General features: G+C 68.3%; 190 protein-coding genes, 1 tRNA gene and 1 other RNA gene. 111 read left to right on the top strand and 81 right to left on the bottom strand.

Annotated features, from left to right (window positions below):
- Positions 1-1,024 precede the first annotated feature (1,024 nt).
- Both FBQ73_RS17735 and FBQ73_RS17730 read left to right on the top strand, forming a co-directional pair.
- Positions 1,025-2,968 (top strand): M23 family metallopeptidase, encoded by a 1,944-nt coding sequence (locus FBQ73_RS17735; protein WP_246089758.1) that lies wholly within the window; start codon positions 1,025-1,027, stop codon positions 2,966-2,968.
- Positions 2,969-3,177: 209 nt separating this feature from the next.
- The gene (locus tag FBQ73_RS17730) at positions 3,178-4,101 is read left to right on the top strand and encodes a hypothetical protein (RefSeq protein ID WP_138400803.1); all 924 of its coding nucleotides are present in this window, start codon (positions 3,178-3,180) and stop codon (positions 4,099-4,101) included.
- A gap of 50 nt (positions 4,102-4,151) precedes the next feature.
- On the opposite strand, the gene FBQ73_RS17725 is transcribed toward FBQ73_RS17730, so the two are convergent.
- Both FBQ73_RS17725 and clpB read right to left on the bottom strand, forming a co-directional pair.
- On the bottom strand, positions 4,152-4,571 hold the full coding sequence (locus FBQ73_RS17725) for a DUF2267 domain-containing protein (protein ID WP_138400802.1): 420 nt from the start codon (positions 4,569-4,571) through the stop codon (positions 4,152-4,154).
- A 111-nt stretch (positions 4,572-4,682) separates the two neighbouring features.
- Positions 4,683-7,322 carry an ATP-dependent chaperone ClpB gene (gene clpB, locus FBQ73_RS17720; RefSeq protein WP_138400801.1) on the bottom strand — a complete coding sequence of 880 codons (2,640 nt, stop codon included), beginning with the start codon at positions 7,320-7,322 and terminating at the stop codon, positions 4,683-4,685.
- Positions 7,323-7,641: 319 nt separating this feature from the next.
- Here clpB and FBQ73_RS17715 point away from each other — a divergent pair, with 319 nt between their 5' ends.
- From FBQ73_RS17715 to FBQ73_RS17690, 6 genes are all read left to right on the top strand, one after another.
- Positions 7,642-8,472, top strand: coding sequence for an MOSC domain-containing protein (locus FBQ73_RS17715; protein WP_138400800.1), 831 nt, complete (start codon positions 7,642-7,644; stop codon positions 8,470-8,472).
- Between the two features lie 46 nt (positions 8,473-8,518).
- Positions 8,519-8,917 (top strand): lysozyme inhibitor LprI family protein, encoded by a 399-nt coding sequence (locus FBQ73_RS17710; RefSeq protein WP_138400799.1) that lies wholly within the window; start codon positions 8,519-8,521, stop codon positions 8,915-8,917.
- A gap of 174 nt (positions 8,918-9,091) precedes the next feature.
- A complete protein-coding gene (locus FBQ73_RS17705; RefSeq protein WP_138400798.1) occupies positions 9,092-9,841 on the top strand; it encodes a pyrimidine 5'-nucleotidase in 750 nt (249 codons plus the stop codon).
- 38 nt (positions 9,842-9,879) lie between these two features.
- Positions 9,880-10,713 carry a GNAT family N-acetyltransferase gene (locus FBQ73_RS17700; protein ID WP_138400797.1) on the top strand — a complete coding sequence of 278 codons (834 nt, stop codon included), beginning with the start codon at positions 9,880-9,882 and terminating at the stop codon, positions 10,711-10,713.
- Between the two features lie 60 nt (positions 10,714-10,773).
- Positions 10,774-11,481 carry a molecular chaperone DjiA gene (locus tag FBQ73_RS17695; protein ID WP_138400796.1) on the top strand — a complete coding sequence of 236 codons (708 nt, stop codon included), beginning with the start codon at positions 10,774-10,776 and terminating at the stop codon, positions 11,479-11,481.
- Positions 11,478-12,275, top strand: a complete 798-nt coding sequence (locus FBQ73_RS17690; protein WP_138400795.1) for an N-acetylmuramoyl-L-alanine amidase — start codon at positions 11,478-11,480, stop codon at positions 12,273-12,275. The genes FBQ73_RS17695 and FBQ73_RS17690 overlap by 4 nt, the downstream gene beginning before the upstream one ends.
- A 15-nt stretch (positions 12,276-12,290) precedes the next feature.
- Here the strand turns inward: FBQ73_RS17690 and FBQ73_RS17685 are convergent, their stop codons facing one another.
- Positions 12,291-13,307 (bottom strand): KpsF/GutQ family sugar-phosphate isomerase, encoded by a 1,017-nt coding sequence (locus tag FBQ73_RS17685; protein WP_138400794.1) that lies wholly within the window; start codon positions 13,305-13,307, stop codon positions 12,291-12,293.
- A gap of 617 nt (positions 13,308-13,924) precedes the next feature.
- On the opposite strand from FBQ73_RS17685, the gene FBQ73_RS17680 reads away from it, so the two are divergent.
- From FBQ73_RS17680 to FBQ73_RS17670, 3 genes are all read left to right on the top strand, one after another.
- Positions 13,925-16,114 carry a CHASE2 domain-containing protein gene (locus FBQ73_RS17680; RefSeq protein WP_138400793.1) on the top strand — a complete coding sequence of 730 codons (2,190 nt, stop codon included), beginning with the start codon at positions 13,925-13,927 and terminating at the stop codon, positions 16,112-16,114.
- A 60-nt stretch (positions 16,115-16,174) separates the two neighbouring features.
- Positions 16,175-18,850 carry an ABC transporter ATP-binding protein gene (locus FBQ73_RS17675; protein ID WP_138400792.1) on the top strand — a complete coding sequence of 892 codons (2,676 nt, stop codon included), beginning with the start codon at positions 16,175-16,177 and terminating at the stop codon, positions 18,848-18,850.
- A 101-nt stretch (positions 18,851-18,951) separates the two neighbouring features.
- A complete protein-coding gene (locus FBQ73_RS17670; protein WP_138400791.1) occupies positions 18,952-19,395 on the top strand; it encodes a Crp/Fnr family transcriptional regulator in 444 nt (147 codons plus the stop codon).
- Between the two features lie 56 nt (positions 19,396-19,451).
- On the opposite strand, the gene FBQ73_RS17665 is transcribed toward FBQ73_RS17670, so the two are convergent.
- The 4 genes from FBQ73_RS17665 to FBQ73_RS17650 form a co-directional block, all read right to left on the bottom strand.
- The gene (locus tag FBQ73_RS17665) at positions 19,452-19,817 is read right to left on the bottom strand and encodes a helix-turn-helix domain-containing protein (RefSeq protein ID WP_138400790.1); all 366 of its coding nucleotides are present in this window, start codon (positions 19,815-19,817) and stop codon (positions 19,452-19,454) included.
- Positions 19,818-20,059: 242 nt separating this feature from the next.
- Positions 20,060-20,911, bottom strand: a complete 852-nt coding sequence (locus tag FBQ73_RS17660) for a DUF2076 domain-containing protein (protein ID WP_138400789.1) — start codon at positions 20,909-20,911, stop codon at positions 20,060-20,062.
- Between the two features lie 105 nt (positions 20,912-21,016).
- Positions 21,017-22,357, bottom strand: coding sequence for a flavodoxin-dependent (E)-4-hydroxy-3-methylbut-2-enyl-diphosphate synthase (ispG, locus tag FBQ73_RS17655; protein WP_138400788.1), 1,341 nt, complete (start codon positions 22,355-22,357; stop codon positions 21,017-21,019).
- Between the two features lie 117 nt (positions 22,358-22,474).
- Positions 22,475-22,984, bottom strand: coding sequence for a Fur family transcriptional regulator (locus FBQ73_RS17650; protein ID WP_138400787.1), 510 nt, complete (start codon positions 22,982-22,984; stop codon positions 22,475-22,477).
- A gap of 220 nt (positions 22,985-23,204) precedes the next feature.
- Between FBQ73_RS17650 and FBQ73_RS17645 the strand changes: the two genes are divergently transcribed.
- Positions 23,205-23,987 carry a 3-hydroxybutyrate dehydrogenase gene (locus FBQ73_RS17645; protein WP_138400786.1) on the top strand — a complete coding sequence of 261 codons (783 nt, stop codon included), beginning with the start codon at positions 23,205-23,207 and terminating at the stop codon, positions 23,985-23,987.
- 25 nt (positions 23,988-24,012) lie between these two features.
- Entirely contained in the window at positions 24,013-25,053 is a 1,041-nt protein-coding gene (locus FBQ73_RS17640; protein ID WP_138400785.1) for a patatin-like phospholipase family protein, read from the top strand.
- 81 nt (positions 25,054-25,134) lie between these two features.
- On the opposite strand, the gene FBQ73_RS17635 is transcribed toward FBQ73_RS17640, so the two are convergent.
- Positions 25,135-25,659 carry a hypothetical protein gene (locus FBQ73_RS17635; RefSeq protein WP_138400784.1) on the bottom strand — a complete coding sequence of 175 codons (525 nt, stop codon included), beginning with the start codon at positions 25,657-25,659 and terminating at the stop codon, positions 25,135-25,137.
- A gap of 99 nt (positions 25,660-25,758) precedes the next feature.
- Here FBQ73_RS17635 and FBQ73_RS17630 point away from each other — a divergent pair, with 99 nt between their 5' ends.
- From FBQ73_RS17630 to FBQ73_RS17620, 3 genes are all read left to right on the top strand, one after another.
- Positions 25,759-26,328: an O-acetyl-ADP-ribose deacetylase gene (locus tag FBQ73_RS17630; protein WP_138400783.1), complete on the top strand. Its 570-nt coding sequence runs from the start codon at positions 25,759-25,761 to the stop codon at positions 26,326-26,328.
- Complete coding sequence (locus tag FBQ73_RS17625; RefSeq protein ID WP_138400782.1) at positions 26,288-27,067, top strand: RluA family pseudouridine synthase; 780 nt, start codon at positions 26,288-26,290, stop codon at positions 27,065-27,067. The genes FBQ73_RS17630 and FBQ73_RS17625 overlap by 41 nt, the downstream gene beginning before the upstream one ends.
- 176 nt (positions 27,068-27,243) lie before the next feature.
- Positions 27,244-29,853, top strand: a complete 2,610-nt coding sequence (locus FBQ73_RS17620; protein ID WP_138400781.1) for a TIGR02302 family protein — start codon at positions 27,244-27,246, stop codon at positions 29,851-29,853.
- A 133-nt stretch (positions 29,854-29,986) separates the two neighbouring features.
- Here the strand turns inward: FBQ73_RS17620 and FBQ73_RS17615 are convergent, their stop codons facing one another.
- The 6 genes from FBQ73_RS17615 to FBQ73_RS17590 form a co-directional block, all read right to left on the bottom strand.
- Complete coding sequence (locus FBQ73_RS17615; RefSeq protein WP_138400780.1) at positions 29,987-30,439, bottom strand: NfeD family protein; 453 nt, start codon at positions 30,437-30,439, stop codon at positions 29,987-29,989.
- A gap of 8 nt (positions 30,440-30,447) precedes the next feature.
- Positions 30,448-31,449 carry an SPFH domain-containing protein gene (locus FBQ73_RS17610; protein WP_138400779.1) on the bottom strand — a complete coding sequence of 334 codons (1,002 nt, stop codon included), beginning with the start codon at positions 31,447-31,449 and terminating at the stop codon, positions 30,448-30,450.
- Between the two features lie 400 nt (positions 31,450-31,849).
- Positions 31,850-32,875 carry an esterase-like activity of phytase family protein gene (locus tag FBQ73_RS17605; protein ID WP_138400778.1) on the bottom strand — a complete coding sequence of 342 codons (1,026 nt, stop codon included), beginning with the start codon at positions 32,873-32,875 and terminating at the stop codon, positions 31,850-31,852.
- Complete coding sequence (cobT, locus tag FBQ73_RS17600) at positions 32,872-34,770, bottom strand: cobaltochelatase subunit CobT (RefSeq protein ID WP_138400777.1); 1,899 nt, start codon at positions 34,768-34,770, stop codon at positions 32,872-32,874. Before cobT ends, FBQ73_RS17605 begins: the two co-directional genes overlap by 4 nt.
- 46 nt (positions 34,771-34,816) lie before the next feature.
- On the bottom strand, positions 34,817-35,800 hold the full coding sequence (cobS, locus tag FBQ73_RS17595; protein ID WP_138400776.1) for a cobaltochelatase subunit CobS: 984 nt from the start codon (positions 35,798-35,800) through the stop codon (positions 34,817-34,819).
- Positions 35,801-35,902: 102 nt separating this feature from the next.
- Positions 35,903-36,520, bottom strand: coding sequence for a J domain-containing protein (locus FBQ73_RS17590; protein ID WP_138400775.1), 618 nt, complete (start codon positions 36,518-36,520; stop codon positions 35,903-35,905).
- Positions 36,521-36,783: 263 nt separating this feature from the next.
- Between FBQ73_RS17590 and FBQ73_RS17585 the strand changes: the two genes are divergently transcribed.
- From FBQ73_RS17585 to gyrB, 3 genes are read left to right on the top strand one after another with little or no spacing between them, the layout of a single operon-like run.
- Entirely contained in the window at positions 36,784-37,086 is a 303-nt protein-coding gene (locus tag FBQ73_RS17585; RefSeq protein WP_138400774.1) for a BolA family protein, read from the top strand.
- A gap of 45 nt (positions 37,087-37,131) precedes the next feature.
- Entirely contained in the window at positions 37,132-37,881 is a 750-nt protein-coding gene (gene queC / locus FBQ73_RS17580; RefSeq protein ID WP_138400773.1) for a 7-cyano-7-deazaguanine synthase QueC, read from the top strand.
- Between the two features lie 53 nt (positions 37,882-37,934).
- Entirely contained in the window at positions 37,935-40,376 is a 2,442-nt protein-coding gene (gene gyrB, locus FBQ73_RS17575; protein ID WP_138400772.1) for a DNA topoisomerase (ATP-hydrolyzing) subunit B, read from the top strand.
- Between the two features lie 83 nt (positions 40,377-40,459).
- Here the strand turns inward: gyrB and FBQ73_RS17570 are convergent, their stop codons facing one another.
- Together FBQ73_RS17570 and FBQ73_RS17565 are read right to left on the bottom strand one after the other, a co-directional pair.
- Positions 40,460-40,852 (bottom strand): NifB/NifX family molybdenum-iron cluster-binding protein, encoded by a 393-nt coding sequence (locus FBQ73_RS17570; protein WP_138400771.1) that lies wholly within the window; start codon positions 40,850-40,852, stop codon positions 40,460-40,462.
- A 197-nt stretch (positions 40,853-41,049) separates the two neighbouring features.
- Complete coding sequence (locus tag FBQ73_RS17565; protein WP_138400833.1) at positions 41,050-41,982, bottom strand: LysR family transcriptional regulator; 933 nt, start codon at positions 41,980-41,982, stop codon at positions 41,050-41,052.
- Between the two features lie 152 nt (positions 41,983-42,134).
- Here FBQ73_RS17565 and FBQ73_RS17560 point away from each other — a divergent pair, with 152 nt between their 5' ends.
- Genes FBQ73_RS17560 through thiE form a run of 4 tightly spaced genes read left to right on the top strand, consistent with a single transcriptional unit; the run spans position 42,135 to position 46,955 of the window.
- Entirely contained in the window at positions 42,135-43,643 is a 1,509-nt protein-coding gene (locus tag FBQ73_RS17560; protein ID WP_138400770.1) for an FAD-linked oxidase C-terminal domain-containing protein, read from the top strand.
- 30 nt (positions 43,644-43,673) lie between these two features.
- On the top strand, positions 43,674-44,897 hold the full coding sequence (gene glcE / locus FBQ73_RS17555; RefSeq protein WP_138400769.1) for a glycolate oxidase subunit GlcE: 1,224 nt from the start codon (positions 43,674-43,676) through the stop codon (positions 44,895-44,897).
- A gap of 58 nt (positions 44,898-44,955) precedes the next feature.
- On the top strand, positions 44,956-46,275 hold the full coding sequence (glcF, locus tag FBQ73_RS17550) for a glycolate oxidase subunit GlcF (protein WP_138400768.1): 1,320 nt from the start codon (positions 44,956-44,958) through the stop codon (positions 46,273-46,275).
- Positions 46,276-46,319: 44 nt separating this feature from the next.
- The gene (thiE, locus tag FBQ73_RS17545) at positions 46,320-46,955 is read left to right on the top strand and encodes a thiamine phosphate synthase (RefSeq protein ID WP_138400767.1); all 636 of its coding nucleotides are present in this window, start codon (positions 46,320-46,322) and stop codon (positions 46,953-46,955) included.
- Positions 46,956-46,971: 16 nt separating this feature from the next.
- On the opposite strand, the gene FBQ73_RS17540 is transcribed toward thiE, so the two are convergent.
- The 7 genes from FBQ73_RS17540 to FBQ73_RS17510 form a co-directional block, all read right to left on the bottom strand.
- The gene (locus FBQ73_RS17540) at positions 46,972-48,216 is read right to left on the bottom strand and encodes a phenylacetate--CoA ligase family protein (RefSeq protein ID WP_138400766.1); all 1,245 of its coding nucleotides are present in this window, start codon (positions 48,214-48,216) and stop codon (positions 46,972-46,974) included.
- A gap of 168 nt (positions 48,217-48,384) precedes the next feature.
- On the bottom strand, positions 48,385-49,233 hold the full coding sequence (locus FBQ73_RS17535; RefSeq protein WP_138400765.1) for an ABC transporter ATP-binding protein: 849 nt from the start codon (positions 49,231-49,233) through the stop codon (positions 48,385-48,387).
- Between the two features lie 220 nt (positions 49,234-49,453).
- Positions 49,454-50,734, bottom strand: a complete 1,281-nt coding sequence (locus FBQ73_RS17530; RefSeq protein WP_138400764.1) for an ABC transporter substrate-binding protein — start codon at positions 50,732-50,734, stop codon at positions 49,454-49,456.
- A 126-nt stretch (positions 50,735-50,860) separates the two neighbouring features.
- Positions 50,861-51,931 (bottom strand): branched-chain amino acid ABC transporter permease, encoded by a 1,071-nt coding sequence (locus FBQ73_RS17525; protein WP_138400763.1) that lies wholly within the window; start codon positions 51,929-51,931, stop codon positions 50,861-50,863.
- Positions 51,932-51,934: 3 nt separating this feature from the next.
- Positions 51,935-52,828: a branched-chain amino acid ABC transporter permease gene (locus FBQ73_RS17520; RefSeq protein ID WP_138400762.1), complete on the bottom strand. Its 894-nt coding sequence runs from the start codon at positions 52,826-52,828 to the stop codon at positions 51,935-51,937.
- Between the two features lie 127 nt (positions 52,829-52,955).
- Positions 52,956-54,908: a long-chain fatty acid--CoA ligase gene (locus FBQ73_RS17515; RefSeq protein WP_138400761.1), complete on the bottom strand. Its 1,953-nt coding sequence runs from the start codon at positions 54,906-54,908 to the stop codon at positions 52,956-52,958.
- An 8-nt stretch (positions 54,909-54,916) separates the two neighbouring features.
- Positions 54,917-55,759: an ABC transporter ATP-binding protein gene (locus tag FBQ73_RS17510; RefSeq protein WP_246089757.1), complete on the bottom strand. Its 843-nt coding sequence runs from the start codon at positions 55,757-55,759 to the stop codon at positions 54,917-54,919.
- 220 nt (positions 55,760-55,979) lie between these two features.
- Here FBQ73_RS17510 and FBQ73_RS17505 point away from each other — a divergent pair, with 220 nt between their 5' ends.
- The 13 genes from FBQ73_RS17505 to mraY all read left to right on the top strand — a co-directional run bounded on the left by FBQ73_RS17505 (position 55,980) and on the right by mraY (position 72,855).
- Complete coding sequence (locus tag FBQ73_RS17505) at positions 55,980-57,563, top strand: AMP-binding protein (protein ID WP_210236807.1); 1,584 nt, start codon at positions 55,980-55,982, stop codon at positions 57,561-57,563.
- A gap of 248 nt (positions 57,564-57,811) precedes the next feature.
- Positions 57,812-58,546 carry a TetR/AcrR family transcriptional regulator gene (locus tag FBQ73_RS17500; protein WP_246089756.1) on the top strand — a complete coding sequence of 245 codons (735 nt, stop codon included), beginning with the start codon at positions 57,812-57,814 and terminating at the stop codon, positions 58,544-58,546.
- A gap of 203 nt (positions 58,547-58,749) precedes the next feature.
- On the top strand, positions 58,750-60,357 hold the full coding sequence (locus FBQ73_RS17495) for a carboxyl transferase domain-containing protein (protein ID WP_138400759.1): 1,608 nt from the start codon (positions 58,750-58,752) through the stop codon (positions 60,355-60,357).
- A gap of 37 nt (positions 60,358-60,394) precedes the next feature.
- Entirely contained in the window at positions 60,395-61,186 is a 792-nt protein-coding gene (locus tag FBQ73_RS17490; protein WP_138400758.1) for an enoyl-CoA hydratase/isomerase family protein, read from the top strand.
- A gap of 13 nt (positions 61,187-61,199) precedes the next feature.
- Positions 61,200-63,200 carry an acetyl-CoA carboxylase biotin carboxylase subunit gene (locus tag FBQ73_RS17485; RefSeq protein ID WP_138400757.1) on the top strand — a complete coding sequence of 667 codons (2,001 nt, stop codon included), beginning with the start codon at positions 61,200-61,202 and terminating at the stop codon, positions 63,198-63,200.
- Complete coding sequence (locus FBQ73_RS17480; protein WP_138400756.1) at positions 63,200-64,105, top strand: hydroxymethylglutaryl-CoA lyase; 906 nt, start codon at positions 63,200-63,202, stop codon at positions 64,103-64,105. The genes FBQ73_RS17485 and FBQ73_RS17480 overlap by 1 nt, the downstream gene beginning before the upstream one ends.
- A gap of 439 nt (positions 64,106-64,544) precedes the next feature.
- Positions 64,545-65,018 (top strand): division/cell wall cluster transcriptional repressor MraZ, encoded by a 474-nt coding sequence (locus FBQ73_RS17475; protein WP_012113876.1) that lies wholly within the window; start codon positions 64,545-64,547, stop codon positions 65,016-65,018.
- Positions 65,015-66,052, top strand: coding sequence for a 16S rRNA (cytosine(1402)-N(4))-methyltransferase RsmH (gene rsmH, locus FBQ73_RS17470; protein ID WP_138400755.1), 1,038 nt, complete (start codon positions 65,015-65,017; stop codon positions 66,050-66,052). Before FBQ73_RS17475 ends, rsmH begins: the two co-directional genes overlap by 4 nt.
- 5 nt (positions 66,053-66,057) lie before the next feature.
- The gene (ftsL, locus tag FBQ73_RS17465) at positions 66,058-66,669 is read left to right on the top strand and encodes a cell division protein FtsL (protein WP_138400754.1); all 612 of its coding nucleotides are present in this window, start codon (positions 66,058-66,060) and stop codon (positions 66,667-66,669) included.
- Between the two features lie 10 nt (positions 66,670-66,679).
- Entirely contained in the window at positions 66,680-68,626 is a 1,947-nt protein-coding gene (locus tag FBQ73_RS17460; RefSeq protein WP_246089755.1) for a peptidoglycan D,D-transpeptidase FtsI family protein, read from the top strand.
- A gap of 131 nt (positions 68,627-68,757) precedes the next feature.
- Positions 68,758-70,242: a UDP-N-acetylmuramoyl-L-alanyl-D-glutamate--2,6-diaminopimelate ligase gene (locus FBQ73_RS17455; RefSeq protein ID WP_246089754.1), complete on the top strand. Its 1,485-nt coding sequence runs from the start codon at positions 68,758-68,760 to the stop codon at positions 70,240-70,242.
- Positions 70,243-70,328: 86 nt separating this feature from the next.
- On the top strand, positions 70,329-71,762 hold the full coding sequence (locus FBQ73_RS17450) for a UDP-N-acetylmuramoylalanyl-D-glutamyl-2,6-diaminopimelate--D-alanyl-D-alanine ligase (protein ID WP_138400752.1): 1,434 nt from the start codon (positions 70,329-70,331) through the stop codon (positions 71,760-71,762).
- Positions 71,763-71,769: 7 nt separating this feature from the next.
- Positions 71,770-72,855 carry a phospho-N-acetylmuramoyl-pentapeptide-transferase gene (mraY, locus tag FBQ73_RS17445; RefSeq protein WP_138400751.1) on the top strand — a complete coding sequence of 362 codons (1,086 nt, stop codon included), beginning with the start codon at positions 71,770-71,772 and terminating at the stop codon, positions 72,853-72,855.
- A gap of 141 nt (positions 72,856-72,996) precedes the next feature.
- Here mraY and FBQ73_RS17440 read toward each other — a convergent pair whose 3' ends face one another.
- Positions 72,997-73,215 (bottom strand): YgaP family membrane protein, encoded by a 219-nt coding sequence (locus tag FBQ73_RS17440; protein WP_138400750.1) that lies wholly within the window; start codon positions 73,213-73,215, stop codon positions 72,997-72,999.
- A 172-nt stretch (positions 73,216-73,387) separates the two neighbouring features.
- Between FBQ73_RS17440 and murD the strand changes: the two genes are divergently transcribed.
- The 6 genes from murD (at position 73,388) to FBQ73_RS17410 (ending at position 82,287) form a co-directional block, all read left to right on the top strand.
- Positions 73,388-74,977, top strand: coding sequence for a UDP-N-acetylmuramoyl-L-alanine--D-glutamate ligase (gene murD / locus FBQ73_RS17435; protein ID WP_138400749.1), 1,590 nt, complete (start codon positions 73,388-73,390; stop codon positions 74,975-74,977).
- A 403-nt stretch (positions 74,978-75,380) separates the two neighbouring features.
- Complete coding sequence (locus FBQ73_RS17430; RefSeq protein WP_138400748.1) at positions 75,381-76,283, top strand: TIGR01459 family HAD-type hydrolase; 903 nt, start codon at positions 75,381-75,383, stop codon at positions 76,281-76,283.
- Positions 76,284-76,477: 194 nt separating this feature from the next.
- A complete protein-coding gene (locus tag FBQ73_RS17425) occupies positions 76,478-77,428 on the top strand; it encodes a bifunctional riboflavin kinase/FAD synthetase (protein WP_138400747.1) in 951 nt (316 codons plus the stop codon).
- A 72-nt stretch (positions 77,429-77,500) separates the two neighbouring features.
- Positions 77,501-78,751 (top strand): aminotransferase class I/II-fold pyridoxal phosphate-dependent enzyme, encoded by a 1,251-nt coding sequence (locus tag FBQ73_RS17420; protein WP_210236806.1) that lies wholly within the window; start codon positions 77,501-77,503, stop codon positions 78,749-78,751.
- Positions 78,752-78,766: 15 nt separating this feature from the next.
- On the top strand, positions 78,767-81,250 hold the full coding sequence (locus FBQ73_RS17415; protein WP_449353879.1) for a DNA translocase FtsK: 2,484 nt from the start codon (positions 78,767-78,769) through the stop codon (positions 81,248-81,250).
- Positions 81,251-81,459: 209 nt separating this feature from the next.
- The gene (locus FBQ73_RS17410) at positions 81,460-82,287 is read left to right on the top strand and encodes an outer-membrane lipoprotein carrier protein LolA (RefSeq protein WP_246089753.1); all 828 of its coding nucleotides are present in this window, start codon (positions 81,460-81,462) and stop codon (positions 82,285-82,287) included.
- Positions 82,288-82,314: 27 nt separating this feature from the next.
- On the opposite strand, the gene recR is transcribed toward FBQ73_RS17410, so the two are convergent.
- Positions 82,315-82,920 (bottom strand): recombination mediator RecR, encoded by a 606-nt coding sequence (recR, locus tag FBQ73_RS17405; protein ID WP_012113862.1) that lies wholly within the window; start codon positions 82,918-82,920, stop codon positions 82,315-82,317.
- Positions 82,921-83,959: 1,039 nt separating this feature from the next.
- Here recR and FBQ73_RS17400 point away from each other — a divergent pair.
- On the top strand, positions 83,960-84,427 hold the full coding sequence (locus tag FBQ73_RS17400) for a MucR family transcriptional regulator (protein ID WP_138400745.1): 468 nt from the start codon (positions 83,960-83,962) through the stop codon (positions 84,425-84,427).
- Between the two features lie 95 nt (positions 84,428-84,522).
- Here FBQ73_RS17400 and FBQ73_RS17395 read toward each other — a convergent pair whose 3' ends face one another.
- From FBQ73_RS17395 to mnmE, 5 genes are all read right to left on the bottom strand, one after another.
- Positions 84,523-85,443: a ParB/RepB/Spo0J family partition protein gene (locus FBQ73_RS17395; RefSeq protein WP_138400744.1), complete on the bottom strand. Its 921-nt coding sequence runs from the start codon at positions 85,441-85,443 to the stop codon at positions 84,523-84,525.
- Positions 85,444-85,469: 26 nt separating this feature from the next.
- Positions 85,470-86,318 (bottom strand): ParA family protein, encoded by an 849-nt coding sequence (locus tag FBQ73_RS17390; protein ID WP_138400743.1) that lies wholly within the window; start codon positions 86,316-86,318, stop codon positions 85,470-85,472.
- Positions 86,315-87,064, bottom strand: a complete 750-nt coding sequence (gene rsmG, locus FBQ73_RS17385) for a 16S rRNA (guanine(527)-N(7))-methyltransferase RsmG (protein WP_138400742.1) — start codon at positions 87,062-87,064, stop codon at positions 86,315-86,317. Before rsmG ends, FBQ73_RS17390 begins: the two co-directional genes overlap by 4 nt.
- Before the next feature lie 49 nt (positions 87,065-87,113).
- Positions 87,114-88,994, bottom strand: coding sequence for a tRNA uridine-5-carboxymethylaminomethyl(34) synthesis enzyme MnmG (gene mnmG / locus FBQ73_RS17380; protein WP_138400741.1), 1,881 nt, complete (start codon positions 88,992-88,994; stop codon positions 87,114-87,116).
- Positions 88,995-89,109: 115 nt separating this feature from the next.
- Positions 89,110-90,405: a tRNA uridine-5-carboxymethylaminomethyl(34) synthesis GTPase MnmE gene (gene mnmE, locus FBQ73_RS17375; RefSeq protein WP_138400740.1), complete on the bottom strand. Its 1,296-nt coding sequence runs from the start codon at positions 90,403-90,405 to the stop codon at positions 89,110-89,112.
- Between the two features lie 135 nt (positions 90,406-90,540).
- Here mnmE and FBQ73_RS17370 point away from each other — a divergent pair, with 135 nt between their 5' ends.
- Positions 90,541-92,550 carry a thioredoxin domain-containing protein gene (locus FBQ73_RS17370; RefSeq protein WP_138400739.1) on the top strand — a complete coding sequence of 670 codons (2,010 nt, stop codon included), beginning with the start codon at positions 90,541-90,543 and terminating at the stop codon, positions 92,548-92,550.
- 190 nt (positions 92,551-92,740) lie between these two features.
- On the opposite strand, the gene dnaQ is transcribed toward FBQ73_RS17370, so the two are convergent.
- The 5 genes from dnaQ to FBQ73_RS17345 all read right to left on the bottom strand — a co-directional run bounded on the left by dnaQ (position 92,741) and on the right by FBQ73_RS17345 (position 96,546).
- Complete coding sequence (gene dnaQ, locus FBQ73_RS17365; protein WP_138400738.1) at positions 92,741-93,463, bottom strand: DNA polymerase III subunit epsilon; 723 nt, start codon at positions 93,461-93,463, stop codon at positions 92,741-92,743.
- 13 nt (positions 93,464-93,476) lie between these two features.
- On the bottom strand, positions 93,477-94,079 hold the full coding sequence (gene coaE, locus FBQ73_RS17360) for a dephospho-CoA kinase (protein WP_138400737.1): 603 nt from the start codon (positions 94,077-94,079) through the stop codon (positions 93,477-93,479).
- A gap of 3 nt (positions 94,080-94,082) precedes the next feature.
- On the bottom strand, positions 94,083-94,931 hold the full coding sequence (locus FBQ73_RS17355) for a shikimate dehydrogenase (RefSeq protein WP_138400736.1): 849 nt from the start codon (positions 94,929-94,931) through the stop codon (positions 94,083-94,085).
- Positions 94,928-95,533, bottom strand: a complete 606-nt coding sequence (locus FBQ73_RS17350) for a Maf family protein (protein WP_138400735.1) — start codon at positions 95,531-95,533, stop codon at positions 94,928-94,930. The genes FBQ73_RS17355 and FBQ73_RS17350 overlap by 4 nt, the downstream gene beginning before the upstream one ends.
- Before the next feature lie 161 nt (positions 95,534-95,694).
- Entirely contained in the window at positions 95,695-96,546 is an 852-nt protein-coding gene (locus tag FBQ73_RS17345; RefSeq protein WP_138400734.1) for a pyruvate, water dikinase regulatory protein, read from the bottom strand.
- A gap of 339 nt (positions 96,547-96,885) precedes the next feature.
- On the opposite strand from FBQ73_RS17345, the gene hemE reads away from it, so the two are divergent.
- The 9 genes from hemE (at position 96,886) to FBQ73_RS17300 (ending at position 104,615) form a co-directional block, all read left to right on the top strand.
- Positions 96,886-97,932: a uroporphyrinogen decarboxylase gene (gene hemE / locus FBQ73_RS17340; protein WP_210236805.1), complete on the top strand. Its 1,047-nt coding sequence runs from the start codon at positions 96,886-96,888 to the stop codon at positions 97,930-97,932.
- A gap of 21 nt (positions 97,933-97,953) precedes the next feature.
- Positions 97,954-98,388: a protoporphyrinogen oxidase HemJ gene (hemJ, locus tag FBQ73_RS17335; RefSeq protein ID WP_138400733.1), complete on the top strand. Its 435-nt coding sequence runs from the start codon at positions 97,954-97,956 to the stop codon at positions 98,386-98,388.
- A gap of 249 nt (positions 98,389-98,637) precedes the next feature.
- Positions 98,638-99,906 (top strand): transcription termination factor Rho, encoded by a 1,269-nt coding sequence (gene rho / locus FBQ73_RS17330; RefSeq protein ID WP_012113847.1) that lies wholly within the window; start codon positions 98,638-98,640, stop codon positions 99,904-99,906.
- A gap of 564 nt (positions 99,907-100,470) precedes the next feature.
- Positions 100,471-101,031: a NifU family protein gene (locus FBQ73_RS17325; RefSeq protein ID WP_138400732.1), complete on the top strand. Its 561-nt coding sequence runs from the start codon at positions 100,471-100,473 to the stop codon at positions 101,029-101,031.
- Between the two features lie 101 nt (positions 101,032-101,132).
- Complete coding sequence (tsaB, locus tag FBQ73_RS17320) at positions 101,133-101,816, top strand: tRNA (adenosine(37)-N6)-threonylcarbamoyltransferase complex dimerization subunit type 1 TsaB (protein ID WP_138400731.1); 684 nt, start codon at positions 101,133-101,135, stop codon at positions 101,814-101,816.
- Positions 101,813-102,289, top strand: a complete 477-nt coding sequence (locus FBQ73_RS17315; protein WP_138400730.1) for a GNAT family N-acetyltransferase — start codon at positions 101,813-101,815, stop codon at positions 102,287-102,289. Before tsaB ends, FBQ73_RS17315 begins: the two co-directional genes overlap by 4 nt.
- A 91-nt stretch (positions 102,290-102,380) precedes the next feature.
- The gene (locus FBQ73_RS17310) at positions 102,381-102,800 is read left to right on the top strand and encodes a Fur family transcriptional regulator (protein ID WP_138400826.1); all 420 of its coding nucleotides are present in this window, start codon (positions 102,381-102,383) and stop codon (positions 102,798-102,800) included.
- Positions 102,797-103,738, top strand: coding sequence for a lysophospholipid acyltransferase family protein (locus tag FBQ73_RS17305; protein ID WP_246089752.1), 942 nt, complete (start codon positions 102,797-102,799; stop codon positions 103,736-103,738). Before FBQ73_RS17310 ends, FBQ73_RS17305 begins: the two co-directional genes overlap by 4 nt.
- A 10-nt stretch (positions 103,739-103,748) precedes the next feature.
- Positions 103,749-104,615 (top strand): NAD-dependent epimerase/dehydratase family protein, encoded by an 867-nt coding sequence (locus FBQ73_RS17300; RefSeq protein ID WP_138400729.1) that lies wholly within the window; start codon positions 103,749-103,751, stop codon positions 104,613-104,615.
- A gap of 30 nt (positions 104,616-104,645) precedes the next feature.
- Here the strand turns inward: FBQ73_RS17300 and trmB are convergent, their stop codons facing one another.
- From trmB to FBQ73_RS17250, 10 genes are all read right to left on the bottom strand, one after another.
- Positions 104,646-105,341 carry a tRNA (guanine(46)-N(7))-methyltransferase TrmB gene (gene trmB, locus FBQ73_RS17295; protein ID WP_138400728.1) on the bottom strand — a complete coding sequence of 232 codons (696 nt, stop codon included), beginning with the start codon at positions 105,339-105,341 and terminating at the stop codon, positions 104,646-104,648.
- 117 nt (positions 105,342-105,458) lie between these two features.
- Positions 105,459-106,652, bottom strand: a complete 1,194-nt coding sequence (gene metK / locus FBQ73_RS17290; RefSeq protein WP_138400727.1) for a methionine adenosyltransferase — start codon at positions 106,650-106,652, stop codon at positions 105,459-105,461.
- A 108-nt stretch (positions 106,653-106,760) separates the two neighbouring features.
- Entirely contained in the window at positions 106,761-107,174 is a 414-nt protein-coding gene (locus FBQ73_RS17285) for a helix-turn-helix domain-containing protein (protein ID WP_138400726.1), read from the bottom strand.
- 126 nt (positions 107,175-107,300) lie between these two features.
- The gene (lnt, locus tag FBQ73_RS17280) at positions 107,301-108,866 is read right to left on the bottom strand and encodes an apolipoprotein N-acyltransferase (RefSeq protein ID WP_392567239.1); all 1,566 of its coding nucleotides are present in this window, start codon (positions 108,864-108,866) and stop codon (positions 107,301-107,303) included.
- Positions 108,867-108,905: 39 nt separating this feature from the next.
- Positions 108,906-109,880: a hemolysin family protein gene (locus FBQ73_RS17275; protein ID WP_138400724.1), complete on the bottom strand. Its 975-nt coding sequence runs from the start codon at positions 109,878-109,880 to the stop codon at positions 108,906-108,908.
- Between the two features lie 23 nt (positions 109,881-109,903).
- Positions 109,904-110,434, bottom strand: a complete 531-nt coding sequence (ybeY, locus tag FBQ73_RS17270) for an rRNA maturation RNase YbeY (RefSeq protein ID WP_138400723.1) — start codon at positions 110,432-110,434, stop codon at positions 109,904-109,906.
- A 3-nt stretch (positions 110,435-110,437) separates the two neighbouring features.
- Positions 110,438-111,478, bottom strand: coding sequence for a PhoH family protein (locus FBQ73_RS17265; protein ID WP_138400824.1), 1,041 nt, complete (start codon positions 111,476-111,478; stop codon positions 110,438-110,440).
- Positions 111,479-111,579: 101 nt separating this feature from the next.
- Positions 111,580-112,992: a tRNA (N6-isopentenyl adenosine(37)-C2)-methylthiotransferase MiaB gene (miaB, locus tag FBQ73_RS17260; RefSeq protein ID WP_138400722.1), complete on the bottom strand. Its 1,413-nt coding sequence runs from the start codon at positions 112,990-112,992 to the stop codon at positions 111,580-111,582.
- Positions 112,993-113,142: 150 nt separating this feature from the next.
- A complete protein-coding gene (gene queG, locus FBQ73_RS17255; RefSeq protein WP_138400823.1) occupies positions 113,143-114,300 on the bottom strand; it encodes a tRNA epoxyqueuosine(34) reductase QueG in 1,158 nt (385 codons plus the stop codon).
- A complete protein-coding gene (locus tag FBQ73_RS17250; protein ID WP_138400721.1) occupies positions 114,297-114,986 on the bottom strand; it encodes a glutathione S-transferase family protein in 690 nt (229 codons plus the stop codon). Before FBQ73_RS17250 ends, queG begins: the two co-directional genes overlap by 4 nt.
- Before the next feature lie 376 nt (positions 114,987-115,362).
- Here FBQ73_RS17250 and FBQ73_RS17245 point away from each other — a divergent pair, with 376 nt between their 5' ends.
- On the top strand, positions 115,363-116,169 hold the full coding sequence (locus FBQ73_RS17245; RefSeq protein ID WP_138400720.1) for an undecaprenyl-diphosphate phosphatase: 807 nt from the start codon (positions 115,363-115,365) through the stop codon (positions 116,167-116,169).
- A 35-nt stretch (positions 116,170-116,204) separates the two neighbouring features.
- Here the strand turns inward: FBQ73_RS17245 and FBQ73_RS17240 are convergent, their stop codons facing one another.
- The gene (locus tag FBQ73_RS17240; RefSeq protein WP_138400719.1) at positions 116,205-116,402 is read right to left on the bottom strand and encodes a DUF1674 domain-containing protein; all 198 of its coding nucleotides are present in this window, start codon (positions 116,400-116,402) and stop codon (positions 116,205-116,207) included.
- 163 nt (positions 116,403-116,565) lie between these two features.
- Here FBQ73_RS17240 and secB point away from each other — a divergent pair, with 163 nt between their 5' ends.
- The 15 genes from secB (at position 116,566) to FBQ73_RS17165 (ending at position 129,490) form a co-directional block, all read left to right on the top strand.
- Positions 116,566-117,036 (top strand): protein-export chaperone SecB, encoded by a 471-nt coding sequence (gene secB, locus FBQ73_RS17235; protein WP_138400718.1) that lies wholly within the window; start codon positions 116,566-116,568, stop codon positions 117,034-117,036.
- A 146-nt stretch (positions 117,037-117,182) separates the two neighbouring features.
- Positions 117,183-118,838, top strand: a complete 1,656-nt coding sequence (locus FBQ73_RS17230; RefSeq protein WP_138400717.1) for a sensor histidine kinase — start codon at positions 117,183-117,185, stop codon at positions 118,836-118,838.
- On the top strand, positions 118,835-119,533 hold the full coding sequence (locus tag FBQ73_RS17225) for a response regulator transcription factor (protein ID WP_138400716.1): 699 nt from the start codon (positions 118,835-118,837) through the stop codon (positions 119,531-119,533). Before FBQ73_RS17230 ends, FBQ73_RS17225 begins: the two co-directional genes overlap by 4 nt.
- Before the next feature lie 144 nt (positions 119,534-119,677).
- Positions 119,678-119,755 carry a pyrroloquinoline quinone precursor peptide PqqA gene (gene pqqA / locus FBQ73_RS23535; protein WP_081437156.1) on the top strand — a complete coding sequence of 26 codons (78 nt, stop codon included), beginning with the start codon at positions 119,678-119,680 and terminating at the stop codon, positions 119,753-119,755.
- 52 nt (positions 119,756-119,807) lie between these two features.
- Positions 119,808-120,707 carry a pyrroloquinoline quinone biosynthesis protein PqqB gene (gene pqqB / locus FBQ73_RS17215; RefSeq protein ID WP_138400715.1) on the top strand — a complete coding sequence of 300 codons (900 nt, stop codon included), beginning with the start codon at positions 119,808-119,810 and terminating at the stop codon, positions 120,705-120,707.
- Positions 120,704-121,504, top strand: a complete 801-nt coding sequence (gene pqqC, locus FBQ73_RS17210; RefSeq protein ID WP_210236804.1) for a pyrroloquinoline-quinone synthase PqqC — start codon at positions 120,704-120,706, stop codon at positions 121,502-121,504. The genes pqqB and pqqC overlap by 4 nt, the downstream gene beginning before the upstream one ends.
- Before the next feature lie 3 nt (positions 121,505-121,507).
- Entirely contained in the window at positions 121,508-121,783 is a 276-nt protein-coding gene (gene pqqD / locus FBQ73_RS17205) for a pyrroloquinoline quinone biosynthesis peptide chaperone PqqD (RefSeq protein ID WP_138400714.1), read from the top strand.
- Positions 121,780-122,955 (top strand): pyrroloquinoline quinone biosynthesis protein PqqE, encoded by a 1,176-nt coding sequence (gene pqqE, locus FBQ73_RS17200; protein WP_246089751.1) that lies wholly within the window; start codon positions 121,780-121,782, stop codon positions 122,953-122,955. The genes pqqD and pqqE overlap by 4 nt, the downstream gene beginning before the upstream one ends.
- Positions 122,952-123,668 (top strand): hypothetical protein, encoded by a 717-nt coding sequence (locus FBQ73_RS17195; protein ID WP_138400713.1) that lies wholly within the window; start codon positions 122,952-122,954, stop codon positions 123,666-123,668. The genes pqqE and FBQ73_RS17195 overlap by 4 nt, the downstream gene beginning before the upstream one ends.
- Positions 123,649-124,002 (top strand): hypothetical protein, encoded by a 354-nt coding sequence (locus FBQ73_RS17190; RefSeq protein WP_138400712.1) that lies wholly within the window; start codon positions 123,649-123,651, stop codon positions 124,000-124,002. The genes FBQ73_RS17195 and FBQ73_RS17190 overlap by 20 nt, the downstream gene beginning before the upstream one ends.
- A 328-nt stretch (positions 124,003-124,330) precedes the next feature.
- On the top strand, positions 124,331-125,653 hold the full coding sequence (locus FBQ73_RS17185) for a molybdopterin-binding domain-containing protein (RefSeq protein ID WP_138400711.1): 1,323 nt from the start codon (positions 124,331-124,333) through the stop codon (positions 125,651-125,653).
- Positions 125,650-127,299: a formylmethanofuran dehydrogenase subunit A gene (locus FBQ73_RS17180; protein WP_138400710.1), complete on the top strand. Its 1,650-nt coding sequence runs from the start codon at positions 125,650-125,652 to the stop codon at positions 127,297-127,299. The genes FBQ73_RS17185 and FBQ73_RS17180 overlap by 4 nt, the downstream gene beginning before the upstream one ends.
- Positions 127,296-128,219 carry a formylmethanofuran--tetrahydromethanopterin N-formyltransferase gene (fhcD, locus tag FBQ73_RS17175; protein WP_138400709.1) on the top strand — a complete coding sequence of 308 codons (924 nt, stop codon included), beginning with the start codon at positions 127,296-127,298 and terminating at the stop codon, positions 128,217-128,219. Before FBQ73_RS17180 ends, fhcD begins: the two co-directional genes overlap by 4 nt.
- A complete protein-coding gene (locus FBQ73_RS17170; protein WP_138400708.1) occupies positions 128,216-129,019 on the top strand; it encodes a formylmethanofuran dehydrogenase subunit C in 804 nt (267 codons plus the stop codon). Before fhcD ends, FBQ73_RS17170 begins: the two co-directional genes overlap by 4 nt.
- 72 nt (positions 129,020-129,091) lie before the next feature.
- A complete protein-coding gene (locus FBQ73_RS17165; RefSeq protein WP_138400707.1) occupies positions 129,092-129,490 on the top strand; it encodes a c-type cytochrome in 399 nt (132 codons plus the stop codon).
- Between the two features lie 178 nt (positions 129,491-129,668).
- On the opposite strand, the gene FBQ73_RS17160 is transcribed toward FBQ73_RS17165, so the two are convergent.
- The 6 genes from FBQ73_RS17160 to FBQ73_RS17135 all read right to left on the bottom strand — a co-directional run bounded on the left by FBQ73_RS17160 (position 129,669) and on the right by FBQ73_RS17135 (position 137,443).
- Positions 129,669-130,700: a hydantoinase/oxoprolinase family protein gene (locus FBQ73_RS17160; RefSeq protein ID WP_138400706.1), complete on the bottom strand. Its 1,032-nt coding sequence runs from the start codon at positions 130,698-130,700 to the stop codon at positions 129,669-129,671.
- On the bottom strand, positions 130,697-131,653 hold the full coding sequence (locus FBQ73_RS17155) for an ATP-grasp domain-containing protein (RefSeq protein ID WP_138400705.1): 957 nt from the start codon (positions 131,651-131,653) through the stop codon (positions 130,697-130,699). The genes FBQ73_RS17160 and FBQ73_RS17155 overlap by 4 nt, the downstream gene beginning before the upstream one ends.
- A gap of 38 nt (positions 131,654-131,691) precedes the next feature.
- Positions 131,692-132,588, bottom strand: coding sequence for a RimK family alpha-L-glutamate ligase (locus tag FBQ73_RS17150; protein ID WP_138400704.1), 897 nt, complete (start codon positions 132,586-132,588; stop codon positions 131,692-131,694).
- A 1-nt stretch (position 132,589) separates the two neighbouring features.
- Complete coding sequence (mch, locus tag FBQ73_RS17145; protein ID WP_246089750.1) at positions 132,590-133,603, bottom strand: methenyltetrahydromethanopterin cyclohydrolase; 1,014 nt, start codon at positions 133,601-133,603, stop codon at positions 132,590-132,592.
- Between the two features lie 95 nt (positions 133,604-133,698).
- Positions 133,699-134,592, bottom strand: a complete 894-nt coding sequence (locus FBQ73_RS17140; RefSeq protein WP_138400703.1) for a methylene-tetrahydromethanopterin dehydrogenase N-terminal domain-containing protein — start codon at positions 134,590-134,592, stop codon at positions 133,699-133,701.
- A 358-nt stretch (positions 134,593-134,950) separates the two neighbouring features.
- A complete protein-coding gene (locus FBQ73_RS17135; protein ID WP_138400702.1) occupies positions 134,951-137,443 on the bottom strand; it encodes a TonB-dependent receptor in 2,493 nt (830 codons plus the stop codon).
- 531 nt (positions 137,444-137,974) lie between these two features.
- Here FBQ73_RS17135 and FBQ73_RS17130 point away from each other — a divergent pair.
- The 6 genes from FBQ73_RS17130 to FBQ73_RS17105 all read left to right on the top strand — a co-directional run bounded on the left by FBQ73_RS17130 (position 137,975) and on the right by FBQ73_RS17105 (position 144,283).
- On the top strand, positions 137,975-138,910 hold the full coding sequence (locus FBQ73_RS17130; protein WP_138400701.1) for a quinoprotein relay system zinc metallohydrolase 2: 936 nt from the start codon (positions 137,975-137,977) through the stop codon (positions 138,908-138,910).
- A 345-nt stretch (positions 138,911-139,255) separates the two neighbouring features.
- Entirely contained in the window at positions 139,256-141,061 is a 1,806-nt protein-coding gene (gene xoxF5, locus FBQ73_RS17125) for a lanthanide-dependent methanol dehydrogenase XoxF5 (protein WP_138400700.1), read from the top strand.
- 347 nt (positions 141,062-141,408) lie between these two features.
- Positions 141,409-141,879, top strand: a complete 471-nt coding sequence (locus FBQ73_RS17120; RefSeq protein ID WP_170218954.1) for a c-type cytochrome, methanol metabolism-related — start codon at positions 141,409-141,411, stop codon at positions 141,877-141,879.
- Positions 141,851-142,774, top strand: coding sequence for a substrate-binding domain-containing protein (locus FBQ73_RS17115; protein ID WP_138400698.1), 924 nt, complete (start codon positions 141,851-141,853; stop codon positions 142,772-142,774). Before FBQ73_RS17120 ends, FBQ73_RS17115 begins: the two co-directional genes overlap by 29 nt.
- Positions 142,771-143,373 (top strand): PQQ-dependent catabolism-associated CXXCW motif protein, encoded by a 603-nt coding sequence (locus FBQ73_RS17110; RefSeq protein WP_210236803.1) that lies wholly within the window; start codon positions 142,771-142,773, stop codon positions 143,371-143,373. Before FBQ73_RS17115 ends, FBQ73_RS17110 begins: the two co-directional genes overlap by 4 nt.
- 46 nt (positions 143,374-143,419) lie before the next feature.
- Positions 143,420-144,283, top strand: a complete 864-nt coding sequence (locus tag FBQ73_RS17105; RefSeq protein WP_138400697.1) for a quinoprotein dehydrogenase-associated SoxYZ-like carrier — start codon at positions 143,420-143,422, stop codon at positions 144,281-144,283.
- 20 nt (positions 144,284-144,303) lie between these two features.
- Here the strand turns inward: FBQ73_RS17105 and FBQ73_RS17100 are convergent, their stop codons facing one another.
- Both FBQ73_RS17100 and FBQ73_RS17095 read right to left on the bottom strand, forming a co-directional pair.
- On the bottom strand, positions 144,304-145,659 hold the full coding sequence (locus FBQ73_RS17100) for a sigma-54-dependent transcriptional regulator (RefSeq protein ID WP_138400696.1): 1,356 nt from the start codon (positions 145,657-145,659) through the stop codon (positions 144,304-144,306).
- Complete coding sequence (locus FBQ73_RS17095; RefSeq protein WP_138400695.1) at positions 145,656-147,506, bottom strand: sensor histidine kinase; 1,851 nt, start codon at positions 147,504-147,506, stop codon at positions 145,656-145,658. The genes FBQ73_RS17100 and FBQ73_RS17095 overlap by 4 nt, the downstream gene beginning before the upstream one ends.
- A gap of 275 nt (positions 147,507-147,781) precedes the next feature.
- On the opposite strand from FBQ73_RS17095, the gene FBQ73_RS17090 reads away from it, so the two are divergent.
- Entirely contained in the window at positions 147,782-149,128 is a 1,347-nt protein-coding gene (locus FBQ73_RS17090) for a dicarboxylate/amino acid:cation symporter (protein WP_138400694.1), read from the top strand.
- 193 nt (positions 149,129-149,321) lie between these two features.
- Positions 149,322-150,587 (top strand): chromate efflux transporter, encoded by a 1,266-nt coding sequence (gene chrA, locus FBQ73_RS17085; protein ID WP_246089749.1) that lies wholly within the window; start codon positions 149,322-149,324, stop codon positions 150,585-150,587.
- Positions 150,588-150,595: 8 nt separating this feature from the next.
- Here chrA and FBQ73_RS17080 read toward each other — a convergent pair whose 3' ends face one another.
- Positions 150,596-151,081, bottom strand: a complete 486-nt coding sequence (locus FBQ73_RS17080; protein WP_138400693.1) for a cyclic nucleotide-binding domain-containing protein — start codon at positions 151,079-151,081, stop codon at positions 150,596-150,598.
- 59 nt (positions 151,082-151,140) lie between these two features.
- Entirely contained in the window at positions 151,141-151,827 is a 687-nt protein-coding gene (locus tag FBQ73_RS17075; RefSeq protein WP_138400692.1) for a response regulator transcription factor, read from the bottom strand.
- A 111-nt stretch (positions 151,828-151,938) separates the two neighbouring features.
- Between FBQ73_RS17075 and FBQ73_RS17070 the strand changes: the two genes are divergently transcribed.
- The 4 genes from FBQ73_RS17070 to FBQ73_RS17055 all read left to right on the top strand — a co-directional run bounded on the left by FBQ73_RS17070 (position 151,939) and on the right by FBQ73_RS17055 (position 155,764).
- On the top strand, positions 151,939-152,493 hold the full coding sequence (locus FBQ73_RS17070) for a L,D-transpeptidase family protein (RefSeq protein ID WP_170218952.1): 555 nt from the start codon (positions 151,939-151,941) through the stop codon (positions 152,491-152,493).
- A gap of 321 nt (positions 152,494-152,814) precedes the next feature.
- Positions 152,815-153,615 carry a (Fe-S)-binding protein gene (locus tag FBQ73_RS17065; protein ID WP_138400691.1) on the top strand — a complete coding sequence of 267 codons (801 nt, stop codon included), beginning with the start codon at positions 152,815-152,817 and terminating at the stop codon, positions 153,613-153,615.
- The gene (locus FBQ73_RS17060; RefSeq protein ID WP_138400690.1) at positions 153,612-155,072 is read left to right on the top strand and encodes a lactate utilization protein B; all 1,461 of its coding nucleotides are present in this window, start codon (positions 153,612-153,614) and stop codon (positions 155,070-155,072) included. The genes FBQ73_RS17065 and FBQ73_RS17060 overlap by 4 nt, the downstream gene beginning before the upstream one ends.
- The gene (locus FBQ73_RS17055; RefSeq protein WP_138400689.1) at positions 155,069-155,764 is read left to right on the top strand and encodes a LutC/YkgG family protein; all 696 of its coding nucleotides are present in this window, start codon (positions 155,069-155,071) and stop codon (positions 155,762-155,764) included. The genes FBQ73_RS17060 and FBQ73_RS17055 overlap by 4 nt, the downstream gene beginning before the upstream one ends.
- Before the next feature lie 37 nt (positions 155,765-155,801).
- Here the strand turns inward: FBQ73_RS17055 and FBQ73_RS17050 are convergent, their stop codons facing one another.
- Positions 155,802-156,026 carry a hypothetical protein gene (locus tag FBQ73_RS17050; protein ID WP_138400688.1) on the bottom strand — a complete coding sequence of 75 codons (225 nt, stop codon included), beginning with the start codon at positions 156,024-156,026 and terminating at the stop codon, positions 155,802-155,804.
- A 338-nt stretch (positions 156,027-156,364) separates the two neighbouring features.
- Between FBQ73_RS17050 and FBQ73_RS17045 the strand changes: the two genes are divergently transcribed.
- Positions 156,365-157,057 carry a thioesterase domain-containing protein gene (locus FBQ73_RS17045; protein ID WP_170218940.1) on the top strand — a complete coding sequence of 231 codons (693 nt, stop codon included), beginning with the start codon at positions 156,365-156,367 and terminating at the stop codon, positions 157,055-157,057.
- Positions 157,058-157,168: 111 nt separating this feature from the next.
- Here FBQ73_RS17045 and FBQ73_RS17040 read toward each other — a convergent pair whose 3' ends face one another.
- The 4 genes from FBQ73_RS17040 to ligA all read right to left on the bottom strand — a co-directional run bounded on the left by FBQ73_RS17040 (position 157,169) and on the right by ligA (position 160,968).
- Positions 157,169-157,474, bottom strand: coding sequence for an AzlD family protein (locus FBQ73_RS17040; RefSeq protein WP_138400686.1), 306 nt, complete (start codon positions 157,472-157,474; stop codon positions 157,169-157,171).
- Positions 157,464-158,174 (bottom strand): AzlC family ABC transporter permease, encoded by a 711-nt coding sequence (locus FBQ73_RS17035; protein ID WP_138400685.1) that lies wholly within the window; start codon positions 158,172-158,174, stop codon positions 157,464-157,466. Before FBQ73_RS17035 ends, FBQ73_RS17040 begins: the two co-directional genes overlap by 11 nt.
- A 177-nt stretch (positions 158,175-158,351) precedes the next feature.
- Positions 158,352-158,743: RNase P RNA component class A (rnpB, locus tag FBQ73_RS17030), an RNA gene on the bottom strand.
- A 32-nt stretch (positions 158,744-158,775) separates the two neighbouring features.
- Positions 158,776-160,968, bottom strand: coding sequence for an NAD-dependent DNA ligase LigA (ligA, locus tag FBQ73_RS17025; protein ID WP_138400684.1), 2,193 nt, complete (start codon positions 160,966-160,968; stop codon positions 158,776-158,778).
- 271 nt (positions 160,969-161,239) lie between these two features.
- Here ligA and FBQ73_RS17020 point away from each other — a divergent pair, with 271 nt between their 5' ends.
- Positions 161,240-163,273 (top strand): c-type cytochrome, encoded by a 2,034-nt coding sequence (locus tag FBQ73_RS17020; protein WP_138400683.1) that lies wholly within the window; start codon positions 161,240-161,242, stop codon positions 163,271-163,273.
- 160 nt (positions 163,274-163,433) lie between these two features.
- On the opposite strand, the gene FBQ73_RS17015 is transcribed toward FBQ73_RS17020, so the two are convergent.
- A complete protein-coding gene (locus tag FBQ73_RS17015; RefSeq protein ID WP_138400682.1) occupies positions 163,434-163,742 on the bottom strand; it encodes a hypothetical protein in 309 nt (102 codons plus the stop codon).
- A gap of 192 nt (positions 163,743-163,934) precedes the next feature.
- On the bottom strand, positions 163,935-164,576 hold the full coding sequence (locus FBQ73_RS17010) for an arylesterase (RefSeq protein ID WP_138400681.1): 642 nt from the start codon (positions 164,574-164,576) through the stop codon (positions 163,935-163,937).
- 106 nt (positions 164,577-164,682) lie between these two features.
- Between FBQ73_RS17010 and FBQ73_RS17005 the strand changes: the two genes are divergently transcribed.
- The 12 genes from FBQ73_RS17005 (at position 164,683) to hemN (ending at position 181,247) form a co-directional block, all read left to right on the top strand.
- On the top strand, positions 164,683-165,408 hold the full coding sequence (locus FBQ73_RS17005; RefSeq protein WP_138400680.1) for an ABC transporter ATP-binding protein: 726 nt from the start codon (positions 164,683-164,685) through the stop codon (positions 165,406-165,408).
- Entirely contained in the window at positions 165,408-167,963 is a 2,556-nt protein-coding gene (locus FBQ73_RS17000; protein WP_138400679.1) for an ABC transporter permease, read from the top strand. Before FBQ73_RS17005 ends, FBQ73_RS17000 begins: the two co-directional genes overlap by 1 nt.
- A gap of 137 nt (positions 167,964-168,100) precedes the next feature.
- Positions 168,101-169,456, top strand: coding sequence for a DUF3422 family protein (locus FBQ73_RS16995; RefSeq protein ID WP_138400678.1), 1,356 nt, complete (start codon positions 168,101-168,103; stop codon positions 169,454-169,456).
- A gap of 133 nt (positions 169,457-169,589) precedes the next feature.
- Positions 169,590-170,231, top strand: a complete 642-nt coding sequence (locus tag FBQ73_RS16990) for an MBL fold metallo-hydrolase (RefSeq protein WP_138400677.1) — start codon at positions 169,590-169,592, stop codon at positions 170,229-170,231.
- 66 nt (positions 170,232-170,297) lie between these two features.
- On the top strand, positions 170,298-171,002 hold the full coding sequence (locus FBQ73_RS16985) for a DUF1045 domain-containing protein (RefSeq protein ID WP_138400676.1): 705 nt from the start codon (positions 170,298-170,300) through the stop codon (positions 171,000-171,002).
- The gene (locus tag FBQ73_RS16980; protein WP_138400675.1) at positions 170,999-171,613 is read left to right on the top strand and encodes an LbetaH domain-containing protein; all 615 of its coding nucleotides are present in this window, start codon (positions 170,999-171,001) and stop codon (positions 171,611-171,613) included. Before FBQ73_RS16985 ends, FBQ73_RS16980 begins: the two co-directional genes overlap by 4 nt.
- 185 nt (positions 171,614-171,798) lie before the next feature.
- Positions 171,799-172,500, top strand: a complete 702-nt coding sequence (locus FBQ73_RS16975) for an alginate O-acetyltransferase AlgF (protein WP_138400674.1) — start codon at positions 171,799-171,801, stop codon at positions 172,498-172,500.
- A 13-nt stretch (positions 172,501-172,513) separates the two neighbouring features.
- Positions 172,514-173,899, top strand: a complete 1,386-nt coding sequence (locus FBQ73_RS16970; RefSeq protein WP_138400673.1) for an MBOAT family O-acyltransferase — start codon at positions 172,514-172,516, stop codon at positions 173,897-173,899.
- A 6-nt stretch (positions 173,900-173,905) separates the two neighbouring features.
- Positions 173,906-174,988, top strand: coding sequence for an alginate O-acetyltransferase AlgX-related protein (locus FBQ73_RS16965; protein ID WP_138400672.1), 1,083 nt, complete (start codon positions 173,906-173,908; stop codon positions 174,986-174,988).
- Positions 174,985-175,989, top strand: a complete 1,005-nt coding sequence (locus tag FBQ73_RS16960; RefSeq protein ID WP_138400671.1) for an alginate O-acetyltransferase AlgX-related protein — start codon at positions 174,985-174,987, stop codon at positions 175,987-175,989. Before FBQ73_RS16965 ends, FBQ73_RS16960 begins: the two co-directional genes overlap by 4 nt.
- A gap of 251 nt (positions 175,990-176,240) precedes the next feature.
- Positions 176,241-179,642 carry a bacteriophage N4 adsorption protein A gene (locus FBQ73_RS16955; RefSeq protein WP_246089764.1) on the top strand — a complete coding sequence of 1,134 codons (3,402 nt, stop codon included), beginning with the start codon at positions 176,241-176,243 and terminating at the stop codon, positions 179,640-179,642.
- A gap of 201 nt (positions 179,643-179,843) precedes the next feature.
- On the top strand, positions 179,844-181,247 hold the full coding sequence (hemN, locus tag FBQ73_RS16950) for an oxygen-independent coproporphyrinogen III oxidase (RefSeq protein ID WP_138400669.1): 1,404 nt from the start codon (positions 179,844-179,846) through the stop codon (positions 181,245-181,247).
- A gap of 149 nt (positions 181,248-181,396) precedes the next feature.
- On the opposite strand, the gene FBQ73_RS16945 is transcribed toward hemN, so the two are convergent.
- Complete coding sequence (locus tag FBQ73_RS16945) at positions 181,397-182,107, bottom strand: helix-turn-helix domain-containing protein (RefSeq protein ID WP_138400668.1); 711 nt, start codon at positions 182,105-182,107, stop codon at positions 181,397-181,399.
- A 162-nt stretch (positions 182,108-182,269) separates the two neighbouring features.
- Between FBQ73_RS16945 and FBQ73_RS16940 the strand changes: the two genes are divergently transcribed.
- The 5 genes from FBQ73_RS16940 (at position 182,270) to FBQ73_RS16920 (ending at position 189,575) form a co-directional block, all read left to right on the top strand.
- A complete protein-coding gene (locus FBQ73_RS16940) occupies positions 182,270-183,754 on the top strand; it encodes a sensor histidine kinase (protein WP_246089746.1) in 1,485 nt (494 codons plus the stop codon).
- Positions 183,747-184,388 (top strand): response regulator FixJ, encoded by a 642-nt coding sequence (gene fixJ / locus FBQ73_RS16935; protein WP_138400666.1) that lies wholly within the window; start codon positions 183,747-183,749, stop codon positions 184,386-184,388. Before FBQ73_RS16940 ends, fixJ begins: the two co-directional genes overlap by 8 nt.
- A gap of 167 nt (positions 184,389-184,555) precedes the next feature.
- Entirely contained in the window at positions 184,556-184,945 is a 390-nt protein-coding gene (locus tag FBQ73_RS16930) for a response regulator transcription factor (protein ID WP_170218938.1), read from the top strand.
- 264 nt (positions 184,946-185,209) lie between these two features.
- Positions 185,210-187,912: a bifunctional acetate--CoA ligase family protein/GNAT family N-acetyltransferase gene (locus FBQ73_RS16925; protein ID WP_138400664.1), complete on the top strand. Its 2,703-nt coding sequence runs from the start codon at positions 185,210-185,212 to the stop codon at positions 187,910-187,912.
- 331 nt (positions 187,913-188,243) lie between these two features.
- Positions 188,244-189,575: a putative bifunctional diguanylate cyclase/phosphodiesterase gene (locus FBQ73_RS16920; protein WP_138400663.1), complete on the top strand. Its 1,332-nt coding sequence runs from the start codon at positions 188,244-188,246 to the stop codon at positions 189,573-189,575.
- A 50-nt stretch (positions 189,576-189,625) separates the two neighbouring features.
- On the opposite strand, the gene lysA is transcribed toward FBQ73_RS16920, so the two are convergent.
- The 3 genes from lysA to argH form a co-directional block, all read right to left on the bottom strand.
- Positions 189,626-190,894, bottom strand: a complete 1,269-nt coding sequence (gene lysA / locus FBQ73_RS16915; RefSeq protein WP_138400662.1) for a diaminopimelate decarboxylase — start codon at positions 190,892-190,894, stop codon at positions 189,626-189,628.
- A gap of 92 nt (positions 190,895-190,986) precedes the next feature.
- Positions 190,987-191,340 (bottom strand): LPS translocon maturation chaperone LptM, encoded by a 354-nt coding sequence (gene lptM, locus FBQ73_RS16910; protein ID WP_138400661.1) that lies wholly within the window; start codon positions 191,338-191,340, stop codon positions 190,987-190,989.
- 116 nt (positions 191,341-191,456) lie between these two features.
- A complete protein-coding gene (argH, locus tag FBQ73_RS16905) occupies positions 191,457-192,845 on the bottom strand; it encodes an argininosuccinate lyase (protein ID WP_138400660.1) in 1,389 nt (462 codons plus the stop codon).
- A 16-nt stretch (positions 192,846-192,861) separates the two neighbouring features.
- Here argH and tlpA point away from each other — a divergent pair, with 16 nt between their 5' ends.
- The 5 genes from tlpA to FBQ73_RS16880 all read left to right on the top strand — a co-directional run bounded on the left by tlpA (position 192,862) and on the right by FBQ73_RS16880 (position 200,642).
- Complete coding sequence (gene tlpA / locus FBQ73_RS16900) at positions 192,862-193,659, top strand: thiol:disulfide interchange protein TlpA (RefSeq protein WP_138400659.1); 798 nt, start codon at positions 192,862-192,864, stop codon at positions 193,657-193,659.
- Between the two features lie 278 nt (positions 193,660-193,937).
- Positions 193,938-195,152 carry a non-hydrolyzing UDP-N-acetylglucosamine 2-epimerase gene (gene wecB / locus FBQ73_RS16895; protein ID WP_138400658.1) on the top strand — a complete coding sequence of 405 codons (1,215 nt, stop codon included), beginning with the start codon at positions 193,938-193,940 and terminating at the stop codon, positions 195,150-195,152.
- Between the two features lies 1 nt (position 195,153).
- Positions 195,154-197,460 carry a cellulose biosynthesis cyclic di-GMP-binding regulatory protein BcsB gene (locus FBQ73_RS16890; protein WP_138400657.1) on the top strand — a complete coding sequence of 769 codons (2,307 nt, stop codon included), beginning with the start codon at positions 195,154-195,156 and terminating at the stop codon, positions 197,458-197,460.
- A gap of 19 nt (positions 197,461-197,479) precedes the next feature.
- A complete protein-coding gene (locus FBQ73_RS16885; RefSeq protein WP_138400656.1) occupies positions 197,480-199,609 on the top strand; it encodes a glycosyl transferase family protein in 2,130 nt (709 codons plus the stop codon).
- 166 nt (positions 199,610-199,775) lie between these two features.
- On the top strand, positions 199,776-200,642 hold the full coding sequence (locus FBQ73_RS16880; protein WP_138400655.1) for an alpha-amylase family protein: 867 nt from the start codon (positions 199,776-199,778) through the stop codon (positions 200,640-200,642).
- A 19-nt stretch (positions 200,643-200,661) separates the two neighbouring features.
- On the opposite strand, the gene purH is transcribed toward FBQ73_RS16880, so the two are convergent.
- On the bottom strand, positions 200,662-202,251 hold the full coding sequence (purH, locus tag FBQ73_RS16875; protein WP_138400654.1) for a bifunctional phosphoribosylaminoimidazolecarboxamide formyltransferase/IMP cyclohydrolase: 1,590 nt from the start codon (positions 202,249-202,251) through the stop codon (positions 200,662-200,664).
- Positions 202,252-202,601: 350 nt separating this feature from the next.
- Between purH and FBQ73_RS16870 the strand changes: the two genes are divergently transcribed.
- Positions 202,602-203,060: an RICIN domain-containing protein gene (locus FBQ73_RS16870; protein WP_170218937.1), complete on the top strand. Its 459-nt coding sequence runs from the start codon at positions 202,602-202,604 to the stop codon at positions 203,058-203,060.
- Between the two features lie 26 nt (positions 203,061-203,086).
- Here FBQ73_RS16870 and FBQ73_RS16865 read toward each other — a convergent pair whose 3' ends face one another.
- From FBQ73_RS16865 to FBQ73_RS16845, 5 genes are all read right to left on the bottom strand, one after another.
- Entirely contained in the window at positions 203,087-204,613 is a 1,527-nt protein-coding gene (locus FBQ73_RS16865) for an acetyl-CoA hydrolase/transferase family protein (protein WP_138400652.1), read from the bottom strand.
- An 88-nt stretch (positions 204,614-204,701) separates the two neighbouring features.
- Complete coding sequence (locus tag FBQ73_RS16860) at positions 204,702-205,463, bottom strand: DUF429 domain-containing protein (RefSeq protein ID WP_138400651.1); 762 nt, start codon at positions 205,461-205,463, stop codon at positions 204,702-204,704.
- Position 205,464: 1 nt separating this feature from the next.
- On the bottom strand, positions 205,465-206,685 hold the full coding sequence (locus FBQ73_RS23425; RefSeq protein ID WP_170218936.1) for an extensin-like domain-containing protein: 1,221 nt from the start codon (positions 206,683-206,685) through the stop codon (positions 205,465-205,467).
- Between the two features lie 694 nt (positions 206,686-207,379).
- Positions 207,380-207,619: a NepR family anti-sigma factor gene (locus tag FBQ73_RS22835; protein WP_170218935.1), complete on the bottom strand. Its 240-nt coding sequence runs from the start codon at positions 207,617-207,619 to the stop codon at positions 207,380-207,382.
- Between the two features lie 209 nt (positions 207,620-207,828).
- A complete protein-coding gene (locus FBQ73_RS16845; protein WP_138400648.1) occupies positions 207,829-208,122 on the bottom strand; it encodes a hypothetical protein in 294 nt (97 codons plus the stop codon).
- A 383-nt stretch (positions 208,123-208,505) separates the two neighbouring features.
- Here FBQ73_RS16845 and FBQ73_RS16840 point away from each other — a divergent pair, with 383 nt between their 5' ends.
- The gene (locus FBQ73_RS16840; RefSeq protein WP_138400647.1) at positions 208,506-208,679 is read left to right on the top strand and encodes a DUF1328 domain-containing protein; all 174 of its coding nucleotides are present in this window, start codon (positions 208,506-208,508) and stop codon (positions 208,677-208,679) included.
- 222 nt (positions 208,680-208,901) lie between these two features.
- On the opposite strand, the gene FBQ73_RS16835 is transcribed toward FBQ73_RS16840, so the two are convergent.
- Together FBQ73_RS16835 and FBQ73_RS16830 are read right to left on the bottom strand one after the other, a co-directional pair.
- Positions 208,902-209,171, bottom strand: a complete 270-nt coding sequence (locus FBQ73_RS16835) for a glycine zipper domain-containing protein (RefSeq protein WP_138400646.1) — start codon at positions 209,169-209,171, stop codon at positions 208,902-208,904.
- Between the two features lie 49 nt (positions 209,172-209,220).
- On the bottom strand, positions 209,221-209,655 hold the full coding sequence (locus tag FBQ73_RS16830; RefSeq protein WP_138400645.1) for a hypothetical protein: 435 nt from the start codon (positions 209,653-209,655) through the stop codon (positions 209,221-209,223).
- A gap of 322 nt (positions 209,656-209,977) precedes the next feature.
- On the opposite strand from FBQ73_RS16830, the gene otsB reads away from it, so the two are divergent.
- The 3 genes from otsB (at position 209,978) to FBQ73_RS16815 (ending at position 212,653) form a co-directional block, all read left to right on the top strand.
- Positions 209,978-210,766, top strand: a complete 789-nt coding sequence (otsB, locus tag FBQ73_RS16825) for a trehalose-phosphatase (RefSeq protein WP_138400644.1) — start codon at positions 209,978-209,980, stop codon at positions 210,764-210,766.
- Between the two features lie 5 nt (positions 210,767-210,771).
- A complete protein-coding gene (gene otsA / locus FBQ73_RS16820) occupies positions 210,772-212,250 on the top strand; it encodes an alpha,alpha-trehalose-phosphate synthase (UDP-forming) (protein WP_138400643.1) in 1,479 nt (492 codons plus the stop codon).
- Between the two features lie 316 nt (positions 212,251-212,566).
- A tRNA-Leu gene (locus FBQ73_RS16815) sits at positions 212,567-212,653 on the top strand.
- 184 nt (positions 212,654-212,837) lie between these two features.
- Here FBQ73_RS16815 and FBQ73_RS16810 read toward each other — a convergent pair.
- From FBQ73_RS16810 to FBQ73_RS16800, 3 genes are read right to left on the bottom strand one after another with little or no spacing between them, the layout of a single operon-like run.
- Positions 212,838-213,134 (bottom strand): hypothetical protein, encoded by a 297-nt coding sequence (locus FBQ73_RS16810; protein WP_138400642.1) that lies wholly within the window; start codon positions 213,132-213,134, stop codon positions 212,838-212,840.
- Positions 213,131-213,319: a hypothetical protein gene (locus FBQ73_RS16805; RefSeq protein ID WP_138400641.1), complete on the bottom strand. Its 189-nt coding sequence runs from the start codon at positions 213,317-213,319 to the stop codon at positions 213,131-213,133. The genes FBQ73_RS16810 and FBQ73_RS16805 overlap by 4 nt, the downstream gene beginning before the upstream one ends.
- A complete protein-coding gene (locus FBQ73_RS16800) occupies positions 213,319-214,050 on the bottom strand; it encodes a hypothetical protein (protein ID WP_138400640.1) in 732 nt (243 codons plus the stop codon). The genes FBQ73_RS16805 and FBQ73_RS16800 overlap by 1 nt, the downstream gene beginning before the upstream one ends.
- Before the next feature lie 90 nt (positions 214,051-214,140).
- Between FBQ73_RS16800 and FBQ73_RS16795 the strand changes: the two genes are divergently transcribed.
- Positions 214,141-214,374, top strand: a complete 234-nt coding sequence (locus FBQ73_RS16795; protein WP_138400639.1) for a helix-turn-helix domain-containing protein — start codon at positions 214,141-214,143, stop codon at positions 214,372-214,374.
- A gap of 33 nt (positions 214,375-214,407) precedes the next feature.
- Here FBQ73_RS16795 and FBQ73_RS16790 read toward each other — a convergent pair whose 3' ends face one another.
- From FBQ73_RS16790 to FBQ73_RS16780, 3 genes are all read right to left on the bottom strand, one after another.
- A complete protein-coding gene (locus FBQ73_RS16790; RefSeq protein WP_138400638.1) occupies positions 214,408-214,914 on the bottom strand; it encodes a hypothetical protein in 507 nt (168 codons plus the stop codon).
- 245 nt (positions 214,915-215,159) lie between these two features.
- Positions 215,160-215,498 (bottom strand): hypothetical protein, encoded by a 339-nt coding sequence (locus tag FBQ73_RS16785; RefSeq protein WP_138400637.1) that lies wholly within the window; start codon positions 215,496-215,498, stop codon positions 215,160-215,162.
- Positions 215,499-215,777: 279 nt separating this feature from the next.
- Positions 215,778-216,098: a hypothetical protein gene (locus FBQ73_RS16780; protein WP_138400636.1), complete on the bottom strand. Its 321-nt coding sequence runs from the start codon at positions 216,096-216,098 to the stop codon at positions 215,778-215,780.
- Between the last annotated feature and the right edge of the window lie 24 nt (positions 216,099-216,122).

Raw genomic sequence — 216,122 nt, 5'->3', positions numbered from 1 at the left:
ACCGCCAAGTCTTACTCGACTGCAAACCAATCTTGCGATCGATCGCAGCCCGCAAGGACTCCGCCGTCCACGTTTCTCTTTCTTCCATTCAACCTGTCAAACAGCACGAGAACCGAAGCCCTCACCCTACTCCGAGGAGCAGGAACCGACGCCTCGTCCTCCGGCTTGTAAACCGGCGGCTTCACAACAATCTGTCGTGAGGAGCGTCGGAGACACGCCGTCGATCCGTCCAGTGGGCGGCGGCAGCGCGTCGTCGATGGCCGTGTTATAAGGAGCCCCCCCCGACGTGTCAACAGGGTGCCTCCAGCAGATAATTGCACCGGTGTGACGCTGTGGACATGTTGGCCGGCTATTCGCCGCGAAATGTTGCAGTGCAACGCTTTGATGCCTGTGCATAACTTGCACTGCGGCAAGCGCCGGCTGCCCCGCCCGGCGGGCGCAGCGCGAAAAAGAGATTCGGAGTTCGCCGCGGTCGGTCAGAATTTTCGGCGTGCCGCCAAATTCGGAACGCGCATCCGTCCTGTTCGGCGTAGCCGCCGCCCGGATGCGCCCCCGCGCCGGCACCATCTGTGTTCGCCTGTGTATTAGTACGCGCGCGCGTAAAACGCGGATCCCCTGCCTGGAGCGCGTGCTTGGAGCCATTCGAGGGTTCGCGCTTGCCATGCTTTTGCCGCGACCTGCCCCTCACATGCCGCACGACATTGACGGGTCGCATGGCGAAAGGCATGGTCCGCTTTACGTCTTGGGAAAAGTTAAGCCTTAGAGCCGGATCCGATTGGATGGCGAGACGCTGATCGGCGTGCCGGTCTCTAAACGTGAGAAAGAGAACGCGTTCTCCGGTCGGCTTGCGCTGCAAGAGGAGCGGCGTGTGCTCCAGCGCTGTCGGCGCGCTCAGCTGAAGGGACGGATTTTGCAGCATCGACGATCTGCCGGAGCCTGGCGCGATGCCACAAGCGCAGCCGGGCTTGGCGACGATCCCCCGCTCGGGGTGGACGGAGATGAGGAAGATATCGATCGGCGCCGGGTGTCCGTGCGCTGGTTCGCGGCGACGCTTCTGACGGCCCTGTGCGGGTCGTTCCTCATGGGCGGCGCCGTCTACGCTGCGCTCGACGGGGAACACCGCTTTGCCCTGATGCCCGAAAAGGTGCGCAACGCCATCCGCGGCGCCCTCGCCGTCGGCGAGCGACCGGTCAATTCCGCCCGCAAGGGCGACCGCATGTCCCTGCTCGGCGACAGTGCCTCCGCCCGCCAGACCTTCCGCGTTTCCACCGCCACCAAGGTCGGCGACCGCGAGATCATCAAGGTGCGGCCGTTTACCCGCGTGGCGGCTAACCTCGCCATGAGCTCCACCTCGGTCTCCGCCAATATTCCGCGCTTCAACCCGGCCCAGGTGGTGGCTGAATCGGTTTCCAAGGAAGAGGCGGCGCCCCAGGCCGAGCCCACCGGCGAAGTCACCCTGGTGATGCGCGACCTGTCGAGCCTGCCGCAGAGCACCAAGCTCGGCGCCGCGGTGCCCATGGAGAACGTGCTGGTGAAGGTGCGCGAGGTGGCCGAGCTGAGCCGGGCCCAGCCGGGCCAGGGCACCCCCGGCGCCCTGCCACACGCCATCGTCGGCGGGACCGGCTTCGCCCCGGCCGCCTCACCCACACCCTATCTGTCCTACGCCAGCGTCGGCGACGCCCTGAGCAGCGGCGCCGGCCTGCCGGGAAGCGCGATGCCCGGCGCCCATGCGCCAGGCCTGCCGGCGCAGCAGGCGGCGCCCGGCAACATCAGCTTCGTACCCAAGACCTCGGATGAGACCTCCGGCGGCAACGACTGGTCCGACACCGCCGTGGTGGTGAAGAAGGGCGACACCATCGCCTCCATCCTCATCGACAACGGCGTCTCCAAGGACGATGCCCGCGCCGCCGCCGCCGCCTTCGGCCGGGGCCGCGACGGCCAGGTGAAGGACGGCCTGCGCATGCGCATGCTGCTCCAGGAGGAGAACAAGAAGATCCGCCCGTTGCGGGTTTCGATCTTCAGCGACCTCGGCCACGAGGGCACCGTCGCTTTGTCCGACAAGGACACGTTCGTGAACGTCCCCGAGCCGTCCGAGACCGAGATCGCCGGCATTTCCGAGGACACGGAAGACGATGACAGCGGGCCAGGCATCCGCCTCTACGAGAGCGTCTACGAAACCTGCCTGCGCAACGATGTCCCGCGCAGCGTCATCGCCGATATCATCCGCGTCTATTCCTTCGACGTGGACTTCCAGCGACGGGTGCGGCCGGGCGACAATTTCGAGATCCTGTTCTCCGACGATCCCGGCGCCGCCAACGATGTGCTCTACGCCGCGCTCACGGTGAACAAGGAAACCCGGCGCTATTATCGCTTCCAGACCTCCGACGACGGCGTGGTCGACTATTACGACGACGACGGCAAGAGCGCGAAGAAGTTCCTGGTCAGAAAGCCGCTCGCAGGGGGCATCATGCGCTCGCCCTTCGGCTATCGCCGCCACCCCATCCTCGGCTATTCCAAGCTGCATACCGGCGTGGACTGGGCCGATTCCATCGGCACCCCCATCTATGCGGCGGGCAACGGCACCATCATCTATGCCACCTGGAAATCCGGCTACGGCAAGCACACCGAGATCCAGCACGCCAACGGCTATGTAACCACCTATTCCCATCAGTCCGGATTTGCCCGCGGCATCCGCGAGGGCATGACGGTGCGCCAGGGCCAGCTCATCGGCTACATCGGCACCACCGGCCTCTCCACCGGACCGCACCTTCACTACGAGGTGAAGATCAACGGCAATTTCGTGGATCCCATGCGTATCCGCCTGCCGCGCGGTCGGGCTCTGGATGGCCGCTTCCTCGCCGAGTTCAAGCGCGAGCGCGAGCGCATCGAGGCGCTGCTGAGTCACGCGCCGGTGCCGCCCAAGGTGGCGAGCGCCAGCGCCGGCGCCAAGAAGGCCGCCAGCAACTGAGGACAGGTCTTGAGAGCTTTCAGGCCAGGCCCGCCTGAAGGCAAATCCCCGCATCGTCCAGCCGGCCTGCGATGCCGCCGGGCCGGCGCGTGATCCACCCCGGGGATAGGTGCGCGAGCTATCCCGCCTGCGACAGCGGCGGATGTTCCGGTCCCGTTGGGACCGCGCCAGTATGCGCCGCCCGTTTTCGACCACTGCGAGCACCGCTCATGATCCGCTTCGCCCGCCGCCTTGCCCTGCAGACCGCCGGCGCCGTCCTTCTCGCCGCCAGCCTGCCCCTTGCCGCCTTGGCGGGACAAGCGGACGACGACTATATCGCCGCCCGCAACACGGCCGAGGCGGCGCTCGCCGCGGCGGAGAAGGCGGGAGCGAACCCGGACGATCTGTACAAGCGCGACGAGACCGCCCTCGCGGCGCTGGAAAAGCGCATGGCCGCGCTCCTCGGCCAGCTCAAGTTCAAGGGCCTCGACGCCCAGCCTACCTTTTCGCCGGGCACCCTGCTGGACGGCCAGATCGAATCGGGCGAGCCCGACGGCCTGCGGTTTTCAGACACCGACTTCACCACGCGCCTGCTGGTCTCTCCCGAGCCGGTCTTCACCTCCTGGCTCGCCGGTCGCGCCAAGGAGGAGAATGCCCCGCCGGCGCTTGCAGGTGGCATCAAGGCCGCCATGGCCAGCGATATTTTCTATACCTACGCCATCAGCAGCGACGCCGCCTTCTCCAGCTATGTGGAACTTCCAGTCGCGGCCGGCGAGGGCGAGACCGCCTATGCCGCCCTCGGCCTTTTCAGCCAGGATGTGGCGGCGAACCAGGTGCCCGACAGCATCGTCATCACCCGCATCGCCAGCGGACGCGTGATCATCGGCACCAGCGAGGCGAAGGTAGCCATCAAGTCCATTCCGGCCTGCGATCAGGTCTGGAAGACCTATGCCGCCAAGGCCAAGACGCTGCGCGCCGCGGCGCAGAAGTCGAAGAAGGACGACGATCCGCGCTGGGACGACGCCTCCCGTGCCGAGGACGACGGCTCCGCCGCCTATCGCGCCTGCTTCGCGAAGGAGGCCAGGAGCCAGCCCTTCTTCGCCGCCGCAGTGGCGCGCGCCGAAGCCCTGCTTCAGACCGCGCGCGGCAAATGATCGATCGGCCGCGGGTCCGGGCGGTCCGCGCCTTCAGCCGGCGGCGCCCATCACACCGCCCAGAAGGCGGCCGCGCCCTCGGGCAGGGTGGCGAGGACATGGTCGAGCTTTTCCTCCTCCATGTTCCGCCGCAGGGCCGCCGCCACATCGGCGATGGCGGAGACCGGCGCGAAATTGTGGTGCCGACGCAAATCCTGCACTTCGGCCGTCAGTGTTGCCCGGTCCGTGAATGTCCGCCGCGGCTCCGCCGGATCCCAATCCGCGACGAAGATCGCCCGGAGCACGGGTGGCAGCACGCCGGCAAAACGGATGGCGTCATCCAGCGACAGGCGCCGCCGGAACACCCGCAGCACCCCGTCCACCATGGTGTAGGCCTGATTGCGCGTGCCGAGGCCCGCCGTGTCCCGCGCGTCGGCCAGGAAGCGCTCGAAATCCTCGGTGGCGTGCTGGAGATCCATCGGTATCGGCATCGTTCGCTCCCCGGTCCGGCGCGAACGCCATAGACCTTGCGGGAGACATGAAAAAGGCCCTCCCGATGGGGAGGGCCTTTCTGTTCTCAGCCGCTCAGGACCGGACCGTCATCAGGCGGCCTGGTCCACCGGGGCCGCCTCGCGGTGGAAGGTGAGGTGGCCGTCTTCCAGGCCCACCTTCACGGTCGCCCCGTCCAGGATGTCGCCGGCGAGGATCTTCTCGGCCAGCGGGTCCTGCACCAGCTTCTGGATGGTGCGCTTCAGGGGACGCGCGCCATAGGCCGGGTCGTAGCCCTTGTCGCCGAGGAAGTGCCGCGCCTCGGGCGACAGCTCGATGGTGATCTTGCGATCCTCCAGCAGCTTGCGCAGCCGGCCCATCTGGATGTCGACGATGGTGTCCATCTGCTCCCGCTTCAGGCGGTGGAACATGACGATCTCGTCGATGCGGTTGATGAATTCGGGGCGGAAGTGACGCCGCACCGCTCCCATCACCAGCTCGTAGGCCTCCTCGTCGGACACCACCTGGTCGCCCTCATGGCCCGGCACCTTGAAGCCGATGGGGTGGCGGGGGTCCGCCAGATATTCGGCGCCGAGGTTGGAGGTCATGACGATGAGCACGTTGCGGAAATCCACCGTGCGGCCCTGCCCGTCCGTCAGCCGCCCGTCGTCGAGCACCTGGAGCAGGACGTTGAACACGTCCGGATGGGCCTTCTCCACCTCGTCGAACAGCACCACCTGATAGGGCCGGCGGCGGACCGCCTCGGTGAGGGCACCGCCCTCGTCATAGCCCACATAGCCGGGAGGCGCACCGATGAGGCGGCTCACGGAGTGCTTCTCCATGTATTCCGACATGTCGATGCGGACCATGGCGGTCTCGTCGTCGAACAGGAATTCGGCGAGCGCCTTGGTCAGCTCGGTCTTGCCGACGCCGGTGGGGCCGAGGAACAGGAACGAGCCGATGGGCCGGTTCGGGTCCTGGAGGCCGGCGCGGGCCCGGCGCACGGCGGTGGAGACGGCGGCCACGGCCTCCGACTGGCCCACCACGCGCTTGGCCAGCTCCAGCTCCATGCGCAGCAGCTTCTCGCGCTCGCCTTCCAGCATCTTGTCCACCGGCACGCCGGTCCAGCGGGAGACGACGCCGGCGATGTGGCTCGGCGTCACCGCCTCTTCCACCATCTGCCCGGCCGCGCCCGCCTTCTCGACATCGGCGAGCTTCTTCTCCAGCTCCGGGATGACCGAATAGGTCAGCTCGCCGGCCTTCTGGTATTCGCCCTGCCGCTGCGCGGTGGCCAGGTCCGCCCGCGCCTGGTCGAGCTTCGACTTCAGCGTGGTCGCGGCGCCCAGCTTCTCCTTCTCCGCCTTCCACTTGGAGGTGAGGACGGAAGCCTTCTCCTCAAGGTCGGCCAACTCCTTCTCCGACCGCTTCAGGCGGTCCTTCGAGGCGGTGTCGGTCTCCTTCTTGAGGGCCTCCTGCTCGATCTTGCGACGCATAATCTCGCGATCGAGGTTGTCCAGCTCCTCGGGCTTGGAATCCACCTGCATGCGCAGGCGGGAAGCCGCCTCGTCCATCAGGTCGATGGCCTTGTCGGGCAGGAAGCGGTCAGTGATGTAGCGGTTGGACAGGACCGCCGCCGACACCAGCGCGGAGTCGGTAATGCGCACGCCATGGTGCAGCTCATACTTCTCCTTCAGCCCGCGCAGGATGGAGACGGTATCCTCCACCGTGGGCTCGGCCACGAAGACGGGCTGGAACCGACGGGCCAGGGCCGCGTCCTTCTCCACGTGCTTGCGATATTCATCCAGCGTGGTGGCGCCGACGCAGTGCAGCTCGCCGCGCGCGAGGGCCGGCTTCAAGAGGTTAGACGCATCCATGGCGCCGTCGGTCTTGCCGGCGCCGACCAGGGTGTGCATCTCGTCGATGAACAGGATGATGCCGCCTTCCGCGCTCTCCACCTCGGAGAGCACGCTCTTCAGGCGCTCCTCGAACTCACCGCGATATTTCGCGCCGGCGATGAGGGAGCCCATGTCGAGGGCGAGCAGGCTCTTGCCCTTCAGGCTCTCGGGCACGTCGCCGTCCACGATGCGGCGGGCGAGGCCCTCCACGATGGCGGTCTTGCCGACGCCGGGCTCGCCGATGAGCACGGGATTGTTCTTGGTGCGGCGCGCCAGCACCTGGATGGTGCGGCGGATCTCCTCGTCACGGCCGATGACCGGGTCGAGCTTGCCGTCCCGCACGGCCTGGGTCAGGTCGCGGGCGTATTTCTTCAGGGCATCATAGGCGTTCTCGGCGGTGGCGCTGTCCGCGGTGCGGCCCTTGCGCAGGGCCTCGATGGCCGCGTTCAGGGTCTGCGGCGTCACGCCGGCCTTCACCAGAATGCGGCCCGCCTCGGTGTCCTTCTCGATGGTCAAAGCGAGCAGCATCCGCTCGACGGTGACATAGCCGTCACCCGCCTTCTTGGCCGCCTGCTCGGCGGTCTCGAACACCTTGGCCAGCTGCTGGCTGAGATAGACCTGGCCGGAGCCGCCTTCCACCTTCGGCAGCTTCTTCAGCGCCGCTTCCACCTCGGCCCGCACCAGCACGGGATTGCCGCCCGCGCGCTGGATCAGGCCCGAGCACAGGCCTTCGGGATCGTCCATCAGCACCTTCAGCAGGTGCTCGGGCGTGAACTGCTGGTTGCCTTCCCGGGTCGCCAGCGACTGGGCCGACTGGACGAAGCCGCGCGCGCGCTCGGTATAGATCTCAAAATTCATGTCTCTCCTCCTTCTCGCGCCCGGTACCTTCTCAGGAAGCATAGGGGGCACGGTGGGACACGGTCCCGGCATCCCCGGCTACCGCCACACAGGTGGAACAAACCTGCGCCGTGCTTCATGTGGGTGTGGCAACGGGGCAACGGAAGGGGTCGATGGCTGATTTCGCGCTGATCCTGCACGCGCAAGGCCCAGACCCCTTTCGTACCGATCGGCAGATTGGACCGATCCGCACCCGCCGCCTTGATCCAGGCGAAATTTCCATGGCCTTGACCATCGATGCCCGGCATGGGAGGGGCGGCCCCGAACCGGAGAGATCGCCATGCCCGTGCCTGTGCCCCCAGCGCCCGTCTCGCCCGCCGCCTCGACCGCTTCAGCGCAGGCCCTGCCCACAGCCACGCTCAAGGCCATCTACCGCCATCCCGTGAAGGGCCTGTCGCCGGAAGCCCTCGATGCGGTGACGCTTGAGGCAGGCGCCTTCTTCCCGAACGACCGGCTGTATGCAGTGGAGAACGGCCCCAGCGGGTTTGATCCCGACGCCCCGGCCTACCGGCCCAAGACCGCCTTCCTCATGCTGATGCGCGACGCGCGCCTTGCCGGCCTCGCCTCCCGCTATGAACAGGAAACGGCAACGCTCACGCTCGCCCTCGACGGCCATGAGGCGGTCCGCGCCGACCTTTCCACGGCGGATGGCCGGGCGGAGGTGGAAGCCTTCCTCACCTTCTATATGGGCGAGGAGGCGCGCGGACCCTTGCGGCTGCTCACCGCGCCGGAGGGCTTCCGCTTCACCGATTCCGTGCGCTCGGGCTTCCTGTCCCTGCTCAACCTCGACAGCGTGCGCGATCTGGAAGTCCGCATGGGCGCCCCCCTCGACCCCCGGCGCTTCCGCATGAACCTGCATCTGGAAGGCTGGCCCGCCGGTGCGGAATTGGAGCTTGCGGGCCAGCGCCTGAAGATGGGCACGGCCGAGATCGCCGTACTCAAGCGCACCGAGCGCTGCGCCGCCGTGAACGTGAACCCGCAGACCGCCGCCCGCGACCTCAACGTGGTGAAGGGGCTGATGGTGGCCTACGGCCACACCGATTGCGGCATCTATGCCAAGGTGGTGCGCTCCGGGCGCGTGGCAGTGGGCGACACGGTGGCCCTCGCCTGAGGGGGCCTTGCTCCGCACGAACCCCATCCAAGGAGAGGAAAACGCCATGTCTCTCTCATCAGAGTCTCTCTCACTCGCCTCGCTTCTGCCCATCCGCCGGTCGTCCGCCCTCGCTCCGGTGGTGCTCGCCGCGATGGTCCTCGCCCTCGCCCCGGCCGGAGCGGCAAGCTTCGACTGCACCACCGCCCGCGCGGCGGACGAGAAGGCAGTCTGCGACAGCTGCGACCTCGCCCAGCTCGATGTGAAGATGTCCACCCTCTACGGCGTCCTTACCAAGCTGGTCGCCATGGGCCAGCGCGGCATGATCCAGGACGCCCAGCGGGCCTGGCTGGCGCAGCGCTCCACCTGCGGCGGCGATACCGGCTGCCTCGCCACCGCCTACAAGGGCCGGATCGGCCAGTTGGAAACCGCGCTGGGTGAGATCTATTCCCGTGGCCCCTTCTGAGGCATGTTGGGGTGACCTGAGCGGGTCCGGCGGCCCGTCAGGAGAGCCTTTCGCGTTTCAGGGCGGTCGCGCTGCATTGAAACGCGAACGCCGTCCCATCCTCTGTTTTTCACGCGCTTTCGCCGCGCGCGCGGCCATCCGCGTCGCCCGGAAGCGCTCCAGCCGCGGCGTTCCATGACCCTTGCTCCCATACGCCCTTTTCCCGGCACGCCTTCCGTTGTGTTCGACGCGGTGGACACCTGGGTGTTCGACCTCGACAACACCCTCTACCCCGCCCACCACGACCTCTGGTCCCAGATCGACGCCCGCATGAAGGGCTATATTTCCGACCTTCTGGGCATTCCGCCCGAAGACGCCTTCCGCATCCAGAAGGACTATTACCGCCGCTACGGCACGTCCCTGCGCGGCCTGATGATCGAGCACGGGGTGGAGCCGGACGCCTTCCTCAACCATGTGCACGACGTGGACCTGTCGGGGCTCGACGCCTCGCCGCGCCTCGCCGCCGCCATCGAGGCACTCCCGGGGGCGAAGATCGTCTACACCAACGGCTCGGAGCGCCACGCCCGCAACGTGCTGGAAAAGCTGGGCATGGACGCCCATTTCGCCGCCGTGCACGACATCGTGGCCGCCGAATTCCACCCCAAGCCCACCGAGGAAGCCTATCTGCGCTTTCTGAGGGCGCATGGCGTGGACCCGACCCGGTCCGCCATGTTCGAGGACCTCGCCCGCAACCTTGAGGTGCCGCACCGGCTCGGCATGGTCACCGTGCTGGTGGTGCCGCCGGGCGAAACCGTCGCCGCGCGCGAGAGCTGGGAGTTCGAGGGCCGCGAGGACGCCTATGTGGACCACATCACCACCGACCTTGCCGGCTTCCTCGAAACCGTTGCGCGGCAAGCCCCGCCGCCGGTGATGGAGCAGGACTAAGGGCACGGGCACGGGACCTTGACGGCAGAGGGGAAGCCATGACCACCACCATCCGCACCCTCGATCCCGCCGAGGTGGAAACCGCCGTGGACTGGGCCGCGCGGGAGGGCTGGAATCCCGGCCTTGCCGACGCCTCCGCCTTCCTCGCCCAGGACAAAACCGCCTTCCGCGGCCTGTTTCGCGACGGCGCGCTGGCGGCAATCATCTCCGCCACGACCTATCAAGAGCTCTTCACCTTCGTGGGGTTCTACATCTGCAGACCGGACCTGCGCGGGCAGGGGCTCGGCCTTGCCCTGTGGCAAGATACCTTCAACGGCCTCAAGGGCACGGTCGGCCTCGACGGCGTCGTGGCGCAACAGGACAATTATGCCCGCTCCGGCTTCGTGCTCGCCCATCGCAACATCCGCTATGGCGGGACGGCGCCGGCCGGCGCGAGCGATCCCCGCGTAGTGGACATCGCCCCAAACCATATGGACGGCGTGGCCACGATGGATGCCGCCTGCTTCGGCTTCGCCCGCCCCGACTTCCTGAAGGCCTGGCTTGCCCCGCCCTTCGGCCATGCCTGCGCCTTCGTCGCGGAGGGGGCGGTGAAGGGCTACGGCGTCATCCGCCGCTGCCGGGAGGGCCACAAGATCGGCCCCCTGTTCGCTGACGACGCGGAGGCGGCCGCCGCCCTTTTCGGCACGCTGGTGGCGACCGCACAGGGCGGGCCGGTGTTCCTCGACGTGCCCGAGCCCCACGCCGCCGCCCGCGCCCTGGCCGAGGGGGCGGGCCTTGCCCCGGTGTTCGAGACCGCGCGCATGTATCGAGGACCTGCCCCGCAGCTGCCGCTCCGGCGGATTTTCGGCATCACCAGCTTCGAATTGGGTTGATCCGCCTTGAGAGCGCCGCGACACCCCGTTAGCTGCAACGCAGCAACGGCGGAGGGACGCGTGGCTTACGGTCTGATCGGGGGAGCAGGTGTGGGATTTGCGCTGGGCGGGCCGCTCGGCGCCTTGCTCGGCGCGCTGGCGGGGCATGCCCTCGACCGGCTGCTGCTCGCGCCGGCGGAAAAGCCCGCCGCCTTCTCGGTGGCGCTCATCGCTTTGTCGGCCAAGATGGCCAAGGCCGACGGGGTGGTGGTGCCGGCCGAGGTCGCGGCCTTCCGCGAGGTGTTCGACATCCCGCCCGAGGACCTCGACGCCGTGGCCCGCCTGTTCAACCTCGCCAAGCAGGACACCGCCGGCTTCGAGGCCTACGCCCGGCAGGTGGCGCAGCTGTTCGCCGACGATCCGGACACCCGCGAGGACCTGCTGGACGCCTTGTTCCATGTGGCCAAGGCCGACCACGCCCTGCACGAGAAGGAGCTGGTGTTCCTGGAGGAGGTCGCCCGCATCCTCGGCTTCACCGGTGCCGCCTATGCCCGCATCGAGGCGCGGCACGTGCGCCGCCCGGGCGACCCCTATGCCGTGCTCGATCTCGACCCGGGCGCCTCCGACGAGGAAGTGAAGGCGCGCTGGCGGGCGCTGGTGGCGAGCCACCACCCCGACAAGATCGCCAGGCGCGGCCTGCCGCCCGCCGCCATCAAGCTCGCCAACGACCGGGTGGCGGCGCTGAACGCTGCCTATTCCGTCATCACCCGGCAGCGGAGGCTGGCATGAGCTTGCCGGATACCCCCATCCCCGCGCTTCTGTCCGCCCCGGACAGCCCGTGCGTGGACAGCCTTATGCCCTCGCCCAATTTCGGGCCGCGCCGGGCGAAGGTGGACATGCTGGTGCTGCACTATACCGGCATGGCGAGCGCCGATGCTGCCATCGACCTGCTGCGCACCCCCTCCTCCGAGGTATCCTGCCATTATGTGGTGCGGGAGGACGGCCGCGTGGTGCAGATGGTGGCCGAGGCGGCGCGGGCGTGGCACGCGGGCCGCTCGTCCTGGGAGGGGGTCAGCGACACCAATTCCCGCTCCATCGGCATCGAGATCGTCAATGGCGGCCATGATTTCGGCCTGCCGGACTTCCCCGCCGTGCAGATCGCGGCGGTGATCGCCCTGTGCGCCGACATCCTCACCCGCCAAGCCATCCGCGCCGACCGGGTGCTCGCCCATTCGGACGTGGCCCCGGGGCGCAAGCGCGATCCGGGCGAGAATTTTCCGTGGGGCGCCCTGCATGCCGCCGGCATCGGCCATCTGGTGCCGCCGTCGCGGGTCGAGGGCGGGCGCTTCTTCATGCTGGGGGATGCCGGGGAGCCGGTGGCGGCGCTGAAGGCCATGCTCGCGCTCTACGGCTACGGCATCGATCTGACCGACGCTTACGATACCGAAACCGCCGACGTGATAGCCGCCTTCCAGCGCCATTTCCGCCCCGCCAAGGTGGACGGGGTGGCGGACGCCGCCACCATCCTCACCCTGCGCGACCTGATCGCCACGCGGCCGGGGGAGGAGCCGGCGGTCACCTGAGCTCGCGGCTGAGCCTCAGGCGATGCCGGTCAGCAGCAGATCGTGGATGTGCAGCACGCCCACCGGCGCCTTGCCGTCCACCACCATCAACGCCGTGATCTTGCGGCTGTTGAGGATGTTGAGGGCCTCGGAGGCGAGCTGGTCCGGCCGCACCGTCTTGGGCGCGGGGGTCATGATCTCGTCCACCGTGCGGGCGGGGAGGTTGTTGGCCATGTGACGGCGCAGGTCGCCGTCGGTGACGATGCCGGTCAGGGCGCCATCCGGGCCCACCACGCCCACGCAGCCGAGGCCCTTGGTGCTCATTTCCACCAGCGCGGCGCCCATGAGGGTACCGGCCACTACCACGGGCACCGCATCGCCCTGGCGCATCACGTCGCGCACGAACTTCAGGCTCGCGCCCAGCTTGCCGCCGGGGTGGAACTGGCGAAAATCGAGAGCGGTGAAGCCCCGGCTCTGCAGCAGCGCCACCGCCAGCGCATCGCCCAGCGCCAGCTGCATGAGGGTGGAGGTGGTGGGGGCGAGCCCGTGGGGGCAGGCCTCCTGCGCCACCGGCAGGCTCAGCACCACGCTGGCGCTCGAGGCCAGCGCGCTCTCGGTGTTGGAGGTGAAGGCGATGAGCGGCACGTCGAAGCGACGCGAATAATCCACGATATCGTGCAGTTCCACCGTCTCGCCGGACCAGGAGAGGGCCACGATCACGTCGTCGGTGGTGATCATGCCGAGGTCGCCGTGGCTGGCCTCGGCGGGGTGGACATAATGGGCCGGCGTGCCGGTGGAGGCGAGGGTCGCGGCGATCTTGCGCGCCACGTGCCCACTCTTGCCCATGCCGGTGACGATGACCCGGCCGTGGGAATTCTGGATGGTGGCGACCGCCACCTCGAAGGCCGCGCCGAGCGGGCCTGCCATGGCCTCGGCCAGCGCCGTGAGGCCCGCCTTTTCCGCATCAAGAGTTGCAAGCGCGGAGACCACCGAAGCGGGATGCACGTGCGACCCGTCGTCGGCCGGGACTTTATTTGCCGGAGAACGCATCATTGCGACTGGATAGCACCGATCGCCGCCAAAGGGGAGAGACGCCCCGCCACGGGGCGAGCGCCCGGTTGCGAAGAAGGGCCGCCCTGCCCCCTTTTGCGCCTGCGGGGGAGCGACTGTGCGGTCAAGCGGTCCTCCATCTGGGTTTTGAGCGCAGCCTGGCGTTAAGGATGGGGCGGGGGCGGCGCCTCAAGACGAGAGGGCACCGTCGCCGTCCGGCTTGACCGGACGGCCCGTGGAACGGCGGGGGCAACGCGGCGGGGCTTGGAAAGGCGGCGATATGGACCCTCCGGTCAAGCCGGAGGGCGACGGGGTGGGAGAAGTGCCGGCTCGCTCTCCCGCGTGGGGGTTGGGGGGCAGGGTGCGCAGGATCGCGGCGAGCCTTGGGAACGAACCGGGAAGATCCAGCCGCAACCGATTCGGTCATGCTGTGTTCCCGCTGCGGGCGCGCCTTGAAGCCGAGGATGTGCCGGAATGGGACACCGCCTTCTCCCATTGAGGCGGACCCGCGGAGGCCGCCTCCCCTCCCAACCCGCCCCCCGATTCCGATCGGCGCCGATTTGCTCTAGGCTCGCCCCGTTCGATCCACCCGTTCGATCCAGCGAAAGCGCGCCGGCCGCATGTGGTCCCGCCTCTATTGGCTCGCCGTGGGCGGCCCCCTCGCCGCCGGCCTTCTGGTCATGGGCGCCGATCCCAGCCCGCTGGCGGACGCGCGCAATGGCCTGTTCGACCTCTACCAGCGCGCCGCCCCCCGCGCCTACGACCCGGACCTGCCGGTGCGCGTGGTGGACGTGGACGAGGCCTCTCTTGCCCGCATCGGCCAGTGGCCGTGGCCCCGCGCCACCGTGGCCCGGCTGGTGGACAAGCTTAACGCATCGGGCGCCGGCGCCATCGCCTTCGACATGGTGTTCTCCGAGCCGGACCGGCTCGACCCCGCCGCCGTGGTGGGCCTGTTGCCCGAGGATGTGCGCGCGCCGGTCCAGACCGCTTTGGCCGGGCGCGAGAGCAATGACGAGATCCTCGCCCGCGCCCTCGGTGAAAGCCCGTCGGTGCTGGGCGCGGTGCTCACCGGCACGCGCACCGGCGCGACCTATCCGGCGAAATGGGGCATCGCCGCCGCCGGGGACGATCCGCTCGCCTTCGTGCCGCGCTTTGCCGGCGCGGTGGCGCCCCTGCCGGGCCTTGCGGGGGCGGCCAAGGGCATCGGCGCGTTGAACTGGCTGCCCGACCGCGATCAGGTGGTGCGCCGCGTGCCCCTGCTGCTCGCGCTCGACGGCAAGCTGGTGCCCGGCCTCGGCGCCGAGGCGCTCCGGGTGGCTCAGGGCGCGACCACCTATGTGGTGCGCGCTTCCAACGCCAGCGGCGATGAAGGCTTCGGCACCCAGTCCGGCATCACGGCGGTGAAGATCGGCGCCCTCGACGTGCCCACCGACTCCCAAGGGGAGGTGCGGGTGCGCTTTACCCCCACCGACCCGCGCCGCTTCCTCTCCGCCGCCGCCGTGCTGGACGGCACCGTGCCGCGGGAGGAGCTGGAGGGCCGCATCGTGCTGGTGGGCACCAGCGCCGCCGGCCTCATGGACACGCGGGCCACCCCCATCGACGCGGCGGTGGCGGGGGTGGAGATCCAGGCCCAGCTCATCGAGCACTTGGTGAGCGGGGCCAATCTGGTGCGTCCGGACTGGGCGCGCGGCGCCGAAATGGTGCTCACGGCGGTGCTGGGCCTGCTGCTGGCCCTGGTGCTGCCCCGCGTCTCGGCGCTGGCGGCGGGGGTGGCGGGACTTGGGGTGGTGGCGGCGCTGGCGGCGGGGGCATGGTTCGCCTTCACACGGCTCGACCTGCTGCTCGATCCCATGGGGCCGGGCTGGGCGGTGCTCGGTGTCTATCTCATGGGGGTGCTGGCGCTCTATCGTGACGAGCAGAAGCAGAAGAAATGGGTGCGCTCGGTGTTCGGCCGCTTCGTCTCGCCGCAGGTGGTGGAGAAGCTGGCGGAAAATCCCGAGCGCCTGGTGCTCGGCGGCGAGACGCGGGAGATCACCATCCTGTTCTGCGACCTGCGCGATTTCACGTCCCTCTCGGAGACCATGGACGCGCAGGCGCTCACCCGATTCATGAACGCTTACCTCACGCCCATGACCGAAGTGGTGCTCGCCCATGGCGGCACCATCGACAAATATATCGGTGACGCCATCATGGCGTTCTGGAACGCGCCCATGGACGACCCGGCCCACGCCCGCAACGCCGCCCTGTGCGCGCTGGCCATGTCGGCTCGGCTCGATGCGCTGAACGTGGAATGGCGCCGGCAGGCGGAGGCGGCGGGACGGCCGTTCTCGCCGGTGCGCTGCGGCATCGGGCTCGCCACCGGGCCGTGCTGCGTGGGCAATCTCGGCTCGGACCAGCGGCTCGAATATTCCTGCCTCGGGGATGACGTGAACCTCGCCTCGCGCATCGAAGGGGCGACCAAGTCCATGCGCGTGGACATCCTCGTCTCCGAGGCGACGCGCGCCGCCGTGGCGGACCTGCCGTTCCTCGAGGCCGACCTCCTGATGCTGAAGGGCAAGTCGCGGGCAAGCCAGCTCTATTTGCTGGCGGGCGACGCCGCCTTCGCCGGCTCTGATGCCTTTGACACGCTGGCCCGGCGCCATGCGGCGCTGATGTCGGCCTACGGCGCCGGCCATTTTTCTCTGGCCCGCGCCGCCGCCGAGGCGCTGGCGAGCGAAGGCCCGGACCGCCTCTCGCGCTTCTACACGCTCTATGCCGAGAGGTGCCAAGATGCCTCCACCACCCCGACGCCTGCCGGAAGCATCAGCTAGAGCGTATCCCTGGGCCGCTTCGCGCTTGCAAACCGGCCGCTGCGTCAGCAAAACGGTTCCATGAGCGGCGTGCCCTCCACCCCTCCTGACAGCAAGACACACGCTCCGGCCCGGCAGGGTGCGGCATCCGACGGCGCACTGCCCCGCGACGTGCTCGGCTACCTCTGGCGGGCGGCTCCGGCGAGCCATATCAAGCTGTTCGCCCTCGTCCTCATGCTGCTGCCCTTCAACTATGCCTCGCTGGAACTGCCGCGCCTCATTGTCAACGGCGTGACGGACGCCATCGGCGGCAAGGTTCCCCGCCTGCTGGAGCTCGACATCGGCCTGCCCGACGCATTGGGTGGCTTCGTGCTGTTCCGCTCTCAGGGCTTCGAGGTGAGCGCCTTCGGGCTGCTCGCCGGGCTCGCGCTGGTGCTGTTCGCGCTGCAGCTGATCCAGCAGCACATCACCCGCCTCATCGAGATGGCGAAGGCGCGGCTTGGCGAGCGCATCATCGTCGGCCTCAGGCGCCAGCTGTTCGATGTGATCCAGCGGCTGCGGCCGGAAGCGCCCATGAAGAGCAAGGCGCTGGAGGTGGGCAACATGATGCGGTTCGAGGTGGGGCCCATCTCCCCCTTCGCCGGCATGGCCTTCGCCCAGCCGCTGAAATCCGCCGGCCTCATCGGCTCGGCGACCCTGCTCATCTTTACCCAGAACGCGGTGCTGGGCGGCTTCGCCATCGGCATTCTCGTGCTCAACTACGTTCTGCTGGGCATCCAGCGGAAGGACAATGCCCACAAGCTGCAGGTCTACCAGCGCGAGGCGGTGGCGCTGGGCAAACGGGTGATGGCGGGCATCGACCGCCTGCCCCTTGTCCACGGCTTCGCCACCAGCCCGTTCGAGCGCGGCGCGGTGGACCATCGCCTCGGCATCGTCTCCGAGGCCAGCCTCGACCTGAAGCGGCAGAACTTCACCGACCGGGTGCTCAACCTGCTGATGTCAGACGTGCCGACACTGGTGTTCTATTCAGTGGGCGGCTGGCTGGCCTTGTCGGGCGCCATCAACATCGGCCAGCTGGTGGCAGTGGTGGCGGCCTACGGCCAGATTCCCGAGCCCCTGAAAGAGCTGATCGACTGGGACGAGAAGCGGGTCATCGCCCAGGTGCGCTACGATTTCGCTCGCTATTACCTTGAAACCCGGGAGGTCTGGCCGCAGGGCTCGCAGGAGCTGCCGCCCGGCCCGGAACCGGCCTTCGACGGCAGCCTCAAGGTGGCGGACCTCGGCGTGGTGGACCCGGCCGGCAGCGTGCTGCTGGACGGCGTGAGCTTCGAGGTACCTCCCGGCACGGCGGTGGCCCTCAAGGGCCCCGACGCCGGCGGCAAGCATGCGGTGGCCCGCGTGTGCGGCCGCGCCATCTCGCTCTACAGCGGCACCGTGCGCATGGGCGGGCACGATCTCGCCCATGTCCCGGAGGCCGTGGTGGGGCGGCACGTGGCCTATGCCGGCGGCGATCCCATCGTCATCACCGGCACGTTGCGGACCAACCTGCTGTTTGCGCTGGAGCGACGGCCCGGCCGCGCCCTGACGGAGGCCGTGGACCTCGCCGCCCTCGGCCTCGCCGACGATGTCGCGGATTTGGCGGCGCTGGACCGCAAGGCCCTTGCCGCCCTCGCCGGAGCAGGCCTCGGGGATCTCGTGGTGCGGCTCGGCCTGGAGCGGCGGCTGGATCCGGACCAGGCCCCGGCGCTGGCCGAGCGCATCGTCTCCCTGCGTGCGGCGGTCACCGATGCCGTGGCCCAGCGGCAGGCGCAAAGCGGGCGGGTGCTGATCGAGCCGTTCCGTTTCGCCGCCTTCAACCGCTGGATGACGCTGGCCGAGAACATCCTGTTCGCCACCCCGCTGAACGACACCCGTGGTGCCGCTTCCCTCCTGGCAGAGCCGGGGCTCTTGCCGTTGCTGGAGAAGGCAGGGCTTGCCTCCGACCTGATCGCGCTGGGCCGCTCCGCCCTGCGCATCCTGTCCGAGCTGGCCGGCGGTCCCGAAGATCTGGCCGGCATCGACACCAAGGGCCTGCTGCGCGCGGAGGAGATGGGTGAAGCCCGGGCGCTCGCCACCCGCATGGAGGATGCCCCCTCGCCGGACGAGCGGGCGCTGCTGTTGCGCATCGCCGGCCGCTATTGCGAGCCGCGCCACCGCTTCGGGCTTCTCGACGAGGCGTGGCAGGATCAGGCGCTGGCCGGCCGCGCCCAGCTCGCGCACCTCAAGGACGTGTCGGGCATTCCCCTCGCCCGCTATCAGCCCGACAGCTATTGCCGGGCGCTGACGGTGCGCGACAACCTGCTGTTCGGCCGCATCGCCGCCGACCGCGCCGGTGCCGCGGCGGTGGTGGACGAGATCGTCCGCGAATGCCTGGCGCTGGATGCGCTGATCGACCAGGTGGAGCGCCTCAGCCTCGATGTGGCGGTGGGGGAAGGCGGCCTGCCCCTGTCGGCGGCCGAACGCGGCAAGCTCACGCTGGCGCGCTGCCTGCTGGCTGACCCCGCCATCCTCGTCATCGACGATGCGCTGGTGCCCCTGTCCCCGGCCGAGCAGAGCCAGCTCATCGGCTCGGTGCTGGCGGGGCGGACGGGGCGCACCACCCTGGTGGTGCTGGACGCCGGCGAGCCGCTCGACCTGTTCGCGCAGGTGATCGTGCTTGCCCACGGACAGGTGGAGCGGGTGGAGGCCGGGGCGGCGCTGGCGGCCACTGGTACGTGACACGGCAAGAGATTGAGTTTCACGTAACGAAAACGCGCTAAAATGCCCGCAAGGCAGGGGGGCACCCCAGGCCCAGAACAACGAAGAATGAGCAGGGAAGAATGAGTATCGAAGACGAGGCGCGCACGCTTGCCCGCATCCCCATGTTCCGCGACCTGGAGCCGAGCCAGCTGCGTCTGCTCGCCTTCTCGGCGGCGCGACTGGATGTGGCGCCAGGCGACGTGCTGTTCGCCCAGGGCGAGGCGCCGGACGCCGCCTATGTGGTGCTTGAGGGCACCGCGGTGATCGAGGTGGCGGCGGGCGGCACCGCCCATGAGGTGGCGCGGCTCGGCCGCGACACGGTGGTGGGCGAGATGGGCGTACTCACCGGCGAGCCGCGCACCGCCACGGTACGGGCCGGCGAGCCCATGAGCGTGCTGCGCATGGAGACCGACCTGTTCCTGAATCTGTTGGACAAGACCCCGTCGCTGGCCCGCTCGGTGCTGCGCGACCTCGCCTTCCGCCTGCAGGAGACCACGCAGGCCCTGGTGAAGGCGAGAGGGTGAAGGCGAGAGGGTGAAGGCGCGCGGCTGACCCCTCCCCGGCGGCCCGACGCGCGATGTCAGCCGCGCCGGCGCAGGATCTTGAGGCGCCCCAAAAGTTCGGCCACCGCCTCCGGCGGCAAGTGGCTGATCTCTCGGGCAAGCAGGTTTGCCAGCTCCGTGGCCTGCGGGCTCAGGTCCGCCGTGTCCACCACCACGCGGGGCTGGGACAGTTCGGCGAGGCGCTGGAGATCTTCCGCCTCGTCCCAGATCACGTTGAAATACGCGATGATCCGCTGCACCAGCGCCCAGGTGGGCTTGCCCCTCTTGCCGGTTTCCAGCGCCGACAGATAGGTGGGCGTGACCCCGATGGCGCGGGCCATTTCGGTGAGAGTCACGTTCCGGTCCGCGCGCAGGTCGCGCACCCGACGTCCGAACGGCGTCATCTCATGTCCCTGCCGCCCCGCACAGCGGGGCATTTCGCGCCGAAGCTAGAGCAATTTCCGCAAACGTGTGAAGCGGTTTTGCGCTCCAGATTGCGTCAGAACAAGCAGATGGAGCAGGCATCGGGACGAGAAACGAAAGCCGGCCGATCATGAGGCGCCGGCCATGCAGGCCGCCAAACGAAAACGGCGGTGCCAGGCACCGCCGTTCAAAACTTTGATCACGCGGACTAGGGACCAGAGCCTCAGGTCCAGGAGCCGTCGTCCGAGCTGTCGTCGCTGCCCCAGTCACCGCCGTCGTCGAAGTTGACGTCCTGGGGGTCGGCGTTCCAGCCGTCGTCCTGCCCCGCGCCCTGGCTCGGATCATGACCGCCGAGCGCGTTCTGGGCGTCCTGGCCGAGATGGCCGCTGGCGGGCTCAGCCGCCGGCTTCCCGAGTTCGGCCGCCGCCGCAGTGGCCACGGGACCGGAGCCGCCGGACATCATGCCCTTGATGCCATCGAACAGCAGCGCACCACCGGCCACGCCGGCCGCAGTGGCCAACGCGCCCTGAAGGAAGCCGCCACCGCCGCCACCGCCAAAACCGCCGCGCTGCTGCGGGGGCTGCTGCCCCCACGGGCCACCCTGCTGAGGCTGGGGATAGCCTTGCTGCGGATAGCCCTGTTGGGGGTAGCCGCCGCCCTGCTGGGGATACCCCTGCTGACCGTAGCCTTGCTGACCGTAGCCCTGCTGGGCATAGCCGGGCGGAACCCCCATGGGGGCCTCGGCCGCACGGGAGCCGGCGGGCGGCACGGAACTGCGGGAGCCGCCGCCGAACAGGCCGCCAAGGAACCCGCCGCCGGCAGGACGCGACTGCGCCTCGGCGGCGCGGGCCTGGGCTTCCTGAAGCTGGGCTTCAAGATCCTGGATGTGAGCATAGGACTGCTGGAGCGCATGCTCCTGCACCAGCACGCTCTGGGCGAGGGCGTAGGTGGCATGGGGTGCCTCAGCGACGCGGCGCGCGATCAGCGCCTCGGCTTCCGCGTCACGCGGCTGGTTCGCGACACCGCGCATGCGGTCGAACAGGCCGTCGATCAGGGCACGTTCCTCGGGAGTCATATCCGTCTCCACTGGGTTGGACGACATGCATATGAGCAGCCGGCCATGGCGCAGGAAGGGCGGTGCTCCATGAAATTTTGGTAACGGCGGAGGTAGCGGAGGCGCCTACTCCGCCGCGTCCGCCGGGGAGGCCCCCGCCACCGGGCCGCCGACGCCGAAGCGCTGCTCCACATAGGTCTCCACCATCTGGCGGAACTCGTCCTGGATGTTGGCGCCGCGCAGGGTCGCCACCTTCTTGCCGTCGATGAACACCGGGGCGGACGGGGTCTCGCCGGTGCCGGGCAAGGAGATGCCAATGTCGGCGTGCTTGCTCTCGCCCGGCCCGTTCACGATGCAGCCCATGACCGCCACATTCAGGGTCTCGACGCCGGGATACTTGGCCTTCCACACCGGCATGCGGGCGCGGATCATGTCCTGCACGCCCTGCGCCAGCTCCTGGAACACGGTGGAAGTGGTGCGCCCGCAGCCGGGGCAGGCGGCCACAAGCGGCACGAAGGTGCGCAGGCCCATGGTCTGCAGGATTTCCTGCGCCACCTGCACTTCGCGGGTGCGGTCGCCATTGGGCTCGGGGGTCAGCGAGACGCGGATGGTATCGCCGATGCCGGCCTGGAGCACCACCCCCATGGCCGCCGTGGAGGCGACGATGCCCTTCGAGCCCATGCCCGCCTCGGTGAGGCCGAGATGCAGCGCATAGTCCGCGCGGCGCGACAGCTCGCCATAGACGGCGATGAGATCCTGCACCGCCGAGACTTTGGCGGACAGGATGATGCGGTTGCGGGGAAGGCCGATCTCCTCCGCCAGCCCCGCCGAGAGCAGGGCCGAGCGCACCAGCGCCTCACGGGTCACCGCGCGGGCCTCGGCCGGCTGCGGCAGCAAGGCGTTCTCGTCCATGAGGCGGGTGAGCAGCTCGCCGTCGAGGGAGCCCCAGTTGGCGCCGATGCGCACCGGCTTGTCATGGCGGATGGCGGTCTCGACGATGGCGGCGAACTGCCGGTCCTTCTTGTCGCCGAAGCCCACGTTGCCGGGATTGATGCGGTATTTGTCCAGCGCCTCGGCGCAGGCGGGATAATCGGCCAGCAGCTTGTGGCCGATGTAATGGAAGTCGCCCACCAGCGGCACGTCGATGCCCTGCGCCAGCAGCTTCTCCTTGATGTGCGGCACGGCGGCAGCGGCCTCGTTGCGGTCCACCGTGATGCGCACGATCTCCGAGCCGGCGCGGGCCAGCGCCACCACCTGGCGCACCGTGCCCTCGATGTCGGCGGTATCGGTGTTGGTCATGGACTGCACCACCACCGGCGCACCGCCGCCCACCATCACCCGGCCCACCGGCACGCCCACCGTCGGACGCCGCGCGGCAGGACCCGCCTGAAGCAGCTCGGCGGGAACCACGGGGGTGGTCGCGGTGGCGTGGGACGCAGGGGAGTTCGTGGACTGAAGGGTGGTCATGGGCATTCCATCCTCGGCAGATCGTCCGCGCGGCAACACTTCAAGGGGCACGTCCAGCCCTGATACGGGGCGGGACGGGGCGCGGACGGGTTCGAGTAGGCCCCGCGACGCCGAGCGTCAACCAGCGCCGGCGTTCCCGGCCACGACCAGCTCCCGGCAGTTGGCGCAGGTGCCCGCCACCTCCAGCACCCGCTGGCGCGGCTCGAAGCCTGCGGCCCGCGCCGCCCAGGCCAAGTCGCGTCCCACCGCGTGGGAGGCCACTTCCTTGGTCAGGCCGCAGCGCTCGCAGATGAGAAACACCACCACTTCCTCGGCATCATGGGGATGGCCGCAGGCCAGAAAGGCGTTGCGGCTCTCGATGCGGTGGGCCAACCCCTCCGCCACCAGGAAATCCAGCACCCGGTAGACCGACATGGGCGGCGTCGGTTCGCCGCCGGCGGCCAGGCGCTCCACGATCTCATAGGCGCCGAGCGGCACATGGGTCTCCGCCAGCGCCTTCATCACGCTGCGCCGCAGCGGCGTCAGGCGGAGGCCTTTCTCCGCGCAGCACTTTTCCATGCGCGCCAAGGCGCCGGCCACGCATTGGCCGTGATCATGGTCGCTGGGATGGTTGGCAGAATGGGTCACGCTCCATATCTAATACATCGATGCAGATCTCGCCATCCGCTCCCACCAACGCAGGTGTGCGGGGAACACTCCAACGTTGCGTTGCGCCGTGGAGAGGAGCGTTGCAATCTGCCGGCCACAGGTTCGCCTGTGCGCGTGACAGCATCGTCACACCGCTTCGCTAAACCGTGAGTCTCGGCCGCAGGCCGGGGCCGCGCCGCGCCTTTTTTGGGGAACAGCCATGCTCAAGGGGAAAGTCGCCGTCGTCACCGGGTCCACCAGCGGAATCGGGCTTGCCTATGCCCGGGCCTTCGCCAAGGAAGGTGCGAACATCGTCCTCAACGGCCTCGGTGACGCCGCCGCTATCGAGAAGGAGCGCACCGCGATCGAGAGCGATTTTGGCGTGAAGTGCCTCTACTCGCCCGCCAACATGCTGAAGCCCGATGAGATCGCCGGCATGGTGCAGCTGGCCGAGACCGAGCTGGGCGCGTGCGACATCCTCGTGAACAACGCCGGCATCCAGCACGTGGCGCCCATCGAGGAGTTCCCGATCGACACCTGGAACACCATCATCGCCATCAACCTGTCGGCGGCCTTCTTTGCCATGCGCGCGGCCATCCCCGGCATGAAGGCCCGCAAGTGGGGCCGCATCATCAACACCGCTTCCGCCCACGCGTTGGTGGCCTCGCCCTTCAAGTCGGCCTACGTTTCGGCCAAGCACGGCATCGCCGGCCTGACCAAGACCGCCGCGCTGGAAACCGCGACCTTCGGCATCACCGTCAACGCCATCTGCCCCGGCTACGTGTGGACGCCCCTCGTCGAGAAGCAGATCCCCGACACCGCCAAGGCCCGCGGCATGACCGAGGAGCAGGTGAAGAAGGAAGTGATCCTTGCCGCCCAGCCCACGAAGGAATTCGTGACGGTGGAGGAGGTCGCGGCCTACGCGGTGTTCCTGGCTTCCGACAACGCCCGCTCCATCACCGGCGCCATGCAGCAGATCGACGGTGGCTGGGTCGCCGAGTGAACGCGACCCAACCCGGACGCGCACCGTGAGTCGCCGCGAAGGCGCCAAGTCGGTGAGCCTCGCGCTCCAGGGGGGAGGCGCCCATGGCGCCTTCACCTGGGGCGTGCTGGACCGCCTGCTGCAGGACGAGCGCCTGGTCGTCTCCGGCATCACCGGCACCAGCGCCGGCGCCATGAATGCGGTGGTGCTGGCCTCCGGCCTCGCCAAGGGCGACCCGGAGGAGGCGCGCCACGCCTTGACCCAGTTCTGGCGCGACGTGTCCCGCGACGGGCGCATGTCGCCGCTCCAGCGCACCGCGTTCGACCGGCTGATGGGCAACTGGTCGCTGGCGCGCAACCCGGCCTATCTCGCCTTCGAGGTGGCCTCGCGCTTCTTCTCGCCTTACGACTTCAACCCACTGAACATCAATCCGCTGCGCGAGATCCTCGAAGCCCACGTGGATTTTGAAGCCCTGCGCCAGTCGCAGGTGAAGATCTTCATCTCCGCCACCAACGTCCACACCGGCCGCGCCCGCATCTTCGGCCACGACGAGATGACCGCCGACGCGGTGATGGCCTCGGCCTGCCTGCCGTTTCTGTTCCAGGCGGTGGAGATCGACGGCGTGCCCTATTGGGACGGCGGCTACATGGGCAACCCGCCTCTCTTCCCGCTCTATGAGAAGGCGGACGCGGACGACATCATCCTGGTCCAGATCAACCCGGTGATGCGCGAGACCACGCCGCGCACCGCATCTGAAATCCAGAACCGCATCAACGAAATCACCTTCAACGCCTCGCTTTTGTCCCAGCTGCGCGCCATCGACCATGCGGCCAAGCTCATCGACCAGGGCCTGCTCAGCCGCTGGACCCTGGGCGGATCGAGCTTCCGCCGGGTGCGGCTGCACCGCATCGGAGGCGAGGACCAGTTGGTGGCGCTGGACGCCACCTCGAAGATGAATGCGGAATGGACCTTCCTCCAGCACCTGCGCGACCTCGGCCGGGCGGCTGCGGAGGTCTTCCTGGAGACCCATTTCGACGATCTGGGTCGCCGCTCCACCCTGGATCTCAAGCTGGAACTGGCGGACTGACCCGGCTATCGGGCGCAGACGTGAAAAAGGCAGGCCAAAGGCCTGCCCTTCACCTTTGAAGCCTGGCTTTGGTCGGCAGCCTCAGCCGCGCGAATCCTTCTTCGCCTGCGCCACCGCCACGAACTTGGTGACCCGGCCAGCCTCGCCTGCCGCGCCGATGGGATCGATGCGGGTGCGCGCCTTGGCGCGCATGCCCTGGTTGGGGCGGGGCAGGTTGGCCGGGCGCTTGGCGCGCTTGGAATCCCGCTTCAGCTCAAGGGCACGCTGCGCATTGGCCATCAGCTCGTCCCGCGCCGCCTCGGTGGCCCGGCGGCTCGCCTCGCGCCGGGCGCGGGTGAGGGCGTCGGTCAGCACGGCAGCCTTCTGGCGGTTGCCGGAATCCGCCTTCTCGAACGTCACCTCGCCCCGGCCGCCCTTGCCGCGCAGGGCCCGGCGCTGGTTGTTGGCGATGGTGAGCGCCCGCGCGCGGCGATCGCTGAGATAGCTGACAAGGTGATGAAGATCGTCGTCAGAGAGCGCGCCCAGCACCGGGTGGCGGGCCTTTTCAACGAACTCCATTTCGTCGCCGGTCAGAAGCCGGCGCTCGTTCTTGCGCGTATGTGCCATGATGCTGGTCCTTCTCTACGGGACTGCTGGCATAATCGGGAAACGTGTAGCTATGAAGATGCTGACGCCCATGTGATGCAGCCCTGGAGGCACCTTGCCATGGCCCAGCCCGCCGAATCCGGCATTGCCGTCGGCCCCCGCCAGGCGAGGGTGGACATCGTGGTGGATGACATCACCCGCCTCGCCCTCGACGCCATCGTCAACGCGGCCAATTCCAGCCTGCTCGGCGGCGGCGGGGTGGACGGCGCGATCCACCGGGCGGCGGGGCCGGAGCTTCTCGCCCACTGCCGTACCCTCGGCGGCTGCCCGACCGGCAAGGCGCGCCTGACGCCGGGCTTTCGCCTGCCGGCGGCCCACGTCATCCACACGGTCGGACCGGTCTGGCATGGCGGCGGCGCGGGAGAGGAGGAGCTTCTCGCCTCCTGCTACCGCGAGAGCCTGAGGCTCGCGGATGGGGCGGGGCTTGCCTCCATCGCCTTCCCCGCCATCTCCACCGGCATCTATGGATTTCCCGCCGATCGCGCGGCGCCACTGGCGGTCGGCACCGTGCTGGCCCATCTTGGGGATCCCGGCAGCGTCACCCGCGTGGTGTTCTGCTGCTTTTCGCAAGAGGCCGCCGACCTTCATCATGACGCCTTCCGCGCCCACGGCATCGCCCCGTCCGCCTGAGCCCGCCCCCGACCTGCCGGTGCTCTACCGCGACGGCATGATGCTGATCATCGACAAGCCCCACGGCCTGCCGGTCCATGCCGGCCCCAAGGGCGGGGAGACGCTGGCCGACCATCTCGACGCCCTGCGCTTCGGCCTGCCCCGGGCGCCGGAGCTGGCCCACCGGCTCGACAAGGACACCTCCGGCTGCCTGGTGCTCGGCCGCCACGCCAAGGCGCTGGCATTGCTTGGAAAAATGTTCGCGAACGGGAGCGTGGGCAAGACCTATGTGGCGGTGATTGAGGGCGCGCCGGCGGAGGATGCAGGCCGCATTGACCAGCCCTTGGCCAAGCGCTCGCCCCATCGCGGCTGGTGGATGCAGGCGGTGCCCAAGGGCACGCCCGGCGCGCAGGAGGCGATTACCGACTATCGCGTGCTCCACCGCGCCGGCGGCTTCGCCGTGATGGCGCTCAGCCCGGTCACCGGCCGCACCCACCAGTTGCGGGCGCATTTGTCCAACCTCGGCCACCCCATCTTCGGAGATGCCATCTATGGCGGCGCCTCTCGCCTGCCCGGCGGGCCGAAGCTGCATCTGCATTCCCGCCGCATCGTGGTGCCGCTGAAGGCGAACGGCCCGCCGGTGGCGGCCAGCGCCCCTTTGCCGCCGCATATCTGCGAGACGCTTTCCGCGCTGGGCCTTTCACCCGACGAGATCGGTCGCGCGGCGGATGCGGTGGAATGGGGCGCCAAAAATACTTAGCGCCAAGTGTCACTAGCACGCTGCCCGGGCGCATGTTGCAGTGCATGACCCAGTTGTGAAGCCGACGCGAAGGGCGTGCGCTGGCCCGCTCCTTGCGTCATGTTAAGCTGGGTTTTCAAGCTGGCTTTGCGTGTGCCGCGTTCGGTCCGGCCGCCGGCGGGAAGAAGGGAGAGAGTGTGAGCGCACCTCGCGACGGAAAGCTCCCGCGCACGCCGGAAGGCGACGCGCGCTTCCTTCTGGCCCGCGCCGTCAACCGCGCCCGCCTCGCTTTGTTCTGGGAGCGCGCCTGGCCGGGCCTCGCCCGGGTGGGCATCGTCGCGGCCGCCTTCCTCGCCCTGTCCTTCGCCGGCCTGTGGCTCTCGGTTCCGGTGGCGGTGCGCATCGCCGGCGTGGTCGCCTTCGCCATCCTGCTGGTGCTCGCCGCCCGCCCGCTCCTGACCCTGCGCTGGCCCAGCGTGGAGGACGGCGTCGCCCGCCTCGACCGCAGAAGCGCGCTGGCCCACCGGCCCGCCACCGCCATTTCCGACAGTCTCGCCACCAAGCCCGATGATCCGGTGGGCGCCGCTTTATGGCGCGCCCACCTTGCCCGCGCGCTGGCCGCCGCCCGCACCCTACGCGCCGGCCCGCCCGAGCCCGGCCTCGCCCGGCTCGATCCCCGCGCCGTGCGGGCGCTGGCGGTGCTGGCGCTCGTCGCCACGTTCTTCATGGCGCCCGGCGCGCACCTGTCGCGCATCGGCGCCGCCTTCGACTGGAAGGCCGTGATCCCGCCCACGCCCTATCGCCTCGATGCCTGGGTCGATCCGCCGGGCTATACGGGCCGCCCGCCCGTGGTGCTGCCGGGCCTGCGCTCGGATGATCCCTCCTCCCTGAACGCCGCAGCCTTGCAGGTGCCCACCGGCAGCGTGCTGGTGGTGCGCGGCGCGGGCATCGACGCCGCCTCCCTGAAGCTGGACGGCGGTGTCTCCGAGCTGAAGCCCGAGGGCGATGCCCCCGCCACCGGCGGCGAGCGGCGCTATGTCATCAAGGAGGATGCGGACGTCACCTTCCTCGGTCCCGACCAGCGCCGCCTCATGTGGCATTTCAAGGCGCTGCCGGACCTGAAACCCTCCATCGCCTTCGCCAAGGACCCGCAGGCCGGACCGCGCAACGCCCTGGTGCTGGCCTACCGCATGGAGGACGACTACGGGGTGAAGGAAGCGGAGGCCGTGTTCGCCCCGCTGCCACCCGAGCCGCCTTTGTTCCCGCGCCCCGGTGCGACGCCGCCCAAGTTGGCGCAGCCGCTGGTGCCGCCGCCGGAGGTGAAACTCTCCCTGCCGGCCGGCGGCAAGAGCGGCGCGGCGCAGACCTCCAAGGATCTGGTCGCCCATCCCTGGGCCGGCGCCCGCGTGAGCGTGACCCTCAAGGCCCGCGACGAGGCCGGCAATGAAGGCGTGAGCGAGACCAGGACCTTGCGCCTGCCCGCGCGCACCTTCTCCAAGCCGCTCGCCCGCGCCCTGGTCGACGAGCGGCGGCGCCTCGCCTTCGATCCCGCCAACCGGCGCCGGCTCGTGGCGGTGCTCAATGCCCTCACGACCGCGCCTGAGCAGTTCACGCCGGCGGCGGGCGAATATCTCGGCCTCACCACCGCCCTCATCCGCGCCAAGACCGCCCGCAACGACGACGATCTGCGCGCGCTGGTGGACTATCTGTGGGAGGTGGCGGTCCTGATCGAGGATGGCACCCTTTCCGAGGCCGAGCGCGAGCTGAAAGCCGCGCAGGAGGCGCTGCGCGAGGCCCTGGAGCGTGGCGCCAGCGAGGAGGAGATCAAGCGCCTCACCCAGGATCTGCGCGCCGCCATGGACAAGATGATGCGCCAGCTGGCCGAGCAGGCGCAGCGCGACGGCAACATGGATGCGCGCCCGCTGGATCCCAACACCCGCATCGTGCGCCCGCAGGACCTCCAGCGCATGCTGGACCGCATCGAGAACCTCGCCCGCTCCGGCAATCGCGACGCCGCCAAGGCCCTGCTCGACGAGATGCAGGCCATGATGGAGAACATGAAGCCCGGCGGCCGCCAGCAGGCCGGGCGCCAGAACCAGCAGCAGAACGAGCTGGGCAAGATGATCCAGGAGCAGCAGCGCCTGCGCGACCGCACCTGGCGCCAGAACCGGCAGGGCCAGCAGAACGGGCAGCAGGGTCAACAGGGACAGCGCGGCCAACAGGGTCAGCAAGGTCAGCAGGGCGAGCAGGGGGAGAACGGCCAGCAGGGCGAAAACGGCTTCGGCGATCTCCAGCAGAACCAGCAGGAGCTGCGCCGCCGCCTCGGCCGCATGCTGGACGAGATGCGCCGCATGCAGCAGGGTCAACAGGGACAGCAGGGCCAGAACGGCGAGGGCAACGAGGCTATGGACCGGGCCGGCGATGCGCTGGGCCGCGCAGGCGACGCCATGCGCGAGGCCGAGGAGGCTTTGGGCCGTGGCGAAGGCCAGGGCGCGCTTGATGCCGAGGGCCGGGCTCTCCAGTCCTTGCGCCAGGGCGCGCAGGCCATGGCCGAGGGCCAGCGCGGCAACCAGGATGGTCAGGGTCCCGGCGGCCCCGGCGAGGAGGCCGCCCAGCGCACCGACCCCATGGGCCGGCCCCTGCGCAGCCAGGATTATGGCGACGACTTCACGGTGAAGGTGCCCGACGAGGTGGACGCCCAGCGCGCCCGCCGCGTGCTGGAGGAACTGCGCCGGCGCCTTGAGGAGCCGACCCGGCCGCAGCTCGAACTCGATTATCTCGATCGCCTGCTGCGCGGACTGAACTGAGGGCAGACGGTGCCGGCCGACGCAAGTGGCCGGGCCGGGCTTGTCCCGGCGTCGGCTGTGGGTGACTTCCGGGACAAGCCCGGCCATGACGGGGTGACCGCGACAGCGCCTCTTTGACGTTCCAGACGGCCGCTCAGCCCTCCACCGCTTCCACCTTCAGGGTGGCGCCATCGGCGGCCACCACCTTCACGTCCCGGCCGGCGGCGAGGTCCGGCCCCTCGATGCGCCAGACGGTGTCGTCAATGCGCACCAGCCCCACCCCTTCGACAATGGGCTCCTCCAACGTGAACACCCGTCCCACGAAGCCTTCCGGCCGCCGGTTCAGGAACGGCCTGTCGGAGGCACGCCCCGGCGCCGGAGTGATCCTGCGGCCTACCAGCACCGCGATCACCGCCAGTGCTGCGAAGGCCAGCACTTCGCTCTGCCAGCTCAGGCCTACCACGTAGGACAGGGCGCCGGTGGCCAGCGCCGCCAGGCCCAGCCACAGCAGGAAGGCCCCCGGCGCGGCGATCTCCGCTACCAGCAGCACCCCGCCCAGGATGAACCAGGCCCAGGGTCCGAGAACCGACCCAAGATCAGTGAGCATGGCGCGCCTCAGCCGTGGGCTGGGGGCGGCGTGGCGGGGCCAGTGGGCCGCCGGCTGCCGGCAAGCGGCGGGCGGGACCCCGCTGGCCCCTCGCCGCCGAACGCCGCGCGGGCGATCTCGCCGATGCCGGTGAGGGAGCCGAGGAGCGCGGTGCCCTCATAAGGCACCAGCACCACCTTCTGGTTGGGCGCGGTGCCCATGGCCTCGAACGCCTTCACGTATTTCTCGGCGATGTAATAGTTCAGTGCAGCCGGGTCGCCGCTCTCCACTGCGGCGGAGAGCATCTGCGTGGCCTTGGCGTCGGCCTCGGCCAGGCGCTCGCGCGCCTCGGCATCGCGGAAGGCGGCCTCGCGACGGCCCTCGGCCTGGAGGATCTGGCCCTGCTTCTGGCCTTCCGCCTTCAGGATCTCGGACTGGCGCTGGCCTTCGGCCTCCAGGATGATGGCGCGCTTCTCGCGCTCGGCCTTCATCTGCCGGCCCATGGCGCTGACGAGGTCCGCCGGCGGCACGATGTCCTTGATCTCCACCCGGGTGATCTTGATGCCCCAGGGCGAAGCGGCGGCATCCACCACCCGCAGCAGGCGCACGTTGATCTCGTCGCGGTGGGACAAGAGCTGGTCGAGGTCCATGGAGCCCATGACGGTGCGGATGTTGGTCATGGTCAGGGCCAGGATGGCGGTGTCGAGCCGGGCCACCTCGTAGGAGGCGCGCGCCGCGTCGAACACCTGGTAGAAGGCGACCCCGTCCACCGCGACGGTGGCGTTGTCCTTGGTGATGACCTCCTGGGTCGGCACCGGGAGCACCTGCTCCATCACGTTCACCCTGTTGCCGATGCGGTCGATGAACGGGACGATCAGGTTGAGGCCCGGCTGGAGCGTCTTGGTGTACCGGCGGAAGCGCTCCACCGTGTACTGGTAGCCCTGCGGCACCGTCTTCACCCCGGCGAAGACCACCGCCACCGCCAGCACGAGCAGGACGAGCACGAACAGGTTCGGACCGGTCAGCAGCATGAAACGCCCTTTCGCTTGGCCCTCAGGGCCGGTGTCATATGGGCATGGGCGGCCATGCCGGGCAAGAGAACGGGGAACCGGGGCAAAGGGACGACGCGCGGCGGAACGAAAGGAGACATCCGGGCCGCAGCCGATTCGGTCCGGTTGTGTTCCCCATGCGTGCCGGCTCTCGACGGCATGGCGAGGAAAGCCGTGCCGAAACGGGACGGGAGGAACAAAGGTGGTTTTCGCACCCCGCCGCGATTCGCGCCTCTTTCGTTCCCGAACGGTTCCGCCTTGTGCAGCGCCATCGTCCCGCTTCGGGACGCGAGGAGGGAGGGGGTCGCTCAGGCGGCGCGCCGGCTGGACGCATCCCGGCCGAAGCGGGAGCCGCCGAACGAGATCCGCGCAGGCCGTGGGATCAGTCCCGAACCACGGCGAAGCGCAGCAGGAGAGTGCGCTGGAGCATGCTGAAATTATCGTCGGAAACCATGGTCAGCAGTGTCTCGCCGGCGGCGTTGCGGGTCACCGCGAGCCCTTCCATGTTGTCGATCTCATAGCCCATGTCGAAGGTGCCCAGCACCTCGCCCTCCAGCCGCGCGCCCGGCTTCACGTCGGCGAGGGCGAAGCGGCGGATCTGCATCTTCACACCCGTCAGGGGCGCGAAATGGCGCTCCAGCAGATACATCTCGCCCTCGGGGCCCAGCGCGAGGTCGGTGGCGCTGAAGGGGCCGCTCTTCGCCACGGTGAAGGTGCCGGGCTTCGGCCCGCCGATGAGGAAGCCGGGCAGGTCCGCGGCGTTGTCCGCCCCCTGCTCGCCGACGGCGATCAGCGTCCCCTTCAACGCCCCGGTCGGAACATAGGCAAGGCTTTCCACGCCGAGATTCATGCGCAGGCCGCGAATCGCGAGCGCGGGCACCTGCGTGCCCTTCTGGCCCAGGGGGTCGCGCGGATAGCGCCAGATCTCGTTGACGGTCTCCATGGCCACATAGACGGCGTCGGGGGCCACAGTCACCGCCTCCACGTCGTCCCGCCCGTGGCTGGCCTGCACCCGACCCTGCCCGTCGAGCAACGCCGCGGCCTGCACGTCGGAGAATCCGGTGGGCCGGTCGCCGTTCGTGTCGAGGCGGCCGGTGAGGAACAGGCCGGCGTCGGTGATGGCGAGGAAGCGGCTGTCCTCCCCCAGCGCAAAGCCGGAAATGCCGCCGAACCCGGCAAAGTCGGAGGACAGCACCAGCCCTCCGCGGAAATCCAGGGCACCGAAGCGGCTTTTATCCTCGCCCGAGCGGAAGCTGGCGATGGGCCGGGCGGCGACCGTGATCGCCTCCGGCGTCAGCGGCAACGCCAGCGGCTTGGCCAGGAGCCCGGACGTAGCCACCACGATCACGGCGGCAAGGCCCAGCCCCGCCGCCGCGAAACCGAAGGCGAAGCGGGTGCGCCGCCTCAATGAAGCCGACCGCGCGCCGCGGCCTTGGGGGCGGCCTTCGGTTCGTCCTCGAACAGCTCGGCCAGCTTCTCGGTCATCACGCCGCCCAGTTCCTCGGCATCCACGATGGTGACGGCGCGGCGATAATAGCGCGTCACGTCATGGCCGATGCCGATGGCGATCAGCTCCACCGGCGAGCGGGTCTCGATCTCGGAGATGATGTGCCGCAGATGCCGCTCCAGATAGTTGCCGGCGTTCACGGAAAGGGTGCTGTCGTCCACCGGCGCGCCGTCGGAGATCATCATCAGGATGCGCCGGGATTCGGTGCGGGCCAGAAGGCGCTTGTGCGCCCAGTCCAACGCCTCGCCGTCGATATTCTCCTTCAGCAGGCCCTCGCGCATCATCAGGCCGAGGTTGCGACGCGCCCGCCGCCACGGGGCGTCGGCGGCCTTGTAGATGATATGGCGCAGGTCATTCAGCCGGCCGGGACCCGCCGGCTTGCCGGCGGCGAGCCACCCCTCGCGGGATTGGCCGCCCTTCCACGCCTTGGTGGTGAAGCCCAGCACCTCCACCTTCACGCCGCAGCGCTCCAGCGTGCGGGCGAGGATGTCGGCGCAGGTGGCCGCGACCGTGATGGGCCGGCCGCGCATGGAGCCGGAATTGTCGATGAGCAGCGTCACCACCGTGTCGCGGAAGTCGGTGTCGCGCTCGCGCTTGAAGGACAGGGCGGCGGTGGGATCCATGATGACGCGGGCGAGCCGCGCCGGATCGAGGACACCCTCCTCCAGGTCGAACTCCCAGGCCCGGTTCTGCTGCGCCATCAGGCGCCGCTGCAGGCGGTTGGCGAGCCGCGCCACCACGCCCTGGAGATGGGCGAGCTGCTTGTCCAGATAGGACCGCAGCCGCGTCAGCTCCTCGGGGTCGCACAGGTCCTCCGCCGTGGTCTCCTCGTCGAACTTGGTGGTGAAGGCGTGGTATTCCGGCCCGCGATTGTCGTGGGTGACGGGCGGGCGGGGCTGCCACGGCTCGGCCGGCTCCTCGCTGTCGCCCATCTCGGTGCCGTCCGGCGCCTCGGCGGGCGGGGCGGCATCGCTCTCGGCGGCGCTGTCGGGCATGTCCTCCTCGGACAGTTCGGCCTCGACCTCGGTGGCGCCCTGCTGGCTGTCGTCCTCCTTGGCGTCGCCGCTCTCGCCGCCCTCCTCCTGCGAGCCGCCTTCGCTGTCGGAATCGTCGGGCTCCTGCTCGGTGTCGAGGCCGCTCTCCTCGCCCATGTCCAGGGACGCGAGCAGATCGCGGGCGATCTCGCCGAAGCGCTTCTGGTTCTCGATGCTGTCCGACAGGCGGGCGAGGTCGGCGGAGCCGCGATCCTCGATATAGGAGCGCCACAGCTCCACGATCTTGCGCGCGTCCGGCGGCGGCGGCTCGCCGGTGAGGCGCTCGCGCACCATGAGGGCGATGGCGTCCTCGATGGGCGCTTCCGAACGCTCGGTGATGTCGGCGAAGCTGCCGCGGTGGTAGCGGTCCTGCAGCATGGCCGCGAGGTTGCGCTTCACCCCCGGCATGCGGATGCCGCCGATGGCCTCCACCCGGGCCTGCTCCACCGCCTCGAACACCGCGCGGGCGACCTCGCCCTGGGGCAGCATCTTGCGATGGACCTTGGGATCGTGGCACGCCCGGCGCAGGGCGAGGCTGTCCGCATGGCCGCGCACGATGGCGGCGTCCTGCAGGGTGAAGCGGCGGGGCGGCTCGGGCAGGCGGACCCGGTCGGGCGCCAGCGCCGGCCGCTCCGAGGCGAAGGTCACCTCGAACTCGGAGACGCCGGCGATGGCCTTGAAGCAGCCCGCCACCGCCCGCTTGAAGGGCTCGGCGGGGGCTTCCTTCGGCGCCTTTCCGGGAGTGCGGTTGGTCGGGGCCATGGCGGCGTCTCGCAAGTCAGGATGAAGGGAGCCGGGAAATCCCGGCTCAGGACAAGGCGACGTTCACGGTGCTCTCGGTCAGCTCCTGGCCGAAGCAGCGCTGGAAGAATTCGGCCACCAGCGGCCGCTCCAGCTCGTCGCACTTGTTGAGGAAGGTGACCCGCAGCGCGAAGGCGATGTCGCGGAAGATGTCCGTGTTCTCCGCCCAGGTGATCACCGTGCGCGGGCTCATGACGGTGGAGAGATCCCCGTTCATGAAGGCCTGACGGGTGAGGTCGGCCAGGCGCACCATGCGGTTCACCGTGTCGCGCCCCTCGGGGTTCTGGAAGTGCTTCGCCTTGGCGAGCACGATGTCCACTTCCTTGTCATGGGCGAGATAATTCAGCGCGGTGACGATGGACCAGCGGTCCATCTGCGCCTGGTTGATCTGCTGGGTGCCGTGATAAAGGCCGGTGGTGTCGCCGAGGCCGATGGTGTTGGCGGTGGCGAACAGCCGGAAGGCGGGGTGGGGGCGGATGACCCGGCTCTGGTCGAGCAGGGTGAGCCGGCCGGAAGATTCCAGCACGCGCTGGATCACGAACATCACATCGGGGCGGCCGGCGTCATATTCGTCGAACACCAGGGCGACGTTGTTCTGGTACGCCCAAGGCAGGATGCCGTCACGGAATTCGGTGACCTGCAGGCCGTCCTTCACCACGATCGCATCCTTGCCGATGAGGTCGATGCGCGAGATGTGGCTGTCGAGGTTGATACGCACGCAAGGCCAGTTCAGCCGCGCCGCCACCTGCTCGATGTGCGTGGACTTGCCGGTTCCATGGTATCCAGTAACCATCACCCGGCGGTTGCGGGCGAAGCCGGCGAGGATGGCGAGGGTGGTCGGCCGATCGAACAGATAATCGGGATCGAGCTCCGGCACGTGGGAGTCCGCCTCGGAGAAGGCCGGTACATCCATGTCGATGTCGATGCCGAACGTCTGGCGAACCGACACCTTCATGTCCGGGGTCGGGGCAATGGTCTGCGTGACGCTCATAACTCCTCCGTCGACGCGCGCCGCGCGCCTCTTCCCTGTGTTCGTTCCGGTGCGGGGCCGTTCGGTCCGCAGCCGCGTGAAGCCGGCCATCCTTCGGATCGGTCAGCAGAAACCTGCCTGCTTGAGGCTGTTATAGGCCTGGATGACGCTGCGCAGCCGGTCCTCGGACGAGCGGTCGCCGCCATTGGCATCCGGGTGGTGCAGCTTCACCAGCGCCTTGTAGCGGGCCTTGATCTCCGCCGGCTCGGCGGACATCTCCAGCCCCATCAGCTCCAACGCCCGGCGCTCGGTGGTGCGCACGATGCGGCCGTCGGGCTCCGGCCGGTCGGCGCGGAAGGCGCCGCCCATCTCGGCGGTGAAGCCGAAGGGGTCGCGCATGCCGTCCGGATCGGGGGCGCCATTGGCGGAGGCGCCGGGCTGGCCGTCACCCTTCGCACCCATCTTCCAGGTGGGGCGATGGCCGGTCAGCGCGTCCTTCTGGTAGGCGTAGACGGCGTCGTCGGTCATACCGGCGAAGTAGTTGTAGGACTGGTTATATTCGCGCACGTGGTCGATGCAGTAGTGCCAGTACTGGCCCTCCTGGTGCCGACCCTTGGGCGCCTTGTGGGTCCCCTCCGCCGCGCACCCCGGCCATTGGCAGCCCTGGAGGAACCGGCGGGTGCGCCGGTCCTCCGCGGGCTTCACCCGGATGCGGTCGAAAAGGGGGGAATTCAATTTCATGGTGCGGTGATTATGAGCGCCGTCCCGCGGCGCGGCAAGAAACGAGGTGGCGAACAAGATGGAGGACGAGGCTCCGCCCAAGGAGGATGGGCCCCGGAACGGGCGGTCAAAGGTGCATCGTCGCGGGCGTCGGCTGAGCCTTGACGCCCTGCCCGCGCGTGGATTAGGCGGGCCGCGACAATCCCCATATAATGCGCCCTCCGGCGAAGCGCCACTTGGGCGCCGCGCCTTTCATCGGTTCCATTTCAGCCATTGGATTTTCCATGTCGCAGACCTCCCTTTCCGCCATCCGCCAGACCCTCGAACAGGGCCTGGCGCCTGTGTTTCTCGAGCTTGAGGACGAGAGCCACAAGCATGCCGGCCATGCCGGCGTGAGCCACCAGCTCAAGGGTGCCGAGCACCGCGAGGATGGCGGAGTGACGCACCTGCGCGTCCGCGTCGTCGCCCCCGACTTCACCGGCAAGAGCCGCATCGAGCGCCACCGCATGGTCAATGGCCTGCTTCAGGGCGAGATCGCCAAGGGCCTGCATGCCATCGCCATCGAGGCCAAGGCCCCAGGCGAATGAAGTGCGAGAAAGTGTGCGGGCGCAGCATCGGGGGACCGATCCTGAATGACTGAGGCACAGGCCCACACGGCGGAGGGCGCGCTGGTGCTCTTCTCCGGCGGGCAGGATTCGGCCACCTGCCTTGCCTATGCGCTGGAGCGCTTCGGGCGGGTAGAGACCCTTGGCTTCCATTACGGCCAGCGCCACGCGGTGGAGCTGGAGCGCCGGCCCGTGCTGCGCGACGCCTTCGCCGGCCTGAAGCCACAATGGGCCTCACGGCTCGGACCCGACCACATGCTGGACATGCCGGTACTGGGCCAGATCTCCGAAACCGCCCTCACCCGCGACGTGGCGGTGGAGATGGCGGAAGGCGGCCTGCCCAACACCTTCGTACCCGGCCGCAACCTGGTGTTCCTCACCTTCGCCGCGGCGCTGGCCTACCGGCGGGGCCTCAAGCACATCATCGGCGGCATGTGCGAGACCGATTTTTCCGGCTACCCCGACTGCCGGGACGACACCGTCAAGGCCATGCAGGTGGCGCTGAACCTCGGCATGGAGAAGCGCTTCGTTCTCCACACTCCGCTCATGTGGATCGACAAGGCGGAGACCTGGGGCCTCGCGGAACGGCTCGGGGGTACGGCCCTCGTGGACCTGATCGTCGAGGACACCCACACCTGCTACCTGGGCGAGCGCGGCAAGCGCCACGCCTGGGGCTACGGCTGCGGCGAATGCCCCGCCTGCAAGTTGCGCGCGGATGGCTTTGCACGCTACCGCGCCGGCCAAGGCGTGGAAAGACGCGCGGCTGCCACCAAATAACCGCCACTTTGCGCTAGATTTGCAACAAGTCGCTCAACGATTCGAGATCAATCATGGCCGAACCCGTGCCTGCCGCGTCCCCCGACGATTACGGCGCCCAGTCCATCCAGGTCCTCAAGGGCCTTGATGCCGTGCGCAAGCGACCCGGCATGTACATCGGCGACACGGATGACGGCTCGGGCCTCCACCACATGGTGTACGAGGTGGTGGACAACGCCATCGACGAGGCGCTCGCCGGCTGGGCCAAGGAAGTCACGGTAACCCTGAACGCCGACGGCTCGGTGACGGTGACCGACGACGGGCGCGGCATCCCCACCGACATCCACAAAGAAGAGGGCGTCTCGGCGGCCGAGGTCATCATGACCCAGCTGCACGCGGGCGGTAAATTCAACCAGAACTCGTACAAGGTCTCCGGCGGCCTGCACGGGGTGGGCGTCTCGGTGGTGAACGCCCTGTCCACCACCCTCGACCTCACCGTCTGGCGCGATGGCAAGGAGCACTACATGCGCTTCCGCCATGGCGACGCGGAAGCCCCGCTGAAGGTGGTGGGCGACGCCCCCGCCGACAAGCGCGGCACCCGGGTGACCTTCACCCCCAGCCCCGAGACCTTCACCAAGATCGAGTTCGACTATGCCACCCTGGAGCACCGGCTGCGCGAGCTGGCGTTCCTGAATTCCGGCGTGCTCATCATCCTCACCGACGCGCGCACCGCCGACGTGAAGCGCGAGGAGCTGCATTACGAAGGCGGCGTGGAAGCCTTCGTGAAGTACCTCGACCGCTCCAAGTCCGCCCTGCTGCAGAAGCCGGTGGTGATCCGCGCCGAGAAGGACGGCATGACCGTGGAAGCTGCCCTGTCGTGGAACGACGGCTACCACGAAAATATCCTGTGCTTCACCAACAACATTCCCCAGCGCGATCGCGGCACCCACTTCACCGGCTTTGCCGCGGCGCTGACCCGGCAGGTGATCGGCTATGCCAATTCCTCCGGCATCGCCAAGAAGGAGAAGGTGGACCCCACCGGCGAGGATTGCCGCGAAGGCCTCACCGCCGTGCTCTCCGTGAAGGTGCCGGACCCCAAGTTCTCATCCCAGACCAAGGACAAGCTGGTCTCCTCCGAGGTCCGCCCGGTGGTGGAATCCCTGGTGAGCGAGGCGCTGTCGGTCTGGTTCGAGGAGAACCCGGCGGAAGCCAAGAACGTGATCGGCAAGGTGGTGGAAGCCGCCGCCGCCCGCGAGGCGGCCCGCAAGGCCCGCGACCTCACCCGCCGCAAGAGCCCGCTGGATGTGGCCTCCCTGCCCGGCAAGCTTGCCGACTGCCAGGAGCGCGACCCGGCCAAGTCCGAAATCTTCATCGTCGAGGGTGACTCGGCCGGCGGCTCCGCCAAGCAGGGCCGCGACCGCGCCTTCCAGGCGGTGCTGCCCTTGCGCGGCAAGATCCTGAACGTGGAGCGCGCCCGCTTCGACAAGATGCTGTCATCCGAGCAGATCGGCACCCTGATCACCGCGCTCGGCACCGGCATCGGGCGGGACGACGGCCATTCGGGCGGCTTCGACCTTGCCAAGCTGCGCTACCACAAGATCATCATCATGACCGACGCCGACGTGGACGGCGCCCATATCCGCACCTTGCTGCTCACCTTCTTCTTCCGGCAGATGCCGGAGCTGGTGGACGCGGGTCACCTCTTCATCGCCCAGCCGCCGCTCTACAAGGTGACGCGCGGCAAGTCCGAGACCTACCTCAAGGACGAGAAGGCGCTGGAGGACTACCTCATCACCGCCGGCCTCGACGAGGCCTCCCTGCACCTGGCCTCCGGCGAGGTGCGCACCGGCTCGGACCTCGCCCATGTGGTGGAGGTGTCACGCCAGATGCGCGCGGCGCTCGGTGCCATGCACCCGCGCTACAACCGCGCGGTGGCGGAGCAGGCGGCGCTCGCCGGCGCGTTCGGCGCGGCGGCATTGCAGGATGAAGCCGCCGGCATCGCCGCCGCCGCCGAGGTCGCCATGCGGCTCGACGCGCTTGCGGACGAGACCGAGCGCGGCTGGACCGGTCTGTTCGACGACGCCGGCTACACCTTCTCCCGCACCGTGCGCGGCGTCGCCGAGGTGGCGCGCATCGACCACGCCTTCGTCGCCTCGCCCGAGGCAAGGCGGCTGGACAATCTGGCGCGGGACCTCGAAGGCGTGTTCACCGCCGCCTCCGTGCTCAAGCGCAAGAATGACGAGCAGGTGCTGTTCGGCGCCGTCGACCTGTTCGACGCGGTCACCGACACCGGCCGCAAGGGCCTCTCGCTCCAGCGCTACAAAGGCCTGGGCGAGATGAACCCGGAGCAGCTCTGGGAAACCACCCTCGACAAGAACGCCCGCTCGCTGCTCCAGGTGCGGGTGAAGGAAGTGGACGCCGCCGACGACCTCTTCAACCGCCTCATGGGCGACACGGTGGAGCCCCGGCGCGAGTTCATCCAGGAAAACGCCCTGCGCGCCAGCGTGGACGTCTGATCCCGTCGACCTCGGTCGTTGACCGATGCCAAGCGAGGACACTCAGGCGCAGCGCGGGCTTGGTCCGCACCCAGCAGGGCGCCTCAGTGCCGCGAGAACAGGTCGCGCACCTTGCACAGGGTGGTCGTCACGTCGAAGCGCTGGTCAGGCAGCGCCTCGCCGGCGAGGATCTTCGCCAGCGCGGTGGCCGGATCGCTCTCTCCGGTGAGCAGCACGTCCGTGCCCCGCTTCTTCATGTGACGCAGGAAGCCATCGCCCGCGCTGCCGGCCACCACCAGGGCCACCCCGTCGAGGGGGTGTGGGCGATCGTCGGTGAAATGGTGGAGGACTTCCTCCTTGCCAAGTTCCACCCGCGCCGGCGCCGGCAGGGCATCGCCGGCGGCAACACCTTCCAGATCATAGATGAACCAGCGCCGCGCCTTGCCCGCATGGCCGGCGACGCTGGCCCAGTCCCCGGTGGGAATCGCAATCTTCATGGCTGTCACCGCCTCGCGTGAAGCGATCCGGGTACCATGGAGGACCAAGCGGCGACATTCCGGAGGAATGCGGAAGGGGACGTGCTGCCCGCCCCACGCCAATGCCCCTTGAGCTTGCCTCAAGGGGCATTGGCCAAGCCCGCGCGGCACTTGAGCCGTACCCACTCGGCATCGGTCGAAGACCGAGGCCGATGGTATTAAGCCGCCTGCTGCTGCTCCAGAAGCTGGTCGAGGCCCTCGTCCCAGGGCGGCACCTGGCCGTAGAGCGCGGCGAGGTGGTCGATGAACACCCGCACCTTCTGCGGCAGGAAGCGCCGCGAGGGATAGACCGCGAACAGCCCTACCCGGTGGGAGGCCCGCCAGCGCGGCAGCACCACCTTGAGCGCGCCCGAGCGCAATTCCGGCCCCACGTCCCAGGTGGAGCGCAGGGCGATGCCCACCGAGGCCAGCACCGCCTCGCGCACCACCTCGTTGGAATTGGTACGCAATTGGGAATGCACCCGCAGCGTCACCGGCCCGTCCGGTCCCTCCAGCCGCCACGGGTCCTGCCCGTGGGTGGCAAGCAGCACGTGGCCGGAGAGTTCGGAAATGTGCCGGGGCTCCCCGACCCGCGCCAGATAGTCCGGCGTCGCGCACAGCACCCGGTGGACCGAGGCGAGGCGGCGGGCGACCAGGCTCGAATCGTCGAGATCGGCGATGCGCACCGCCACGTCGAAGCCCTCGCCCACGATGTCCACGAAGGAATCCGACAGTTCGAGGTCGATGGTAAGATCCGGATTGGCGTCGAGCAGCGGGCGCAGATGGGGCGCGATATGCAACCGCCCGAACGAGGTGGGCGCCGAGACCCGCAAGAGCCCCCGCGCCTCGGACGACTTGCGGGCAAGCTGGCTCTCCGCCTCTTCGATGGAGGCAAGGATTGCCACCACGCGGTCGTAGAAGCCCTGCCCGGCCTCGGTGAGGGTCACCTTGCGGGTGGTGCGCTGGAACAGTCGCGCGCCGAGCCGCTCCTCCAGCCGCTGCACCCTTTTGGACACCACCGGCGGGGACAGGCCCATCTCCCGCCCGGCCGCCGACAGGCTGCCCGCGGTCACGATGCGCGCGAAGATTTCCAGATCACCCAGATTGCCGATCATGCGCCGGCCCGCCTCCGTCCGCCTGAGGGACCGATTGTTTTGGATCGCGACGACGACTTTATCCGCCACGGAAACAATCTGCGACGTTTTTTCCCGGTGAACCGATTATAGTTCCCCGTAAAGAGAACGGGCTCAAAGAGGACCGCCACATGACGGGAACAGCTCCGGGCCTCAGGATGCCGGACGCAGACGCGCGGGTGCTTGCCCGCCGCAGTGACATCATCGCCGACCTCAAGGCCATCGTCCCCGGCGAGGGCGTCATCGCCCATGAGCGGGAGATGCGCCCTTACGAATCGGACGCGCTCACCGCCTACAAGCAGCTGCCTTTGGTGGTGGTGCTGCCGTCCACCACGGCGCAGGTGGCGGCGGTGCTGAAATATTGCCACGACAACGAGATCCGGGTGGTGCCCCGCGGCGCCGGCACCTCGCTCTCCGGCGGCGCGCTGCCGCTGGAAGATGCGGTGCTGCTGGGCCTTGGCAAGTTCAACAAGATCCTGGAGATCGACACCCCCAACCGCTGCGCCGTGGTGCAGCCGGGGGTGACCAACCTCGGCATCTCCAAGGCGGTGGACCATCTCGGCTTCTATTACGCGCCCGACCCCTCCTCCCAGATCGCCTGCACCATCGGCGGCAATGTGGCGGAGAATTCCGGCGGCGTGCACTGCCTGAAATACGGACTCACCACCAACAATGTGCTCGGCGCCGAACTGGTGCTCATCACCGGCGAGATCGTGCGCCTCGGCGGCAAGCATCTGGACGCCGGCGGGCTCGACCTCTTGTCCGTGGTCATCGGCTCGGAGGGGCTGCTGGGCGTGGTGACCGAGGTCACCGTGCGCCTGCTCAAGAAGCCGGACACCGCCCGCGCCGTTCTGGTGGGCTTCCCCACCTCGGAAGACGCCGGCGAATGCGTCGCCCGGATCATCGCTGCCGGCATCATCCCGGCCGGCATCGAGATGATGGACAAGGACGCCATCGCCGCCGCCGAGGCCTTCGTGAACGTGGGCTATCCCCTCGACGTGGAAGCCCTGCTCATCGTCGAGCTGGATGGGCCGGAGGCGGAGTGCGCGCATCTCTTGGAAGAGGTGACGCGGATCGCGCAGGCCTGCAATTCGGTCACCCTGCGGGTTTCCACCAGCGAGGCCGAGCGGCTCGGCTTCTGGGCCGGGCGCAAGGCCGCCTTCCCGGCGGTGGGGCGCCTGTCACCCGACTATCTGTGCATGGACGGCACCATCCCGCGCCGGCAACTACCCTTCGTCCTCGCCCGCATGCGCGAGCTGGGCGCCAAATACGGCCTGCGCTGCGCCAACGTGTTCCATGCCGGCGACGGCAATCTGCACCCGCTCATCCTCTATGACGCGAACGCGCCGGGCGAGCTGCACGCGGCCGAGAGCTTCGGCGCCGACATCCTGCGCCTGTGCGTGGAGGTGGGCGGCGTGCTCACCGGCGAGCACGGGGTGGGGGTGGAGAAGCGCGACCTCATGGACACCATGTTCAACGAGGTCGACCTCGCCCAGCAGCAGCGCATGAAATGCGCGTTCGACGACAAGAGCCTGCTCAATCCCGGCAAGGTGTTCCCCACCCTCCACCGCTGCGCCGAATTCGGCCGCATGCATGTGAGCGGCGGCGCCCTGCCCTTCCCGGACCTGCCGCGCTTCTAAGGCGCGCGCCCAACAGCCTAAGGCCATCCGATGAGCGACATCATCGCAGCGCGCGACGAAGCGGAGGTCGCGGACGCGGTCCGCACCGCGCTTTCCGCCGGCAAGACGCTTGAGATCCGCGGCCACGGCTCCAAGCGCGCCGTGGGCCGCCCGAGCCAGACCGACCTCACCCTCGATCTGTCCGCTCTCACCGGCGTCACCCTCTACGAGCCGGAGGAGCTGGTGCTCTCCGCCCGCGCCGCCACCCCGCGCGCGGACATCGAGGACATGCTGGCGGCGAGCGGCCAGATGCTCGCCTTCGAGCCCATGGACCCCGCCCCCCTCCTCGGCAGCGCGGCCGGGGCCGGCACGACCTCTGGAACCCTCGGAGGCTTGTTCGCGGTCAATCTTTCCGGTCCCCGCCGCATCAGCCATGGCGCGGTGCGCGACCATGCCCTCGGCATCAAGGCGGTGTCCGGGCGCGGCGAGCCGTTCAAGTCCGGCGGCCGGGTGGTGAAGAACGTCACCGGCTACGACCTGCCGCGCCTCATGGCCGGCGCCTTCGGCACGCTCTGCGTCGCCACCGAGATCACCCTGAAGGTGCTGCCCCGCCCACCCATGGAAGAAACGTTGGTGGCCAAGGTCGCCTCCCCCGAGGCGGCGGCGGCCGCGCTGTCCGCCGCCATGGGCTCGTCCTGCGAGGTGTCCGGTGCCGCCTTCCTGCCCGAGGGCGTGGCGGGACGCCTGCCGGGGCTGTCGGGATCGCCCGCCGTGGTGGCGCTGCGCCTTGAGGGCGTCGCGCCTTCGGTAAGCGCGCGGCGGACCATGCTGCGTGCCGTGCTCGCACCCTTCGGCGCGGCGGATGTGCTGGAAACCGACGCCTCCCGCGCCCTGTGGCTGGGCGTGCGCGATGTGGCCCCCTTCTGCGGCCTCGGCGAGCGGGCGGTGTGGCGCATTTCCACCGAGCCCATGGCCGGGCCGGCTTTGGCCGCGCGCCTTGCGGCGGATCTTGGCGGCGAGGCTTTTTGCGACTGGGCCGGCGGCCTTATCTGGCTGTGCCTGCCCGGCGAAAGCGCCCATGGGGATGCCGTGCGCGCGGCGCTTGCCCCCCACGGCGGCCACGCGACGCTGATCCGCGCCACCGCCGCCGAGCGCGCCCGCACACCCGTGTTCCAGCCCCTCGACACGGCGTTGGCGGCCCTCACCAAAAGGGTCAAGGAAAGCTTCGACCCCGGCCTGGTGCTGAACCCCGGCCGCATGCATGCGGGGATGTGAGATGGCGCGCCGTCCCCGTCCTTCCCGTTCCCTGCCTCCTTTTCACGGCTGAGCGACCATGCAGACCCATTTCTCCCTCGCCCAGCTCGCCGACCCGCATGTGGCGGAAGCGGAAAAGATCCTGCGCACCTGCGTGCATTGCGGCTTCTGCACCGCCACCTGCCCCACCTATGTGCTGCTCGGCGACGAGCTGGATTCTCCCCGCGGGCGCATCTATCTCATCAAGGACATGCTGGAGAACGACCGGCCGGCAACCGAGCAGGAGGTCAAGCACATCGACCGCTGCCTCTCCTGCCTGTCGTGCATGACCACCTGCCCCTCGGGTGTGAACTACATGCACCTGGTGGACCAGGCTCGCGTCCACATCGAGAAGACCTATGTGCGGCCGGCCCACGACCGGCTCATGCGGGCCATGCTCGCCAAGGTGCTGCCCTATCCGGACCGCTTCCGCCTCGCCCTCATGGGCGCCATGGTGGGCAAGCCGTTCGCGCCCCTGCTGGCGAAGATCCCCGGCCTGAAGCCGCTCGCCGCCATGCTCCGGCTGTCGCCCGGCCTGCCCAACGGCCGCTCCCATCACGAGGCGCCGGGCACCTTCCCCGCCCAGGGCCAGCGGCGGGCGCGGGTGGCCCTGCTGCGCGGCTGCGCCCAGCCGGTGCTGCGTCCCTCCATCGACGATGCAGCCATCCGCCTGCTCACCCGGCTCGGGGTGGAGGTGGTACGGGTTGAGGGCGAGGGCTGCTGCGGCGCCCTGGTCCACCACATGGGGCGGGAGGAGGAGGCCCACGCCTTCGCCCGGAACAATGTGGATGCCTGGACCCGCGAGATGGACGGGCCGGGCCTCGACGCCATCCTCGTCACCACCTCCGGCTGCGGCACGCCCATCAAGGATTATGGCCACATGCTGCGCCTCGATGCCGCCTACAAGGACAAGGCGGCGCGGGTCTCGGCCATCACCCGCGACATCAGCGAGTTCCTGGTGACCCTCGACCTGCCGAAGGCGGCCGCGCCGCTGGGCCGGCGCGTGGCCTATCATTCCGCCTGCTCGCTCCAGCATGGGCAGAAGGTGAAGGGCCCGCCGGTGGAGCTGCTGCGCGCGGTGGGTTTCGAGGTGGCCGAGCCGTTCGACCCGCACCTGTGCTGCGGCTCGGCGGGCACCTACAACATGCTCCAGAGCGAGATCGCCGATCAGCTCAAGGCGAAAAAGGTGGGAACGCTGGAGGCGCTCTCCCCCGACATTATCGCCGCCGGAAACATCGGCTGCATGGCGCAGATCGGCTCCGGCACCGGCGTGCCGGTGGCGCACACGGTGGAGTTGCTGGACTGGGCCACGGGTGGCCCGGCCCCGGCGGGGGTTTCTGGAACCGCCAAGGCTGCGTGAACCCGCGGCGTGATACCAATGGCTCCCCCCGAGAAGGACCCAAGATGCCCCAGCCCTTCGACCTCACCCTCTATCTCGTCACCGATCCGCGCCTCGTTGCGGCGCGCGGCCTGCTGGCGACGGTAGACGCGGCGGTGAAGGGCGGCGCCACCATCGTCCAGCTGCGCGATCCCGACGCCCACGGCCGGGCGCTGGTGGAGCAGGCCCGCGCGCTGAAGGCGCTGCTTGCACCGCTCGGCATCCCGCTCATCATCAATGACCGGGTGGACGTGGCGGTGGCGGCGGATGCGGACGGGGTGCACCTGGGCCAGGACGACATGACTCCCGCCGACGCCCGCACCGTGCTGGGGCCGGAGCGCATCCTCGGCCTGTCGGTGGGCAACCCGGCCGAATATGCCGCCTCGGACCTTGGCGGCGTGGACTATCTCGGCGTCGGTCCGGTGAATGCCACCGGCACCAAGGCCGACGCCGGCGGCGCCATCGGCGCGGCGGGTGTCGCGGCCATCCGGGCGCTGACGCGCCTGCCCCTCGTCGGCATCGGCGGCCTTGCAACGGCAGACGTGGCCGACGTGATCCGCGCCGGTGCGGACGGGGTGGCGGTGGTCTCCGCCATCTGCGCCGCGAGCGATCCCGAACAGGCCGCCCGGACGCTGAAAGCGGCTGTTATCGCCGCGCGCTGAGAGACCCTTTGAATCCTCACACCGGCCGGCGGTCCTCGATGGTCTTGGCGTCGGCCGGCAGGGTGCCCGGCGCCAGCAGGGCCACGCGGCCGCGCAGCTTGGTGGTGGCGCGCAGGTCGTCCAGCAGGGCGGCTTCGGAAAGTTCACCGACATCGGCGACTTCCACTTCAAGCAGCATGTCGTCGTGACCGCCGATGCGGTCCACTACGAGGCGCGCCTTCGCCACCGCCGGATGCTTCTTCACCGCCGCGCTCACCTGCACCGGGTGCACGAACATGCCGCGGATCTTGGTCACCTGATCAGCGCGCCCCATCCAGCCCTTGAGGCGGATGTTGGTGCGCCCGCAGGGGCTGAGACCCGGCAACACCGCCGAAAGATCACCGGTGGCGAAACGCACCAGCGGATAGTCGGGCTCGAACAGGGTGACGACCACCTCGCCCACCTCGCCCACCGCCTCCACCGGATCGCCGGTGCCAGGGCGCAGGATTTCCACCAGGCACCCTTCGTCCACGATCATGCCCTCTTCCGCCTCGCTCTCGTAGGCCACGAGGCCGAGGTCCGCCGTGCCGTAGCACTGGCGGGCTGTGATACCGGCAGCCTTCAGCTCGGCGCGATGGGGCGGCAGGAAGGCCTCCCCCGACACCAGCGCCTTCTTGAGCGAGGAAATGTCGGTGCCGGTCTCGCGCGCCTTGTCCACCAGGATCTTCAGGAAGGACGGCGTGCCGCCATAGCCCTGGGGGCGGATGTCGGCAATGGCGCGCAATTGCAGGTCGGTCTGGCCGACCCCCGCCGGCATCACGGCGCAGCCCAGCGCATGGGCGCCGCTCTCGACCATCGAGCCGGCGGGAGTGAGGTGATAGGAAAAGCAATTATGGACGATGTCGCCGGCCCGGAAGCCGGCCGCGAACAGGCCGCGCGCGAAGCGCCAGAAGTCGGCGCCGTGGCCTTCCGCGTCATAGATCGGACCCGGCGACATGAAGATGCGCGCCAGCTTGCCCGGCGCCGTCGCATTCAGCCCGCCGAAGGGGTAGCTCTTCGGCTGGATCTCCAGCAGGTCCGACTTGCGGGTGACCGGGAGCTTGGCCAGTGCCGCGCGGGTGGTCACCGCCTGCGGGTCCACATCCTTGAAGAGCGCGGCGAAATAGGGCGCCTTCGCCTTGGCGTGGGCGACCTGGGCGGACAGCGCCGCCATCAGCGCCTGTTCGCGGGCTTCGGGATCGCGGGTCTCGCGGGCGTCGTAATGGCGGTTTGGATCGGTCATGTGACAGTCTCTATTGCCGGAATCCGGACGCCCTTGCCCCCTCCCCGGCCCTCCCCCGCAAGCGGGAGAGGGGGCAAAAGCGGAGCGAGCGGGAAAAGCCCTCCCCCGCCTGCGGGGGAGTGTTGGGAGGGGGCGGAGCCGGCGGGGCCGAAAGCCATGTTCAAGCCGTCACAGCCACCGCTTGCGCCGCTTGAAGCTCTTCAGATTCTTGAACGACTTGCGCTCCTCGCCGCCGCCCTGGCCGAGGTAGAATTCCTTCACGTCCTCGTTGGAGCGCAGCATGTCCGCCGTGCCGTCGAGCACGATCTTGCCCTGCTCCATGATGTAGCCGTAGTCCGCCACCGAGAGCGCCACCCGCGCATTCTGCTCCACCAGAAGGATGGTGACGCCCAGCTCCTCGTTGAGCTTCTTGATGATGGCGAACACCTCCTTCACCAGCAGCGGCGACAGGCCCATGGAGGGCTCGTCCATGAGGATGAGCTTGGGGCGGGACATGATCGCGCGGCCGATGGCCAGCATCTGCTGCTCGCCGCCGGAGAGATAACCGGCGAGCCCGGTGCGCTCCCGAAGGCGCGGGAAGTATTCGTAGACGCGCTCGATGTCGCTCTTCACCTCGTTGTCGCGCCGGGTGAAGGCGCCGAGGCGCAGGTTTTCCAGGCACGTCATGTCGGCGATGATGCGCCGGCCCTCCATCACCTGGAAGATGCCGCGCCGCACGATCTTGTCCGGCTCGATGCCGTTGATCTTCTCGCCGAGGAAGGTGACATCCCCGCGGGTGATCTCGCCATCCTCGGTCCGCAGCAGGCCGGAAATGGCCTTCAGCGTGGTGGACTTGCCGGCGCCGTTGGAGCCGAGCAAGGCGACGATCTGGCCCTTGGGCACCTTCAGCGAAAGCCCGCGCAGCACCAGGATGACGTCGTTGTAGACCACCTCGATATTGTCCACCGCCAACAGCGGCGGCGCGGTCTCGGCCGAAGGATCGGCGGGTGGTTCGAACTTCAGTGCGGCCTCTGCCATGGCGTTTGCCTCATATGTCTTGCCAGCATCCCGGTGGTGCGAGCCTGATCCGCCCTGCCACACCGGCGTCGTCCCCCGGCTTGACCGGGGGATCCATGGCAGGGCCGGGTCGATCCCCGGATGTTCGGCACCCGCCGAACGGAAGGGTGGATCCCCCGGTCAAGCCGGGGGATGACGTTCGTTCAGGAAACGGGCGGCAGCGCCTTTCGCCCGTCTCTCCTCACCAGCCCTGCAATTCCGTCTTGCGGGGCAGGTCGATGGTGGCGACCTTCTCCAGCTTGATGACGCCGGACTTCACCAGGTCCGCCACCGAGGCGTCGGTGGGGCCGTTCACCACCGAGCGGTAGAGGTCGACGCGGGTGGTGGGGCGGTGGTCCGTGGCGGTCCAGGTGGAGGGATTGCAAACCCCCTCCATGCCCTTCGGCACCCAGTCGCTCTTCTGGTACATGCCGTCGCGGGTCTTCACGCCGGTCACGCCACCGTTCTTGTCCGCCCACTCCATGGCCTCCTTCATGTAGAGCGCGGTGCAGACGGCAGCGAGATAATGCACCGGCCGATAGGCGGTGCCGGAGGCATCGGACATCTTGGAAATGTCCTTCAGCGTCGCCATGCCGGGCGCGTTGCCGCCCCAGGTGATGGCGGTGCGCACCGGGAACACGACGCCGTTCGCCGCCTCGCCGGCCGCCTTGGCCGCGTTCTCGTCCATGCCCCAGACGTTGCCGAAGAACTGCACGTCCACGCCCGCCGTCTTGCAGGCCTTCAGCACCGAGATGTTGGAGCCGGCGGTGTTGCCGAGATAGGCGTAGTTGGCGCCCGACTGCTTCAGGGTCAGGCACTGGGGGGTGTAGTCACCCGGCGTGAGCGCGAAGGTGATGGGGTCCAGCACCTCGAAGCCCAGCTCCTTGGCATAGGCCTCGGCCGCCGCCTTGGGCGAATTGGGGAAGGGGTGGTTGGCGCCCATGTGCACCCACTTGGGCTTGCCCGGCTTGCCCTTGGCCTTCCAGTCGTCGGCCGCCCATTTCACCATGGCGCGGGCGGCATCCGAATAGGACGGGCCATAGAAGAAGTTGAACGGCGCGGCGCGCTCGCTCTTCTCGTTCACCTTGCCCTTCGGATCGGTGAGGGAGGCGGAGTAGGAGCCGGAATAATAGGGAATCTCTTCCTTGGTCACCATGCCCACGAGGGCCTCGGTGTCCGCCGTGCCCCAGCCCTGGATGGCCACCACCTTGTTGGTGCCCACCCACTTCTTGAAGGCGGCGAGCGCCCGCGGCACCTGGTAGCCATATTCGTTGAAATCGGAATCGATCTTCTTGCCGTTGACGCCGCCATTGGCGTTGATCCAGGCGATGGTGTCCTGGATGGCCTGCCCGTAGGGCTGGCCCACGTCCGAGGTGCCGCCGGAATAATCGGCGAGATGGCCGATGTTGATGGACTGGCCGAGTGCCGGCGCGGCGGCCGTGAGCGCCAGCGCGGAGACGAGGGACAGGGCGATCTTCTTCATCTTGTTCTCTCCTTGGGTTTCCTGCTTTGACGGGCCGTTCTGTGCGGCCTCGCCAGGGTCTTTCACCAGGATGCGGGGGGCTGACGCCTCCGCACCTTGAGCCGTTCAAGCACCACGCGGGCTTGATCAGTAAGAGAAGGGATAGAGCTTCCAGTAGGCCTTGATGAGGCGCCAGCGGTGGGCGAGGCCGTCCGGCTCGAAGATCAGGAACAGGATGATGGTGAGGCCGATCAGCATCTCGCGCATGTAGGTGAGGCCGTCCTTCAGGTGCAGCACCTGGTCGATGACGCTACCCGACAGCGCCGAGGCGAGCCAGCCGGTGGCTTCGGGCAAGAGTACCATGAAGATGGTGCCCATGAGCGAGCCCATGATGGAGCCGAGCCCGCCGATGATGATCATGCCGAGGAACTGGATGGAGAACAGGATATCCAGTCCCTCCACCGACATGAAGCCCACATAGTGCGCGTAAAGCGCGCCGCCGATGCCGGCATAGAAGGACGAGATGCCGAACGCCATGGTGCGATACTTGGTGAGGTTCACGCCCATCATCTCGGCGGAGAGATAATGGTCGCGCACCGCGATCAAGGCCCGCCCGTCGCGGCTCCGCATGAGATTGGCGGCCCCAAGATACATGACCACCACGAAGAACAGCACCACGTAGAAATAGCGGTCGTCGCCGGAGAGGTCATAGCCGAACAGGGTGAAGGGCGCGGCCATGGCGCCGTGGGTGCCGCCGGTGAACCATTCCGCCCGCACGAAGAAATCCTGCAGGATGAACTGGGCGGCCAGCGTCGCGATGGCGAGGTACAGCCCCTTCACCCGCGCGGCCGGCAGGCCGAACAGAAGGCCCACCGCCGTGGTCCACAGCCCCGCCAGCACGATGGCCAGCGGCACCGGCACGCCCTTGTTGGCCAGGAAGGCCGAGGCGAACCCGCCGAAGCCGAAGAACACCGCGTGGCCCACCGAGATCTGCCCGGAGAAGCCGACGAGGATGTTCAGCCCCAGCGCGGCGATGCCCAGATAGCCGATCTGGATCATCAGGCTCAGGATATAGCGCGAGAAGAAGAACGGCGCGAAGCAGGCCAGCACCACGCCCGCCACGCAAAAGAGCATGGTGAGGCGGGTCGCGAAGATGGTCTGGTCGGCCTTGTAGCTGGTGCGGTAATCGCCGCACGGGCGCAGGGTGTCGATGGCCATGGATCAGACCCTCTCGATGTCGCGGGTGCCGAACAGCCCATAGGGCTTGATCATCAGGATGATGATGAGCGCGTAGAACGGGACAATCTCATAGAGGTTGCCCCATTTCAGGTACTGGCTGTCGAAGTATTGGGCGAGGTTTTCCAGCAGGCCCATGATGAGGCCGCCCACCACCGCGCCGAACACGCTGTCGAGCCCGCCGAGGATCACCGCCGGGAACACCTTGATGCCGAAATAGGACAGGGCGGACGACACCCCGTTCACGATCCCCACCACCACGCCGGCCACCGCCGACACCGCCGCCGAGATGCCCCAGGACAAGGCGAACACCTGGCGCACCGAGATGCCCAGCGACTGCGCCACCTGCTGAGAGAAGGCAGTAGCGCGCATGGCGAGCCCGAGCCGCGAATACTTAAAGAACCAGGCAAAGCCGGCCATGATGGCCAGGCTCACCCCGGTGGACATGAGATAGGCGGTCTGCACCTGCAGGCCGAGGATGTTCACCTTGTCCACGCTGAAGATGGGCGGGAACGGCTGGGCGAAGGTGCCGAACATCCACTTCATCAGCGCCTGGAAGAAGATGGACATGCCGATGGTGACCATGATCACCGAGATGATGGGCTCGCCGATAAGCGGGCGCAGCACCACCATCTGCACCACGATGCCGAACACCATCATGAAGCACACGGCGATGAGGAAGCCCCAGAAGAAGGGGATGTTCCACGCCGTGAGCAGCCACCAGCAGGTCCAGGCGCCGATGAGCAGGAACTCGCCCTGGGCGAAGTTCACCACCTGCGAGGCCTTGTAGATGAGCACGAAGCACATGCCGACCACGCCGTAGAGCGTGCCGATGATGAGCCCGTTGACGATGAGCTGGAGAAGGAGCTGGGATTGCATCAGAGGCTCCCGTCAAGGGCCCTCGCCCGCTTGCCGGGGAGGGTTGGGAGGGGGAAGGGACGGTGAGGAAAGACGCCGGCGGCTGTTCTCCGGGAGGAAACAGGCCGGTTTTGAGCGCTCAGCTTCATCATGCTGCCCTCCGCCTTGTATCGTCGTCCCGGCGCGGGGGGGCGCCGAGGTCTATTACGTCGAGCGTGGTCTTGATGCGCTGGCGGGTGCCGTCCTGGAAGGTGATGGTGGTGTCCACGTCGATCACCTTCTCGCCCGCGTACATGGCGTCGATGATGGTGCCGTAGCGCTCGTTGATGACGCCGCGGCGCACCTTGCGGGTCCGCGTCAGCTCGCCGTCGTCGGCGTCCAGCTCCTTGTAGAGCAGAAGGAAGCGGCCGATGCGCTGCTTCTCCGGAAGGGTGCGGTTCACCGTCTCCACTTCCTTGCGCAACAGCGCGATGACTTCGGGCCGGGCGGACAGGTCCGTATAGGTGGTGAAGGAAATGCGGTTCTTCTCCGCCCATTTGGAGACGATGGAGAAGCGGATGCAGATGAGACCGGCGAGGCTGTCGCGCCCGTCGCCCAGCACCACCGCCTCGGCCACATAGGGCGAGAACTTCAGCTTGTTCTCGATATATTGTGGGGAGAAGCGATCGCCGTGCGCCGTCTGCGCCATGTCGCGGATGCGGTCGATGACCACGAGGTGGCCGCGATCGTTGAAGAAGCCGGCATCGCCGGTGCGCATCCAGCCGCCGTCCACGAAGGACTTGGCGGTCTCCTCGTCATTGCGGAAATAGCCGGTGAAGGCATTGCCGTGGCGCGTCACCACTTCGCCGAGGCCGTTGGGATCGGGATCATCGATGCGGATCTCGACGCCGTCGAAGGGCACGCCCACGGTGTCGAAATCCACGTCCTGCGCCTTGTGCAGCGTATAGGCGCCGAGCAGCTCGGTCTGGCCGTAGAGCTGGCGCATGGGCACGCCCAGCGCGAGAAAGAAGCGGAAGGTGTCCGGCCCCAACGCCGCCCCGCCGGTGGCGGCGGATTTCAGGTGAGAGAAGCCCAGCCGGTCGCGGAGCGCCCGGAACAGGATGAAGTCCGCCACAGGCGAACGCCGGCCCTGCTCCAGTGCCTTCAGCCCCAGCTTCATGCCCAGCTCGAACATGCCGCGCTTGAGCGCCGAGGAATCCATCATGCGCGAGCGCACGTCGGCGGCGATCTGCTCCCACACGCGCGGCGCGAACAGCACGAAGGAGGGGCCGATCTCGCGCATGTCGGCCATGAGCGTCTCCTGCTCCTCCACGAAGTTCACCTTCATGCGGGAGATAAGCGCCTGACCGAAAGCGTAGATCTGCTCCATGATCCACGGCATCTGCAGCACGCTGACATATTCGTCGGCGCTGGTGCGCGGGTCCATTTCCAGATAGGCGCGGCAGTGGCGCAGCAGCGCGCCGCCGGTGAGCATGGCCAGCTTGGGGTGGGAGGTGGTGCCCGAGGTGGTGCACAGGATGGCGACATCCTCGGCTTTGCCCTGCGCCACCAGCCGGTCATAGGCTTGAGGGTCGCGCGCCGCCTCCGCCGCGCCGCGCGCTTCCAGATCATTCAGGGAGATCAGGCGCGGGTCGTCATATTTGCGGATGCCGCGCGGGTCGGCATAGACGATGTGGCGGACGGTGGGGATCTTCTCGTCGAGGGAGAGCAGCTTGTCCACCTGCTCCTCGTCCTCGGCGAACACCACCGCCACATCCGCGTAGGTGACCAGATAGGCCACCTCGTCGGCCAGCGCATCGCGATAGATGCCAAGGCTCATGCCGCCCAGCGCGTGGGTGGCGATCTCGCCCATCAGCCATTCGGGGCGGTTGTCGCCGAGCAGGCCCACCACGTCGCCGCGGGCCACTCCCAGGGTGGTGAAGCCGAGGGTGATGTTGCGCACCCGCTCGGCCACCTGCGCCCAGGTGTAGGAAATCCAGATGCCGAGGTCCTTCTCGCGCAGCCAGGTGTCGTCGGGATGGGTGCGGGCGTTGAGCGCCAGCAGCTTCGGCAGGGTGTCGTGGACGGTGATGTCCGGGTAGGCGGCGGTGATTTCGGACATGGCGGACCTCAAGCAGTCAGGGCGGCGGGGGCCGCCTCGTCGAGATCGTCCTCGCCCAGATAGGCCTTGCGCACATGGGGATCGGCCAGCACCTCGGCGGGCTCGCCCTCCACCAGTTTCCTGCCGAAATCCAGCACCATCACGCGGTGGGAAATGTCCATCACCACCCCCATGTCATGTTCGATCATGATGATGGTCATGCCCCACTCCTCGTTGAGATCGACGATGTAGCGGGCCATGTCCTCCTTCTCTTCCAGGTTCATGCCCGCCATGGGCTCGTCGAGGAGGATGAGCTTGGGCTCCAGCGCCACCGCGCGGGCCAGCTCCACCCGCTTCCTGAGGCCGTAGGAGAGGGTGCCGGCGGAGGCCTTGCGCACATGCTGGATGTCGAGGAAGTCGATCACCTCCTCCACCTTGCGGCGATGCTCCAGCTCTTCCTTCTGCGCCCCGCCGATCCAGTAGAGCGCGCCGGTGAGGAAGTTGTTCTTCAACAGATGGTGGCGGCCGACCATGATGTTGTCGAGCACGCTCATGTGGCTGAACAGCGCGAGATTCTGGAACGTGCGGCCGATGCCGATGGCGGCGCGGCGGTTCGGCTTCAGCCGGGTCACATCCTCGCCGTTGAAGACGACGCGCCCCTCGCTCGGCGTGTAGCGCCCGGAGATGCAGTTGAGCATGGAGGTCTTGCCGGCGCCGTTCGGCCCGATGATGGAGAACAGCTCGCCATGGCGCACATGGAAGCTCACGTCGCTCAGCGCCTTGAGGCCGCCGAACCGGAGCGAGATGTTCTCGATACTCAAGAGCGCGGCCGTGCCCGGATTAGCCCCAGCCGAAGCGGCGGGTAGCGCCATATTCCCCTCCCTCATTCCCGTATACGGGGCGGCTTCTTTGAGCCACTGTCTCATATTATGAGACGATATTGATCATCATTATCTAGCGTCATCTCAGATGTTTCAAGAGCATCCGGACAACTTCGAAAAAATATTGCCAACACCCCCTATTAGTCTCACATTGTGAGACATGACTGCGTCTTTGGATCCCGACTCGACCTCCCCCAAGGGGGCTCAAAGCTTGTCCCGTGCCGTTGCCGTTCTGCGGGCGGTGGCCGACGCGCCGAGCCATGGCGCGCGGCTTGCCGATCTCATGGCGAGCACAGGCCTGGCGAAGCCCACGACCCACCGCCTGGCTGCGACGCTCGTTCACGAAGGCCTTCTCGCCTATGATCCGGCGACCCGCCTCTACACGCTCGGCGCCTTCTGCCTGAGCCTCGGCCGCCGCGCAGGCACGAGGCCGGCGGAGACCGCAACGGAGCCTGATGCCGCATCGGTTCCGAGCCTGTATCAACGGCCGGAGTATCGTGGAGACGCCATTCCCCTCGCTCATCTGCTCTGCGACAGGCATCTGCCCGGCAAGCGCTCGCATCCGGCCATGATCCATGAATCCGTGTCGGGCCAGACTTCGGAACTGAGCTTTGGCAGGCTTGCCGACTATTCATCACGCTTTGCCCGTGTATTGGCGACCATCGGCATCAGGAAAGGCGATTGCGTTGCCGTCATGCTGCCCAAGGGCGTCGAGCTGATCATCGCCGCGCTCGCCATCTGGCGGGTCGGCGCCGTCTACATGCCGCTGTTCTCCACCTATTCCGCCTCGGCGGTGAACGCCCGCCTGGACTCGAGCGGCGTCAAGGCCATCGTTGCAGATCGGGTGCTGGTGGAGCGCGCCCGCAAATACATCAAGCCGTCAACGCCGGTCTTTCTCGTGGAAGGGGACCACATCAACCGCATAGAAGGCCGGGTCACCCAGTTCTGGTCATCGATCTACGAGGCCGAGCCGTTGGCCGAAGCCGCGACGTATGCGGCAGACGACCCTTTCCTCATGACCTATTCAACAAAGACGGTCGAACCCAGGTACGGCCTGTTCACTCCCGTCCGCGCCCTGGCCGCAATCGAGCAATACATGCGTCTCGGGCTTGATGTCCGGGACGAGGACGTGTTCTGGAACATGACCGACCAGGGCTGGGAATACGGGATCTTCTACGGTCTCGTCGGCCCGCTCCTGATCGGCAGTTCCATCCTGTTCTGCGATGGGCCTTACGATGTCTCGCAGGGCTATCGCGTCCTGTCGAAATTCCGTGTCACCAACCTCACCGCCGCCCCCTCCCAGATCAAGGCCTGGTGGCGCGGCGATCCCACCACAGCCTCGCACCAGCTCGCGCTGCGCGTGGTGACGGTCGGCGGCGAGCCGTTGCCTCGGGACATCATCGCCTGGGTGACGCAGAAGCTTGGCGTGCCCCTGATCAACCAGTACGGACACCGCGAAACGGGGATGATCATAGGCATGAAGCATGACCCGCAAGACCCCCGCTCCCTGAACCGGGTTTCCGTTGGCCAGGTCGCGCCCGGCTTTTCTCTGGTCGTCCTCGACGACAATGGTGCGGAACTGGGCGTGGGCACCGAAGGAATACTGGCGATCCACGTCCCGCGCTCGCCGCTTTTCTGGTTTCGTGCCTACAGGAAGGACGAGGCCGCAACGAAAGCCAGATTCAGATTCGGAAGCGCCTATTACATCATCGGAGATACCGGCCACATGGATGCCGACGGCTGCGTCCACTACAGCGGACAGGCATCCCACGCCATCTCGATGCACAAGGATTGATGTCGCGCCCTGTCGGTCGCCATGTCTGCGTCTCCCTTCGTTCTTTGCGCCCCGCTTGATGCGGCTGGCTTGGCGCATGCCCGGTCGTTTTGCCGAGTTCAGGAAACAATCAAGCGTTCTTTTTTATTGTGGTCAAGCGGCAATTCTTGTCGCAGGATGCCATTGCCGAGCGGGGGTGGCGCACGTCAGACTAAAGTCGCCCTCCCGGCCGGATCGTCGATTCGCATGTCCCACCTGCTCCCGACCCCATGGCCGGGCGCACAAAGTTCCAGAAGGCCATGGCGCGCACCATCGGTTCCAACGGCGCCCGTACCGCCGAAGCCATCCGCCAGGCGGGCGTCAAGCTCATCTACAAGCACGGCTACGAGGCCATGAGCCTGCGCCAGCTCGCCGCCGAGGTGGGGCTGCAGTCCGGCTCGCTCTACAAATATTTCGAAAACAAGCAGAATCTGCTGTTCGACATCGTGCGCGACCACATGGAGGACCTGCTCGGCAAGGCCGAGGCGGACCTTGCCGGCATCACCGATCCGCTGGCGCGGCTGAAGACCTTCTCCGCCTTCCATCTGCGCTATCACATGACGCGCATGGCCCATGTGTTCATCGCCAACATGGAGATCCGCAGCCTGGAGGACGAGCACCGCGCCGTGGTGGTCGCCCTGCGCCGGCGCTACGAGGGACTGCTGGAGGAGATCCTGCGGCAGGGCGCCGAAGACGGCGTGTTTCAGGTGAGCGAGCCCAAGGTCGCCACCTACGCCATCATCTCTATGCTCACCGGCATCTGCATGTGGTACCGCCCCGGCGGGCGCCTCTCCCAGGACGAGCTGGTGGAGATCTACACCGGCCTCGTGGTGGACGGTGCCACCGGACCCGGCCCGGCAACCGCCGCCCGCGCCAAACCGCTGGAAGCGGTCGCCGCCCAGCCCCGCGACAGCGGCACGCGCGCCAAGCCCCGCGCCGCCCGGCCCAAGACGGCGCGCGCGTAAAAGCCCTTTTCATGCCGCCATGGCCCTTGCGCGCCCGAGAAAAAAACGTACGATCGTTTCCAAGCCGGCAACGACCGGCACCGGAGGATGACGCGCCCACCTGCCGCCCGCCCATCGAGGCGACGGGCGCGCGTCCTTCTCCGTTCGGTCAATCGCAGTTGGGCCGGGGTCATCGGCCCGTCTTTTCGGGGGCGAGAGCGCTCATGGCGATCATTGAGGATGCGGTGGACCGCCGCTCCGACACCTTCCGCCGCAACAGTCAGGCCCTCGAGGCTTCCGTCGCCGACCTGCGCACGACGGTGGAGCGCATCGCCGAGGGCGGCGGGGAGGTAGCGCGCGAGCGGCACCTGAAGCGCGGCAAGCTGCTGCCACGCGACCGCATCCGCACCCTGCTCGACACCGGCTCGCCCTTCCTGGAACTCAGCCAACTCGCTGCCCACGGCATGTATGACGACGAGGTGCCGGCCGCCGGCATCATCACCGGCATCGGCCGCGTCTCGGGCCGCGAATGCGTCATCGTCGCCAACGATGCGACCGTGAAGGGCGGCACCTATTATCCCGTCACCGTGAAGAAGCACCTGCGCGCCCAGGCCATCGCGCGGGAAAACCACCTGCCCTGCATCTATCTGGTGGATTCGGGGGGTGCCAACCTGCCGAACCAGGACGAGGTCTTCCCCGACCGCGAGCATTTCGGCCGCATCTTCTTCAACCAGGCTCACATGTCGGCGGACGGCATCCCGCAGATCGCGGTGGTCATGGGATCGTGCACGGCGGGCGGCGCCTATGTGCCGGCCATGGCCGACCAGTCCATCATGGTGAAGAACCAGGCCACCATCTTCCTCGGCGGCCCGCCCTTGGTGAAGGCCGCCACCGGCGAGGTGGTCACCGCCGAGGAACTGGGCGGGGCAGACGTGCACACCCGCACCTCCGGCGTCGCCGACCACATGGCGGAGAACGACGCCCACGCCCTCGGCATCGCCCGGTCCATCGTGGCGGATCTCAACGCCACCAAAGCGCACAGCCTCGACATCCGCGAGCCCCGCGCGCCGCTCTACGACGCGAACGACATCTACGGCATCGTCTCGGCCGACCCCAAGCAGCCCTTCGACGTGAGGCAGATCATCGCCCGCATCGTGGACGGGTCCGAATTCGACGAGTTCAAGCCGCTGTATGGCCCCACGCTGGTGACCGGCTTTGCCCGCATCTTCGGCTATCCGGTGGGCATCATCGCCAACAACGGCATCCTGTTCTCCGAGAGCGCGCTGAAGGGCGCGCACTTCGTGGAATTGTGCTGCCAGCGCAATATTCCCCTCGTGTTCCTGCAAAACATCACCGGCTTCATGGTGGGGCGGAAGTACGAGGCGGGCGGCATCGCCAAGGATGGGGCGAAGTTCGTCACCGCCGTGTCCTGTGCCGCCGTGCCCAAGTTCACGGTGGTGATCGGCAATTCCTTCGGCGCCGGCAATTACGGCATGTGCGGGCGGGCCTTCGATCCGCGCTTTTTGTGGATGTGGCCCAACGCCCGCATCTCGGTGATGGGCGGCGAGCAGGCGGCCGGCGTGCTCGGGCAGGTGAAGCGCGACGGCATCGAGGCCCGCGGCGGCACCTGGTCGGCCGAGGAGGAAGAGGCCTTCAAGGCCCCCATCCGCACCCAATACGAGGTGCAGGGCCATCCCTATTATTCCTCGGCGCGGCTTTGGGACGATGGCGTCATCGACCCCGCGGACACCCGCATGGTGCTGGCCCTGGCCCTCTCCGCCGCACTGAACGCCCCCGAGCAGGAGACGCGCTTCGGCGTGTTCCGCATGTGATGGCGCGCGTTGACGGCCAAGTCCGGAGGACCGCCCCATGAGCCTCACCAGCACCGGCCTCATCACCACCGTCGAGGATGGCGTCGCCGTCATCACCCTGGATCGGCCGGAGGTGCGCAACGCCTTCGACGATGCGCTCATCGCCGCGCTCACCCGCGCCTATGACGCCGCCACCATCGATCCGGCCGTCCACGCCGTCCTGCTGAAGGCCAACGGCCCCACCTTCTGCGCCGGCGGCGACCTCAACTGGATGCGTCGCATGGCCGGCTATAGCCGGCAGGAGAACCTGGCCGACGCCATGGCGCTGGCAAAACTCATGCGCACCATCGACCTGTGCCCCAAGCCCACCCTGGTGCGGGTGCACGGCTCCGCCTTCGCCGGCGCCACCGGGCTGATCGCGGCGAGCGATATTGTCGTCGCGGTGCCGGAGGCGGAATTTGCCGTCACCGAGGTGCGCATCGGCCTCATCCCCTCGGTCATCAGCCCCTATCTGGTGCGGGCCATGGGGGCCCGGCAGGCGCGGCGCTACTTCCTCACCGCCGAGCGCTTCTCCGCCGAAGCCGCGCTCGCCCTCGGCCTCGTGCACGAGGTTGTGCCGACCGAGGAACTGGACTCCGCCATCGCCCGGCATCTCAAGGCGCTGAAGGCGGCGAGCCGGGGCGCCATGGCTGCCACCAAGGCGCTGATCGCCGCCGTGGACCGGCCCTTCGACCAGACCGTGCTGCAGGACACCGCCCGCCGCATCGCCGACCAGCGCGCGAGCGCCGACGGGCGCGAGGGCGTTTCCGCCTTCCTCGAAAAAAGAAAACCCAAATGGGGGACCGCATGAACTGGGGGGCCGCATGACCAAAGCGATCCGCACCCTGCTCGTCGCCAATCGCGGCGAGATCGCCGTGCGCGTCATGCGCACCGCCAAGGCCATGGGTATCCGCACCGTCGCCGTCTATTCGCAGGCGGACGCCAACGCGCTGCACGTGGCGAGCGCAGACGAGGCCTATCCCATCGGCCCGGCGCCCGCCCGCGAAAGCTATCTGCGCATCGACGCCATCCTCGACGCGGCGAAGAAGAGCGGCGCGGATGCCATCCATCCTGGCTACGGCTTCCTGTCGGAAAACGCGGCCTTCGCCGAGGCGTGCGAGAAGGCCGGCATCGTCTTCGTCGGCCCGCCGGCCTCCGCCATCCGCGCCATGGGCTCCAAGAGCGCCGCCAAGGCGCTGATGGAGAAGGCCGGCGTGCCGCTGGTGCCCGGCTATCACGGCGAGGACCAGGACGCGGCCCTGCTTGCCCGCGAGGCCGAGCGCATCGGCTTTCCGGTGCTCATCAAGGCGTCCGCCGGCGGCGGCGGCAAGGGCATGAAGGTGGTGCGGTCGGCGGAAGACTTTCCGGATGCCCTCGCCTCGGCCCAGCGCGAGGCGAAAAGCGCCTTCGGCGACGACCGGGTGCTGGTGGAGAAATATCTCACCACCCCCCGCCATATCGAGGTGCAGGTCTTCGCCGACAGCCACGGCAACGCGGTCTATCTCCACGAGCGCGACTGCTCCATCCAGCGCCGTCACCAGAAGGTGGTGGAGGAGGCCCCCGCTCCCGGCATGACGGCGGAGCGCCGCGTCGCCATGGGCAAGGCCGCCGTGGATGCCGCCAAGGCGGTGGGCTACGTGGGCGCCGGCACGGTGGAATTCATCGCCGAGGGCGAGAACTTCTACTTCATGGAGATGAACACCCGCCTCCAGGTGGAGCATCCGGTCACCGAGAGCATCACCGGACAGGATCTGGTGGAGTGGCAGATCAAGGTGGCGCAGGGCGAAAAGCTGCCCCTCGCCCAGGCCGAGATCCCGCTTCACGGCCACGCCATCGAGGTGCGGCTCTATGCCGAGGACCCGGCGCGGGATTTCCTGCCGCAGGTGGGCCGACTCGACCATCTGGTGCTGCCCTTCCACCTCCAGGGCACGCGGGTGGATACGGGCGTGCGCTCAGGCGACAGCGTCTCCATCCATTACGATCCCATGATCGCCAAGATCATCGTCTCCGGCGCCGACCGCACCGAGGCGGTGCGCCGGCTGGATGCCGCCCTCGCGGCCACGGAAGTGGTTGGCCTTGCCACCAATCGGGTGTTCCTGAAGGCCATCGCCACCCATCCCGCCTTCGCCGCGGCGGAGCTGGACACCAATTTCATCGCCCGCCACCACGACGCGCTCCTGCCGCCGCCCCAGCCGGTGAACGACACGGTGCTGGCGCTGGCCGCCCTCTTCCTCCTGAAGGAGGAGGCGCGGCAATCCGCCGAGGCGGTGGACGCGGCCGATCCTTGGTCGCCATGGGGCCTCGCGCCGGGCTGGCGGCTCAATCGCGACGCCCATGTGGACCTCACCTTCGCCGACCGCGAGCGGCGCATCGCCGTGCGCGCCCATTTCCGCCCCGCGGGCTTCGTCCTCTCGCTGCCGGACGGCGATATGGCCGTGGAAGGCGAGGCCGAGGCCGATGGCACCCTGCGCGCCCGGCTCGATGGCGTCGCCCTGTCGGCACGGGTGATCCGCACCGGCGCGCACCTCACCGTATTCGTGCGCGGCGGGGAATATGGCGTCGAGTTCATCGACCCGCGCCTCGCCTCCCAGGCCGCCACCGGCACCGCCGGCCGGCTTGTGGCGCCCATGCCCGGCACCATCATCCGCATCGCGGTGGAGGAAGGCCAGGAGGTGGCGAAGGGCGCCGCTTTGGTGGTGGTGGAAGCCATGAAGATGGAGCACACCGTCGCCGCCCCCCGCGACGGCCGGGTGAAGACGCTGAAATTCGCCGTCGGCGACCTCGTGGACGAGGGTGCCGAGCTTCTGGTTCTGGAGGACGCGTGATGACCCGCCCCACATCGGTGCGCATCGTCGAGGTGGGCCCGCGCGACGGGCTGCAGAACGAGCCGGGCCTCGTGCCCGTCGCCGCCAAGGTGGCGCTCATCGATGCGCTGGCCGAAGCCGGGCTGACGATGATCGAGAGCGGTTCCTTCGTCTCGCCCAAGTGGGTGCCGCAGATGGCCGACACGGCGCAGGTGTTGGCTGAGATCAACCGGCGCGACGGCGTGCGCTATCCGGTGCTCACCCCCAACCTGAAGGGGCTGGAGCTGGCGCTCGCCTCCGGCGTTGAGGAGGTGGCGGTGTTCGCCGCCGCGTCGGAGGCCTTCAGCCAGAAAAACATCAACTGCACCATCGCCGAGAGCCTGGAGCGCTTCGTCCCCGTGCTCGATCTTGCGAAGGCGCAGGGCGTGGCGGTGCGCGGCTATGTGAGCTGCGTGCTGGGCTGCCCCTATCAGGGCGAAGTGCCGGTGGCCAAGGTGGTGGAGGTCTCCGAACGCCTCATCGCCATGGGCTGCTACGAGGTTTCGCTGGGCGACACCATCGGGGTGGGCACCCCCGACAAGGCGAAGGCCATGGCGCAGGCGGTGGCCGGGGTGATCGGGGTGGAGCGCACCGCCCTGCATTTCCACGACACCTACGGGCAGGCGCTGGCCAATGTGCTGGCCTGCCTGGAGCTGGGCATCGCCAGCGTGGACGCGGCGGTGGCCGGCCTCGGCGGCTGCCCCTATGCCAAGGGTGCCTCGGGGAATCTCGCCACCGAGGACCTCGTCTACATGCTCGACGGCCTCGGCGTGGACACCGGCGTCAACCTCGACGCCCTCGCCCGCGCCGGCCGCGCCATCACCGCCGCCCTGGGCCGCACGCCGGCCTCCAAGGTGGCGCAGGCGCTGGCCGCCAAGGCGGGGTAGGCGGGCAGTACCCGTCGCATGTGCTTCGGCTGAGCGCGATGGAACCCTCTCCCGCTTGCGGGGGAGGGCAGGGAGGGGGAAGGCGTTTCCGCATTCCCCTCCGCTGGGCTTTTCGCCCCCGCATCGACCCGCCCACATTTCCCCCCACAAACGCCCCTGCCCCCTCCCCACCCCTCCCCCGCAAGCGGGAGAGGGCGCAGACCTGCGTCTGTGGCAGCGACGGCGTTCCCCACCTGCACCGCAGTGAACCACGCCCCGCCCCATCCACCTTCAGCTCATGACAGGGCGCGACCAGCCGTGCCCGCGCCCACGCCATTCCGTTGACGCCCATGAAATCCCATGTTAGCCCATTATTACCCATGAACACGTTGGACGGCCTTTGCCGTCGCGCAGGTGGCTTTGAGCGCTGCCTGCCGGAAGAGAGGGGCACCCGGGCGCCATGGACCGCTTCGTGTCCACCTACACGATGCGGCTCGACGCCAAGGGCCGGGTTTCCATCCCCGCGCCCTTCCGCACGGTGCTGGCCAAGGACGGCGCGGACGGCCTCTATTGCCATCCGAGCCTTGCAGAACCCGCGCTGGACGCGGGCGGAAACCGCCTCGTCGGCGAGATCGACGCGCTGATCGAGAGCTACCCGCCCTATTCCGAGGCGCGCGAGGAACTGGCCGCCGCCCTCTACGGCACCAGCGAGACCCTGCGCATCGACCCGGAAGGCCGGGTGGTGCTGAGCGATACTTTGAAGGCCCATGCGGCGATCACCGATCAGGTGGCGTTCGTGGGGCTGGGGCACAAATTCCGGATCTGGGAACCGGAGCGGTTGAAGGCGCATCTTGCGGAGGCCACCCAACGGGTGCGCGAGCTGCGCCAGGCCATCGGCTCCCGAGCGGAGAACCCGAGGAGCACCAAGGCATGACGACGGGCCACGGGGTCGGCCCCGCCGACGCCGCTGGCGGACCGGCCCGTCACCTGCCTGTGATGCTCGCCGAGGTTCTCGCGCACCTCGCGCCGAAGGACGCCGGCCGCTATGTGGACGGCACCTTCGGCGCGGGAGGGTACACGCGGGGCATCCTGAATGCCGCCGATTGCCGGGTGCTGGCCATCGACCGCGACCCCACCGCCATCGCCGCCGGTGCCGACCTCGTGGCCGAGGCCGCAGGCCGGCTCATTCTGGTCAACGACCGCTTTTCCCGGCTCGACGCGGTGGCGCAGGAGCACGATTTCACGCCCCTCGACGGCGTGGTGCTGGACATCGGCGTCTCCTCCATGCAGCTCGACCAGGCGGAGCGGGGTTTCTCGTTCCGCCGCGACGGCCCCCTCGACATGCGCATGGGCGACACCGGCCCTTCCGCCGCCGACCTCGTGGCGACGCTGGACGAGGTGCAGCTCGCCCATCTCATCTGGAGCCTCGGGGAAGAGCGCCACTCGCGCCCCATCGCCCGCGCCATCGTGAAGGCGCGGAGCGAATCGCCCATCACCCGCACCGCCCAACTGGCCGAGATCGTGTCCCGCATCGTCTGGCAGAAGCCCGGCGAGATGCACCCGGCGACCCGCACCTTCCAGGCCCTGCGCATCGCCGTGAACGAGGAATTATCCGAGCTGGTGCAAGCCCTTGTGGCCGCCGAGCGGGCGCTGGCCCCGGGCGGGCGGCTGGTGGTGGTCACCTTCCATTCCCTAGAGGACAGGATCGTTAAGACTTTTCTGTCAAACCGGTCAAAGGCACCGTCCGCGTCGCGCCACCTGCCGCAGGCGGAGGGTCCGGAGCCTGCCTTCCGCCTCGTGGCGAAAGGCGTGGTGGAACCCGGTCCCGACGAAGTGGCAGGCAATCCGCGCGCAAGGTCCGCGAAACTTCGCGCGGCCGAACGTACGAACGCCCCGGCGCATCCGGGCGGTGACCTGATGGGGCTGCTTCCAGCTCCACCACCGCAACGCCACGGGCGGAGACGCTAGAAGACATGTTCCGGGTCGCCAATGTCGTGATGGTCGTCGCGCTTCTGGTGACCGCCGCGGTGGTCTACCAGCTGAAATATGCGTCCACCGCCGAAGCCGAACGCCTCGCCACCCTGCGCACGCAAATCCGCAAGGAACGCGACTCCATCGCCATGATGCGGGCCGAATGGGCACGCCGCACCTCGCCCATCTATATTCAGGGCCTGGCCGAGCGACACCTCGACATGAAGCGGCTGGACATCGATTCCATCTCCAGCCTCGACGATCTGCCGGAGAAGCCCGCCAACGGCGCGGACGGCATCGGCGGCCTGCTCGAGGCGCTGGTGGACGCGCCGCTGGTCACCTCCTCCGTCTCGTCGAAGCCGTCGGCCTCGCCCACCGCCCCCACCGGCACGGGCGGCGCCTCGGTGCCGGCCACCTCGGCCCTGCGCCCCGCCACTCCGCCGAAGCCCGCCTTGAGCGCGGCCTCGGCGCCTCCCGCTCCGCGACCGCCCCGCGCGAGCGCCCCCCTTGCCCAGAATGCCCCCGCCGCACCGGCATCCGCCCCCGAGGCTCGCCCCGATCCCGGGCCGGACCTCATCGAAGGGCTGAAGCGCCTGTTCTCCGGGGAACGCTGAAGAGGTCGCCATGGTCGAGAAGACGCCCTTTTCCGCCCGCATCTCCCGTTTCGCCGCCGACACGGCGGCCGCCCTGGGTCCCGAGATCCAGAAGGCCGACGCCGCCTGCGCTGTGCTGCTGGATCATGTCGGCCGCCTCGCCGGTGCCGCCGGCCGCGCCCTGCTGCGCGTCTTGCGCCGCGCCGCCATCACCACATGGACCCTGGCCTCGGCCATCGCGGTCCGCCTGAGCCATCTGTCCTGGCGCGCCGGCCGGCATGTGGTGCGCGGCCTTTTCGGCCTCGACCGGGGCGATATGGAGACGGTGGCGCGCGGACGCATCAAGCTGATCATGTTCGCCTTCTGCGCCGTGTTCATCGCCATCGCGACACAGCTGTCGCATCTGGCCATCATCTCCGATCCCGGCGCCACGCGGGGGCGCAGCTCGGACGCTGTGGCCTCCGCGCGCCCGGACATCATCGACCGCAATGGCGACATCATCGCCATCGACGTGAAGTCGCCATCCCTGTTCGCCGAGCCGCGCCGGCTGATCGATCCCGACGAGGCGCTGGAAGGCCTGCTGAAGGTGCTGCCCGACCTCGACGTAGAGGAAAGCCGCAAGCGGCTGAATTCCGGCAAGGGCTTCGCCTGGCTGAAGCGGGAGATCACCCCGGCGCAGATGCGCGCCATCCACCGCCTCGGCATTCCCGGCATCGGCTTCCTGAAGGAAAACCGCCGCATCTATCCGGACGGGCCCATCCTGTCCCACGTCATGGGCGGCGTGAACGTGGACAATCAGGGCATCTCGGGCCTCGAGAAATACATCGACGGCCGCGGCCTCGCCGAACTGCACCTCGCGGGCTTCGCCACTGACCGCCAGCAGGAGCCGGTGGAGCTGTCCATGGACATGCGGGTGCAGCACGCGGTGCGCGACGAGCTGATCCGGGCCAAGAACAAGTTCTCCGCGCTCCACGCCATGGCGGTGGTGACCGAGGTCAACACCGGCGAGATCATCTCCATGGTTTCGCTGCCGGACTTCGACCCCAACGTGCCGGGCAATCCGAAGGACGACGCCTACCTCAACCGCCTCACCACCGGCGTCTATGAGATGGGTTCCACCTTCAAGGCGCTGTCCTTCGCCATGGCGCTGGATTCCGGCAAGATCGGCCTGAACTCGTCGTTCGACGCGCGCGGCGCCATGCATTTCGGCCGCTTCAAGATTTCCGACTACCACGCCGAGAACCGCGTGCTGACGGTGCCCGAGATCTTCCTTGTCTCGTCCAACGTGGGCACCGCCAAGATGGTGCTCTCCCTGGGCGTGGAGGCCCACAAGGCCTTCCTGAAGAAGATGGGCCAGCTCGACCGCCTGCGCACCGAGCTGCCGGAAAGCTCCGAACCCATCGTGCCCCGGCGCTGGGGCGAACTGAACTCGGCCACCATCGCCTTCGGCCACGGCCTCTCCGTCGCCCCGCTGCAGGCGGTCATGGCGGTGAATTCCATGGTGAACGGCGGCTATCTCATCACCCCCACTTTCATCAAGCGCACCCCCGAGGAAGCACAGAAGGTCGCCGTACGGGTGCTGAAGCCCGAAACCTCGGACAAGATGCGCTACATCATGCGTCTCAACGCCGAGAAGGGCACCGCCACCAAGGCCGAGGTTCCCGGCTATCTGGTGGGGGGCAAGACCGGCACCGCCGAGAAGGTGGTGAACGGGCGCTATGCCAAGAACAAGCTACTCACCTCCTTCACCGCCGTCTTCCCCATGGACAAGCCGCGCTATCTCATCCTGGTGATGCTGGACGAGCCCAAGGCCACATCGGAGACCTACGGCTTCGCCACCTCGGGCTGGAACGCGGCGCCCACCGCCGGCAAGATCGTGGAGCGCATCGCGCCGCTGTTGAACATCGCGCCCCGGCAGAACCTGCCCAATGCGGAACAGCTGCTGCGCGCGCCCCTCAAGGTCGCCGACCGGCACTGAGGGACGCGCTCAACCGCCGCGCGGGCTCAAGCATTACGGAATCATCCGTCGCCGCACGTCGATACCACCCGCTGAACGCGGCCTCAGGTCGAGGGTGACAACCGGCGCGGGTGGATGCCAAAAGAGGTCCGATGACCAGCCTTTCCCTCGGACAGCTCCTCGACGGCCACGCCCGCATCCTCTCCGGCGGCGCGGGCGATGATCCCGTCTTCGGCCTCTCCGCCGACAGCCGCAAAATCACGCCCGGCGACCTCTTCGTCGCCATTCCCGGCACCCATGCGGACGGCAGCCGCTTCGTCGCCGATGCGGTGGCGCGCGGCGCCGGCGCGGTGCTGATGGAGCCCACCGCGCCCCGTCCGGTGCTGCCGCCCCAGGTGGCGCTTGCCTTCTCCCTTGATGTGCGGCGCTCCCTGTCGCTGGCCGCGGCGCGCTTCTATCCGCGCCAGCCGGCCACCATCGCAGCGGTGACGGGGACGGCGGGGAAGACCTCCGTCGCCTTCTTCCTGCGGCAGATCTGGGAACGGCTCGGCCACAAGGCGGCTTATCTCGGCACCATCGGGCTGGTGGCGCCGGACGGCTCCACCTATGGCAGCCTCACCACCCCCGATCCGGTGGAACTGCACGCCACCCTTGACCGCCTCGCCGGCGAGGGCGTCACCCACATGGCGCTGGAGGCCTCCTCCCACGGGCTGGACCAGAAGCGGCTCGACGGCGTGCGCTTCACCGCCGGCGGCTTCACCAATCTCGGCCGCGACCATCTGGACTACCACCCCACCATCGACGCCTATTTCCGGGCCAAGCTCCGCCTGTTCACGCAGGTGATGCCGGATGACGCCACCGCCGTGGCGGTGACGGGCGCGCCGTTCGCCGCCAATGCTTTGGCGTGGGCTGAGACGCGCGGCCTGAAGCTGCTGCCCATCGGCGAGGGTCAGAAGGGCGGCCTCGACATCTTCGGCACCACCGGATCCGGCACCGGGCAGAAGGTGATGTTCGCCGACGGCAGCCATGCCATCGTGCCGCTGGTGGGCCGCTTCCAGCTCGACAACGCCTTGCTCGCCGCCGGCCTTGCCATCGCCTGCGGGGCGGAGCGGGCGGCGGCGCTGGATGCCCTCGCATACCTGACAGGCGTGCCCGGCCGGCTGGAGCGCATCGGCGACGACCCTCGCCGGCCGGTGTTCGTGGACTACGCCCACAAGCCGGAGGCGCTGGCCACCGTGCTCGACACGTTGCGCGCCGCGGTGCCGGGTCGCCTCATGGTGGTGTTCGGCTGCGGCGGCGACCGGGACAAGGGCAAGCGCCCCCTCATGGGCGCCATCGCCGCCTCCAAGGCGGACGTGGTGATCGTCACCGACGACAATCCGCGCAGCGAGGACCCCGCCGCCATCCGCGCCGAAATCCTCGAAGGCGCCCGCGGCGCCAGGGAAATCGGCGACCGGGCGGAAGCCATCAAGGCGGCCGTGGCGCTGCTCCAGCCTGGGGATGCGCTCATTGTTGCCGGCAAGGGTCACGAAACCGGCCAAATCATCGGCGACCGGACATATCCATTCTCGGACGCGGCGGAAGTCCGCGCCGCTCTCGAAACGGGTTCGACGAGCCCGTCTCTCAAACTAGGGTAAGAGGACGCGTCGTCCGATCGCCGCGCGGAGCGGGGACGATGGGCGTGGGCTTCGCAGGAGGTAGCGGCATGAACAGGAGCGCTGGCATGAGCGGTCGGGTCCTCCATACCGTAGCGGAAATGGTGGAGGCCATGGGCGCCGCCATGCGCGGCACGCCTCGCGATGTCACCGGCATCTCCATTGACAGCCGCACGCTTTCCCCCGGCGACGCCTTCTTCGCCATCACCGGCGAGAACAGCGACGGCCACGCCTATGTGGAGAAGGCCCTCGGCGCCGGCGCAGCCCTCTGCGTCGTCGCCCGCGACAGGGCCGATGCCTTCCCCGACGATGCGCCGCTGCTGGTAGTGGACGACGTGCTCGCCGCCCTCAGCGGCGTGGCCCGCGCCGCCCGCGCGCGCTCAACGGCGCAGATCATTGCGGTGACCGGATCGGTGGGCAAGACCACCACCAAGGAAGCCCTGCGCATCGCGCTGGGCGCCGATGGCGAGACCCACGCCTCCGCCGCCTCCTACAACAATCATTGGGGCGTGCCCCTGTCGCTGGCCCGCTTCCCGCGGGAAGCGCGCTACGGGGTGTTCGAGATCGGCATGAACCATCCGGGCGAGATCACGCCCCTGGTGCAGCTGGTGCGCCCGCATGTGGCCATCGTCACCACGGTGGAGCCGGTGCACATCGCCCAGTTCGCCTCCATCGAGGAGATCGCCGACGCCAAGGCGGAGATCTTCGACGGCGTGGAGCCTGGTGGCGCGGCAGTGCTGAACCTGGACAATCCCCTGTTCGACCGCCTGAAGGCGGCGGCCGAGGCGCGTGGCATCTCCCGCATCGTCAGCTTCGGCGAGGCCGAGGGCGCCGACGTGCGGCTGAAGGATGCGGCGCTGAAATCCTATTGCTCGGTGGCGGTGGCGGATGTGATGGGCACCCCGGTCACCTTCAAGGTGAGCATGCCCGGCCGCCACATCGTGCAGAACATGCTGGCGGTGCTCGCCGCCGCCAAGCTTGCCGGTGCCGACATGGCCCTTGCCGCCCTCGCCCTGTCGCACCTCAAGCCGCCGCCGGGGCGCGGCGTGCCGGTCCAGCTCCAGCTGAAGGGCGGGCAGGCCACCCTGCTGGACGAAAGCTACAACGCCAATCCCGCCTCCATGCGCGCCGCCCTTGATGTGCTCAGCCGCACCCCGGTGGGGTCGCGCGGCCGGCATATCGCCGTGCTGGGCGACATGCTGGAACTGGGCCCCGACGGGGAGGCGCACCATGCCGCCCTCGCCGAAGCCATCGTCGCGGCGAAGATCGACCAGGTCTATTGCTGCGGCCCGCAGATGCACGCCCTGTGGCAGGCGCTCCCCTCGGATCGGCGGGGCGGCTATGCCATCCACGCCGCCCATCTCGAACCCATGGTGGCCGCCGCCATCCGCGCCGGCGACACGCTCATGGTGAAGGGATCCAACGGCAGCCGCATGGGACCCCTGGTCAAGAAGCTCGCCGAGCGTTTCCACGCCGGCGAGGACGCGCTGCTCGAAGGATAATTTTTCAATGCTCCAGTGGCTTGCCGAATTCCACGCGTCGTTTCCCGCCTTCAACGTGTTCCGTTACATCACCTTCCGCACCGGCGGGGCGGTGGTGACGGCGCTGCTGTTCGTGTTCCTGTTCGGGCCGGGCATGATTTCCACGCTCCGCCTGAAGCAGGGCAAGGGCCAGCCCATCCGCACCGACGGGCCGCAGTCGCACCTGCTCACCAAGAAGGGCACGCCCACCATGGGCGGGCTCATGATCCTGTCGGGCATCGTGGTCGCCACCCTGTTGTGGGCGAACCTCTCCAACCCCTACGTCTGGGTGGTGCTGCTGGTGACTTTGGGCTTCGGCCTCATCGGCTTCTACGACGACTATCTGAAGGTGACGAAGCAGACCCACAACGGCCTGTCCGGCAAGGCGCGCCTCGGCATCGAGGCGGTGATCGCCGGCGTCGCGATGGTGATCATCATGACGGCGGGCAAGCCGGGGCTTTCCACCTCGGTGGCCTTCCCCTTCTTCAAGGACCTGCTGCTCAACCTCGGCATGTTCTTCGCCATCTTCGGCATGTTCGTCATCGTGGCGGCGGGCAATGCGGTGAACCTCACCGACGGGCTCGACGGCCTCGCCATCGTGCCGGTGATGATCGCGGCGGGCTCGTTCGGCTTCATCGCCTATCTCGCTGGCAACGTGGTGTTCGCCGACTATCTGCAGATCCACTATGTGGCCGGCGTCGGCGAGTTGGCGGTGGTGTGCGGGGCGCTGATGGGGGCGGGCCTGGGCTTCCTGTGGTTCAACGCGCCGCCGGCCCAGGTGTTCATGGGCGACACCGGCTCGCTGGCCCTGGGCGGCCTGCTCGGTACGGTGGCGGTGGCCACCAAGCACGAGATCGTGCTGGCGGTCATTGGCGGCCTGTTCGTGCTGGAGGCGGTGTCGGTGATCGTGCAGGTGGTGTCGTTCAAGCTCACCGGCAAGCGGGTGTTCAAGATGGCGCCCATCCACCACCATTTCGAGCAGCTCGGCTGGACCGAGCCGCAGGTGGTGATCCGCTTCTGGATCGTCGCCGTGGTGCTGGCCCTGGCGGGCCTCGCGACGCTGAAGCTGCGGTGAGGGGAAGGTTCAGTCCCCATTCATGAAAAAGGCCCGTGGGAGCGTCTCCCCGGGCCTTTTTCATATCCATTTTCGTATCCATGAGGTTGAAGCCCAACTCTTGCGCGCCTCACTCCCGTTCCGTCTCTCTTGTGCGCAGCCTCACTCCCTTGCGCACGTCTTGATGCCGAACGGCACATAGGCCGGGCAGAAGCGGAAAATGGCGGTGAGCAGCATCACCAGCCCCACGGCGCCGATGATCCAGCCCCAGCTCCCAAGGCCGGCCAGAGCCTGGACCGACGGTGCCACGAACGGCACCAGGATCAGCACCACACCCACGATGAACCGCAACACGCGGTCGATCCCACCCACATTCGCCATGCCCATCTCCTCAATCGGTTCCGCAACATTCAATGTTCCGAATGTTGCGGAAGGTCAACCACGGGATTTCCCGTAAGACTTCTGTGGCTTGCGAAAGGCATTCGCACTTTCGGCCGTCTTGCTCTAGACGAAAGGGAGACGACCATTGCCGCACCGGAATTTTCGCAAAGCCATGATCCCCGTCACCGTCTTCAAGGACCGGACCGTCGCCCTTTTCGGGCTCGGCGGCTCCGGGCTCGCCACCGCCGAAGCACTCAAGGCCGGCGGCGCCCATGTCGTCGCCTATGACGATGCCGAGGTCTCCCGCCACAAGGCCGGCGAGGCCGGCATCCTGGTCCAGGACCTGAGGTCCATCGACTGGACGGTGGTGGCCGCCCTCGTGCTCTCGCCCGGCGTGCCGCTCACCCATCCCGAGCCGCACTGGTCGGTGAAGCTGGCGCGCGACGCCGGCGCGGAGGTGATCGGCGACATCGAGCTGTTCTGCCGGGAACGGCACGCTATCGCCCGGCGCTCGCCCTTCATCGCCATCACCGGCACCAACGGCAAGTCCACCACCACGGCGCTCATCACCCACATCCTGCGGGTAGCCGGGCGCGACGTGCAGATGGGCGGCAATATCGGCACCGCCATCCTCTCCCTCGCCCCGCCCAAGCCGGGCCGGGTGCATGTGGTGGAGTGCTCGTCCTACCAGGTGGACCTCGCCCCCAGCCTCGACCCGTCCGTGGGCGTGATGCTGAATGTCACCCCCGACCATCTCGACCGCCACGGCAGCCTTGAGCATTACGCGGCGGTCAAGGAACGCCTCGTCGCCGGCGTCGAGGGCGGCGGCACCGCCGTGGTGGGCGTGGACGACGAGTTCTCCGCCACCATGGCGGACCGGGCCGTCGAGGCGGGCAAGCATGTGGTGCGCATCTCGGTGAAGCGCCCGCTGCCCGACGGCATCTGGCTGGATGGCGAGACGCTGGTGGTGTCCGAGGGCGGGGCCGAGCGCTTCCGCCTGCCGCTCACCGGTATCGGCTCCCTGCGCGGCACCCACAATGCGCAGAACGCCGCCGCCGCCTTCGCCGCCTGCCGCGGCGTGGGCGTCGCGCCCGAGGTCATCACCGTGGCCATGAAGCGCTTTCCCGGCCTCGCCCACCGCATGGAAGAGGTGGCGAACAAGGGCCCGGTGCTGTTCGTCAACGATTCCAAGGCCACCAATGCGGACGCCGCCGAGCGGGCGCTGGCGAGCTTCAACGACATCTTCTGGATCGCCGGCGGCAAGCCCAAGACCGGCGGCATCACCCCGCTGGCGCCGTTCTTCGATCGCGTCGCCAAGGCCTATCTGATCGGCGAGGCGGCTGAAGAGTTCGCCGCGACCCTGGGCGGCACGGTCGCCCACGAGATCGTCGGCACCCTCGACAAGGCGGTGGCAGCCGCCGCGCGGGATGCCGAGGCCTCCGGGCTGAAGGAGCCGGTGGTGCTGCTGTCGCCGGCCTGCGCCAGCTTCGACCAGTTCCCGAACTTCGAGGTGCGCGGCGACGCCTTCCGCGATCTGGTGCGGCAGGTGCCGGGGGTCGAGGCGCGCACGCGCTCCACCACGCCGGCGGCCCAGAAGGAGCAGCCGAAGGGCGGCCATCCGGGGGGCCATCCTGGAGGTCATCCGGGCGGCGCGCCCCACGGCATGGGTGGCGGACACGGCGGTAGCCATCCTCACGGCATGGGCAACCCCCATGGTGGCAATCCCCATGGTGGCGGCCATCCGGGCAAGGGGCATCCCTGATCGGGCTTTGAGGCGAGGCCTTTCGGCTTGAGCCGACGGCGCAGCCCGCCAACACTCATATTGAGCCCCGGCGTCTGCCCCTCCCCTCCCGCACGCGGGAGAGGGAGTGACGGTGGCTTGGGACTGGAACCGGCAGTGCAGCCCGCACCGCTGGTGAACTCTCCCCCCGTGCGGCGACGGCAGGGAGGGGGCTACCGCCCTCTCCGGTGCGGCGCGATCCATATCCTCTACCAACGCGTCGCCCCTTCCCCTCGTCCGCCGGGACACGACTGTTGCATGGCGCGTCTTTCCAAGCTGAGCGGGGCCTGCCCCAACGCTCACCCCCACGCGCAGCCCTTGTGGTTCGGTTTCCGTCATGGCACTTGTGCGGTGCACAAGAGGAAACGCCCCGAGGATACGACCCATGGCCGAGCGCTCTGACAGCACACAGAGGACACACCCCCACGCACCGCCTCTGGTGTCCGGCCTGTCCGCCTACGCGGGCCAGTACGATCTCATTCTGTGCGACGTGTGGGGCGTGCTGCACAACGGCGTCGCCGCCTTCGAGAGCGCCCATGACGCCCTGACCCGCGCCCGCGCCGATGGCGCCAGCGTGATCCTCGTCTCCAACGCGCCGCGACCCAACCGCTTCGTCATGGCGATGCTGGACGGCTTCGGCGTGCCGCGTACCGCCTATGACGGCATCGTCACCTCCGGCGACGTTACCCGCGAGATGCTGGCGGCCCGCAGCGGCGCGCGCACCTATCACCTGGGACCCGAGCGCGACCTCAGCCTGTTCGACGGGCTCGGCCTCACGCTCACCGATCTTGCCGGCGCCGACCTCGTGGTGGTCACCGGCCTGTTCAACGACGAGGTGGAGACGCCGGACGATTACGCGGACGCGCTCAAGGCCATGAAGGCCCGCGACCTGCCGATGATCTGCGCCAATCCGGACCTGGTGGTGGAGCGGGGCGACCAGCTCATCTTCTGCTCCGGCGCCATCGCCAAGGCCTATGAAGAACTGGACGGCAAGGCCTTCTGGTGCGGCAAGCCCTACCGGCCGATCTACGACACCGCCTTCGCCCATGCCGAGGTGATCCGCGGCACCGTCATCGATCGCGCCCGCGTGCTGGGCATCGGCGATGCCCTGCGCACCGACATCGCCGGGGCCAATGATGCCGGCTTCGACAGCCTGTTCATCTCCGGCGGCATCCATGCCCAGGAGCTGAAATCGGTCGACGGCGCCATTCCGGACACCGAAAGCCTCGCCGAGCTGTTCACCGGCCATGCCCATCCGCGGGGCGTCATGCCCCGCCTCGCCTGGTAAGGCACCCTTGACGCCTCCCGGCGCCTGCGCCTAGTGGTTCGACCGTGGCAGATGGAACCCATTTGCCGCGGACAGGTCGAACCCCAATACTCTGATCCATCAGTGCACCTGTTCTTCGTCGGCGCTGGCGTGCCTTTGCGCCGGGCGCCGCCCCGTTTCGCCGCGTGAAGACAAGGCAAGGCTGCTGCCCGCCGATGACAGGTGATCCCTCCTCCGACTTTCTCCTGGTGCGCGGCAACGCACAGCTTCCGCCCGCCCTGGCGCGTCCGGTGGTGGCCATCGGCAATTTCGACGGGGTGCATCGCGGCCACCGGGCGGTGTTCGACACCGCCCGCGCCATGGCGGCCGAGGCCGGCGTGCCGGCCATCGCCGTCACCTTCGAGCCCCATCCGCGTACCTTCTTCAATCCGGCCTCGGCGCCGTTCCGCCTCACACCGGAGGCGCGCAAGTTGCGCCACATCGCCGAAAGCGGACTGAAGGGTGCCATCGTTCTGCCCTTCGACGCCCAGCTCGCCGGCATGGAGGCGGAGGATTTCGTGCGCGAGATCCTGGTGGGGCGCTATGGCGTCACCGGGGTGGCGGTGGGCTTCGACTTCCATTTCGGCCGCGCCCGCGCCGGCTCCCCGGCTTTCCTCGAAGATGCGGGGCGCCGGCACGGCTTCAAGGTCACGGTGGTGCCCCCCATGCGGGACGAAGGCGACGCCATCTCCTCCACCGCCATCCGTAGCGCGCTGGCTTCCGGGCAGGTGGGCCACGCGGCGCACATGCTGGGCCGGCCGTTCGCGGTGGCGGCCGAGGTGCTGCACGGCGACAAGCGCGGCCGCACCATCGGCTTTCCCACCGCCAACCTTGCCCTCGCCGAGGACATGGAGCTGGCCTTCGGCATCTATGCGGTGCGCGCGCTGACGCCGCTGGGGCGCTTCGACGGGGTGGCCAATTACGGTCGCCGGCCCACCTTCGACAATGGCCGCCCGCTCCTGGAAGTGCACCTGTTCGATTTTTCCGGTGATCTCTACGGCGCCACGCTGGAAGTGGAATTCCACGCCTATCTGCGGCCGGAGCTGAAATTCGACGGCATCGACGCCCTCGTCGCCCAGATCGCGGCCGATGCGCGGCAGGCCCGCGACGTTCTCGCCCGGATTTGAGCGCACCCGGCGCATCCCTGCGATCTGAGTTAGCCGCACCTTAACCGACACGGCCCCATTCTCGCGGCAACCATGATCGCCGCGAGAAAAGACCGCTCCGCCGTGCCAGCTTCCCCCGTCACGCTTCCCGAGGACCGCCGCTCGCCCTTCATCCGCCTCGCCGACCTGTTGGCGGGGATGGACCCCGGCCGCCAGCCGTTGAGCGCGGCGGTGGGCGAGCCGCAACACGCCATGCCGGATTTCGTCGGCCCGGTGCTGGCGCAGGCGCTGCCCGGCTTCGGCCGCTATCCCCGCGCCGAGGGCACCCCCACCTTCCGCGCCGCCGCCGCCCGCTGGCTGGCGCAGCGCTACGCCCTCGCCCGCCCCATCGATGCCGACCGCGAGGTGCTGGCGCTCAACGGCTCGCGGGAGGGCCTGTTCTCCGCCGCCATCGTGGCGCGCCGCCTGACCGATCCGAGGAAGGGCGCCAAGGGCCGCCCCGCCATGCTGCTGCCCAATCCCTTCTATGCCGCCTATGCCGCCGGCGCGGAGGCGGCGGGCTGTGAGGCAGTGGTGGTGCCCACCTCCCGCGACAGCGGCTGGCTGCCCGACCTCGACGCCCTTGACCCCGCGCTGCTGGAGCGCACGGTGGCGATCTACATCGCCTCCCCGGCCAACCCGCAGGGCTCCATCGCCTCCGCCGCCTATCTCGGTCGGGCGCTGGAGCTGGCGCGCCGGCACGGGGCCTTCCTGTTCTCGGACGAGTGCTATTCGGAAATCTACCTCGGCGCGGAAAAGCCCGCCGGCATCCTGGAAGTGGCGGGCGACGACTTCAGCCGGGCGGTGGCCTTCAACTCCCTGTCCAAGCGCTCGTCCCTGCCCGGCCTGCGCTGCGGCTTCTGCGCCGGCGACCCGGCCTTCCTGAAGGATTTCCTCGCCTTCCGCTGGGTGGCGGCGCCGCAGGTGCCGGAGCCGTTGCAGGCGGTGGCGGTGGCGGCGCTGGAGGACGAGGCCCATGTGACCGCCTCCCGCGACCTCTATCGCGCCAAGTTCGATCTTGCCGACCGCATGCTGGAGGGTCGCCTGGGCTATGAGCGACCGGGCGGCGGCTTCTTCCTGTGGCTCGATGTATCGCACCTTGCCTCCGACACCCTGTCGGGGGGCGAGGCGGCGGCGGTGAAGCTGTGGCGTGAGCAGGGGCTGCGCACGGTGCCCGGCGGCTATCTCGCCCGCCGCGACCTGACCGGCGCCAACCCTGCCGCGAACTTCCTGCGCGTCGCCCTGGTCCAGGATCTTCCCACCTGCGAGGAGGTGCTGACCCGCCTCGTCGCCGCCCTCACCTGAAGGAGAGCAGCGCCGATGCCGAGGGCCAGAAGCCGTTCCTCTACCGCCGATGCCGTGCTCAACACGCGCATGCCGCCCGCCGCCCCGCGCTTCGACCTCATCCCCGAGGGCGTGCGGCTCGCCGTGCGGCGGCGCGGCCGCGAAATCGTCGGCACCAGCCTCATCATCGCGACGCTGACCTCTTTCGTCGCGCTGGGCTCCTGGTCGGCCTCGGACCCAAGCCTGTCCAACGCCACCCATGCCCCGGTGACCAACCTTTTGGGCTGGCCCGGCGCGGTGGTGGCGGACCTGCTGGTGCAATTGTTCGGCCTCGCCGCCCTCGCGGTGCTGCTGCCGCCGCTTTACTACGGCTGGCGGCTGGTGACCCACCGCCCCTTCAGCCGCGAACGCATGCGCACCACCTGCTGGCTCATCGGCGTCCTGGGGATGACTGCCTTCCTCGGCGCCCTGCCCCGGCCCGACACCTGGCCCGGCCTTACCGGCATGGGCGGGGCGCTGGGCGATCTGTTTCCCCGGGCGCTGGGCGTGGTGCGCGGCACCACGGCCTCGGTCATCGATGCCCTGGTGATCGGCGCGGCGGGCCTCGCCTTCGGCACCACCGGCCTGTTCTTCGCGGTAAGCGGCGGACGGCGCACGCCGCTCAGGGTCGCCCCCGACACCGAGCTGCCCGGCGAGATGGGCGACGAGGACGAGGAAGACGACGGCGCCGCCGTGTCCCTCGGCGCGCTCACCCACACCCTCCTGTCCTGGAAGGCGCGCCTCAACGTCGCCGGTCTCCTCGGTCACAAGCGCGAGGCGGCGCCCCGCGGCGCGGACGCGGCAGGTCCTGCGCCGCGGCGCGGCGGCGAGCGCATGGAACCCCGCATCGGCGGGGCCGGTGCGGCCCTGGAGCCAAAAGCCGAGGCCGGCCAGGATCTCGGCACCGGCGAGCCGCGCGGCCGCTCCGCAAAACGCGATGCCGGCGGACGGCGCGGGTCCCGCCGGGCCGGCTACCAGCACCCGGCCCTCGACCTTTTGACCCCGGCGGTGCAGACCAAGGCCCCGGCCATGAGCCCGGAGGCGCTGGCCGACACCGCCAAGGAGCTGAAGGGCACGCTGGAGGATTTCGGCGTGCGCGGCGAGATCGGCCAGGTGCGCCCCGGCCCGGTGGTCACCCTCTACGAGCTGGAGCCTGCGCCGGGCATCAAGTCCTCCCGCGTCATCGGCCTGGCCGACGACATCGCCCGCTCCATGAGCGCGGTATCGGCGCGTGTCGCCGTGGTGCCGGGCCGCAACGCCATCGGCATCGAGCTGCCCAACCAGAAGCGCGAGAAGGTGCTGCTGCGCGAATTGCTCGCCACTAAGGATTTCGGCGATTCCGGCCACAAGCTGGCCATCGCGCTGGGCAAGACCATCGGCGGCGATCCGGTAATCGTCGACCTCGCGCGCATGCCCCACCTGCTGGTGGCCGGCACCACCGGCTCCGGCAAGTCGGTGGCCATCAATACTATGATCCTCTCCCTGCTCTACCGGCTGAAGCCGGAGCAGTGCCGGCTCATCATGGTGGATCCCAAGATGCTGGAGCTGTCCGTCTATGACGGCATCCCGCACCTGCTTGCCCCCGTGGTCACCGATCCCAAGAAGGCGGTGGTGGCCCTGAAGTGGGCGGTGAAGGAGATGGAAGACCGCTACAAGAAGATGTCGAAGCTCGGCGTGCGCAACATCGACGGCTTCAACGCGCGGGTAAAGGATTCCACAGACAAGGGCGAGACCTTGGCCCGCACGGTGCAGACCGGCTTCGACCACGACACGGGCGAAGCCATCTACGAGCGCGAGGAGATGAACCTCGAGCCCCTGCCCTATATCGTCGTCATCGTGGACGAGATGGCGGATTTGATGCTGGTGGCCGGCAAGGACATCGAAGGCGCCATCCAGCGCCTCGCCCAGATGGCGCGCGCGGCGGGCATCCATCTGGTGATGGCCACCCAGCGCCCCTCTGTTGACGTGATCACCGGCACCATCAAGGCCAATTTCCCCACCCGCATCTCCTTCCAGGTCACCTCCAAGATCGACAGCCGCACCATCCTCGGCGAGATGGGCGCCGAACAGCTGCTCGGCCAAGGCGACATGCTTTACATGGCCGGCGGCGGGCGCATCTCCCGCGTCCACGGCCCCTTCGTCTCCGACGAGGAGGTGGAGAGCGTGGTGAAGCACCTCAAGGCCCAGGGCGTGCCCTCCTATGTGGAGGCCGTGACCGCCGAAACCGAGGACGAGGACGAGGGCGGCGCGGTGTTCGACAAGGGCGGCTTCGGCGAGGAGGGGCAGGACCTCTATTCGCAGGCGGTCGCCGTGGTCATGCGCGACCGCAAGTGCTCCACCTCCTATATCCAGCGCCGGCTGCAGATTGGCTACAATCGCGCCGCCTCGCTGGTGGAGCGCATGGAGAAGGAAGGGCTCGTGGCCGCCCCCAACCATGCCGGCAAGCGCGAGATCCTGATGCCGGAAGAGGCGGCCGAGTAGATCAGGCGGCCTCTACACGCACATCCGGCAGGTAACATCGGACGCAAGGCTTTCCGCCTGCCCGATATCAGGCCACAGGATCGCCATACGCTTTGGGCAAGGTCTATATTGACAAGATGTTCCTCCGATCAGCCTGCGCCGGGGCCAGGTCGGAACCAGACTCCAGGTTTCGCACTTCCCGTCCCGAACGCCGCGCGCCAGAGACCTCAATGATGCCGAGCCGCTTTCCCGCCAAGTCCCGCGTCCGCCGCTGCCTGTCGCCTGTCGCGCGCGGCGTTGCTTTGTCATGCGGGCTTGCCGTGACCCTCGCCATGCTGTCAGGCGGCGTCGCCTCGGCCCAGACCATCCTGCCCCCAGGCGACCTGATGAAACCGCAGGGCAGGCAGAGCGCGCCCAACGCCGCCCCCAATGTCGCTCCCCTGCCGCCGCAGAAGCCGGGCGCGGCCGGTTTCGCCGTGGCCCAGGCCGCGCCCGTGCAGGCCGTCGCCAACCCGGACGGGCGGGCGCCGCGCGCCACTGTCGATCGGGTCACCAATTACTACAACTCGGTGCAGTCCCTGACAGGCAACTTCACCCAGATCGACCCGGACGGCACCCGCCGCACCGGCGACGTCTACATGCAGAAGCCCGGCCGCGTGCGCTTCGAATATGATGCGCCGAGCCCGGTGGAGCTGATCGCCAATGGCCAGTCGGTGGCGGTGCGCGACCGCAAGCTGAACACCCAGGACATCACCCCCCTGTCGCAGACGCCCCTGCGCTTCCTTCTGGCGGAGCGCATCGACCTCGCCGCCGATCCGCATGTGGCCGGGGTGTTCCAGGACGACAAGTTCATCTCGGTGGTGATGCAGGAACAGGTGCCCATGATGGGCACCTATCGTCTGCTCATCATGTTCGATGCCAAGACATCCGCGCTGAAGCAGTGGATCATCACCGATCCGCAGGGCTACGACACCCAGGTGACGCTTTCCAACCTGCAGATGAACAAGAAGCCCGACCCGAAGCTGTTCGTGATCAATTTCGAACGGATGCTTCAGTAACACCCGCTTCCATGCCGTCTTGAACGCTCACATCTGTGTGCGGGCGCGAATGGCGGCGGACAAGGTGCCCTCGTCCAGATAATCAAGCTCGCCGCCTACCGGCACGCCCTGGGCGAGGCGCGTAACCCGCACATGCGCTTCCCGCAGCAGATCGGTGATGTAATGGGCGGTGGTCTGCCCATCCACGGTGGCGCCGAGGGCGAGGATCACCTCGCCCACCTCATCCTCATGCACGCGCGTGACCAGTTTCGCGAGGTTGAGGTCTTCCGGCCCCACCCCGTCGAGGGGCGAGAGCACGCCGCCCAGCACGTGATAGGGGGCATTCAGCACCCCTGCCCGCTCCAGCGCCCACAGGTCGCCCACGTCCGCCACCACCACGAGGGTGCGCCGGTCGCGGGAGGTGTCGGTGCAGATCGTACAGGGGTCGCACACATCCACATTGCCGCAGCGGCGGCATTCCACGATCTTGCCCAGCGCGTCGGTCATGGCGGCGGCGAGCGGCGCCATCAGCGCCTCGCGCTTCTTGATGAGATGCAGCGCCACCCGGCGCGCCGAACGCGGACCAAGCCCCGGAAGGCGGGCGATGAGCTGGATCAGGCGCTCGATCTCAGGGCCGGCAACGGCGCGGGGCATAGTGTCTCCTGAAGCGGGGTCCGGCTGGATCGCAGAGTGATACCGACGGCCGCCGCGTTTGGCACGGCGGCCATTGGTCATAATCCCGCGCGGCGCGTGAGCGAAGCCCTCCCGGCCGCGGTCAAGGACAAAACCGTTGGTGGAATGGGCCACTGTGCCCTCACCCCACGCCCCACAGACCATACCGGAGTATGGCGAAGTGCAGCCTGGCCTCTGGAAACATCTTTGGGGACTTTCCAAACCACCCCGCCAAGAGACCGCAACCACCGCCGGAAGCAAAGCCGATCAGATGGACCCGACCTGACCGGATCCACACCTGAACTCTCGGACAGAAAAGCAGCATCCGGTCGCGGCGCGCCCCATGGTGCGACTTGCCGGGAGCCGGCCGGGCCGGGGGGAATCGAGGTCGGAACCGGAGTGATATCACCCCTCTGAATGGTCCATAGCTTTGCCTTGGGCGCCTTTTCTTTGCGCCGGTGTCAAGGCAGGTCATACCCGCCTCAAGCTTCGCGCGCATCCCATTGCGACCCACAGTTGCGCGTCGTGACACGTTGTACTTCCTTAAAGGAAACAAGAAGAAGAGCTGGCGGGATCGCCTGAGCACCATCTGGCAGAGGGCGGCTCCAAGGCGCTACGCGGATGCCTTACACCAACACTTCTGCGTCCCGATGTTTTCATCTGAGAAGGGCGCGATTCGCTGATGTCACAAGGATCAAATGCGGCCTTTCCGTGCCTGTCATGACGCCCGATATCCGGCGCAAACCCGCATTATTGCTCGATCTTCAAGAGTTTTTGCAGGCAGGATTGTATTTCTTTGGACTGGTGCTATAGATTATTTGCGAAAAGTTCAGAAGCCGATGTGGTGCTAGAGCACGCGCCGATCAGCTTGCGCCGCAAGCTGATCGGAGAACGCGTTCTCGCTTCTTAAAGTTAGAGCGCGATCCGACCAGATTGAGCCCGTCTGGTCGGATCGCGCTCTAGCCCGAGGCTGGCGCTCCCGCGACGCCCATCGCCACGAACAAACAGAAAGGGACTTCCCGTGAGCGACTCCGATTCCAATTCCGCATCGCCGAGCTACATCGACTTCGCCACAGAGATCGTTGCGGCCTATGTGAGCAATAACAGTGTTTCAGCCACCGAGCTGCCCGCTCTTATTGAATCGGTCTACCGCGCCCTCGGCCAGCTCGGCACGCCTGCCGCGCCCGTGGTGGAAGAGCAGAAGCCCGCCGTGCCGGTGAAGAAGTCGGTGACGCCCGAATACATCATCTGCCTGGAAGACGGAAAGAAGTTCAAGTCGCTGAAGCGCCACCTGCGCACCAGCTACGGCATGACCCCCGAAGTCTACCGCGAGAAGTGGGGCCTGCCGAAGGATTATCCCATGGTCGCCCCGGCCTATGCCGCCGCCCGCTCCGAGCTGGCCAAGAACATGGGCCTCGGCCAGACCCGCAAGAAGGCGCCCGTCGCCCCGGCCAAGAAGCCCGCCCGCCGCGCCAAGGCCGCAGCCTGATTCAAAACGGCCGCGCCAGGAGCAATCCCGGCGCGGCCGTTTTATTGGCAGACAGAACCGTTTTTCTGTCCTATTTCTCTATTTGAGACAAAAATTCAGTCGAGCCCGAGGCGTCGACAGACTTCGTCGAGTTGATCAAGGCTCTTGTAGCGGATGCGCAGCTCGCCCGCCTCGCCCTTGCCCTCGATCCCCACGCTGAGACCGAGCGCGTCGGAGAGACGCTTTTCCAGCGCCCGGCTGTCTGCGCTCTTGTGCTCCAGTGCCCCGCCCTTGCTGCCCTTGCCCGTCTGGCCCGCCTCGCCCTTCGCCGGCGCCGTGGTGAGCGCGGTGCGAGCCTTGGACAAGGCCTCCACGTCGCGAACGGTTAGCCCCTTCTCCACCACATCTTTCGCCATGCGCTCGGGATCGGCGCAGGCCAGCAGCGCGCGGGCATGGCCGGCGCTCAGGCGCCCGTCGGCGAGATAGGTCTTCACCCCCGCCGGCAGCTTCAGCAGCCGCAGGGTGTTGGCGATATGGCTACGGCTCTTGCCGATGATACGAGCCAAATCATTCTGATTATAGTCGAATTCCCCCATGAGGGATTCGTAGCCCTGGGCCTCTTCCACTGGGTTGAGGTCGGCGCGCTGCACATTCTCGATGATGGCGACTTCCAGCGCCTCCCGATCGGACAGTTCCAGCACCACCACCGGCACCTCGTGCAGCGCCGCGCGCTGAGCCGCGCGCCAGCGCCGCTCGCCGGCGACGATCTCGAAACTGTCGCTGCCGTTCAGCTGGCGCACGACGATGGGCTGGATGATACCCTTCTCACGGATGGAGGCGGTGAGGTCTTCCAGTCCCTCCTCCAGGAAGGTGCGGCGCGGATTGCGCGGATTGGGCCGCACATGCTCGATGGGCACCCGGCGCGGCCCGCCGCGCCCTGCCCCCGATCGCGCCGCCGGGGCCGCTTGAGGCTCCCCCATTTCCCCGATGAGCGCCGCAAGACCGCGGCCGAGCCGCGAGCGCTGTTCATCCGCCATGACCGTGTCCCGTCCCTTGTCCGCTATCAGGCCGCAGCATCCGCGCGCGCCGCGCGCTCGCGCTGGATCACCTCCGAGGCGAGGCGCAGATAAGCCTGTGATCCCACACACTTGAGATCGTAGAGCAGCACCGGCTTGCCATAGGACGGCGCCTCCGACACCCGCACGTTGCGCGGGATCACGGTCTCATAGACCTTGTCGCCCATGAATTGCCGCACGTCCTGCACCACCTGCTCGGACAGGTTGTTGCGGCCGTCATACATGGTCAGCACGATGCCGTGGATGGTGAGCGCCGGATTGAGGCTGACCCGCACCTGCTCCACCGTCTTCAGCAGCTGCGACAGGCCCTCCAGCGCGAAAAACTCGCACTGCAGCGGCACCACGATGGCATCGGCCGCCGCCATGGCATTCACCGTCAGTAGCGAGAGCGAGGGCGGGCAGTCCACCAGCACATAGGTGAAGCGGGGCGCGGCGCTGTCCGCCGCCAGCGCCTTGAGCGCGCTGCGCAGGCGGAAGGCGCGGTCGCGCTCGGCCGCGATCTCCAGTTCCAGGCCCGACAGGTCGAGGGTGGAGGGCGCCACATAAAGCTGCGGCACGCCGGTTTCCATCACCGTCTCGCGCATGCTGGCCTCGCCGGTCAGCACGTCATAGGTGGAGAGGTTGCGCGCGCGCCGCTCGATGCCAAGGCCGGTCGAGGCATTGCCCTGCGGGTCGAGGTCCACCACCAGCACGGTCTCACCGATGGCGGCGAGCGCCGTGCCCAGATTGATGGCCGTCGTGGTCTTGCCCACCCCGCCCTTCTGGTTGGCAAGGGCAAGCACACGCGGCGCGGCGGGGGTGCCACCGGCGGGGGAAGGGGTCTCTTGATCGATCATGGCGCCTTCATCCTCGACGCGTCGCATTCGGGCGGCCCGCCACCGGCATCCGGCTCCCCGGGGGAGCGCGCGCCGGACTGGGGTTCGATGGTGTCGGTCCCGCGCCTGGCGCCCCTTACCAGGAGGATCCGGCCTTCGGGATCGCTCGTACTGGGGCGCAGGTCGCAGTCGAGTGTCCAGCTTCTTGCCGCGTCGGTCAATTCGCGTTCCGCATCGCGACCCTTGGGAAATAGGCCAATGGCCCCTGCGGCGAGGAACGGCGCGGCCAGATCCAGCAGCTTCGGCAAAGGCGCCAGGGCGCGGGCGGAGACCACATCCGTCCCGGGCGCCAGCACTTGCGCCACCTGCTCGATGCGCGCGGCGTGAACGGTGACAGGCAGTTGCGCCAGCCGCGCCGCCTCCCGCAGGAAGGCGGCCTTGCGGGTGTCGCTTTCCACAAGATGCATGTGGGCACCATCCCGCTCCGCCAGCACCGCCGCCACCACCAGGCCGGGAAAACCGCCGCCGGACCCCAGATCCACCCAGCGCAAGGGGGTCTGCGGCACATGGTGAACGAGCTGGAGCGAATCACCCACGTGCCGCGCCCACAGGTCGGGCAGGGTGGCGGGGGCGACGAGATTGATGGTCTTCTGCCACTTCACCAGCAGATCGGCGATGATGGTGAGCCGGCCAAGTGTTTCACGTGAAACCACCGCAGCGATGACCTCGCGCCCCGCGCTCCCGCGCTCCCGCTTGCCGCCCTTCATCGGACCTCTCGCTCCGCCGCCACTATCCCCATGATCCACAGTCGAGCCATCAACAGCCTGCCCCGGCCCGTCGCGCATGGGTGGCGAGCAGGGCGAGGGCCGCCGGGGTCATGCCCTCCATGCGCCCCGCCTGCCCCACCGTGCGCGGACGGATGCGGGCGAGCTTCTGCTTCAGCTCGTTGGAGAGGCCGGGAAGGTCCGCGTAGGCCAGGTCCTCCGGCAGGCTCAATTGCTCGTCCCGGCGCAGCATGGAAATGTCCGCCGCCTGCCGGTTGAGATAGACGGCGTATTTGGCATCGATCTCCACCTGCTCGGCCACCGCCGGATCGATCGCCGCCAGCTCCGGCCAGATGGCGCCGAGGCGCGCCACATCGATGTCCGGATAGGCGAGGAGATCGAAAGCCGTCCGCCGCTGGCCGTCGCGATTGACGCTGAGGCCGTGCCGCGCGCCCTCCGTGGGCGTCAGGCTGAGGCTCTCCGCCAGCGCCCGCGCTTCGTCCAGCGCCGCGCTGCGCCGGGCGAAATGCGCCGAGCGCTCGGCGCCCACGAGGCCAAGGGCTTCCCCGCGCCGGGTGAGGCGCTGGTCCGCATTGTCCGCGCGCAGGGTCAGGCGATATTCGGCGCGGGAGGTGAACATGCGATAGGGCTCGCTCACCCCGCGGGTGACGAGATCGTCCACCATCACCCCGAGATAAGCCTCGGCTCGGTCAAAGACCGTGCCCTCCGCCCCACCGGCGTGCCGCGCCGCATTGAGGCCGGCGAGCAGCCCCTGGGCGGCGGCCTCCTCATAGCCTGTGGTGCCATTGATCTGGCCGGCGAGGAACAGGCCGTTAACGCGCTTGGCCTCCAGCGTGGGAGCCAGCTCGCGCGGGTCCACATGGTCGTATTCGATGGCATAGCCCGGCCGCAGCACCGCCACCTGCTCCAGCCCCGGAATGGTGCGCAGGAAGGCGGTCTGCACCTCGGCGGGCAGGGAGGTGGACAGGCCGTTGGGATAGATTGTGGGATCGTCCAGCCCCTCCGGCTCCAAAAAGATCTGGTGGCCGTCGCGATCGCCGAAGCGGACGATCTTGTCCTCGATGGACGGGCAATAGCGCGGGCCGCTGCTCTCGATGCGGCCGGAATACATGGCCGAGCGGGAAAGGTTGGCCCGGATCAGATCGTGGGTCGCATCCGTGGTGCGGGTGATGCCGCATTCCACCTGGGGGTTGGGCAAGTGCGTGGTGAGGGCCGAGAAGGGCTCGGGCCGATCATCGCCGGGCTGCATCTCCAGGCTCGCCCAATCAATGGTGCGGCCATCGAGGCGGGCGGGGGTGCCGGTCTTCAGCCGGCCCAGAGCGAAGCCGAGGCGGGCGAGGGCAGGGGAGAGGCCCAGCGCCGGCTTCTCGCCCATGCGGCCGGCGGGATAGCTCACCTCGCCCATATGGATGAGGCCGTTGAGAAAGGTCCCGGTGGTGAGCACCACCGCCCCGCAGGACAGCTCCCGCCCATCGGCGAGGCGCACGCCGGTGATGCGGCCGCCCGCGACCAGCAGATCGTCGGCGTCGCCCTCCACGATGGTGAGGCCCTCCTGCGCGGCCAGCGCCGCCTGCATGGCGCGGGCATAGAGCTTGCGATCGGCCTGGGCGCGGGGCCCCCGCACAGCCGGGCCCTTGCGGCGATTGAGCACGCGGAACTGGATGCCCCCCTGGTCCGCTACCCGGCCCATGAGGCCGTCCAGCGCATCGATCTCCCGCACCAGATGGCCCTTGCCCAGCCCGCCGATGGCGGGATTGCAGGACATGGCGCCGATGGTTGAGCGGGAATGGGTCAGCAGCGCCGTGCGCGCGCCGATGCGCGCGGACGCAGCGGCGGCCTCGCAGCCCGCATGGCCACCGCCCACCACGATCACGTCGAAGGCATTCGCTGAAAGGGTTTCGGTCATTCTCATCCGGGGCAGAAAGGCGGCCCACGCCGCCCCTTCTGGAAACGCCCTCTTTCCGGCGCCGTCAAGGCCGCAGCCGGCGATGTTTCACGTGAAACACCCTGCGGGGTGGAGGTGGCGCCTATTTCCCGATGCAGAAGGTGCTGAACAGGGCGTCCAGCACATCCTCCACATCCACCCGTCCGATGAGCTGGTCCAGCGCCCGCACCGCGAGCCGCACATCCTCGGCGCGCAATTCCTCATGGCCGCCGAAATCGCCCAGCGCCCGCTCCAGCTGGAGGGTGGCCACCTCCAGCGCCCGCCGCTGCCGCTCGCGGGTGATCAGCGCCGGCTCGCGCCCGCCGAGGCGGTCCGCCTCCTGTTCCAGCCGGCCGACAAGGGCGTCCACGCCCGCGCCGGTGGCGGCGGAGATGCCGATCCAGCCTTCGGGAATGGCGGCGTCGCGATCGATCTTGGTGCGCACCTTCACCGCCCGGGTAAGGGCAGGGGGCGGCTCGGACCCGGCATCACAGAGCCAGAGCACCACGTCCGCCCCCTCCGCCCGGGCCAGCGCGCGGCGCACGCCTTCGGCTTCCACAAGGTCCGAGGTCTCGCGCAGGCCGGCCGTGTCCAGCAGGGTCACGGCCTGCCCGGCCAGCTCCAGATGCACCTCCAGCACGTCGCGGGTGGTGCCGGGCAGGGCGGAGACGATGGCTGCTTCGCGGCCCGCAAGGCGGTTCAGCAGAGTGGATTTTCCGGCATTGGGCGGGCCGGAAATGGTCACCACCAGCCCGTCACGCACCCGCTCGCCCCGCGCCGCGTCGGTGAGGGCGGCAAGCAGTTCGTCCTTCAGCCGGGCAAGGCGGGCGACGGCATCCGTCGTCACCTCTCCGGACACGTCGCTCTCGTCGGAAAAATCGATGCCGGCCTCGATCAGCGCCAGGGCAGAGACCAGCCCCACGCGCCAGCCCTCCACCCGGCGGGAGAGCGCGCCCGAGGCCAGCGCCAGCGCCTGTTTGCGCTGGGCCTCGCTCTCCGCCGCCACCAGATCGGCGAGGCCCTCCACCTCCGCCAGATCCAGCTTGCCGTTGGCATGGGCCCTCCGGGTGAACTCGCCGGCTTCCGCCGGACGCAAGCCGGGCAGGGCGGACAGCGCCCGCAGCACCGCCGCGACCACCGCGCGGCCGCCATGGAGATGAAGCTCGGCCACATCCTCCCCCGTGGCGCTGGCGGGGCCGGGGAAGAACAGGATGAGGCCCCGATCCAGCATCTCCCCGGTCCGGGGATCGCTCAAGGCGCCGTAGCGGGCGACGCGGGGCGGGGGCAGCACGCCGGCAAGGGCGAGGACCGCCGCCGCCGCCTCGGGACCGCTGATGCGCAGCACCGCCACACCGGCCGGCAGGCGGCCAGACGAGAGGGCGAAGAGAGTGTCGATCATGGCGTCGTTTCCCAAACTGGCGACGGATTTGCACGGCACCGGCAGATGGCGGACCATGCGCCATTCATTGCCTGAACCTTTCGTCGCCATCTCCATTGCCACCAAAGCCGGCGTCAGCCGAGGGATTTTAAGATCATGAGCGAGAACCGCCTCTCCCGCGAGACCAGCCCCTATCTGCTCCAGCACAAGGACAATCCGGTGCACTGGTGGCCGTGGGGGCCGGAGGCGTTCGCGGAGGCGCGGGCCACCGGCAAGCCCATCCTGCTCTCGGTGGGTTATGCCGCGTGCCACTGGTGCCATGTGATGGCCCACGAGAGCTTCGAGAATGCGGACGTGGCGGGGCTCATGAACGCCCTGTTCGTGAACATCAAGGTAGATCGGGAAGAGCGGCCGGACGTGGACCAGATCTACATGTCCGCGCTCCAGCAGCTGGGCCAGAGCGGCGGCTGGCCGCTCACCATGTTCCTCGATCCGGAGGGAAAGCCGTTCTGGGGCGGCACCTATTTCCCCCCCGCCGCCAGCTACGGCCGCCCCGGATTCACCGACGTGCTGCAGCAGGTCTCCACCGTCTTCACCCAGAACAAGGACAAGGTGGAGAAGAACACCGCCACCATCCTCGCCCGGCTGAAGAAGGCGGCGACGCCCGTGGCCGGTGCCGCCATCGGCCGGGAGGATCTGGATGATACCGCCGCACGCCTGCCGGCCATGTTCGATCCGGTCCATGGCGGGCTGAAGGGCGCGCCGAAATTCCCCCAGTCTGGCCTGCTCGAATTCCTCTGGCGGGTGGGCACGCGGCGCAAGGATGACGCGTTGAAAGCCCTCGTGGCCCTCACCCTCAACCGCATGTGCGAGGGCGGCATCTATGATCATCTGGGTGGGGGGTTTGCCCGCTATTCGGTGGACGAGATCTGGTTCGTCCCGCATTTCGAGAAGATGCTCTACGACAATGCGCTGCTCCTCGAGCTGCTGGCGCTGGCCTATTCCGACACCGCCGATGCGCTCTTCCTCACCCGCGCGCGAGAGACGGTGGGCTGGCTTAAGCGGGAGATGCTGACCCCCGAGGGCGCCTTCGCCGCGAGCCTCGATGCCGACAGCGAGGGCCATGAAGGCCGCTTCTATGTGTGGAGCGAGGCCGAGATCACGGCCGTGCTGGGGGCGGAGGACGCCGCCTTCTTCAACCGCTTCTATGACGTGACCCGCGCCGGAAACTGGGAGGTGGGCAATATCCTCAACCGCACCGAAGCCGGCGTGGTGAGCGCCGAGGACGAGGCGCGCCTTAAACCCTTGCGCGAAAAGCTGCTGCTGGCGCGGGAAAAAAGGGTGCGTCCGGGCCGGGACGACAAGGTGCTGGCCGACTGGAACGGACTGATGATCGCGGCGCTGGCGCGGGCCGGCGGCTTCCTCGGCGAGGCTGAATGGGTGGCGCTGGCGCAGCGCGCCTTCGATGCCGTCGTGGGCCACATGGTGGCGGAGGGGCGCCTCGCTCATTCCTGGTGCGGCGCCAAGATCGTGCTGCCGGGCCTTGCCTCCGACCTCGCCGCCATGGCCCGCGCTGGCATCGCGCTCCATGAGGCGACGGGCGCGCCAAAACCTCTGGCCCACGCCGTGCACTTTCTGGAGGTGCTGGAAACCCACCACCGCGACCCCGAGACCGGCGCCTATTTCCTCACGGCGGACGATGGCGACAGCCTCATCCTGCGGCCGCTCGCGACCCACGACGAGGCGGTTCCCAACTCCAATGCGGTGGCGGCCGACGCCCTCATCCGCCTCGCCGCGCTCACCGGAAACGACGCGTTGAGGGCGCGGGCGGACCGGGTGTTGGCCGGCATGTCCGGCGCCACGGCGAAGAATGTGCTGGCCCATGGGGCGACCCTGAACGCCATCGACACCCGCCTCGGCCTCGCCGAGATCGTTGCGGTGGGCCCCAACCTGGAGGCGCTCGCCGAGGCCGCGCTCAAGGTGCCGTTCCCACTGCGGGTGGTGGCGCGCGCCAGCGATGGGGTCGGGCCCGGCAGCGTGATGGCGGCCCGCATCGCCTCCGCGCCGGCGGAAGGAGCGGCTTTTGTGTGCGTCGGGGAGCGCTGTTCGCTGCCGGTCAGCGATCCGGCCCAGATCGTGGCGGCGGTGGGCGAAATGATGAGTTGAGGCGCCAATTTTCCGGGTGAGCGAAGCGATACCCCTTCAGATCGCGTCAGAAAGCCTCCTAAGGGAGGCTTTCTGCGGATGAAGAATGGATCGGACCTGAGGCCGCTTTGCCGCCCACGACCTTCCTAATCGATCAACTTTTAGTTGATTTAAAGTTGCAATACCGCAAAACGAGTGTCTACGAGCCAGCTCAGCTGCCCGTCTTCTCCGCCTCCGGCGCGTCGGCATATTTCAGCCAGAGCGCCTTCTCCCCCATGCTGGCGATGAAGGCCGCATGGGCTTCCGCTTCGTCAGCCGTCAGGCGGGACGCGAGCGGGACGGGGCGGGGATGGGCCGCCGCCACGGCGACCACGAGACGGGGCGCCTCGCTCGTATCCTCCACCAGTCCGATGAGGCTTGCCTGCTTGCCGCCGAGCAGCTCACCATAGACCTCGGCCAGAAGCTCCGCATCCAGCAGCGCCCCGTGCTTCACCCGGCGCGAGCTATCGATGCCGTAGCGGTTCATCAAATCGTCGAGGCGGTTGCCGCCGCCGGGATGCTTGCGCCGTGCCAGCGCCAGCGTGTCGACCACCCGGTCGCGGGCAATGGTGGGGCGGCTGAGGCGCTCCAGCTCCGCATTCAGGAAGCCGATGTCGAACGCCGCGTTGTGAATCACCAAAGTATCTTCGGCGATGAAATTGAGGAAATCGTCGGCAACGTCCTTGAACTTCGGCTTGTCGGACAAGAATTCGGCGGACAGGCCGTGGACGTTGAACGCCTCCACCGGCATGTCCCGCTCGGGATTGATATAGACGTGGAACACCGTGCCGGTGAGGATGCGGTTGACCATCTCCACGCAGCCGATTTCCACCAGTCGGTCGCCGCCATAGGCTTCAAGGCCGGTGGTCTCGGTGTCGAGCACGATCTCGCGCAAGGTGTCCTCTCCCTCAGCCTGTAACCCGGCGCCCCGGCCCCGACAGCGCCCTCACGATGCCGGCCACCTGATGGGCCGCCGCCGGGAAGCCCCGGCCGGTGTCGATGACGAAATGCGCGCGGCGACGCTTTTCTGCGTCCGGCATCTGCTTGGCCACAATGGTCTCGAATTTTTCTTCCGTCATGCCGGCCCGCTCCAGCACACGGGCGCGCTGCACAGCTTTCGACGCGCTGACCACAGCCACCGCATCCACGCGCCCGGCGCCGCCGGTCTCGAACAACAGGGGGATGTCCAGCACCACCAGCCGCGCCCCAGCTCCACGGGCCTTGGCAAGAAAGGCTTCCTCCTCGGCGCGGACCAGAGGATGGACGATAGTCTCCAGCCGCTTCATGGCCTCGGGGTCCGCCAGCACGCGGGCGCCCAGCGCGGCGCGGTCGATCGCGCCATCCCGCGTCACTCCGGGAAAGGCCGCCTCCACCGGGGCCACCGCGCGCCCGCGATAGAGCGCGTGCACAGAGGCATCCGCATCATGCACCGGCACGCCCATGGCGCGGAACAGGCCCGCCGTGCCTGATTTGCCCATGCCGATGGAACCGGTGAGGCCGAGGATCCACATGGCTCAGGCCGCCAGCTGGCCCGAGGCCCGAAGATCCGCGATCAGCACCTCGCGCAATTCGGCCGTGACCTCGGGACGCACCCCGAACCAGCGCTCGAAGCCAGGCACGCCCTGATGCAGCAGCATGCCGAGCCCGTCCACGGTGCGCAGTCCACGCGCCGCCGCCGCCGTCAACAACGGCGTGAGAAGCGGCACATAGACGATGTCGCTCACCACTGCCTCTTGCCTGAGGCGCGACAGGTCGACGGCGAGCGCCGCTCCGCCCTTCATGCCCAGCGACGTGCAGTTCACCAGGATATCGGCATCCGCCATCACCTCGGATGCCTTGTCGAAGGCCAGCGGAACCACCTTTTTGCCGAACGCCGTGGCGATGATCTCGGCCCGCTCCAGCGTGCGATTGGCCAGCACCACCCGCTCGAACCCGCGTTGCACCAGCGCATGGACGATGGCGCGGGAGGCGCCGCCCGCGCCCAGCACCAGCGCCAGCCTGCGCGCCCCGTCCCAGTCCGGAACACTGGCGTCCAGATTGGCGATGAAGCCGTAGCCATCGGTGCTGGTGCCGCACAGCCGGCCGTCCTCCAGCCACAGGGTGTTGGCGGAACCCAGGGCCGCCGCATTCTCGTCCGCCTCGTCGAGCACGGAAAATGCAATTTCCTTGTTGGGGGCGGTGACATTGCAGCCGGCATAGCCGCGCGCGGCAAGGCTGCGGTAAAACTCCGCCGCCTGCGCGGGCGGCACTTCCTCCCGGCCATAGTCGCCGTCGATGCCATAGGCCTTCAGCCAATAGCCATGAAGCAGCGGGGACCTTGAATAGCTCACCGGCGAGCCGGTGATGCAGGCATGCACGGTCACGGCAGCAGCCCCTGTTCCCGGAAGAAGGGCAGAAGCTGAAGCAGCGGCAAGCCCAAAATGGTGAAATGGTCCCCGTCCACCCGGGTGAACAGGTGCACCCCCACCGATTCCAGCTGGTAGGCGCCCACGGACGTGAGCACCCGCGGCCCGGCGGCGGTGATGTAGGTGTTCAGCGCCTCGTCGCTCAACGGCCGCATGGTGAGAAAGGCGCTGACTACCGTCTCGAACAGGATCGCGCCATCGCGCGCCACGGCCACCGCCGAATGCAGGGCATGGGTCTGGCCGGCGAGTTCCTGAAGCTGCAGGCGCGCCGCCTCCAGGCTCACCGGCTTGTGGTAGATCTTCGGCCCCAGGGCCAGGGTCTGGTCCGCGCCCAGCACCAGGCGCCCCGGCGCCGCGCGCGATCCGGCGAGCGCCTTCGCCCGGGCCAGGATCACCGCGATGCCGGCGGGATCCACCGCGCCCGCATCCGCCTGGATGGAGCGTTCGTCCACCTCGGCGGCCACCGTTTCCACCGGCACGCCCGCATGGACGAGAAGGGTCAGGCGCGTCGCACTCTTGGATGCCAGGACGAGCGGCTGTTCACCACGCCACACGAGCATATCTCCCTTCGCTCCCGCGCTCCATCCGGGGCCGGTCCATGTGGGTTTCCCTCAAAGCCGGCTAGGGTGCAAGGTGTGCTCTCGTCTCATGGTCAGGCCGTGAGCCAATCTCATGGCCCGGTCTCATGGGGCGGTCCCTGGGGCGGTCCCTGGGGCTCGTCTCAGGTTTCGGCGATGGCCCGGCGTCGGCGCTCGCTGTAGAGCGCGTAGATGGTGGCGGCAGTCTCTTCCACCGAGCGGCGGGTGACGTCGATGAGGGGCCAGCCGTTGCGGGCGCACAGGCGCCGCGACAGGATGATCTCCTCGTTCACCGCCTCCCGGTCCACGTAGGACGCGCCCAGATCCGATGCATTGAGCCCCAGAAGCCGGTTCTGGCGGATTTCGACAATGCGCTCCGGGCTCGCCACCAGGCCGACCACAAGCGGCTTCTTCAGCTTCTCCACCCCCGGCGGCAGCGGCACGCTGGGCACCAGCGGGATGTTGGCGGTCTTGATGCCGCGATTGGCGAGATAGATGGAGGTGGGCGTCTTGGAGGTGCGCGACACGCCGAGCAGCACTACGTCGGCGCTTTCCAGGTCGTCCGTCATGTGCCCATCGTCGTGCATGACGGTGTAGTTCAGCGCGTCGATGCGCTTGAAATAATTGGCATCCAGCGAGTGCTGCCCGCCCACGCGCGGGGTCGGGCTGCCGCCGAGGTAGGACTGGAACAGCTGCACCACCGGCGCCAGCACCGACATGTAGGGCACGCCAAGTTCACGGCAGCGCTCCTTCAGCCGCTCGCGGATCTCCTTGTCCACCAGCGTGTAGAGCACGATGCCCGGGTTGTTCTCCACCTCGCTGAGCACCCGCTCCAGCTGCTTCATGGAGCGGATGAGCGGATAGACATGCTCGATGGGCAGCACGTTCGCATACTGCGCGCAGGCCGCCCGTCCCACATTGATGAGGGTCTCGCCCGTGGCATCGGAAACGAGGTGGAGATGGAAGAAACTCTCGCCGGGCGTTTTCAGAGTCACAATTATCCACCGCTCCTGTGGAACACTGTTGAAAAAGGCACGCCCGGTGCCGGGGTGCAAGTGCGGGCTCTGGATAACCCTGAAATCCATCCACACCCAACCCGTCCGGGATGGAATCCACCCCCACCCTGTGCGTCCATGTGGACAGCCGTCCGGGACCCCCGCGTTAATCCTTTGTTAACCGGCCTTTCGCCGGCTTCGCACCTGCGGCAAGTGCGCCTTCATGAACCGGCCTGCCTGTGGATCGGTTGTCGTCGGCCGATTACATCGTTAATCAACCGTTAAGACTCCAAAGACTCTCTCTCTTTAAATAAGATTCTATTAGATTGAAGGGACGGGATGAACCGCGCTCTCGAGACACGATCGCCATTCCTGCGGGTGCTCGACGGCACTCCTTTCGACCCACCGCCGCTCTGGATGATGCGGCAGGCGGGGCGCTATCTTCCGGAATATCGCGCGGTGCGGGCTGAGGCGGGCGACTTCCTCACTTTGTGCTACACGCCGAAGCTCGCCGCCGAGGTGACGCTCCAGCCCATCCGCCGCTATGGCTTTGACGCGGCCATCATCTTTTCGGACATCCTGGTGGTGCCCCACGCCCTGGGCGTCGGCCTCACCTTCGAGGCCGGCGAGGGTCCGCGGCTGACGCCGGTGACCGACAGCGAGGGCGTAGCCGCCCTCAAGGACCGGCTGGATCCCGACAAGGTGGAGCCGGTCTACGAGGCCATCGCCTCCGTGCGTGCCACCCTTCCGGCCGAAGTAGCGCTGATCGGCTTCTGCGGCGCGCCGTGGACGGTGGCCACCTACATGGTGGCGGGCCACGGCACTGACGATCAGGCGCCCGCCCGCATGCTGGCCCTGCGCGACGAAACCCTGTTCCAGAGCCTCATCGACCGGCTCGTGGAGGCTTCCATCGTCCATCTGGCGGGGCAGGTGGCGGCCGGCGCCGATGTGGTGCAGATCTTCGATACCTGGGCCGGTGTGCTCGATCCCTCGTCGTTCGAGCGCTGGTGTGCTGAACCACTGCGCCGTATCGTCGCGGGATTGAAGGCGCTGCACCCCCATGTGCGGGTCATTGCCTTCCCCAAGGGGGCGACGCTGGAGGCGCTGGAGCGGTTGGCCGATACCGGTATCAACGCCATCGGCCTCGATTGGTCGGCGGATCGGCAGGCGGCCCGGCGGCGTTTATCCGGCCGCGTGGCGCTGCAGGGCAATCTGGATCCGCTGCGCCTCATCGCCGGCGGCGCGGCGCTGGAGGATGAAGTGGCGCGCATCCGCGATGATTTTTCCGGCGTGCGGCACATCTTCAATCTCGGCCACGGCATCCGCCCCGAAACCCCGCTCGACCATGTGGAAAAGCTGGTGGAAGCGGTGCGCCGGGCGCGCTGATCAAACCAAGACCGGACCCGGATGGCTCACGATTTATATAGCTGGATCAAGGCTCTGCACGTCATCGCCGTCATCTCCTGGATGGCGGGGATGCTGTATCTGCCGCGCCTCATGGTCTATCACTGCGCCGCCGAGGCCGGCTCGGTGCAGTCCGAAACCTTTAAGGTGATGGAACGGCGGCTGTTGAAGGCCATCATCAACCCGGCCATGATTGTCACCTGGCTGGCGGGGCTTTATCTGGCCTATGCCGGCGGCTGGTATCTGGCCGGCTGGTTCCATGCCAAGTTCGCCCTGGTGCTGGTCCTGTCCGGCTTCCATGGGGCTTTGTCGCGCTGGGTGCGCGATTTCGCGCAGGACACCAATACCCGTCCGGCCCGTTTCTTCCGCATTGCCAACGAGGTGCCGACGCTGCTGATGGTCGGCATCGTCATTCTTGTGGTGGTCAAACCGTTTTGATGCATCCTTGATCGGAAGGAGGACTTGCGCCGCCTTCCGCACCCGCCTATCTTGGGGGTGCTTTCCTAAACGCAGGCGAACGCGCTTCCTTCAGTCCGGTGCTGTCATTAGCCCGGCCGGCGTGTCAGGCGGCAGGCTGCGTGCCCCGGCTTCCCCTGAAGACCTGCGACCCCGTCCCTCCCCCCGCCGGCCGTGCCTGATCTTTGCGATCGGCTTCGGCACACTCAAGATTCATCGAGGCTTTCCCTTATGCGGGAAGTGAAACTTCAAGACCTTAAGTCCAAGACCCCCGTCGAGCTCCTCGCCTTTGCCGAGGAGAGCCAGGTGGAGAACGCCAGCACCCTGCGCAAGCAGGAGCTCATGTTTGCCATTCTGAAGCAGCTGGCGGCCACCGAAACCGAGATCATTGGCGAAGGCGTCGTCGAGGTGCTCCAGGACGGCTTCGGCTTCCTGCGTTCCCCCGAGGCGAACTATCTGCCGGGACCGGACGACATCTATGTCTCCCCGTCCCAGATCCGGCGCTTCGGCCTGCGCACAGGCGATACGGTGGAAGGACAGATCCGTTCGCCGAAGGAAGGCGAGCGCTATTTCGCGCTTCTCAAGGTCAATACGATCAATTTCGAAGACCCCGAGAAGACGCGGCACAAGATCAACTTCGACAATCTGACGCCGCTCTATCCCGACGAGCGCCTCAAGCTGGAGCATGAGGAAACCGTCGGAAAGAAGGATTTCTCGCCGCGAATCATCGATATCGTGGCGCCCATCGGCAAGGGGCAGCGCGGCCTCATCGTGGCCCCGCCCCGCACCGGCAAGACGGTGCTGCTGCAGAACATCGCCAAATCCATCACCGCCAATCATCCCGAATGCTTCCTCATCGTGCTGCTCATCGACGAGCGGCCGGAAGAAGTCACGGACATGCAGCGCTCGGTGAAGGGCGAGGTGGTCTCCTCCACCTTCGACGAGCCGGCCACCCGCCATGTGCAGGTCGCCGAGATGGTGATCGAGAAGGCCAAGCGCCTGGTGGAGCACGGGCGCGATGTGGTGATCCTGCTGGATTCCATCACCCGCCTCGGCCGCGCCTACAATACGGTGGTGCCGTCCTCCGGGAAGGTGCTGACCGGCGGCGTGGACGCCAACGCCCTCCAGCGCCCCAAGCGCTTCTTTGGCGCGGCGCGCAATATCGAGGAAGGCGGCTCCCTCACCATCATCGCCACCGCGCTCATCGAGACCGGCTCGCGCATGGACGAGGTGATCTTCGAGGAGTTCAAGGGCACCGGTAACTCGGAAGTCATCCTCGACCGCAAGGTCTCCGACAAGCGCGTGTTCCCGGCCATCGACATCACCCGCTCGGGCACCCGCAAGGAAGAGCTCCTGGTGCCGGCCGACACGCTCAAGAAGATGTATGTGCTGCGCCGCATCCTCAATCCCATGGGCACGGTGGACGCCATTGAGTTCCTGCTCGACAAGCTGCGCCAGACCAAGACCAACGCGGACTTCTTCGATTCCATGAACACCTGAGGGCGCCTGCGTCCTCCATGGGTGATGAAGATGCAGCCGTCACGCCGTCCGGGCGTGGCGGCTGTGCCGTTTCGGGGGGCCTGAACAAAGCGCCAACAGGGCCGTTCGAGTGATTCGCTCCCCTTGTGTTCCGGTACTGTTCGCCTGTGGGCGCGGGGTTTGTCCCGATGCGGGACGGGCTTTTGGTTTGAAGATGGGCGGCTCCGACCGGACACGGCGCGAACCCTCTCCCGCGTGCGGGGGAGGGCAGGGTGGGGGGCAGGCCCTCTCCGCATTCCCTGCGCCAGCGGTGTTTGGTCCCAGCGTCTCTGCCCCCTCCACAACCCTCCCCCGCACGCGGGAGAGGGGGCTGACCGCTCTTGGTTTCGGAAAGCCGGAGAACAGACGCGCAACCGGCGGCCTTCCGCGATTCGCACGCGGTTCGTTCTGGCCGCGTTCTCCAGGGATGGGGGCTTGTGTCAATTCGGGACCTTTCCCGAGGCGCCCTTTCCGTTTCGCGCCCGACCTCCTATCTTCAAGGAAACGCGCGGCCCCACCCGCAGCTTTTCTTTTGAGGATTGAGCCATGTTCATTCAGACCGAAACCACGCCGAACCCGGCAACCCTCAAGTTCCTGCCCGGCCGTTCGGTGCTGGGGGAAGGCACTCTCGACCTGCGCTCCCACGACGATGCGGACCTCTCTCCCCTCGCCCAGCGCCTGTTCGATGTGCGCGGTGTGGCGGCTGTGTTCCTGGGATCGGATTTCGTGACCGTCACCAAGGCGGAGGCGGAGTGGCCGCAGATCAAGCCGGCCATCCTCGGTGCCATCATGGAACACTTCATGTCCGGCGCTCCGGTGCTGTCCGACGGTGTGAAACCCGAAGCCGCCGATGCTGACGAGTTCTACGAGGCGAAGGACGCCGAGATCGTCGCCACCATCAAGGAACTTCTGGACACGCGGGTGCGCCCGGCGGTGGCCAATGACGGCGGCGACATCACCTTCCGCGGCTTCAAGGATGGTATCGTGTTCCTGAACATGAAGGGCTCGTGCTCCGGTTGCCCGTCGTCCACGGCTACGCTGAAGAACGGTATCGAGAACCTTCTCAAGCACTTCGTGCCGGAGGTCAGCGAGGTTCAGGCGGTATGAGGGTCAATCGCCATTAACCTTTCTGTAAGGTGAGCCTTCAGGGTCGCTTCCCCTCGCCGCGGTTTAGGTTGATCGTGACGAGGAGTGGGGCACCCGGTTTCATGTTTGTTTTAGCCATAGATACGGCGCTCGCCGCTTGCTCCGCCGCGGTGCTCGACACCGAGACGGACAGCATTGTCGCGGGCGATTCGCTGCTCATGGAGCGCGGCCACGCCGAGACGCTGATCCCGCTCGTCGAGCAGGTGATGGCGGCGGCGGGCCTTGATTTTGAACACCTTGGGCGCATCGCCGTCACCATCGGGCCCGGCAGCTTCACTGGCCTGCGGGTGGGCCTTTCAGCGGCGCGCGGCTTCGGGCTCACCTCCAACCGGCCGGTGGTGGGGGTGACGACGCTGGCTGCGCTGGCCGCCCCCTATCTCGCCCAGGACGATGCGGTTCCCGTGGTCACTGCCATCGACGCCCGGCATGGCCACGTCTTCCTGCAGATGTTCGGCGTTGGCGCTCGCACCCTGATCGCCCCGCGCGTCACCAGCGTGCGGGAGGCGGCGCGCTCGGTGGCCATCGGGGCGGTGCGCGTCGTGGGCTCGGGCGCGGCCTTGGTGGCGGAGGCCTGGCCGCCAGCCGAGCAACCGCCTTTGCTGGTGGACGAAACCCCCGCCCCGGACGTGGCTTGGGTGGCGAGGCTCGGCGCCGTTGCCGATCCGGAAGCCGCCGAGCCTCGCCCGCTCTATCTGCGCTCGCCCGACGCCAAGCCGCAGGACAAGGCGCGCGTCGCCCGTCGATGATCGGCCTTTTCGAACGCTTCTTCCCGCCCCGCCCGCCGCTGCTGCGCGACGCGGTGGCGGCCGACGTGCCGCATCTGGCCGCCCTCCACGCCCGCGCCTTCGCCCGCGGCTGGGGAACGGACGAGTTCGAGCGCCTGTTGTCCGACCGGGCAGTCCGTGCCCATGTGGCGACTCCGGGTCCCCGTCGGCCGCCCATGGGTTTCATCCTGTCCCACGTGGTGCCACCGGAAGCCGAGGTGCTCACCGTCGCCGTGGTTACGGATCGCCGCCGCCGGGGCATCGGCCGGGCGCTGGTGTCCCACCATCTGGCACGACTTGCGGTCGAGGGGGTCTCCACCTCGTTCCTGGAGGTGGAGGAGGGCAATCTCGCGGCGCGCACTCTTTATGAGCGCCTCGGCTATCGCGAGGTGGGGCGCCGGCGAGGCTATTATGCCGGTGGCGCGGACGCCCTGCTGCTGCGGCGGGATTTTTGAGGCGCATCCGCCCCCTTGCAGGGATCGGGCCGGGGGGCGATAAGGCGTCTGTCCCGTTGGATCGCGGAGGTCCCGCTTGAGCGGCAGCAACATGAGCGTCATCGAGGAAGCGTGCCTGGCCAAGGGCATGAGGATGACGGAGCAGCGCCGGATCATCGCCCGCGTGCTTTCCGGCGCGCAGGACCATCCTGACGTTGAGGAACTGCACCGCCGCGCCGTCGCCATCGACGACAACATCTCCATCTCCACCGTCTATCGCACGGTGAAGATGCTGGAGGATGCCGGCATCATCGAGCGCCACGATTTCGGCGACGGCCGCGCCCGCTACGAGCAGATGCCGGACGAGCACCACGACCATCTCATCGACCTGAGATCGGGCCACGTGATTGAATTCCGCTCGGAGGAGATCGAGGCCTTGCAGGAGGCGATCGCCCGCCGCCTCGGCTTCAAGCTGCGCGGCCATCGCCTCGAGCTCTATGCCGTCCCCCTCGATGAGGACGAAAAATCGTGACGCCTGCTCCCGCGCCGGCGAAGGAGCCCACCCGGCTCCCCCTCGAATTCGGCGGGCTGGAACCCTTGGGGCCAGAGCAGCCGGGAGTGTCGCGCTTTCTCGATCGTGTGAGAGCGGCAGCAGTGCTGGTTCCGGTGGCCGTGGTGACGGCGGTCGGCATCCCGCTGCAATGGCTTTCGCTCAAGCTCTCCCTGCCCACGCGCCGTAGCATCCCGCAGCTCTACCATCGCATCCTGCTCAAGCTGATCGGGGTGCGGGTGAAGGTGATTGGCGCGCCGGCGGCGGGTCGGCCGCTGCTGATCCTCGCCAACCATTCATCCTGGATCGATATCTTGGTGATCGGGTCGATCACGCCGCTGGTCTTCGTGGCGAAGAGCGAGGTGGGGCGCTGGCCGCTGATCGGGCTTCTGGCAAAGTTCCAGCGCACTGTTTTCGTGGATCGCCAGCGCCGGCATGCCACCGGCGAAGTCAACCGCACCATCGCCGAACGCCTGCAGGACGGCGACCCCGTGGTGCTGTTCGCCGAGGGCACATCCAGCGACGGCAACCGGGTGTTGCCGTTCCGGACTGCGCTGGTGGGCGCGGTGCGCGAAGCCATCGCCGATGGTGCCGAGGTGACGGTGCAGCCCCTCGCTGTGTCCTATGTGCGCCTTCAGGGCTTGCCCATGGGGCGGCTCCACCGTCATGTCGCTGCCTGGTATGGCGACATGGATCTGGTGCCGCACCTGCTGGAGGTGCTGCGCCACGGCTCCATCGACGTGGAGGTCTCCTTCGGCGAGCCGGTGCAGCTCGACGAGGCCCATGATCGCAAGAGCGTTACCCGCCAGTGTGAGGAGGCGGTGCGGCTCATGAGCGTCGAGGCCCTCACCGGCCGGCCGCCGGAGACGGGCGAGGCCGCATCCCACGCGCCTGCCGTTCTCGTGTCCCCCGTGCCGTGACCACGCCGCCATGACCACCCTTGCCGCACTGGGCTTCGGCTATTGCGTTCGTCATCTGGTGGCGCGAGAGCCCACGGCCTTTTCCCGTGTGGTCGGCACGGCCCGGACTGCGGAGCGCCTTGCCGATCTGCCGGCCGGGGTCTTGCCCTTCCTGTTTGATGGCGAGAGCCTGTCCACCCTGCTCGCCGAGGCCCTCGCCGCCACCGACCTGATCATCGCCTCGGCGCCGCCTGATGTGCAGGGCGACCCGATTCTGCGCTGCGCCGGCAAGGTGCTGGAGGCAGGACGGCTCAGCCAGGTGGTCTATCTCACCACTCTCGGCGTCTATGGCGACCACGGCGGAGGCTGGGTGGACGAAACGACACCCCCGCGCGCCGGCAGCCCGCGGCTGGAGCGGCGGCTCGGGGCGGAGCAGGAGTGGTTCGCCTTCGGACAGAGGCGCGGTATTCCGGTCTCGGTGCTGCGCCTGGCGGGCATCTATGGTCCCGGCCGCAATGCGCTCGACCAGCTCAGGGCCGGGCAGGCGCGGCGCATCGACAAGCCGGGCCAGGTGTTCAACCGCATCCATGTGGAGGACATCGCCCGCACCATCTCAGCGGCGGTGGCGAAGCGCTTCGACGGCATCCTCAACGTCACTGATGATCTGCCCGCCCCGCCCGGCGATCCCATCGCCTATGCGGCCGGGCTGCTCGGCCTGCCAGCGCCGGCAGCCATCCCGTTTGATGAAGCGGCACGGGACATGAGCCCCATGGCGTTGACTTTCTGGGCCGCCAACAAGCGCGTGGCCAACCATAGGCTCAAGGACGAGCTGGGGGTGAGCCTCGCCTATCCCACGTATCGCGATGGGCTCACGGCGCTTCACGGTGCGGGCGCCTGAGGGTTTCGGCGCACGCTGAGCAGATCTGGTCTAAAGCCGCTCGAATGTCAGGTAGGTTGGATTGCGCCCCTCCTCCAGAGCCTTTGCCTCATAGCGGGTGCCGGGCCAGTGCGGATAGGGTTGGCGCCAGTCGTCGGCCCGCTCGGCGGTCCAGCGGAAGGCGCCGTGGTTGCGCACGGTAGCCAGGGTCCAGCCCACATAATGGGGCACGTCGGACGCGAAGCGAAATACGCCGCCCGGCCGGATGGCGCGGGCGAGACGGTCCAGATTGTCCGGCCGGACGAACCGGCGCTTCCAGTGGCGGCGCTTGGGCCAGGGGTCGGGATAGAACAGGTCGGCGCCGTCAAGACTCGCCTCGGGCAGGCGATCCAGCAGCAAAGCCGCGTCCTCGCCGAACAGGCGGATGTTGGAAAGTCCGGCCTTCTCCAGGTCCACCAGCATCCGCGCCATGCCGTTCACGAACGGCTCGGCGCCGATGAAGCCCATGTCGGGCCGGCGCGCGGCGTGGGAGATGAGATGCTCGCCGCCGCCGAAGCCGATCTCCAGCCACAGGCCACTGATGTCGTGGGGGAACAGGGCGGCCGGCGTTCGCGCCTCTTCGAGGGCGAAGCGCCATGTGGGCAGGAGGCGCACCATGGCGTCCTGCTGGGCGCCACGCAGCGACTTGCCGATGCGCCGGCCGTAGAAGGCGCCGTGACGTTCCGTCTCTTCGATCATGTGGTGCATATCATCAAGGATCCCGAAAGATGCGCCGGCATCCGGGATCCCTTCACGCCGTCACCGGGCCGCCCGTCCGGCCGCCCGCGCCGCAGGTGCGGGCGGCCGGACGGGGGCTGCTGTGCGTCAGGCCACTGCGGACTTGAGCGCGTCCACGAGGTCGATCTTCTCCCAGGAGAAGCCGCCATCCGCTTCCGGCGCGCGGCCGAAATGACCATAGGCCGAGGTGCGGGCATAGATGGGCTTGGTGAGGCCCAGATGCTCGCGAATGCCGCGGGGACGCAGGTTCATCACCTCCCGCAGCACGGTCTCGAGCTTGGCCTCGTCCACCTTGCCGGTACCGTGCAGGTCTACATAGACCGCCAGCGGATCGGAGACGCCGATGGCGTAGGCCAGCTGGATGGTGGCACGGTCGGCGAGGCCGGCCGCCACCACGTTCTTGGCCAGGTAGCGCGCGGCATAGGCGGCCGAGCGGTCCACCTTGGTGGGATCCTTGCCGGAGAAGGCGCCGCCGCCATGGGGCGCCGCGCCGCCGTAGGTGTCCACGATGATCTTGCGCCCGGTGAGGCCGCAATCGCCATCCGGCCCGCCGATCACGAACTTGCCCGTGGGATTCACGTGCCAGACCGTGTCCTTGGAAATCCAGCCCTCGGGCAGGGTGGCGCTGATATAGGGTTCGACGATGGACTTCACGTCGTGGGACGAGAGGTTCTCGTCCAGATGCTGGGTGGACAGCACGATCTGGGTGACGCCCACCGGCTTGCCGTCCTCGTAGCGGACGGTAACCTGGCTCTTGGCGTCGGGGCCGAGGGCGTGGGTCTCGCCGGAGTGGCGCGCTTCCGCCAGGGTCTTCAGGATCTTGTGCGCGTAATAGATGGGGGCGGGCATCAGCTCCGGCGTCTCGCGCACGGCGTAGCCGAACATGATGCCCTGGTCGCCGGCGCCCTCGTCCTTGTTGCCGGCAATGTCCACGCCCTGGGCGATATCGGCGGATTGGGCGTGCAGCAGGACGTCGATGTCCGCGGTCTCCCAGTGGAAGCCTTCCTGCTCATAGCCGATGGATTTGATGGCGAGGCGGGCAGCGTGGGACAGTAGGTCGCGGGTAATGGAGGAGGGGCCGCGCGTCTCGCCCGCAATCACCACCTTGTTGGTGGTGGCGAGGGTCTCGCAGGCAACTCGAACCTGACTCGGATCCCAGCCTTCGGTTTCGGCCGTCCGGAAGAAGGTGTCGACCACCTCGTCGGAAATGCGGTCGCAGACCTTGTCGGGATGGCCTTCGGAAACCGACTCACTGGTGAACAGATAGGACTGACGCGCCATGTCTCCGAACCCTCTTGCGCCCGCGCCGCGTTGCGGTCTCTTCTTGTGGCAACGCGGCAGCGAGCGGTCAAGGTCGGTTGCACGAAATCGTTCGTCAAAACGAACGGTTCAGGCGGGCGTTTCGGCTTCGCCGGCGATGGCGATGACCAGTTCAACGATCCGCCGGCGGATCTTCGGGTCGGTGATGCGCATGAAGTTGCGGGTCAACGTCAGCCCGTCCGAAGTCGCGAGGAAGTCGGAGACGTAGGCGGGTGACTGGTCTTCAGAGAAGCCTTCTCCTTCGGGACCGAAGGCCGGCGCGCCCTCGAAGAAGAACGCCACGGGCACCCCGAGCACGGTCGAGATCTGCTGAAGGCGGCTCGCACCTATGCGATTTGTACCTTTTTCATATTTCTGAATCTGCTGGAACGTAATCCCCAGATGCTCGCCCAGTTTCTCCTGACTCATGCTGACCATCATCCGCCGCATGCGGACGCGCGAGCCAACGTGCTTATCAATAGGGTTCGGCGCCTTCTTGGCCATGGTCTCTCCGGCTATGTCGGAAAAGATTAATCATTACTTCGCGGTGCGAAGGCTGCCCTGATTGCCGGGGAACATAGGCATACAATCTACGAGCGTCGATCAACCCTTGCGTGTAATGCAACCGTTTTAAGGCGCCAATGCCAGCGCGAGCGCGGCCATAAGCAGACCGGCAAGGACTGCAGGGTTGAAACGTCCCGCTACCGGAACTGTTTCCAAGGGTCGCGGCAAAGGACCGTCGATGAGGCCTGTTTCCCCAAGTTGCGTACCTGCGACAATACGACCCATGGGATCAATGATGGCCGAGATGCCCGTATTGGCTGCACGCACCAGGGGAAGACCCTCTTCGATGGCACGCAAGCGAGCCTGCACAAAGTGCTGGTGAGGTCCGGGGGTTGTCCCAAACCAGGCATCGTTGGTGAGGTTCAGGAGCCAGGTTGGGCGCGGACCGGCCGGAATTACCTTTCCAGAAAAGATAACCTCATAACATACCAGCGGCGCAGCGAGACCGGCCCCGGGGACTTCGAGCCCGGCAAGGGTGCGGCCGGACGAGAAGCCGCCCCTCACCCGCGTCAATTGCTCGATGCCGATGGATTCGAGGAATGACTGGAACGGCAGGTATTCCCCGAAGGGGACAAGATGAACCTTGTCGGCATTGCGTAACACTCGGCCTTTCGCGTCGATGACACGAATCGCATTCAAGAACGGCGAATGCTGGCCGGGCGGGGGCAGGTCCACGCGCACCGCCCCGGTCACCAGGGTCACGTTGGGTGGCAACGTGGCGGCGATGTCTTCCGCCGCCCACGGCTCGCGCTCATAGATGAACGGGAAGGCGGATTCCGGCCAGATCAGCAGGGTCACGTCGGCCAGGCCCGCAGGATAGGTGGAGCTCGGGCGGGCGCTCAGGGCCAGGTAATCGGCCAGGATTTCGCGCCGACGGTCATAGGCGAACTTCTTGTCCTGCGGCAGGTTGGGCTGCATCACCCGCAGATGCACGCCCGGCACCACCTGGAGAGGCGTGGTGGCGAGCCGCCAGCTTCCCCAGCCCGCCGCACCGGCCAGCAGCAGCGCCGCACAGCCCACGGCGGCGAGGTTGCGCCGGCCCGGCGTCAGGAGCAGCACCGGGCTCGACAGCAATAGCAGGGCGAAGAAGGTGAGGCCCCAGATGCCCACCAGTGCGGCACTCTGCATCAGCAGGTCCGATTGCGCGAAGGCATAGCCGAAGGTGTTCCAGGGAAAGCCGGTCAGCACATGGCCGCGCAGCCATTCCGACACGGTCAGGCCGAAGGCGAGGGCGAACAGCCGCCTGCCCCCCTTCGACCATGCCAGCCGCGCCAGCACGGCGCCCAGCGCCGTGAACAGGGCGAGCCCCATGGGCATGGCCAGCACCGCGAAGGGCAGCAGCCAGCCGAACACGTCCGCCTCCACCAGGAAGGCGTCGCCGATCCACCACAGGGAGGCGAGGAAATAGCCGAAGCCGAACCACCAGCCGACACCGGCCGCGCCCCACAGGCGACGCTTCAGCCCGCCGCGGCAGCCGTCGATGAGCAGCACGAGCACGCCGAAGCTGAGCGCCAGCACTGGCCACAGACCGAACGGCGGCATGGCGAGAGCGCCGATGGCGCCGGCAACGAAAGCGACGCCACGTCGGCGCCATCCGGAGAGGAAGCGCAGCGCGAGAAGGCGCCCGCGCAGCCGCGCGGCCGGGGAGGAGGCTGGGAGCACGCGGCTGCGCTACAGGTCGGATGCGCTGGATTCGGTGGCATGCACCGGCGTATTCTCCCGCGGCGGAATGACACGCAGCTTCTTGACCCGACGCGGATCCGCCTCCAGCACCTCCACCTCGAAGCCGCCGGGCAGGGCGATCACTTCCCCCTGCTTCGGTACCCGCGAGGCCACCATGACCAGGAGGCCGCCCAGGCTGTCCACCTCTTCCATGGCCTCCTCCGAGGCGAAGGCGGGGCCGAGCACTTCCACCGCGGCTTCCAGCGGCGTGCGGGCATCGGCGAGGAAGCTGCCGTCCGGCTGGCGGATGAGCAGGGTCTCGGCCGCCTCGTCGTGCTCGTCCTCGATCTCGCCGACGATCTCCTCCACCACGTCCTCGATGGAGACGAGGCCGTCCGTGCCGCCATATTCGTCGATGACGAGGGCAAGATGGGTGCGCGCCGCCTGCATGGCGACCAGGAGGTCCACCGCCGGCATGGAGGGCGGCACATAGAGGATGCGGCGGATGAGCCCGGCATCCTCCAGCGAACCGTCGAGATTGACCGCGCCGAGGTCGAGCTTGTTGTCCGGCTGGCTGGTCAGGTCGCCGGCGAGGAAGGCGATGAGGTCGCGGATGTGGACCATGCCCACGGGGTCGTCCAGCGTGTCGTCATAGACCACAAGGCGCGAATGGCCGACGCCGACGAACAGCTTCAGCAGTTCGCCAAGCGAGACATCCTTGCGCACGGCGACGATCTCGGCGCGGGGCACCATGATGTCGCCGATGCCCACCTCCTTGAGGTGGAGGATGTTGCGCAGCATCTTGCGCTCGGAGGGGGTGAATTCCCCTTCCTCCTCGGGTGCTTCCGCCGCGTCCAGCACCTCCACGAGGTCGGTGCGGAGCGAGCCGTGCGGGCGGAACGTGCCGAGGAGGGCACGCAATCGATCGAGAAAACTTTGCGGTTCCGCGCTGGTCTCGGTCGTCGGCTGGTCGATGTTGGACATGGTCAGTTCTTCGCCATGGAACGTCAGTCCTGTGGCAGGGCATAGGGATCGTCGATCCCGAGCCCCGCGAGGATCCGCCGTTCCAGCGCCTCCATTTCCTCTGCTTCGGTTTCGTCTATGTGGTCGTAGCCCAGAAGGTGCAGCGTGCCGTGCACCACCAGATGGGCGAGGTGGTGCCCGGCGGTCTTGTCTTCGGCCTGGGCTTCGCCGGTGAGGGTTTCCAGCGCGACGATGATGTCACCCAGGGGCTGGGGCGCGTCCACGTCGTCGGGGAGGTCCGGCTGGGGGAAGGACAGCACGTTGGTGGCCTTGTCCTTGCCGCGCCATTCCCGGTTCAGCACGCGGATGCGCGCGTCGTCGGTGAGGGTGATGGCGACCTCGCAGGGCTCCGGCACCTCGTCACCGCAGGCCGTGAGTGCCGCTTGCGCAGCCCGCATGCAGATGGCTTCGGCGTCGGGCACGGCGGACCAGCCGTCCGCCTCCACCAGCACGTCGATGGCGACGGGGTCCTCCTCTGGGGGGACGCTCGTGGCGACAAGCTTCAGGGCGGCCATGGCTCAGGCTCCGGCCTTGCCGAGGCGGGCGGAGGCAGCCTCAAGCTTGGCCGCGTCGAGCTTCTCGTAGGCCGAGACGATGCGCCCGACCATCTCGTGGCGCACCACGTCCTCGGCCTTGAAGACGCACACGCCCACCCCCTCGATGCCCTCCAGCAGCCGCACCGCCTCGGCAAGGCCGGAGATCTGGCCCTGGGGCAGGTCGGTCTGGCTGGCGTCGCCGGTGACGATCATGTGCGAGTTCTCGCCCAGGCGGGTGAGGAACATCTTCATCTGCATGGATGTGGCGTTCTGCGCCTCGTCCAGGATCACCGCGGCGTTGGACAGGGTGCGTCCGCGCATGAAGGCGAGCGGGGCGATCTCGATCTCGCCCGATTGCAGCGCCCGCTCCACGAAGGGGCGGTCCATGAGGTCATAGAGGGCGTCGTAGATGGGGCGCAGGTAGGGGTCCACCTTGTCCTTCATGTCGCCCGGCAGGAAGCCGAGCCGCTCGCCCGCCTCCACCGCCGGCCGCGACAGGATGATGCGGTCCACCATGCGCCGCTCCAGCAGGTGCACCGCATAGGCCACGGCGAGCCAGGTCTTGCCGGTGCCGGCGGGACCTGAGCCGAACACGAGGGTGTGGCGCTTAAGCGCCCGGATATAGGCGTCCTGCGCGGCGGTGCGCGCCCGCACCGGGCGGCGGCGCAGCTGGATCTCGTCGAAGGACTGGCGGTTCTCGGCCGGATCGAAATCGAACAGCGAGCCCTGCGAGGTGACCTCGCGGATGGCCCCGTCCACGTCGCCCTGGCTGATGTCTCGGCCCTTGCGCAGGGCCTCGTAGAGGTGCTCCAGAACGGCGCGGGCCTGCTCGCAGGCATCGCGCGCGCCTTCCAGGGTCACATGGTTGCCGCGCGAATCCGCCTTAACCCCGAGCTTGCGCTCGATGACGGCCAGGTTGCGCCCGTAATGGCCGAACAGCAGGGTGGCGAGCCGGTTGTCGTCGAAGGCCAGCACCACATGGGCGGGGCTTTCGTCTTCGGTGCTCGCCCAGGGTGGCGTCACCGCCGCGCGGGCGGGGCCGGGGGGCGGCAAGGTGCGTTCCAGGGAACGCTCCGAGGCGCGTTCAAGGGGACGGTCGCGGTCGCTGCCGGATCTGCGCAAGCTCAAGCCTCCATGGCCGCAAGCGGCCGGGATCGGGCGGAAGAAGCTGGGGACTGGGAAACGGAAGGCTCGTTCGCCGCCGCCGGAACACCCGCGAGGCTGTTGGGGCCCACGTCGGTGATTGTCACGGTGAGGAGGTCGCCGATGGCGGCGGGGGGGTCGTTTACCACCACGCTTTGCAGGTAGGGCGAGCGGCCGATGAGCTGGCCGGTCTGGCGGCCGGGCTTTTCCAGCAGGATGTCGAAGGTGCGGCCGCGGCAGCTCTCGTCAAAAGCGGCCTTGGAAGCTTCCAGCAGCCGCTGCAGTTCGGCGAGGCGCTCGGCCTTCGCCCCCTCCGGCACCTGCGCCTCATGGTCGGCGGCCGGGGTACCGGGGCGGGGGCTGTATTTGAAGGAATAGGCGCTGGCAAAGCCCACCCGGCGCACCAGGTCGAGGGTATCCTCGAAGTCCTTATCGCTCTCGCCGGGGAAGCCGACAATGAAATCGGATGACAGGGCCATGTCCGGCCGCGCCTGGCGCATCTTCTCGATGATGGCGAAGAAGTCGTCCCGGCCATGCTTGCGGTTCATGGCGGCGAGGATGCGGTCGGAGCCCGACTGCACCGGCAGGTGCAGGTAGGGCATTAACTGGGGCAGGTCGCGGTGGGCGGCGATGAGGTCGTCGTCCATGTCGCGGGGGTGGGAGGTGGTGTAGCGCAGCCGGGCGAGGCCGTTGAGGCCGGCCATGCGCTCCATGAGCCGGGCGAGGCTCCATGTCGTGCCGTCCGGCCCTTCGCCATGGAAGGCGTTGACGTTCTGGCCGATGAGGCTGATCTCGCGGACCCCCTGGTCCACCAGCCGCGCCGCTTCGTCCATGATCTTGGACACCGGGCGGGAGACTTCCGCGCCGCGGGTATAGGGCACCACGCAGAAGGTGCAGAACTTGTCGCAGCCTTCCTGCACGGTGACGAAGGCCGCCGGCCCGCGTGAGCGGGTGGCCGCCCGCGTCGGGGCGGGCAGGTGGTCGAACTTGTCCTCGGCCGGAAATTCGGTGTCCACCACCCGCTTGCCGACCTTGGCCTCGGCCAAAAGCTCGGGCAGCCGATGGTAGCTCTGGGGGCCGACCACGAGGTCCACCACCGGCGCGCGGCGCATGATCTCGGCGCCTTCGGCCTGGGCGACGCAGCCGGCCACCGCGATCATGGTGTCGGAGCCAGCCTCCTGCTTCTGCTTACGCAGGCGGCCCAGCTCCGAATAGACCTTTTCGGCGGCCTTCTCGCGGATATGGCAGGTGTTGAGGATGACCAGATCGGCCTCGGCCGGGTCCTGCGTCTCCACGAAGCCCTCGCGTGCCAGCGTGTCCGCCATACGATGGGAATCGTACACGTTCATCTGGCAGCCGAATGACTTCACATAAAGCTTGCGGGGCTCGTGCATGTTGCCTGTTCTGTCGCCGTCGATCATCGCGCGTGGGCGCGACGCGATCGTGACGCCAGCTCTTGTCGCCCCCTTCATGGTTCGTGAGGTGGCAATCCTACCGGCAAACGCGCCGCTTGGAAACAGCGCCCTCGCCAACTGCGCCAGAACTTAGAGCGCTTGCACCGACGCGGCGTCCCATTCCGCCCGCACGGCCGCGTCCTGCTCGTGCACCAGCGCCACACTGGCGTGGATGATGATGGTATCTTGATCAGCCAGCCGACTCAGCGCCCACACCGCCGCCCCGCGCACCATCGCCGAGCCATCGCCGAGTCGCGCCTCCACCTGGGGCAGCAGGCTCGGGTCGGCAGAATTTCCGATGGCCACCAGTACGTTGCGGATAAAACGCTCGCGCCCCACCCGTTTGATGGGGCTTTTCGGGAAGCGGGCACGGAAGGCAGGGTCGTCCAGCCCAACGAGCTCGGCCAGGGGCGGTGCGTCATTCTCCGCCCGCGCCGCGAGCTTCATGTCCCGCCCAAGCTCGGCGAACTTGTTCCACGGGCAGGCGGCGAGGCAATCGTCGCAGCCGTAGATACGGTTGCCCATGAGGGGGCGCAGCTCGCGCGGGATCGGCCCCTTGTGCTCGATGGTGAGATAGGAGACGCAGCGCCGCGCATCGATGACGTAAGGGGCGGGAAAGGCCGCCGTGGGGCAGGCATCGAGGCAGGCGCGGCAGGAGCCGCAATGGTCCTGCTCCGGCGCGGACGGCTTCAGCTCCAGCGTGGTAGCGATGGCGCCGAGGAACAGCCAGGAGCCGAAATCCCGCGAGACGAGATTGGTGTGCCGGCCCTGCCAGCCGAGCCCCGCCGCCGCCGCCAGCGGCTTCTCCATGAGCGGGGCGGTATCCACGAACACTTTCACGTCGCCCTCAAGACCGCGCCGCTGCGCCTCGGCCAGCAGGGCGCGGGCGACGCGCTTCAGCTTGGGCTTGATGATGTCGTGGTAGTCCTCCGCCCGCGCATAGACGGAGATGGCGCCGGCCGATCGGTGGGCCAGCACCTTACGCGGGTCCTCCGCCGGGCCGTAATTCAGCCCCAGCATGAGGACGGAGCGCATGGCCGGCCACAGCACGGCGGGATCGGCCCGGCGCTCCAGCGTCTCGGCCATCCAGCCCATGTCGCCATGGGCGCCGCCGGCGACCCACTCTTTCAGCCGGGCACCGGCCTGAGGGATGGCATCGGCCCGGGCGATGCCGATGGTGTCGAAGCCTTCCGAACGGGCGAGGCCGGCGATGACCTCCTCAAGGGGGGCGCCGGCCGCTTCGCTCAGAAGTCGAGGTCCGCGTAGGTCTTGGAGGGCGGCATGCCCGGGATGCTCTCGGTCAAAAGGGCGCGGAAGGTCGGGCGCGACTTGATCCGCGCGTACCAGTCCCTCGCGTGATCGTCCTCGTCCCACGGCACGTCGCCCAGATAGTCGGCCACCGAGAGATGGGCTGCGGCGGCAAGGTCGGCCTGGCTCAGCTTCTCCCCGGCGAGCCATTTGCGCGCCTTTGCCAGCCAGCCAATATATTTCAGATGATAGCGCAGATTGCTGCGGCCCATGCGCAGGGACGTGGCATCGGGCGAGCCTCCACCCTGCTCACGCGTCATGTAGCGCTTGTGGATGCGCTCGCGCACCAACGGTTCGGTGGCCTCCACATACATCTTCTCGTTGAACCAGGCGGTGAGCCGACGCACCTCCACCCGCGCCGCCGGGGAATCCGGCAGCAGGCGATGGTCGCCGAGGGCAAGGCCGCGGGTCTCGTCGAGCCATTCGGCGATGATGCTGGCGCCGGGCACCGAAGCGGCCATTTCCTCAACGATCACCGGCGTCTCGCCAGATGGGTTGAGGGCCAGGAAGCCGGGCCGGCGCTCCCACACCCGCTCCTCGACGAGCTCCGGTTCGAGCCCGTATTCGGAGAGCAGGAGGCGGACAAACCGGGAATGCGGGCAAAACGGATGGTGATGCAGATACATGATGCAATTTTCGCCGGGGGTCAGGTGGGGAGAAGGCCAGTCACCGGCTTCCACCAGTTTTAGAGTGCGATTCTTTCCGATTGGTTCCACCGCAGTGCAGCATTTCGCCCTGGGCGTGATGCGGCCCATGGACGGGCGAAACAGGGTTAACAAAATGCTAAGACGATCCGGGCGGCGGGCGCAGATTTCGCTGAAAATTCAAGGCACATGTCTTGCCGCTGCGGCAATCTTCCCTGTGGCGGGCGCGCCACATGCCGTGAGGAAATGACGCGGCGGCACCATGCGCGGCGCCTCCGGTCACGGACGCGCGATTGCACCTGCGAAGGGGACGGAACAGGATGCGCCATCTTCACCCGCCTTCCGGATGACCTCACTCATGACCCTCGGCGCCATGCTCGAAGCCCTCGTTCTCGGCCTTGTGGAGGGCCTGACGGAATTCATTCCCGTCTCCTCCACCGCCCACATCCTGCTCCTGGGGCATTTCCTGAGGTTCGAGAGCGCCGGCCACACCTTCGAGGTGCTGATCCAGCTCGGCGCGGTGCTCGCCATCCTCACCGTCTATTTCCAGCGCTTCCTCAAGGTCGCCCAGCAGCTGCCCACCAATCCGGGCGCGCGGCGCTTCGTGATCGGCATCCTCGTCGCCTTCCTGCCGGCGGCGGTCATCGGGGCGGCGGCCCACGGCTTCATCAAGAGCGTGCTGTTCGAGACGCCGGCCCTGATCTGCGTGACGCTGATCCTCGGCGGCATCGTGCTTTTGTTCATCGACAAGGTGGTGCCGGAGCCGCGCTACAACAACGCCATGGGCTTGCCGCTTCTGCTGGCGCTGAAGATCGGCTTCTTCCAGTGCCTGGCCATGATCCCCGGCATGTCGCGCTCGGGCTCCACCATCGTCGGCGCCATGCTGATGGGCGTGGACAAGAGGGCGGCGGCGGAATTCTCGTTCTTCCTCGCCCTGCCCACCATGGCCGGGGCGTTCGCCTACGACCTGTTCAAGAACCGCAACAACCTCTCCTTTGACGATGGCCTGCTGATCGTCATCGGCTTCATCGCCGCCTTCTGCGCGGCGGTGCTGGTGGTGCGGACCCTGCTCGATTTCGTCGCCAAGCACGGCTACGCGCCGTTCGGCTGGTGGCGCATCATCGTCGGTGTCGCCGGGCTCATCGGCCTCGCCCTGGTGGGCTGAGGAAGGCTCTCCCCTAACGGAAGAGGCATCGCCGCTCAGAAATCGGAGGCGATGCCCCCCACTTCCCAATCGCCGTAGCGCACCGGCTCGGGTCCGGTGCGGCCGTTGATTTCCTTCGGCCGCGCCTTGGCGGCCTCATCGATGGCGGCGCGGCGGGCCTCGGCCTCGGCGAGCGCGCGTTTCGCGGCCTCGCTCAAGGGCTTGCACGGCTGCTCTGGGGTTTCATCGGACATCTTCCGGTCTCCTGTGCTGTCGCGGCGGGGGTGCCCGCCGTGCCCGTCGTCCGGCCCATGCCTGGGTCATCCTTGCACCTGAAGCGCAAAGCATGGTAGCAGCGCCGCGCTTTTAGGGCATCCGCACGGGTGCCTGCAATCAACCCTTGAGATGGAGATGCGCATGGCCACGCAGAATGGCGGCCCCACCCAGAATGCGGCGCCGTCGCTGAACGTGCTCGCGCAGTACATCAAGGATTTCTCCTTCGAGAATCCCAACGCGCCGCGCTCCCTCGCTGCTCCGCCCAGCCAGCCCGACGTGAACATCCAGATCCACGTCAACGCCCGTCCCGGCGGCAATGGCGAGTTCGAGGTGGAGCTGAAGATCGACGGCGGCGCCAGCATCGAGGGCAACACGCTGTTTGCCTTCGAGCTGGTCTATGCCGGTGTGTTCCGCATTCTGAACGTGCCGGAAGAGAGCCTGCAGCCGGTGGCGCTCATCGAGTGCCCGCGCCTGCTGTTTCCCTTCGCCCGGCAGATCATCGCTGATGCGGTGCGCAACGGCGGCTTCCCGCCCCTGATGATCGATCCGGTGGATTTCGCTGCGCTGTTCCAGCAGCGCATCCAGCAGGAAGGCCAGCGTATCCAGGCCTGAGCGCGCTGACGCGACCCTGACCGACAGGACGCCGCCGGATACCTTGTGTGTCCGGCGGCGTTTCCTTTGGCGAGCGCTGTTTTGGTGTATCTAGAGGCGGATAACCAGAACCACCGGGTGTCCCGGGAGGAAGTCCGGCCCCAGCGATGAGATCCATCCGCTTCAAGCTCGCCGCCTTGAGCGGCGCGGCGGCATCCTTTGCCATCCTGTCCACCGTCGGGGTGCTCCTTGCGGTTGGAGCGGCGGATCGCGCCCTTGAGGCGACCGTGTCAGCCCAGCAGCGGCTGGATCTGCTCACCGAAATTTCCGCCCGCCTTTCCGATTTCGGCCTCGCCGCCGTGGCCGTGGCCGAAAGCCCCGGCGCGGATCCCGGGCGCGCGGACCTTGGCCGCATGGAGGACGCCCGCTCCCGCGTTGCCGCCGTGCTGGAGGCTGCGACCGTGCGCGCGGCGCAGAGCGCTCCCGCGTTCGGGACGGGCGTGCGCCCGCGTGAGCGCATGGTTGCCCACCTGCGGGCCGATTTCATCCTCCTTGATCGCCAGATCTCCGCCGCCGTGGCGGACGCCGATGCCCCCAGCCGCGGCGACCGCGTGCGCGGCGCGCTCAATGGTTTTGCCGCGTCCGCGGGGCCAACCCTGTCGCTGCTGGTGGAGAGCGAGCGCCGCGCCGTGACCACCGCGCGGGAGGAGGCGCTGGCGCTGTCCTTCCGCCTGCGGGTGGGCGCGGTGGCGCTGGCCGCCCTGGTGCTTGCCGCGGCAGCCGTTCTTTATCGGGCGGTGGCCCGGCCGCTGCTGACCCGGCTCGGGGAGATCGACCGGGCGGCCGCCGCCATCGGCCGCGGCGACCTCGATACCCGCCTCACCATCGGCCCGCGCGACGAACTGGGCGTGCTGACGGCGCGCTTCAACCGCATGGCCGCGCGCCTCGGCCGCCGCGAGCGACGGGTGATCGAGGACCGCGCCCTGCTGGAAAAGACCATTTCCGAGCGCACCGCCGACCTCACGGCCGCCAATGCGCGCCTTGCCGCCATCGACGCCTCCCGCCGGCGCTTCTTCACCGACGTGAGCCATGAACTGCGCACGCCACTGACTGTCATCATCGGCGAATGCGACGTGACTCAGCGCGCGCCTGCCATTTCCGACGATCTCAGCCGCTCGGTGCTCGCCACCATCCGCAAGCGGGCCGGGCGCCTGCACCGGCGCATCGAGGACCTGCTGCGGGTCGCCCGCTCGGAAAGCGGGGAGATCGAGCTGGTGTTCCAGGACGTGCCGCTGCTGCCGCTTCTGGCCGACGCGGTGGCCGGTTTCGAGACCGTGGCGCGCCGTCAGGGGGTGAGCCTCATCCTGGAGGCCGACGCGCCCGGCCCCCTGGTCCATGCCGACCGCGAATGGCTGCGGCAGGTGGTCGAGGGCCTCATCGACAACGGACTGCGTCATGGCGGCAAGGTGACGCGCATCACCCTCGCCGTCACAACGGGGGCTGGAGCCGGTGGGGTGGTGGCGGATGAAATCACGGTGAGCGACGATGGCCGCGGCATCGCGCCGGAGGCGCGCGCGGGCCTGTTCCGGCGCTTCGCGCGGGGTGAGCGCTTCGGCGACGGGACCGGATTCGGCCTCGGCCTCGCCCTGGCGGAATGGGTGGTGACGCGGCACGGTGGACGGATCACACTGGAAGAGCGAGAAGGGGGCGGTACCCGCGTGGTCATCGCGCTGCCCCGGCCGCAGCCTCATCCGGAGGCCCAACCGGAGGTTTTCGAGGCGCGAGGCGCCTGGGCCGACCCGCCCGGCGAGGAGGACACATGAACATTCTGGTGGTCGAGGATGACAGCGACATCGGCGCGATGCTGAGCCGCGGGCTCTCGGCCGAGGGCTTCGACGTGACCGTGGTGGGCCGCGCCGACGAGGCGCTTGAGGCGGCGCGCCAATACAATCCCTGCGCGGTGGTGCTCGACATCATGCTGCCCGACGGCTCGGGGATCGAGGTGTGCCGGGCGCTGCGAGAGGCTGGGCACTCCGGCCCCATCCTGTTCCTGTCCGCCAAGGACGAGGTGCGCGACCGGGCCGAGGGCCTCGGTGCCGGCGCAGACGACTACATCGTGAAGCCGTTCGAGTTCGCCGAGCTGGTGGCGCGGCTGCGCACCCATTTGCTGCACCGCCTCGGCGACAACCATGCGGGCCGGATTGTCGCAGGGCGCCTGGTGCTCGACCAGTCCACCCGCACCGTGCTGTTCGGCGAGATCCACGCACGCCTGACGGAACGGGAGGCGGAGCTTCTGGCCCTGCTGATGGCGACCCCCAACCGGCCGGTGCCGCGCGGCGAAATCTTCGACCGGCTATGGGCCAACCAGGGCGGCGCCTCGCTCAACGTGGTGGATGTCTATGTGGGCTACCTGCGCACCAAGCTGGCGCCGGTGAGCCGCGCCGGCGGCCCCCAGGTGTCCACGGTGCGCGGTCGCGGCTTCATGCTGGACCTTTCGGCACCCGCAGCAGCCCATTGATCTGTTGCGGCGCAGCATCACATTTTGCTTGCGGGAACCAAATTGAGCGCCAATATTTGATCTCAATGCAATGAACTTCATCATTGCAGCGTGTTCTTATGATCTTCTTAGAAAGATCTGGAGCACATAACCGGAGGAAGCAACATGCGTTGGAATAAGCCTCAGGTCTGCGAAGTCTGCGTTGGCATGGAAGTCACCGCTTATCTGCCGGCCGATTTCTGATCTGAATGAGGTCGGTGGCCGGGAACGATAAGGCAGGAGCGTCCGACGCGTCATGCAGGTGATTGTTCTCGGTTCGGCGGCCGGCGGCGGCGTTCCCCAATGGAACTGCCGCTGTCCGGTGTGCCGCTTGGCCTGGTCGGGAGACCCCCGCGTCACGCCGCGCACCCAGTCCAGCATCGCCGTCTCGGCCGACGGCAGCGATTGGGTCCTGCTCAACGCTTCGCCCGACCTTCGGGCGCAGATTTCAGCCACGCCCGCGCTCAAGCCGCGAACGGGCGAGCGCGACAGCCCCATTCGCGCGGTCGTCCTCACCAACGGGGACGTGGACCACATCGCCGGCCTGCTCTCGCTGCGCGAATCCCAGCCGTTCGCCCTCTTTGGCACGGCCGAGACCCTCGGGCTGCTGAAAGAGAACCAGGTGTTCGACGTGGTGGCGCAGGCCTTCGTCAGCCGGACCCCCGCTATGTTCGGCGAGGCCTTCTCACCGGTGCCGGGGCTCAGCATGGAATTCTTCACCGTGCCCGGAAAGGTGCCGCTGTGGCGGGAGGACGCCAGCCTCGTCATCGGCGAGGAGACGGGCTCCACCGTGGGCGTCACCATCACCAGCGCCGACAAGCGCCTCGTCTACATTCCCGGCTGTGCGGCGGTGACGCCGGCGGTGCGGGAACGCATCGTCGGCGCCGATCTCCTGTTCTTCGACGGCACGCTCTATCGCGACGACGAGATGATCGAGGCCGGCGTCGGCACCAAGACCGGCGCGCGCATGGGGCACCTCTCCATGTCCGGAGCCGACGGCACCGTGGCGCTGCTTAAGGACGTGCCGGTGGCGCGGCGCGTGTTCATCCACATCAACAATACCAACCCGGCGCTGGTGGATGGCTCGCAGGAGCGCCACGCCGTGGAGCAGGCCGGCTGGACGGTGGCCCGCGACGGAATGGAGTTCTCCCTATGACGTTCCTCGCCCTTGCCGAACCGCTGGTCTTCCCGCCCTTGCCCGCACCCTCCGAGCCCTTGTCCCCCGAAGGGCTGGAAGCGGCGCTGCGGGAGGTGGGAGCCACGCGCTATCACAATCTCCACCCGTTCCATAAGCTGCTGCATTCCGGCAAGCTGAACAGGGACCAAGTGCGCGCCTGGGCGCTCAACCGCTTCTGCTATCAGTCCGCCATTCCCCGCAAGGACGCCGCGCTCATGAGCCGCTGCGACGACCGGGAACTGCGCCGCGAATGGCTCCATCGCATCACCGACCATGACGGCTTCGGCGAAGACGCCGGCGGTATCGAGCGCTGGCTGGTGCTCACCGACGGCCTCGGCCTCGACCGCGACTATGTGGTGTCGAAGGAGGGCGCACTCCCCGCCACCAAGTTCGCGGTGGAAGCCTATGTGCGTTTCGTCGCCGACCATCCGCTGCTGGAGGCGGTGGCCTCCTCCCTCACCGAGCTGTTCGCGCCGGGCATCCATGCCGAGCGCATCTCGGGCATGCTGGCCAATTACGACTTCATCAACGAGCGCGTGGTCGCCTATTTCCGCCGCCGGCTCGATCAGGCGCCGAAGGATGCCGACTTCGCCCTCGATTACGTTAAGAAAAACGCCCGTACGGTGGCCGAGCAGCGCGCCGTCATCCGCGCCTTGACCTTCAAGACCGAAGTTTTGTGGGCGCAGCTCGATGCGCTTTACTTCGCCTATGTGGAGCCGGGGTGGCCGGCGCCCGGGGCGTGGCGTCCGGGCATCGCTTTGGTCGAGGCCGGCTGAGCCATGCGGGCGGAAGAGACCGACGTGCCGCGCCTGCCGCGCGGGGTGAAACTGAAGTATGATCAGGTTCGCGAGCGCCATGTGCTGCTCGCCCCGGAGCGCGCGTTCGACATCGACGAGACCGCCGCCGCGGTGCTGGAGCTGGTGGATGGCCAACGCACCTGCGGCCAGATCGTGGATGAGCTGGCGCTGCGCTTCGACGAAAAGCGCGAGGTGATCGCCGACGACGTGCGCGACATGATCGGCGATCTCATTGCGCGGCGGGTGATCGAACGATGACCAATGCCACGGCTGAACTTAATCTGGAGACGACGCCCCGCTCGGCGGCGGTGCATCCCGTCGGCCATCCCATCGGCATCCTGGCCGAGCTGACCCACCGCTGCCCCCTGCGCTGCCCTTATTGCTCCAATCCGCTGGAACTGGAGCGCCGCGAGGCGGAGCTGGACACCGCCACCTGGAAGCGCGTGCTGAGCGAGGCGGCGGCTCTCGGCGTGCTGCATGTCCACCTCTCCGGCGGCGAGCCCACCGCGCGGGCAGACCTTGTGGAACTCACCGCCCATTGCGCTGCGGAAGGGCTCTACACCAATCTCATCACCTCCGGCGTCGGCCGGGCGGGGGTCATGCTGCCCGCCTTGTCCGAGGCGGGGCTGGACCATGTGCAGCTCTCCTTCCAGGGCGCCAAGGCTGAAACCACCGATCGCGTCGGCGGCTATGCGGGCGGGCATGCGGCCAAGCTCGCCTTCGCCGCGCAGGTCACCGACCTCGGCCTGCCGCTGACCGTGAACGCGGTGTTCCATCGCGCCAACATCCACGAGGTGGAGGACATGATCGAACTGGCCATCGCGCTGAAGGCGCGGCGGCTGGAGGTGGCGCACACCCAGTATTATGGCTGGGCCTATGCCAATCGCGCGGCGCTGATGCCCGCGCGCCCCGATGTGGACCGCTCGGTCGCCATCGTCGAGGAGGCGCGCAAGCGGCTGGAAGGCGTGCTGGTCATCGACATGGTGATTCCGGACTATTACGCCCGCTATCCCAAGCCCTGTTCCGGCGGCTGGGGCCGGCGCACGCTGAATGTGACGCCCACCGGCCGGGTGCTGCCCTGTCATGCGGCGGAGAGCATTCCGGGCCTTGAGTTCTGGTCGGTGCGCGATCACGCGCTGGGCGACATCTGGCGCGCCTCGCCGGCATTCAACGCCTATCGCGGCACCGACTGGATGCGCGAGCCGTGCCGCAGCTGCGACCGGCGGGAGATGGATTTCGGCGGCTGCCGTTGTCAGGCCATGGCGCTGGCGGGCGATGCCAGCCTGACCGATCCGGCCTGCTCGAAATCCCCGTTCCATGCCCGGGTGGAGGCGCTGGCCACCGCCGAGGCGGCGGGTACCGCGCCTGATTTCATCTACCGCACCATCGGCGGAATGCCGGCGGGCCGGCGGGAAGGAGCAAAACCGTGAGCGCCCGCAGGATCATAGGCCTTTGTCTCGTGCTCGCCGCGACGCTGTTCGCCGCCGGCTTCCTGGTGGAGCCGCTGCCTGCGCGCGCCGCCGAGGCGCAGGCAGCCACCGAAATCGCACCCCCGGAAGCCGCCGACATCCTGTTCGAGCGCCACCAGCTCGCCGGCACCAAGCCCGGCGACACCCTCGCCTATGCCTATACCCGCAAGGTGACGGACGCGGAGCTTGGTCCGTCCTTCGACGACCGCATCCGCCTGATGATCGAGCCAGGTCCGGGCGGGGATGCCCGCGACGTGCGGGTCGACTTCTTTTCGGCCGAGCGCCACCATGCGGCCGGCCCGTTTGAGGGTGTCACCACCAATCCGGTGCTGATGCTGTTCCTGGAGAATCACCTGGTGGATCTGTCCGGGCGGCTCAAGGGCAACCCGCGCTATCTCAAGAACGCCATCCGTTCCGCGCTGCGCGACCGGGCGCGGGTGGAGGCCACCGATATCAGCGTGGACGGCCGTTCCCTCAAGGGCTGGCGCGTCACGGTGAAGCCTTTCGAGGGGGACGCCAACGCCGCCCGCATGCGGGGGCTGGAAAGCCTGACCTACACATTCGATGTGGCACCGGACCTGCCGGGGGAAATCGCGCGCATCGAGATCGCGGCCGAAGCCCCCGGCGGCCGGCTTTGGGAGGAGACGATCGCCTATGATCCGAAAGGTTCTTGAGGCGGCAGGGGTGTTGCTTGTGTCAGCCGGGGCAGCGCTTGCCGCCACCAGCGTCGACAACGACTATCCCACCTCCGCGCGCGTCGACTATGTTATCGCCTGCATGGCGGCGAACGGGCAGACGCGCGAGGCCATGACGCGCTGTTCCTGCTCGGTGGACACCCTCGCCTCCATCCTGCCCTATGACCGCTACGTGGCGGCGGAGACCATCCTGTCCATGCGGCAGGGGGTGGGACAGGCGGCGAGCATTTTCCGCAATACGCCCCAATATGAGGATAACATTGCCGAACTGCGCCGGGCCCAGGCGGAAGCCGAGGTCCGCTGCTTCAAGTAGTATCTGGTACCGCGCTGCACCACAGCTGCTCGCATCTGCCGCATAGATGACGGGTTTTCTGCCCCCTGCGGCTATGTTAGCTTCCTCCTCAAGAACAGACGCATGGCGCACGGAGTTTTCCGAAGCGCACTGCAACGACAAGCGGGCAACCGCCGCGGCGTCTTGATCGGGACCTTCAACCCCCAAGGCAATGCCATGGCATCTCAACGCTCTGCGTCTGTCCATTTCGTCCCATTTTCACATCCGCGGGCCGGTACCGGTGCCAGCTGCACGCTGTTGCGTGGACCTGGCGCATCGCGCCCCGCCACCATCGCCTTCGGGTGACGCCATGACATCGGGAGAGTCGATCACCGGCGGTGCCCCTCGCACCGTCCGAGACATCGTCTGCGGCTTCTGCGGCCTCGGTTGCGACGACCTGGAGGTGACGGTCGCCGGCCGCGCCATCACGCCGCGCACCGCATGCCCCGAGGCTGCGCGCCTTCTGGCCCGCAACGACGCGCCGCCGCCGTCGCCGCGCATCAATGGTGCGCCGTCGAGCTTCGAGGAAGCTGCCGCGGCCGCCGCAGGGCACCTCAAGGCCGCCCGTTCCGCCGCCTTCAGCGGCCTGGGCGCGGACCTCGAAGGCCTGCGCCGCCTGTACGACCTCGCCATGGCCTCGGGCGCCAGCCTCGACCATGCGGCGTCCGGCGGCCTGTTCGCCAATCTGGAGCGCCTCGCCCGCAAGGGCTGGATCGCCGCCACCCTCGCCGAGGTGCGCAACCGCTGCGACGTGATGGTCGTGTTCGGCGACGATCCGGCTTCCGCCTTCAGCCGCTTCTTTTCCCGTGCCGTGCCGGTGCGCGGGGAGGGGGCGGACGGCGATGCCGCTCCGCTCTTCGTCACCGCCCCCGGCCGGCGCCAGATCGCCGTCGTCGGCGGGCCGCTGTCGGAGGCGTCGCGCCGGGTGCTCGCCGCCCATCAGGTGACGGAAGTTCCCGTTTCTGAACAGGATGTTGCCACTGCCGCTTCCGTGCTGACGGCGCTGGTCGCCGGGCGTGGGGTGGACGGGCTCACCGGCCTTTCGGACGAGACCGTCGCGGCGCTGGCGGCGCTGGCGGAGCAGATCAAGGCGGCGCGCTACGCCGTCTTCACCTGGAATGCGGCCAGCCTGCCGGCGGAGGATGCGCCGGTGGTTGCCGGGGCGGCGTCGGAGGCGGTGGATGTGCTCTCCGTCACCACCCGCGCGGCGGTTTTTCCTTTGGGCGGCCGGGACAATGTGACCGGCGCGCACCAGCTCGCCCTGTGGCGCTTCGGCTATCCCCTGCGCACGGCGGTGGGGGCCGGGACCTCGCGCCATGTACCCGAGCTTTATTCAACGGCGGCAGCGCTTTATGATGCCGACCTGCTGCTCCACACCAGCGCCTTCCGCCCCGACGCGCCGCCCGATTTCGACCGTGGGCCGGTGATCGCCATCGCCCATCCCGACACCGTGTTCGCGCGGGAGCCGGAGGTGTTCATCCCGGTGGGCACGCCAGGGGTGGACTATGGCGGCCATGTCTTCCGCATGGATTCGGTAGTTTGCCTGCCGCTTCAGGCCCTTAGGCCTGCCGAGCTGCCCAGCGTCGCCGAGGTGGCGGCGGCCATTCTTGTGTCGTTCGGGAGGGGTGCATGAGGACGCGCATCACCGGTGGGCGCGTGTTCGACCCCGCCAACAAGATCATCGACCAGGTCCGCGATATCCTCCTGGAGGACGGCCGCGTCATCGCCGACGCGCCGCCGGTCAATGGCGAGCAAGTGGTTGATGCCTCAGGCACAATCGTGCTCGCCGGCGGCATCGACCTGCACAGCCACATCGCCGGCGGCAAGGTCAATCTCGGCCGGCTGCTGATGAACGAGGACCGGGCCTTGTTCCCCGAGCCGTTCGGCGATTTCTGCGGCTGCGGCGGCGGGCGGGCGGCGCCCACCACTCACGCAACCGGGTGCCGCTACTCGCAAATGGGCTACACCGCCGTGTTCGAGCCGGCGGTGGTGGGGGCCAATGCCCGCCATGCGCACCTGGAGATGGCGGACATCCCCAACATCGACACCGGTGGTTTCCTGGTGCTGGGGAACGACGATTTCCTGTTGCGCCTCATCGCCCAGGGCGAGGGCCAGCAGGCCATCAACGACTATGTGGCCTGGATGCTCAAGGCCACCCAGTGCTGCGCCATCAAGATCGTGAACCCCGGCGGCATCAACGCCTTCAAGTTCAACGGGCGCGCCCTCGATCTTGACGAGACTGGGCCGTTTTACGGCCTCACCCCGCGCCGGGTTCTGAACACACTTCAGCGTGCCGTATCGGAATTGGGGGTGCCGCACCCCATCCACCTCCACGGCTGCAATCTGGGCGTGCCCGGCAACGTCAAGACGACGCTTGCCACCATCGGCGCGACCGAGGGCTTCCCCCTGCACCTCACCCACATCCAGTTCCATTCCTACGGCACCGAGGGCGACCGGCACTTCTCCTCCGGTTCGGCCGAGATCGCGGAGGCGGTGAACGCCAATCCGCACATCTCGGTGGACGTGGGCCAGATCATGTTCGGCCAGACGGTGACCGCCTCGGCCGACCTCATGTCCCAGTATCGCAACCACAACATCGCCGATCCCAAGAAGTGGATCGGCATGGACATCGAGATGGATGCCGCCTGCGGGGTGGTGCCGTTCAACTATCGCGACACCTCCTTCGTGAACGCGCTGCAATGGGCCATCGGGCTGGAACTGTTCCTGCTCATCGAGGACCCGTGGCGGGTCTACCTGACCACCGACCATCCCAACGGCGGTCCCTTCACCTCCTACCCGCACCTCATCCGCCTGCTGATGGACAAGCCGTTCCGCGACGACCATCTCTCGCGCATCCACAAGGCGGCGCGCGCCCACACCAGGCTTGCCGAGATTTCCCGCGAATACACGCTGGAGGAGATCGCGGTGGTGACCCGCGCCGCCCCCGCCCGCACCCTCGGCCTGAAGGACCGTGGCCATCTCGGCCCCGGCGCCCGGGCGGACGTGGTGCTCTATGAGGAGCAGGCCGACCGCGAGGCCATGTTCGCCGCCCCGCGCCTCGTCATGAAGGATGGCGAGGTGGTGGTGGTGAACGGCGAGGTGGTGGCCCTCACGCAGGGGCGCACCTATGCGGTGCATCCGCCATCGGACCCGCTCATGGACAAGCGGCTGGAGCGCTGGTTCGACGAGGCGGTGGGCCTGAAGGCCAGCCACTACAAGATCGCCGACGGCGAGATCCGAGACGGCCAGGGCCCCGAAATCGTGGAGCTGACGCCATGATCATCAACGGTGTCGAGATCCGCGACAGCTTCGCCGAGGCGTTTCCCATGGCGGGAACACGCCTCATCATCACCGCCGACACCCCACGCTGGGCCCATACCGCCGCGGCCAGCCTGACGGGCTTCGCCACCTCGGTCATCGGCTGCGGCTGCGAGGCCGCCATCGAGCGGCAGCTCGATCCAGCCGAGACCCCGGACGGGCGGCCGGGCTATGCCGTGCTCATCTTCGCCATGTCCTTGAAGGACCTGAAGAAGGTGGTTCCTCTCAGGGCCGGGCAATGCGTGCTCACCTCACCCACTTCCGCCTGCTATTCGGGGTTGGAAGGCGGGGCGGCCATCGCGCTGGGGCGGGCGCTGCGCTATTTCGGCGACGGCTACCAGATCGCCAAGTCCATCGAGGGGCGCCGCTTCTGGCGCATTCCGGTGATGGAGGGCGAGTTCGTCTGTGACGAAGTGGTGGGCTCCACCACCGCGGCGGTGGGCGGCGGCAACTTCCTCATCCTCGCCCGCTCGCGGCCTGCGGCCCTTGCCGCTGCCGAGGCGGCGGTGGAGGCCATGGGCCAGGTGCGCGGCGCCATCATGCCGTTTCCCGGCGGCGTGGTGCGCTCGGGCTCCAAGGTGGGCGCCAAATATGCCGGCATGATCGCCTCCACCAACGACGCCTATTGCCCGACCCTGCGCGGCGTCTCCCAGAGCGCGCTGCCGCCGGAGGTGGAAAGCGTGCTGGAGATCGTCATCGACGGGCTGAGCGAGCAGGACGTGGCCGCCAGCATGCAGGCGGGCATCGCCGCCGTCTGCGGCCTTGGCGCCGCCGCCGGGGTGGTCGCGGTGGATGCCGGCAATTATGGCGGCAATCTCGGCCCCTTCCATTTCAAGCTGCGCCAGTTGATGGCTCCTGTCGCTGGGGAGACAGTGGTATGAGCGCCTATCGCCTGACCCTGCGCGCGCCGCTCGCCGCGCGGGCTGACCTTTCCGGCATCAATCCGGCGACGCTCGCCGGCCTGTCCGCCCAGGCGGTGGGCTGGCTCACGCTGCCCTATGGCAACGGCGCCGTTCAGCTCGGCGACCTGTTCGAGGTGTCCGAGGTGGAGGGCGGCGCCCTCATCATCGGCGGCGATCCTCGCCTCGATTTCGTGGGTGCGCAGATGGCCGAGGGCGCCATCGAGGTGGACGGCCCGGTGGGTGTCCTTGCCGGATCGGGCATGATCGGCGGCAGCCTCCTCATTCGCGGCGATGCCGGCGACGGCCTTGCCGCGGGCCTTGAGGGTGGGCGCGTGGAGGTGACCGGCTCGGCCGGCGCCGGGGTGGGCGGTGCCCTCACCGGCGACCGGCAGGGCATGACGGCCGGCACGGTGTCTGTCGCCGGCTCGGTGGGGCCGAGCCTTGGCGCGCGCATGCGCGGCGGGTTGATTCTCGTGGGTGGCGATGCCGGCCCCCGCGCGGCGGACGGCCTCATCGCCGGCACGCTGGCGGTGGCGGGTCGCCTTGCCGCCGGTGCCGGACGCGGCATGAAGCGGGGCACCATCCTGGCGGCCACCGCGCCTGAAGCCCCGGCACCGGGCTTCGTCTCGACCGGACCTCACGATCTGGTGATGCTGGCGTTGCTCGCCCGCCGCGTGCCGGAGCTTGCCGGCCTGTTCGGCGGTCTCACCGGCCGGGCCGAGCGCTTGGTGGGCAACCGCCTTGCCGGCGGCACGGGCGAAATTCTTGTCCTCCAGTAAGATCGGCCAAGAGGGGGTGGGCCGCGTCGGCCCGTCCTTCGTAGACATCAAGATCAACGAGAGGAACGCCTGATGATTCGCGCCGTGTTCGTTTCCGCCCTGCTCCTTGCCGCCGCCACCGGCTCCGCGCTCGCGGACCCGGACGTGGCCAAGGGCGAGACCGCCTTCAAGAAGTGCATGGCGTGCCATGCCATCGGTCCCGATGCCAAGGTGAAGGTTGGCCCGCCCCTGAACGGGATCGTCGGCGCCAAGTGGGCGCACTTCGAGGGTTATGCCTATTCGGCCGACATCAAGGACGGCGCCGCCGCCGGCAAGGTGTGGGACGAGGCCACCCTCGACAATTACATCACCAACCCCAAGGTGCTCGCCCCCAAGGGCAAGATGGCCTTCGCCGGCATCAAGAACGAGGACGAGCGCAAGGATCTCATCGCCTTCCTCGCCCAGTTCAACGCCGACGGCAGCAAGAAGTAATCGGCGCGGGCAGGACCGTTCGGTTCTGCTCCGCATAGGCAGCGCCTCCAGGAAGCGGGGCGCATGATCCCGCACCATCGTCATGCCCCGGCTTGACCGGGGCATCCATCTCTCCGTCCGGGCGGGATGATTTCCCGCGCAGAGGGGGGAGATAGCTGGTGCCGCTGAATTATGCCGGCTAATTAATTACCAGCCGCGCCACGGCTACCGCCGGCGCGCAGTCCGCCGCGGCTGCGGCGAGGGCGGGGTTGCCTGCCAGCATATCCCCCGCATCGCGGTAGGGCCGGCCGGCTCGGGCCGCCAGTCGTCGGACCAGAAACCGGCCAACGCCGGCCCCAATCAGCGGCGCTTCCACCGCCACGCCCCCGGTTGAAAGCACCTGCGCGAGCGCCCCATGTAGCCGGTGCAGTTGCACCTCTGCGGCGAAGGCGGCCAGGGCCTCCGCCTCGGCCAGGGTGCAGGGGCCAAGGTCGCGCCCCACCATGCGCAACAGCCGGCGCGCGCTGGCTTCGCGGGTCTTCTCGCCGCCATCCGCGGCCGGGTGCAGGTCGGCGCCTTCGGGCAGGTCTCCGGTGAGGCGATGGATGTCGGCGGTGGTGGCGAAATACTCAGCCATCAGCGGCACCTGCCGGCCCCTGAAGGGCAGGGTGGCGGTCAGCGCCATCACCGGGGTGCGCGCCGCACCGCTATAGACCAGCTCGCCGGTCTCCATGCGTTCGGCATCTGAATAGCCGGCAAAGCTAATTTGTATGCCGGCAAACTTAATGATGTCGGTGGTCGTCGAGCCAATATCCACCAGAACGCCGTCGCCGCATAGGCGGGCCAGTGCCGCGGCGGTGGCGTGCCAGTTGGCGGAGGCTACATCCGCCGCATGGGCGGGCGCATCGGCGGCAGGGACGAAGCCGGCGCGGCCGGCATAGATGAGCGTGTCCGCCCCCAGTCTTTCCGCCAACGCCTGGGAGAGGCCGGCGACGCCGGCGGCGCGATCCCGCCACAGGTCCGTCAGCTCGCCGGTCATGGTCACCACCGAGCGGCCGGCGGCGGGCGAGAGCGCGGCCATGGCGGCGTCGAGCTTGTCGAGGCCCTGCCACAGGGGGCAGGCGGCCATTTCCACTGAAACGAGGGTGCCGTCCGGCGCCAGCACGGCGCGCTTGAGATGGGCGCCGCCCACGTCCCAGCCGAGGATGAGATCGCCGGTCGCACCGCTCATGCCAGCGCCAGCTCCACCGGGGTGCGGGTGCCCACGCGCTGCGTCTTGCCGCCACTCGCGAAGGGCGGCAGCAGCGTCGCCGGATTGAGGCCGAGGGCCGCGCCGAGGCCGGCATAGGCGGTGGTGAGGCGCGGGTTGACCTCCACCACAACCGGGCCGGTGTCGGTCAAGAGGATGTCGATGCCGAAGATACCATGGAGGCCGGGCATGGCGCGCACCACCGCTTCCGCCAGCGCTTCGAGGCGCCCGTCGGCGTCAGCCAGCGCGCCCACGGAAAGCCCGGTGAGGAAGACGCGGCCGTCCTCAACGGCGATGTGCTGGCGGTTCACGGTGAGGAGCCGCACGCCCTCCGGCGCGTTGAGCACGGTGAGGCTCGCCGCCTCCCCCGCCACGAACGGCTGGATCACCAATCCATCGCGCGGCGCCGGGGTCGCCTGCACCCCATCCGGCCAGAACCGGGTGTCCTCGCAGCCAGCGCCGTCGTCCGGCTTGGTGATGCGCGGGCCGGGCAGGTCGGGCGCCTGCGCCAGCGTGAAGGTGGGGATGTGCGGCACCCCGGCGGCGGCGAGGCGGCGCGCCGTCTCCAGCTTGCTGGTCGCGGCGGCGATGGCCTCCGGATCGCAGGCGAGGACGCGGGGGCAGTTCTCGCGCAGCATTTCTACAAGACGGGCGAGCACGCCGTCGGTCTCCGGCGCCACCGGCCATACCACGTCGGCACGCCGGGCGAGATCGCGCCAGATGGCCCAGGCATCCGCGCCTTCCGTCACCGCAACGGCGCCGGGCAGGGGCAGGCGGTCGTCGGCGGCCAGCAGGATCTCGCGCACCTGCGGCAAAGCGGCGAGGTCGCGGCGCATGGCATCGCGAATGAGGGCGGCTTCCCGCGCGAGGCTCTCCGGCAGCGTGGCGCCGCGCAGGCCGCCGCTGGTCACGAACTCGCAGACGAAGACGCGCATGCGCGGTTTTCCTTAAATCGGACAGGCCAGCCCGGAGCCTACGCCGCCACCGGCTCGGCGACGAGGTGGGCGGCCAATGGCTCGGCCATATTACGGCCTGTGGCGTCATGAAGCCCGCGCCAGGCCGGCATGGAATTCACCTCCAGCACGGTGAGTCGCCCTTCGGCATCGGCGATGAGGTCCACCCCGGCATAGGACGCCCCCACGGCCGCCGCCGCGCGCACGGCGAGGTCGGCAAGCTGGCCCTCGGCGGCGACTTCCAGGCCGGTGGCGCCCTGGTGGATGTTGGTGATCCAGGAGGTGCCGCGCCGCGCCATGGCGGCCTCGGCCCGTCCGCCCACCACGAACACGCGGAAATCCTCATGGGTGCCGGACGGCCCAGTGCCGGACGGCGCGGAAACGAAATCCTGCAGGTAATAGACCCCGCCGACCTCCTCAGCCTCCGGCAGGCGGGCCTTGGGCGCAAGGCGCATGAGGCCGCGGCCCTGGGCGCCGAACATGGGCTTCAGAACGCTGTCGCCGGGGGCGGCGTCGATGATCATCTGCGCTGCCGCGCGGTCTTCCAGCACCAAGGTGCGGGGGGTGGGCAGGCCGGCGCGGGCCAAAAGGAAGGTGGTGGCGCTCTTGTCCACGCAGCGCTCGATGGCACGGGCGTCGTTCATCACCCGCACCCCCATCTCCCGCAGGGCATGCAGCACGCCGAGCCGGGCGGTGACCTGCTCCAGCGTGCCGGCGGGCACCGAGCGCACGAAGCAGGCGTCCGGCAGGTTGTCGGCAAAGCCCGGCAGCAGCAGGCCGTGGGCGGTCTCCCCCACGGCGAAGCCGCAGGCCTTCAGCGAGATCACCCGTGCGGTGTGCCCGCGCGCCTTGATGGCGGCGAGGAGCGAGCGGCTGTGCCAGTCCACCCGCTCGGCGAAGAGGACGAGGCCCGCCACCTCAGCCCCCGAAGGACCGGGCGATGAGGATGGGATCGAAGCCGCCGGCGGTGAAGCTTTCGCCATGGTCGATGGCGGTCACCGTCACCCGCGCTGGGGAGAACAGCAGCGGGTCCACCTTGTAGAAGTCGCAGTCATAGCCAGCGAAAATCTCCCCGAACGGCCGGCCATAGTCGCGGGAGGCAAGCGAGGGCAGTCGCGTGGCGAGGTCCTTTGCGGCCTCCGCCGGGCCGTGGACGAAGAGATGCACGTCGCCGCCATAGAGCACCGCATCGTTGGTGCGGCCCATGGCGGTGAGGAAATCGGGGGAGGGCGGGCAGATGGGCGCCGAGCCCACGCCATCGGCGATATGTTCCAGCGGGAAGTGCAGGGCGTGCGCCTTGTGCAGCGCGACTTCCAGCACCCGCGCCACGATCTGCACCGTGCCGGCCAGCGAACTGGTGGGGGTGAGGATCAGCGTGATGTCGGACGGCGCCACGGCGCAGCGCGCGGCGATCTCGTCCACCACCTCGGCGGGGGGCACCACGGCGGTTTCCAGCACCAGGACGACCTTTTCACCCCGGTCGCGGTAGCCGAGTTCCCCATACAGGGTCTCCACCGCCGCGATGGCGCGGCCGGGGCCGGAGCCGAGGGCGAAGAAGTCGCCGGCGGCAAGGCTCCAGCCCGCATACTGGCTGCCGAGGCAGGCCAGCACGGGGCCTGAGGTGGAGACGCTTGCCAGCGTATCCCAGGGCGAGAAGCGGCCGGTGGGCACCAGCGCGACCCGGCCGAGGCCGCCGAGGCAGATCTCGGCGATGCGGCGGCCGGCTTCCAGCCCACCGGCGGCGGTGATGCCGGCATCCACGATGAGCGCATCGCGGGGGCCGCGGGACACCTTGAGGCGCAGGGCATCCGCGTCGCGGATCAGGGCCTCCACCAGCGGCGCCACGCAGGTGGCGAGGCTGATCTGCGGGGCGGCATCCACGGGGGTGGTCAGGGCAGGCGAGGTGGCTTGCGAGGTGGCTTGCGAGGTCATGGCCGGGTCTCCCGGAGCGGGCGAACGCGGGCGAGCCCCGCGCGGCAGGCGCGGGGCCGGGCGGGGGAGGACGTGCGGATCTGCATGGCGGCTTCCTACGCGTCCAGCTCGCGGGCGAGCTTGAAGATGGCGGGAAGATCGAAGAACAGCGGCGTGTCGGTCACGCACATCTGCTTCAGCAGTGTGTGCTGCACGGCATATTTCAGGTTGCCGATGGCGAGCGCGCCGATGCCGATGCCGTGGGGCAGCACGGCCGCCGCATCATGGGCGCCGATGCCGGCGATGCCGGCGGGGGGCACGGCGTTCACGTCCGCTGCAACCAGCAGTCGGGTCGCGGCCTGAAGATGGGCGGCGGTGAGGATTTCCACCCCTGCCTTGCCGGCGGCGAGCACCACCTCCGCCTCGGGAACGAGCTTCGCCTTTTCCGAGTCGGTCACGGCGGCGGTGCAGGCGAGCTCGACGCCGAAGCGGGCTTTCAGGTCCTTCGCCTTCTCCTCCACCGCGGCGACCTCGCGATGGCTAACGAGGGTCACGAGCGCCCCCGCCTGGGCGGCGATGACGGCGGCGATGGAACCCACCACGCCGGTGGCGCCATAGACCTGCACGGCGACGCCTTCCAGGCCCTTGGGCCTGGTCTTCAGCAAGGCCTGTTCCACCTTGGCGATCATGGCGGCGGCGGTGGTGAAGGAGCCGGCGGGATCGGGAAAGATGGAAATCTCGAAGGGCGGGAAGATGGAGGCCTTCGCCTCCGCCGCCATGTCGAGGGCAAGGGCGGCATCCTTGCCGCCGATGAACAGGCCGGTGCGCGGCGCCGACTGGGGCGCGCGGGAGAACATCATGTCCTGCGTCAGGTCCCGCACCTCGGCGAGGGCGACGCGGGAATAGGGGGCGATGGTGGTGTAGCCGGCATCCACCGCCATGTTCACGTCGAACGGGCTGACGTGGTTCAAGGGCGTGATGATGTGGAGAATGGGGGCGGATTCCGCCATGGCGCAGCTCCGTGTCGAGGGAAACATTAGCGGGTGGCTTCGCCCCGGATCGCTCCGGAACTCGGCGGTTGTTTCCCCGCACGCAGTCGAATGGACAAGACTCTTGAACCAACGCCGCGCGCCGCGCAAGGGCGTTTGAAGCTATCCTTCCGGTGTCTTTGCCGCAGGATACCTTTTCCTTGCACTGCGAAAAAACGAGCGGTCGATAACAGTAGGAAAACACCGCAGGATGCTGCGGTGCACGGGCGGGACGTGGGGTCTTTCCCTAAGGGCGCGAGCGCGGAAGGCCGGGAATGACGATGGTTAAGCGCCTGCGAGGGCCGCAGACGCTCATCCCGCCGCCTCTTCAAGCTCACCCTCAGAAGGTCGCCTTCAGTCCGGCGTAGGCCGACAGCGGCTGGCCGGGGGTCTGCATCTGGGCGTTGCTGAGGCCGAGATACTCGGTGTCGAAGAAGGTGCCGTAGGATGCGTATTTCTGGTTGAACAGGTTGTTGATCAAGCCAAACACCTGGATGTTGGGCGTCACCTGGTAGCTGGTGCGCACATTGGCCACCCAATAGCCTGGCAGCATCGGGTTGATGTTGGATTCGTCGCCCACATAATACTGGCTCGACACGGCGATCACGTCACCGCCCACCTTCCACTTGTCCGTCACCATGTAGTCGGCGCCGAACTTCAGGGTCTGGGCCGGGATGCCGGGAATGTGGTCGCCCGGGGTCACGAAGATCTCGCCGTCGGTGGCCAGCGGGTTGTTGGGGGAGGCCAGCGTTCCCGAGAACTGGAAGGTAGCGTCGATATAGGCGTAGTTGGCGTAGAACTTCCAGGGGCCGTTGGCATATTGCAGCCCGGCCTCGAAGCCCTGCCGGCGGGTGGCGGGCACGTTGGTGAAATAGCCGTAGCCGGTCTGCTCGCTGGCGAGGGCGATGATGTCGTCGTCGCTGTCCACCCGGTAGAGGCCGAGCTTCCAGCTCACATTGCCACCGAACAGCTTGCTGGCCCCGCGCAGGCCGGCCTCGTAGGTGTGCGACACTACCTGCTCCAGCGGCGGATCGGCCACCAGGGAATTTTCCAGCAGGCACGGCCGGTTGGGATCGGCGCAGTTCAGCTCCAGCGGGGTCGGCGCGCGGTTGGATTCCGAATAGCCGCCGTAGGCGGTAACGTCCGACGTGATCTTGTAGGTGAGGCCGATGACGGGGTTGATGCGCGCGAAGGTGTAGTCGCCATTGAGCTGCGGGCTGGTGCCGCTGGCGTCCTGCATGGTGATCTGCGCGATGTTGAGGCGCGCGCCCATGGTCAGGGTGGCGCGGTCGGTCATGTCGAAGGCGTTGGTGGCGTAGAGGCCGTAATAGGTGGTGGTGGCGTCCAGGTTCACCGGCAGGTAGAACACCTGGTATTCTTCTGGCAGCGAATAATTCGGCTTGTTCTGCAAGTAGGTGCCGGTACCGGCCACCCCCAGGGTGTTGATGTCGGTAATGCCCAGCTCGGTGCTGGATTTGAAGTTGACCGTGCTGTAGTCGACGCTGCCGCCGACGACGAAATAATTGTCGTGGCCGATCAGCTTGTCGGTGCTGGTCGCCTGCACCGAGCCGCCATACGTGGTGGTGTCGGTCCAGGTGCGGTTGATCACGCCATAGAGCTGGTTTGAGGCCAGCTCGTTGAACGGAATGGTGTTGCCGCTCTGGTCGTAGAGCACCATCTGGCTGCGGAACGCGGCGTATTGCGGATTGGAGAGGGGATTGCCGCCGCCGGCGGGACCGGTGAACTGGTCCTCCTCCAGGCACATCTTGGTTTTGCCGACGCCGGGGTTCCACTTGTTGCTGCAGTTCTCGAGGTCGGCGTCGTTGCCGTCCACGTGGGACTGCTTGAAGCGGCGGACGTAGAGATTGCTCTGCAGCTGCCAGGTGTCGCTGAGGTCGTAGCGGCCGTTGAGGGCCAGCATGCCCATGTCGTTCTGTGTGGTCTGCGGCCACGTGTAGACCGAGTTGTAGTCGGCCGCGAGCATCTCCACCGGGGTGGGGCCCACCACGCCGAGGGAATTGCTGGCGGCGCTGGCCACGAGGTGCAGTTCGCCCTTGTCGCCCTTCCAGCCGAGGTCGCCGTAGAAGCGCGCCAGCTCGGAGGGCGATTGCTTGCGCCAGCCGTCGTCGCGCACCGCGTCGGCGGCGATGTAGAGGCCGACGCCGTCCTTCTCGCCGCCATACTGGATCGAGCCGCCGATCTGGCCGAATGAGCCGCCCTGCACCGAGCCCTCGAAGCCGTGATAGGTGAAGCCGTTCTTCATCTGGATGGAGACGGCGCCGCCGAGCGCGTTGAGGCCGAACGCCGGATTGTTGGTAAACACCTCGGCGCGGTCGATGGCGACCTCTGGAATGAGGTCCCAGTTCACCGTGTCGCCGAACGCCTCGTTGACGCGGATGCCGTTCTGGTAGACCGCGAGGCCCTGCGGCGTGCCCTGCAGCGGGGAGGCTGCGAAGCCGCGGAAGCGGAAGTCCTGGAAGAAGGCGTTGCCCTGCACGTCGGTGGAATTGGCGCTGGGCGTGTACTGGACCAGGGCGTCGATGGTGGAGAAGGAATGGAGCCGGTTGAACTCTTCCGCCGAGATGATGGTCACTGTGCTGGGCACCCGGTCCACATCGATGCCGGTTCCGGTGAGGGGCGTGGTGGCCACCACCTCCACCGTGGGTAGCTCGACCGTGGTGCCCGTGGACGCAGCTTCGGCGGGTGTGGATTGGGACTGCGCGGGCGCGGATTGCGCGAGCGCCGCCCCCGACCCGACAAGCGTTGCCGGCAGGGATGCCCCATATAGGCCGAGCGCCACGGCAATGGCCCGCCAGGAAGTTTCCGCCCTCATCGTCCCGCCCTTTGCTTATCCGGCGTGAGGACCTGCGCTGGGCTCCGAAGCGCCGTGCGCAGTATCACCGCCGTTTCTTGATTGTGGCAGGATAGTGATTTCAGGTGTTCGGTCAATCTTTAGAGTTTTTCGGCGATGCCGAATGGGCAATGATGGGTCACCCAAGCGGTTGCAAGGGTGATCCGGGCGCGAAGACCGCGCAAGATCTCTCATTTTTCTCTCAGAATGTACGCTCCCCAGGGTGCAGGTCGTGTCTCAGTTCGAAATGGAGCACCGTCTCCACGCCCTCCTCCGCCCGGACACGGCTGTAGCCGGGTTCTGTTGCCACGGTGCATCCCAGGGGGCACGGACTTGGCCCCCTGACTTGGAGCCCCCTGACTTGGCGCCCCCTGACTTGGCGCCTTGGCGGGGGCGCTGCGTGACGCCAGGGCATATTCGGCGGACGGGTTTGAACTTCGCGTGGGGCGCCCCGTCTGCTTTCCGATTGCGCGCAACACTCGTTCGCCACAGGGGGACTGGAGGAGGTTTGCCTTGACCCTACGGCTATTGCGGCGGCTCGCCGCACTCATCCTCTGCGCGGCGCCGGTTCATGTTGCAGCGCAACCAGAAGCGGAGCCGTTCGCGGTGAGCGAGGTGGCCCCCGGCGTGTTTGTCCATCAGGCGCCCTATGCCCTGGCGCTGCCGCGCAATCTTGGCTTCGTGGGCAATGCCGGCTTCGTCGTCGGGCGCGACGGCGTGGCGGTGATCGACACCGGCGGCAGCCTTGAGGCGGGGGAGCAACTGAAGGCGGCGATCCGGCAGAAGACGGCGCTGCCGGTGCGCTATGTCATCAACACCCACATGCATCCCGATCATGTGCTCGGCAATGCCGCGTTTGTCGGCCCCGGCGTGACCTTCATCGGCCACAGGAACCTGCCGGAGGCGCTTGCCGCCCGCGCCGAGGCCTATGTGTCCGCCACTGAGCGGCTGGTGGGGCCGGCGGCGGCGGGCACGCGGGTGGTGCTGCCCGACGAGACCGTGGGCGACACGCGCGACATCGACCTCGGCGACCGGGTGCTGCGTCTGGAAGCCTGGCCCACCGCCCACACCGCCACCGACCTCACCGTGCTCGACGTGTCCACCGGAACCTGGTTCCTCGGCGATCTCCTGTTCCTCGGCCATGTGCCGGCGCTGGATGGCAAGGCGGCAGGATGGATCGCGCTGATCGAGGAGCTGAAACGCCGCCCGGCTGCGCGCGCGGTGCCCGGCCACGGCCCGGCCTCGGTGGCGTGGCCGGCCGCGGTCGAGCCCACGGAGCGTTATCTCAAGCGGCTGGTGGCCGATGTGCGCGGCATGGTGCGGGAAGGGCGCACTCTCTCGCAGGCGGCGCGGGAGGCGGGGCAGAGCGAGGCGGGCAACTGGCAGCTGTTCGACGATTTCAACGCCCGCAACGCCACCACAACGTTCCATGAGATGGAGTGGGAATAATTGTTTCCCGGCGCCGGATGGCGGTTATTGCAGTGCAATAACTACGTATGCTTACTTCGCAGGTGCAGAACAAAACTCCGGTGGCGGCAGACATTTGGCGTATTGCGTCCGGAGAGAACATTGCTTACGTTCCTCACAGCTTCGGCTTCAACAACTCCGTGCGGGGAACGCGGGGTTGGTTCGCAGGCCTGCGGGACGCCAGTCACCGCATGGCTTCATGGCATCACGCCGGTCGTGACACGCTGCCGAAGTAGATGGAGTCCCCCAAGGCGAAAACAACGCGCTCAGTGCGTTACCCGATCCACGTGTGTGGAGGCGGGCGCGCATCCATCGGAGGAAGCCCGGATGAGACGTCTTTTGGTACTGACCGCCGCGGCGGTGGTCACGGCATTTGCCGGCGCGCCAGCCCGCGCCAATGATAGTGTTCTGAAACTCACCCAAGATCCCAACCAGTGGGCGCTCCAGACCGGGGATTACGCTAACACGCGTTATTCCAAGCTGAAGCAGATCACCGCCGACAACGTGGGCAAGCTCCAGGTGTCCTGGACCTTCTCCACGGGCGTGCTGCGCGGCCATGAAGGCTCGCCGCTCGTGGTGGGCGACGTCATGTATGTGCACACGCCCTTCCCGAACATCGTCTATGCGCTCGATCTGAAGAACGAGGGCAAGATCATCTGGAAGTACGAGCCGAAGCAGGATCCCAACGTGATCCCGGTGATGTGCTGCGACACGGTCAATCGCGGCCTCGCCTATGCCGACGGCAAGGTGTTCCTGCACCAGGCCGACACCAAGGTGGTGGCCCTCGACGCCCAGAACGGCAAGGTGCTGTGGTCGGCGCAGAATGGTGATCCCAAGAAGGGCGAAACCAACACCGCCACCGTCATCCCGGTGAAGGACAAGCTGCTCGTCGGCATCTCCGGCGGCGAATTCGGCGTGCGCTGTCACATGACGGCGTATGATCTCAAGACTGGAAAGCAGATCTGGCGCGCCTATTCCATCGGCCCCGACAGTGACATCCTCGTCGATCCGGAGAAGACCACCGAGCTGGGCAAGCCCGTCGGCAAGGATTCTTCTTTGAAGACCTGGCAGGGCGACCAGTGGAAGACCGGCGGCGGCTGCACCTGGGGCTGGTATTCGTTCGATCCCCAGACCAACCTCGTCTATTACGGCTCGGGTAATCCCTCCACCTGGAACCCCAAGCAGCGTCCCGGCGACAACAAGTGGTCCATGACCGTGTTCGCCCGCGATGCTGACACGGGCGTCGCCAAGTGGGTCTACCAGATGACCCCCCACGACGAGTGGGATTATGACGGCGTCAACGAGATGATCCTGGTCGATCAGAAGATCGACGGCAAGGATCGCTCGCTCCTCGTTCATTTCGACCGCAACGGCTTCGGCTACACGCTGGACCGCAAGACCGGCGATCTGCTGGTGGCCGAGAAGTACGACCCCGCCGTGAACTGGGCCACGAAGGTGGACATGGACCGCAACAGCCCGACCTTCGGTCGGCCGATGGTCGTTGCCCGCTACTCCACCGAGCACGGCGGCGAGGATGTCAACACCACCGGCATCTGCCCGGCGGCGCTTGGCACCAAGGACCAGCAGCCCGCGGCCTTCTCGCCGGACACCGGCCTGTTCTACGTGCCCACCAACCACGTGTGCATGGACTACGAGCCGTTCCGCGTGAGCTACACCCCCGGCCAGCCTTTCGTGGGCGCCACGCTCTCCATGTTCCCGGCGCCGAACAGCCACGGCGGCATGGGCAACTTCATCGCGTGGGATGCCCGCCAGGGCAAGATCGTGTGGTCCAACAAGGAGCAGTTCTCCGTGTGGTCCGGCGCGCTCGCCACCGCTGGCGGCGTGGTCTTCTACGGCACCCTCGAGGGCTACCTGAAGGCCGTTGACGCCAAGACGGGCAAGGAACTCTACAAGTTCAAGACCCCGTCCGGCATCATCGGCAACGTGATGACCTACACCCACCAGGGCAAGCAGTATGTGGCCGTGCTCTCGGGCGTCGGCGGCTGGGCCGGCATCGGCCTCGCGGCCGGCCTCAACGACCCCAACGCCGGCCTCGGCGCTGTGGGCGGCTATGCGGCCCTGAGCAACTACACCGCTCTCGGCGGACAGCTCACGGTGTTCGCCATCCCGTGATCGGACGGATGGCCTGACCCGCGAGCGACGCGTTCCGGAGACACCGTCTCCGGCGCGTTTCCGGACAGGCCGGCACGCCCCCTGACACCAGGCGGCGTGCCGGCCCCGAAATCGGCACCGCACCCAAGGTTGGACCCCAGTCGGACGCGGGAGCGTGCCGCTGCATCCGTCCGCGCGTGCCTTGGAGCCTTTGCCTTGAAGCGCACGAGACGGACCCCGCCGCGGCGGTACCGGCTCCAGCCCTTCGTCTGCCCTTTTGGAGAGATCGTGTGGTTTCAACAGTCAATCTGAAGCGCGCCGGCGTTTTCTTCTTCGCGGCGTTCAGCTTTCAAGTGGTCGGCGCCAGCCTGCCCGCGTTCGCGGAAACCACCCCTCCGGGTGACCCGAAGGCGGTGAAGGACGAGGACGGCAAGTATTTCGACGCGTCCGGCGCGCCCACCTACAACATCAAGCCGGACGGCACGGTGGATTGGTTCACCTATTCCGGCTACCGGCGCTATCACGCCGAATGCCATGTGTGCCATGGCCCGGACGGCATGGGATCCACCTATGCGCCGGCCCTGATCGATTCGGTCAAGGTCATGAACTTCGACCAGTTCAGTGAAGTGGTGGTGGGTGGCCGGCAGAATGTCGGCGGCGGCAACGACAAGGTCATGCCGTCCTTCGGCCTGAACAAGAACGTGATGTGCTACCTGGACGACATCTACGTCTACCTGCGCGCCCGTTCGAATGATGCACTGGGCCGCGTGCGTCCCGCCAAGCGGGACGACAAGACGCAGGGAACCACCGATGCGGAAAAAGCCTGCCTCGGCGAGTAAAAGGTCTCCGGCGACCAAGGAGCGTTTCGCCGCGCTCCTCGCCTCCTTCGCCACCGCTGCGCTGGCCGCGATTCTGCTGCTGAGCGCCTCGGGGGCGCGCGGCCAGCAGATCCCCGACCAGGTGTCGGCGGACGCGCTGCGGGTCTGCGCCGATCCGGCGAACATGCCCTATTCCAACATGACGGGAGAAGGCTTCGAGAACCAGATCGCCGCCATCGTGGCCGACGAACTCAAGGTTCCGGTGCGCAATTATTTCATGCCGCAGGGGCCCGGCTTCGTGCGCAACACCCTCGGCCGGCGCCTGTGCGACGTGGTCATCGGCTATGCCGCCGGGGCTGATCCGGTGCTGCACACCAATCCCTATTACCAGTCGGTCTATGTGCTGGTGGTGAAGGCCGGCGGTCCCTTCGACGGGGTCGAGCAGCTTGCCGATCCGCGCCTCAAGGAGGCCCGGCTCGGCGTCATGGCGGCGACCCCGCCGGCGGATCACCTGCTGGAATATGGCCTGCTTCCCAAGGCGCGCACCTATTCGCTGCTGGTGGACCGCCGTTTCGCCTCGCCCGCCGAGGATATGCTGGCGGACCTCGCCAAGGGCGAGATCGACGGCGCGCTGCTGTGGGGACCTACAGCCGGCGCTTTCGCCGCGTCTTCGCCGACGAAGCTCAAGGTGGTGCCGCTGCTGAAGGAAGCCGAGCGGCCGGCCATGACCTATCGCATCACCATGGGCGTGCGGCCCACCGACCATGCCTGGAAGCAGACGCTGAACACCGTGCTGCGCAAGCGCGCCGCGGATATCGAGAAGGTGCTGCTCGCCGCCCACGTGCCTCTCGTCGACGAGGACGGCGCCCTCATCACCGCCGCAGCGCCCGCCGGGGACACGAGGATCGGCCAGTGACGACCGGGCGCGCGCCGACCGCTGCCCCCGGCCGGGCCGGGGGGCTGGCGCGTGCCGCTTTCGCCGCACTCTGCCTCGCGGCGGCCCTGTCCTGTTTCATCGCCCGTGCCGTTGCCGATGAGGCGCCGCCGGAGCCGACCGGCTATCGCCTCGACGCCTATCGCGCGCCGACCCCGGCCACCCTTGCCGGCGCCAAGGTTCTGGACACCCAGGGCGCCGCCGCGCTTTGGCGCGCGGGAACCGCCGTCTTCGTCGACGTGCTGCCGCGCCCGCCCCGGCCCGCCGCCCTGCCCGAGGGCACGGTGTGGCGCGATGCGCCCCATGACAGCATTCCCGGCGCCTTGTGGCTGCCGAACGTGGGCTTTGGCGCCCTCAATTCCGATACCGAGGCCTATTTCCGCGCCGGGCTGGAAGCCGCCAGTCGCGGCGATGTGAATGCAACCCTCGTCATCTTCTGCCAGCGTCAGTGCTGGATGTCGTGGAACGCGGCGAAGCGGGCGTTGGAAGGCGGCTATCGCAACGTCGCCTGGTTTCCCGAAGGCGTCGACGGCTGGTCCGATGCCGGCCTGCCGCTCGCCCCCGCCCAACCGCGGCCCTGACGCCAACAAATCCGGTCTGGCCGATCCGGCACAAGGAGGAACCGCCATGATGCGCCGCTCGCCATTCCGCACCGCCGGCCGGGCGGGCCTGCTCGCGCTGGCTCTGGGCGCGCCGGCCGTGGGCGTCGTCCCAGCCGCCGCCCTGGCGGCCGATCCGGCCCCGCGGCCCAGCCTGGAGCTGGACCAGGAGGCCACCAAGGAGGCCACCTGGTCCTCCATCCGGCCCGATCTCTTTCCGGGCAAGTCCATCGCCGAGGCCGGCGCCATCGTGCAGCTCGACGCGCCGGGCCGGGCGGAGGATGCGGCCCTCGTGCCCATCACCATTCAGCTGGCCGTGCCGGCGGGCGATCCGCGCACGCTGAAGGCGGTCACTTTGGTGGTGGACGAGAACCCCGCGCCCATGGCCGGCCGCTTCACCCTGGCCGAGGGCACGCGGAATTTTGCCCTGTCGCTGCGGGTGCGGGTGAATTCCTATTCCTTCGTGCGCGCGGTGGCGGAGACCAGCGACGGCGCGCTGCTGATGACCAAGGCCTATGTGAAGGCGGCGGGCGGCTGTTCTGCCCCCGCCACCAAGGACACGGCGGACTCCATCGCCCATGTGGGCGAGATGCGATTCCGCTCCTTCGCCGCCACTGGCCGGCCGGAAGCCCAGGTGCAGATCCGCCACCCCAATTTCTCGGGCCTCCAGATCGATCAGGAGACTCGCGGCTATACCCCGGCCTGGTTCGTGCGCGAGGTGGAGGTGAAGCAGGGCGAGAAGCTGATCTTCGCCATGGAAGGCGGCATCTCCATCAGCGAGGACCCCACCTTCCGCTTCAGCTACACGCCCTCATCGGACCAGGTGAGCGTCCGCGCCGAGGACACGGAAGGCAAGGTCTTCACCCGCACGTTTCCGGGCGGCGGCAGCTGAGGGGGGCTGTCTTCCCACCCTCACCGCGCGGTCTGGCGGGGCGGGCGGTAGGCGGACTGGTCGATGCCGTGGCGGCGCAGCTTGTCGTAGAAGGTCTTGCGCGGAATGCCGAGGGCCGCAACGGTGGCCTGGATATCGCCCTGGCTGGCTGCCAGCGCGGCGCGGATTTCGCCGGCCTCGAAACGGTCCACCCGCTCCGGCAATGTCCCATCCGTGGGCTCGGCCCGTGCGCCGGGGTCGTCCCTGAGGTCATCCACCAGCCCCAGCGCCACCCGCTCGGCATAATGCACCAGCTCGCGCACATTGCCCGGCCACTCGTGCTCGGCGAGGTGCTTGCGCACGGCGGCGTCCAGCTCCGGCGGCGGCCGTTTGAAGCGGTCCGCCGCGCGGGCGAGGAAATGGCCGAACAGCAACGGTACGTCCGCCCGCCGCTCGCGCAGCGCGGGAATCCGCACACCGGCCACGTGCAGTCGATAATAGAGATCCTCGCGGAAGGCGCCCTGCCGCACCAGCGCCGGCAGGTCCACCTTGGAGGCGGCCACCACGCGGATGTCCACGCGTCGCGTGTCGTTGGTGCCGAGTGGCGCGATCTCGCGGGCTTCCAGCACCCGCAGCAGCTTCACCTGCAAAGCTGGCGACATGGCCTCGATCTCGTCGAGGAAGAGGGTGCCGCCATTGGCGTGCTCGATGCGCCCCACCCGCTTCTTGAGCGCGCCGGTGAAGGCGCCGGCCTCGTAGCCGAACAATTCGCTCTCGATGACGGTTTCCGGCAGCGCGCCGCAATTGACCGCCACGAACGGCCGTGAGGCGCGGCGGCTCCAGCGATGGAGCGCATTCGCCACCACCTCCTTGCCGGAGCCGGTCTCGCCCTCCACCAGCACGTCCACGTCGGCGTCGGCGATCTGGCGCAGCATCTGGCGCATGCGCGCCATCACCGGGGTGGCGCCCAAAAGGGGCATGTCCTCGCTGGCGGTCTCCACCGCGCGCTTCAGCTCGCGATTTTCCAGCACCAGGCGCCGCCGGTCGAGGGCATGGCGGACGCTGGTGAGGAGCCGGTCGTTGGCATAGGGCTTGGCGAGGAAGTCGTAGGCGCCCTCGCGCATGGCATCCACCGCCATGGCGATGTCGCCGTGACCGGTGATGAGGATGACCGGCAGGTCCGGATCGATGCGCCTGAGGCGCCGGAACAGTTCCAGCCCGTCGATGCCCGGCATGCGCACGTCGCTGACCACCACGCCGGGAAAATCGGCGCCGATCTCCTCCAGCGCGGCCAGGGCCGAGCCATAGCCGGCGGCGGTGAGGCCGGCGAGCATCAGCGCTTGCACATTGGCGGCGCGCAGCAGGTCGTCGTCATCGATGAACGCGACATCGCTCATGAGATTGCCCCGGAGGCCCTGGGTAGTGTGATGGTGAAGACGGCGCCGTCCGCATTGGCCACGGCCAGCGTGCCGCCCGATTCGGAAATGATGTCCTTGGAGATCACGAGCCCCAGCCCCAGCCCCTGGGGCTTGGTGGTGGTGAAGGGCAGGAACAGCGCCCCCAGCACTTCCGGCGGCAGGCCGGGGCCGTTGTCGGCCACCGTGATCACCACCTTGTCCGCGCCCGTGGCGGAGGCGATGCGGATCTCGCCGTCGCGGCGGGTTTCGAGGGCCTCGGCGGCGTTCTGGATGAGGTTGACAAACACCTGCTCCAGCCGCACCCGGTCACCCGTCACCTGCGCGGCGGGGTCGTCGAGGTCGACCTTCAGGGTGATGTTGTTCTGCAGCAGCCGATAGCGCAGCAGCAGCAGCGCGCCGTCTACGACGGTGCCCAGCCCCACCGGCTCGAGCCGCGCGGCGGACTTGCGGGCAAACGCGCGCAATTCCCCGGTGATGGCGCCGATGCGCTCGGTGAGCGTGGCGATGGTTCGCAGGTTCTCCACCGCAGGTTCCGTCTGGCCCTGCGCCAGGAAGGCCCGGGAATTCTCGGCGAAGGTGCGGATGGCCGCCACCGGCTGGTTCACCTCATGGGCGACGCCGGCGGCGATCTGGCCCAGCACCGCGAGCTTGGACGCCTGCACCAGCTCGTCCTGGAGGGCGTCGATGGCGAGGCGGGCGCGCCGGCGCTCCTCCATCTCGGTGCGCAGCTGGGCGTTGGCGGCGCTCAGCTCGGCGGTGCGGTCGGCAACCCGCGCTTCCAACTCGCGCCGGGCCTCGGCCTCCTGCGCCTCGGCGCGGGCGCGGCGGCGGCGGCGGGTGCGCCACAATCCCGCTGAGCCGATGGCGACCACCCCAAGCAGGGCGGCGGAAGTGCGCGCCGCGGTGGCGGCAAGGTTGGTGGTGGCGGCGGTGGGCGCGAGCACCGACAAGGTCCAGTCGGTGGTGGGCACGGGCAGGGAGGATTCGAGGAAATCCTCCCGCTTGGCCTGGCCGGGTAGCCGCACCCGCTTCACCGCCGGATCGGCGGCGGTGGGGGCGAGGTCGAGGAGGTCGAGGGGCGCATCGCCGAACTGGAGGCTCTCGCGGATGGCCTCGCGCTCCGTTGGGTCGAGGGGTTGGGTGGTGCGGAAGCGGAAGCCGGGCACGCTGGAGATGAGCACGATGTGGCGGGCATCGGTGACGAAGGTGGGCTCGGCGAAACGCCGCCACTCGTCCTCCAGCGCGTCGAACTCGGCCTTAAGCACCAGCACGCCGATGGGCACGCCGTCCGCCTCCACCCTTTGGGCGAGATAAAGGCCGGGGCGGTGGCTGACGGTGCCGAAGGCGAAATGCTCGGCCCGGCCCTGCGCCAAGGCGAGACGGAAATAGGGGCGGAAGCCGTAGTCGCTGTTCAGGAAGCTTTCGGGAGTGCGGTAGTTGCTCGCCACGATGGTGTGGCCATCGGCGTCGATGAGATAGATGACGCCGGTGCGGGTGCCCGCCGCCAGTTGCTCGAACCGTTTGTTGAGGGCGTCGATGCGCGCCGTGTTGCCGGTCTCCAGCGCCCGGCGCACGTCGGGGTCCTGGGCCAAAGCGAGAGGCAGGGAGCGCTGCTTTTCGATCTCGGAGCGCAGCACCGCCACGCGCAGGGCGGCGGCGGTGGCCGCGCTCGCCTCCACCTGGGCCAGGGCCCAGCGCCGGGCGGCATAGTCCGCCACCCGGTCGAGCCCCAGCAGGGTGAGCGCGATGGCCGCCCCCACGCCCGCTGCCACGAGGATGGGTCGCCGACGGGTTGCCGGTCGACCCTCGCTAAGGGACGCGTCCACTCCCGATCCCGATCTCAAACTGTGCGATTTTCCGCACGTGGTTGAGAGTGAGAGTGCATCCATCCGCACGCGGAGTCGAGCGCTATTCCGGAGCTTCCAGAAATTTGTGTTCGTTTCCAAAGCTCTAACAAAGATACGCGTGTGACGCGGGACTGGCATGCAGCTTGCGCAAGAGGGGGCGTGCCCGGCGCGCCGCGCCGTCCCGTCAATGAAGCATCCGGCGTCCGCAGTGCCCATCGCAAGAGGCACCCCGGCGCCGGCGGAGGAACTCTCCAATGGCCCATGCAATTCCCGCCGTGGCGCTGTCGGCGCATCCGCGCAAATTCTACCACCACCTGTATTTCCAGGTCATCATCGCCATCATCGCCGGCATCCTGCTCGGCCATTTCTACCCGGATGTGGGCGCCAGCCTGAAGCCGCTGGGCGACGCCTTCATCAAGCTGGTGAAGATGGTCATCGCCCCGGTCATCTTCCTCACCGTGGTCACCGGCATCGCCGGCATGCGCGACCTTGCCAAGGTCGGGCGCGTGGCCGGCAAGGCCATGATTTACTTCATCACCTTCTCCACCCTGGCGCTGCTCATCGGCCTCGTGGTGGCGAACGTGGTGCAGCCCGGCTCGGGCCTCAACATCGATCCCAAGTCGCTGGACCCCAAGGCAGTGGCCGGCTATGCGGCGCAGGCCCATGACTCGACCATCATCGGCTTCCTGATGAACATCATCCCGACGACGCCCATCTCGGCGCTCGCCTCGGGCGACATCCTGCAGGTGCTGTTCTTCGCCGTGCTGTTCGGCATCGCTTTGGGCGGCGTCGGCGATGCCGGCGAGCCGGTGATGAAGATCCTGAACTCGGCGTCGGCGGCCATGTTCCGCCTGGTGGCGATCCTGATGAAGGCGGCCCCCATCGGCGCCTTCGGCGCCATGGCCTTCACCATCGGCAAATACGGCATCGGATCGGTGGCGAACCTCGCCATGCTGATCGTCACCTTCTACATCACCGCCGCCCTGTTCATCTTCGTGGTGCTGGGCCTGGTGGCGCGCTACAACGGCTTCTCCCTGTGGAAGCTGCTGAAGTATATCCGCGAGGAACTGCTCCTCGTGCTCGGCACCTCGTCGTCGGAAGCCGCCCTGCCGGGCCTGATGCTGAAGATGGAGCGCGCCGGCTGCGCCAAGTCGGTGGTGGGCCTGGTGATCCCCACGGGCTACTCGTTCAACCTCGACGGCACCAACATCTACATGACGCTGGCGGCCCTGTTCATCGCCCAGGCCACCGGCATCCACCTGTCGTTCGAGGAACAGATCCTGCTGCTTCTGGTGGCCATGCTCTCGTCCAAGGGCGCGGCGGGCATCACCGGCGCCGGCTTCATCACCCTCGCTGCCACGCTCTCGGTGGTGCCGAGCGTGCCGGTGGCGGGCCTCGCCCTCATCCTCGGCATCGACCGCTTCATGTCCGAGTGCCGGGCCATCACCAACTTCATCGGCAATGCGGTGGCCACCATCGTGGTCGCCCGCTGGGAAGGCGAGCTGAACAAGGACCAGCTCAACCGCGCCCTCAACGGCGAGCATTTCTCCCTTGAGGACGAGCTGGAGACCACCGGCGCCCCGGCCATCGCGGCCGAGTGAGCAGGGCCTGACGACATCCGGCGGGCTCCGCCTCTCCCCGGAGAGGCGGGCGGTGGCTCGCCGGACCGGGACCGCAAGGTCCGCTACCGCCTCCCCCAGGGGAGGCGGTTTCTTTGAGGGCGGCACGGCGCCGCCTTGACGGCCTGCCGGTACCGATGACATCGAAGGCTCCGACAGAACGGGGCCGCACGCCATGACGGAGCAGAGTGCGCCACGCGCGCAGGAGACGGGCGTGCAGGAGACGGGCGCACACGGGACAAGTGCCCCCCCGGGCTCGACCGGCGAAGTGTTCGGCGCCTTCCTCAAGCTCGGCCTCACCTCGTTCGGCGGCCCCGTCGCCCATCTCGGCTATTTCCGCGACGAGCTGGTGTTGCGCCGGCGCTGGATGGACGACGCCGCCTATGGCGATCTCGTCGCCCTGTGCCAGTTCCTGCCCGGCCCCGCCTCCAGCCAGCTCGGCTTCGCGCTGGGCCTGTTGCGCGGCGGCGGACTGCTCGGCGGGCTCGCCGCCTGGGCTGGCTTCACCCTGCCCTCGGCAATTGTATTGACGGCCTGCGCCCTGGGCGCGGCGAGCCTTGCCGGCACCGACGGCGTGCTGCATGGCCTCAAGCTGGTGGCCGTCGCCGTGGTGGCGCAGGCGGTGTGGGGGATGACCCGCACCCTGACGCCAGATCGCGCCCGCGCCGGCATTGCCCTCGCCGCCCTTGCGCTCGTGGTGTTCGCCGGCAGCGCATTGGGGCAGGTGGCGGCCATCGCGCTGGGCGCCCTCGCGGGGCTCGTCCTCTGCGCCGAGGCGGCCCCCGCGCGTGGGGATGTGCCGGGACCGGAGCCGGCCCTGGCGGTGCCGCTCTCGCGGCGCACGGGCGCACTCCTGCTGGGTCTGTTCGCGGCGCTTCTGGTGGTACCGCCGGTGGTCGCGGCAGCGACCGGCGTCCAGACCCTCGCCCTGTTCGATGCCTTCTACCGCTCTGGCGCGCTGGTGTTCGGCGGCGGCCACGTGGTGCTGCCTTTGCTCCAGGCCGAGGTGGTGGCGCCCGGCTGGGTTTCCGCTTCCACCTTCCTCGCCGGCTACGGCCTCGCCCAGGCGGTGCCCGGCCCGCTGTTCACCTTCGCCGCCTATCTCGGCGCGGCCATGGGCCCCGAACCCAACGGCATCGCCGGGGCGGCCATCGCGCTCGGCGCGATCTTCCTGCCGGGTCTGCTGCTGGTGACCGGCGTGCTGCCGTTCTGGGACCAGCTGAGGCGCCGCACTCGTGCCCAAGCCGCCATGCGCGGCGCTAATGCGGCGGTGGTGGGCCTCATCGGGGCGGCCCTCTACAGCCCCGTCTTCACCGGCGCCGTGTTCGACGCGCCGGACTTCGTGGCGGCGGTGGCCGGCTTCCTGCTGCTCACCGTGTGGCGGGTGCCGCCGCTGGCGGTGGTGGTGGTGCTTGCGGGGGCAGGAGTCTTCCTCGCCTGAGGGAACGTTCAGCGCCGGCGGCGTTGCCGCGCGCGCTGGTCCTCGAGCTTCAGGCGCACCGTGTCGAGGGCGCGGATGGTGTCTTCCAGCCGCTTGGCGATGGCGCGCCGCATCTTGGCGGTGGCATCTGGGAAGCGCTCCAGCATGGCGACGAAGGCCGTCCGGGGGATCTTCAGCAGCTGAACCTCGTCGGCGGCCACCGCCGTCACCGGGCGGGGCGTGGGCACGATGAGGGCGGTCTCGCCAATGAGGGTACCGGGACCGACCTCCTTCAGGAGGCGCGGCGCGTCCGCCTTGCGGTCATCCACGAGGCGGACGTGGCCGGAGGCGACCACATAGGCGCAGTCGGCGGTCTCGCCCATGCGGAACAGGGTTTCGCCCCGCGCCAGGGTCTCGGCCTGCGCGTCGCCCGCCAGCAGGCGCAGGGCCTCGCTGTTCAGCATGTCGAAGGTGGCGACTGACCGAAGCAGCGCGATGTCCCTCTCAATGCTCACCGAAGGGGTTTCCTCACGTGTTGGGGCCGCGGGATGTGCAACGCGCGCATCCCGACGGCTCAAGGCACCAGCTTGTAGCCACCGGCCTGGGTTGCGAGCAGTGTGGGGTTGGAGGGATCGGGCTCGATCTTCTGGCGCAGGCGGTAGATGTGGGTTTCCAGCGTATGGGTGGTGACCCCGGAATTATAGCCCCACACTTCCTGCAGCAGGGTCTCGCGCGGCACCGGCGTCTTCCCGGCGCGGTAGAGATAGCGCAGGATCGCCGTCTCCTTCTCGGTCAGGCGGATCTTGGAGCCACGATCTGTCAGCAGCAGCTTCGCGCCGGGCCGGAAGGAATAGGGGCCGATGGCGAACACCGCGTCCTCGCTCGCCTCGTGGGAGCGCATCTGCGCCCGCAGGCGCGCCAGCAGCACGGCGAAGCGGAACGGCTTGATGATATAGTCGTTGGCCCCGGCCTCGAGGCCCAGGATGGTGTCGCTGTCGGTGTCGTGCCCGGTGAGCATGAGAATGGGCGCCTTGAAGCCGGCGCGCCGCATCAGGCGCACCGCCTCGCGCCCGTCCATGTCGGGCAGGCCCACGTCCATGATGACGAGATCAATGGCACCGTTCTTCGCCAGTTCCATGGCGCCGGCGGCGGTCTCGGCGGGCACCGGTTCGAACTCGTCCTGGAGCGCGAGCTGTTCGATCAGGGCGTCGCGCAGCTCCGGGTCGTCTTCGACCACCAGGATTTTCCACGCATTGGGCATTCAATTCCTCCTGCGCCCTTGCAGGCGCGCGAATCGCGCAAGTAGAGCATGTCCATGGCTTGGCGCAAATTTCCATCCATGGACGAGCGTCGGGGGGTATTACACTACGTCATGATCGAGCGATATCCTGTGGGCATCTCCCGAATCAGGGTCAGGCGACGTCCGGGGCCCCCTCATCTCGGCATTTTGCACTACGGCGGCCTCACCCTTCCGGTGGCGCTCGGGCGCTCCGGGATCGCCTTCGACAAGCGCGAGGGCGACGGGCGAACCCCCGGCGGACATTGGCGGATCGTGCGTCTCCTCTACCGGCCCGACCACGGCCCGCGCCCGGTGACGCGCCTGCCTTGCCGGGCGCTGAAGCCCGGTGACGGCTGGTGTGATGACGCCGCCGACCGGCGCTACAACCAGCCCGTCGCCCTCCCCATGGGCGGCGCCCGAAACATCTCCCACGAGCGCATGTGGCGGGACGATGGGCTCTATGATCTGGTGCTGGTGCTCGACCACAACACCCGCCCGCGGGTGGCGGGGCGGGGTTCGGCGGTGTTCGTCCATCTGGCCCGTCCCGGCTTCCGGCCCACCGAGGGCTGCGTGGCCTTGAGGCGGGCCGACATGCTGCGGCTGCTGTCCCGGCTGTCCCGTGCGCCGCGGCTGCTGATCGAGCCGTGAGCGGGCAGCGGCGTCTCCGTTTTGAAATCTGCCGCTTTGACTGGGCACACCGGGAACCCTCTCCCGCGTGCGGGGGAGGGCAGGGTGGGGGCAGACCCGCTCCGCCAACCTGCCCCTGTGTTCTGCCCGGTGCCGTGCCCCCTCCCCACCCCTCCTCCGAACGCGGGAGAGGGAGCAGGCCTGCGCGCTTCTTTCAAACCGAGACACGGCGCCTGCCTGCACGCGCCTTTTCGGGGCGCCGGGCCGGGTGCTATATGAATCGTTCTAAAATGCGCGACCGCCCACCGGTGCCGCGCGCACACCCACAACGCCCGGGATGCCATGCCCTTCTCCTCGCCACGGAATGCGGACCTGTCGCCGCCGCGGGTCGGCCTGTTCTGTACCTGCCTCGTGGACATGATTCGGCCCTCCATCGGGTTCGCGGCGGCAAAGCTGCTGGAGGATGCCGGCTGCGACGTGGACGTGCCGGCGCAGACCTGCTGCGGCCAGCCCGCCTTCAATTCCGGCGACCGGGCCACCGCCCGCGCCCTGGCCGAGCAGGTGATCGCGGCGTTCGAGAATTTCGATTACGTAGTGGCGCCGTCCGGCTCCTGCGCCGGCATGATCAAGGCCCATTATCCCGAGCTGTTCGCCGGCGAGCCGGACTGGACGGGGCGCGTGGACCGCTTCTGCGCCAAGGTCCACGAGCTGGTGTCGTTCCTGGTGGACGTGCGCGGGGTGACGCGGGTGGAGGCGGCCTATGACGGCACCGTCACCTATCACGACAGCTGCTCCGGCCTGCGCGAACTGGGGGTGAAGGACCAGCCGCGCGCGCTGCTTGCCTCGGTGGAGGGGCTGACCCTCGCCGAGATGGCGGACGCCGACACCTGCTGCGGCTTCGGCGGCACCTTCTGCGTGAAATATCCCGATGTCTCCAACGCCATCGTGGAGAAGAAGACGGCCAACATCGCAGCCTCTGGGGCGGACACGCTTCTGGCGGGGGATCTGGGCTGCCTCATGAACATGGCCGGGAAGCTCCAGCGCCAGGGCCGCCCGGTGGTGGTGCGCCACGTGGCCGAGGTGCTCGCGGGCATGGGCGATGCCCCCGCCCTCGGCGAACCCGCTCCGGAGAAAACCCCATGAGCGTCGAGATCACCTCGCCCCGTTTCAAGGACAATGCGAAGCGCGCCCTGGCCGATGTGCCGCTGCAGGCGGCGCTGTCCAAGGTCGGGCCGGGCTTCATCGGCAAGCGGACGGCAGCGGCGGAAAAGCTGCCGGAGTTCGACGCCCTGCGCGACTCGGCGCGGGACATCAAGAACCACACGCTGGCCCACCTCGACCTCTATCTGGAGCGCTTCGAGGAGAAGGTGAAGGCGGCCGGCGGCCATGTGCATTTCGCGGTGGACGCGGCCGAGGCGCGGGACATCGTCACGAAGATCTGCCGCGACCTTGGCGCACGGACCGTGACCAAGGGCAAGAGCATGATCTCGGAAGAGATCGGCCTCAACGATCACCTGGAGAGCGCCGGCATCGAGCCCGTGGAGACGGATCTCGGCGAATATCTCATCCAGATCCGCGGCGAAGCGCCGTCCCACATCATCGCCCCCGCCATCCACCTCAACAAGGAGCAGGTGGAGGAGGACTTCCGCCGCGTCCATGCGCACCTCGCCCCCGAGCGCAACCTCTCCGAGCCCACGGCGCTGCTGGCCGAGGCGCGGGGCGAGCTGCGCCAGAAGTTCCTGGTGGCGGACGTGGGCATCACCGGTGCCAACTTCCTGGTGGCGGAGACCGGCACCTCCATCATCGTCACCAACGAGGGCAACGGCGACCTCACCCAGACCCTGCCCAAGGCGCACATCGTGCTGGCCTCGCTGGAAAAGCTGGTACCGACGCTGGAGGACGTGAGCCAGCTCCTGCGCGTGCTCGCCCGCTCGGCCACCGGGCAGGAGATGAGCGTCTACACCACCTTCTCCACCGGCCCGCGCCGCCCCGGCGATCCGGACGGGCCGGGGGAGTATCACGTGGTGATCCTCGACAACGGCCGCTCCGGCATGCTCGGGGGCCCGCTGAAGGAGATGCTGCGCTGCATCCGCTGCGGCGCCTGCATGAACCATTGTCCAGTCTACCATGCGGTGGGCGGGCATGCGTATGGCTGGGTCTATCCCGGTCCCATGGGATCGGTTCTGACCCCCGCCCTCATCGGCATCGAGAAGGGCGCCAACCTGCCCAACGCCTCCACCTTCTGCGGCCGCTGCGAAGAGGTGTGCCCGGTGCGCATCCCCCTGCCCAAGCTCATGCGGCATTGGCGGGAGAAGGAGTTCGAGCGGCACCTCACGCCGGCGCCCCAGCGCTACGGCCTTGCTGTGTGGGGTTTCTTCGCGCGGCGCGGCTGGCTGTACCGGCCGGCGACGGGCCTTGCCATGAAGCTGCTGTCCGTCCTCGGCCGCAAGAAAGGGCGCTTCGCTTCGTTGCCGCTCGCCGGTGGCTGGACCGGCCACCGCGATTTCCCGGCGCCCGAGGGCGGCACCTTCCAGGCCCAGTGGCGCGCCCAGAAGGCCGCGCGCAATACCCGGCACGCCAACAGGGACGCCCGCCCATGACCTCTTCCCGCGACACGGTCTTCGCCTCGGTCCGCCGCGCGCTGGGCGTCACCTCGCAGGAGGCGCCGCGCCGGCAGGAGGTGGACGGCCGGCTCGCCGGGCATCCGCGCGGCCTCGTGCCTGCCCGCGCCCAGCTTCCGGCGGCCGAGCGGCTCGCCCTCTTCAAGGACATGGTGGTGGCGGCTGCCGCCAGCATTGACCATCTGCCGAGCGCGGATGATGTGCCCGGCGCGGTCGCGGCCTATCTGCGCGGCCGTAACCTGCCGCCGACCATCCTGCGCGGCGGCGATGCCCGTCTGGCGTCGCTTCCATGGCACCGCGAGCCCAACCTCGACGTCTGGATCGGCGCCTCCGACGGGCGCCAGCTCGCGGGCCTGTCCCATGCCTTCGCTGGCGTGGCCGAATCGGGCACGCTGGTGATGCTTTCGGGCCCCGACAATCCCAGCACGCTGAACCTTCTGCCGGATCATCACCTGGTGGTGGTGGATGCGGCCGATGTGGCTGGCGACTACGAGAGCGTGTGGACGCGCCTGCGCGAGCAGTTCGGGCCGGGGGTGATGCCGCGCACGGTGAACTGGATCACCGGTCCGTCGCGTTCCGCCGACATCGAGCAGACGCTGCTGCTGGGTGCCCACGGCCCCCGCAGCCTACATGTTCTGCTGGTGGGTGGGCTGCTGGTGGGCGGGGCCTGACGCAAACGATCCTGGAAACGGCGCGGGGCGGCCGGACTCAGCCCGCCAGCCCGCGCACCCACATGCCAACGGCCACACCAATGGGGACGCAGACCAGAACAGCCGTCGCGATGGTGAAGTGCCCGCCGAAGACGAGGCCCATCACCGCGCCGGAGATGGCCGACAGGGCGGCGACAATCAACACGCTGCCGGGCGGGCGCGAATCGGGAGCTTCCGGCTCCGGTCGGCGGATCTGACGCTCTCGCTTCAGCTCCGTATCCATCCTGAGATTCGCGAGAATCTGAAGGTCCGGAGGAAAGCCGCGCCCGTCGCGTTGGACGACGGATCCCGTGAGAATTGCGTTCACGCTCGTGCCCTCACCAAGAGGCCATCTTAGTCGAAGCTTATCAATATACAACCTATGAGCTTAGCCGGTAGTGTGTGAATACCTACGAAGGGTTTTTACCCTAGGTCCTGTGCTGATGCAGCATGATGCAGTCGGGCCACGGGGTGGTGAAAAATGCAGCCTGCTCCCGAGGTTGTGCGCCGGATAACCGATCCGCAGTTGCCCGGCCCGACTTTTGGCGGCAGAACTCGGTCACCATCAAGGACGGTGCCATCATGAAGTCTGGCTTGCGCTTCGCCAAAGCCCTGCTTGCAGCGCTCATCGTAATCTGTGCTGCCCAGCCCGCGCTGGCCCAGCAGAACCGTGGTCACGTTTATTTGCTGCGCGGCCTTGCCAATGTCTTTTCGCTGGGCATGGACGATCTGGCGGCCAAGATGAACGGGCGTGGGATCGTCGCCACGGTGCATGAATATGGCCAGTGGCAGCAGCTTGCCGATGCGGCCGCCGCCGAAAGCCGGGCCACGGGCAATTCGCCCATCGTCATCGTCGGCCATTCACTGGGCGCGGATGCCGCCATTGAGATGGCCGAGCGCCTCACCGCCCTCGGCGTGCCGCCCAAGCTGGTGGTGACCTTCGATCCGGTGGGTGTCACCCAGGTCGGCCGGGCGCAGGGTTATTTCGTGAACTATTACCAGTCCACGAACGGCTACGGGAAGCGCCTCACCGCCGGCTCCGGCTTCCGCGGCAACATCGTGAACCGCAACCTCGACGCCATCGGCTCCATCGATCATTTCAACATCGAGAAGTCGCCGCGGCTGCACGACGAGGTCATCACCCAGGTGCGGTCCATCACCAACAAGCCGAAGCCCAAGCCCAAGCCGGCCGCTCCCGCGGCGCCTGCGGCCCCCACCGCCGAGCCCTCCAGCCCCGGCACCCAGGCGGCCGCCAAGCCCGGCGCCCCGGGCTGAGCCCCGGCTCCGGAACGCAACTGGGAAACACGGTTCCAAGAGACCATCGGGAACACACAGACGCCGGCCGGCTCCTCGCCGCGCCGGCGTCTTGCTGTGTAGAGCCGGCCGTCAGAAACCCAGGGCGCGCAGGCCCGCCGCCGTCGCCATGGCGGCCACCACGGCGAGAAGGTCGCTGCGCGTGAATTTGGCGGCGAGGAAGGCGGCGCCGAGGCCGGCCAGCATGGCGGCATCGCCATGGACCGCGCCGGGCGCCAGCAGCGCCACCAGCACCGCCCCCGGCAGGCAGTCCAGCACCCGACGCACCCGCGGTGTCACCGGGATGAGGCGCATCAGGAAGAAGCCCGCCGACCGGTTGAAAGCGGTGGCGAGCGCCATCACGCAGATGGCGGCGAGGGTCTGCGGATCAACGCTCATCGTCGGTGAACCCGCCTGCGAACGCGCCGGCCAAGGCGCCGATGACGATGAACCACCACCCCGCCAGTACGAACGAGACCGCGATGGAGACCGCGGCCGCCACGCCCCAGCCCACCGCCTCGCGCCGGCCTTTCCAGTTGGGCAGCAGCATGGCCACGAAGAAGGCCGGCACCACCAGGTCGATGCCCACCGCCTTGGGGTCGGGAATGCCGCCGCCGATGGCGTGCCCGGCCGCGGTGGAGACCACCCACAGCACCCAGGTGACGAGCCCCGAGCCGACGAAATAGCCGGCGTCGTTGCCACCCTCTTGGTGGTAGCGCATGGCGGCGGCCCAGTTGTTGTCCGCCATCAGCAGCAGGGAGGGGTAGGTTTTCCACGCCGGCATGGACCACAGCCACGGCCGCATGGACGCCCCCATGAGCACATGGCGCATGTTGACGGTCATGGTCAGCAGGCCGAGTGCGAGGAGGGCAGCCGGTGTCCACTGCTCCCGCCAGCCTTCGAGCGCCACCATCTGGGCGAGGCCGGCGAAGACGAGGCCGCTGGAAAGGACGGCCTCCAGCATGGAGAAGCCCTTCTGTACCGAGGCGGCGCCGAACGCCATGCCGAAGGCGGCGAGCCCCGGCATGAGCGGGAGGGTCTCGCGCGCGCCGTGCAGCATGCCGTGCAAGGTAAGGGGAACGGGGGGCGGCTTGGTCATGGGCAGGGGCAATGCGGGGAAGGGGTAATCAACACCGAAACGGTGGGATTGAAGCCTTATGGCCGTAGCCCGACCGAAGGCCAACCCGTTTTCCCCCGGGGGCCACGGCGCTTGCCATGCGCCAGATGCATGGCTGATGAAGGGTGACGGCATGACCCATCACCTCGGGGAGGGGTATGCACCAGCCGGCCTGTAAGCCGGGTTCTGTACGGCGGGCTTGCGCCCGCGTGGCGACCATTCCTCTGGGACGCCGGTTGCCCGGCGCCTCTAGCAGTCAACCCGGACGGCGCCCCGCAGACAGGGGTGGTTTCCCGTGCCGTCCCTATTCGACTTTGCTCCCGGTGGGGTTTGCCGTGCCGCTCCCGTTGCCGGTCGCGCGGTGGGCTCTTACCCCACCGTTTCACCCTGGCCCGCGCGGACCCGAAAGTCCTTCGCGGGTGGTTTGTTTTCTGTGGCACTTTCCCTAGGGTTACCCCCGCCGGACGTTATCCGGCACCGTGTCTGAGTGGAGCCCGGACTTTCCTCGATGCGGACGCAAGGTCCCACACCGCGGCCGCCCGGCCGGCTGGTGGGCGAGCAATGGGCGCTGGCAGCGGACCCGTCAAGGGGCGGGGGCGGTTCCCACCAGCTCGAACCATTCGTCCTCGGTGATCACCTGCACCCCGAGCGCCTGCGCCTTCTCAAGCTTGGAACCGGCGCCGGGGCCGGCCACCACGAGGTTGGTCTTGGCCGAGACCGAGCCCGCCACCTTGGCGCCGAGGCGCTCCGCCATGGCCTTGGCCTCGTCGCGGGTCATCTTCTCCAGCGATCCGGTGAACACCACGGTCTTGCCGGAGACCGGGCTGGCCGCCGCCACCTGCTCCATGAGCTCGGGCGTCACTTCCTTCAGCAGGGCGGCCACCACTTCGCGGTTGCGGGGCTCGCCGAAGAATTCGATGACGGCTTCCGCCACCACGTCGCCGATGCCGTCGATGCCAATCATCTCCTGCCAGGCATCATTGCCCTTGGGATGCGCCTCGCCGGGGATTTCCGCCGCCAGCGCGCCGGCTTCCAAAGCCTCCACGGTGCCGTAGTGGCGCATGAGGCGCTTGGCGTTGGTCTCGCCCACATGGCGGATGCCGAGGGCGAAGACGAAGCGGTCCACCGCCACGGTGCGCCGCTCGGCAATGGCGGCGAACAGGTTGGTGGCGGAGGTCTTGCCCCAGCCGTCGCGATTCTCCAGCCGCTGGAGGCCCTCCTTGTTGCGCGCCTCCAGCGTGAAGATGTCGGCGGGGGACTTGATGAGGTCCCAGTCGTAGAAGGCGCGCACCTGCTTCTCGCCCAGCCCCTCGATGTCGAAGGCGTTGCGCGACACGAAATGGCGCAGCCGCTCCACCATCTGCGCCGGGCAGATGAGGCCGCCGGTGCAGCGGCGCACCGCGTCCACCTTGCCGCTTTTGGTGTCCACCTCGCGCACGGCGTGGGAGCCGCAGGCGGGGCATAGGGTCGGAAACTCATACGGCTTCGATCCGGCCGGGCGCTTGTCCTCGATCACCCGCACCACCTGGGGGATCACGTCGCCGGCGCGCTGCACCACCACCGTGTCGCCGATGCGCACGTCCTTGCGGGCGATCTCGTCCTCATTGTGCAGGGTGGCGGAGGACACCACCACGCCGCCCACCGTCACCGGGGTGAGCTTGGCCACCGGGGTGAGGGCGCCGGTGCGGCCCACCTGGATCTCGATATCCTCCAGCACGGTGGTGGCCTGCTCGGCCGGGAATTTGTGGGCGATGGCCCAGCGCGGCGAGCGGGAAACGAAGCCGAGCCGGCGCTGCAGCTCCAGGCTGTTCACCTTGTAGACCACGCCGTCGATGTCGTAGCCCAGCAGCGCTCGCTGCGCCTCGATGGAGCGGTAATGGGCGATCAGCCCGGCGGCGTCTTTCGCCACCACCATCAGCGGATTGGTGGTGAAGCCCCAGCGGGCGAACGCCTCCACCACGCCGAACTGGGTCTCGGCAGGCAGCGATGACGCCTCGCCCCAGGCATAGGCGAAGAATTTCAGCGGTCGCGCCGCGGTGATGGACGGGTCGAGCTGGCGCAGGGAGCCGGCGGCCGCATTGCGCGGATTGGCGAACACCTTCTCCTCCGCCGCCGCCTGACGGGCGTTCAGCGCCTCGAAATCGGCCCCCGCCATATAGACCTCGCCGCGGACGTCGATGGTCTGCGGCACGTCCTTTCCAGTGAGGTGCTCGGGGATGTCGGCGATGGTGCGCACGTTCTGCGTCACGTCCTCGCCCTGGCTGCCGTCGCCCCGGGTGGCGGCCACCGTGAGGCGCCCGTTCTCGTAGTGCAGGGAGCAGGACAGGCCGTCGATCTTGGGCTCGGAGGTGAAGGCCACCTCGTCATCGGCCCCGAGATTGAGGAAGCGCTTCACCCGTGCCACGAACTCCACCACCTCCTCGTCGGAGAAGCAGTTGGCCAGCGACAGCATGGGCACCTTGTGGGCGACCTTGCCGAACTTTTCCGACGGCGCCGCGCCCACCTTCTCCGACAGACTGTCCTCGCCCCTCAGCCCCGGAAAGCGCTCCTCGATGGCCTCGTAGCGCTGGCGCAGGGCGTCATATTCGGCGTCGGAGACGACGGGGGCGTCCTCGCGATAATAGGCGGCGTCGTGGCTGGTGATCTCCTGCGCCAACGCCTTGTGCTCGCTCGCGGCCTCGGCTGGGGAGAGGTCTTCGACCGGAATGGCGCGGAAGGTGGCGGCGGTCGATGCGGGCGCGGTCGATCTGGGCGAGGTCGATCTGGGCGAAGTCATGGGGGTCCCCAACGGGCGCGATCCGTCGGATCGGTCGCGCTCACTCTCTGGCGCCCCTTTTTCGCAAAGCACGTCTCCGGGGGCAACTCGCAGGAGGATGGATCCGGGAAAGACCCGGCTTTATCAATGTCGCTCTCTTGTAAGATGTCTAAGCTAGAGCCGGATCGGGGCTCTGACGCGAAAAGAACCGACGTTATCCGAAGGGCATGGGCGGCAAGCCGATCCGCGCATGCTCCAGAGCATCGGATCGAGAATTCGACCGGGGGGCACAATGGCCAGGGTTTCAGGATTTTCCCGCAGCATCGCCGCGCTGGCGGCCGCCACCTTGCTGAGCGCCGGTGCGCCGGCCTTGGCGCAGATGGCCACCTATCCGGTGGCCGACGCGGCCAAGGACGCCGACCTCGTGGTGCGCGGCGAATATCTCGCCAAGGCGGCGGACTGCATGCCCTGCCACACCGGCGACAAGGCAAAGCCCTTCGCCGGCGGCTTGGGGCTGAACACCCCGTTCGGCGCGATCTACTCGCCCAACATCACCACGGACCGCTCCACCGGCATCGGCCTGTGGACCTACGATGAGTTCGTGAACGCGGTGCGCAACGGCATCCGCAAGGACGGCGCCTATCTCTATCCGGCCATGCCGTTCGACGCCTATACGGAAATCAGCGACGACGACATGAAGGCCCTGTGGGCCTTCGTGCGGCGCATTCCGCCCATTCCCAACACCCCGCCGGCCAATGGCCTGGAATTCCCCTTCAACGTGCGCCTCGGCATGCTGGCGTGGCGGGAGCTGTTCTTCCAGAACGCCCGCTTCATCACCGACGCCGGTAAGAGCGAGGCCTGGAACCGCGGCGCCTATCTGGTGAACGCGCTGGGCCACTGCTCGGATTGCCACACCCCGCGCAACATCATGGGCGCCACCAAGGGCAAGGCCCATTTCCTCGGCGCCGACGTGGACGGCTTCTGGGCACCGGACATTGCTGCCGATGCGCTGAAGAAGGACGGCTGGACGGTGGACACCCTCTCGGTGTTTCTCAAGACCGGCTCGGCACCCGCCAAGACCTCGGTGTTCGGCCCCATGGCCGAGGTGGTGCATGACTCCCTCGGTTTCCTCACCGATGCCGACCGCGCCGCCATCGTCACCTATCTGTTCGATTCGCCTCGCCCGGCGGACGTGCCGGCCCCGCAGGCGGCCTCGCCGCTGTCGGCCGCCGTCTACACCCGCGCCTCGGCGCTCTATGTGGACAATTGCGCCGTCTGCCACATGGACAAGGGCGCCGGCCGCGGCGACACGGTGCCGGCGCTGGCCGGCAATCCGGCGGTGGTGGCGGCGGAGCCCTACAACATCATCATGGCCGTGCTCGGCGGCCTGCCCACGGGGGGCACCTATGGCGCCATGCCGTCCTTCGCCGGCCGGCTCGACGACCAGCAGATCGCCGATCTCGCCAATTATGTGCGCACCTCCTGGGGCAACACCGCCGCGCCGAATGTGACCTCTTCCATGGTCGCCTCCTGGCGCGCCACCGCCCATGCGCCGGACTACGGCACGCAGGCGGCGGACGCCTTCACCTGCCCGGACGTGGGCGGTGCCCCCGGCTCGGACGGGCCGGACCCGAAGGCGGTGGCAGCGCTCTCCGCCATGATGGCCGGCGGCCAGCGCTCCATTCCCATGATGGTGGATGCCTACAAGGCCGCCTCGGGCACCTCGGGCAGCGGCGCGGTGGTGGACGCGCTCACCGCCGCCTATTGCCCGGTGGTGGCCAAGAGCGACGCTCCCACTTGGCAGAAGTATGCGGAGCTGCGCCGCTTCACCCTGCAGACGGCGCTGGAGGTGTCGCGGCGGACCGTCACCGGTCCGGTCGACAGCCAGCCCATCGCCTGGGCGCTGCCGGTGGGGCCGGGCCTGGTGCTGAAGGAGCCGAAGAGCCTCGTGGGCAAACTCGCCTGCCCGGCGGATGACGGCAAGGCGGTGCCGGCGGACCTGTCCGCCGCCGCCACCAAACTCCTCGGCACGCCGAAGCCGCCGCTCGCTGCGGACGCCATCTCCACCCTCGCCACGACGCTGTACCAGCAGACCCCGAAGGCGCGTCCCGCCGACGTGGCCAATGCGCTGATCGCGGCCTATTGCCGGGTGGTGGCGGTCCAGCCCAACACCACGGTGGCGGACCAGAACGAGCTTTTGAACGGCTTCGCCGGACAGGCGGTGCAGGCGCTGCAGCTACTGCCTCCGCGCAAGATCGTGGTGGAGGCTCCTGCCAAGCCGGCCGTGTCGGCGCCGGTCGCCCCAGCACCCGCCAAGAAGAAGTAGGACGGCTGCACCGCGGCTTGAACCCAAGCCGCGGTGCAAGGTTCCGTTAACGATGTTTCACATGAAACGGCCGTCCCGGAGGTTCCGGGACGGCCGCTTTCGTTTCGAATTTCGTTCAATCGGGCGCCGCGCGCACCGCCCACGCGCAGCCGATCGCCGATCAGTCGTGCTTGGTGTCCTGGAGACCGTCGTGGACCTGGAACACCACGTTGCCCTCGCGCCAGGCGAAAGGCGCCTCGGGGTTCTGCACCTGGATCTCGCTCTGGGGGATGAGCTTGTCGCACAGCATCACCAGGATGGCCTCGATGGGCGCGCTGGTGTCATTCTCTTCGGTCATGCGGTCGATGGAGATTTCCGCGCCCTCCACGCCGTCTTCTTCGATATGGACGATGAAAATCTCTTCGTGGCCATGAACGCCATGGGCGGTGACGCGGAAGGTCTCGCCCTGATACTCGAATTCCCGAACCATTGTCGTTCTCACTGTTGTTTCAAGCAAAATGGGTACGCAAACGCAACGAATGGGCAGGGCGATCCCCGCAGAAAGCGGCGGAATTTAGATGAATGATTATGGATTGGTCAAGTGCTGATGAGTGATGCTGGAAATGCTGAAAAATTAGTCAGTCTAGCTGGCCTATCCCCTGCTCGGGCAGGCTTTCCCGGCCTACCTCCCTTTAGCTTGGACCTGCGCCACCAGCTCCTCCGCCTTGGGCAGGATGCCGGAGACGATGCGCCTGACCCCCTCCGCATTGGGATGGAGCCCGTCCGGCTGGATCAGGCTGCGATCGCCCGCCACGCCGTCGAGGAAGAAGGCATAGAGCAGCACCCCTTCCGCCGCCGCCAGCTCGGGGAAGATGGCGTCAAACGTCTCCTGATAGGGCTTGCCCAGATTGGGCGCGGCCTTCATGCCGGCCAGAAGCACGGTGATGCCGCGTGCCCTCAGCCGCTGGACGATTTCGGTCAGGGCGGCACGCGTGGTGGCGGGGTTGAGGCCGCGCAGCATGTCGTTGGCGCCCAGTTCCACGATCACCGCGTCGGTGCCCTCGCCGATGGACCAGTCGAGCCGGGCGAGCCCCTGGGACGCGGTCTCGCCGGAGACGCCGGCATTCTCGACCTTCACGTCGAGGCCCTTGGCCTTCAGCGCCGCTTCCAGGCGGGCCGGGAAGGCGGCGCTGGCGGGCAGGCCGTAGCCGGCGGTGAGGCTGTCGCCGAACGCGACGATGCGCACGGTGCGCGCCTCGGCCGCCATCGCCCGCCCCGAGGCGGGAAGCCCTGACGTGAACGTGAACAGGGTGAGCGCGGCCATCAGCCCCGCCGCCGCCTTAAATGCCGTCTCCCATAGGCGAGTGCGCCGGCATTCCCCGGCGGCGATCGTCGCAGATCCCTTTTTTCGAGCCACGGCATTTTCAGGCATGGATGATGTGTCCTCTCCGCGTTCCACCATTGCGCTGTCGCATGTGGACCTCTCCCTGGGAACCGGGGCGGCCCGGGTCCATGTCCTGAAGGACATCTCTGTCGAGATCGGGGCGGGGCAGGCCGTGGGGCTTGTGGGCCCCTCGGGCTCCGGCAAGTCTACCCTGCTCATGGTGATGGCGGGTCTCGAACGCGCGGACACCGGCCGTGTCACCGTGGCCGGCACCGACATCACGCGGCTCGGGGAAGATGCGCTGGCGCGGTTTCGCGGCCGGCATATCGGCATCGTGTTCCAGTCCTTCCACCTCATCCCCACCATGACGGCGCTGGAAAACGTCGCCGTGCCGCTGGAACTGATGGGCCGCGCCGACGCCTTCGCCCGCGCCGCGCGGGAACTGGAGGCGGTGGGGCTTTCCGCCCGCGCGCAGCATTATCCCGGCCAGCTTTCCGGCGGCGAGCAGCAGCGGGTGGCGCTCGCCCGCGCGCTCGCCCCCGAGCCGCCCATCCTCGTCGCCGACGAGCCCACCGGCAATCTGGACGAGGCCACCGGCCGGCAGATCATGGACCTCATCTTCTCCGTCCATCGGGCGCGGGGCACGACGCTGGTGCTCGTCACCCACGACACCGCCTTGGCGCGGCGCTGCCAAAGGGTGCTGTCCCTCCATTCCGGCGTGGTGAAGGACGACAGCGCCGTGACGCCCCGCGCTGGCGCGGAAGCGCTGTGATGGCGGCGTTCGTCGCCGCCGCGCCTCGATTGCCCCGGTCCCTGCGCTTCGCCCTGCGTGAATTGCGCGGGGCGCGGCGGGGCTTCGGCGTGTTCCTCGGCTGCCTGGTGCTGGGCGTCATGGCTATTGCCGGCATCGGCTCCTTTGCCGGGGCGCTCACCCAGGGGTTGGAGCGGGAAGGTCGCGCCATCCTCGGCGGCGATGCCGCCTTTACATTGGTGCAGCGGGAGGCGAGCGCGGACGAGCGCGCGGTGCTCGAAAGCGCCGGCACGCTGGGCACCACCGCCTTGCTGCGGGTGATGGCCCGCACCGCCGGCGGCGATGCGGCGCTGGCCGAGGTGAAGGCGGTGGATGGCCGCTATCCCCTGGTGGGGCAGGTGACCCTGAGCCCACCCGCGCCGTTGGCCGACGTGCTGGGCGAAAAGGGCGGCTTCTATGGCGCGGCGGCCGATCCGGTGCTGCTCGGCCGGCTGGGCCTGAAGGTGGGCGACCGCCTGCTTTTGGGCGATGCCATGGTGGAGGTGCGCGCCGTGCTCGACAGTGAGCCGGACAAGCTCTCCTCCGGCATCGGCTTCGGCGCGCGGCTCCTGGTATCGCAGGGCGTGCTGTCGCAGACCCGGCTGATCCAGCCGGGAAGCCTGGTGCGCTGGAGCTATCGCGTGGTGCTGGCCGATCCGTCACCGACGGCGCTCACCGCCTTCATGGATGCCACGCGGGAGCGCTTCGGCGCGGCGGGTTTCGAGATGCGCACCCGCGACGGGGCCACCCCGCAGCTCGCCCGCAACGTGCGGCGCATCAGTCAGTTCCTGGCGCTGGTGGCGCTCACCGCGCTCATGGTGGGCGGGGTCGGCGTCGCCAATGCGGTGTCGAGCCATCTGGCGGCCAAGCGCGAGGTCATCGCCACCCTGAAGGCCGTGGGCGCCACGCGGCGCGACATCTTCTTTACCTATGCCGCCGAGATCGGACTGATCGCGGCGCTGGGCATCGGCATCGGGCTGGTTCTGGGCGCGGCGCTGCCGTTCGCGGCGAGCGCGGCCATCGGCGCTTTGGTGCCGTTTCCGCTGGAGCCGCGCATCGATCCGGCGGCGCTGGCGCTGGCCGCGCTCTATGGCGTGCTGGTGTCGGCCCTGTTCTCCCTGCTGCCGCTGGCGCGGGCGCAGCAGGCGCGGGTCTCCGCTTTGTTCCGCGACGGCATCGGCGAGCCGGCGGTGAAGATCGGCCTCGGCACTTTTCTGGCGGTGGCGGGGGTGGGCGCGGCGCTGGTGGTGCTGGCGATGGCCACGTCGGAGGACCGGCGCGCCGCCGCGGTCTTCCTCGCCGCGGCGGCCTTGGTGTTCCTGTTGCTGCGCGGCGTCGCCGCCGGCCTGATGGCGCTGGCGCGACGGGCGCCCAGGCCCAAGGATGCCATGGTGCGCCTCGCCCTTACCAATGTGTACCGGCCGGGAGCGCTGACGCCGTCCGTCGTGCTGTCCCTGGGGCTCGGCCTGTCGCTGATGGTGGGCATCGCCCTCATCGATGCGAGCCTCAACCGCGAACTGGCCGGTCCGATGCGGCAGGCGGCGCCGAGCTTCTTCTTCGTGGACGTGCCCAGTGGCGAGGAACCGGAGTTTCGCGCCTTCCTGGCCGCCACGGCCCCCGGCGCCGAGGTAAAGGCGGTGCCCATGCTGCGCGGGCGCATCACCAGGGTGAAGGACACTCCCGCCGAGGAGGTGAAGCCGCGCGCCGATGCCGCCTGGGTCCTGCAGAGCGATCGCGGCATCTCCAGCGCCGCCCAGGTGCCGGAGGGCTCGCGGGTGGTGGCGGGCCAGTGGTGGACCGGCGACGAGACCGAGCCCCTCGTTTCCTTCGACGCGGAGCTGGCCAAGGGCCTTGGCCTCGCTCTGGGTGATCATGTGACGGTGAACGTGCTCGGCCGCCCCATCACCGCCCGCATCGCCAATCTGCGCGAGGTGAAGTGGGAGCGGCTCGGCATCAATTTCGTCATGGTGTTCTCGCCGGCCACCTTCGCCGGGGCGCCGCACACGGTGCTGGCCACACTCACCTTTCCCGATGGCGGCGACACCGCGCGGGAAGTCGCGCTGCTGAAGGCGGTGGCGGGGCGTTTTCCGGCCATCACCACGGTGCGGGTGAAGGAGACGCTGGAGGAGGCCCAGCGCATGCTGGACAACCTGTCGCTCGGTATCCGCGCGGCAAGCCTCGTCACCCTCATCACCTCGGTGCTGGTGCTGGCCGGTGCCCTGGCGGCGGGGCGTGAAGGTCGCATCTATGACGCGGTGATCCTGAAGACCCTGGGGGCGACGCGGGGCCGGCTCATGTTCGCCTATGCCCTCGAATATGCCGGGCTGGGCCTCGCCACCGCGCTGGTGGCGGTGGCGGCGGGCAGCCTTGCCGCCTTCGCGGTGGTGACGCAGGTGATGGACATCGGCTTCAGCTTCTCGCTGCCGGCAGCTGTCGGCGCGGTCATCGGCGCGCTGGTGGTCACAATGGGCGTCGGGCTCGCCGGCACCCTGAGGGCGCTTTCGGTGCCGCCGGCGCGGGTGCTGCGACACCTGTGAGGGGGGAGGGGCGGGGCCCGCCCCGATCGCCTCCGCCTCTCCCGCTCCCCCGGTGCGACGCTTGCGACGGAGCATGCGCCTTGATCGCGCGCCGCCGCCGTGCCAGCACGGACAAAACACACAGGGGAGCGGGCGCGATGGACACTGGGCGCACGGGCGGCGAGGCGGACCTCGTCATCGGCGAAGGGCGGGCGCTTCATGCCCATCCCCTGCGCGCGCAGGTCTTGCGCGAGCTTCATGCGCGCCCGTTCGCGCCGGCGCAGGCGCCCCGGCGCATGCTGCACGCCGCCTTCCTGCTGGACCCGACCACGGCCCAGGCCGATCGCAAGGCGGTGGCAGCCCTGTGCAACGCCCGCGGGCTTCCAGCGCCGGCATCGGGCGCCAAATATCACCACGTCTCGTTCGGCGGCGCCGAGCTGCGCTGGGAGAGCCACGCCGAATTCTGCACCTACACCTGGGACCTGCCCTCCAGCGGCATCCAGCCCGGCGGCCTGCCGTTCCAGCCTCCGGCTGCGACGCTCGCCAGCCCGTTCGGAGAGGTTCCGCAGCCCGGTCCGCTGCTGGTCGCGGTGGATCTCCACCTGGTGCCCGACACCGCCGAGGATTTCTTCCTCGACCAGGTGTTCGACCGCTCGAGCCTTGCCCGCGCCGACGTGAATGACGGCTTCGCCGAGATAGCCACCGATTTCATGCCAGACCCGTCCGGATTCGTGCGCATCCTGGTGCGCAACCGGGGCCTGGGGGCCGACGCGGCCGGGGCGCTGGTGCAGCGCCTGCTGGAGATCGAGACCTACCGGACGCTGGCCCTGCTCGGTCTGCCGGAAGCGCAGCGGCTGTCGCCCGAGGTGGCGCGCATCGAGGCGCGACTTGCCACGGCGGCGACCGCCATGACCTCCGCCAAGGGGCTGGTGGACAACAACAACCTCCTGAACCAGCTGGTCGGCCTTGCGGCCGAGCTGGAGGCGGGGGCGGCCGGCGCCCTGTTCCGCTTCGGCGCCAGCCGGGCCTATATGGAGATCGTGCGGCTGCGCCTCGCCACCATCCGCGAGGTGCCGGTGACGGGCTTTCCCACCTGGCAGCAATTCCTGGATCGCCGCATGCAACCGGCCATGCGCACCTGCTTTGCGGTGGAGGAGCGGCAGGAAAAGATCGCCCGCAAGCTCTCCAATGCCGCCGACCTGCTGCGCACCCGCGTGGACGTGGAGCTGGAGCAGCAGAACCGCGACCTGCTCACCTCCATGAACGAGCGCACCCGCCTGCAGCTGCGCCTGCAGCGCACGGTGGAAGGCCTCTCGGTGGCGGCCATCTCCTATTATGTGGTCAGCCTGTTCCACCACATGGCCGAGGGCGTCCACGAGAGCGGGATCGACGTGCGCACCTTCGGCGTCCACCTGGACGTGGGGCTCGCGACGGCGCTGGCGGTGCCCGTGGCAGTGCTCGGCGTGTGGTCGGTGGTGCGGCGAATCCGAAGCTCCCACGGAGACAGCGACTGAGGCCGGCGGCCTTTCGCCCATCGCGGACCATCCGCCATCTTGCGTCCGCGCCCGTCCTGCCGGACCCTTTACAACTTCACCGGAGACGGGCGATGCCCGCGCCGGCGCCAAACGTGCTCACGCGGAGCCCTTCATGCAGCCGATCCAGATCGCCGTCGTTCCCGTCACGCCGTTCGAGCAGAACTGCTCGCTGTTGTGGTGCACCAGGACCATGAAGGGTGTGGTGATCGATCCCGGCGGCGATCTCGACAAGATCCGCTCGGCCATCGCCGAGACCGGGATCACGGTGGACAAGATCCTTCTGACCCACGGCCATGTGGACCACGCCGCCGGCGCCGCCGAGCTTGCCGAAACCCTCGGGGTCAAGGTGGAGGGGCCGGGCGAGGCGGACCAGTTCATCATAGACGACATCCCCGCCATGGCCGCCAAATACGGCATTCCCAACGCCCGCGCGGTGACGCCCGACCGCTATCTCAGCGAGGGTGAAACGGTGAGCGTGGGTGATCTCACCCTCGATATCCTCCATGTGCCGGGGCACACGCCCGGCCATCTGGTCTTCGTCCACAAGGGCGTGGGCATCGCCATCGTGGGCGATACCCTGTTCCGCGGCTCGGTGGGGCGTACCGACTTTCCCTATGGCGATCCGGATCTGCTGATCGCGGGCATCGTCGGCAAGCTGCTGCCGCTGGGGGACAATGTGGTCTGCCTGCCCGGTCATGGTCCTGTCACCAGCATCGGCGACGAAAAGGCCCACAACCCGTTCCTTCCGCGCTGACTTTCCGTCCCGCAGACCTCTGGCCCCTGATCTTCCGCCCGTGACGCGCAAGGAGGCGCTGCCACACTGACCGCCCCGCGCTATGCCCTCTATCTCGCGCCGCCCGCCGACAGCGCCTTGTGGCGCTTCGGCTCGTGCGTGCTCGGCTATGACGCGCAGACCGGCACCGAGCCGGCCTGTCCCGACCTGCCCGGCTTCGATGCCGAGGCTTGGCACGCGGCCACCGCCGAGCCCAGGCGCTACGGCTTCCACGGCACGTTGAAGGCGCCGTTCCGCCTCGCGGAGGGGAAGACGGAACAGGACCTCGTGGATGCGGTCGCCGCCTGCGCCGCCGGCCACCATCCGTTCGAGATGCCGCCCTTGGAGGTGCGTGCCATCGGCCCTTTCGTGGCCCTGGTGCCGGCGGTGGCTGCGCCCAAGCTCGAACACCTCGCCGCCTCCTGCGTCCTGGAGCTGGAGGAGGTGAGGGCCCAGCTATCCTCTGCGGACATCGCGCGGCGCAAGCCGGACCGCCTGTCGGCGCGGCAGACGGGATATCTTGAAACCTACGGCTACCCCTATGTGCTGGACGAGTTCCGCTTCCACATGACGCTCACCGGGCCGCTGGCCGAGGGCGAGCGCAGCCACGCCATGAACGCCCTCGCCGACGCCTATCGGGCCAGTGGCGCCGACGTGCCGGTGAGCGTTGGCGATATCGCCCTCTATGTGCAGGACACGCCCGGCGCGCGCTTCCGCATCCTCAAGCGCCTGCCGTTCGGGGGTGAACGGTGAAGGTGCTGGGGGAGACCCCCCTCATCGATCCCACCGCGCAGGTAAAGGCTTCCACCCTCGGCCGCTATACCGAGGTGGGCGCCCGCACCAAGCTGCTCGAAGTGGAGATGGGCGATTATTCCTACGTGGTGAACGACGCCGACATCGCCTATGCGCGCATCGGCAAGTTCTGCTCCATCGCCGCCATGACCCGCCTCAATCCCGGCAACCACCCCACCTGGCGGGCCTCGCAGGCGCATTTCACCTATCGCGCCTCCGCCTATTTTCCTGGCGAGGCGGACGAGACGGACTTCTTCCAGTGGCGCCGCGACCAGCGCCTGACCCTCGGCCATGACGTGTGGATCGGCCATGGGGCGGTGGTGCTCGCCGGGCGCAGCGTGGGTACCGGCGCGGTGGTGGCGGCGGGTGCGGTGGTGTCCAAGGATGTGCCGGCCTATGCCATCGTTGCCGGAGTGCCGGCGCGGGTGGTGAAGGAGCGTTTCCCGGCGGACATCGCCGCGCGCCTCCAGGCGCTGGGGTGGTGGGACTGGAGCCACGAGCAACTTCGGACGGCCCTGCCGGACTTCCGCGCGCTGCCCATCGAAGGCTTCCTGGAGAAGTATGAAGCCTGAGCGCGGGCGCGCCAGTTTCGGTCACGCTGCGTAACCATGGGCGGCGATGGGCGGGCGGCTCGGTTGTCTCGCGCGGGCGCAGGGCCTAACTGTCTTGGCGTCTGGCTTCAGGTGCGATCCCCGTATTTGGGTTCGGGGTCGCGCCGGAGGCTGAAGCTGTCTTCAGGCTGGTCAGGGGTCCGCGCATGCCTGTTTCCATCCGTGTCACGCGTGCCGCCGGAAGCCGGATCGCCGCCGGCCTCGGCGCCTTGGCCCTCGCCATGGCCAGCTTTGGCGCACAGGCGCAGGAACTGACCCGGCTCTATGCGCCCAAGCCTCCGGCCGGCTCGGCCTATGTGCGCGTGATCGACCTTTCCCTCAGCGGCCTGCCCATCGCCTTCGGATCAGGTCCGGCGGCACCGATGGCGCAGGGCGACACCGCCACCATCTACCGCGTGGTGAAAGGCGGTACCCCGCTCGCCCTCAGCATCGACGGCCGGCCGGTGGCCGGCGAGATCGTGCCGGCGGCGGACGCCTTCTCCACCGTGGTGGTGCCGGCGGGCGGCCCGGCGGTGGTCATCGCCGATTCCACCGAGGGCCGCAACGACCTGAAGGCCCAGCTGCGCTTCTACAATCTCGTGCCCGGCTGCGACGGCGCCGTGACTGTCGCCGATGGCGGCCCCACCGTGTTCGAGGCGGTGGCGCCCAACGCCACCCGCCAGCGCGCCATCAATCCCATCGAGGCGATCCTATCGGCCACCTGCGGGGCGGCGGCCTCCGGCCCCCTGACCCTGCCGCCGCTGAAGGCCGGGGACCATTACAGCCTGTTCCTGCTGCCGGGCGCCTCCGGCCCGGTGCTCACCGGCCAACGCGACGAGACCGAGACCTATCGCGGCGCCGCCAACTAGTCGGGCGGGGTCCATGGTCTTCGCCTCCGACAGCTTCCTGTTCCTGTTCCTGCCGGTGTTCCTCATCGTCTACGCGCTGACGCCGGGGGCGGCGCGCAACCTTGCCATCCTCGCCTTCTCCTGGCTGTTCTATGCTTGGTGGCGGGCGGATTTCCTGCCGCTCATCGTCTCCATCGCCGTGTGGTCCTGGGCCACGGGCCTGTGGATCGCCCGGGCGGACGGCGCGGGACGGCGGCGGGCGCTGGTGGTGGGGATCGCGTGGCCGCTGGCGTCGCTCGTCTGGTTCAAATACGCCAACATGTTCGTGCATTCGGCGGGGGCGCTGGGGGCCTCGGTGTGGGGCTGGCAGGATGTGCTGTTGCCCATCGGCCTCAGCTTCTTCGTGTTCGGCGCCATCTCCTATTCCACCGACGTGTTCCGCGGCACGGTCGCGGCCGAGCCGTCGTTCGTGAACTACGCCACCTACCAGTCCATGTTCGGCCACCTCGTGGCCGGTCCCGTGGTGCGCTACGAATGGGTGGCGCAGCGGTTGAAGGCGCGCACCTTCCACCGCGCCGAGTTCATGTTCGCGGTGGAGCGCTTCATGCTCGGCTTCGCCCAGAAGGTGCTCATCGCCGATACGCTCGCCCCCATGGTGGACGCGGGCTACGCCCTAGCCGAGCCGACCACGGCGGACGTGCTGCTGGCGGTGGCGGGCTATACGCTGCAGCTCTATTTCGATTTTTCCGGCTACAGCGCCATGGCCATCGGCCTCGGGCTGATGGTGGGGCTGAAATTCCCGGAGAATTTCGACAATCCCTATCTTGCCACCTCGCTTTCTGATTTCTGGCGGCGCTGGCACATCTCCCTGTCCAGCTGGCTGCGGGACTATCTCTACATTCCGCTGGGCGGCAACCGGGGCTCCACCGGCCGCGTCTCCATGAACCTGCTGGTCACCATGGGCCTTGGCGGCCTGTGGCATGGGGCGAGCTGGACCTTCCTCATCTGGGGCCTGTGGCACGGCTTCGGCCTGATGGTGGGGCGGGTGTGGAAGGCCGCGCGCCTGCCCGGCACCGGTGCGCTGCCGGGCCATGTGCTTACCCTCGCCTTCGTCATGGTCGGCTGGGCGCTGTTCCGCGCCGCGAGCTGGGACGAGGCGGGGCGCATCTTCTCCGGCCTCGCCGGCGCCCACGGGCTTTCGCTTTCGCCCGCCATGGGGGCGGCGCTCCGGCCGCTGGAACTGGTCACCCTCGCCCTCGGCATCGGCCTCATCTATCTGCCGAAGCTGATGCGCATTGACCCTTCCGCGCCCAATCCCGGCCACGCGCTGCGGGCGTGGACGGCGCTGCCTTTGTTCCTGTTCGCGGTGTTCGTGCTGCAGGGGCGGATCGTCGTGCCCTTCCTCTATTTCCAGTTCTGACGCGGCATGACGACCCTCGCCCGCACCCTCGCCACCCTGGCCTTCCTGGCGCTGTTGCTAGCCGGCCTCGGCTTCGTCGCGGCGCGGCTCCCCGGCCCCGAAAGCCGGGAGGCGCTTGCGGCAGTGGCCAGCCCGGCGGACATCCTGGAAGGTCGCTTCACTGCGGTGCTGGACAAGCAGGTGGTGGCCGCTTTGCCTAAGCTGACGGGGCTTGGTGATATCGCCTCGGGCCTTGCCTACCGTCTTTTCGGCGATGCCGGGCCGCTGGTGCGCGCCGGGTGTCCCGGCTGGCTGTTCTATGCCGACGAGATCGTCGAGCCGCGCGAGCGGGAGGCCCATGTGGGCGCGCGCATCCGGCTCGCCGCGAAGATCCGAGATCATCTCGTCGCGCGGAACATCGCCCTTGTGGTGCTGCCGGTGCCCGACAAGGCCCTGCTGGCGGCAGACCGGCTCTGTGGTCTTCAGGTGGCGGATCTGGCGGCCAAGCGTTCCGCCGCGTGGTGGCAGGGGAGCCGTGGGCTGGGCCTCGACCAGGTGGAGATCGCGCCGGGCTTTCCCGACGCGGACGGCTTCCTGCGCACCGACACCCACTGGAGCCCTTCGGGCGCGCGCCTCGCCGCCGCGCGCGTGGCCGAGCATGTGGCGCGGAAGATCGGCGCCGGGACCCAGAAGGTGACGTTGAAGGAGAGCGCGCCGCATGCGCGTGTGGGCGACCTGATGCGCCTTGCCGGGCTGGAGCGCTCCTGGCCCTGGTCGGGTCCCGAGCCCGACGAGGTGCCGGACGTGTCCGTCACCATCGCCCGCAGCGGCGGCCTGCTCGACGATGTGCCCGCGCCCGCGGTGGTGTTGGCGGGGTCCTCTTTCTCGCGCAATTCCGGTTTCCTGGATTATCTGCAGGCGGCGTCCGGCTATGAGGTGGCGCAGAAGAGCGCTGACGGCAGCGGCTTTGCCGGCCAGCTTCTGGAATTTCTGATGAATGAGCCCGAAAGTCTCGCGCAGACACGGCTCATCGTGTGGGAGTTTCCCATGCGTGCGCTTACCCGCCCGCTGACGGAGACCGAACGCCGCTTTCTGGGAGATCCGACATGACGCTTCGCGCCCTCACCCGCCGCCGGCTGCTGGCCGGGGCAGCCCTGGCCTCGGCGCTCGCCGTCGCGGGCGCGGCGGCTCCGGCGGCGGCGCAGGGCCCGTCCGGCGGCACCACCCTCATCATCGGCAAGGACGGCTGGCTTTTTCCCGGCTGGGAGAGCCTGACGGTTCTGGACCGGGCCGGCATCACCGCCAATGTGGGGCTGATCAAGGACGCCAAGGCGTCACTCGCCGCGCGGGGCATCACCCTCATCACTTTGGTGGTGCCGCTGAAGGCCCGCTTCTACGCGGCGCGCCTGCCCGACGGCACCAGCCTGTCGGCGGACGTGGCGGGGCAGTACGACTTCATCCTCGACGAGCTGAAGAAGGCGGGCATTGATACGCTGGACCTGCGCCCGGCGCTCAAATCGGTGGAGACCGGCCGCCAGACCAGCTTCTACCGGGCCGACTACCACTGGACGGCCTGGTCGTCCGAGGCGGCGGCGGATGCCGTGGCCGCCTTCATCAAGACCAAGGTGTCGAAGCTCGCCGGCGCGCCGGGCGGCGACAAGCTGGGGGAATGGGTCACCCAGCGCCATCTGGGGGATCTTGCCGAGCGCTTCCTGCCGCCCGACCAGCAGAAGCAGGTGGGCCCCGACCTCTACACCGTGCGCACCCCGCCCGCCGCCAAGGCCTCCCTGCTCGATAGCGGGCCGGCGCCCGTCCATGTGGTGGGCAACAGCTTCGTGCAGCCCTATCTCGGCTTCCCGCAGAAGCTCTCCAATGGGCTCGACCGGCCGGTCTCCCTCACCTGGAACCCCGGCAACGTGGGGCCATGGGTCACCTTCCTCCAGGCCGTCGGCACGCCTGACTTCGCCAAGGCGCCGCCGCAGGTGCTGGTGTGGCAGTTCAACGAGGGACCGTTCCATAGCGGTCCGCAGGCCGCGGACCAGTGGGATGCGCCCTCGCTCATGAGCGGCGAGACCTGGCGCGAGCGGATGCGCGCGGCGATCGGGAAGTAAACAGCAAGTTAAGAAGATGGGTCCGGCGCGCCGCTTTCGCGAAGGAGCCGGCGCATTTCTTGTGTGCCATGCGGGTCCGCGCCGGTCAGTATGGTAAACAAAGTATTTATGGAAGTATTTTATTCATCGTATCTCTTAAGGTTAACCCCGGTTTAAATATTCCCTGAGACGGTGGCGTCATGACCACCGCGAATCCTCTCCGCCCGGCTCTTTCGTCCCCCGCGCTTCGGGACCCGATTCGCTTGAAGCGCATGGCGCTCGGCGTGATGCTGGCCACCGCGCTTGCGGCCGGGCCTCTCGCCGGCCCAACTCCGGCCCGCGCCGAGCCGCCGGAACTGACCGGCGCGGCCTGGGCCGCGGCCGACCGGGCCTATGCGGCCCAGCGCGACAAGAAGTATTCCGAGACGGTCACCTATGCCCGCGAAGCCCTGAAGCTGCGGCCGGACGTGGCGCGCCTGTGGCTGCTGCTGATGGATGCGCTGGAGGCCCAGGACAAGACCGCCGAGGCGGTGGCCGCCGGCAATCAGGCCATCGCCGCCGGCATCACCGACCAGACGCTGGTGGCGCGGGTGCGGGCGCAAAGCAAGATCCTGGCGCAGGCGCCCTCGCTCGCCGCCAACAAGGCGCTGGAGGCCTCCAACCCGAAGGCGGCGGTGGAGGCGGCGAAGAAGGCCATCGCGCTGGTGCCGGACGATCTGAGCTACCGCATGTTGCTGGTCTACGCCCTCATCGCTGATGGGCAGATCGAGGCGGCGGAGAAGGCCGCCGGCGAGGCGGTGGAGGTGGATCCGCAATCCTTCCTGCCCCGCACCCTGCGTGGCTATCTGCGCGAGCGGCTCGGCCGCATCGCCGAAGCCGAGCAGGATTTCGACACCGCCCTGAAGGACGAAGTCCTTTCCGGAGCGACCGCGCGCGACGTGCGCCTGGTGATGGCCGATGCCGCCATCGCCGCCGGCCACCCCCAGCGCGCCATCAAGCTGCTGGAACAGGTGCAGCCGCAGGACGCGGCGGTCGCTGGTCGCCTGCGCGTCGCCCGGACCCAGGAGAAAAACCCGAAGCTGGTGCCAGACAAGGCGTTCCAGAGCCTGCCCGTGCCTTACCAGAAGTGCGTGGACACCCCCTATGGTCCCTCGTGCAGCCTCGTGCCGGCCACCACGCCCCCCGGCGGCGGGGTGTCCGACACCCCCGGCTACGACGCCGCGCTGGAGGCTTTCAACGCCTATCGCGACGGCAACGATGCCCTCGCAGAAACCCGCATCCGCGAGGCGCTGAAGGACAATCCCGGCAATCCCACCTGGCGCCGCCTTCTGGTGGATACGCTGGAGCGGGCGAAGAAGTTCAAGGATCTGGATGTCGCCATCCGCGACGCCATCGCCCAGGGCGACACCGATCCGACCCTGCTCGCCCTGCGCGCCGCCAACGAGAAGCGCCTCGCCGAGCCGTTGGCGGAACAGGCCATCAAGGAGCTGGCGCGCGGCAAGGCGCAGGCCGCCGTCACCCTCGCCCGGCAGGCGGTGGACCGGGCGCCGGACGCCCTGGTGTTCCGTATCGTGCTGATCAACGCGCTGATGGCGGCAGGTCAGGTCAAGGAGGCGGAGGCTGCCGCCGCCGGCGCGGTGGCCGACAATCCGAGCGAGCCTCTGCCCCACGTCCTGCGCGGCTATCTGGTGCAGAAGCTCGGACAGCGCGACGAGGCGATCCGCGAATTCGACACCGCCCTCGCCAGCCCCGTCCTGACCGATCTGGAAGACCTGAACTTCCGCATCATCGCCTCCAATGCCGCGCTCGCCGCCGGGCAGGCGGCCGACGCCTTGAAGCTGCTCGAGCCCCTCGACGCGGGCAAGAACAAGGAAATCGTGCCCCTGCACAAGCAGGCGGAGGCGCTGATGAAGGCGCCGGGCGGTCCGCGCCCGGCCCTGGTGCAGCCCGTGGTGCTGTGCCAGCCCACGTCCTACGGGGTCATTTGCTCGGTGTTCGCCGGCCAGTCCCTGCAGGTGGCGGGGGCGGGCCTGAACCCGGCCGCGCCCGGCTATGCGGCCGCCAGCGCCGCCTATGCCGCCTTCGGCAAGCGCGACTACTCGACCGCCATCGCCGAGGCGCGCCGCGCGGTGGATGCCGAGCCGGGCAACACCACCTATCAGGTGCTGCTGCTCAACGCCCTCACCTCGGCGGGCCGCTACCGGGAAGCCGAGGTGGTGGCCAACCGCCTGCTCGCCGGCAACCCGCGCGATGCGACGCTGCTGGTGCAACGGGCCAATTTGCGCATGCGGGCGCGGGACTTCTCCGGTGCCATCCTGGATTTCCGCGCCGCCCTCGCCTCCGGCCGCCTACCAACCGGACAGGTGCGACAGGTGCGCCTCGGCCTTGCCGACGCCGGCCTTTCGGCCAAGCAGCCGGCTATCGCCCTCGACGCTCTCGCGCCGTACGAAGGCGAGGGAAGCTATGAGGTGCAGGCGCGTTTTGGCTTTGCCTATCTCGCCCTCGACGACAAGGAAGCAGCGCTTCAGGCCTTCACTCTTGCCGCCACCCGTGCGCGCAGCGGGCAGGAGCGCATGGCCATGCTCACGGCGCGCATCGGCGTGCTGTCCCAGCTCGGGCGCAGGGAGGAGGCGCGCCAGCTCTTCCTCTCCGCCTATAATTCGGGTGCCCTGCGCGGCATGAAGGCGGTGGACCTTGCGGTGCTGGCGAGCCAGGCGGGCGAAGATGATCTCGCTTACGAATACTTCTCGGAAGCCAACAGTCGCTGGCAATTGCGCGGCACCAACCTGATCAATGCCGGCTATGCGGCGCGGCATACCTATCACAATGCGGAGGCGGTGGATTACTTCAAGTCCGCCATCGACGAGGCGCGCGAGGGCAAGCTGAAGCTTGATCCGCAATATCTGTTCGGCCTCCGGCGCGAGGTGGCGGAGCTGACGCGGACCTGGGGCGCCTATGCCTCGGTGAGCTACGGCGCGGTGGGCGTCGCCCCCGGCTCCTACCTGGCCCCGCCCACGCCGGGCGCCAACCACACCATCGGCGCGGGTGGGGAGATCTACTGGCGCCCGCCGGGCATCGGCTATCGCGACGGCGCCATCTTCGAATTGTTCGTGCGCGGCTTCGGCACGCTCTACAGCGATGCGGGCGGCCCCACCGGCTTCGACACCATCCAGGGCGGCGCTGGCGCCCGGTGGAAGCCGTTCAAGAGCGAGAACCTGGTGCTGGAGGTGTCCTACCTGTTCCCGGTGGGCCAGTATGCCCGCGACGACGTGCTGCTGCGCGCCGCCTATTCCAAGAGCGAGGGCACCGACCTCAGGGTCGACGTGGACAATTGGCGGGCCTGGCAGATCTATGGCGACTACAATTATTTCCTGATGACGCCGCAGACGGTGGCCTCCTTCGAGGCGCGCTACGGCCATGCCTGGCGGCTCGACGCGATCTCCGACCGGCTGGTGCTGTGGCCCTATCTCGCCATCGGCGGCGGCTACGACACCGGCTATGCCACGCCGTTTGCCCTCGGCGCGGGACCGGGCGCGACCATGCGCTACTGGTTCAACGAGGACGAATACGCCGCGCCACGCTCCTACCTCGACCTGACGCTGCAATATCGCTTCAAGCTGGCCGGGGACGAGCGGGCCGAGGGCATCTTCGCCGGGGCCTTCCTGTCCTATTAATGCCATCGGCCTCGGTCTTTGACCGATGCCGAGTGGGTACGCGCCACAACTCGGGTGTTCCCGAGTTGTGGATGTCAAAGCCGGATCCGGCAATGGCCGGAGCCGGGTGCGACAAAGGGGCATTCAAGGGGGCGGCCTCAGAGCCTGGCCCCTTGCGCCACATCAAGGCGCCGCAAGGGTCGGCGCCTCATGGTCGCGGCCATGACCCAAGCTTCCTTCTGCCCCGCCCCCAAGCTTGATGCCGCAACCCTCCTTGCCCGCTACGGGCAGCCGGTGCCGCGCTATACGAGCTACCCCACCGCGCCCCATTTCTCCCCCGCCGTCGATGCCGCGACCTATGCCTCGTGGCTCGCGGCCGTGCCGGGGGATGCCCGCGTGTCGGCCTATGTGCACGTGCCGTTCTGCGCCGAGCTGTGCCTCTATTGCGGCTGCCAGACGGCGGTGGCCCGCAGCCGCACGCCGGTGAAGGCTTATGCGGAGCGCCTCGTGGAGGAGATTGGTCTCGTCGCCCGCCACCTGCCGGGCCGGCTGAAGCTGTCGCACCTGCATTTCGGTGGTGGCACGCCCACCATGCTGGCGGACGAGGACTTCGCCGCCATCTTGGGCGCGTTGCGTGAGACCTTCGAGTTTGCCCCGGGCGCCGAGATCGCCATCGAGATCGACCCGCGGGTGATGGACGCGGCCAAGGTGGCGACGCTCGCCCGCGAGGGCTTCAACCGCGCCAGCCTCGGCGTGCAGGATTTCGATCCCGCCGTGCAGCAGGCCATCGGCCGCCACCAGTCGTGCGAGGAGACGCAGGCGGTGGCGGATGCCTTGCGCGCCGCCGGCATCACCGCCCTCAACCTCGACCTCATGTACGGCCTGCCGCATCAGGACGAGGCCTCCGTCCGCCGCACGGTGGAGGCGGCGCTCGGCCTTGATCCGGACCGTATCGCCGTGTTCGGCTATGCCCATGTGCCGTGGATGAAGAAACACCAGGCCCTGATCCCGGAAGACGCGCTACCAGACGCCGGCGCGCGGCTGGCGCAGGCGGAACTGGTGGCGGACGTGCTCGCCCGCCATGGCTATGTGCCGGTGGGGCTCGACCATTTCGCCCGCGCCTCGGACGCCATGGCGGAGCGGGCGGCGGCGGGGACGCTGAAGCGCAATTTCCAGGGCTACACCACCGACGACGCCCCGGTGCTGATCGGCTTCGGAGCGTCGGCCATCGGCGCGCTGCCGCAGGGCTATGTGCAGAACCTGCCCGCCACGCCGGCTTGGCACAAGGCGGTAGAAGCCGGCACCCTGCCCATCGCGCGGGGCATCGCCCTGACTGACGAGGACCGGCTGCGCCGCCACGTCATCGAGCGGCTCATGTGCGACCTGTCGGTGGATCTGGATGAAGCCTGCATGCAGCACGGCTTTCCGCGCGGCTTCTTCGCCGACGAGATCCACGCACTGGAGCCATTGATCGCCGATGGCCTCGCCTTTCGCCACGGCGCGGTGGTGGAGGTGCCGGAGGCGAGCCGGCCCTTCACCCGCGTGGTTTGCGCGGTGTTCGACACGCGCCTTGTGGCAAGCCGCGCCGCGGCCCCGGAGCAGAAGCGCCACGCCGCGGCAGTCTGAAGGTTGATTTGGAGCGGGCCGCACGGCGGCCTGCTTTATTTCTCGGAGATTCCTCCCCAAAAAAAGAAAAAGGCACGCGCCCGGGAGCACGTGCCAAAGGGGAGGTGCGCCGCAGATGAAGAGTGCGGCACGCCGGGGGGAAAGACGGATCAGGAATTCAGGCGCCGCAGCGCCGCTCCGTCGCGCAGCACCACGCGGCGGGATGAGGGGAGGGCGATGGCCGAAATCTCCTCGAGATGGGTCAGGGTCCGCGACACGGTCTCGATGGTGAGGCCGAGGAAGTCGGCGATATCCTGCCGCGACATGGGCAGCGTCACCTCAATGCCGTTGGTGCCCTGGCCGGAGCCGGCGCGCGCCGCCATGTCGAGCAGGAAGGTGGCCACCCGCTCCTGGGCAGTCTTGCGACCGAGCACCAGAAGATGGGACTGAGCCCGGCCCAACTCGGAAGCGGTCAGCGCCCAAAGGGCATGAGCCAGCTCGGCGTCGTCGGCAGCACGGGAAAACAGGATGGACCGCTTGATGCGCACCACCTTGCACTCGCTCACGGCCTCGGCGGAGAAGCGGTGCCGGGGCTCCATCTCCCAGCCGAACACGTCGCCGGCGAGGCAGAAGGTCTCGATCTGGCGCCGGCCGTCGCCGAGCAGCTTGCAGATGCGCACCGCTCCGGACAGAACGATGTAGAGATGATCGGCGGCCTGATCTTCACCGAAGATCTCGGCATTGCGGGCATAAGAGGCCACGATGCCAAGGCGGGCCACCACGTCGATGGGGGAGCGGGTCTCGGCCTCGTCGCCCCAGCGCGGAGCGGTCATGGGATGAGCGTAGGCCTTCTGGGCGATCGCTGCAGCGGGGCTCGGCATCGGTTTACCCTTCCATCACGTTGCAGAAAGGGATAACCGGCATTGACGCATCGCAAAATTCGGATCGAACACTTAAGTCGGTGTCCTTAAGTAGTTTTACGGAGGCCGAAAGCCGGCCCCGGGGATGGTGTGGCGAACGGGATGGACAGCGTGGTGACCGATATGGCCGCAAGGCGCCTGGCGGGGCGTGCCGCCTGGTCCGACGCCCTGGTTGGGGGCGCGGTGGCGCTCCTCGTCCTCGTCCTGGGGCTTGTCGTTGGCTTCCCGCCGTTCCGGGCCGAGGGGCTGATGCTCCAGCTCGCCGGCGTGATCGTGGTGAGCGGGCGCGGGCTGGTGGCCGGCGGCACCGCCCTGGCGGTTGCCATCGCGGGAGGGGCGGTGCTGGCCCTCGCCAGCGGCGCGACAAGCCTCGGGGGGGCCTTCGATCCGGCAACGCTGGCCCTGTTTATCGCGGTGGCGCTCGGCATCGCGGTGCTTGGCGAGCGGCTGCGCCGCACACGACTGGATGCCGCCGCCCGCAACCGCGACCTGCTGGCCCGCGAGGCGCACCTCTCCTCGATCCTCGACACCGTGCCCGACGCCATGGTGGTGATCGACGAGCGTGGCATCATGCGCTCCTTCTCCAGCGCGGCCGAGCGCCTGTTCGGCTACACGGCGGCCGAGGCAGTGGGCCAGAACGTCTCGATTCTCATGCCCGCGCCCCACCGGGGCGCCCACGACGGCTATCTTGTGCGCTATCTCACCACCGGCGAGCGGCGCATTATCGGTGTCGGCCGGGTGGTGGTGGGCGAGCGCAAGGACGGCTCCACCTTCCCCATGGAACTGGCGGTCGGCGAGATGCGCTCCACCTCCGAGCGCTTCTTCACCGGTTTCATCCGCGACCTGACCGAGCGGCAGGAGACCGAGGCCCGCCTCCAGGAGCTCCAGGCCGAGCTGGTCCACATCTCCCGCCTCACCGCCATGGGCGAGATGGCCTCCACCCTCGCCCACGAGCTGAACCAGCCGCTGTCGGCCATCGCCAATTACATCAAGGGCTCGCGCCGCTTGCTGGATGCCGGCACCGTCAAGGTGGAGATGCTGCAGGGTGCGCTGGAGAAAGCCGGGGAGCAGGCGCTGCGCGCCGGGCAGATCATCCGGCGGCTGCGCGACTTCGTCTCCCGAGGGGAGAGCGAGCGGCGGGTGGAAAGCCTGTCCAAGCTGGTGGAGGAGGCGAGCGCCCTCGCCTTGGTCGGCGCCAAGGAGCATGGTATCCAGGTGCGTTTTCTTTATGATCCCGGGTGCGACCTCGTGCTTGCCGACAAGGTGCAGGTGCAGCAGGTATTGCTGAACTTGATGCGCAACGCCCTGGAGGCAATGATGGAGGCGCCGCGGCGCCAGCTGCTGGTGAAGACCGAGGCGGCGGAGGACGACATGGTGATGATCAGCGTCTCGGATACCGGCCACGGCATATCGGCCGAGTTCGCGCCGCAATTGTTCACGCCCTTTGTCACCACCAAGCAGCACGGCATGGGGGTGGGGCTGTCCATCTCCCGCACCATCATCGAGAGCCACGGCGGCCGCATCTGGGCCGAGCCCAATCCGCAGGGCGGTGCGGTGTTCCGCTTCACCCTGCGCGCCGTGGGCGAGGAGGCGGCGCTTCATGACTGACGCACGGATGGCCGCGGTGATCCACGTCATCGACGACGACGAGGCCGTGCGCGAATCGCTGGCCTTCCTGCTCGCCACGGCCGGCCACACGGTACATACGCACGCCTCGGCCCGGCTCTTCCTGGACGCGGGCATGCCGGCGGCCGACCCCTCCATGAGCTGCATCATCACCGATGTGCGCATGCCGGACATGACCGGCATCGATCTGCTTCAGCACCTGCAGGAGAAGGGCTCCAACGTTCCGGTGATCGTGGTCACCGGCCATGGCGACGTGCCTTTGGCGGTAGAGGCCATGAAGCTCGGCGCCGCCGATTTCCTGGAGAAGCCGTTCGATGATGTCGCCATCCTCGACACGGTGAAATCCGCGCTGGCGCGGCGGGAGAAGGCCTACCAGCACGATGCCCTGCGCGAGCAGGTGGCGGAGCGCATCGCCGCCTTGTCCCAGCGCGAGCGGCAGGTGCTGGAATGCCTGGTGGTCGGCCAGGCCAACAAGACCATCGCCTATGAGCTGGGCATCAGCCCCCGCACGGTGGAGGTCTACCGCGCCAATGTGATGACCAAGATGAAGGCGCAGAGCCTGTCCGAGCTGGTGCGCATGGCGCTGCTGGCCGGCATCTCGCCCAAGGCCGCCTAGCGGCGCGCGGGAAGAGGCGGCGGCGTCAAGGCGCGCGTACCTCCGCGCTCCCCTTGATCTAGCGCAACGCGGGAGGCTAGTGCCCGACGTACGATCGTAGCTAATTGACCATGCGGACCCATCGGCCGCGTGGACCCGCGAGCCGGTCGTGGGGAAGGATCTGGGAAATGATCGTGTCCAACGAGACGCCCGGCTTCGTCGTTCATGTGGTGGACGACGATCCGGCCGTTTGCAGCTCGCTGAAGTTCGCATTTGAGGTCGATGGCTTCAGCGTGCGGACCTATGCGCGCTCGGAAGACGTGCTGGCCGCCGAATTTTCGCGCGGTGGATGCATGATCGTGGACTACAATCTTCCCGGCCTCAATGGTCTCGACCTGCTGCGCGAACTGGACCGGCGCGACGTGCGTCTCCCGGCCTTCCTCATCACCAGCAATCCCGCCCTGCACGTGCGCAGCCGCGCCACCGCCCAGGGCGTGGCCATCATCGAGAAACCCCTCCTCGGCAACCAGCTTAGCGAGGCCGTGCGCGACAGTTTCGCGCGCTCGGGCCTGTGCTGATCCGGCTCGCCCCGCTCCCCGTCGCCCCGCTCCCCGTCGCCCCGCTCTCCGTCGCCTGCTCCGGAGCCGGACCTGATCCGGTTAAGCCAACCTGATCGGTCGATCCGGCTTCAAACCTGAAAAAAGAGACCATTTTGCCGATCATATTGCATTGCGGTATGATCCGGAGGTGCTCTTGCGGTGTTCCCGTGCGTTACTTGGCACGGCTATTTGGCTCGGTCGGCCGCACTTGAGAGCCGCCGGGCACCAGCAGCGAGGCCGTTCATGACCACGCGCAATCTCGACGCCTTGTTTCACCCCCGCGCCATCGCCCTCGTGGGCGCCAGCAACCGACCCGGCAGCATCGGCGCGGTGATCGCGCGCAACCTGTTCGAGGCGGGGTTCGAGGGGCCGATCCTCACCGTCAATCCGAAGGAGCGCGCCATCCGCTCCTCGCTCAACTACGCCTCGGTGGCGGACCTGCCCATTGCGGTGGATCTCGCCGTGGTGGCCGCCCCGCCGGACAGCGTGCCCACCACCATCGCCCAGCTGGGCGAAAAGGGGTGCCGCGCTGCGGTGGTCCTGCGCGCCGGCTACGGCCCGGGTGAGCAGATCGAGACCGCCGCGCAGCGCCAGGCGATGCTGGACGCGGCGCGGCCCTTCCTGCTGCGCGTGCTGGGGCCGAACGGGCTCGGCTTCATCTCCACCCGGCCGCATATCAATGCCAGCATCGCCCACCTGATGCCGGCCAAGGGCGATGTGGCCTTCGTCAGCCAGTCCGGGGCGATGACCTCGGCGGTGCTGGACTGGGCGCATGTCCGGGGCTTCGGCTTCTCCCACGTCGTTTCGCTGGGCGAGAGCGCGGACGTGGATTTCGGCGACATGCTCGACTATCTCGCCCTCGACAACACCACCCGCGCCATCCTGCTCTATGTCGAGCATGTGAAGGACGCCCGCAAGTTCATGTCTGCGGGGCGCATCGCGGCGCGCTCCAAGCCAGTCATCGTCATCAAGGCCGGGCGGGGCGCTGCCGGTGCCCGGGCGGCGCAGTCCCACACCGGGGTGCTGGCCGGCAGTGATCTCGTCTATGACGCGGCCTTCCGCCGTGCCGGCATGCTCCGCGTGCACGAACTGCGTGAGCTGTTCGAGGCGGTGTCCACCCTTGCGGCCGGCATCAAGCTCACCGGCGACCGGCTTGCCATCCTTACCAACGGCGGCGGCGCGGGCGTGGTGGCCGTGGATGCGGTGGAGGGCATTTCCGGCCGCCTGGGCATCCTGAAGCCGGAGACGGTGGAGGCGCTCGACAAGATCATTCCCGGCGTGTGGTCGCGTGCCAATCCGGTGGACATCGTGGATGACGCCGACGGCGCCCGCTACGGAGCCGCCCTGAAGGCGCTCCTTGGCGACAAGGGGGCGGACGCGGTGCTGGTGCTCAATTGCCCCTCGTCGGTGGCGGACAGCAGCCAGGCCGCCGACGCGGTGATCACCGTGCTGGAGACGCGCATGCGCGCGCCGGTGCTCACCTGCTGGCTGGGCGAGACCGCGGCCGCCGGCGCGCGGCGGCGTTTCGCCGCCCGCCGCATTCCCACCTACGAGACCCCCGACGAGGCGGTGCGCGCCTTCGGTCACCTGGTCTCCTACCAGCGCAACCAGACCCAGCTCATGGAGACGCCGCCGGCGCGGACCTTCGAGGACCCCGACCGGGCCAAGGCGCGGGCCCTGGTGGAGAAGGTGCTGGGCGAAGGCCGCAGCGCGCTCTCCGAAGTGGAGGCGAAGGCGGTGCTCTCCGCCTACGATATCCCGGTGGTGGAGACGCGGGTGGCCCCGACGCCCGAGGATGCTGGCCGGTGCGCAGCCGAGATCGGCTGGCCGGTGGTGGTCAAGGTGCTGTCCCACGATCTGACCCACAAGTCCGACGTGGGCGGCGTCCGGCTCGACCTGCGCACCCCGGCTGCGGTGGAGGATGCCTGCCGGGCCATCATCGCCTCGGTGGCCGAGAAGCGGCCCGAGGCACACATTGCCGGCTTCACGGTGCAGGCCATGGTGCGCCGTCCCAACGCTCAGGAGCTGATCGCCGGCATCGCCTATGACAAGACCTTCGGGCCGGTGGTGCTGTTCGGCCAGGGCGGCACGGCGGTGGAGGTGATCGGCGACCGCGCCGTGGCCCTGCCGCCCCTCAACGGCGTCCTCGCCCGCGAGATGATCGAGCGCACCCGCGTCGCCAAGCTGCTCGCCGGCTACCGCGACCATCCGCCGGCGGACATGGGCGCGGTGGCCGGCACGCTGGTGAAGCTCGCCGAGCTGCTCGCCGATCTGCCGCAGATCGCCGAACTCGACATCAACCCGCTGCTTGCCGACGAGAGCGGCGTCATCGCCCTCGACGCCCGCATCGTGGTGCATGAGACGCGGGTGGAGGGCACCGGACGCTTCGCCATCAAGCCCTATCCCACCAGCGAGGTCTCCGAACTGGCGCTGATCGACGGATCCAAGGTGGCGCTCCGGCCCATCCGGCCCGAGGACGAGCCCTCCCTCGTGGATCTCGTCCACCGCTCCGACCCGCAGGACGTGCGTATGCGGTTCCTCGGGTCGGTGAAGGATTTTCCCCACTTGATGGCCGCCCGCCTGTCCCAGATCGACTACGACCGGGAGATGGCGTTCGTGGCGGTGGAGCCAAACGGGGATATCTGCGGCGTCGTGCGTATCATCGCCGACCCCGACAACGAGGCGGCGGAATACGCCATCATGGTGCGCTCGGACCTCAAGGGCAAAGGCCTCGGCTTTCAGCTCATGAACGAGATTCTCTCCCATGCGCGCAAGCGTGGCCTGAACAAGGTGTTCGGCGACGTGCTCCGGGAAAACGGGCCCATGCTGCACCTTGCCCAGGATCTGGGCTTCAAGGTCACGGCCGGCAGCGACGATCCGACCGTCATGCGGGTGGTCCTTGATCTGGCCGCCACACCCGTGCCCACCGCCACGGCGAGCCTGTAGGTGACGTGCCCCCCTGCGGGATAAGGGCACGGGGTGGGAATCGATGCCAGTCTGGCCGCCGATGGGCGCTGGCATTCCGGCGATGGTGGCCTGCGCTCCCGCCCTCTGGGTGCCTTATGGTAAAATACGACCTTGACGGGACCAGGCTTGACGGCGATATGGCTCTTGCCACTTGGCCGGGCGGGGATCACCATGTTGGCGGCGGCCTCGATCAGGATGGCAATCGGGACGGGGCCGGGGGCGAGTGGATGTGCCGACCGTTGAATGGGCCGCCCCTCCGGGAGCGTCCCCGTCGCCGTCCGGCATCGCAACGATCGGCAGTGGGTGACTTGTGAGCGACGCCGACGATGGAGCGCGTGGGCCCTGGAAATCGGAGTATCTTGCCCTGCACGACCCGGTGACCAGCCTGCCCAATCGCCTCTTGATGACTGAATTCCTCGCGGGTGCGCTCAGCTCACCGCAGGAATCCCGGCGGATGCTTGCCGTTTTTTGCCTCGACCTGGACAATTTCCCGCATTTCGACACGTTGTTCGGCCCGACGGCGGGCGATCTCATCCTCGCCGAGACGGCGCGACGCATCCGCCGTTGCGTGCGCGACCGCGACTTGGTGGCGCGGGTGGATGCGGAGAGGTTCGTCGTCGTCGCCACCGGCGTCGGCGACGCGAAGGCGGTGGACGGCCTGGCCCGGCGGCTGCTGTTGGCGCTGAACGCCCCCGTGGGCCTGCCCTCCGGTGCGTCGGCCTATCCTCAGGCCAACATGGGCGTTTCCCTCGCTCCGCTCGATGCGGAGGACGCCGAGGGCCTCGTGCGTTGCGCCGAACTGGCGCTGGTCCAGTCCAAGGCTGCAGGCCCTGGGATCTGTTCCTATTTCGCCGACGACATGAACGACGAGATGAGCGGTCGGCGGACGCTGGAGAGCGACCTGCGGCGAGCTATCGTTGCCGACGAGTTCGTCCTGCTGTTCCAGCCGCGCTGCGACGCGCGGTCCCTGAAGCTGCTCGGGGTCGAGGCGCTCATCCGCTGGGACCACCCCCAACTGGGGTTGCTCGCCCCCGATGCGTTCGTTCCCCTCGCGGAAAAGAGCGGTCTTGTCATTCCCATCGGCGAGTGGGTGCTGCGCAAGGCGTGCGACACCATCTCCCGCCTGCCGGAGCTGAATGTCTCCGTCAACGTGTCGGTGGTGCAGTTCCGCAACGACGCGCTGGTCGACACGGTGGACGCGGTGCTCAAGTCCACCCGGGTGGCACCCCACCGGCTTGAACTCGAAATCACCGAGAGCGTGCTGATCGAGAACGCCGAGAAGGCCCTGGAGGTGTTGGCTGGCCTGAAGGGCCTGGGCGTGCGCCTGTCCATGGACGACTTCGGCACCGGCTATTCGTCCCTGGGCTACCTGCGGACCTTCCCGTTCGATGCGCTGAAGATCGACCGGCGCTTCGTCGGCGACCTCGATGAGTCCAAGGACGCCCTGGCCATCGTGCAGGCGATCCTCGGCCTTGGTCGCGCCCTGGGGTTGCAGGTGGTGGCGGAGGGCGTGGAGACCGAGAGCCAGCTGGCCATTCTCAGGGCCGATACCTGCGACGAGGTGCAGGGCTTCTTCCTCGGACGTCCGATGACGGAAGAGGCGCTGCTCGCCTATATCGCCGACCGCCGTCTGGCGAGCTGAGCGCCGGCGCCTGCCGCCTTCAGACGTCCCGAAAAGAACGCGTCACCAGGTCACGCCAGCCACGGCGCCGGGCGATCGAGTGCGATGAGCTCCTCCACCTCCACCCGTGGCCGCACCACCGCCGCCGCCGCGCCGCGCACCAGCACTTCCGGCACCAGCGGACGGGTGTTGTAGGTGCCGGCCTGCACCGCGCCGTAGGCTCCGGCAGTCATCACCGCCAGAAGGTCGCCGGCCTTCAGGTGGGGCAGCGGCCGGTCGAGGGCGAGGAAGTCGCCGGTCTCGCACACCGGCCCCACCACGTCGGCCACAACCAGCGGCGCCTCGGCCGCCGGTTCGATGACGGGAATGATGTCGTGGTGCGCCTCGTAGAGGGTGGGACGGATGAGATCATTCATGGCGGCGTCCACCACCACGAAGGTCTTGCCCTCGCCCTCCTTCACGTAAATCACCTGGGTGACCAGAATACCGGCATTGGCCACCAGCATGCGGCCCATCTCGAACACGAGGGGCAGCTTCAGGTCGCCGAGGGCGCGGCCGACCACTTCGGCATAGGCGCTGGGCGGCGGTGGCACCGGATCGGAGGCGGCGTAGGGTACTCCGAGCCCGCCACCCAGATCCATGTGGCGGAGCTTGTGGCCGGCGCCCATGAGGTCGCGCGCCAGTTCCGCCAGCAGCGTCACCGCATTGTCGAAGGGCGCCATGTCGGTGATCTGGCTACCGATGTGCATGTCCACGCCGGTGATGGCGAGGCCGGGCAGGCGGGCGGCATAGTCATAGACCTCTCGGGCCCGCGAGATGGGAATGCCGAACTTGGTGGCGGACTTGCCGGTTGAGATCTTCTTGTGGGTCTTGGCGTCCACGTCCGGATTGACGCGGATGGAGACCGGGGCGCTCACGCCCAAGGCGGTCGCCACCTCGGAAAGGGCGGCCAGCTCGGGCTCGCTCTCCACGTTGAAGCAGAGAATGCCGCCATCCAGCGCCGCCGCCATTTCCGCCCGGGTCTTGCCGACGCCGGAGAAGACGATGCGCTCGTTCGATATGCCGGCGGCGCGGGCGCGCGCCAGCTCGCCGGCGGAGACGATGTCCGCCCCCGCGCCCAGCCGGGCCAGGGTGGCGATGACCGACTGGTTGGAATTGGCCTTCAGGGCGTAGCACAGCAGCACGTCGCGGCCGCTGAACGCTTCCATGAACACCTGATAGTGGCGCTCCAGCGTGGCGCTCGAATAGCAATAGAAGGGGGTGCGCACCTCGCTGGCGAGGGGCGTGAGGTCCACGTCCTCGGCGAAGAGGCGGCCGTTGCGGTAATCGAAATGGTGCATGGAGAGGGGGCGGTCCGTGCGCGCTGTCGTTCGGGCCGGGACGGTCGGGGGCCGTCCGCAGGGCGCGAGGCTTTACCTGTGCGAGCCCGCCCTCAGAGCAGGCCGTCGAGGATGAAGGGCTGGTCGGGTTTCTTGACGTCCTTGAGCAGGGGCGATTCCCCGGTGGTGGCGCCCGGCGCCACCTTTTTCTTCTGCCACTCCGCGTGGGGCGTGGCGCTATCCAGAATCTCGCCGTCCGAGGTCGGGGCGATATAGGGACCGTCGGCGGTGGTGGTGCCCGGCTTGGTGCCCGGCTTGGCCGAGGTCGCGGCCGTCTGCTGCGCCGCTGGCTTGACGGCCGGGGGCGTGGCATGGGCGCCGGGCGGCGGCTCAAGCGGTCCCTTCACGCCACACGCCGCGAGGGCGAGGGTGCCGCAGAGGGCGAGGGGGACGAGAAGGGGGCGCATGGCGGATTGGGCCGTTCCGGAAAAGGTGGCCGCCACTATAGCCCGCGCCGCGCCAAAGGCGAGCCCCTGCCTCCCGCGCTGCAGGATGGGGGACGAGAGGAACCCGCGCCGGCGCGTCACGCCGGGACCCCGAGCTTCTTTAGCCAGCGCTTGGCCTGCGCCCGCACCCGGGTCGGCGCGGTGCCGCCATAGCTCACCCGGCTGCGCACGGAGCGCACCACGGACAGCACCGAGAACACATCCTGCGTGATCCGCGGGTCCACCCCCTGCATGTCGTCGAGCGACAGCTTGTGCAGCGCAATGCCGCGGTCGGAGGCGAGCCCCACGATGCGCCCGGTGATGTGGTGGGCCTCCCGGAACGGGATGTTGAGCGCGCGCACCAGCCAGTCGGCAAGGTCGGTGGCGGTGGAATAACCTTGGCCCGCCGCCTTCTCCATGCGCTTCTCGTCGGGGACGATGTCGCGCACCATGCCGGCCGAGGCCGCCACCACCAGGGAGAGGGCCGAGAAGGCGTCGAAGGCGCCTTCCTTGTCCTCCTGCATGTCCTTGGCATAGGCGAGCGGCAGCCCCTTCATCACCACCAGGATGCCGGTGAGTGCGCCGATGATGCGCCCGGCCTTGGCCCGCACCAGCTCGGCCGCGTCGGGGTTGCGCTTCTGCGGCATGATGGACGAACCGGTGGTGAACTTGTCCGAGAGCTTCACCAAGGCGAAGGACGGCGAGGTCCAGATCACCACCTCCTCGGCGAAGCGCGAGAGATGCACCGCGCAGATGGAGGCGGCGGCGAGCGTCTCCATGACGAAGTCGCGGTCGGAGACGGCGTCCAGCGAATTGGCGGTAGGCCGGTCGAAGCCGAGCGCCTTCGCCGTGGCCTCCCGGTCGATGGGGAACGAGGTGCCGGCCAGCGCCGCCGAGCCCAGTGGGCACTCGTTCAGGCGCTTCCTGGCATCGGCAAGGCGGCCACGGTCGCGCGCCACCATCTCCACATAGGCCATCAGGTGGTGGCCGAAGGTCACCGGCTGGGCGGTCTGCAGATGGGTGAAGCCGGGCATGACGGTGGCGGCATGGGCCAGCGCCTTCTCCGCCAGCGCCCGCTGCAGATCGGCGAGCTGGGCGTCGAGGGCATCCAACGTGTCGCGCACATAGAGGCGGAAGTCGGTGGCCACCTGGTCGTTGCGCGAGCGGGCAGTGTGGAGGCGGCCGGCTGAGGCCCCGATCAGCTCGGCGAGGCGGCTCTCCACGTTCATGTGGATGTCCTCCAGCTCGCGCTTGAAGGTGAAATTGCCGGCCTCGATCTCTGACAGGATCGTGTCTAGACCCTCCGTGATCTTGTCGGCATCTTGCGCCGCCACGATGCCTTGGGCCGCGAGCATCTTCGCATGGGCCTTGGATCCGGCGATGTCCTGCGCATAAAGACGCTGGTCGAAGCCGATGGAGGCGTTGATCTCCTCCATGATGGCGTCGGGGGCGGAGGTAAAGCGCCCGCCCCACATCTTGTTGCTCATGACGGATCCCCTCGTGATGACCGAAGCCGACCAGCCCCGCGCGACCGAGACCGACGAGACGGCGACCGGGCCGGCAGCGACGCCTCCCAGGGGGCGGCGCGGCTCCGGCGTGCGGACCGTCGCGATCGTCGCGCTGGCGACGCTGGCGGGCGCCGTTGCCGGCGCGCTCGCCCTATACGGGATGAACCGCCTCCCCGGCAATGCACAGGCGCCTGAGGTCACCTCCGCGCCTGCCGCGGAGCCGGCTTCGTCCAAGGTGGCCGATGCAGCATGCCAGGGCACGGTGGAGCGCGCCCGCGCGCTCGCGCCGCTGGTCAAGGGCGACCTCGCGGCCTTTGCCGTCGCCACCGAGCCGCGCCGCCTGCCGCCGTTGGCCTTCGCCGACGGCAAGGGCAAGGAGGTGACGCTGGCGAATTTCAGGGGCCGGGTGGTGCTGCTGAATCTTTGGGCGACCTGGTGCGTGCCCTGCCGCAAGGAGATGCCGGATCTCGACCAGCTCCAGGCGACCCTCGGCGGGCCGGACTTCGAGGTGGTTGCGGTCAATCTCGACACCCGCGATCCGGAGAAGCCGCGCGCCTTCCTCAACGAGATCGGGGTGAAGAGCCTCGTCTTCTATGCCGATCCGGCAACCAGGACCTTCCAGGCCCTGCGCGGGGCTGGCCGGGGTTTCGGCCTGCCCACGACGCTCATCGTGGACCGCGACGGCTGTGAGATGGGCTTCCTCGCCGGACCGGCCAACTGGGGGGGGCCAGACGCCGAGGCCCTGGTGCGCGCCGCGCTCTCGCCCTCGAAGGCCTCGGCACCGGTGCGCTGAGGGGACTGGTGCGGAGACGCCGCGCCAGCCAATGATTTCGCATTTTGCGAAATAAAGAATTTGGGCTTAAGTGTCGCTCAACCTTCCGGGTTCACAGTGCGTGAGCAGGAGGGCGGGGCGATCTGCGGTCTCACGATACCCCCCGCACCTTTCCTCGCCCGACCCGTCGGCGCCAATCCGACGGTAAATTGCGTTTCATGTGGCGGCAGTGCTAAAAACTTGATCTTGACAGTATGGGTTCGTGCGACCGTCAAAAAATCGAATCACCGGGGACGCGCTTGAAAATTCTGTCGATCTTCGGCACGCGGCCGGAGGCCATCAAGATGGCGCCGCTGGTCCGCACCCTCGCGGGGGCGCCGGGGATCGCATCGATGGTCTGCGTCACCGGCCAGCACCGCGAAATGCTGGACCCGGTGCTGCGCCTGTTCGACATCCGCCCCGAATTCGACCTTTCCCTCATGGCGCACAATCAGGGGCTCAGCGGCCTTGCCGCCAGTGCGCTCACCGGCCTCGATCATGTGCTGGCGCAGGTTCAGCCCGACCGCGTGCTGGTGCATGGCGACACCACCACCGCCATGGCGGCGGCGCTGGCCGCCTTCCATCGCCGCATCCCGGTGGGCCATGTGGAAGCGGGCCTGCGCACCTATGATCTGACCCAGCCCTTCCCGGAGGAGATGAACCGCCGGGTGGTGGATCTGGTCGCCGACTTTCTTTTCGCGCCCACCGCTGGCGCCGGGCAAAACCTGGCCGCCGAGCGGCTCGCCGGCCGGGTGGTGGTCACCGGCAACACGGTGATCGACGCCCTTCAGGCGACCCAGGCGCGCATCGATGACGACCCGGCGCTGGCCGCCGCCCTCGACCGGGCGCTGCCGGCGCTTGATCCCGCTAAGCGCATCCTTCTCGTCACCGGCCACCGCCGCGAGAATTTCGGCGACGGCTTCCGCTCCATCTGCGCGGCGCTGGCTGAGATCGCCGGGCGGTCCGACGTGGAGATCGTCTATCCGGTGCACCTCAACCCCAATGTGCGCGGCCCTGTCACCGAGGAACTGGCCGGACGGGCCAACATCCATCTGGTGCCGCCCCTCGATTACCTGCCGTTCCAGCGGCTGCTGCAGCGCGCCCACCTGGTCCTCACTGATTCCGGTGGCGTGCAGGAGGAGGCGCCGGCGCTGGGCAAGCCGGTGCTGGTCATGCGCGAGGTGACCGAGCGGCCGGAGGCGGTGGAGGCGGGCACGGTGGAGCTGGTTGGCACCGCCCGCGCCGCCATCGTCACCGCCGTCACGCGGCTGCTGGATGATCCCGACGCCTATGTCGCCTATAGCGGCCGCATCAATCCCTATGGCGACGGGCAGGCGTGCCGCCGCATCCTCGACTGCCTGTGCGGACGGCCGGTGGAGGAATTCTCACCGCTTTCCGTAGCCCCCGCCTTCCCCTCCGCTGTGCCTGCGCCCCGGCGTCCGGCCGGCCTCGCCGCCATGCTCGTGAGAGACTGACATGAGACACCATTCCGCTTTCGCGCCAGCTCCCCCGCTCGCCGTCCCTTCGGCGCTGGGCCGCGCCGTGGCTGGCCGAGGGGCGGCCCGCCCACTCGCTGCCCGGCTCGCGGCGGTGCTGCTGCCGGCCGGCCTTCTCCCCGGTCTTTTGGCCGGCCTGCTCGGCGCGGCTCCCGCCATGGCGCAGACGGCGGACCCGATCGTCTCCGCCATTCAGGAGCGGGCGGCGGACACGCGGGTGACGCGCTCCTACACCCTGTCCGATCTCGGCATCGACGGGCCGGTGGTGCTCCAGGGCATGGATGCGCGCCGCGACCTTTATCTTCCCGTGCCGGCCGGCGTGCCGCTGAGCGATGCGGCCATTGCCCTCGACGGCGCGTATTTGCGCGGCGACGGCGGGCGCACCACCCTGGTGCTCTCGGTGGACGGAACCCCGGTCTATTCCCGCCGGCTGGAAGGCGATAGCGGCAGCGCCTCCGCGACCATCGCGGTGGACGGCAAGCCGCGCCCCACCGGCTTCGTGCGCCTGGGTACCGCCTGGTCGTCGGTGATCGGCGAATATCTGTGCGCGGACGAGCGTGGCATCGGCAACGTCTTGAAAATCAGCCCGAAAAGCCGCTTCACCTATTCCTACGAGGCAGGCGCCGTGCGCGACCTCGCCACCGCCTGGAGCGGCATGCCCGGATCGGGCAGCCTGCTGGTGGCGGGGGGCACCCTCACCAAGGACACCTATGACACCGCCTGGCGGCTGGGCCTTGCCCTTGAAGCCGCCGGAAAGCGCCTGGTGGTGAAGACCCTGCCCGCCATCGGCGACGAGGTAGACCTCTCCGGCCTCGACGTTCCCGCTTCGCTCCGGGCGGTGGCGCCGTTCTCGAACTTCGTCGGTATCGGCACATATCGTATCAAGGACGCGGCGGATCTCGGCGCCCTCCTCGTGCTGCCGGGCTCGCCGCTGGGCGCCGACGTGGCTGTGGCCGACGCCGGCCTCCTCACCTCCATCAAGAGCGCGCTCGACGCCCTCGGCGCCCGCCTCGGCCCGGCCTCGGCCGCCTTCACCGAGTGGCGCACCAAGGCGGCCAGCCTCGGCGCGGCCACCGTGGCGGCGGACGAGGTGAGCCTGCAGTCCCTCGCCGGGCGACCGGTGATCGCGGTGGGCGGCGCGGCCGGCGGCAAGGCGACGGCGCTGTTCGACAGCTTCTGGCGCACCTCCCTCGCTTCCGGCGCGGTGACCATTCGCGCGGTGGATGCGGCGCCGCAGAAGCCATCGGCGGTTTCCCTCGCCAGCCTCGGCCCGGCCGAGGGCAACCTCGACGTGCTGGCCCGTGGCGACTTCGTGGTCAGCTTCGATCTCGCCGCCGTCACCGGCGGTCATTCCCTGCCGAGCCGGCTCAACCTCGACGTGGCCGCTGCCCCCGGCGCCTCCACCTCCGAGCCGGTGGTGGCGGTGTTCCTCAACGACGTGCTGCTGGCCGCCAAGCGGCTGGATGCCACCGGCCATCCCGAGCATCTCACCGCCGCCGTGCCGCCCTATGCCCTGGCAGCCCGCAACGTGCTGCGCGTGACCTTCCAGCGCCAGCCGGTGAGCGACCGTTGCCGCGAGACGCCGCAGGCGTTCCCGGTCTCGGTGCTGCCCACCAGCCATTTCGAGCTGGGCGGCGCTGCCCCCGGCGGCGATTTCCTCGGGGTGATCGCGGCCATGGCCTCCGGCGGCCGTCTCGTGGTGCCCGAGGCCTATCTCGCCAGCGCCAAGGCGAGCCTGCCCCGCGTGGTGCGGGCGGCGGCGGCGGCCGGCGTCCCGGCCCGCTCCAGCAGCTTCGAGGTGGCCGGTCCCGGTGCCTCCTTCCGCGCCGCCGGGGCGTTCCTTGCCCTCGACGTGCCGGTGCAGGGCATCACGCCCAAGGCCCGGGTGGAAGGCGACCGGCTCATCGTCGGCACCGACGACAAGGCGCGCCTGCTCGACATCTCCGGGCTGAAAAACGTGGCGCTGGTGCAGGCCCTGCGCGCGGACGACGCCCGCGGCATCGTCTGGCAGAGCATCGGCCCGGTGGCGATGACGCCGGAGAAGCCGGTGCGCCTCTCCCGCGGCGACGTGGCCCTGGTGGGGGTGGACGGCACCCTCACCGAGCTGTCCGCCTCGGGCGCCGCGCCCGGCACGGTGCGGGTCGCCGACACCGACGGCCCGGCCGGCACCCTCCAGCGGCTGTGGCAGAAATCGTCGGACTGGGGCCTGCCGCTGGGCATCGGCGCCGCCGCTTTGTTCTTCCTGCTGCTGATCCGCGCTTCCTACGTGCGTCGTCGCGGCAACTGACGCAGGAAGGATCACCGCCATGACCGTCGACGGACTGTCCCTTTATTGGCCATTCCTCCTGGCCGATTACGTCCGCGTGGTGGAATACGCCGCGGCGGTGGTGGCGGTGATCATCCTGATCTCCTCCATCGACGACCTGTTCGTCGATGCCTGGTACTGGGGGCGGCGGATCTACCGCCGCTTCGTCATCGAGCCGTTCATCCGCCCGCTCACCCCCGCCGCCCTCTACCAGCGGGACGAGCAGCCGCTCGCCATCATGATTCCCGCCTGGCTCGAATCCGGCGTGATCGCGGCCATGATCGAGAACATGGTGAGCGTGCTCGACTACCGGCGCTACGTGATCTTCGTGGGCACCTACCCCAACGATCCCGACACCATCGCCGAGGTGGAGCGCATGCGCCGGCGCTACAAGCAGCTGGTGCGGGTGGAGGTGAAGAACCCCGGTCCTACCAACAAGGCCGACTGCCTCAACGCCGTGGTGCGCGCCATCTTCCAGCACGAGGAGATGACCGGCACCGAGTTCGCCGGCCTCGTCCTGCACGACGCCGAGGACGTGCTGCACCCCCTCGAGCTGCGCTTCTTCAACTATCTGCTGCCGCGCAAGGACCTGATCCAGATCCCGGTGCTGTCGCTGGAGCGCCACTGGTCGGAGCTGGTGGCCGGCATCTATATGGACGAGTTCGCCGAGTGGCACGCCAAGGACCTGGTGGTGCGCGAGAGCATCGCCGGCTCGGTGCCCTCCGCCGGGGTGGGTACCTGCTTCTCGCGCAAGGCCATGCTGCATCTTCTCTCCGGCGGGAACGGGGAGGTCTTCAACACCGGCAGCCTCACCGAGGATTATGACATCAGCGCGCGCCTCGCCGAGGCGCGCATGCAGTCCATCATCGCCCGCCTGCCGGTGGACTACCGGGTGACGCGCGACACCTTCTTCGGCTTCGGACCGCAGATCGAGCGCGTCATCCGCATGCCCCTGTGCGTGCGCGAATTCTTCCCCGACACCTTCCGCACCTCCTACCGGCAGAAGGCGCGCTGGGGGCTGGGCATCGCCTTCCAGGGCTGGGGTTCCATGGGCTGGCGCGGCAGCCTTGCCACCAAGTATTTCCTGTTCCGCGACCGCAAGGGCATCATCACCTCCATCGTGGCGGTGCTGGCCTATGTGGTGGCGGCGCACTTCCTTATCTTCCTCGCCGCCGAGAAGCTGGGCTGGCTGCCGGCCCGCTATCCCTCCATCTTCGCCACGGAAGGATGGCTGCTGGCGGTGCTCACCGCCAATGCGGTGGCCTTCGCCCTGCGGCTGATCCAGCGCTTCTATTTCGTCGCCCGCGTCTATGGCTGGGAGCAGGGGCTCATGTCCGTGCCGCGGGTGGTGATGGGCAATTTTGTCAATTTCGCAGCCACCGTGCGGGCGTGGCGGCTGTTCCTTGCCAACGCCCTGTTCGGTCGCCGCATCGTCTGGGACAAGACGATGCATGATTTTCCCGACCAGGCGGAGCTGGGCCAGCAGCGCCAGCGGCTGGGCGAACTGCTGCTGACCTGGCAGGCGGTGCTGCCGGAGCATGTGGATGCCGCGCTGGCCGTGCAGGACGAGCGCCAGCAGCCCCTCGGCCGCATCCTCGTCTCCCGGGGCTGGCTGGACGAGGAGACGCTGGCGGAGGCCATCGCCTTCCAGTCGGGCCTGCAGCGCACCCATGTGACCGAGCAGATGGTGCGCCAGTTCCACGATCTGCTGCCCCTCGACCTGATGGTGCGCCGGCGCCTGCTGCCCGTGGGCCGTGACGAGACCGGGCGCCTGGTGGTGGCGGTCTCATCCCCCCTCGGCGAGAAGGCCCGCGAGGAGGTGCGCGAGGCGGTGGGCGACCTGCCGGTCCAGCGTATCGCCCGCGAGAGCGAGATCAACGGCGGCCTGCGCTTGCTGCGCGGCGTCACCCCCGGCATCGAGGGTCACCGGGCGCCGCCTCTGCTGGGCGAGCTGCTGCTGGAAAAGGGCCTGATGCAGCGCGAGGCGTTCGAGGCGGCCATGGAGCATTACCGCCCCGACGTGGACGGGCGCATCGGCGAATATCTCGTGCGCTGCGGCATCGTGAAGGAAGAGGCCATCGAGGCCACGGTGCGCGAGCAGGAGCGCCGGCTCGCTGTCGCCGCCCTGTGAGCGGGCGGGCGGGCTCGTTTCGTCGGCCAGCCGGGGCCGGCGGCGTCATCCCAACGGCCTCGGTCTTTGACCAAGGCCGAGAGGGGCACGCTCATGCGCCGCGCGGGCTTGTACCAGCGGCCCATGAATCAAATTCCTGCGCCGCCGGTCTCAGATGGCGCACGCCATGACCGGGCTGAGCCGCCGCGCCGCGCTCGCCGTCGGCGCCACGGCGCTCGCCGGAGCCGGGGTCGTGGGGCTGGATCTGGCGGTGCGGCGGCTCGGTCGCGCGCCGCGCCTGATGGAGGGCATCGTCTGGCAGGTCCATGGCGGCCTGCTCGACCCGCGCGGTGACTGGAACGAGCTGGGCGCCCGCAGCCTGCTAGTGCAATGGCTGGTGGCCGATGGCACCGCCTTCGTGCCGCTGCCCGACCTCGGCCTGCCGCTGATCGCCGATGCGCCCAACTGGACCCGCATCGCCCGCGAGCCGTGGGCGCAGTCCATCATCGCCGGCCTCGCCGGCCGCTTTAAGGAACCGGACGCGCGGGCCGACGTGCTGGCACTCGGGGCATTGTCGGCGCGGGTCGCGCGGCAGAGCCTGCCGTTCACGCCCGCCGGCTTCTATTTCCCCGTGGAGGCGGACCCGACCTGGACCGGGGTGAGCCAGATGGCGGCGGCGATCGCCCCCATTCCCCGGCCCCTGTGGGTGAGCGCCTACGACAATTCGAACGTGGGCGCCAAGGCCTTCGCCGACTGGGTCGAGGGCTGGCTGCCCAGGGACGTGGGCCTGTTCTTCCAGGACGGGGTTGGGGTCTATAGCCGCAGTCCGGAGGCGGCGCGCGCCTATGCGCAGGTGCTGACGCAGCGACTGGGCGGCGAGCGCTTCAAGCTGATCGCCGAGGCCTTCCGCCCCGCCGGCGGCGACCTGCTGCGCGCCGCCACGGCCGCCGAGCTGCTGCCCCAGCTTCGGGCCTACGCGGGCTTCGAGGTGTTCGTGTTCGACGGCCCGCATTATGTGGACCGCCTGCTGGTGAAGAAGCTGCTGGAAGGTTAGGGGCGGGCGCCCCTTCTCCTCAGTGGCGGAAGTGGCGCACGCCGGTGAACACCATGGCGAGGCCCGCCGCATCCGCCGCCGCGATCACCTCGTTGTCGCGCATGGAGCCGCCGGGCTGGATCACCGCCGTGGCGCCCGCCTCCACCGCCGCCAGCAGGCCGTCGGCGAAGGGGAAGAAGGCGTCGGAGGCCACCACCGAGCCCTTGGTCAGCGGCTCCTTGAGCCCCAAAGCCTCGGCCGCGTCCAGCGCCTTGCGGGCGGCGATGCGGGCTGAGTCCACCCGGCTCATCTGGCCGGCGCCGATGCCAACGGTGGCGAGGTCCTTGGCATAGATGATGGTGTTGGACTTCACGTGCTTGGCTACGCGGAAGGCGAAGCGCAGGTCGGTCAGCTCGCGGTCGGTGGGCGCGCGCTTGGTGACCACCTTCAGGTCGAGGTCGTCGGCGCTGGCATTGTCGCGGCCCTGCACCAGCAGGCCGCCGGCCACCGTCTTCACCGTGAGGCCGGGGGCGCGCGGGTCGGGCAGGCCGCCGGTGAGCAGCAGGCGCAGGTTCTTCTTGGACGCCACCACGGCGATGGCCTCCTCGGTGGCGTCGGGGGCGACGATCACCTCGGTGAAGATCTCCACCATGGCGCGGGCGGAGGCGGCATCCAGCGTCTGGTTCACGGCGATGATGCCGCCGAAGGCCGACACCGGATCGCAGGCCAGCGCCTTGGCATAGGCCTCCTCCAGCGAGGCGCCTTCGGCCACGCCGCAGGGGTTGGCGTGCTTCACGATCACCACCGCGGCGGTGCGGGCGGGGTGGAATTCGGCCACCGCCTCGAAGGCGGCATCGGTGTCGTTGATGTTGTTGTAGGAGAGCTGCTTGCCCTGCACCTGCCGCGCCGTGGCGACGCCGGGACGGATCTCGTCGGAGGCGTAGAAGGCGGCGGACTGGTGCGGGTTCTCGCCGTAGCGCAGCGCCTCGATGAGCTTGCCGCCGAAGGCGCGGAAGGCGGGGGCCTCCTCCTTCAGCTCGCGGGCGAACCAGTTGGAGATGGCCGCGTCATAGGCGGCGGTGCGGGCATAGGCCTTCTGGGCCAGCTTGCGGCGCAGGGGCAGGGTGGTGCCGCCGTGCTCGGCGATCTCTTTCAGCACCGCCTCGTAGTCGGACGCTTCCACCACCACGGCCACGTCATTGTGGTTCTTGGCAGCGCCGCGGATCATGGAGGGGCCGCCGATGTCGATGTTCTCGATGGTCTCTTCAAAGTCGGCCTTGCGGGCGACGGTGGCCTCGAACGGATAGAGGTTCACCACCACGAGGTCGATGGGGGAGATGGCGTGCTCGGCGAGGGACGCCTGGTGGCCGGCATCGGCGCGGATGGCGAGGATGCCGCCGTGGACCTTGGGATGCAGGGTCTTCACCCGGCCGTCCATCATCTCCGGGAAGCCGGTGAGGTCGGACACGTCCTTCACCGGCAGGCCGGCGTCGGCGATGGCCTTGGCGGTGCCGCCGGTGGAGACCAGCTCAACGCCGTGGGCCACCAGCGCGGTCGCGAACGGCACGAGACCCGTCTTGTCCGACACCGAGAGGAGGGCGCGGGTCACGGGACGGATATCGGCGGTCATGGAGCGGCTCCGGTGATGGGATTGCCGCTCGCCTATCACCAATGGGCGCCAAGGGCCAGCCGGCAGGCCGCGGGTGGCGGCATGAGGGGTATGGAGGGGCGGCATGGCGGGGACTTGCACGCCGCGCGCAGGAGGTCGTCGAGGAGCGGTAGAAAAACCCGGACCTCTTCTCCCTCACTAAAGGTATTGGGATCGTCTCGTCCCTCAAATGGCGGATGCGCCCTTGCCGGTCGCCATATTTAGAAGAGACCCATGGGGGTCATTCTTGGCTGAGCAGAAGGAAAGGCACAATGCTCAACTGGCATGGCGCCTTCAGGTGCGCCGCTTCCGTTTGTACGATCGTCATCTGCATGGCCGCGCTCATCGCTCCGGCCGGGGCCGCTCCACCTCCCTCCGGTCGGGTCCAGATCGCCAATGCGAACAGCAATCTGTGCCTGAGCCCTGCCGGCGGGACCGGGAACCAGAACGAGCAGACCGTTCAGTACCACTGCGATACGCACCCCTCGCGGGCCTGGGTCATCGAGCCGGTCGAGGGCAACATCGTCAAAATACGGAACGTGAACAGCAATCTCTGCCTGACGGTCGCGGGCGGGAACAGCGATCGCAATACGCCTTCGGTGCAGTATAGCTGCGACGACCACCCGTCTCGCCGCTGGCTCTATGCGCCGTTTGACGGCGGCCTGTTCCGGCTGGTCAACGTCAACAGCGGGCTGTGCCTGACCATCGCGGGCGGATCGACGGGGCTCAACCAGACCGCGGTGCAATTTCCCTGTGACGAGCACCCGTCCCGCTTCTTCCGATTGAAATAGCCTGGCGCCGTCGCGGGATCGCCCGTTCAGGCGATCTTCAGTTCCTGCTCGGGCAGCATGGAGCCGGTCTCGCGCGCCTTCACGTGCCAGGAGAGGGCTTCCTCGATGATGTGCGGGGTGTGGCCGCCCCGCGCACATCCCCGCGCGAAATAGTCGTCCAGCGCGTCGCGGTAGAGCGGGTGGACGCACTTGTCGATGATCACCCGCGCCCGCTCGCGGGGGGCGAGTTCCCGCAGGTCGGCAAGACCCTGCTCGGTGACGAGGATGTCCACGTCGTGCTCGGTGTGGTCCACATGGCTCACCATGGGCACCACCGAGGACAGGGCGCCGCCCTTGGCGATGGATTTCGTCACGAACACCGACAGATAGGCGTTGCGGGCGAAATCCCCCGAGCCGCCGATGCCGTTCATCATGCCGGTGCCGCCCACATGGGTGGAGTTCACATTGCCGAAGATGTCGAATTCCAGCGCCGTGTTGATGCCGATGAGGCCGAGCCGGCGGATGATCTCCGGATGGTTGGAAATCTCCTGCGGGCGCAGGATGAGCCGCGACTTGTAATCGGCGATGCGCGGCATCACCTGGTCGTGCTTGGTCTTGGACAGGGTGATGGACGAGCCCGAGGCGAAGTTCAGCTTGCCGGCGTCGAACAGGTCGAAGGTGGAGTCCTGCAGCACCTCCGAATACATGGTGAGATCGGAGAACGGGCTCTCGATGAAGCCGTGCATCACCGCATTGGCGATGGTGCCGATGCCGGCCTGCAGCGGCTGCAGGCGGTTGGTGAGCCGGCCGATCTTCACCTCGTGCTTCAGGAACTCCATGAGGTGGGAGGCGATGGCCGCCGTCTCGTGGTCCGGCGGCAGCACGTTGGAGGCGCTGTCCAGCTTCTGGGTGATGACGATGGCGGCGATCTTCTCCGCCGGGATCGGAATGAAGGGCAGGCCCACCCGGCTCTCCGGCGCCACCACCGGGATCGGCTCGCGGAACGGCCGGCGGGTGGGGATGTAGATGTCGTGCAGCCCCTCCAGCTCCATGGGCTGGGTCAGGTTGATCTCGACGATCACCTTCTTGGCGAGGATGGCGAAGGTGGCCGAATTGCCCACCGAGGTGGTGGGGATGATGCCGCCCTGCGCGGTGATGCCCACCGCCTCGATCACCGCCACGTCCACCGGGCCGAGCTGGTTGGTGCGCAGGTGCTCCACCGTCTCCGACAGGTGCTGGTCGACGAACATGACCTCGCCGGCATTGATGGCCTTGCGCAGCGCGGGGTCGGACTGGAACGGGATGCGGCGCGACAGCAGGTGGGCTTCCGCCATCTGCTTGTCGAGGTCGTTGCCCAGCGAGGCGCCGGTGATGAGCGTGATCTTCAGGGGGTGGCCGGCGGCATGGGCCACCTTGGCGCGGGCGGCCAGCGCCATGGGCACCGCCTTGGCCTCTCCCGCGCGGGTGAAGCCGCTCATGCCCACGATCATCCCGTCCTGGATGTGGTCGGCCGCTTCCTCGGCGGAGACGATCTTGTCGGCGAGGGAAGAGAGGCGGATACGCGCGTGAGGCATGGAGAGGCCGTCCCTGTCATGAGCCCATCCCATCGCGCATAGCGAGAGGCAGCCTATGGCTGGAATTCGACTTAAGAGAAAACCTCTATCAGGCGACGATGGCCACCGGCAGGCCGAAGGCGTCGGCTTCCGCTGGGTCGGGAAAGCGCAAGGCCTTGCCCTCGGCCACTCTTTTGGCGGTGACCGCGCAGGCGGCGGCGTCGATCAGGTCGTCCAGCCCTGCGCCGAGCGCGCGGGCGGTCTGCGCGTTCAGCAGATCAATCGGCACGCCCGATGCGCCCAAGAGCGTAAGCCGAAGGTCGAGCCCCGGCGGATAAGGCCGGTTCTTCACCTTCTTGGGCAGGTCGAGGGCGACCTGTCCGTTCATGGCCCAGAAGGCCACTTCGGGGTGGCATTCCACGAGCCGGGGACGCAGCTCCGGTCGGCTGCGCAGCAGATGGTCCACCTCCGCCATCTTGGGGAACAGGTGGAAGCATTGCTTGGCCACCGCCCGCGGCGGATCGGAGGTGGCGAGGGCGGCGGCGCAGGCGGCACGGTAGCGGGTGGTCTCGTCGCCCGGCCCCACGCCGGCCATCACGGCGGCCCGCGCCGGGACCGAGAAGACGGAGGATTGCCGCATGCCCAGCAGCGGGCGCACCAGCCGCTCCGGCGCGCGCCCGCCGGCGCCAACCCGTTCAGGCAGGCCGATGGGCATGTCGATGGCTGTGATGTCGGGCGCGTCGGGCGCCTCGAACAACTCGTGGACGTGGGTGACACGGGCGAGGGTGAGCACCTGCGCCCCATCCCACCGCGCCACGATCCAGCCGCCGCGACATCCGTCGATGCCGGCGAACGGCGGGGCGGCCGTCACCTCAATCCTCTCCCGCCTTGGCCTTGGGCAGGGGGAGGGTGGAGGCCTGGGGGATGGGCGCCGTGTAGTATTTGCGCTTCACCGAGCCGGTCTCCGGGTTGCTGGATGGCGCATAGGACATGGGCACGCCCTGCGGACCCACCTGCCAGCCGGGAGGCATCCCCTGTGGCGCCGGCGGCTGCTGCGCGGCGGGGTAGGGCTGCGGCGCCCGGCCGGAGGACACGGCTGCCGGCGGCAAGGAAGATGGGGGCAAGGATGAGGGGGGCGGCGGCAGCGGCGACGAGGTGATGACAGCGGCCGGCCGCTGCAGGGTCGCGGCCGGGGGCGGCGGTGGCGGCGGCTCCTCCACCGGGGCGGGGGCCGGGCGCGGGCCGAACAGGGTGGAGAGGAACGAGGGCTGCGGTTCCGGCGCGGGCGGCGGCGGGGCGGCCTGCGGCTGCGGCGCGTAGACCGCCGGGGTGTAGGACGGCGCCTGCGCCGGGGCGCTGGCCGGCGCGAACTCGGGCTGCGGCGCGCCCATCGGCGGGGCCTTGGCGATGAGCGGCGCCGGCATGGGCCGGGGCGCCGGCTTGCAGATGGTGCGGCCCTTCTCGTGGCGCATCAGGTCCACATGGATGTGGTCGTAATGGAAGACGTTGGAGCCCGGCGCCAGCACGGTGGTGAAGCGCTCGCAGGCCCCGGCCTGCACCTGCAGCAGGAAGCCGCGCTCTTCCTGGGTGCCCTTCCAGCCGTTCTTCACGGTCACCCATCGCCCGTCGGCGATGCGGAAGGCGCCCACGTCCAAAGCGTTGCCGAAGGCGTGCTCGGAAATCTTGGCGCCGGCCTGCCCGTTCATGCCGCGGCAGGAATAGGCCGACATCTGGCTGATGGCGACCACCGGCTGGCCGAACCAGGCCAGTGCGGCGGGCTGCACCACGTCCTGCACCCACATGTCCACCTGGTGGATCACCGGGCAGGCGAGCTTGCCCGCCGGTTCCAGCACCACATTGCCCTCGGCGAGGGCGGTGACGCGGAAGGGATGCTCCATGCCGCACATACCCGGCCCGTCGATGGCCGGGATGGGCTCCATGAAGGCGGAGGGAATGACGCCCTTCTGGGCGATGCATTGCTCCTCGGCTTCCACGCGCCAGGGATCGCGCGTTTCGAGCCCGAAACGGCAGCCGGTGAGCGCACCCGCGAGGAGCAGCGCAGGAAAAAGGAACCACAAGGAGACGCGTGACATGCGCCGCACCATGCCGGGGGCGGCGTTGCGAACGGGTTAAGGGCGCGGCGCGCCGACGGTAAAAATGGGCCTGAAACCTGTGATGCAGGGCCTGCGCCGCCGCGCGATCCATGACGCTGGGACAGGAGGGGCATGCCCGCTTTTCGCATGCTCTCGCCCCTTTTCCACTGATGGTTCAGGGGAGAGCGAGGGGGCGGGGGGCAGGCCGAAGCAAGAAAGCGGCGCAAGAAAGCCGGGATCGTCCGGGTTCCCGACCCGCCGGATCCTGCCGACGCTTGAACGGCCCTCGTCGAAGCGCGCGGCCCAGGCGTTTGAGGCCGATGCCGGATGGCGGATCAGCAGGCCGTGGAGCCGGTCTGGACATTCAAAAGGGCATAACCCCGATCATCCCCCGTCATTCCCGGGTCCGTCCCCGAAGTCCGCTCCTTCAGGTCGGCTCCTGTGAGCCGGAACGCGGGAGGGGAAAGCGGGACACCTGCGTTCCGGGCATTCCCGCCGGAACGCGGGAGGGGAAAGCGGGACACCTGCGTTCCGGGCATTCCCGCCGAACCGCGGGGGTAGCCCGCGAGAACCGGTACCGGCCTCGCCACGGGGAAGGCCGGGCAAGACCGGCCGCGATGATGGCAACGCGCCTGCACGGGCGGCCGGCGCGGGGATGCAGGCGCCCACCGGGGGGTGGTTTTCGAACGGGCTCCTAGCGATCGGCGCCGTCCGGCCCGGGCTTGGCGGTGCCTTCCTCGGCCTTGTCCCTGCCGTTGGGCGCAGGCTCGGGTTCGTCTTCGCCACGTCCTTCGAATGCCGCCTGGAGCTGCTCGGCGAGCTTCTTCAGGTCGTCGGGCATGTCTTCCTGCGTGTAGTCGTCGAACAACTGGCGCAGCTCACGGCCCAAAAGGTCCTGCCGTGCGGAGATGTCGCGACGGTGAGGCGTTCGCATGCCGCTGGCCTCTTTCTGATGCTGCGTCGTCATGGGGGTATCGAGGGGGCCTTCAGGGCGTGCCGTTCGCATGGCGGTTCTTCTGGACAGACGCGGGCGGTTTCCACATCTGACATCCGCCCGCGTGCGTTGCAATATGACAATTGACTCGATTGGTGACCGTGTCCGGCCCGCAGCGCCGCGGGCCGGGAAAGGGAGCCGGCGCACCTTTATTCCCGATAGAGGCGCGAGGGCCGCTCCGAGGGCCGCTCGTTGCCATCCGGCTCGCGATCGCCTTCGCCGTCGCTGCCGGCGAGGTCGATATCGATGTCGAGCCGGCGATCGGTCCCGCCGAAGGCGGCTTCGGCCTCGCGCAGCAGGCGCTGTTCCTCATCCGGCGCGCGGGGCCGGCGGGGATAATCCCTGCGGCTTTCGCCCGGACGGAACTCCGCGCGGTCATAGCCATGGGGCGACGCGCTGGCAGGCCAGCTGCCGGACGTCGGCGCGTTTCGCGGTTCGCTCATGCCGCTCCTCCACTCATGTCTCTCAGCCTGACCTGAAACGCACCATCGGGCCTTTGGTTCCAGCAGGCCGCGGCTTCACTTTCGGGCCATGGCGGGAACCTGCTGCACAGCTGTGCGGTTGGATCAGCAAGGGCATGACGAAACAAGAGATGACGCAAGTGCTCGATGGATCAGGTGATCGACGCAACACGGGGTCCGTATCACTGAAACAGGAAGACACTGCGACGATTTCGGCCATGCGAAGACCGGGCGAGGACAGGGCCAAGTCGAGGATGCGGCGGGATCTGTCCGGATTCTGCGTTGTCCTCGCGCATGGAAAGCGATGGAGCCATTTCGCGATACCTATTTCGTCAGACCCATTTCGCCAGACATGGAGAACTGAAATGCTGAGTTGGGCGGTTACATTTCTCGTCGTCGCGCTGATCGCGGCGGTTCTCGGCTTCGGCGGCATCGCCGGCACGGCCATCGAGATTGCGAAGATCATCTTCTTCGTCGCGATTGTGCTGTTCGTGATTTCCGCCGTGGCGGGCCTCATGCGGCGGGGACGCGCGCCCTGAACGCCGGCCGGCCCGTCAAGGGCGAGGTCCGCAAAGGAAGGGCGGGTCCGCTGGTGCGGGCCCGCCCGAAGTTGCTTGGAGTACGCTTGTTATGACCGCTTAAGGTAAATGCCCCGTTGATCCGACGTTGATCCAGTCTGGGCTTCCACAACCGCAGGGCGTCCGCAGACAAAAAAGGGGCGCCGGAGGGCGCCCCTTCATCATGCGGATGAGCCAGTGCCCTCAGGGGCACTGCACCCGGTAGCGGTTGCCGTAGGAATCGCGCGCCCAGCAGGCCCGCGGGGTCGTCTCGGCGCCAATGATCGCACCTGTACCGGCGCCGATCAGGCCGCCCACCAGAGCGCCCGTGCCCGACCCCGTCGCCGCAGCGCCGATGAGTGCGCCCGTGCCGCCGCCGATCACCGCGCCGCCCACGGCCCGGTCCTGCCGCGAATATTCGCTGCAGCCCGCCAGCCCCAGCGCCAGCGCGCACACCATGAGAGCCGCTTTCATCATGTTCTCCCTTGCCTGATCCCGGCATCAGGCCGGGTCTCGGTCCAAATCACTTTTCCACTCCCGACGCCGACCGGCGGTCGCCCTTCGGCGTGAAGGGTGCCGGGCGGCGTTTGCCTCCCGACGCTAGGGCATATAGCACGCAGCCCACACCGGCGCCCACTGCCACCGCAGCGACAATCACCGCCACAGAGGGCGGCGGGGCGGCCACGTGCCGCCGCAGGTCCGGCAGGTGGACCTCCGGCAGGTGGACCTGCGGCAGGTGGATGTTGGACAGGCCCACCTTGGACAGGGGGGCTTTGTGCAGATGGCTTTGCAGATCATCGGCCCGCTCGGAAATCCAGTCCTGGGCCTCCGACGCCATCCGCTGCAATCCGCCCGGCCTCGGCCACAGGGCGGACTGGAGGTCATCCAGTTCGTCCTTCAGCGCCCCGATCCGCCGGCTGATCCTGTCAGCGGTGGTTTCCCTGTGCCATCCCAGCATCGACCATTCTCCTGAGCCCGCGCCCACCGGATCTCGACGCGATCCGAGTGCGGGCTCCTGTCTTGAGATGTGAGAGCGGATGCGCCAATCCGATGGACATCATCCGACCGCATCCCGCTCATGAGCCCTTGATCAAACGCCCTGCGAAGGTTCCGGTTCCGTTGTTTCTCGGGTGTTTGCGCAGGTATGGCGGCATTGCGTCGAAGATGGGGGGGAACCATGGCTAGGCCGCGGGCGTTATGGAGACTGTAATCCGATAGGGAGGTGGTTTGTGCTGACCGCGCTGCACCCATCCGCGACTCGAGCCGAGACCCGAGGTGAAATGTCTGGAACACCGTCTGATGCGCCCGGCTCCGAAGCGCTGTTTCCGGCGGTGTGCGCGCAGGTGCGGACCGATACCCACGCCTTCTTCCTCGACGTGGATGGCAGCCTGATCGACATCGCGGAGCATCCCGACGCGGTGCGGATTCCCGAGCAGCTTCCCCAGATCCTGGCCACGCTGGCGGAGCAGGCGGACGGGGCGTTGGCGCTCGTCAGCGGGCGCACCATCCAATCCCTCGACTTCCTGCTGCATCCGTTCGGCTTCGCCGCGGCGGGCAGCCACGGCGCCCAGATGCGTCTTGCGCCCGACGGCAAGATCCTCTCCGCGCCGCCCCTCGATGCCGTGCTCACCAGTACCGTGAAGGCGCTGGTGGAGGGATTTGACGGTGTGTTCGCCGAGGACAAGGGCACCGCCATCGCCGTCCACTACCGCGCCGCCCCCGATGCCGCGCCGCGCCTCGAGCGCGCGCTTCTGGACATCCTCGGCGCCCGGCAGGATGTGCGCCTCATGCCCGGCCATTGCGTGTTCGAGGTGAAGCCCGCGAGCCTCGACAAGGGCACGGCGGTGGCCGACTTCATGGGCCGTGCCCCGTTTGCCGGGCGCATTCCCCTCTTCATCGGCGACGATATCACCGACGAGGCCGGTTTCAGCGCCGTCACCGCGCGCGGTGGTCTGGCGCTGGCGGTCGGCACGCCCCGGCCGGGCACCCATGGGGTGCTCGCCGATCCCCGGTCGGTCCGGGCCTTTCTCACCCACCTCGCGGCGGCGCCGCGGCAACGACGGAGGTGACCCTCGTGTCTCGCATCGTGGTCGTATCCAATCGTGTGGCGGTCCCCCAGCGCTCGGGGGTCACCGCCGGCGGGCTGGCTGTGGCGGTCAATGCCGCCCTCAAGGACAAGGGCGGGATCTGGTTCGGCTGGAGCGGGCGCATCTGTCCCGAGCCGTCCGAGATCCCGGAAGTGACACGCAAGGCCGGCATCACCTATGCGGTGGTGGACCTGAAGGCCGAGGACCATCAGGAATATTACAACGGCTTCGCCAACCGGGTGCTGTGGCCGGTGCTGCACTACCGGGTAGATCTCTCCGAATTCTTCCGGTCCGATCTGTCCGGCTACATCCGGGTGAACCGCAAGTTCGCCGATCACCTGGAAAAGATCATCCGCCCCGACGACATCCTGTGGATCCATGACTATCACATGATGCCGCTCGCCAAATATCTGCGCGAGCGCGGCCACAGGAACCGCATCGGCTTCTTCCTTCACATTCCTATGCCGCCGTCGGATATCGTCCAGGCCCTGCCGCAGCACGGCGAGACCGTGGGCGCGCTCGCCTATTACGATCTCGTCGGCTTCCAGACCGAGGGCGACCGGGACAATTTCGCCCATTATCTGGAGACCCGCGGCGGCCAGATGACGCCTGACGGCACCGGCGTCGACATCGGGGGGCGGCGGGTCAAGCTCGGCACCTTCCCGGTGGGCATCGAGACCGCGGCTTTCGCCCGGCGGGCGCGGCATGCCAGCCGCGCCGCCTTCGTGAAATCGTTCCGCGACAGCCTGGTGGGCAAGAAGCTCATCATCGGCGTGGATCGGCTGGACTATTCCAAGGGCATCCCCAACCGGCTCGATGCCTACGAGCACTTCCTGAAAACCCGGCCCGACTGGCACGAGCGGGTCACCTTCGTGCAGATCACGCCCAAGAGCCGGACCGACGTGCCGGAATATCAGGAGATGGACCGCTACGTCTCCCACAAGGCCGGACAGATCAACGGCGCCTATTCCGACGTGTCCTGGACGCCGCTGCGCTATGTGAACCGCACCTATTCGCGCTCGGCGCTGGCGGGCTTCTACCGGGCCGCCCACGTGGCCATGGTGACGCCCCTGCGCGACGGCATGAACCTTGTCGCCAAGGAATATGTGGCGGCCCAGGACCCCGCCGATCCCGGCGTGCTCATCCTGTCCCAGTTCGCCGGGGCGGCGGCGGAGATGGGTACGGGCGCGCTCATCGTGAACCCGCACGACACCGAGGGCATGGCCAACGCCCTGCGCCGGGCGCTGGAGATGCCGCTCGCCGAACGGCGCGAGCGCTACGCGCGGATGATGCAGGTGCTGGAGGCGCGCGACATCGACCGCTGGGCGGCGGATTATCTCGCCGCGCTGGCGCCGGAGACCGCGACGGTGGAACGGCGCGGCGTGAGCCTGCCAAGGGCCGCCATCCGCAGCGTGGTGCGCCTGCCCGGCGCCTGGCGCTCTGACTTCCTGCCCCGAGGGGTTTGACCGGAAGTTTGACCCGGGGCGTGAACGCCCCCCTTGCCGCTCTGTTGCCGCGCCGGCCCCTTGCCGCTATAGCAGCGCGAGCGGCTGGCACTGCCACGTTGGCGTCTTGTCTCAGACAGGCGGTCGCGCGTGGTGAGCCCGGCGAACGCTGGACTTGAAGCGAGATATGGCCCTTCCGCGCCGCATGATCGTGGAGGGCTGTGGAGGCGTTTGAAGTCGAAGGTCTGGTAGGGTAGGACAAGGCGGTCGAGGACGGCTCGAAAGGTGCTGACTGCACACAGGTGCGGAGCGCCGAGGCCAGAATCGGCGGCCATGTGCGGGCGTGGCGGAACTGGTAGACGCAGCGGACTCAAAATCCGCCGTCCTCACGGATATGTCGGTTCGAGTCCGACCGCCCGCACCATTTTTTCAGAAATTTACCTTTATTTTCAATATATTGGCCGTAGTGCATCGATTTCAATCCACCCCCGTGTCCACCTTTTGCCGTTCGGTGGACCGTCCCCGCTATCGCCTCGCGCGTAGGGGTGCGTACCAAGTGCGAACCAGCCGCGCCGATCGACCTGGCACCGCTCTCGAATTGGCGGATTTCACCCATGTTCATCGGTCGGGGTCTGTTGTCCTTCGGCGAGCGCCCGCTCGATGCACATGCGCGCCAGCTCCAGCTTCGCCCGGTTCACATCCCGGTGGCGTTCGGAGAAGCGCCGCTTGCGGGCGCCGTCCACCAGCCGCTTGGCGAACAGCAGCAATTGATCGTCGCGGATGAGGGGAACGATGGCCGCCAAGTCACCCGCGGCCGGCGCCATGATGACGCTCGCGGCGTCGAGGATGAACGGCGCGCCGGGCACATGCAGGACGCGGCCGTCCTTGAGGCTGACGCTGCTCATGGGCGCTTTCCATCCAGCAAGGCCTTCATTTCGGCCAAGGCCTCACGCAGCAGCTCGCAGGCCTCCTCCGGGAATGGTGAAGGGCTGTCCAGGATGTCCAACGCCAGAAAGATGCAGTCGTGGATGTTGAACAGGGCGGTGCGCGGAGGCGCTGCGGCGCGTGGCGCGGTGGCGCGCTTGGGCATCAGGCAGTCTCCCCGACGGCGAAGGCGCGATCGCCGGCCCGGGCGGCCGCTTGCTCGATCCGCTCGAAGAAGGCCGTCAGCGGCTCGTCGTCTTCGCCGCAGCCCCAATGCCGCAGGATCTGGCTTTGGCGCGCGGCGACGCTGAAGTCAGTCGCCGGCAGGGCGAGGATGCGCCGTTCAATGTCGGTGAGGGCGGTGTCTGCCACATCCCAGGCGTCCCATGCCTCTTCGAGGCCGCACTGTTCCCACAGGTCGCAGAGGTGGCGGTTATAGGCGTCCATCACCTCCGCCCTCCGCAGGCATCCCGCCTTGAACGCCGCGGCCGTTGCCCCCGTGATCTTCGCGGCGATCTCGCGCCACTCGGCGCCGTCGCCCCAAATGATGCACGAGCCGTCCGCCTGCCGTGTCTCCTGCCACTCGACGCCATAGCCGAACAGAGCCGGATGGGCGCGCGCCTCCTTCGGCAGCGGCGGCTTGAGGGCGTTGTAGCGGGCCTTTGCGGCATCGTGGATGGCCTTCAACTTCTCGGCTTCGGCCTTCAGGCGCAGGCGTTCGGGCCAAAGCGAGGTGAGAGCTGCGCTCCCGGCCGCTGCCGCCTCAACCTTCGGCAGGACGGCCACGGGCATCGCCAGAGCGGCGACGGTACCTAGCGCACCGCCAGCTTTGAGGAAGGCCCGGCGGGTGGTGACAGGCAAAGTGGTGGCGTTTGCCGCCGCGGCGGGCTTTGGCATTAAGGTTGCTCCGAGTGGTGATAAACACACCACTAACCATCAATCCATCACCGGTTTGATGTCAACCCTATTCGGTGATATTTTCACCATATGAAGTCAGTTCAATGCCGAATGGCCCGAGCCGCACTCAACTGGAGCACGCAGGAACTCGCCGCTAAGGCGGGCGTCGGCGTCAATACGGTCAACCGCTTCGAGGCGGGCCAGGACGCCCGCGTGAGCAGCGTAGATAAGATGCGGGCGGCCCTCGAAGCCGCAGGCGTCATCTTCGTTGCCGAGAACGGCGAGGGGCCGGGAGTGAGGCTGAGGAAGGAAAGGACCCCCTAAACCCTATGGGTGGGTCGGACTTGTCCTTCTCAATTACCGCGATGCAGGCGGAGGAGACCGACCGGAATCAGAAGGAGGGGAATCCGGATTGAACGACACGCCAGGCTTGGGGCAGGCAGTTACGGTGAAAGCGTCCAGACGAAATCCATCACTGCTTATATATATTCGCTCTATTTGGCCGCCTTCTCCGATAAAATAATTCAATGTCTGATCACTACAGACTGACATTATGACCCTTGCCCTATAAATATTGTACAATAATTTCTTATCAACTTTCATTTTTTCTTTTTCTTCATTGTATTCTTTATCTGTTTTGTTGACGATAAGATCAAACGACAATTTGACTCCATCGGCCCTGACGCCCTGCATGGTCTCGCTTGGGCTGAGTTGCATCGGCAATTTCGGAGCTAAAGAAGCTGCGGCCTTTGAAACAATGTCGCAAAGATTTGTCTTGGTTTTTGGGCCCGCGCATTCATCTGGGAGCGCCGGCGTCGCAATGGCGCCGATCGCAGCCGCAACAGAAATTACCTTCAGGTTCATGGCGTTCCTCGACACGCTTTTGCGATATGCGCAACCTAGGCGCGCCATTCGCGCACGTCGAGATGTTGTCTACGACCGCGAAAAGGATGCAGGAGTGAGTTGCCTGACGCAACAGCAGGCAGCGGCATACTGCGGCCTCACGGCCAGCGGCTTGAGGAGGCACCCAGCCCGAGCCAAAATCCTGATCTTCGGTGCGGTCAAATCCACTACCTCCTTGAGCGGATCATTACGCAGGGGTTGGTGTCTTACGATCGCCCCACCCGCGCCTCGACCAATCGCCGAAGGGTGGTGAGGATCGCGCGATAGGTCGCGTGCTCCTCCGGGACGATTGCGCCGTCCGCTCGGGCCATCCGGGATAGCCAGGATGGCAGATCCTCGGGAAAGGCACCTCGGTCCAGCGTGGCGTTGAGCGCTCGCGTGATGAGGTTCGGCGTGGGCTGGAGGGCGCACATTTCCTCCACCATGGCCGTGAGCATTTCGGTTTGGGCAATGGCGTGGGTGGTGCGCGCGCCCTGCCAAACCAGATCGGCGATGACGCCGACTTCCTCCTTGGTCAGTCTCTCATCCGCCTTGGCCATTGCCATCAGGAGTATCGCGGCCGGCCGTACCAGGTCGCGGAGTTCCTTCCGCATTGCGGCGACGTTCAGCTTCTTGGGCTGGGCGAAGCCTGTGTCGTCTCGCCGGCGAGCGGGGCCGGAGGGCGGCTCTGCGCCGATGGGTGCCAGCCCCTCGAGGAACCGATGGGGGTTGGCGATCAGCTCGCCCGTCCGACCGTTCGCGAAGGTGATGAAGTTGCTGACGATGAAGCAGCGGTATTGGTCCCGCAGGAGGCAATGGGCCGCGACCTGCAGCTTTTCAGCGCGCTAGATCACGCGCCTGAGGACGATATCCCGAGCGCTCTCCTGCCCCTTGCCGTCGCGATATTCGAGATAGAACAACCCGCCGATGACGTCGGGATCCTCGGGCCCACCGTGGTCCGCGGTGTCGTCGGCATCAATCTGCGGGGCCACGCGAGCCTTGGCCGAAAGCGCCGCGCTACGTGAATTCAGCGCCATTGCACCAGCCCTTCCCGAACCGCGCTCTCCGTCATCTCGCCCGCCATGCCATTGCCCGATGCCCGCATATGTTGCATCGGAACCCAGAGCAGAGTCTACGGCTGCGCTCGGCTTCGAGGTGGCGTCCATGGGCGTGGAGCTTGCTTGACGGCC

Origin of the sequence: Xanthobacter autotrophicus (assembly GCF_005871085.1) — a bacterium.
Classification (GTDB): Bacteria; Pseudomonadota; Alphaproteobacteria; order Rhizobiales; family Xanthobacteraceae; genus Xanthobacter; species Xanthobacter autotrophicus.
Note: the sequence above shows the minus strand (reverse complement) of the source record. Positions and strands in the feature narration are given on the sequence as shown.

Bases quoted from the DNA above. Each gene is read 5' to 3' on its own strand.
- FBQ73_RS17730 (WP_138400803.1), top strand. From the start codon at position 3,178: ATGATCCGCTTCGCCCGCCGCCTTGCCCTGCAGACCGCCGGCGCCGTC.
- FBQ73_RS17725 (WP_138400802.1), bottom strand. From the start codon at position 4,571: ATGCCGATACCGATGGATCTCCAGCACGCCACCGAGGATTTCGAGCGC.
- clpB (WP_138400801.1), bottom strand. From the start codon at position 7,322: ATGAATTTTGAGATCTATACCGAGCGCGCGCGCGGCTTCGTCCAGTCG.
- FBQ73_RS17715 (WP_138400800.1), top strand. From the start codon at position 7,642: ATGCCCGTGCCTGTGCCCCCAGCGCCCGTCTCGCCCGCCGCCTCGACC.
- FBQ73_RS17710 (WP_138400799.1), top strand. From the start codon at position 8,519: ATGTCTCTCTCATCAGAGTCTCTCTCACTCGCCTCGCTTCTGCCCATC.
- FBQ73_RS17705 (WP_138400798.1), top strand. From the start codon at position 9,092: ATGACCCTTGCTCCCATACGCCCTTTTCCCGGCACGCCTTCCGTTGTG.
- FBQ73_RS17700 (WP_138400797.1), top strand. From the start codon at position 9,880: ATGACCACCACCATCCGCACCCTCGATCCCGCCGAGGTGGAAACCGCC.
- FBQ73_RS17690 (WP_138400795.1), top strand. From the start codon at position 11,478: ATGAGCTTGCCGGATACCCCCATCCCCGCGCTTCTGTCCGCCCCGGAC.
- FBQ73_RS17685 (WP_138400794.1), bottom strand. From the start codon at position 13,307: ATGATGCGTTCTCCGGCAAATAAAGTCCCGGCCGACGACGGGTCGCAC.
- FBQ73_RS17680 (WP_138400793.1), top strand. From the start codon at position 13,925: ATGTGGTCCCGCCTCTATTGGCTCGCCGTGGGCGGCCCCCTCGCCGCC.
- FBQ73_RS17675 (WP_138400792.1), top strand. From the start codon at position 16,175: ATGAGCGGCGTGCCCTCCACCCCTCCTGACAGCAAGACACACGCTCCG.
- FBQ73_RS17670 (WP_138400791.1), top strand. From the start codon at position 18,952: ATGAGTATCGAAGACGAGGCGCGCACGCTTGCCCGCATCCCCATGTTC.
- FBQ73_RS17665 (WP_138400790.1), bottom strand. From the start codon at position 19,817: ATGACGCCGTTCGGACGTCGGGTGCGCGACCTGCGCGCGGACCGGAAC.
- FBQ73_RS17660 (WP_138400789.1), bottom strand. From the start codon at position 20,911: ATGACTCCCGAGGAACGTGCCCTGATCGACGGCCTGTTCGACCGCATG.
- ispG (WP_138400788.1), bottom strand. From the start codon at position 22,357: ATGACCACCCTTCAGTCCACGAACTCCCCTGCGTCCCACGCCACCGCG.
- FBQ73_RS17645 (WP_138400786.1), top strand. From the start codon at position 23,205: ATGCTCAAGGGGAAAGTCGCCGTCGTCACCGGGTCCACCAGCGGAATC.
- FBQ73_RS17635 (WP_138400784.1), bottom strand. From the start codon at position 25,659: ATGGCACATACGCGCAAGAACGAGCGCCGGCTTCTGACCGGCGACGAA.
- FBQ73_RS17630 (WP_138400783.1), top strand. From the start codon at position 25,759: ATGGCCCAGCCCGCCGAATCCGGCATTGCCGTCGGCCCCCGCCAGGCG.
- FBQ73_RS17625 (WP_138400782.1), top strand. From the start codon at position 26,288: ATGACGCCTTCCGCGCCCACGGCATCGCCCCGTCCGCCTGAGCCCGCC.
- FBQ73_RS17615 (WP_138400780.1), bottom strand. From the start codon at position 30,439: ATGCTCACTGATCTTGGGTCGGTTCTCGGACCCTGGGCCTGGTTCATC.
- FBQ73_RS17610 (WP_138400779.1), bottom strand. From the start codon at position 31,449: ATGCTGCTGACCGGTCCGAACCTGTTCGTGCTCGTCCTGCTCGTGCTG.
- cobT (WP_138400777.1), bottom strand. From the start codon at position 34,770: ATGGCCCCGACCAACCGCACTCCCGGAAAGGCGCCGAAGGAAGCCCCC.
- cobS (WP_138400776.1), bottom strand. From the start codon at position 35,800: ATGAGCGTCACGCAGACCATTGCCCCGACCCCGGACATGAAGGTGTCG.
- FBQ73_RS17590 (WP_138400775.1), bottom strand. From the start codon at position 36,520: ATGAAATTGAATTCCCCCCTTTTCGACCGCATCCGGGTGAAGCCCGCG.
- FBQ73_RS17585 (WP_138400774.1), top strand. From the start codon at position 36,784: ATGTCGCAGACCTCCCTTTCCGCCATCCGCCAGACCCTCGAACAGGGC.
- queC (WP_138400773.1), top strand. From the start codon at position 37,132: ATGACTGAGGCACAGGCCCACACGGCGGAGGGCGCGCTGGTGCTCTTC.
- gyrB (WP_138400772.1), top strand. From the start codon at position 37,935: ATGGCCGAACCCGTGCCTGCCGCGTCCCCCGACGATTACGGCGCCCAG.
- FBQ73_RS17570 (WP_138400771.1), bottom strand. From the start codon at position 40,852: ATGAAGATTGCGATTCCCACCGGGGACTGGGCCAGCGTCGCCGGCCAT.
- FBQ73_RS17560 (WP_138400770.1), top strand. From the start codon at position 42,135: ATGACGGGAACAGCTCCGGGCCTCAGGATGCCGGACGCAGACGCGCGG.
- glcE (WP_138400769.1), top strand. From the start codon at position 43,674: ATGAGCGACATCATCGCAGCGCGCGACGAAGCGGAGGTCGCGGACGCG.
- glcF (WP_138400768.1), top strand. From the start codon at position 44,956: ATGCAGACCCATTTCTCCCTCGCCCAGCTCGCCGACCCGCATGTGGCG.
- thiE (WP_138400767.1), top strand. From the start codon at position 46,320: ATGCCCCAGCCCTTCGACCTCACCCTCTATCTCGTCACCGATCCGCGC.
- FBQ73_RS17540 (WP_138400766.1), bottom strand. From the start codon at position 48,216: ATGACCGATCCAAACCGCCATTACGACGCCCGCGAGACCCGCGATCCC.
- FBQ73_RS17535 (WP_138400765.1), bottom strand. From the start codon at position 49,233: ATGGCAGAGGCCGCACTGAAGTTCGAACCACCCGCCGATCCTTCGGCC.
- FBQ73_RS17530 (WP_138400764.1), bottom strand. From the start codon at position 50,734: ATGAAGAAGATCGCCCTGTCCCTCGTCTCCGCGCTGGCGCTCACGGCC.
- FBQ73_RS17525 (WP_138400763.1), bottom strand. From the start codon at position 51,931: ATGGCCATCGACACCCTGCGCCCGTGCGGCGATTACCGCACCAGCTAC.
- FBQ73_RS17520 (WP_138400762.1), bottom strand. From the start codon at position 52,828: ATGCAATCCCAGCTCCTTCTCCAGCTCATCGTCAACGGGCTCATCATC.
- FBQ73_RS17515 (WP_138400761.1), bottom strand. From the start codon at position 54,908: ATGTCCGAAATCACCGCCGCCTACCCGGACATCACCGTCCACGACACC.
- FBQ73_RS17510 (WP_246089757.1), bottom strand. From the start codon at position 55,759: ATGGCGCTACCCGCCGCTTCGGCTGGGGCTAATCCGGGCACGGCCGCG.
- FBQ73_RS17500 (WP_246089756.1), top strand. From the start codon at position 57,812: ATGGCCGGGCGCACAAAGTTCCAGAAGGCCATGGCGCGCACCATCGGT.
- FBQ73_RS17495 (WP_138400759.1), top strand. From the start codon at position 58,750: ATGGCGATCATTGAGGATGCGGTGGACCGCCGCTCCGACACCTTCCGC.
- FBQ73_RS17490 (WP_138400758.1), top strand. From the start codon at position 60,395: ATGAGCCTCACCAGCACCGGCCTCATCACCACCGTCGAGGATGGCGTC.
- FBQ73_RS17485 (WP_138400757.1), top strand. From the start codon at position 61,200: ATGACCAAAGCGATCCGCACCCTGCTCGTCGCCAATCGCGGCGAGATC.
- FBQ73_RS17480 (WP_138400756.1), top strand. From the start codon at position 63,200: ATGACCCGCCCCACATCGGTGCGCATCGTCGAGGTGGGCCCGCGCGAC.
- FBQ73_RS17475 (WP_012113876.1), top strand. From the start codon at position 64,545: ATGGACCGCTTCGTGTCCACCTACACGATGCGGCTCGACGCCAAGGGC.
- rsmH (WP_138400755.1), top strand. From the start codon at position 65,015: ATGACGACGGGCCACGGGGTCGGCCCCGCCGACGCCGCTGGCGGACCG.
- ftsL (WP_138400754.1), top strand. From the start codon at position 66,058: ATGTTCCGGGTCGCCAATGTCGTGATGGTCGTCGCGCTTCTGGTGACC.
- FBQ73_RS17460 (WP_246089755.1), top strand. From the start codon at position 66,680: ATGGTCGAGAAGACGCCCTTTTCCGCCCGCATCTCCCGTTTCGCCGCC.
- FBQ73_RS17455 (WP_246089754.1), top strand. From the start codon at position 68,758: ATGACCAGCCTTTCCCTCGGACAGCTCCTCGACGGCCACGCCCGCATC.
- FBQ73_RS17450 (WP_138400752.1), top strand. From the start codon at position 70,329: ATGAGCGGTCGGGTCCTCCATACCGTAGCGGAAATGGTGGAGGCCATG.
- mraY (WP_138400751.1), top strand. From the start codon at position 71,770: ATGCTCCAGTGGCTTGCCGAATTCCACGCGTCGTTTCCCGCCTTCAAC.
- FBQ73_RS17440 (WP_138400750.1), bottom strand. From the start codon at position 73,215: ATGGCGAATGTGGGTGGGATCGACCGCGTGTTGCGGTTCATCGTGGGT.
- murD (WP_138400749.1), top strand. From the start codon at position 73,388: ATGATCCCCGTCACCGTCTTCAAGGACCGGACCGTCGCCCTTTTCGGG.
- FBQ73_RS17430 (WP_138400748.1), top strand. From the start codon at position 75,381: ATGGCCGAGCGCTCTGACAGCACACAGAGGACACACCCCCACGCACCG.
- FBQ73_RS17425 (WP_138400747.1), top strand. From the start codon at position 76,478: ATGACAGGTGATCCCTCCTCCGACTTTCTCCTGGTGCGCGGCAACGCA.
- FBQ73_RS17420 (WP_210236806.1), top strand. From the start codon at position 77,501: ATGATCGCCGCGAGAAAAGACCGCTCCGCCGTGCCAGCTTCCCCCGTC.
- FBQ73_RS17415 (WP_449353879.1), top strand. From the start codon at position 78,767: ATGCCGAGGGCCAGAAGCCGTTCCTCTACCGCCGATGCCGTGCTCAAC.
- FBQ73_RS17410 (WP_246089753.1), top strand. From the start codon at position 81,460: ATGATGCCGAGCCGCTTTCCCGCCAAGTCCCGCGTCCGCCGCTGCCTG.
- recR (WP_012113862.1), bottom strand. From the start codon at position 82,920: ATGCCCCGCGCCGTTGCCGGCCCTGAGATCGAGCGCCTGATCCAGCTC.
- FBQ73_RS17395 (WP_138400744.1), bottom strand. From the start codon at position 85,443: ATGGCGGATGAACAGCGCTCGCGGCTCGGCCGCGGTCTTGCGGCGCTC.
- FBQ73_RS17390 (WP_138400743.1), bottom strand. From the start codon at position 86,318: ATGATCGATCAAGAGACCCCTTCCCCCGCCGGTGGCACCCCCGCCGCG.
- rsmG (WP_138400742.1), bottom strand. From the start codon at position 87,064: ATGAAGGGCGGCAAGCGGGAGCGCGGGAGCGCGGGGCGCGAGGTCATC.
- mnmG (WP_138400741.1), bottom strand. From the start codon at position 88,994: ATGAGAATGACCGAAACCCTTTCAGCGAATGCCTTCGACGTGATCGTG.
- mnmE (WP_138400740.1), bottom strand. From the start codon at position 90,405: ATGATCGACACTCTCTTCGCCCTCTCGTCTGGCCGCCTGCCGGCCGGT.
- FBQ73_RS17370 (WP_138400739.1), top strand. From the start codon at position 90,541: ATGAGCGAGAACCGCCTCTCCCGCGAGACCAGCCCCTATCTGCTCCAG.
- coaE (WP_138400737.1), bottom strand. From the start codon at position 94,079: ATGTGGATCCTCGGCCTCACCGGTTCCATCGGCATGGGCAAATCAGGC.
- FBQ73_RS17350 (WP_138400735.1), bottom strand. From the start codon at position 95,533: ATGCTCGTGTGGCGTGGTGAACAGCCGCTCGTCCTGGCATCCAAGAGT.
- hemE (WP_210236805.1), top strand. From the start codon at position 96,886: ATGAACCGCGCTCTCGAGACACGATCGCCATTCCTGCGGGTGCTCGAC.
- hemJ (WP_138400733.1), top strand. From the start codon at position 97,954: ATGGCTCACGATTTATATAGCTGGATCAAGGCTCTGCACGTCATCGCC.
- rho (WP_012113847.1), top strand. From the start codon at position 98,638: ATGCGGGAAGTGAAACTTCAAGACCTTAAGTCCAAGACCCCCGTCGAG.
- FBQ73_RS17325 (WP_138400732.1), top strand. From the start codon at position 100,471: ATGTTCATTCAGACCGAAACCACGCCGAACCCGGCAACCCTCAAGTTC.
- tsaB (WP_138400731.1), top strand. From the start codon at position 101,133: ATGTTTGTTTTAGCCATAGATACGGCGCTCGCCGCTTGCTCCGCCGCG.
- FBQ73_RS17315 (WP_138400730.1), top strand. From the start codon at position 101,813: ATGATCGGCCTTTTCGAACGCTTCTTCCCGCCCCGCCCGCCGCTGCTG.
- FBQ73_RS17310 (WP_138400826.1), top strand. From the start codon at position 102,381: ATGAGCGTCATCGAGGAAGCGTGCCTGGCCAAGGGCATGAGGATGACG.
- FBQ73_RS17300 (WP_138400729.1), top strand. From the start codon at position 103,749: ATGACCACCCTTGCCGCACTGGGCTTCGGCTATTGCGTTCGTCATCTG.
- trmB (WP_138400728.1), bottom strand. From the start codon at position 105,341: ATGCACCACATGATCGAAGAGACGGAACGTCACGGCGCCTTCTACGGC.
- metK (WP_138400727.1), bottom strand. From the start codon at position 106,652: ATGGCGCGTCAGTCCTATCTGTTCACCAGTGAGTCGGTTTCCGAAGGC.
- FBQ73_RS17285 (WP_138400726.1), bottom strand. From the start codon at position 107,174: ATGGCCAAGAAGGCGCCGAACCCTATTGATAAGCACGTTGGCTCGCGC.
- FBQ73_RS17275 (WP_138400724.1), bottom strand. From the start codon at position 109,880: ATGTCCAACATCGACCAGCCGACGACCGAGACCAGCGCGGAACCGCAA.
- ybeY (WP_138400723.1), bottom strand. From the start codon at position 110,434: ATGGCCGCCCTGAAGCTTGTCGCCACGAGCGTCCCCCCAGAGGAGGAC.
- miaB (WP_138400722.1), bottom strand. From the start codon at position 112,992: ATGCACGAGCCCCGCAAGCTTTATGTGAAGTCATTCGGCTGCCAGATG.
- FBQ73_RS17250 (WP_138400721.1), bottom strand. From the start codon at position 114,986: ATGTATCTGCATCACCATCCGTTTTGCCCGCATTCCCGGTTTGTCCGC.
- FBQ73_RS17245 (WP_138400720.1), top strand. From the start codon at position 115,363: ATGACCCTCGGCGCCATGCTCGAAGCCCTCGTTCTCGGCCTTGTGGAG.
- FBQ73_RS17240 (WP_138400719.1), bottom strand. From the start codon at position 116,402: ATGTCCGATGAAACCCCAGAGCAGCCGTGCAAGCCCTTGAGCGAGGCC.
- secB (WP_138400718.1), top strand. From the start codon at position 116,566: ATGGCCACGCAGAATGGCGGCCCCACCCAGAATGCGGCGCCGTCGCTG.
- FBQ73_RS17230 (WP_138400717.1), top strand. From the start codon at position 117,183: ATGAGATCCATCCGCTTCAAGCTCGCCGCCTTGAGCGGCGCGGCGGCA.
- FBQ73_RS17225 (WP_138400716.1), top strand. From the start codon at position 118,835: ATGAACATTCTGGTGGTCGAGGATGACAGCGACATCGGCGCGATGCTG.
- pqqA (WP_081437156.1), top strand. From the start codon at position 119,678: ATGCGTTGGAATAAGCCTCAGGTCTGCGAAGTCTGCGTTGGCATGGAA.
- pqqB (WP_138400715.1), top strand. From the start codon at position 119,808: ATGCAGGTGATTGTTCTCGGTTCGGCGGCCGGCGGCGGCGTTCCCCAA.
- pqqC (WP_210236804.1), top strand. From the start codon at position 120,704: ATGACGTTCCTCGCCCTTGCCGAACCGCTGGTCTTCCCGCCCTTGCCC.
- pqqD (WP_138400714.1), top strand. From the start codon at position 121,508: ATGCGGGCGGAAGAGACCGACGTGCCGCGCCTGCCGCGCGGGGTGAAA.
- pqqE (WP_246089751.1), top strand. From the start codon at position 121,780: ATGACCAATGCCACGGCTGAACTTAATCTGGAGACGACGCCCCGCTCG.
- FBQ73_RS17190 (WP_138400712.1), top strand. From the start codon at position 123,649: ATGATCCGAAAGGTTCTTGAGGCGGCAGGGGTGTTGCTTGTGTCAGCC.
- FBQ73_RS17185 (WP_138400711.1), top strand. From the start codon at position 124,331: ATGACATCGGGAGAGTCGATCACCGGCGGTGCCCCTCGCACCGTCCGA.
- FBQ73_RS17180 (WP_138400710.1), top strand. From the start codon at position 125,650: ATGAGGACGCGCATCACCGGTGGGCGCGTGTTCGACCCCGCCAACAAG.
- fhcD (WP_138400709.1), top strand. From the start codon at position 127,296: ATGATCATCAACGGTGTCGAGATCCGCGACAGCTTCGCCGAGGCGTTT.
- FBQ73_RS17170 (WP_138400708.1), top strand. From the start codon at position 128,216: ATGAGCGCCTATCGCCTGACCCTGCGCGCGCCGCTCGCCGCGCGGGCT.
- FBQ73_RS17165 (WP_138400707.1), top strand. From the start codon at position 129,092: ATGATTCGCGCCGTGTTCGTTTCCGCCCTGCTCCTTGCCGCCGCCACC.
- FBQ73_RS17160 (WP_138400706.1), bottom strand. From the start codon at position 130,700: ATGAGCGGTGCGACCGGCGATCTCATCCTCGGCTGGGACGTGGGCGGC.
- FBQ73_RS17155 (WP_138400705.1), bottom strand. From the start codon at position 131,653: ATGCGCGTCTTCGTCTGCGAGTTCGTGACCAGCGGCGGCCTGCGCGGC.
- mch (WP_246089750.1), bottom strand. From the start codon at position 133,603: ATGACCTCGCAAGCCACCTCGCAAGCCACCTCGCCTGCCCTGACCACC.
- FBQ73_RS17140 (WP_138400703.1), bottom strand. From the start codon at position 134,592: ATGGCGGAATCCGCCCCCATTCTCCACATCATCACGCCCTTGAACCAC.
- FBQ73_RS17135 (WP_138400702.1), bottom strand. From the start codon at position 137,443: ATGAGGGCGGAAACTTCCTGGCGGGCCATTGCCGTGGCGCTCGGCCTA.
- xoxF5 (WP_138400700.1), top strand. From the start codon at position 139,256: ATGAGACGTCTTTTGGTACTGACCGCCGCGGCGGTGGTCACGGCATTT.
- FBQ73_RS17115 (WP_138400698.1), top strand. From the start codon at position 141,851: ATGCGGAAAAAGCCTGCCTCGGCGAGTAAAAGGTCTCCGGCGACCAAG.
- FBQ73_RS17105 (WP_138400697.1), top strand. From the start codon at position 143,420: ATGATGCGCCGCTCGCCATTCCGCACCGCCGGCCGGGCGGGCCTGCTC.
- FBQ73_RS17100 (WP_138400696.1), bottom strand. From the start codon at position 145,659: ATGAGCGATGTCGCGTTCATCGATGACGACGACCTGCTGCGCGCCGCC.
- FBQ73_RS17090 (WP_138400694.1), top strand. From the start codon at position 147,782: ATGGCCCATGCAATTCCCGCCGTGGCGCTGTCGGCGCATCCGCGCAAA.
- chrA (WP_246089749.1), top strand. From the start codon at position 149,322: ATGACGGAGCAGAGTGCGCCACGCGCGCAGGAGACGGGCGTGCAGGAG.
- FBQ73_RS17075 (WP_138400692.1), bottom strand. From the start codon at position 151,827: ATGCCCAATGCGTGGAAAATCCTGGTGGTCGAAGACGACCCGGAGCTG.
- FBQ73_RS17070 (WP_170218952.1), top strand. From the start codon at position 151,939: ATGATCGAGCGATATCCTGTGGGCATCTCCCGAATCAGGGTCAGGCGA.
- FBQ73_RS17065 (WP_138400691.1), top strand. From the start codon at position 152,815: ATGCCCTTCTCCTCGCCACGGAATGCGGACCTGTCGCCGCCGCGGGTC.
- FBQ73_RS17060 (WP_138400690.1), top strand. From the start codon at position 153,612: ATGAGCGTCGAGATCACCTCGCCCCGTTTCAAGGACAATGCGAAGCGC.
- FBQ73_RS17055 (WP_138400689.1), top strand. From the start codon at position 155,069: ATGACCTCTTCCCGCGACACGGTCTTCGCCTCGGTCCGCCGCGCGCTG.
- FBQ73_RS17050 (WP_138400688.1), bottom strand. From the start codon at position 156,026: ATGGATACGGAGCTGAAGCGAGAGCGTCAGATCCGCCGACCGGAGCCG.
- FBQ73_RS17045 (WP_170218940.1), top strand. From the start codon at position 156,365: ATGAAGTCTGGCTTGCGCTTCGCCAAAGCCCTGCTTGCAGCGCTCATC.
- FBQ73_RS17040 (WP_138400686.1), bottom strand. From the start codon at position 157,474: ATGAGCGTTGATCCGCAGACCCTCGCCGCCATCTGCGTGATGGCGCTC.
- FBQ73_RS17035 (WP_138400685.1), bottom strand. From the start codon at position 158,174: ATGACCAAGCCGCCCCCCGTTCCCCTTACCTTGCACGGCATGCTGCAC.
- ligA (WP_138400684.1), bottom strand. From the start codon at position 160,968: ATGACTTCGCCCAGATCGACCTCGCCCAGATCGACCGCGCCCGCATCG.
- FBQ73_RS17020 (WP_138400683.1), top strand. From the start codon at position 161,240: ATGGCCAGGGTTTCAGGATTTTCCCGCAGCATCGCCGCGCTGGCGGCC.
- FBQ73_RS17015 (WP_138400682.1), bottom strand. From the start codon at position 163,742: ATGGTTCGGGAATTCGAGTATCAGGGCGAGACCTTCCGCGTCACCGCC.
- FBQ73_RS17010 (WP_138400681.1), bottom strand. From the start codon at position 164,576: ATGGCCGCGCTCACCCTGTTCACGTTCACGTCAGGGCTTCCCGCCTCG.
- FBQ73_RS17005 (WP_138400680.1), top strand. From the start codon at position 164,683: ATGGATGATGTGTCCTCTCCGCGTTCCACCATTGCGCTGTCGCATGTG.
- FBQ73_RS17000 (WP_138400679.1), top strand. From the start codon at position 165,408: ATGGCGGCGTTCGTCGCCGCCGCGCCTCGATTGCCCCGGTCCCTGCGC.
- FBQ73_RS16995 (WP_138400678.1), top strand. From the start codon at position 168,101: ATGGACACTGGGCGCACGGGCGGCGAGGCGGACCTCGTCATCGGCGAA.
- FBQ73_RS16990 (WP_138400677.1), top strand. From the start codon at position 169,590: ATGCAGCCGATCCAGATCGCCGTCGTTCCCGTCACGCCGTTCGAGCAG.
- FBQ73_RS16975 (WP_138400674.1), top strand. From the start codon at position 171,799: ATGCCTGTTTCCATCCGTGTCACGCGTGCCGCCGGAAGCCGGATCGCC.
- FBQ73_RS16970 (WP_138400673.1), top strand. From the start codon at position 172,514: ATGGTCTTCGCCTCCGACAGCTTCCTGTTCCTGTTCCTGCCGGTGTTC.
- FBQ73_RS16965 (WP_138400672.1), top strand. From the start codon at position 173,906: ATGACGACCCTCGCCCGCACCCTCGCCACCCTGGCCTTCCTGGCGCTG.
- FBQ73_RS16960 (WP_138400671.1), top strand. From the start codon at position 174,985: ATGACGCTTCGCGCCCTCACCCGCCGCCGGCTGCTGGCCGGGGCAGCC.
- FBQ73_RS16955 (WP_246089764.1), top strand. From the start codon at position 176,241: ATGGCGCTCGGCGTGATGCTGGCCACCGCGCTTGCGGCCGGGCCTCTC.
- hemN (WP_138400669.1), top strand. From the start codon at position 179,844: ATGACCCAAGCTTCCTTCTGCCCCGCCCCCAAGCTTGATGCCGCAACC.
- FBQ73_RS16945 (WP_138400668.1), bottom strand. From the start codon at position 182,107: ATGCCGAGCCCCGCTGCAGCGATCGCCCAGAAGGCCTACGCTCATCCC.
- FBQ73_RS16940 (WP_246089746.1), top strand. From the start codon at position 182,270: ATGGCCGCAAGGCGCCTGGCGGGGCGTGCCGCCTGGTCCGACGCCCTG.
- fixJ (WP_138400666.1), top strand. From the start codon at position 183,747: ATGACTGACGCACGGATGGCCGCGGTGATCCACGTCATCGACGACGAC.
- FBQ73_RS16930 (WP_170218938.1), top strand. From the start codon at position 184,556: ATGATCGTGTCCAACGAGACGCCCGGCTTCGTCGTTCATGTGGTGGAC.
- FBQ73_RS16925 (WP_138400664.1), top strand. From the start codon at position 185,210: ATGACCACGCGCAATCTCGACGCCTTGTTTCACCCCCGCGCCATCGCC.
- lysA (WP_138400662.1), bottom strand. From the start codon at position 190,894: ATGCACCATTTCGATTACCGCAACGGCCGCCTCTTCGCCGAGGACGTG.
- lptM (WP_138400661.1), bottom strand. From the start codon at position 191,340: ATGCGCCCCCTTCTCGTCCCCCTCGCCCTCTGCGGCACCCTCGCCCTC.
- argH (WP_138400660.1), bottom strand. From the start codon at position 192,845: ATGAGCAACAAGATGTGGGGCGGGCGCTTTACCTCCGCCCCCGACGCC.
- tlpA (WP_138400659.1), top strand. From the start codon at position 192,862: ATGACCGAAGCCGACCAGCCCCGCGCGACCGAGACCGACGAGACGGCG.
- FBQ73_RS16890 (WP_138400657.1), top strand. From the start codon at position 195,154: ATGAGACACCATTCCGCTTTCGCGCCAGCTCCCCCGCTCGCCGTCCCT.
- FBQ73_RS16885 (WP_138400656.1), top strand. From the start codon at position 197,480: ATGACCGTCGACGGACTGTCCCTTTATTGGCCATTCCTCCTGGCCGAT.
- FBQ73_RS16880 (WP_138400655.1), top strand. From the start codon at position 199,776: ATGACCGGGCTGAGCCGCCGCGCCGCGCTCGCCGTCGGCGCCACGGCG.
- purH (WP_138400654.1), bottom strand. From the start codon at position 202,251: ATGACCGCCGATATCCGTCCCGTGACCCGCGCCCTCCTCTCGGTGTCG.
- FBQ73_RS16870 (WP_170218937.1), top strand. From the start codon at position 202,602: ATGGCCGCGCTCATCGCTCCGGCCGGGGCCGCTCCACCTCCCTCCGGT.
- FBQ73_RS16865 (WP_138400652.1), bottom strand. From the start codon at position 204,613: ATGCCTCACGCGCGTATCCGCCTCTCTTCCCTCGCCGACAAGATCGTC.
- FBQ73_RS23425 (WP_170218936.1), bottom strand. From the start codon at position 206,685: ATGTCACGCGTCTCCTTGTGGTTCCTTTTTCCTGCGCTGCTCCTCGCG.
- FBQ73_RS22835 (WP_170218935.1), bottom strand. From the start codon at position 207,619: ATGCGAACGCCTCACCGTCGCGACATCTCCGCACGGCAGGACCTTTTG.
- FBQ73_RS16845 (WP_138400648.1), bottom strand. From the start codon at position 208,122: ATGAGCGAACCGCGAAACGCGCCGACGTCCGGCAGCTGGCCTGCCAGC.
- FBQ73_RS16840 (WP_138400647.1), top strand. From the start codon at position 208,506: ATGCTGAGTTGGGCGGTTACATTTCTCGTCGTCGCGCTGATCGCGGCG.
- FBQ73_RS16835 (WP_138400646.1), bottom strand. From the start codon at position 209,171: ATGAAAGCGGCTCTCATGGTGTGCGCGCTGGCGCTGGGGCTGGCGGGC.
- FBQ73_RS16830 (WP_138400645.1), bottom strand. From the start codon at position 209,655: ATGCTGGGATGGCACAGGGAAACCACCGCTGACAGGATCAGCCGGCGG.
- otsB (WP_138400644.1), top strand. From the start codon at position 209,978: ATGTCTGGAACACCGTCTGATGCGCCCGGCTCCGAAGCGCTGTTTCCG.
- FBQ73_RS16810 (WP_138400642.1), bottom strand. From the start codon at position 213,134: ATGAGCAGCGTCAGCCTCAAGGACGGCCGCGTCCTGCATGTGCCCGGC.
- FBQ73_RS16805 (WP_138400641.1), bottom strand. From the start codon at position 213,319: ATGCCCAAGCGCGCCACCGCGCCACGCGCCGCAGCGCCTCCGCGCACC.
- FBQ73_RS16800 (WP_138400640.1), bottom strand. From the start codon at position 214,050: ATGCCAAAGCCCGCCGCGGCGGCAAACGCCACCACTTTGCCTGTCACC.
- FBQ73_RS16795 (WP_138400639.1), top strand. From the start codon at position 214,141: ATGAAGTCAGTTCAATGCCGAATGGCCCGAGCCGCACTCAACTGGAGC.
- FBQ73_RS16790 (WP_138400638.1), bottom strand. From the start codon at position 214,914: ATGAACCTGAAGGTAATTTCTGTTGCGGCTGCGATCGGCGCCATTGCG.
- FBQ73_RS16785 (WP_138400637.1), bottom strand. From the start codon at position 215,498: ATGGCAATGGCCAAGGCGGATGAGAGACTGACCAAGGAGGAAGTCGGC.
- FBQ73_RS16780 (WP_138400636.1), bottom strand. From the start codon at position 216,098: ATGGACGCCACCTCGAAGCCGAGCGCAGCCGTAGACTCTGCTCTGGGT.